The organism is Cedecea sp. Ae19-4 (assembly GCF_059801165.1).
Genome location: NZ_JBCHWG010000001.1, coordinates 1,884,482 through 2,112,326 on the forward strand (window position 1 = coordinate 1,884,482; position 227,845 = coordinate 2,112,326).

Annotated in this window: 221 protein-coding genes, 5 tRNA genes, 3 pseudogenes and 2 riboswitches (2 of these 231 cut by a window edge); of the genes and pseudogenes, 96 read left to right on the top strand and 133 right to left on the bottom strand. The window is 55.2% G+C overall.

Annotated elements, in window-relative coordinates; all coding sequences use genetic code 11:
• A protein-coding gene (gene minD, locus AAIE02_RS08910) for a septum site-determining protein MinD (protein WP_008454070.1) crosses the window boundary here: on the top strand, positions 1–12 show its 3' portion. Its footprint begins 801 nt before the window's first position; 12 of the gene's 813 nt are visible here — the last part of the coding sequence; the start codon falls outside the window, past its left edge; its stop codon occupies positions 10–12.
• Between the two features lie 3 nt (positions 13–15).
• Positions 16–291: a cell division topological specificity factor MinE gene (minE, locus tag AAIE02_RS08915; RefSeq protein ID WP_008454068.1), complete on the top strand. Its 276-nt coding sequence runs from the start codon at positions 16–18 to the stop codon at positions 289–291.
• Between the two features lie 140 nt (positions 292–431).
• Here minE and rnd read toward each other — a convergent pair whose 3' ends face one another.
• The 5 genes from rnd to yoaA all read right to left on the bottom strand — a co-directional run bounded on the left by rnd (position 432) and on the right by yoaA (position 6,820).
• Positions 432–1,553 (bottom strand): ribonuclease D, encoded by a 1,122-nt coding sequence (rnd, locus tag AAIE02_RS08920; protein WP_008454065.1) that lies wholly within the window; start codon positions 1,551–1,553, stop codon positions 432–434.
• 69 nt (positions 1,554–1,622) lie between these two features.
• Entirely contained in the window at positions 1,623–3,308 is a 1,686-nt protein-coding gene (gene fadD / locus AAIE02_RS08925) for a long-chain-fatty-acid--CoA ligase FadD (RefSeq protein ID WP_166991897.1), read from the bottom strand.
• Between the two features lie 201 nt (positions 3,309–3,509).
• Positions 3,510–4,103 carry a Slp family lipoprotein gene (locus AAIE02_RS08930; RefSeq protein WP_498532391.1) on the bottom strand — a complete coding sequence of 198 codons (594 nt, stop codon included), beginning with the start codon at positions 4,101–4,103 and terminating at the stop codon, positions 3,510–3,512.
• A 42-nt stretch (positions 4,104–4,145) separates the two neighbouring features.
• Complete coding sequence (tsaB, locus tag AAIE02_RS08935) at positions 4,146–4,841, bottom strand: tRNA (adenosine(37)-N6)-threonylcarbamoyltransferase complex dimerization subunit type 1 TsaB (RefSeq protein ID WP_008454058.1); 696 nt, start codon at positions 4,839–4,841, stop codon at positions 4,146–4,148.
• 68 nt (positions 4,842–4,909) lie between these two features.
• The gene (gene yoaA / locus AAIE02_RS08940) at positions 4,910–6,820 is read right to left on the bottom strand and encodes a DNA repair helicase YoaA (RefSeq protein WP_008454055.1); all 1,911 of its coding nucleotides are present in this window, start codon (positions 6,818–6,820) and stop codon (positions 4,910–4,912) included.
• Between the two features lie 128 nt (positions 6,821–6,948).
• On the opposite strand from yoaA, the gene AAIE02_RS08945 reads away from it, so the two are divergent.
• Positions 6,949–7,293: a RidA family protein gene (locus AAIE02_RS08945; protein WP_039294440.1), complete on the top strand. Its 345-nt coding sequence runs from the start codon at positions 6,949–6,951 to the stop codon at positions 7,291–7,293.
• A 21-nt stretch (positions 7,294–7,314) separates the two neighbouring features.
• On the opposite strand, the gene AAIE02_RS08950 is transcribed toward AAIE02_RS08945, so the two are convergent.
• Entirely contained in the window at positions 7,315–7,515 is a 201-nt protein-coding gene (locus tag AAIE02_RS08950) for a YoaH family protein (RefSeq protein WP_498532392.1), read from the bottom strand.
• Between the two features lie 62 nt (positions 7,516–7,577).
• Here AAIE02_RS08950 and pabB point away from each other — a divergent pair, with 62 nt between their 5' ends.
• The 3 genes from pabB to sdaA all read left to right on the top strand — a co-directional run bounded on the left by pabB (position 7,578) and on the right by sdaA (position 11,093).
• Entirely contained in the window at positions 7,578–8,945 is a 1,368-nt protein-coding gene (gene pabB / locus AAIE02_RS08955; protein ID WP_498532393.1) for an aminodeoxychorismate synthase component 1, read from the top strand.
• Positions 8,946–8,948: 3 nt separating this feature from the next.
• On the top strand, positions 8,949–9,545 hold the full coding sequence (locus AAIE02_RS08960; protein WP_498532394.1) for a CoA pyrophosphatase: 597 nt from the start codon (positions 8,949–8,951) through the stop codon (positions 9,543–9,545).
• Between the two features lie 183 nt (positions 9,546–9,728).
• Entirely contained in the window at positions 9,729–11,093 is a 1,365-nt protein-coding gene (gene sdaA, locus AAIE02_RS08965) for an L-serine ammonia-lyase (RefSeq protein ID WP_166991884.1), read from the top strand.
• A 142-nt stretch (positions 11,094–11,235) separates the two neighbouring features.
• On the opposite strand, the gene AAIE02_RS08970 is transcribed toward sdaA, so the two are convergent.
• Complete coding sequence (locus AAIE02_RS08970) at positions 11,236–12,096, bottom strand: LysR family transcriptional regulator (protein WP_498532395.1); 861 nt, start codon at positions 12,094–12,096, stop codon at positions 11,236–11,238.
• A gap of 95 nt (positions 12,097–12,191) precedes the next feature.
• On the opposite strand from AAIE02_RS08970, the gene AAIE02_RS08975 reads away from it, so the two are divergent.
• Together AAIE02_RS08975 and pdeD are read left to right on the top strand one after the other, a co-directional pair.
• Positions 12,192–13,205, top strand: coding sequence for a nitrilase family protein (locus tag AAIE02_RS08975; RefSeq protein ID WP_498532396.1), 1,014 nt, complete (start codon positions 12,192–12,194; stop codon positions 13,203–13,205).
• Between the two features lie 200 nt (positions 13,206–13,405).
• Entirely contained in the window at positions 13,406–15,004 is a 1,599-nt protein-coding gene (gene pdeD / locus AAIE02_RS08980) for a cyclic di-3',5'-guanosine monophosphate phosphodiesterase PdeD (RefSeq protein ID WP_498532397.1), read from the top strand.
• Between the two features lies 1 nt (position 15,005).
• Here pdeD and yoaE read toward each other — a convergent pair whose 3' ends face one another.
• Complete coding sequence (gene yoaE, locus AAIE02_RS08985; protein ID WP_008454039.1) at positions 15,006–16,568, bottom strand: CNNM family cation transport protein YoaE; 1,563 nt, start codon at positions 16,566–16,568, stop codon at positions 15,006–15,008.
• A 474-nt stretch (positions 16,569–17,042) separates the two neighbouring features.
• Here yoaE and manX point away from each other — a divergent pair, with 474 nt between their 5' ends.
• The 5 genes from manX to mntP all read left to right on the top strand — a co-directional run bounded on the left by manX (position 17,043) and on the right by mntP (position 21,221).
• Positions 17,043–18,008, top strand: coding sequence for a PTS mannose transporter subunit IIAB (gene manX, locus AAIE02_RS08990; RefSeq protein ID WP_008454037.1), 966 nt, complete (start codon positions 17,043–17,045; stop codon positions 18,006–18,008).
• A gap of 63 nt (positions 18,009–18,071) precedes the next feature.
• Positions 18,072–18,872, top strand: coding sequence for a PTS mannose/fructose/sorbose transporter subunit IIC (locus tag AAIE02_RS08995; RefSeq protein ID WP_008454035.1), 801 nt, complete (start codon positions 18,072–18,074; stop codon positions 18,870–18,872).
• 12 nt (positions 18,873–18,884) lie between these two features.
• On the top strand, positions 18,885–19,736 hold the full coding sequence (locus AAIE02_RS09000) for a PTS mannose transporter subunit IID (RefSeq protein ID WP_008454033.1): 852 nt from the start codon (positions 18,885–18,887) through the stop codon (positions 19,734–19,736).
• Between the two features lie 60 nt (positions 19,737–19,796).
• On the top strand, positions 19,797–20,255 hold the full coding sequence (locus AAIE02_RS09005; protein WP_336708175.1) for a DUF986 family protein: 459 nt from the start codon (positions 19,797–19,799) through the stop codon (positions 20,253–20,255).
• Between the two features lie 198 nt (positions 20,256–20,453).
• A riboswitch (yybP-ykoY riboswitch) is annotated at positions 20,454–20,642 on the top strand.
• A 6-nt stretch (positions 20,643–20,648) separates the two neighbouring features.
• A complete protein-coding gene (gene mntP, locus AAIE02_RS09010) occupies positions 20,649–21,221 on the top strand; it encodes a manganese efflux pump MntP (RefSeq protein WP_008454030.1) in 573 nt (190 codons plus the stop codon).
• On the opposite strand, the gene rlmA is transcribed toward mntP, so the two are convergent.
• From rlmA to mgrB, 7 genes are all read right to left on the bottom strand, one after another.
• Complete coding sequence (gene rlmA, locus AAIE02_RS09015; protein ID WP_008454027.1) at positions 21,222–22,025, bottom strand: 23S rRNA (guanine(745)-N(1))-methyltransferase; 804 nt, start codon at positions 22,023–22,025, stop codon at positions 21,222–21,224.
• A gap of 55 nt (positions 22,026–22,080) precedes the next feature.
• Positions 22,081–23,826 carry a peptidoglycan glycosyltransferase FtsI gene (gene ftsI, locus AAIE02_RS09020; RefSeq protein WP_498532398.1) on the bottom strand — a complete coding sequence of 582 codons (1,746 nt, stop codon included), beginning with the start codon at positions 23,824–23,826 and terminating at the stop codon, positions 22,081–22,083.
• 231 nt (positions 23,827–24,057) lie between these two features.
• Positions 24,058–24,267, bottom strand: coding sequence for a transcription antiterminator/RNA stability regulator CspE (gene cspE, locus AAIE02_RS09025; protein ID WP_001062678.1), 210 nt, complete (start codon positions 24,265–24,267; stop codon positions 24,058–24,060).
• 12 nt (positions 24,268–24,279) lie between these two features.
• The gene (locus AAIE02_RS09030) at positions 24,280–24,423 is read right to left on the bottom strand and encodes a DUF2627 domain-containing protein (RefSeq protein WP_008454022.1); all 144 of its coding nucleotides are present in this window, start codon (positions 24,421–24,423) and stop codon (positions 24,280–24,282) included.
• A gap of 542 nt (positions 24,424–24,965) precedes the next feature.
• Entirely contained in the window at positions 24,966–25,967 is a 1,002-nt protein-coding gene (locus AAIE02_RS09035; protein ID WP_498532399.1) for an MBL fold metallo-hydrolase, read from the bottom strand.
• A gap of 16 nt (positions 25,968–25,983) precedes the next feature.
• Positions 25,984–26,265, bottom strand: coding sequence for a YebO family protein (locus AAIE02_RS09040; RefSeq protein WP_008454018.1), 282 nt, complete (start codon positions 26,263–26,265; stop codon positions 25,984–25,986).
• A 54-nt stretch (positions 26,266–26,319) separates the two neighbouring features.
• A complete protein-coding gene (gene mgrB, locus AAIE02_RS09045; RefSeq protein ID WP_008454016.1) occupies positions 26,320–26,463 on the bottom strand; it encodes a PhoP/PhoQ regulatory lipoprotein MgrB in 144 nt (47 codons plus the stop codon).
• A gap of 159 nt (positions 26,464–26,622) precedes the next feature.
• Here mgrB and AAIE02_RS09050 point away from each other — a divergent pair, with 159 nt between their 5' ends.
• A complete protein-coding gene (locus tag AAIE02_RS09050) occupies positions 26,623–26,862 on the top strand; it encodes a YobH family protein (protein WP_008454013.1) in 240 nt (79 codons plus the stop codon).
• A 42-nt stretch (positions 26,863–26,904) separates the two neighbouring features.
• Here the strand turns inward: AAIE02_RS09050 and kdgR are convergent, their stop codons facing one another.
• Positions 26,905–27,696: a DNA-binding transcriptional regulator KdgR gene (kdgR, locus tag AAIE02_RS09055; protein ID WP_008454010.1), complete on the bottom strand. Its 792-nt coding sequence runs from the start codon at positions 27,694–27,696 to the stop codon at positions 26,905–26,907.
• A gap of 175 nt (positions 27,697–27,871) precedes the next feature.
• On the opposite strand from kdgR, the gene AAIE02_RS09060 reads away from it, so the two are divergent.
• Positions 27,872–29,245 (top strand): MFS transporter, encoded by a 1,374-nt coding sequence (locus tag AAIE02_RS09060; protein WP_498532400.1) that lies wholly within the window; start codon positions 27,872–27,874, stop codon positions 29,243–29,245.
• Between the two features lie 44 nt (positions 29,246–29,289).
• Here AAIE02_RS09060 and htpX read toward each other — a convergent pair whose 3' ends face one another.
• The 4 genes from htpX to AAIE02_RS09080 form a co-directional block, all read right to left on the bottom strand.
• A complete protein-coding gene (gene htpX / locus AAIE02_RS09065) occupies positions 29,290–30,171 on the bottom strand; it encodes a protease HtpX (protein ID WP_008454007.1) in 882 nt (293 codons plus the stop codon).
• A 191-nt stretch (positions 30,172–30,362) separates the two neighbouring features.
• Positions 30,363–32,408: a carboxy terminal-processing peptidase gene (gene prc / locus AAIE02_RS09070; protein WP_008454005.1), complete on the bottom strand. Its 2,046-nt coding sequence runs from the start codon at positions 32,406–32,408 to the stop codon at positions 30,363–30,365.
• Between the two features lie 20 nt (positions 32,409–32,428).
• The gene (proQ, locus tag AAIE02_RS09075) at positions 32,429–33,112 is read right to left on the bottom strand and encodes an RNA chaperone ProQ (RefSeq protein ID WP_166873089.1); all 684 of its coding nucleotides are present in this window, start codon (positions 33,110–33,112) and stop codon (positions 32,429–32,431) included.
• Between the two features lie 104 nt (positions 33,113–33,216).
• Positions 33,217–33,705: a free L-methionine (R)-S-oxide reductase MsrC gene (locus AAIE02_RS09080; RefSeq protein ID WP_166873085.1), complete on the bottom strand. Its 489-nt coding sequence runs from the start codon at positions 33,703–33,705 to the stop codon at positions 33,217–33,219.
• A gap of 146 nt (positions 33,706–33,851) precedes the next feature.
• Between AAIE02_RS09080 and yebS the strand changes: the two genes are divergently transcribed.
• From yebS to AAIE02_RS09105, 5 genes are all read left to right on the top strand, one after another.
• Entirely contained in the window at positions 33,852–35,096 is a 1,245-nt protein-coding gene (gene yebS / locus AAIE02_RS09085) for a membrane integrity lipid transport subunit YebS (RefSeq protein ID WP_008453998.1), read from the top strand.
• Complete coding sequence (locus AAIE02_RS09090) at positions 35,065–37,698, top strand: PqiB family protein (RefSeq protein WP_336708196.1); 2,634 nt, start codon at positions 35,065–35,067, stop codon at positions 37,696–37,698. Before yebS ends, AAIE02_RS09090 begins: the two co-directional genes overlap by 32 nt.
• A gap of 78 nt (positions 37,699–37,776) precedes the next feature.
• Positions 37,777–39,225, top strand: coding sequence for a 16S rRNA (cytosine(1407)-C(5))-methyltransferase RsmF (rsmF, locus tag AAIE02_RS09095; RefSeq protein WP_498532401.1), 1,449 nt, complete (start codon positions 37,777–37,779; stop codon positions 39,223–39,225).
• Positions 39,226–39,330: 105 nt separating this feature from the next.
• Positions 39,331–39,570: a YebV family protein gene (locus tag AAIE02_RS09100; protein WP_008453991.1), complete on the top strand. Its 240-nt coding sequence runs from the start codon at positions 39,331–39,333 to the stop codon at positions 39,568–39,570.
• Between the two features lie 239 nt (positions 39,571–39,809).
• A complete protein-coding gene (locus tag AAIE02_RS09105) occupies positions 39,810–40,001 on the top strand; it encodes a YdfD/YebW family protein (RefSeq protein ID WP_498532402.1) in 192 nt (63 codons plus the stop codon).
• A gap of 17 nt (positions 40,002–40,018) precedes the next feature.
• Here the strand turns inward: AAIE02_RS09105 and AAIE02_RS09110 are convergent, their stop codons facing one another.
• The 6 genes from AAIE02_RS09110 to yobA form a co-directional block, all read right to left on the bottom strand.
• Positions 40,019–40,552: a GNAT family N-acetyltransferase gene (locus AAIE02_RS09110; RefSeq protein WP_498532403.1), complete on the bottom strand. Its 534-nt coding sequence runs from the start codon at positions 40,550–40,552 to the stop codon at positions 40,019–40,021.
• Positions 40,553–40,566: 14 nt separating this feature from the next.
• The gene (locus AAIE02_RS09115) at positions 40,567–41,814 is read right to left on the bottom strand and encodes an MFS transporter (RefSeq protein WP_498532404.1); all 1,248 of its coding nucleotides are present in this window, start codon (positions 41,812–41,814) and stop codon (positions 40,567–40,569) included.
• Between the two features lie 255 nt (positions 41,815–42,069).
• Positions 42,070–43,566 (bottom strand): SulP family inorganic anion transporter, encoded by a 1,497-nt coding sequence (locus AAIE02_RS09120; RefSeq protein WP_336982380.1) that lies wholly within the window; start codon positions 43,564–43,566, stop codon positions 42,070–42,072.
• 540 nt (positions 43,567–44,106) lie between these two features.
• A complete protein-coding gene (locus AAIE02_RS09125) occupies positions 44,107–44,451 on the bottom strand; it encodes a YebY family protein (RefSeq protein ID WP_008453983.1) in 345 nt (114 codons plus the stop codon).
• Positions 44,452–44,479: 28 nt separating this feature from the next.
• Positions 44,480–45,355, bottom strand: a complete 876-nt coding sequence (gene copD / locus AAIE02_RS09130; RefSeq protein ID WP_008453981.1) for a copper homeostasis membrane protein CopD — start codon at positions 45,353–45,355, stop codon at positions 44,480–44,482.
• Positions 45,356–45,360: 5 nt separating this feature from the next.
• Positions 45,361–45,735, bottom strand: a complete 375-nt coding sequence (gene yobA / locus AAIE02_RS09135; protein WP_008453980.1) for a CopC domain-containing protein YobA — start codon at positions 45,733–45,735, stop codon at positions 45,361–45,363.
• A gap of 141 nt (positions 45,736–45,876) precedes the next feature.
• On the opposite strand from yobA, the gene AAIE02_RS09140 reads away from it, so the two are divergent.
• The 3 genes from AAIE02_RS09140 to exoX all read left to right on the top strand — a co-directional run bounded on the left by AAIE02_RS09140 (position 45,877) and on the right by exoX (position 47,666).
• Complete coding sequence (locus AAIE02_RS09140; protein ID WP_008453979.1) at positions 45,877–46,107, top strand: DNA polymerase III subunit theta; 231 nt, start codon at positions 45,877–45,879, stop codon at positions 46,105–46,107.
• 129 nt (positions 46,108–46,236) lie between these two features.
• The gene (locus AAIE02_RS09145) at positions 46,237–46,965 is read left to right on the top strand and encodes a carbon-nitrogen hydrolase family protein (protein ID WP_336982382.1); all 729 of its coding nucleotides are present in this window, start codon (positions 46,237–46,239) and stop codon (positions 46,963–46,965) included.
• Between the two features lie 29 nt (positions 46,966–46,994).
• Positions 46,995–47,666 (top strand): exodeoxyribonuclease X, encoded by a 672-nt coding sequence (gene exoX / locus AAIE02_RS09150; RefSeq protein ID WP_166991849.1) that lies wholly within the window; start codon positions 46,995–46,997, stop codon positions 47,664–47,666.
• Here the strand turns inward: exoX and ptrB are convergent.
• The 3 genes from ptrB to AAIE02_RS09165 all read right to left on the bottom strand — a co-directional run bounded on the left by ptrB (position 47,663) and on the right by AAIE02_RS09165 (position 50,993).
• A complete protein-coding gene (gene ptrB / locus AAIE02_RS09155; RefSeq protein ID WP_498532684.1) occupies positions 47,663–49,720 on the bottom strand; it encodes an oligopeptidase B in 2,058 nt (685 codons plus the stop codon). The genes exoX and ptrB overlap by 4 nt on opposite strands.
• Positions 49,721–49,844: 124 nt before the next feature.
• Positions 49,845–50,519: a tellurite resistance TerB family protein gene (locus AAIE02_RS09160; protein ID WP_008453974.1), complete on the bottom strand. Its 675-nt coding sequence runs from the start codon at positions 50,517–50,519 to the stop codon at positions 49,845–49,847.
• A 123-nt stretch (positions 50,520–50,642) separates the two neighbouring features.
• Positions 50,643–50,993 carry a YebG family protein gene (locus AAIE02_RS09165; RefSeq protein WP_498532405.1) on the bottom strand — a complete coding sequence of 117 codons (351 nt, stop codon included), beginning with the start codon at positions 50,991–50,993 and terminating at the stop codon, positions 50,643–50,645.
• A gap of 136 nt (positions 50,994–51,129) precedes the next feature.
• On the opposite strand from AAIE02_RS09165, the gene purT reads away from it, so the two are divergent.
• Positions 51,130–52,308, top strand: coding sequence for a formate-dependent phosphoribosylglycinamide formyltransferase (gene purT, locus AAIE02_RS09170; protein ID WP_498532406.1), 1,179 nt, complete (start codon positions 51,130–51,132; stop codon positions 52,306–52,308).
• Between the two features lie 65 nt (positions 52,309–52,373).
• Here the strand turns inward: purT and kdgA are convergent, their stop codons facing one another.
• From kdgA to zwf, 3 genes are all read right to left on the bottom strand, one after another.
• Positions 52,374–53,015, bottom strand: a complete 642-nt coding sequence (kdgA, locus tag AAIE02_RS09175) for a bifunctional 4-hydroxy-2-oxoglutarate aldolase/2-dehydro-3-deoxy-phosphogluconate aldolase (RefSeq protein WP_498532407.1) — start codon at positions 53,013–53,015, stop codon at positions 52,374–52,376.
• 52 nt (positions 53,016–53,067) lie between these two features.
• Positions 53,068–54,879, bottom strand: a complete 1,812-nt coding sequence (gene edd / locus AAIE02_RS09180) for a phosphogluconate dehydratase (RefSeq protein ID WP_008453966.1) — start codon at positions 54,877–54,879, stop codon at positions 53,068–53,070.
• 266 nt (positions 54,880–55,145) lie between these two features.
• Positions 55,146–56,621: a glucose-6-phosphate dehydrogenase gene (gene zwf, locus AAIE02_RS09185; protein WP_498532408.1), complete on the bottom strand. Its 1,476-nt coding sequence runs from the start codon at positions 56,619–56,621 to the stop codon at positions 55,146–55,148.
• A 376-nt stretch (positions 56,622–56,997) separates the two neighbouring features.
• Between zwf and AAIE02_RS09190 the strand changes: the two genes are divergently transcribed.
• The 8 genes from AAIE02_RS09190 to msrA all read left to right on the top strand — a co-directional run bounded on the left by AAIE02_RS09190 (position 56,998) and on the right by msrA (position 67,162).
• A complete protein-coding gene (locus AAIE02_RS09190; protein ID WP_336982391.1) occupies positions 56,998–57,867 on the top strand; it encodes a MurR/RpiR family transcriptional regulator in 870 nt (289 codons plus the stop codon).
• Between the two features lie 127 nt (positions 57,868–57,994).
• Positions 57,995–59,437, top strand: a complete 1,443-nt coding sequence (pyk, locus tag AAIE02_RS09195) for a pyruvate kinase (RefSeq protein WP_008453961.1) — start codon at positions 57,995–57,997, stop codon at positions 59,435–59,437.
• 219 nt (positions 59,438–59,656) lie between these two features.
• A complete protein-coding gene (locus tag AAIE02_RS09200; protein ID WP_498532409.1) occupies positions 59,657–61,759 on the top strand; it encodes a TonB-dependent siderophore receptor in 2,103 nt (700 codons plus the stop codon).
• A gap of 26 nt (positions 61,760–61,785) precedes the next feature.
• A complete protein-coding gene (locus tag AAIE02_RS09205; RefSeq protein ID WP_498532410.1) occupies positions 61,786–62,730 on the top strand; it encodes an ABC transporter substrate-binding protein in 945 nt (314 codons plus the stop codon).
• Complete coding sequence (locus tag AAIE02_RS09210; RefSeq protein ID WP_498532411.1) at positions 62,723–63,478, top strand: class I SAM-dependent methyltransferase; 756 nt, start codon at positions 62,723–62,725, stop codon at positions 63,476–63,478. Before AAIE02_RS09205 ends, AAIE02_RS09210 begins: the two co-directional genes overlap by 8 nt.
• Positions 63,479–63,482: 4 nt before the next feature.
• Positions 63,483–64,478, top strand: a complete 996-nt coding sequence (locus tag AAIE02_RS09215) for a FecCD family ABC transporter permease (protein WP_336708213.1) — start codon at positions 63,483–63,485, stop codon at positions 64,476–64,478.
• A gap of 188 nt (positions 64,479–64,666) precedes the next feature.
• The gene (locus AAIE02_RS09220; protein WP_498532412.1) at positions 64,667–66,427 is read left to right on the top strand and encodes a cytochrome c biogenesis protein DipZ; all 1,761 of its coding nucleotides are present in this window, start codon (positions 64,667–64,669) and stop codon (positions 66,425–66,427) included.
• A 15-nt stretch (positions 66,428–66,442) separates the two neighbouring features.
• Positions 66,443–67,162, top strand: a complete 720-nt coding sequence (msrA, locus tag AAIE02_RS09225; protein ID WP_008453950.1) for a peptide-methionine (S)-S-oxide reductase MsrA — start codon at positions 66,443–66,445, stop codon at positions 67,160–67,162.
• Positions 67,163–67,216: 54 nt separating this feature from the next.
• Here the strand turns inward: msrA and lpxM are convergent, their stop codons facing one another.
• The 3 genes from lpxM to znuA form a co-directional block, all read right to left on the bottom strand.
• Positions 67,217–68,197: a lauroyl-Kdo(2)-lipid IV(A) myristoyltransferase gene (lpxM, locus tag AAIE02_RS09230; protein WP_498532413.1), complete on the bottom strand. Its 981-nt coding sequence runs from the start codon at positions 68,195–68,197 to the stop codon at positions 67,217–67,219.
• Between the two features lie 123 nt (positions 68,198–68,320).
• Entirely contained in the window at positions 68,321–69,643 is a 1,323-nt protein-coding gene (mepM, locus tag AAIE02_RS09235) for a murein DD-endopeptidase MepM (RefSeq protein WP_498532414.1), read from the bottom strand.
• A 15-nt stretch (positions 69,644–69,658) separates the two neighbouring features.
• Positions 69,659–70,603, bottom strand: coding sequence for a zinc ABC transporter substrate-binding protein ZnuA (znuA, locus tag AAIE02_RS09240; protein WP_498532415.1), 945 nt, complete (start codon positions 70,601–70,603; stop codon positions 69,659–69,661).
• Positions 70,604–70,682: 79 nt separating this feature from the next.
• Between znuA and znuC the strand changes: the two genes are divergently transcribed.
• A complete protein-coding gene (gene znuC / locus AAIE02_RS09245; RefSeq protein WP_008453942.1) occupies positions 70,683–71,435 on the top strand; it encodes a zinc ABC transporter ATP-binding protein ZnuC in 753 nt (250 codons plus the stop codon).
• Complete coding sequence (gene znuB, locus AAIE02_RS09250) at positions 71,435–72,220, top strand: zinc ABC transporter permease subunit ZnuB (RefSeq protein WP_008453940.1); 786 nt, start codon at positions 71,435–71,437, stop codon at positions 72,218–72,220. The genes znuC and znuB overlap by 1 nt, the downstream gene beginning before the upstream one ends.
• A gap of 55 nt (positions 72,221–72,275) precedes the next feature.
• On the opposite strand, the gene ruvB is transcribed toward znuB, so the two are convergent.
• The 6 genes from ruvB to aspS all read right to left on the bottom strand — a co-directional run bounded on the left by ruvB (position 72,276) and on the right by aspS (position 77,530).
• Positions 72,276–73,286 (bottom strand): Holliday junction branch migration DNA helicase RuvB, encoded by a 1,011-nt coding sequence (gene ruvB, locus AAIE02_RS09255; protein ID WP_008453938.1) that lies wholly within the window; start codon positions 73,284–73,286, stop codon positions 72,276–72,278.
• A gap of 8 nt (positions 73,287–73,294) precedes the next feature.
• On the bottom strand, positions 73,295–73,906 hold the full coding sequence (ruvA, locus tag AAIE02_RS09260) for a Holliday junction branch migration protein RuvA (RefSeq protein ID WP_008453936.1): 612 nt from the start codon (positions 73,904–73,906) through the stop codon (positions 73,295–73,297).
• Positions 73,907–73,988: 82 nt separating this feature from the next.
• Entirely contained in the window at positions 73,989–74,510 is a 522-nt protein-coding gene (gene ruvC, locus AAIE02_RS09265; RefSeq protein ID WP_008453933.1) for a crossover junction endodeoxyribonuclease RuvC, read from the bottom strand.
• A gap of 40 nt (positions 74,511–74,550) precedes the next feature.
• Positions 74,551–75,291, bottom strand: a complete 741-nt coding sequence (locus tag AAIE02_RS09270; protein ID WP_008453931.1) for a YebC/PmpR family DNA-binding transcriptional regulator — start codon at positions 75,289–75,291, stop codon at positions 74,551–74,553.
• A 23-nt stretch (positions 75,292–75,314) separates the two neighbouring features.
• Entirely contained in the window at positions 75,315–75,758 is a 444-nt protein-coding gene (gene nudB, locus AAIE02_RS09275) for a dihydroneopterin triphosphate diphosphatase (protein WP_008453929.1), read from the bottom strand.
• Complete coding sequence (gene aspS / locus AAIE02_RS09280) at positions 75,758–77,530, bottom strand: aspartate--tRNA ligase (RefSeq protein WP_166991801.1); 1,773 nt, start codon at positions 77,528–77,530, stop codon at positions 75,758–75,760. The genes nudB and aspS overlap by 1 nt, the downstream gene beginning before the upstream one ends.
• A gap of 268 nt (positions 77,531–77,798) precedes the next feature.
• On the opposite strand from aspS, the gene AAIE02_RS09285 reads away from it, so the two are divergent.
• The 5 genes from AAIE02_RS09285 to cmoB all read left to right on the top strand — a co-directional run bounded on the left by AAIE02_RS09285 (position 77,799) and on the right by cmoB (position 81,397).
• Positions 77,799–78,365 (top strand): hydrolase, encoded by a 567-nt coding sequence (locus AAIE02_RS09285; protein ID WP_008453925.1) that lies wholly within the window; start codon positions 77,799–77,801, stop codon positions 78,363–78,365.
• Positions 78,362–79,180 (top strand): DUF72 domain-containing protein, encoded by an 819-nt coding sequence (locus AAIE02_RS09290; protein WP_166991798.1) that lies wholly within the window; start codon positions 78,362–78,364, stop codon positions 79,178–79,180. The genes AAIE02_RS09285 and AAIE02_RS09290 overlap by 4 nt, the downstream gene beginning before the upstream one ends.
• Before the next feature lie 70 nt (positions 79,181–79,250).
• On the top strand, positions 79,251–79,646 hold the full coding sequence (locus AAIE02_RS09295; protein WP_008453920.1) for an MAPEG family protein: 396 nt from the start codon (positions 79,251–79,253) through the stop codon (positions 79,644–79,646).
• Positions 79,647–79,685: 39 nt separating this feature from the next.
• A complete protein-coding gene (gene cmoA, locus AAIE02_RS09300; protein WP_166991795.1) occupies positions 79,686–80,429 on the top strand; it encodes a carboxy-S-adenosyl-L-methionine synthase CmoA in 744 nt (247 codons plus the stop codon).
• Positions 80,426–81,397 carry a tRNA 5-methoxyuridine(34)/uridine 5-oxyacetic acid(34) synthase CmoB gene (gene cmoB / locus AAIE02_RS09305; RefSeq protein WP_166873000.1) on the top strand — a complete coding sequence of 324 codons (972 nt, stop codon included), beginning with the start codon at positions 80,426–80,428 and terminating at the stop codon, positions 81,395–81,397. Before cmoA ends, cmoB begins: the two co-directional genes overlap by 4 nt.
• A gap of 54 nt (positions 81,398–81,451) precedes the next feature.
• On the opposite strand, the gene AAIE02_RS09310 is transcribed toward cmoB, so the two are convergent.
• Positions 81,452–81,730: a YdgH/BhsA/McbA family protein gene (locus AAIE02_RS09310; protein WP_008453915.1), complete on the bottom strand. Its 279-nt coding sequence runs from the start codon at positions 81,728–81,730 to the stop codon at positions 81,452–81,454.
• A gap of 224 nt (positions 81,731–81,954) precedes the next feature.
• A complete protein-coding gene (cutC, locus tag AAIE02_RS09315) occupies positions 81,955–82,704 on the bottom strand; it encodes a copper homeostasis protein CutC (protein WP_498532416.1) in 750 nt (249 codons plus the stop codon).
• 91 nt (positions 82,705–82,795) lie between these two features.
• Between cutC and AAIE02_RS09320 the strand changes: the two genes are divergently transcribed.
• Positions 82,796–83,935: a MalY/PatB family protein gene (locus AAIE02_RS09320; RefSeq protein WP_498532417.1), complete on the top strand. Its 1,140-nt coding sequence runs from the start codon at positions 82,796–82,798 to the stop codon at positions 83,933–83,935.
• Here the strand turns inward: AAIE02_RS09320 and AAIE02_RS09325 are convergent, their stop codons facing one another.
• Positions 83,936–84,502: a VOC family protein gene (locus tag AAIE02_RS09325; RefSeq protein WP_498532418.1), complete on the bottom strand. Its 567-nt coding sequence runs from the start codon at positions 84,500–84,502 to the stop codon at positions 83,936–83,938.
• A gap of 244 nt (positions 84,503–84,746) precedes the next feature.
• Here AAIE02_RS09325 and argS point away from each other — a divergent pair, with 244 nt between their 5' ends.
• Positions 84,747–86,480, top strand: a complete 1,734-nt coding sequence (gene argS / locus AAIE02_RS09330; RefSeq protein ID WP_498532419.1) for an arginine--tRNA ligase — start codon at positions 84,747–84,749, stop codon at positions 86,478–86,480.
• A gap of 60 nt (positions 86,481–86,540) precedes the next feature.
• Here the strand turns inward: argS and bglB are convergent, their stop codons facing one another.
• From bglB to AAIE02_RS09405, 15 genes and pseudogenes are all read right to left on the bottom strand, one after another.
• A complete protein-coding gene (gene bglB, locus AAIE02_RS09335) occupies positions 86,541–87,680 on the bottom strand; it encodes a beta-galactosidase BglB (protein WP_498532420.1) in 1,140 nt (379 codons plus the stop codon).
• 4 nt (positions 87,681–87,684) lie between these two features.
• Positions 87,685–89,268 carry an MFS transporter gene (locus AAIE02_RS09340; RefSeq protein WP_166991591.1) on the bottom strand — a complete coding sequence of 528 codons (1,584 nt, stop codon included), beginning with the start codon at positions 89,266–89,268 and terminating at the stop codon, positions 87,685–87,687.
• A 249-nt stretch (positions 89,269–89,517) separates the two neighbouring features.
• Entirely contained in the window at positions 89,518–89,913 is a 396-nt protein-coding gene (flhE, locus tag AAIE02_RS09345; protein WP_166991587.1) for a flagellar protein FlhE, read from the bottom strand.
• Between the two features lie 3 nt (positions 89,914–89,916).
• A complete protein-coding gene (gene flhA / locus AAIE02_RS09350; protein ID WP_008453903.1) occupies positions 89,917–91,995 on the bottom strand; it encodes a flagellar biosynthesis protein FlhA in 2,079 nt (692 codons plus the stop codon).
• The gene (gene flhB, locus AAIE02_RS09355; protein ID WP_008453902.1) at positions 91,988–93,139 is read right to left on the bottom strand and encodes a flagellar biosynthesis protein FlhB; all 1,152 of its coding nucleotides are present in this window, start codon (positions 93,137–93,139) and stop codon (positions 91,988–91,990) included. The genes flhA and flhB overlap by 8 nt, the downstream gene beginning before the upstream one ends.
• Before the next feature lie 143 nt (positions 93,140–93,282).
• Positions 93,283–93,933: a protein phosphatase CheZ gene (gene cheZ / locus AAIE02_RS09360; protein WP_008453901.1), complete on the bottom strand. Its 651-nt coding sequence runs from the start codon at positions 93,931–93,933 to the stop codon at positions 93,283–93,285.
• 10 nt (positions 93,934–93,943) lie between these two features.
• Complete coding sequence (cheY, locus tag AAIE02_RS09365) at positions 93,944–94,333, bottom strand: chemotaxis response regulator CheY (protein WP_008453900.1); 390 nt, start codon at positions 94,331–94,333, stop codon at positions 93,944–93,946.
• A 19-nt stretch (positions 94,334–94,352) separates the two neighbouring features.
• Entirely contained in the window at positions 94,353–95,402 is a 1,050-nt protein-coding gene (locus AAIE02_RS09370) for a protein-glutamate methylesterase/protein-glutamine glutaminase (protein WP_039294605.1), read from the bottom strand.
• The gene (gene cheR, locus AAIE02_RS09375) at positions 95,399–96,265 is read right to left on the bottom strand and encodes a protein-glutamate O-methyltransferase CheR (protein WP_008453898.1); all 867 of its coding nucleotides are present in this window, start codon (positions 96,263–96,265) and stop codon (positions 95,399–95,401) included. The genes AAIE02_RS09370 and cheR overlap by 4 nt, the downstream gene beginning before the upstream one ends.
• Positions 96,266–96,284: 19 nt before the next feature.
• Positions 96,285–97,889 (bottom strand): methyl-accepting chemotaxis protein, encoded by a 1,605-nt coding sequence (locus tag AAIE02_RS09380; protein ID WP_498532421.1) that lies wholly within the window; start codon positions 97,887–97,889, stop codon positions 96,285–96,287.
• Positions 97,890–97,931: 42 nt separating this feature from the next.
• Positions 97,932–99,600 (bottom strand): annotated as a pseudogene (tar, locus tag AAIE02_RS09385) (methyl-accepting chemotaxis protein II).
• Between the two features lie 125 nt (positions 99,601–99,725).
• Positions 99,726–100,682, bottom strand: coding sequence for a spore coat protein U domain-containing protein (locus AAIE02_RS09390; RefSeq protein WP_166991581.1), 957 nt, complete (start codon positions 100,680–100,682; stop codon positions 99,726–99,728).
• Between the two features lie 35 nt (positions 100,683–100,717).
• Positions 100,718–102,997 carry a fimbria/pilus outer membrane usher protein gene (locus AAIE02_RS09395; RefSeq protein ID WP_498532422.1) on the bottom strand — a complete coding sequence of 760 codons (2,280 nt, stop codon included), beginning with the start codon at positions 102,995–102,997 and terminating at the stop codon, positions 100,718–100,720.
• A gap of 55 nt (positions 102,998–103,052) precedes the next feature.
• Positions 103,053–103,772, bottom strand: a complete 720-nt coding sequence (locus AAIE02_RS09400) for a fimbrial biogenesis chaperone (RefSeq protein WP_498532423.1) — start codon at positions 103,770–103,772, stop codon at positions 103,053–103,055.
• Between the two features lie 14 nt (positions 103,773–103,786).
• Entirely contained in the window at positions 103,787–104,317 is a 531-nt protein-coding gene (locus tag AAIE02_RS09405) for a Csu type fimbrial protein (RefSeq protein ID WP_008453886.1), read from the bottom strand.
• 656 nt (positions 104,318–104,973) lie between these two features.
• Here AAIE02_RS09405 and AAIE02_RS09410 point away from each other — a divergent pair.
• Positions 104,974–106,239, top strand: a complete 1,266-nt coding sequence (locus AAIE02_RS09410) for a dicarboxylate/amino acid:cation symporter (protein ID WP_008453884.1) — start codon at positions 104,974–104,976, stop codon at positions 106,237–106,239.
• Positions 106,240–106,449: 210 nt separating this feature from the next.
• Here the strand turns inward: AAIE02_RS09410 and cheW are convergent, their stop codons facing one another.
• From cheW to flhD, 6 genes are all read right to left on the bottom strand, one after another.
• Positions 106,450–106,944, bottom strand: a complete 495-nt coding sequence (cheW, locus tag AAIE02_RS09415; RefSeq protein WP_008453882.1) for a chemotaxis protein CheW — start codon at positions 106,942–106,944, stop codon at positions 106,450–106,452.
• Positions 106,945–106,972: 28 nt separating this feature from the next.
• Positions 106,973–108,991: a chemotaxis protein CheA gene (cheA, locus tag AAIE02_RS09420; RefSeq protein WP_205246396.1), complete on the bottom strand. Its 2,019-nt coding sequence runs from the start codon at positions 108,989–108,991 to the stop codon at positions 106,973–106,975.
• Positions 108,992–109,001: 10 nt separating this feature from the next.
• Positions 109,002–109,931 (bottom strand): flagellar motor protein MotB, encoded by a 930-nt coding sequence (motB, locus tag AAIE02_RS09425; protein WP_008453876.1) that lies wholly within the window; start codon positions 109,929–109,931, stop codon positions 109,002–109,004.
• Positions 109,928–110,818 carry a flagellar motor stator protein MotA gene (gene motA, locus AAIE02_RS09430; protein ID WP_008453872.1) on the bottom strand — a complete coding sequence of 297 codons (891 nt, stop codon included), beginning with the start codon at positions 110,816–110,818 and terminating at the stop codon, positions 109,928–109,930. The genes motB and motA overlap by 4 nt, the downstream gene beginning before the upstream one ends.
• Positions 110,819–110,943: 125 nt before the next feature.
• Complete coding sequence (gene flhC, locus AAIE02_RS09435) at positions 110,944–111,522, bottom strand: flagellar transcriptional regulator FlhC (RefSeq protein ID WP_039294634.1); 579 nt, start codon at positions 111,520–111,522, stop codon at positions 110,944–110,946.
• A 3-nt stretch (positions 111,523–111,525) separates the two neighbouring features.
• Entirely contained in the window at positions 111,526–111,876 is a 351-nt protein-coding gene (gene flhD, locus AAIE02_RS09440) for a flagellar transcriptional regulator FlhD (protein ID WP_008453867.1), read from the bottom strand.
• Positions 111,877–112,813: 937 nt separating this feature from the next.
• On the opposite strand from flhD, the gene uspC reads away from it, so the two are divergent.
• A complete protein-coding gene (gene uspC, locus AAIE02_RS09445) occupies positions 112,814–113,233 on the top strand; it encodes a universal stress protein UspC (RefSeq protein WP_498532424.1) in 420 nt (139 codons plus the stop codon).
• 817 nt (positions 113,234–114,050) lie between these two features.
• A complete protein-coding gene (locus AAIE02_RS09450; protein WP_008453865.1) occupies positions 114,051–114,554 on the top strand; it encodes a non-heme ferritin-like protein in 504 nt (167 codons plus the stop codon).
• Positions 114,555–114,624: 70 nt separating this feature from the next.
• Here AAIE02_RS09450 and AAIE02_RS09455 read toward each other — a convergent pair whose 3' ends face one another.
• The 7 genes from AAIE02_RS09455 to AAIE02_RS09485 form a co-directional block, all read right to left on the bottom strand.
• Positions 114,625–114,876, bottom strand: coding sequence for a DUF2766 family protein (locus tag AAIE02_RS09455; protein ID WP_008453864.1), 252 nt, complete (start codon positions 114,874–114,876; stop codon positions 114,625–114,627).
• A 109-nt stretch (positions 114,877–114,985) separates the two neighbouring features.
• Positions 114,986–115,960: an ABC transporter ATP-binding protein gene (locus tag AAIE02_RS09460; RefSeq protein WP_336818051.1), complete on the bottom strand. Its 975-nt coding sequence runs from the start codon at positions 115,958–115,960 to the stop codon at positions 114,986–114,988.
• On the bottom strand, positions 115,953–116,930 hold the full coding sequence (locus AAIE02_RS09465; RefSeq protein WP_008453861.1) for an ABC transporter ATP-binding protein: 978 nt from the start codon (positions 116,928–116,930) through the stop codon (positions 115,953–115,955). The genes AAIE02_RS09460 and AAIE02_RS09465 overlap by 8 nt, the downstream gene beginning before the upstream one ends.
• Positions 116,923–117,768, bottom strand: a complete 846-nt coding sequence (locus tag AAIE02_RS09470; RefSeq protein ID WP_498532425.1) for an ABC transporter permease — start codon at positions 117,766–117,768, stop codon at positions 116,923–116,925. Before AAIE02_RS09470 ends, AAIE02_RS09465 begins: the two co-directional genes overlap by 8 nt.
• Positions 117,769–117,770: 2 nt before the next feature.
• Positions 117,771–118,724 (bottom strand): ABC transporter permease, encoded by a 954-nt coding sequence (locus tag AAIE02_RS09475; RefSeq protein ID WP_498532426.1) that lies wholly within the window; start codon positions 118,722–118,724, stop codon positions 117,771–117,773.
• 58 nt (positions 118,725–118,782) lie between these two features.
• A complete protein-coding gene (locus tag AAIE02_RS09480) occupies positions 118,783–120,372 on the bottom strand; it encodes an ABC transporter substrate-binding protein (protein WP_498532427.1) in 1,590 nt (529 codons plus the stop codon).
• A gap of 233 nt (positions 120,373–120,605) precedes the next feature.
• Complete coding sequence (locus tag AAIE02_RS09485; RefSeq protein WP_008453853.1) at positions 120,606–121,757, bottom strand: methyl-accepting chemotaxis protein; 1,152 nt, start codon at positions 121,755–121,757, stop codon at positions 120,606–120,608.
• Positions 121,758–122,079: 322 nt separating this feature from the next.
• On the opposite strand from AAIE02_RS09485, the gene yecR reads away from it, so the two are divergent.
• The 3 genes from yecR to AAIE02_RS09500 all read left to right on the top strand — a co-directional run bounded on the left by yecR (position 122,080) and on the right by AAIE02_RS09500 (position 124,291).
• Positions 122,080–122,439, top strand: coding sequence for a YecR family lipoprotein (yecR, locus tag AAIE02_RS09490; RefSeq protein WP_034807343.1), 360 nt, complete (start codon positions 122,080–122,082; stop codon positions 122,437–122,439).
• A 140-nt stretch (positions 122,440–122,579) separates the two neighbouring features.
• A complete protein-coding gene (locus AAIE02_RS09495) occupies positions 122,580–123,854 on the top strand; it encodes an MFS transporter (protein ID WP_498532428.1) in 1,275 nt (424 codons plus the stop codon).
• Positions 123,854–124,291: a DUF3574 domain-containing protein gene (locus AAIE02_RS09500; protein ID WP_166991550.1), complete on the top strand. Its 438-nt coding sequence runs from the start codon at positions 123,854–123,856 to the stop codon at positions 124,289–124,291. Before AAIE02_RS09495 ends, AAIE02_RS09500 begins: the two co-directional genes overlap by 1 nt.
• A 46-nt stretch (positions 124,292–124,337) precedes the next feature.
• On the opposite strand, the gene AAIE02_RS09505 is transcribed toward AAIE02_RS09500, so the two are convergent.
• Entirely contained in the window at positions 124,338–125,519 is a 1,182-nt protein-coding gene (locus AAIE02_RS09505; protein ID WP_008453845.1) for a NupC/NupG family nucleoside CNT transporter, read from the bottom strand.
• Between the two features lie 350 nt (positions 125,520–125,869).
• Here AAIE02_RS09505 and ftnA point away from each other — a divergent pair, with 350 nt between their 5' ends.
• Positions 125,870–126,367: a non-heme ferritin gene (gene ftnA, locus AAIE02_RS09510; RefSeq protein WP_498532429.1), complete on the top strand. Its 498-nt coding sequence runs from the start codon at positions 125,870–125,872 to the stop codon at positions 126,365–126,367.
• Between the two features lie 42 nt (positions 126,368–126,409).
• On the opposite strand, the gene AAIE02_RS09515 is transcribed toward ftnA, so the two are convergent.
• The 8 genes from AAIE02_RS09515 to uvrY form a co-directional block, all read right to left on the bottom strand.
• Complete coding sequence (locus tag AAIE02_RS09515; RefSeq protein WP_008453841.1) at positions 126,410–126,985, bottom strand: UPF0149 family protein; 576 nt, start codon at positions 126,983–126,985, stop codon at positions 126,410–126,412.
• Between the two features lie 73 nt (positions 126,986–127,058).
• Entirely contained in the window at positions 127,059–127,802 is a 744-nt protein-coding gene (locus AAIE02_RS09520) for an alpha/beta hydrolase (RefSeq protein ID WP_498532430.1), read from the bottom strand.
• A gap of 122 nt (positions 127,803–127,924) precedes the next feature.
• Positions 127,925–128,010 (bottom strand) — tRNA-Leu (locus AAIE02_RS09525).
• A 12-nt stretch (positions 128,011–128,022) separates the two neighbouring features.
• Positions 128,023–128,096 (bottom strand) — tRNA-Cys (locus AAIE02_RS09530).
• Positions 128,097–128,145: 49 nt separating this feature from the next.
• Positions 128,146–128,221, bottom strand: a tRNA-Gly gene (locus AAIE02_RS09535).
• Positions 128,222–128,388: 167 nt separating this feature from the next.
• Positions 128,389–128,937: a CDP-diacylglycerol--glycerol-3-phosphate 3-phosphatidyltransferase gene (gene pgsA, locus AAIE02_RS09540; protein WP_008453839.1), complete on the bottom strand. Its 549-nt coding sequence runs from the start codon at positions 128,935–128,937 to the stop codon at positions 128,389–128,391.
• A 57-nt stretch (positions 128,938–128,994) separates the two neighbouring features.
• Positions 128,995–130,827, bottom strand: coding sequence for an excinuclease ABC subunit UvrC (gene uvrC, locus AAIE02_RS09545; protein ID WP_498532431.1), 1,833 nt, complete (start codon positions 130,825–130,827; stop codon positions 128,995–128,997).
• A complete protein-coding gene (uvrY, locus tag AAIE02_RS09550) occupies positions 130,820–131,476 on the bottom strand; it encodes a UvrY/SirA/GacA family response regulator transcription factor (RefSeq protein ID WP_008453836.1) in 657 nt (218 codons plus the stop codon). The genes uvrC and uvrY overlap by 8 nt, the downstream gene beginning before the upstream one ends.
• A gap of 482 nt (positions 131,477–131,958) precedes the next feature.
• Here uvrY and AAIE02_RS09555 point away from each other — a divergent pair, with 482 nt between their 5' ends.
• Positions 131,959–132,183 (top strand): DUF2594 family protein, encoded by a 225-nt coding sequence (locus tag AAIE02_RS09555; RefSeq protein ID WP_008453834.1) that lies wholly within the window; start codon positions 131,959–131,961, stop codon positions 132,181–132,183.
• Positions 132,184–132,251: 68 nt separating this feature from the next.
• Here the strand turns inward: AAIE02_RS09555 and sdiA are convergent, their stop codons facing one another.
• Entirely contained in the window at positions 132,252–132,974 is a 723-nt protein-coding gene (gene sdiA / locus AAIE02_RS09560) for a quorum-sensing transcriptional regulator SdiA (RefSeq protein ID WP_008453832.1), read from the bottom strand.
• A gap of 153 nt (positions 132,975–133,127) precedes the next feature.
• Here sdiA and AAIE02_RS09565 point away from each other — a divergent pair, with 153 nt between their 5' ends.
• Positions 133,128–134,489: a CoA transferase gene (locus tag AAIE02_RS09565; RefSeq protein WP_498532432.1), complete on the top strand. Its 1,362-nt coding sequence runs from the start codon at positions 133,128–133,130 to the stop codon at positions 134,487–134,489.
• A 19-nt stretch (positions 134,490–134,508) separates the two neighbouring features.
• Here the strand turns inward: AAIE02_RS09565 and tcyN are convergent, their stop codons facing one another.
• The 6 genes from tcyN to fliA all read right to left on the bottom strand — a co-directional run bounded on the left by tcyN (position 134,509) and on the right by fliA (position 139,254).
• Positions 134,509–135,261: an L-cystine ABC transporter ATP-binding protein TcyN gene (gene tcyN, locus AAIE02_RS09570; RefSeq protein ID WP_008453828.1), complete on the bottom strand. Its 753-nt coding sequence runs from the start codon at positions 135,259–135,261 to the stop codon at positions 134,509–134,511.
• Positions 135,258–135,926 (bottom strand): cystine ABC transporter permease, encoded by a 669-nt coding sequence (gene tcyL, locus AAIE02_RS09575; RefSeq protein ID WP_008453825.1) that lies wholly within the window; start codon positions 135,924–135,926, stop codon positions 135,258–135,260. Before tcyL ends, tcyN begins: the two co-directional genes overlap by 4 nt.
• Before the next feature lie 33 nt (positions 135,927–135,959).
• Positions 135,960–136,946, bottom strand: coding sequence for a D-cysteine desulfhydrase (gene dcyD / locus AAIE02_RS09580; RefSeq protein WP_008453823.1), 987 nt, complete (start codon positions 136,944–136,946; stop codon positions 135,960–135,962).
• 118 nt (positions 136,947–137,064) lie between these two features.
• Positions 137,065–137,865, bottom strand: a complete 801-nt coding sequence (gene tcyJ, locus AAIE02_RS09585) for a cystine ABC transporter substrate-binding protein (protein ID WP_498532433.1) — start codon at positions 137,863–137,865, stop codon at positions 137,065–137,067.
• 85 nt (positions 137,866–137,950) lie between these two features.
• Entirely contained in the window at positions 137,951–138,496 is a 546-nt protein-coding gene (gene fliZ, locus AAIE02_RS09590) for a flagella biosynthesis regulatory protein FliZ (RefSeq protein WP_008453818.1), read from the bottom strand.
• 38 nt (positions 138,497–138,534) lie between these two features.
• Positions 138,535–139,254, bottom strand: coding sequence for an RNA polymerase sigma factor FliA (gene fliA / locus AAIE02_RS09595; RefSeq protein ID WP_008453816.1), 720 nt, complete (start codon positions 139,252–139,254; stop codon positions 138,535–138,537).
• Between the two features lie 387 nt (positions 139,255–139,641).
• On the opposite strand from fliA, the gene AAIE02_RS09600 reads away from it, so the two are divergent.
• Both AAIE02_RS09600 and AAIE02_RS09605 read left to right on the top strand, forming a co-directional pair.
• Positions 139,642–140,598 carry an ATP-grasp domain-containing protein gene (locus AAIE02_RS09600; protein ID WP_498532434.1) on the top strand — a complete coding sequence of 319 codons (957 nt, stop codon included), beginning with the start codon at positions 139,642–139,644 and terminating at the stop codon, positions 140,596–140,598.
• A gap of 4 nt (positions 140,599–140,602) precedes the next feature.
• The gene (locus AAIE02_RS09605) at positions 140,603–141,319 is read left to right on the top strand and encodes a class I SAM-dependent methyltransferase (RefSeq protein ID WP_498532435.1); all 717 of its coding nucleotides are present in this window, start codon (positions 140,603–140,605) and stop codon (positions 141,317–141,319) included.
• A 72-nt stretch (positions 141,320–141,391) separates the two neighbouring features.
• Here the strand turns inward: AAIE02_RS09605 and AAIE02_RS09610 are convergent, their stop codons facing one another.
• The 4 genes from AAIE02_RS09610 to AAIE02_RS09625 all read right to left on the bottom strand — a co-directional run bounded on the left by AAIE02_RS09610 (position 141,392) and on the right by AAIE02_RS09625 (position 148,415).
• On the bottom strand, positions 141,392–142,519 hold the full coding sequence (locus AAIE02_RS09610) for a DegT/DnrJ/EryC1/StrS family aminotransferase (RefSeq protein WP_336818045.1): 1,128 nt from the start codon (positions 142,517–142,519) through the stop codon (positions 141,392–141,394).
• A gap of 40 nt (positions 142,520–142,559) precedes the next feature.
• On the bottom strand, positions 142,560–145,913 hold the full coding sequence (locus AAIE02_RS09615; protein WP_498532436.1) for an O-linked N-acetylglucosamine transferase family protein: 3,354 nt from the start codon (positions 145,911–145,913) through the stop codon (positions 142,560–142,562).
• Between the two features lie 39 nt (positions 145,914–145,952).
• Positions 145,953–147,380, bottom strand: a complete 1,428-nt coding sequence (locus tag AAIE02_RS09620) for a hypothetical protein (protein ID WP_498532437.1) — start codon at positions 147,378–147,380, stop codon at positions 145,953–145,955.
• A gap of 198 nt (positions 147,381–147,578) precedes the next feature.
• On the bottom strand, positions 147,579–148,415 hold the full coding sequence (locus AAIE02_RS09625) for a flagellin N-terminal helical domain-containing protein (protein ID WP_166991523.1): 837 nt from the start codon (positions 148,413–148,415) through the stop codon (positions 147,579–147,581).
• Positions 148,416–148,815: 400 nt separating this feature from the next.
• Here AAIE02_RS09625 and fliD point away from each other — a divergent pair, with 400 nt between their 5' ends.
• From fliD to amyA, 4 genes are all read left to right on the top strand, one after another.
• Positions 148,816–150,237: a flagellar filament capping protein FliD gene (fliD, locus tag AAIE02_RS09630; RefSeq protein ID WP_205246345.1), complete on the top strand. Its 1,422-nt coding sequence runs from the start codon at positions 148,816–148,818 to the stop codon at positions 150,235–150,237.
• A 9-nt stretch (positions 150,238–150,246) separates the two neighbouring features.
• Positions 150,247–150,657: a flagellar export chaperone FliS gene (gene fliS / locus AAIE02_RS09635; protein ID WP_008453801.1), complete on the top strand. Its 411-nt coding sequence runs from the start codon at positions 150,247–150,249 to the stop codon at positions 150,655–150,657.
• A complete protein-coding gene (gene fliT, locus AAIE02_RS09640; RefSeq protein ID WP_008453799.1) occupies positions 150,657–151,019 on the top strand; it encodes a flagella biosynthesis regulatory protein FliT in 363 nt (120 codons plus the stop codon). The genes fliS and fliT overlap by 1 nt, the downstream gene beginning before the upstream one ends.
• A 69-nt stretch (positions 151,020–151,088) precedes the next feature.
• Positions 151,089–152,576 (top strand): alpha-amylase, encoded by a 1,488-nt coding sequence (gene amyA / locus AAIE02_RS09645; protein WP_336983390.1) that lies wholly within the window; start codon positions 151,089–151,091, stop codon positions 152,574–152,576.
• A 470-nt stretch (positions 152,577–153,046) separates the two neighbouring features.
• Here amyA and yedD read toward each other — a convergent pair whose 3' ends face one another.
• Positions 153,047–153,466, bottom strand: a complete 420-nt coding sequence (gene yedD, locus AAIE02_RS09650) for a lipoprotein YedD (protein ID WP_498532438.1) — start codon at positions 153,464–153,466, stop codon at positions 153,047–153,049.
• 195 nt (positions 153,467–153,661) lie between these two features.
• Between yedD and yedE the strand changes: the two genes are divergently transcribed.
• Entirely contained in the window at positions 153,662–154,876 is a 1,215-nt protein-coding gene (yedE, locus tag AAIE02_RS09655; RefSeq protein ID WP_498532439.1) for a selenium metabolism membrane protein YedE/FdhT, read from the top strand.
• Positions 154,873–155,109 (top strand): sulfurtransferase-like selenium metabolism protein YedF, encoded by a 237-nt coding sequence (yedF, locus tag AAIE02_RS09660; RefSeq protein ID WP_008459977.1) that lies wholly within the window; start codon positions 154,873–154,875, stop codon positions 155,107–155,109. Before yedE ends, yedF begins: the two co-directional genes overlap by 4 nt.
• 29 nt (positions 155,110–155,138) lie before the next feature.
• Here yedF and AAIE02_RS09665 read toward each other — a convergent pair whose 3' ends face one another.
• Positions 155,139–155,993, bottom strand: coding sequence for a MurR/RpiR family transcriptional regulator (locus AAIE02_RS09665; RefSeq protein WP_336983393.1), 855 nt, complete (start codon positions 155,991–155,993; stop codon positions 155,139–155,141).
• A gap of 310 nt (positions 155,994–156,303) precedes the next feature.
• Positions 156,304–156,621, bottom strand: a complete 318-nt coding sequence (gene fliE, locus AAIE02_RS09670) for a flagellar hook-basal body complex protein FliE (protein ID WP_008458146.1) — start codon at positions 156,619–156,621, stop codon at positions 156,304–156,306.
• A gap of 229 nt (positions 156,622–156,850) precedes the next feature.
• Here fliE and fliF point away from each other — a divergent pair, with 229 nt between their 5' ends.
• From fliF to lpxO, 15 genes and pseudogenes are all read left to right on the top strand, one after another.
• A complete protein-coding gene (gene fliF, locus AAIE02_RS09675; protein ID WP_336983394.1) occupies positions 156,851–158,542 on the top strand; it encodes a flagellar basal-body MS-ring/collar protein FliF in 1,692 nt (563 codons plus the stop codon).
• Positions 158,539–159,531 carry a flagellar motor switch protein FliG gene (gene fliG / locus AAIE02_RS09680; protein ID WP_008458144.1) on the top strand — a complete coding sequence of 331 codons (993 nt, stop codon included), beginning with the start codon at positions 158,539–158,541 and terminating at the stop codon, positions 159,529–159,531. Before fliF ends, fliG begins: the two co-directional genes overlap by 4 nt.
• On the top strand, positions 159,524–160,219 hold the full coding sequence (gene fliH / locus AAIE02_RS09685) for a flagellar assembly protein FliH (protein ID WP_008458143.1): 696 nt from the start codon (positions 159,524–159,526) through the stop codon (positions 160,217–160,219). The genes fliG and fliH overlap by 8 nt, the downstream gene beginning before the upstream one ends.
• Positions 160,219–161,577, top strand: a complete 1,359-nt coding sequence (gene fliI, locus AAIE02_RS09690; protein WP_008458141.1) for a flagellar protein export ATPase FliI — start codon at positions 160,219–160,221, stop codon at positions 161,575–161,577. Before fliH ends, fliI begins: the two co-directional genes overlap by 1 nt.
• Positions 161,578–161,589: 12 nt before the next feature.
• Positions 161,590–162,033: a flagellar export protein FliJ gene (gene fliJ, locus AAIE02_RS09695; protein WP_008458139.1), complete on the top strand. Its 444-nt coding sequence runs from the start codon at positions 161,590–161,592 to the stop codon at positions 162,031–162,033.
• The gene (locus tag AAIE02_RS09700; RefSeq protein WP_498532440.1) at positions 162,030–163,271 is read left to right on the top strand and encodes a flagellar hook-length control protein FliK; all 1,242 of its coding nucleotides are present in this window, start codon (positions 162,030–162,032) and stop codon (positions 163,269–163,271) included. The genes fliJ and AAIE02_RS09700 overlap by 4 nt, the downstream gene beginning before the upstream one ends.
• 121 nt (positions 163,272–163,392) lie before the next feature.
• Positions 163,393–163,860, top strand: a complete 468-nt coding sequence (gene fliL, locus AAIE02_RS09705) for a flagellar basal body-associated protein FliL (protein ID WP_008458135.1) — start codon at positions 163,393–163,395, stop codon at positions 163,858–163,860.
• A 4-nt stretch (positions 163,861–163,864) separates the two neighbouring features.
• On the top strand, positions 163,865–164,869 hold the full coding sequence (fliM, locus tag AAIE02_RS09710; protein WP_166872879.1) for a flagellar motor switch protein FliM: 1,005 nt from the start codon (positions 163,865–163,867) through the stop codon (positions 164,867–164,869).
• Positions 164,866–165,276: a flagellar motor switch protein FliN gene (gene fliN, locus AAIE02_RS09715; protein ID WP_008458131.1), complete on the top strand. Its 411-nt coding sequence runs from the start codon at positions 164,866–164,868 to the stop codon at positions 165,274–165,276. The genes fliM and fliN overlap by 4 nt, the downstream gene beginning before the upstream one ends.
• Positions 165,277–165,657 (top strand): flagellar biosynthetic protein FliO, encoded by a 381-nt coding sequence (gene fliO / locus AAIE02_RS09720; protein ID WP_498532441.1) that lies wholly within the window; start codon positions 165,277–165,279, stop codon positions 165,655–165,657. It begins immediately after the preceding gene.
• Entirely contained in the window at positions 165,657–166,397 is a 741-nt protein-coding gene (fliP, locus tag AAIE02_RS09725) for a flagellar type III secretion system pore protein FliP (protein ID WP_008458126.1), read from the top strand. Before fliO ends, fliP begins: the two co-directional genes overlap by 1 nt.
• A gap of 12 nt (positions 166,398–166,409) precedes the next feature.
• Positions 166,410–166,679, top strand: coding sequence for a flagellar biosynthesis protein FliQ (fliQ, locus tag AAIE02_RS09730; protein ID WP_008458124.1), 270 nt, complete (start codon positions 166,410–166,412; stop codon positions 166,677–166,679).
• A pseudogene (fliR, locus tag AAIE02_RS09735) lies at positions 166,676–167,468 on the top strand (flagellar biosynthetic protein FliR); the annotation flags it as partial. The gene fliQ and the pseudogene fliR, both read left to right, overlap by 4 nt.
• A 342-nt stretch (positions 167,469–167,810) precedes the next feature.
• The gene (rcsA, locus tag AAIE02_RS09740) at positions 167,811–168,434 is read left to right on the top strand and encodes a transcriptional regulator RcsA (RefSeq protein WP_008458120.1); all 624 of its coding nucleotides are present in this window, start codon (positions 167,811–167,813) and stop codon (positions 168,432–168,434) included.
• A 182-nt stretch (positions 168,435–168,616) separates the two neighbouring features.
• Positions 168,617–169,525, top strand: a complete 909-nt coding sequence (lpxO, locus tag AAIE02_RS09745; protein ID WP_008458118.1) for a lipid A hydroxylase LpxO — start codon at positions 168,617–168,619, stop codon at positions 169,523–169,525.
• A gap of 107 nt (positions 169,526–169,632) precedes the next feature.
• Here the strand turns inward: lpxO and dsrB are convergent, their stop codons facing one another.
• Positions 169,633–169,821, bottom strand: coding sequence for a protein DsrB (gene dsrB, locus AAIE02_RS09750; RefSeq protein ID WP_008458116.1), 189 nt, complete (start codon positions 169,819–169,821; stop codon positions 169,633–169,635).
• Positions 169,822–169,950: 129 nt separating this feature from the next.
• Between dsrB and yodD the strand changes: the two genes are divergently transcribed.
• Positions 169,951–170,184, top strand: a complete 234-nt coding sequence (yodD, locus tag AAIE02_RS09755) for a YodD family peroxide/acid resistance protein (protein WP_008458114.1) — start codon at positions 169,951–169,953, stop codon at positions 170,182–170,184.
• Between the two features lie 437 nt (positions 170,185–170,621).
• Here yodD and dgcQ read toward each other — a convergent pair whose 3' ends face one another.
• The 3 genes from dgcQ to AAIE02_RS09770 form a co-directional block, all read right to left on the bottom strand.
• On the bottom strand, positions 170,622–172,289 hold the full coding sequence (dgcQ, locus tag AAIE02_RS09760) for a cellulose biosynthesis regulator diguanylate cyclase DgcQ (RefSeq protein ID WP_498532442.1): 1,668 nt from the start codon (positions 172,287–172,289) through the stop codon (positions 170,622–170,624).
• Positions 172,290–172,475: 186 nt separating this feature from the next.
• Positions 172,476–172,655, bottom strand: a complete 180-nt coding sequence (locus AAIE02_RS09765) for a YodC family protein (protein ID WP_008458110.1) — start codon at positions 172,653–172,655, stop codon at positions 172,476–172,478.
• A 92-nt stretch (positions 172,656–172,747) separates the two neighbouring features.
• Positions 172,748–173,662 carry a DUF808 family protein gene (locus tag AAIE02_RS09770; protein ID WP_166991494.1) on the bottom strand — a complete coding sequence of 305 codons (915 nt, stop codon included), beginning with the start codon at positions 173,660–173,662 and terminating at the stop codon, positions 172,748–172,750.
• A 172-nt stretch (positions 173,663–173,834) separates the two neighbouring features.
• On the opposite strand from AAIE02_RS09770, the gene yedA reads away from it, so the two are divergent.
• Positions 173,835–174,752, top strand: coding sequence for a drug/metabolite exporter YedA (gene yedA / locus AAIE02_RS09775; protein ID WP_008458105.1), 918 nt, complete (start codon positions 173,835–173,837; stop codon positions 174,750–174,752).
• Here yedA and AAIE02_RS09780 read toward each other — a convergent pair whose 3' ends face one another.
• The 7 genes from AAIE02_RS09780 to AAIE02_RS09810 form a co-directional block, all read right to left on the bottom strand.
• Complete coding sequence (locus AAIE02_RS09780) at positions 174,753–175,253, bottom strand: DNA mismatch endonuclease Vsr (protein ID WP_166991488.1); 501 nt, start codon at positions 175,251–175,253, stop codon at positions 174,753–174,755.
• A gap of 12 nt (positions 175,254–175,265) precedes the next feature.
• On the bottom strand, positions 175,266–176,675 hold the full coding sequence (locus tag AAIE02_RS09785; RefSeq protein WP_498532443.1) for a DNA cytosine methyltransferase: 1,410 nt from the start codon (positions 176,673–176,675) through the stop codon (positions 175,266–175,268).
• A gap of 97 nt (positions 176,676–176,772) precedes the next feature.
• Positions 176,773–177,468, bottom strand: a complete 696-nt coding sequence (locus AAIE02_RS09790; protein WP_008458100.1) for a phosphohydrolase — start codon at positions 177,466–177,468, stop codon at positions 176,773–176,775.
• Positions 177,469–177,517: 49 nt separating this feature from the next.
• Positions 177,518–179,056, bottom strand: coding sequence for a fructose PTS transporter subunit IIA (locus AAIE02_RS09795; RefSeq protein ID WP_498532444.1), 1,539 nt, complete (start codon positions 179,054–179,056; stop codon positions 177,518–177,520).
• A 12-nt stretch (positions 179,057–179,068) separates the two neighbouring features.
• The gene (locus tag AAIE02_RS09800; RefSeq protein WP_498532445.1) at positions 179,069–181,657 is read right to left on the bottom strand and encodes a glycoside hydrolase family 38 N-terminal domain-containing protein; all 2,589 of its coding nucleotides are present in this window, start codon (positions 181,655–181,657) and stop codon (positions 179,069–179,071) included.
• 109 nt (positions 181,658–181,766) lie between these two features.
• On the bottom strand, positions 181,767–182,882 hold the full coding sequence (locus tag AAIE02_RS09805; protein WP_498532446.1) for a PTS fructose transporter subunit IIC: 1,116 nt from the start codon (positions 182,880–182,882) through the stop codon (positions 181,767–181,769).
• Positions 182,875–183,189: a PTS fructose transporter subunit IIB gene (locus tag AAIE02_RS09810; RefSeq protein WP_008458091.1), complete on the bottom strand. Its 315-nt coding sequence runs from the start codon at positions 183,187–183,189 to the stop codon at positions 182,875–182,877. Before AAIE02_RS09810 ends, AAIE02_RS09805 begins: the two co-directional genes overlap by 8 nt.
• 79 nt (positions 183,190–183,268) lie before the next feature.
• On the opposite strand from AAIE02_RS09810, the gene AAIE02_RS09815 reads away from it, so the two are divergent.
• Positions 183,269–183,421, top strand: a complete 153-nt coding sequence (locus AAIE02_RS09815; RefSeq protein ID WP_498532447.1) for a hypothetical protein — start codon at positions 183,269–183,271, stop codon at positions 183,419–183,421.
• A gap of 487 nt (positions 183,422–183,908) precedes the next feature.
• On the opposite strand, the gene drpB is transcribed toward AAIE02_RS09815, so the two are convergent.
• Complete coding sequence (drpB, locus tag AAIE02_RS09820; protein ID WP_008458086.1) at positions 183,909–184,181, bottom strand: cell division protein DrpB; 273 nt, start codon at positions 184,179–184,181, stop codon at positions 183,909–183,911.
• A gap of 1,349 nt (positions 184,182–185,530) precedes the next feature.
• On the opposite strand from drpB, the gene mgtA reads away from it, so the two are divergent.
• The 4 genes from mgtA (at position 185,531) to AAIE02_RS09840 (ending at position 190,600) form a co-directional block, all read left to right on the top strand.
• The gene (mgtA, locus tag AAIE02_RS09825) at positions 185,531–188,224 is read left to right on the top strand and encodes a magnesium-translocating P-type ATPase (protein WP_166991473.1); all 2,694 of its coding nucleotides are present in this window, start codon (positions 185,531–185,533) and stop codon (positions 188,222–188,224) included.
• A gap of 75 nt (positions 188,225–188,299) precedes the next feature.
• Positions 188,300–188,536 (top strand): hypothetical protein, encoded by a 237-nt coding sequence (locus AAIE02_RS09830; RefSeq protein ID WP_008458080.1) that lies wholly within the window; start codon positions 188,300–188,302, stop codon positions 188,534–188,536.
• Positions 188,537–188,538: 2 nt separating this feature from the next.
• Complete coding sequence (locus AAIE02_RS09835; protein WP_498532448.1) at positions 188,539–190,191, top strand: Na/Pi cotransporter family protein; 1,653 nt, start codon at positions 188,539–188,541, stop codon at positions 190,189–190,191.
• Between the two features lie 67 nt (positions 190,192–190,258).
• Positions 190,259–190,600, top strand: a complete 342-nt coding sequence (locus AAIE02_RS09840; protein WP_008458076.1) for a DUF2493 domain-containing protein — start codon at positions 190,259–190,261, stop codon at positions 190,598–190,600.
• Positions 190,601–190,644: 44 nt separating this feature from the next.
• Here AAIE02_RS09840 and AAIE02_RS09845 read toward each other — a convergent pair whose 3' ends face one another.
• Positions 190,645–192,177: an amino acid ABC transporter permease/ATP-binding protein gene (locus AAIE02_RS09845; RefSeq protein ID WP_498532449.1), complete on the bottom strand. Its 1,533-nt coding sequence runs from the start codon at positions 192,175–192,177 to the stop codon at positions 190,645–190,647.
• A 24-nt stretch (positions 192,178–192,201) separates the two neighbouring features.
• Complete coding sequence (locus AAIE02_RS09850; RefSeq protein WP_498532450.1) at positions 192,202–193,029, bottom strand: ABC transporter substrate-binding protein; 828 nt, start codon at positions 193,027–193,029, stop codon at positions 192,202–192,204.
• Between the two features lie 530 nt (positions 193,030–193,559).
• On the opposite strand from AAIE02_RS09850, the gene AAIE02_RS09855 reads away from it, so the two are divergent.
• The 8 genes from AAIE02_RS09855 to AAIE02_RS09890 all read left to right on the top strand — a co-directional run bounded on the left by AAIE02_RS09855 (position 193,560) and on the right by AAIE02_RS09890 (position 201,890).
• Entirely contained in the window at positions 193,560–194,483 is a 924-nt protein-coding gene (locus AAIE02_RS09855; protein ID WP_166872829.1) for a LysR substrate-binding domain-containing protein, read from the top strand.
• Positions 194,484–194,659: 176 nt separating this feature from the next.
• Positions 194,660–195,925 carry a flavin-containing monooxygenase gene (locus AAIE02_RS09860; protein WP_498532451.1) on the top strand — a complete coding sequence of 422 codons (1,266 nt, stop codon included), beginning with the start codon at positions 194,660–194,662 and terminating at the stop codon, positions 195,923–195,925.
• A gap of 26 nt (positions 195,926–195,951) precedes the next feature.
• Complete coding sequence (locus AAIE02_RS09865) at positions 195,952–196,380, top strand: RidA family protein (protein WP_008458066.1); 429 nt, start codon at positions 195,952–195,954, stop codon at positions 196,378–196,380.
• Positions 196,377–197,051 carry a DUF1028 domain-containing protein gene (locus AAIE02_RS09870; RefSeq protein WP_498532452.1) on the top strand — a complete coding sequence of 225 codons (675 nt, stop codon included), beginning with the start codon at positions 196,377–196,379 and terminating at the stop codon, positions 197,049–197,051. The genes AAIE02_RS09865 and AAIE02_RS09870 overlap by 4 nt, the downstream gene beginning before the upstream one ends.
• Positions 197,044–198,192, top strand: coding sequence for an acetylornithine deacetylase (gene argE / locus AAIE02_RS09875; RefSeq protein WP_498532453.1), 1,149 nt, complete (start codon positions 197,044–197,046; stop codon positions 198,190–198,192). The genes AAIE02_RS09870 and argE overlap by 8 nt, the downstream gene beginning before the upstream one ends.
• Before the next feature lie 319 nt (positions 198,193–198,511).
• Positions 198,512–199,144 carry a hypothetical protein gene (locus AAIE02_RS09880; protein WP_286184347.1) on the top strand — a complete coding sequence of 211 codons (633 nt, stop codon included), beginning with the start codon at positions 198,512–198,514 and terminating at the stop codon, positions 199,142–199,144.
• Between the two features lie 114 nt (positions 199,145–199,258).
• Entirely contained in the window at positions 199,259–200,527 is a 1,269-nt protein-coding gene (locus tag AAIE02_RS09885; RefSeq protein WP_336707565.1) for an MASE1 domain-containing protein, read from the top strand.
• A 37-nt stretch (positions 200,528–200,564) separates the two neighbouring features.
• Positions 200,565–201,890, top strand: coding sequence for an HdeD family acid-resistance protein (locus tag AAIE02_RS09890; RefSeq protein ID WP_498532685.1), 1,326 nt, complete (start codon positions 200,565–200,567; stop codon positions 201,888–201,890).
• A gap of 16 nt (positions 201,891–201,906) precedes the next feature.
• Here the strand turns inward: AAIE02_RS09890 and AAIE02_RS09895 are convergent, their stop codons facing one another.
• A complete protein-coding gene (locus tag AAIE02_RS09895; protein ID WP_008458053.1) occupies positions 201,907–202,242 on the bottom strand; it encodes a DMT family transporter in 336 nt (111 codons plus the stop codon).
• Between the two features lie 175 nt (positions 202,243–202,417).
• Positions 202,418–202,507, bottom strand: a tRNA-Ser gene (locus tag AAIE02_RS09900).
• A 94-nt stretch (positions 202,508–202,601) separates the two neighbouring features.
• On the opposite strand from AAIE02_RS09900, the gene mtfA reads away from it, so the two are divergent.
• The 3 genes and pseudogenes from mtfA to AAIE02_RS09915 all read left to right on the top strand — a co-directional run.
• A complete protein-coding gene (mtfA, locus tag AAIE02_RS09905) occupies positions 202,602–203,399 on the top strand; it encodes a DgsA anti-repressor MtfA (protein WP_008458051.1) in 798 nt (265 codons plus the stop codon).
• Positions 203,400–203,499: 100 nt separating this feature from the next.
• Positions 203,500–203,575 (top strand) — tRNA-Asn (locus AAIE02_RS09910).
• Between the two features lie 179 nt (positions 203,576–203,754).
• Positions 203,755–204,067 (top strand): annotated as a pseudogene (locus tag AAIE02_RS09915) (Arm DNA-binding domain-containing protein); the annotation flags it as partial.
• 31 nt (positions 204,068–204,098) lie between these two features.
• Here AAIE02_RS09915 and AAIE02_RS09920 read toward each other — a convergent pair.
• From AAIE02_RS09920 to AAIE02_RS09930, 3 genes are all read right to left on the bottom strand, one after another.
• Complete coding sequence (locus AAIE02_RS09920; protein ID WP_166991446.1) at positions 204,099–204,551, bottom strand: lysozyme inhibitor LprI family protein; 453 nt, start codon at positions 204,549–204,551, stop codon at positions 204,099–204,101.
• Positions 204,548–205,468 (bottom strand): DUF8812 domain-containing protein, encoded by a 921-nt coding sequence (locus AAIE02_RS09925; RefSeq protein ID WP_498532454.1) that lies wholly within the window; start codon positions 205,466–205,468, stop codon positions 204,548–204,550. Before AAIE02_RS09925 ends, AAIE02_RS09920 begins: the two co-directional genes overlap by 4 nt.
• Before the next feature lie 138 nt (positions 205,469–205,606).
• Entirely contained in the window at positions 205,607–205,846 is a 240-nt protein-coding gene (locus tag AAIE02_RS09930) for a hypothetical protein (RefSeq protein WP_498532455.1), read from the bottom strand.
• A gap of 309 nt (positions 205,847–206,155) precedes the next feature.
• On the opposite strand from AAIE02_RS09930, the gene AAIE02_RS09935 reads away from it, so the two are divergent.
• Positions 206,156–206,485: a gamma-glutamylcyclotransferase family protein gene (locus AAIE02_RS09935; RefSeq protein ID WP_336707556.1), complete on the top strand. Its 330-nt coding sequence runs from the start codon at positions 206,156–206,158 to the stop codon at positions 206,483–206,485.
• 41 nt (positions 206,486–206,526) lie between these two features.
• Here the strand turns inward: AAIE02_RS09935 and AAIE02_RS09940 are convergent, their stop codons facing one another.
• The 11 genes from AAIE02_RS09940 to AAIE02_RS09990 form a co-directional block, all read right to left on the bottom strand.
• Positions 206,527–207,486 carry a YbgA family protein gene (locus AAIE02_RS09940; protein ID WP_498532456.1) on the bottom strand — a complete coding sequence of 320 codons (960 nt, stop codon included), beginning with the start codon at positions 207,484–207,486 and terminating at the stop codon, positions 206,527–206,529.
• A gap of 17 nt (positions 207,487–207,503) precedes the next feature.
• On the bottom strand, positions 207,504–208,031 hold the full coding sequence (locus tag AAIE02_RS09945) for a DUF3833 domain-containing protein (protein ID WP_498532457.1): 528 nt from the start codon (positions 208,029–208,031) through the stop codon (positions 207,504–207,506).
• Complete coding sequence (locus tag AAIE02_RS09950; RefSeq protein WP_336981405.1) at positions 208,028–208,561, bottom strand: hypothetical protein; 534 nt, start codon at positions 208,559–208,561, stop codon at positions 208,028–208,030. Before AAIE02_RS09950 ends, AAIE02_RS09945 begins: the two co-directional genes overlap by 4 nt.
• Entirely contained in the window at positions 208,558–209,778 is a 1,221-nt protein-coding gene (locus tag AAIE02_RS09955) for a class I SAM-dependent methyltransferase (RefSeq protein WP_498532458.1), read from the bottom strand. The genes AAIE02_RS09950 and AAIE02_RS09955 overlap by 4 nt, the downstream gene beginning before the upstream one ends.
• The gene (locus tag AAIE02_RS09960) at positions 209,775–210,497 is read right to left on the bottom strand and encodes a DUF1365 domain-containing protein (RefSeq protein ID WP_498532459.1); all 723 of its coding nucleotides are present in this window, start codon (positions 210,495–210,497) and stop codon (positions 209,775–209,777) included. Before AAIE02_RS09960 ends, AAIE02_RS09955 begins: the two co-directional genes overlap by 4 nt.
• Position 210,498: 1 nt before the next feature.
• Complete coding sequence (locus AAIE02_RS09965) at positions 210,499–211,758, bottom strand: NAD(P)/FAD-dependent oxidoreductase (protein ID WP_498532460.1); 1,260 nt, start codon at positions 211,756–211,758, stop codon at positions 210,499–210,501.
• Positions 211,755–212,474, bottom strand: coding sequence for an SDR family NAD(P)-dependent oxidoreductase (locus tag AAIE02_RS09970; RefSeq protein ID WP_498532461.1), 720 nt, complete (start codon positions 212,472–212,474; stop codon positions 211,755–211,757). The genes AAIE02_RS09965 and AAIE02_RS09970 overlap by 4 nt, the downstream gene beginning before the upstream one ends.
• The gene (locus tag AAIE02_RS09975) at positions 212,471–212,905 is read right to left on the bottom strand and encodes a nuclear transport factor 2 family protein (RefSeq protein ID WP_166991422.1); all 435 of its coding nucleotides are present in this window, start codon (positions 212,903–212,905) and stop codon (positions 212,471–212,473) included. Before AAIE02_RS09975 ends, AAIE02_RS09970 begins: the two co-directional genes overlap by 4 nt.
• 228 nt (positions 212,906–213,133) lie before the next feature.
• Positions 213,134–213,862: a MerR family transcriptional regulator gene (locus AAIE02_RS09980; protein ID WP_498532462.1), complete on the bottom strand. Its 729-nt coding sequence runs from the start codon at positions 213,860–213,862 to the stop codon at positions 213,134–213,136.
• Positions 213,863–214,054: 192 nt separating this feature from the next.
• Positions 214,055–214,630 (bottom strand): DUF1349 domain-containing protein, encoded by a 576-nt coding sequence (locus AAIE02_RS09985; RefSeq protein ID WP_166991416.1) that lies wholly within the window; start codon positions 214,628–214,630, stop codon positions 214,055–214,057.
• 24 nt (positions 214,631–214,654) lie between these two features.
• Positions 214,655–215,677 (bottom strand): LLM class flavin-dependent oxidoreductase, encoded by a 1,023-nt coding sequence (locus tag AAIE02_RS09990; protein ID WP_166991413.1) that lies wholly within the window; start codon positions 215,675–215,677, stop codon positions 214,655–214,657.
• Between the two features lie 163 nt (positions 215,678–215,840).
• A riboswitch (TPP riboswitch) is annotated at positions 215,841–215,942 on the top strand.
• Positions 215,943–216,001: 59 nt separating this feature from the next.
• Between AAIE02_RS09990 and AAIE02_RS09995 the strand changes: the two genes are divergently transcribed.
• The 4 genes from AAIE02_RS09995 to AAIE02_RS10010 are packed head-to-tail and all read left to right on the top strand — an operon-like array spanning position 216,002 to position 219,144.
• A complete protein-coding gene (locus AAIE02_RS09995; RefSeq protein WP_008458016.1) occupies positions 216,002–216,682 on the top strand; it encodes a TenA family protein in 681 nt (226 codons plus the stop codon).
• Positions 216,679–217,419 carry an ABC transporter ATP-binding protein gene (locus AAIE02_RS10000; RefSeq protein WP_498532463.1) on the top strand — a complete coding sequence of 247 codons (741 nt, stop codon included), beginning with the start codon at positions 216,679–216,681 and terminating at the stop codon, positions 217,417–217,419. The genes AAIE02_RS09995 and AAIE02_RS10000 overlap by 4 nt, the downstream gene beginning before the upstream one ends.
• The gene (locus AAIE02_RS10005) at positions 217,416–218,186 is read left to right on the top strand and encodes an ABC transporter permease (protein ID WP_498532464.1); all 771 of its coding nucleotides are present in this window, start codon (positions 217,416–217,418) and stop codon (positions 218,184–218,186) included. Before AAIE02_RS10000 ends, AAIE02_RS10005 begins: the two co-directional genes overlap by 4 nt.
• Before the next feature lie 25 nt (positions 218,187–218,211).
• Positions 218,212–219,144 (top strand): ABC transporter substrate-binding protein, encoded by a 933-nt coding sequence (locus tag AAIE02_RS10010; protein WP_498532465.1) that lies wholly within the window; start codon positions 218,212–218,214, stop codon positions 219,142–219,144.
• Positions 219,145–219,187: 43 nt separating this feature from the next.
• On the opposite strand, the gene zigA is transcribed toward AAIE02_RS10010, so the two are convergent.
• From zigA to AAIE02_RS10050, 8 genes are all read right to left on the bottom strand, one after another.
• The gene (zigA, locus tag AAIE02_RS10015; RefSeq protein ID WP_008458009.1) at positions 219,188–220,408 is read right to left on the bottom strand and encodes a zinc metallochaperone GTPase ZigA; all 1,221 of its coding nucleotides are present in this window, start codon (positions 220,406–220,408) and stop codon (positions 219,188–219,190) included.
• 141 nt (positions 220,409–220,549) lie between these two features.
• On the bottom strand, positions 220,550–222,094 hold the full coding sequence (locus AAIE02_RS10020; protein ID WP_498532466.1) for a methyl-accepting chemotaxis protein: 1,545 nt from the start codon (positions 222,092–222,094) through the stop codon (positions 220,550–220,552).
• A gap of 385 nt (positions 222,095–222,479) precedes the next feature.
• Positions 222,480–223,424 carry an HTH-type transcriptional regulator Cbl gene (cbl, locus tag AAIE02_RS10025; protein ID WP_008458004.1) on the bottom strand — a complete coding sequence of 315 codons (945 nt, stop codon included), beginning with the start codon at positions 223,422–223,424 and terminating at the stop codon, positions 222,480–222,482.
• Positions 223,425–223,530: 106 nt separating this feature from the next.
• Positions 223,531–224,448 (bottom strand): nitrogen assimilation transcriptional regulator NAC, encoded by a 918-nt coding sequence (gene nac / locus AAIE02_RS10030; protein ID WP_008458002.1) that lies wholly within the window; start codon positions 224,446–224,448, stop codon positions 223,531–223,533.
• A gap of 251 nt (positions 224,449–224,699) precedes the next feature.
• Positions 224,700–225,203 carry a protein disulfide oxidoreductase gene (locus AAIE02_RS10035; protein WP_498532467.1) on the bottom strand — a complete coding sequence of 168 codons (504 nt, stop codon included), beginning with the start codon at positions 225,201–225,203 and terminating at the stop codon, positions 224,700–224,702.
• Positions 225,193–225,822: a DsbA family protein gene (locus tag AAIE02_RS10040; RefSeq protein ID WP_498532468.1), complete on the bottom strand. Its 630-nt coding sequence runs from the start codon at positions 225,820–225,822 to the stop codon at positions 225,193–225,195. The genes AAIE02_RS10035 and AAIE02_RS10040 overlap by 11 nt, the downstream gene beginning before the upstream one ends.
• Entirely contained in the window at positions 225,819–227,705 is a 1,887-nt protein-coding gene (locus AAIE02_RS10045; RefSeq protein WP_498532469.1) for a protein-disulfide reductase DsbD family protein, read from the bottom strand. The genes AAIE02_RS10040 and AAIE02_RS10045 overlap by 4 nt, the downstream gene beginning before the upstream one ends.
• A gap of 48 nt (positions 227,706–227,753) precedes the next feature.
• Positions 227,754–227,845, bottom strand: the end of a protein-coding gene (locus tag AAIE02_RS10050) for a hypothetical protein (protein ID WP_034808929.1). Its footprint extends 274 nt past the window's final position; the window shows 92 of its 366 coding nt (coding positions 275–366); the start codon falls outside the window, past its right edge — the gene reads right to left on this strand; its stop codon occupies positions 227,754–227,756.

Sequence of the window (227,845 nt, forward strand, 5' to 3'; positions counted from 1 at the left end):
TTCGGAGGATAAGTTATGGCATTACTCGACTTTTTTCTGTCACGAAAAAAGAACACCGCCAACATCGCGAAAGAGCGTTTACAGATCATCGTAGCTGAGCGTCGCCGTAGCGATGCGGAACCGCATTACCTGCCGCAGCTGCGCAAGGACATTCTCGACGTGATTTGCAAATACGTGCAAATTGACCCGGAAATGGTCAGCGTCCAGCTCGAGCAGCGGGATGGAGATATTTCGATTCTGGAGCTGAACGTGACGCTCCCGGAAGCGGAAGAAGCCAGTAAGTCGGCATGAATAAAAAACCCCCTGCATTTGTCAGGGGGTTTTATTTTTACGCAGTCACTTAACGTTTATTAAGCTCATTCTTGTTGCAGCTTGCCAATATATTCAAACCTGAGAACAATACTGTAATTATTCCCAGGTCATATAAATAATCAGTATTCCGCCAGCAATTTCGTTAATGCTTCTGCCATTAATTCTGCCCGCCAGCCGCTAATTAATTCCGGTGCCACGCTTTGCGGTTTCAATTTCCAGTGCCAGTTTAACAGCTGATTGATTTGGCGGCGGGAGGCCAGTAATTCGGCGCTCAGCCCTTTAGCCTCGCTCACTTCCTGCACCAGGGCTTTAATGGCCTTAAACACTTTGCGGTAGCCCGGCATATCCACCAGATTTTGCAGCGGCTGCGGCAGCTCGCTCTCCGGCAGCGCCTGCGCCTCGGCCACCAGGGCGATAAGCGTTTTGCCGTGGAAGCGAATTTCGCTGCCGCTCAGGCCAAGCGAGTCCAGTTCGCCCAACGAGCCAGGCATGTATCTCGCTACCTGCCACAGGTTTTCTTCGCGGACGACAAAGTTCACCGCCATGTCGCGCTCGCGGGCTTTACGCAAGCGCCAGGCCGCCAGCTTCTTGAGGCAGGCCAGCTGTCGGGTACGCAGCTGCCAGGCATTGCCTATTTCGCGCCAGGCTTCTTCCGGATCGAGCTGATCGCGACGACGGGAGCACATCAGATGGCACTCATCGAGAGCCGCGCCTATCCAGCCCGCCGCTTCCGTTTCGGCCATCAGTTTCTCAGCGATAGGCAGCAAATAAAGCACATCTGCCGCGGCGTATTCACACTGCCTCTCCGTGAGCGGACGCGCCAGCCAGTCGGTGCGGGATTCACTTTTATCCAGCGCAATGCCGGTGTAAGACTCAACGATAGTGGCAAAGCCGCAGGACAGCGGGCGGCCAGTAAAGGACGCCAGAATTTGCGTATCAATAAACGGATCAGGCAGCATGCCAAAGGCATTCAGGAAGACTTCGAGATCTTCGCTGCCCGCATGCAGATACTTGATGGTGTCAGGATCCTGCAACAACGCCTTGAACGGCGACCAGTCGCCGATGGCTAAAGGATCGATCAGCGAAACCTGCTGGCCGTCATAAAGCTGGATCAGCCCCAGCTGCGGGTAATAGGTTCTGGTGCGAACAAATTCGGTGTCCAGCGCCAGCGCGGGGAACTGACGAGCGGCCTGGCATACGGCGGCCAGCCCTTCATCGGTAGTAATCATCTGGTAAGTCAAATTCAGTTCTCTTAGGTTGCGCCCATAAAAAATGCCGGCGAACCGGCATCAGGACGAGTGACTTGGAGCTCAGGCGTTATTGTTGCCTGTCTTGCCCGCTTCGTCACGCAGTTCTCGTCGTAAAATTTTCCCGACGTTCGATTTTGGCAGTTCCGTGCGGAATTCAATCAGTTTAGGCACTTTATAGCCGGTTAACTGGCGACGACAGAAGGCGATCAGCGCCTCTTCCGTCAGGGCAGGATCTTTTTTCACCACAAAGATTTTCACCTGCTCACCGCTCACCCCGGCAGGAACACCCACCGCCGCGACTTCAAGCACGCCTTCGTTCTGCATGACCACATCTTCAATTTCGTTCGGATAAACGTTGAAGCCGGAAACGAGGATCATGTCTTTTTTGCGGTCAACGATGTTCATGAAGCCTTCTTCGTTCATTACCGCAATATCCCCGGTGCGCAGCCAGCCGTCTTTAAGGATTTCATCCGTTTCTTTCGGTCGCTGCCAGTAGCCCAGCATTACCTGCGGGCCTTTAACGCACAGTTCGCCTGGCTCACCGGGCGGTACTTCATTGCCCTGATCGTCTATCAGCTTCACGTCGGTGGACGGCACCGGCAGGCCAATAGATCCGCTGTGATAATCCATATCATGCGGGTTCGCGCTGACCAGCGGTGCGCATTCCGTCAGGCCATAGCCTTCAAGCAGGAAGCGGCCCGTGAGTTTTTCCCAACGTTCGGCAACAGCGTGCTGGACGGGCATACCGCCGCCCGCAGCGAGGTGAAGGCTTGAAAAATCAAGCTGCTGGAACTCTTTGTTATTCAGTAACGCGTTAAACAACGTATTCACGGCGGTCATGGCAGTGAAAGGATATTTTGCCAGCTCTTTTACCAGTCCCGGAATGTCGCGTGGGTTGGTAATCAACAGGTTCTGCCCCCCCATGTCGATAAACAGCAGGCAGTTAATGGTCAGAGCAAAAATGTGGTACAGCGGCAGCGGAGTCACCACCAGCTCTTTACCTTCGTGCAGTAGCGGGCTGTATGCCGCCCTGACTTGCTCGAGGTTGGCCAGCATATTACGGTGCGTCAGCATGGCGCCTTTAGCTACGCCGGTTGTGCCGCCGGTGTACTGCAGGAAGGCTAAATCGCCATTGATAATTTCAGGTTTGATGTACTGCATGCGGTAACCGCTTTGCAGCGCCCGACGGAAAGAGATGGCGTGCGGCAGATGGTATTTCGGCACCAGACGCTTGATGTACTTCACCACGAAGTTAACCAGCGTCCCCTTCGGCCCGGAGATCTGGTCCCCCAGGCGAGTCAGGATGACGTGTTTCACCTGGGTTTTTTCGACCACTTTCTCCAGCGTGTGGGCAAAGTTTGACACGATCACAATCGCGCTGGCCCCGCTGTCATTCAGCTGGTGCTCCAGCTCTCGCGGGGTATAGAGCGGGTTAACGTTAACCACCACCATACCGGCGCGCAGAATGCCGAACAGCGCGACAGGATACTGCAGCAGGTTTGGCATCATCAGCGCCACGCGGTCGCCTTTTTTCAGGCCCAGCCCCTGCTGAAGGTACGCGGCAAATGCCCGGCTGCGCTCTTCCAGTTTGCGGAAGGTCATCACCTCCCCCATGTTGATAAAAGCGGGTTTGTCAGCGTAGCGAGTGACAGCCTGCTCAAACATATCAACCAGGGATTGATAGCGGTCGGGATTTATTTCAGCCGCAACGTCGGCCGGGTAGCGGTTAAGCCAAACCTTATTCAAGGATCCACCTCTGAAATTATTATTTGTCGTCATCACAACCCCAGGGAATACATTTCGTTAACATAATATTAACTCAGCGTACCAGTTTATTAATTAGCCTGATTAAAGGTTGCGAAGCACATCACTAAATTTTTTCATCCGTCCTGGATAAAAACAAACAGCGGCCAGGCCGCTGTTTGAAAACATTTTAAAAACAACAGATTATTCGGTTACAACGGTTTGCACCTGTGCAGGTCCCGGATTGTACCAGCCGCCGCCCCACATGTCGTAATGGTGGCGATACGGGTAAGGCCCGCCCCAGAACCACGGATCGATCGGCTGCGGCGGCATGACGACCTGCTGGACTACGTTCCAGCGCTTGTATCCCGTCGCCTGCATGGTCATGAATTTATAGGGTGTCTGGCCAATCTTACCTTCTACCGTGCCGGTAATTGGCCCGACGACGGTCACCAACTGATTGCGGAAATCTACCGGATCAAGGAAGCCATTGACGTCGGCATAAATGCGCCCTTGCGAAGGCTCATTCAATGCCGGACGGGCACCTTCATCGAGGCTGACGGTGGCAATCTCCAGGCGAGTTTTGCCCTTCAGGTTGTCCACGTTCACCACTCGCCCGCCAAAGCGCGCTTCCTGCCCGACATAGAGCTGGGGCGCACTCATCACCGCCGTCAGATCCTGCTGTGGGGTCGCGGAAGTCCCTTTAATTGCATCCGGCACGCTCACGCAGCCGCTCAGGACCAGCGCCGCAGCGGCGGCCAGCAGCCAGCTGCATTTTTTGACATTACAAACAGCCATACCTCATCTCCTTAACCTGCCCGCCGTTTAGCGGGGTCGGTCTTACTCTCTGCCAGGTAGCTTTTTCCAGGTGACTTCGTTACGCAGGTAGACAGGCTCCGCATGCTCGACGGCGACGGTTTTGCCGGCGCTAAACGCCTGCTGCGCCAGAGGAAGCATATCTTCAGCTTCAGGCAGCGTAGTTTCACCGTCCTGCAACAAAAGTCCGCTATCCTTCGCCATATCAGGCCAGGCCTGCCAGCCTGTTCCGACTGTAGCCCAGGTGCCGCTCAGATGCTTCAACCGCCCGGCAACGTCTTCAGGCTTAAGGACGGCTTCGCTTGCTTCACCGTGCCACACACCCTGCTCGTCACGCTCATATTCAGCCCAATAAACTTCGCCCATGCGGGCATCTATTGCGGCGAGTACGCGGGTGGCGCCCGTTCTGCGCCATGCGCCCTGAGCCATTGTCGCCAGCGTTGAAACGCCAATCATCGGCAGCTCAGCACCCAGCGCCAGCCCCTGCGCAATCCCAATCCCAATGCGCACACCGGTGAAACTGCCCGGCCCACGCCCGTAGGCAAGTGCGTTCACCTCAGACAAAGTAATCCCGCCCTGGTTCAGGATCTCTTTGACCAGCGGTAAAATTCTTTGCGTGTGCTCACGCGGGCAGAGTTCGAAATGGGCGTAGGACGCCGCGTCGTTTTGCAGGGCAACAGAACAGGCTTCTGTTGCGGTATCGATGGCTAAAATTCGCATGGGCTTGCCAACCTCTGGCGGAGATAAGGTCAAAAAACGGCGCGCATCATACCATAGCCTGGCACAAATTACTGCGCACCAGAGGCATTGAGGAACTCAACTGCCCGATTTATATCCCGGGTACGCGGCGTGGGCGGCAGGCTGTTAAGGAAAACAGCGCCATATGGACGCATGACCAGGCGGTTATCGCAGATAACCAGGACCCCACGGTCTTCTACATCGCGGATGAGGCGACCGACACCCTGCTTAAGGGTGATCACCGCGTCAGGCAGTTGGACATCGTCAAATGGATCGCCCCCGCGAATGCGGCAATCTTCCATGCGAGCCTTGAGCAGCGGATCGTCCGGCGAGGTAAAGGGAAGTTTGTCGATGATAACCAGGGAGAGCGCGTCGCCGCGCACGTCTACGCCTTCCCAGAAGCTGCTGGTCGCCACCAGCAGGGCGTTACCGGCCTCAACAAACTGCTGCAGCAGTTGGCCTTTGCTTGTTTCCCCCTGCAGCAGCACGGGCAACGTCATGGTGGCCCGGAACTGTTCCGCCAGGTCGCGCATCATGGCGTGGGAGGTACAGAGCATAAAGCAGCGCCCGTTGTTCGCCTCAATGAGCGGGCGCAACAGGTTAGCCAGGTGACGGCCAGCATGGGGCTGATTGGGCGTCGGCAGCCCTCTCGGCACGCACAGCAGCGCCTGTTTAGCGTAATCAAACGGGCTGGCAAGCAGCAGTGTTTCTGCTTCGTCAATACCCAGCCGCTCGGTGAAATGGCTCATATTGTCATTCACCGCAAGCGTGGCCGAGGTAAAGACCCAGCAGCCCGCTTTTTCACGAATGACTTCCTTAAACTTGTCGGCCACGGACAGGGGCGTCAGGGCCAGCGTGAAGTGGCGGGCGTTGCATTCATACCAGTAGCTGTAGCCCGGCTGATTAATCTCTTTCAGCCGTTTAATTCGCCCACGGTAAATTACCGCGCGTTCAAATGCGGCATCCAGCAGCGCCGAGCGGCCAAGAGAAAGCTTTGCCACGTCATAACACAGCTCCAGGGCATCATCGAGCAGCAGCAGCGAACGCTGGATATTCGCGTCCGCAAGCAGCTCCCGCAGGTTCCCCCGGTAGCCCGGGTCGCCTATTTGCAGGCGGAAGTCCTGCGTGCGCTGGGCAAGGCTGTCGGCGCTTTTTTGCAGCTGCTGCGCGTCACGGACTTCCGTGCGGTAGGCAATGGAAATGTCTTTGGCGAGGTCGAGCAACTGCCGGCTGGAGATAGACTGGCCAAAATACTGGCTGGCGATATCCGGGATCTGGTGGGCTTCATCGAAAATTGTCACCTGAGCCTCGGGAATAAGCTCCGCGAAGCCGCTCTCCTTCACTACCATATCGGCCAGGTACAAGTGATGGTTCACCACCACCACGTCGGCATCCATCGCCTTTTTACGCGCCTTGACCACAAAGCAGTCCTGATACTGCGGACAATCCTGCCCCAGACAGTTATCGTTGGTGCTGGTGACCATCGGCCAGACGGTGGAATCTTCGGCGACGGACCCACAGGTGCTGATATCGCCATCCACGGTTTCGCTGGCCCAGCCGCGCAAATGCATCACGTCGCTTAACGCCTGCACGGGCAAATCACCGCCCGCCAGCGACTGCTGCTCCAGCCTTTCCAGGCAAAGATAGTTAGAGCGCCCTTTCAGCAACGCCACGCGGCCGGTAAATTTCAGCGCACGGGATATCGTCGGCAGATCGCGAGAAAACAGCTGATCCTGCAGCGCTTTTGAGCCGGTAGAAATAATGACTTTTTTGCCAGAACGCAGCGCGGGGGCAAGATAAGCGTATGTTTTCCCTGTACCGGTACCGGCCTCTACCACCAGCTCGCCGCCGGCTTGAATCGCCCGGGTTACGGCCTCCGCCATTTCACGCTGAGCTTCACGCGGCTTGAAGCCCGGAATGACCTTAGCCAGTTGGCCGTCTGCTGCAAAATCGTCCGTCACGTTACCCCCTGGTTAAATTGCCAGTGATTATGTCAGCCCCGGCGAGGTTTATCCAGCCAGGCGGTGGCACCGGGCGGCGGATTGTGGCAGTCTGTGCCGCACATATCGTTTGTTGTTAAGGAGTTGCCATGAGTATTGCGCGTATTAAACCTGAAGCCCGCTGGTCTGATGCGGTTATCCATAACCAGACCGTGTACTACACCGGCGTCCCGGAAAACCTGGATGCTGACGCCTACCAGCAGACGGCAAATACCCTGCAGCAAATCGACACCCTGCTGGCCGAACTCGGCAGCGACAAGACCCGCATTCTGGATGCAACGATTTTCCTGCCGGATGGCGAAGATTTTGCGGCGATGAATAAAGCGTGGGATGAGTGGGTCGTGGCGGGTAAAGCGCCGGTACGCTGCACCGTACAGGCTAAGTTGATGAACCCGCGCTACAAAGTGGAAATCAAAATCATCGCGGCGGTGTAACGCTAAGTCGCTAAGGCCCGGCTAGTTCTGCGGGTCTTCTTCTTCACCGTCTTCATCTTCAAAGCGTACGGCGACGTTACCCCCGGTATGCGAGGCACGAATCTCACTGGCTACGAGGGCGATGGCTTCGCCGCTGCTCATGCCGTCGGCCATCAGTTCGTGAATACGTTCGACGGCCTGCTGCTGCTGCTCGTGGCTAAGCGCCGGTAATCCTGAAATCATGTTTAAGTCCTGTTACAGTGCTGAAGTCGCTATTTTACTCTGCTCCTGACGATGCTACCAAGATGAATGTTACAACCTCCCCCGTTTTTCGCGAACTCAGCTGGCAGGCCGATGCCGTTCAGCACTATTTCCGCTCGGTTTCCACTCAGCCCTGGGCCATGCTGCTTCACTCTGGCTTTGCCGATCATCCGCATAACCGTTTTGATATTATGGTTGCCAGCCCGCTTGCAACACTGGTCACACGCGGCCAGGAAACCGTGATTGAACGCCACGGGCTTTCATCACAACACAACGAATGCCCGCTTGAACTGTTACAGCAAACGCTGGACAGCTGTGGCCTTGCCACCACGCCCACTAGCGATATTCCGTTCTGCGGCGGCGCGCTGGGGCTATTTAGCTACGATCTGGGCCGCCGCTTTGAGAAAATCCCCGCGACGGCAGAACAGGATTTAACCACGCCGGACATGGCCGTCGGCATTTATGACTGGGCGCTGATTGCAGACCATCATCTGCAGCGTCTGACGCTGGTTTGCAGGGGAGACATTGAAGCTCGTCTGGCCTGGCTGAATGCACTCTCGCCCCGGCAAAATGTTCAGCCTTTCCGGCTGACCAGCCAGTGGCAGTCCAATATGTCCCGCGATACGTACGGCGAGAAGTTCCGCCAGATCCAGGCTTATCTCAGTAGCGGAGACTGCTACCAGGTTAACCTGGCTCAGCGGTTCCACGCCCGCTATGAAGGGGATGAATGGCAGGCTTTCGAAACGCTGAATCAGGCGAACCGCGCGCCGTTCAGCGCTTTTCTGCGGCTGCCGGACAGCTGTATTCTTAGCCTTTCCCCGGAGCGGTTTGTTCTGCTCGAAGACAAGCAGATTCAAACCCGCCCGATTAAAGGCACGCTGCCTCGTCTTGCCGATCCGCAGGCCGACGCAGCGCAAGCTGAACGCCTGGCGAACTCGCCAAAAGATCGCGCTGAAAATCTGATGATTGTTGATTTGCTGCGCAACGACATTGGCCGCGTTGCGGTGCCGGGCAGCGTCAAAGTGCCAGAGCTGTTTGTGGTGGAGCCTTTCCCTGCGGTGCATCACCTGGTGAGCACGATTACCGCCAGGCTGCCTGAGACGCTTAGCGCCTGCGATCTCCTGCGCGCCACCTTCCCCGGAGGTTCAATCACCGGTGCCCCCAAAGTGCGGGCAATGGAAATTATTGAAGAGCTTGAGCCTCAGCGGCGTAACGCATGGTGTGGCAGTATCGGCTACATTAGCTTCTGCGGAAAAATGGATACCAGCATCACCATCCGTACGCTCACTGCCGAAGGCGGGAATTTATATTGCTCTGCCGGCGGCGGGATCGTTGCCGACAGTCACGAGGCGGCGGAATATCAGGAAACTTTTGATAAAGTTAATCGTATCCTGCCCTTACTGGAGAATTAATGCATGCCTGGTTCGTCCCTGACGCTGAATGATTTCCTTACCCGGTTTCAACTGTTACGCCCGGCGGACAGCGGGCCGGTCAGCAACAAACGTCAGGCGGCGGTGCTGGTACCCATTGTGCGGCGCCCTCAGCCGGGGCTTTTACTCACCCAGCGCTCGCTGATGCTGCGCAAACATGCAGGCCAGGTGGCCTTCCCCGGTGGAGCGGTAGACGACACCGACAGTTCGCTGATAGCCGCCGCGCTGCGGGAGGCCCAGGAAGAAGTCGCCATTCCACCAGAATCCGTCGAGGTTATCGGCACGCTCCCGCCGGTGGACAGCGTGACGGGTTTCCAGGTCACGCCGATTGTCGGCATCATTCCCCCTGATTTGCCCTGGCGCGCCAGTGAAGATGAAGTTTCTGCGGTATTTGAAATGCCGCTCACCGAGGCGCTGAGGCTTGGGCGCTACCATCCGTTAGATATCCATCGCCGCGGCAACGCGCATCGCGTCTGGCTTTCCTGGTATCAACGCTATTTTGTCTGGGGGATGACGGCGGGGATTATTCGCGAACTCTCCTTACAGGTAGATAGCGATCCAGGCGACACTTTAAAACGCTGAAAATGGCTATATTTAAGCAACAGAAAGACCATAAATCATCTGCTATTAGGTGATTTATGGTTAAGCATTAGTTTAATTCATGTGAATAGTTTCCTGGTGGAACCAATAAATTTTTAAACTAGCGCTTAGCCATTTCAAAGCATCATGTTCCATGAAACAGGGTGCTATCAGAGGAGTTTTAGAGTGATTAGCATATTCGACATGTTCAAAGTCGGCATCGGGCCTTCCAGCTCCCATACCGTCGGGCCAATGAAGGCCGGGAAACAGTTTGTCGACGCACTGATCGAACAAGGACTGCTGGACAGTACCACCCGCATCGCGGTGGACGTTTACGGTTCTCTTTCCCTGACGGGGAAAGGCCACCACACCGATATCGCGATTATTATGGGTCTGGCCGGCAACCAGCCGGATAACGTCGATATCGACGCTATTCCGGCTTTTATTCGCGACGTGGAAACCCGCGGTCGTCTGCTAATTGCTCAGGGTCGTCATGAGGTCGATTTCCCGCAGGATAACGGCATGCGTTTTCGCAGCGACAACCTGCCGCTGCATGAAAACGGCATGCAGATCCACGCCTATAACGGCGACAAAGAGATCTACAGCAAAACCTATTATTCCATCGGCGGCGGCTTCATCGTCGACGAAGAACACTTTGGTAAAGATGCGGCTAGCGAAGTCACCGTGCCTTATCCATTCCATTCCGCACAGGAAATGCTGCAGCACTGCAAGGACACTGGGCTTTCCGTGTCCGGCATGGTAATGCAGAACGAACTGGCGCTGCATAGCCGCGAGGAAATCGAAGAGTACTTCGCCAATATCTGGCAAACCATGCGCGCCTGTATCGATCGCGGGATGAATACCGAAGGCGTGCTGCCTGGCCCGCTGCGCGTGCCGCGCCGCGCCTCTGCCCTGCGCCGGATGCTGGTGTCCAGCGATAAGCTGTCCAACGATCCAATGAACGTGGTTGACTGGGTGAACATGTTTGCCCTGGCGGTGAACGAAGAGAACGCCGCGGGTGGCCGCGTTGTGACCGCGCCAACCAACGGCGCCTGCGGGATCGTGCCTGCGGTGCTGGCCTACTACGACCACTTTATCGAGCCGGTCACGCCGGACACCTGGATTCGCTACTTCCTGGCCTCCGGCGCTATCGGCGTGCTGTACAAAATGAACGCCTCTATTTCTGGCGCTGAAGTAGGCTGCCAGGGTGAAGTCGGCGTTGCCTGTTCGATGGCGGCGGCGGGCCTGGCTGAAATTATGGGCGCAAGCCCGGAACAGGTTTGCGTTGCGGCGGAAATCGGTATGGAACATAACCTCGGCCTGACCTGTGACCCGGTCGCCGGCCAGGTACAGGTGCCATGTATCGAGCGGAATGCGATTGCCTCGGTGAAGGCTATCAACGCCACCCGTATGGCGATGCGTCGTACCAGCGCCCCGCGCGTTTCGCTCGATAAGGTCATTGAGACCATGTACGAAACCGGTAAAGACATGAACGCCAAATACCGCGAAACATCGCGAGGCGGGCTGGCCATTAAGGTTCAGTGCGATTAAGCCGTAACCAAGAAACGCGGCTTAAACGCTAAGCCGCGTTCGTTATAAAATGAGCGGGGAGTACCGTAAGGTATTTCCCGCTCACATCGTTTTACTGAGCATCCGCTTGTTCTTTCCCCGACATTCAATATCTAAAATTCAATTAGCCGGTCACCATCTGCAGGAAGCGATCGCGCACAGGATCGTTTAGCTGTGCATTCCAGGCTATGCCCGTTTGCCAGGTGGTATGTTCACCTTCAAGTGCCACAAGCCTGACTCCGGCTGGCAGAATATGGCTTACCCCCGCCGGCAGTAATGCCACGCCCTCTCCGGCGGCAACCAGCGCCAGCAAGGTCTGAATATCATCTGCCGCTGAAACGGTACGGGGAGCGAGATTATTGCCTGAGAGAAAACGCGCTGCCTGTGCCGACAGCCCTTCTCCCCGATTGCGGGATAGCTGCAGCAGTTGGCTCATTTGCAGCAACTCTGTTGCCGCAGCTGTTTCCGCATTAGGCGCCTGAATCACGGCAAGAACCAGCCGCTCTTCCGCCAGGCTTCGACTTTCCAGCTGTGCAGGCGCAGGCAATCGCACAAACCCAACCTGAAGACTGCCCTCCATTAGCTGCCGAAACTGTTCTGCAGAGGACATATCATTCAGGGATACCTGCACATCCGGAAACTGGCTGCGAAAAACGGCCACCTGCCGAGGGGCCAACTGGAAGGACGAGATCCCAAAGCCCATGGTCAGTTTCCCCGCCCGCCCTTTCTGAATATCGGCCACTTCGGAACAGAAAAGATCGTGGCGTTCGAGTACCGCAACAGCGCCCGGGAGCAGCAGCTCTCCTGCCACGGTCAGCCTTGCCCCGTGGCGACCTCGCTGAAATAGCGTGATGCCGGAAAGAAACTCCAGCGTCTGGATCTGTTTGGTCAGTGCAGGTTGCGTGACGCACAGTGTTTCAGCGGCTGAATGATACGACCCTGACTGTGAGAGGGTAACGAAAGCGCGCAGCAGTTTTATATCCATTCCGTCTGGTTATCGTATGGGGCGAAATCGTGATTATACACGCGAATGTGCTCTCTGATGGAATAGCCTCCGAATCGTTAAATAAGGAGTGAAAAATGGATACCCATATTCGTACTGCCACAGTTCAGTTCTGCCACCGGGCGGGAGATAAACAGTACAATTTATCGGTGATGGAGAAATTTATTATTCAGGCCGCCCAGGAGGAGGTAAAGATTCTGGCCTTCCCTGAAATGTGCATTACCGGATACTGGCATGTGCCGGATCTCAGCCGTCAGGCGCTGAATGCGTTGTCTGAGCGGGCTGACGAGAGCGCATCATTAGCCCGGGTCGCCGCACTTGCAGAAAAATACCAGATGGCTATTGGCGCCGGGTTCATTGAAAAGAGCAGCGACGAACGCCTGTATAATGCCTACGCCATCTGCATGCCGGATGGCACGCGGCATGTGCACAGGAAGCTCCACGCGTTTGAACACCCTGATATTTCCTCCGGCAACAGTTTTACTGTTTTTGACACCCCGTGGGGAGTGCGTGTCGGGGTGCTTATCTGCTGGGATAATAATCTCGTGGAAAATGCGCGCATTACGGCCTTGTTGGGCGCCGATGTTCTTATCGCTCCACACCAGACTGGAGGAACCCATTCGCGAAGTCCCTTCGGCATGAAACCTATTTCCCCCAGCCTCTGGGAAAACAGACATAACGACCCGCAAACGCTGGAGGAAGCCTTGCGCGGGGACAGCGGCCGGGGCTGGCTGATGCGCTGGCTACCTTCTCGCGCGCATGATAATGGCTTTTTCATTCTGTTCAGTAATGGCGTCGGCCTGGATAACGGAGAGGTTCGGACAGGAAATGCCATGGTTATTGATCCCTACGGCAGGATCGTTACCGAAACGGGTTCCTTTGAGGATACGATCGTGTACGCCGACCTCGATCTGGAGTTGCTGCCGATGTCTACCGGCCGCAGGTGGATCCACGGCCGTCGGCCTGAGCTGTATGGTGTCCTGGGCGAATCACAGGGCTACGAGCGAGATGCGAGGAGTGCGCGATTTTCTGAAGATGTCCCCGGTTTTAGCGGTGACCATCGAAGCAAGGCCGGGAATAAGGCTGAATAGGTTGCCAGATAAGAGGGGAAAAGGAGACCAATACTCCGCCTCGTAAGAGCTGACGTCAGCGGCATGAATAATATAAAACACCGCTTATGCGGTGTTTTTTTATCTTATCTTTTTTTATTTTTTTCGCGCTCTGATATCCCGCTACACTTTGATGATAACGTTACGCCTCATTGCTTGCGGCGAGAAACAGGGAAACAGGGATGCAAACGGCACAGCGGATTATTTCTGACTATCGCCGCAGGCGAGTTATTGTCTGCGCTGTACTCGCCATTTTAGTTTTAATCGTTACGCTTAGCGTCAGATATGCGGTGGAGCGAAATCTTAACGAACAACGCGTCGTCCAGTTTAATCAGCGAATCATTACCACACTCGATACTCTCCTCGCTCCGCTGAATACGGTCAGCGACGATATTATGCAGCTTATCGGGACCTCCTGCGACGACGCCCAATTAAAAATTCGTGAACACGCCGCCAAAATGCAAACGGTACGCGCCATTGGTTTAATCAAAGATGGCGTGCTGTACTGCTCCAGTATTTACGGCAGCCGCAACATGGGTATTCATCAGCTCCATACTCGCCTGCCTTCGGATGAGCCGCTGCTGTTTTTATCCCGCGACAGCTCATTGTTAAAAGGCACACCGGTGCTGATTTTCTGGCGACCGCTGCAGGGGCAGCCACACGATGGCGTCATGCAGATTATTAATATTCAGATGTTAACCAGCCTACTGCTTAAGCCGGAGCATCCCTGGGTAACGCGAGCGGTACTGAACGTCGGCGACGATCATCTTGAATACGGTGCCGGTCTGCTGGGGAAGATAGAAACAAACGGAGATGATGTATCTAAACAGACAGTATCTAAGCTTTACCCTTATTCTATTACTGCCATTGGCCCTTCTGCCGACCAGTTAACGCTGCAAAATTTACCGGCCCAGCTTCCACTGGCTTTATTACTCAGCCTGCTGGTGGGCTATATTGCCTGGCTTGCGACCGCCAACCGAATGAGCTTCTCCTGGGAGATCAACCTCGGCCTCGCCGCCCGGGAATTTGAAGTCTTCTGCCAGCCGCTGGTCAGCGCCCGAAACTTAGAGTGCGTTGGCGTAGAGCTGCTGCTGCGCTGGAATAACCCAAGACAGGGCTGGATTTCGCCTGAAGTGTTTATCCCCCTCGCGGAACAGCAGCAGCAAATTGCGCCACTCACGCGCTTTGTGCTGGATGAAACCGTGCGTCACCTGGAGATCTTCCCCAAAACGCCCGGGTTTCATATCGGCCTTAACGTTGCCCCCAGCCACTTCCACGACGGCGCAATTATTCGAGACCTGAAACGTTATTGGTTCCCGGCCACGCCTAAGCAAAAGTTGACGCTGGAACTCACCGAACGAAATGCCCTGCCCCCAATGGATCACGGCGTCGTTCAGGAGCTACACAGGCTCGGTATCGACCTCGCTATTGATGATTTCGGCACCGGCCACAGCTCGCTGGCTTATCTTGAAACGCTGAATCCCAATGTGCTGAAAATCGATAAATCCTTCACCGCCGCCATCGGGACTGATGCGGTGAACTCGACGGTGACGGACATTATTATCGCCCTTGGGCAAAGGCTGGGGATCGATTTGGTGGCTGAAGGGGTGGAAACGCAAGAGCAGGCAGAATATTTACGTCGTAACGGTGTCGATGTGCTGCAGGGCTTTTTGTACGCCAAACCCATGCCGCTGAGAGATTTCTCTCACTGGCTCGAGGGCAACACGCCGCCGCCCCCTCGCCATGAAGACCGGGCTATCCCGGCCTTCCCTGTGCGCTGACTTACTCTTCTTCGTCCTCGTGTGGAGAGCGTTCTTTTTCCACACGAACTAAATCGACGCGATAATCGTTGGCTTCGACTATCTGAATACGCAGCGGCGCGACTTCGATCACGTCCCCGACTTTAGGAATATGACCATTCACCGCAATCACCAGGCCGGCGATAGAAGCAATATCTTCTTCGCTGTGCACAAGGCGATGGATGTCCAGGCGCTGCTGCAGCGCATGCAGGTCCGTTGAGCCTTTCACCAGCCAGCCGTCACCGTCACGAACGATTTCAGGCGTTTCATCCGCATCCGGGAATTCACCGGCAATCGCTTCCAGCACGTCCAGCGGCGTGACCAGGCCCTGCACCACGCCAAATTCGTTGTTAACGATAACGAAGCTGCCGCGAGCACGACGCAGCACGCCAAGCAGGTTGATTGGGTCCAGCGTTTCCGGCACAACAATCGCCGGTGACTGCGCGGCAATCGCCGCCACGTCAACGCCTTCGTCCAGGGCAACCAGCAGCTCTTTCGCTCGTACTACGCCAATAATTTCATCCAGTTCGCCCCGGCACACCGGGAACAAACTGTGCGGAGAGGCAAGCAGCTGTTCGCGGATCTCCGGCACGCTCTTCATCGCATCAACCCACGAAATCTCACCACGCGGTGTCATAATGCTGCGCAATGAGCGCGAAGCCAGCGTCAGCACGCCGTTAATCATATAGCGCTCTTCTTCCGCAAAGGATTCCGCCTCAATTGGCGTCATGGCTTTGCTGTCTTCGCTGCTTTGTACACGTTCCTGACGCTTACCACTCATCATGCGCAGAATCGCATCGGCAGTACGCGCTCGCAGAGGCTGGCGCGACTGATGACGAATAAAGTTACGACGCGCGATCTGGTTAAACAGCTCGATGATGATCGAGAAACCAATGGCCGCGTACAGGTAGCCTTTTGGAATGTGGAAACCAAAGCCTTCTGCCACCAGACTCAAACCAATCATCAACAGGAAGCTCAGGCAGAGCACCACCACCGTCGGGTGTTGGTTAACAAAGTTGGTTAGCGGTTTGGAGGCAAGCAGCATGACGCCCATCGCAATGATGACCGCAGCCATCATCACCGGCAGATGGTTGACCATCCCCACGGCGGTAATCACCGCATCCAGCGAGAAGACGGCATCCAGCACCACAATCTGCAGCACCACCACCCAGAAGCTGGCATAGCCCTTACCGTGGCCGTCATCATGCTGACGGTTTTCAAGGCGTTCGTGCAGTTCCGTGGTCGCTTTAAACAGCAGGAAGATACCGCCCACCAGCATAATCAGGTCACGGCCTGAGAAGGTGAAATCCGCGATGCTGAACAGCGGCGCAGTTAGCGTAACCAGCCACGAAATCAGAGACAGCAGTGCCAGGCGCATAATCAGCGCCAACGACAGGCCAATCAATCGAGCCTTATCCCGCTGCTTAGGCGGAAGTTTATCCGCAAGAATGGCGATAAACACCAGGTTATCAATACCCAGTACGATTTCCAGCACAACAAGCGTGAGTAAACCGGCCCAGATTTGCGGGTCCATTAACAGTTCCATGTCAGACTCCCGTTAAGGGCACAGCAAGTCGGCATTCCGTAGGTTACGGACGCAAAGCGGCTGGTTAATCGTATTTGCGGGCATAAAACGCCGCTGAGAGGGTGGGATTTAGGCATCCCGGCAGTGAAAAGACGTCGGTGACGGTCCATAGGGTGGGCTACTGCCCGCTACTCCTGAAAGTGAATCGGACGCTAACATTATCAAAGTAAACCAGGGCTTGGCAAAGATTTACCTGACTTTGCAATTTTTTTGCAACTTATGCTGACCATATTTTACAGCGTAATGCCATGAAATCACGGCAACGTTAAATTACGGATCTTCATCACATAAATTATTTTTTCACTGTCTAAAATAATTCCGGCAAATGGTTTGTTCTTTCTTGAACGTGTTATCTGAATCGATTCGCTGAAACGATCCCGATACACCACCGCACCCTTCGAGGGGTGTTGTAATGACAAAAACAGGAGGTAGCAAGTGACTATTGCTATTGTCATAGGCACACATGGCTGGGCAGCGGAACAATTGCTGAAAACCGCCGAAATGCTATTAGGCGAACAAGAGAACGTTGGCTGGATAGATTTCGTCCCGGGTGAAAATGCTGAAACCCTGATCGAGAAATATAACGCTCAGCTGGAGAAACTGGACACCAGCAAAGGCGTGCTATTCCTCGTGGATACCTGGGGTGGCAGTCCATTCAATGCGGCAAGCCGTATCGTTGTGGATAAGGAACATTACGAAGTGGTCGCCGGGGTGAATATCCCGATGCTGGTCGAAACCCTGATGTCGCGGGACGACAATCCCACCTTCGACGATCTGGTTGCCCACGCCGTTGAAACGGGCCGCGAAGGCGTGAAAGCGCTGAAAGCTAAGCCGATAGAAAAAGCCGCACCGGCCCCCGTTGCCGCCGCGCCGAAAGCCGCTGCGCCAGCCAAACCGATGGGGCCAAACGATTACATGAACATCGGTCTCGCGCGTATTGATGACCGTTTAATTCATGGCCAGGTCGCCACCCGCTGGACGAAAGAAACCAACGTTACCCGCATTATCGTCGTCAGTGATGAAGTGGCGGCAGACACCGTTCGCAAAACGCTGCTGACCCAGGTCGCACCGCCGGGCGTCACCGCCCACGTGGTGGATGTCGCAAAAATGATCCGCGTTTACAACAACCCCAAATACGCGGGTGAACGCGTCATGCTTCTGTTCACCAACCCAACCGACGTTGAGCGCATTGTTGAGGGTGGCGTAAAAATCACCTCCGTCAATATCGGCGGCATGGCTTTCCGCCAGGGCAAAACCCAGGTTAACAACGCCATTTCCGTAGATGAGAAAGATATTGAGGCCTTCAAAAAACTGAACGACCGCGGTATTGAGCTTGAAGCGCGGAAAGTGTCTACCGATCAAAAACTGAAAATGATGGATCTGATCGCGAAAGTTAAATGATTGTCACCACTAATAATATTGCTCAGATTTCACACATAAGTCATCGTCAATAGGAGAAGTACAATGGAGATTACCACTCTTCAGATTGTGCTGGTGTTTGTCGTAGCCTGTATCGCCGGTATGGAGTCGGTGCTCGATGAATTTCAGTTCCACCGTCCGCTTATCGCCTGTACGTTAATCGGTGCCGTCCTCGGCGACATGAAAACCGGCATCATCATCGGCGGTACGCTGGAAATGATCGCCCTGGGCTGGATGAATATCGGTGCTGCCGTGGCCCCGGATGCCGCCCTCGCTTCAATTATCTCGACCATTCTGGTCATTGCCGGGCACCAAAGCATCGGGGCCGGTATCGCGCTGGCTATCCCACTGGCTGCTGCGGGCCAGGTGCTGACCATTATCGTGCGTACTATTACCGTGGGCTTCCAGCACGCGGCGGATAAGGCGGCCAATAACGGCAACCTGACGGCGCTTTCCTGGATCCACGTCTCTTCCCTGTTCCTGCAGGCAATGCGTATCGCTATTCCAGCGGTTATCGTCGCCATCTCCGTAGGCACCAGTGAAGTTCAGAACATGCTGAACGCCATTCCTGAAGTGGTAACCAGCGGCCTGAACATCGCCGGCGGCATGATTGTGGTGGTCGGTTACGCGATGGTCATCAACATGATGCGCGCGGGCTACCTGATGCCGTTCTTCTACCTCGGTTTCGTTACCGCAGCGTTCACCAACTTCAACCTGGTGGCACTGGGCGTGATTGGCGCAGTGATGGCCATTCTCTACATTCAGCTCAGCCCGAAATATAACCGTAGCGCGGGTGCTCCGGCTCAGGCTGCTGCCGCGAACGATCTTGATAACGAACTGGACTAACAGGTGAGCGAAATGGTTGATTCCACTAAATTAACGACTGAGAAGAAAATCACCCAGAGTGATATCCGTGGCGTATTCCTGCGTTCTAACCTGTTCCAGGGCTCATGGAACTTCGAACGTATGCAGGCGTTAGGCTTCTGCTTCTGTATGGTGCCGGTTATCAAACGCCTGTACCCGGAAAACAACGACGCCCGTCGCCAGGCTATCAAGCGCCATCTGGAATTCTTTAACACCCACCCTTACGTTGCCGCCCCGGTACTTGGCGTCACGCTGGCAATGGAAGAGCAGCGTGCTAACGGCGCTGAAATTGATGACGGTGCGATTAACGGCATCAAAGTTGGCCTGATGGGGCCGCTGGCCGGCGTAGGCGACCCTATCTTCTGGGGGACCGTCCGCCCGGTCTTTGCTGCCCTGGGCGCCGGTATCGCCATGAGCGGTAGCCTGCTTGGCCCGCTGCTGTTCTTTATTCTGTTCAACGCGGTGCGCCTGCTGACCCGCTACTATGGCGTGGCCTATGGCTACCGTAAAGGCGTCGATATCGTTAAGGATATGGGCGGCGGCTTCCTGCAAAAACTGACGGAAGGGGCGTCTATTCTCGGCCTCTTTGTCATGGGGGCGTTAGTTAACAAATGGACGCACGTTAACATCCCACTGGTGGTGTCAAAAATTACCGACCAGACCGGGGCCGTTAAAGTGACCACCGTGCAAACGATCCTCGACCAGCTGATGCCGGGCCTGGTACCGCTGCTGCTGACCTTTGCCTGTATGTGGCTGCTACGCAAAAAAGTCAACGCGCTGTGGATCATTATGGGCTTCTTTGTGATCGGCATTGTGGGTTACGCTATTGGCCTGCTGGGTCTGTAATTTGTTCTGACAAACGGGGGCATTCAGCCCCCGTTTTTTTTATCTCTAAGGGGAGGTTTCATGACGTTAACGGATGTCGTGCTGGTTGTGTTTATCGCGTTGCTGCTGGCTTTTGCCGTTTACGATGAGTTTGTGATGGACAAACTAAAGGGCAAAACCCTGCTCAAAATCCCCCTGCTTCGCCGTAATCGCGTGGACAGCGCCATCTTTGTCTTTCTTGTCGGCATTCTTATCTATAACAACGTGACCTCGCACGGTACCCCGCTAACCACATGGTTATTATCTGCTCTGGCGCTAATGGCCATTTATCTTTCCTGGTTCAGGCAACCGAAGATCGTCTTCAAAAGTCATGGTTTTTTCTTCGCCAATGTTTGGGTGGAATATAACCGCATTAAAGAAATGAATTTATCGGAAGATGGCGTGCTGGTGATGCAATTAGAACAGCGGCGCTTATTGATTCGCGTAAAGAATATTGATGACCTCGAAAGAATTTACAAACTAATGGTTTCAACTCAGTAAGTTACACATATAGCAATGTCTATATTGGTGGGCTATTTTTCATCAATTGAAACATAGCCTTTGCTATTTCATAAGATTTATATGGCTTTATTTTAACCTTTACATTGCATGTCTCATTAAAACGAAAATCGTTATCAATAAATGATCAGAAAAATAGAATTCAAAGATTGTTTTAAATTAAAAAAATATGTTAAGGTTGCGCCCGTCGTTGGGGAGTAGCCGATTTCTGCCACAGGCAGAAATGTACATGTCAACATACTCGTTATATCCGCTCCTGAGATTAACGTGGCATGTACGCCTCAGAGTTCTGAGTAGGCGAGACCATAGGCACGCGCCATCGTAAAGTTGGGGATGGTTTGCGTGTATATGGATATTCCCAACTGAGGCGTAACGATGAATCTCTCCGCAACAATCCTGCTTGCTTTCGGCATGTCCATGGACGCTTTCGCCGCTTCCATCGGCAAAGGTGCCACTCTGCACAAACCTAAATTCTCAGAAGCCCTCCGTACCGGTTTGATCTTTGGCGTCATTGAAGCCATTACTCCGCTTATCGGCTGGGGCCTTGGACTGCTGGCGAGCAAAGTTGTGCTGGAATGGAACCATTGGGTGGCCTTTATTCTGCTGGTGTTCCTCGGCGGGCGTATGGTGCTGGAAGGCTTCCGCGGGGCGGCTCAGGAAGATGCGCCTAAAATTCATCGCCACGGTTTTTGGCTGCTGGTGACCACCGCGATTGCCACCAGTCTTGATGCAATGGCCGTAGGCGTTGGGCTTGCCTTCCTGCAGGTCAATATTATTCAGACTGCGCTAGCCATCGGCTGCGCTACCGCGATTATGTCCACGCTGGGGATAATGGTCGGCCGCTTTATCGGGCCTATGCTAGGCAAACGCGCCGAGATCCTCGGCGGTATCGTGCTGATAGGCATCGGCTGCCAGATCATGTACAGCCACTTCGCCCCTTTTAACTGATCAATCGCGCTGCCAGACCCGCACCACAAAGTCAGTTTCACAGCTAAATGCCGTTTCTGTTTTCAGCCCGTCCCAGACTTCCGGGCGGGCGCGCCAGGCGAACGGCGTCATTTGCAGCAGAGCGGCAGCCTCATCCCCACGCAGGTTCATCATCCAGCCAGGCTGAAGCGTCTGCTGCAGCGTAAAGCCCGGCATAGATTCAACCTCTTCACTGTGCAAGACAATATCCTGATAAATCAGCCCTTTTAGCTGCATCAAATGGCGTGGGCCAGGCGTGGCTGTCACCACTACGCCGCCACGCTTCACGACCCGGGCAAGCTCTTCGCCCTTGCAGGGAGCAAAAATGCGCACAATCGAGTCCATACTCTCGTCGGCAAACGGCAGGCGGTGGCTGGATGCTACACAAAATTTAACTTCACGGTAGCGTTTGGCGGCGTAGCGAATCGCAACTTTTGAAACGTCCAGCCCCCAGGTTTCACCCCCGTTATCTGCCACAACCGATGCAAATCCCGCCGTGTAATACCCTTCCCCACAGCCAATATCCAATAGCGCCGAGGGCGCTATCTCTTTTAACAGCTGGCAAACGGTATCGCGTAGAGGCTGATAATGTCCGGCGTCGAGGAATGCCCGGCGAGCCTGCATCATTTCCGCGCTGTCACCCGGGTCTTTCGAACGTTTATGCTGAACGGGCAACAAATTAACGTAGCCTTCTTTGGCAATATCAAATTGATGGCCCTGAGGGCAACGATAGCTGTTCGCGCTGGCGCTAAGCACGGAATGGCAGAGTGGGCAAAGCCAGGACATAAAAAACTCCGGAAACAACAAAGGGCGCAATTTTAGCGCCCCTTTTGCCAAACCGCTACATAGCGGCGCGGTCATTCTCCATTTTGTTCAGCACCATAATGCTGTTGTCTCCGGCGGGTAGCCCGTCCGGCTCAATATTTTCCAGACGTAAAACATCCCCCATGATTTGGCTGAAAACAGGGGCAGAAACCGCACCGCCGTAGTACTTCCCGTTGGAAGGATCGTTAATCACCACCACCAGCGCATAGCGAGGATTACTGGCCGGCGCCACGCCAGCCGTGTAGGCAATGTACTGATCTATATATTTGCCATCAGGACCGATCTTTTTGGCTGTGCCCGTTTTCACCGCCACACGGTAACCATGAACTGCTGCCTTAACGCCCCCGCCGCCGGGCAGCGCCACGCTCTCCATCATATGTTCCACTTCATGCACGATTTCTTCAGGCATAACCCTTTTCCCTTCCACAGGCGGATCTACGCGGGTGATAGACAGCGGACGGGAAATACCAAAGCTGCCGATCGTAGCGTAAACATGAGCCAGCTGCAGCGGGGTCACCATCAGGCCATAGCCAAATGCGAAAGTGGCGCGATCCAGTTCTCCCCAGCGCTGGCGCACCGGCAACAGGCCGCGGCTTTCCCCCGTCAGGCCGATTGCCGTAGGGACGCCAAAGCCAAATTTATGATAAGTGTCCCAAATATTCTGAATCGGCATCGCCAGTGAAAGACGGGACACGCCGGTATCGCTCGATTTTTGTAGCACGCCTGTCAGGGTGAGCTGCGGGTAATACCCCACGTCACGAATGTGGTGCCCGTCCAGTGTAAATGGATGAGTATCAATAACGCTGTCAGGCCGGACAATTCCCTGCTGCAGCGCGGTCATTACCACCATCGGTTTTACGGTCGAACCGGGTTCGAAGGTGTCGCTTATCGCACGGTTACGGAAATCATCGAGCTTTGCGTCATCGCGGTTGTTCGGATTAAAAGTCGGGTAGTTAGCCATCGCCAGAACTTCACCGGTCTGCACATCAATAACCACCGCGGCGCCTGACTCGGCTTTGTTCCAGGATACGGCGTTGCTGAGCGCATCTTCCGTCACAGTTTGCAGCCGTTCATCGATGCTGAGCTGGATATTATGCGCGGGGCTGGCAGGGTTCTCAGTAATATTCTCTACAACATGGCCGTAACGGTCTTTACGCACCAGACGCTCACCTTCTTTACCGGTCAGCTGCTGGTTAAAGCTTTTCTCGATCCCTTCAATGCCCTGATCGTCAATGTTGGTGAAGCCGATCAGGTTTGCCCCAACCCGGCCTGCGGGATAAAAGCGGCGAGATTCATCGCGCAGCGCAATACCAGGGATATTTAGTTTGTCGATGTATTGTGCCTGCTGGGGATCCAGCTGGCGCGCAAGGTAGATAAAACGGCCGCGCTCGTTGCTGTGAATACGCGCGGCAATCTCGCTCAAAGGGACGTGCAGCGCCGAGGCCAGCGCCTGCCAGCGGCTGTTAACCAGTACGCCGCCCTTATCCATAACCGTTTTCGGATCGGCCCACACGGCCTCGACCGGCACACTGACCGCCAGCGGTTTTCCGTTGCGATCTTCGATCATCCCACGGGGCACCTCAATCGGCTCCTCGCGCAGGGAACGCATATCCTCCTGTTTAACCAGGTTATCCGGGGAGATAATTTGCAGCCAGGCAATACGTCCGAGCAGGAACACCAAACTCCCGGTGATGGCCACACACAGAAGCCCAAAACGCCACTGGATAAAATTACCGGTTAATACGGGGACACCCTTCTTCACAACTATTCCTTGAGGAGCCTAAGCGATTGAAAGATTTAACCAGATCCCAGACATTTTGCCGGGAGAACAGTGCTAAAACCTTCGCAGCTTTGCAACAAGAGGCAACAAATGATTCAATTTGTTAATAGCTTGAAAAACAGTAGATTAGCGACAGAAATGAAAAAGCCCCGTCGAAACGGGGCTTTTATCTCAATTCGGCGTTATTCGCGCCTGAGCTCTAATCCAGAAGAATTAGATGGCAGTCACGTTAACTGCAGCAGGGCCTTTCTGGCCGTCCTGGATTTCGAATTCAACGTTCTGGCCTTCAGCCAGAGTTTTGAAGCCGTTACCCTGGATTGCAGAGAAGTGTACGAATACATCTTTGCTGCCGTCTGCTGGAGTAATGAAACCAAAACCTTTAGACTCGTTGAACCACTTAACTTGACCTTTAATCTTTGCCATTTTGCAAATTCCTTAGATTGTATTCTTCGCCCGCAGGCATAACTTAGATAAAACAGAGACATTACTGCATGAGGCACTAATATAAGGCTCGGCAGAGAAGCGGTATTCAACGACAACGTGTTTACTCAGGTCTTCTTTACTGAAAATGCCACACATAAACAGAACTGTACCTCGTTTAACCCAACGTGTTATCACACACAACGTAAACAATGGCAAGCCATTTTTAAGCATGTGTCGATCTGCCGCACAGATTCAGAAAATTACACGATTACTTTGGGAAAGTAATCCGCGCTTTTGGATATATATTTTCACTACACAAGATTGTCGCAACAGATTGTGTTTTAACAACATTCCGACAACTTCTGAACCTTAGCGTAAAGTGCACTTTTCGTCCAGACACATGAACAATAAAATCCTTTTTGAAGGATATATCTTTATGATTTTTTATGCATACCTATGCACAAATCAACCTAAAGCCAGTCATCGCGTTCAATACCCGGATTTCATCCCTGTATTTTTTATGTCCACCGAATAAAGCCTGTACAACAGGCCACGTATTCTGCACCAAAATAATGAAAGTTTAATGACACCTTGCCCCAGGATAAGGCAATAAAAACGTTTCGATGAAATTTAAAGCATGATTATCAGGCGTTAATTTAGCCAAATAGAAATAAAGCTCTCTGCACGGGCAATAATAATTAATTCTTATTTTTTGTTAGGGGCAAACTTTGACCAATACGCAGCGGTGAAAACAGATCATCGCTTTCCCCTTTCTCACGCAGGGCCGCCAGCAATTCCTGCGGTGGTTTATCGAGAGACTCATCGGCCAGTTCAAATACGCCCCAGTGGATAGGTATTGTCTCAGGCTTGCCGATTGCTTGCCATAAGGTCACCGCCTGTTGCGGATCCATATGATGATCGCCCATAAACCAGCGAGGCTCATAGGCCCCGATCGGCAATGCAGCCATGTCAAATGGACCCAGCCGTTTTGCGATCTCCGCCAGAGACGGGGTATAACCCGAATCACCGCTGAACCAGAAGCGCAAATTCCCCTGCTCCACAACCCAGCCGCACCAGAGCGAACGGTTTCGATCCCAAAACGTTCGCATACTCCAGTGCCGGGCAGGCACGGCGGTGAAAACCATGCCGCACCAGTTAAAGCTTTGCCACCAGTCCAGCTCTGTTACCTGTTCAATGCCGCGCTGGCTGAACCATGCTTTCAAGCCCAGGGGCACAAAAAAATGCACGTCGGGAAAACGCTTGATCAAGCGACGGACAGTTTTTTTGTCCAGATGGTCGTAGTGGTTATGGGAGATGAGTACCGCATCAAGTCGAGGCAACTGGTTAAGGTCGAGCGGGACTTCGGTTCGCCGGACAGGACCGGCAAAAGAAACCGGGGAAGCTCGACGGGAAAATACCGGATCGGTCAGCAAAAAATGACCATTAAGCCGCAATAACAGGCTGGCATGGCCCAGCCACCATATGCGGTCATCGCTGCCGCTCAGATCGGCCTGTTGCCACCAGCGTTCAATAAACGCGGAATAACCTTCACCGGGAGGATGCGGCAGCTTCTGCGCTTTGCGCTCCTGCCGCCACCTTTGGACGTCGCCAGGTTGCCGGACTGCAGGCTCAGCGTTACAAAACCCATCAGGTAGATGGTGGGATAACTGCGGATTGTACCAGGGGTTTTTCCAGCTCATCCCACCTCCAGCCTGATTAGCGTTCCGCTACCAGACGAACAAAGTCGTCGTCATTTTCTTCTTCAGCCTTCGCAGTCGGTTTGTGTTCCGGCTCGGGTTCGTTGGCTTCGCACAGGCGACGCAGCAGGGCATTTTGACGTTTCTGTAAATCAACCAGCTCTTCAAGCAGCGCAATCTGCTCGTTTGCACGGCTGCTGGAACGATTGACAAAAAACCACAGGACAAGACCGACAATCAACGTCACCAGCGAGATTGCCAGCGGCATGATACTTAAAGCACTAACACCCAGTTCGTTCATCTTACCACCTCAAAAAAAACGCATTCTACACCTGAGGCAGAGAGAGACAAATCACTACCAGGGGATAAATTTATTAATGGTACAAATGCCGCTGAAAAATTGCACATCCTGGTCGCACATCACATTTATCATTTGAGTCCATAGCAGCAGGCAGGTAACAACAATCACCAGAACGATCACCCATCTGTACTTTCTCACTACATCGCCACCTCTTGACCATAGAATTTCGCTAATTTAACACTAACCAACTAAACCATAAGTAACGTTTCCTGCTTTTTCATTTCAGAATCATCAGATTGTGACGTCAATTATTCAGAGTAAGGTTGATGCAGGATTGGATTGATGTTTGAGGTCAGTATGCGAGCGATTATTCGTACCATCATTGTTATTGCCATCATCTGGATTGGCCTGTTGCTTTCAGGCTATGGCGTTTTGATTGGCAGCAAAGAAAATGCGGCCGGACTGGGATTGCAATGCAAGTACCTGACGGCACGTAATACCGTGACAGCACAGTTTATTCATACCGACAGTGGAATTATTGGCCTGACCAACTGCCCACTGCTGCGTAAGGTCGACACGCCGATTGATAATGGTTAGATCTAAAGGGCCGCGTGTTCTGCGCGGCCCACGTTAACAAAATCAGAAAGGAGAGTGGTGATAGCCCATTTGCTCTGACAGCGCACGCGCAGCCTGATGAAGAAGACTAACGTATTCAGACAGTCCCTCATCCGAATAGCGAAGCGTTGGAAATGAAATACTCATTCCCGCAATGACAGTACCAAAACGATCAAACACCGGCACCGCCACGCAGCGAATGCCTTCTTCCTGTTCTTCGTTATCTTCGCCGTACCCCTGCTCACGCACCAGATCAAGCACCGGGAGAAGCGCTTCAGTACTGACAATAGTGCGTTCCGTGCTGCGGACATATTCTACGTCAGAGAGAATATCCAGAATCTCCTCGCGCGGTCGCCAGGCCAGCAAAACCTTGCCTATTGCTGTGCTGTACAAAGGATTCCGACGCCCTACGCGGGAATACATGCGTAAATTATAGAGCGAGTCAATTTTATGGATATAGACAATACTGCTGTCGTCCAGCGCCCCGAGGTGAATCGCCTCTTTGGTTCGGCGGGAGAGCTCTCGCATCTGTATATCTGCACTGCGGACAAGATCAACGTTCTGCAGGGCGCGGCTGCCAAGCTCAAAAAGCTTCAGCGTCAGCGCATATTTCTCTAACTCGCCTTCCTGAGAGACATAGCCCAGGGACTTCATGGTCTGCAAAAAGCGATACACGGTACTCTTGGACATCATCACGCGCTGAGAAAGTTCGGTTATCCCAATCTCTTTTTCTTCCCCAAGCGCCTGCAGGATGCCGAAAACTTTCAGCACGGAAGAGACTGCATCGGGCTGTTTGTCGGAGTCTGAGAGTGCCATACATCACCTCGGGGGTTATTGTTTTATAAAAATCAGAACTGCTTTTTAGTATATTGATGCCCCGTGAGTGTCGCAATCAAAGCCTGCTGATTCGTTACAAATCTGCGGCATCAGCGAGATTAATTAATGATAAAATCATTACCCTCCTAACGACTTCAGACAGCCTTTTCAAAGTATGGATAAATCAGTGTCCGACGGCTTGCCTACGCCCCAGCGTTATGGCGCCATTTTCACCATCGCGCTCGGCATTATGATGGCCGTGCTGGACGGCGCTATTGCTAACGTTGCCCTGCCTACCATTGCCCACGATTTGAATGCCAGCCCGGCGGAATCTATTTGGGTGGTTAACGCTTATCAAATAGCGATTATTGTCTCGCTGCTGTCGCTTTCGTTTCTCGGCGATATTTTTGGTTACCGCCGTATCTATCAATGCGGTCTGGTCCTGTTCTGCCTGACCTCACTGTTTTGTGCCGTCTCAACTTCATTGCCGATGCTCACCTTTGCCCGCGTACTGCAAGGCTTTGGCGGTGCAGCGCTGATGAGCGTAAATACCGCCTTGATACGCCTCATTTATCCTCAACGTTTTCTTGGTCGTGGGATGGGGGTCAATTCATTTATCGTTGCCGTCTCCTCCGCGGCAGGTCCCACCGTTGCCGCCGCGATTCTTTCGGTGGCCTCCTGGCAGTGGCTGTTTTTAATCAATGTGCCGATTGGCATCGTTTCGCTGATTCTGGCGCTGCGCTATTTACCTCCAAATCAGCAAAAATCCCAGGGGCAGCGTTTTGATATCCCGAGTGCGGTGATGAATGCCCTCACCTTCGGTCTGCTGATTTCAGCGATCGGTGGTTTTTCACAGGGCCAGCCGGGGTCAGTCATTATCGGTGAGCTGGTTGCGCTTGTCGTGATTGGCTATTTCTTCATCCGTCGTCAGCTTAGCTTACCGTTCCCTCTGCTGCCGGTAGACCTGCTGCGAATCCCGATTTTTTCGCTGTCTATTGGCACATCAATATGTTCGTTCGGCGCTCAAATGCTGGCGCTGGTTTCACTGCCCTTTTTCTTGCAAACCGTCCTGGGCCGCAGTGAGGTTGAAACCGGTCTGCTGTTAACGCCGTGGCCGCTGGCGACGATGGTGATGGCCCCGCTGGCCGGTTATCTTATCGAACGTGTTCATGCCGGCCTGATGGGCGCCGTAGGGCTTTTAGTGATGGCCTGCGGCCTGTTTGCTTTGGCCATGCTCCCGCACGATCCGTCCGAACTGAATATTATCTGGCGTATGGTGTTGTGTGGGGCAGGATTCGGCCTCTTCCAGTCCCCGAATAACCACACCATTATCTCCTCGGCACCCCGCCATCGCAGCGGAGGGGCAAGCGGAATGCTGGGGACAGCTCGCCTGCTCGGGCAAAGCTGTGGGGCTGCACTGGTCGCGCTAATGTTTAACTTGTTTGGTAACAGCGGGACACATGCCTCGCTGATTCTTGCAGGCATATTTGCCACCATTGCCGCCGTTGTCAGCGGGTTGCGAATGTCCCAGCCTCGGGCTCAGGCATAAAAAAAGCGTGCCACGTGGGCACGCTTTTCACTTCAACCTTCCGGTTACTTCAGGTATTCACCGCTGCGCAGCGCTTCGATACGTTTATCCAGCGGTGGGTGCGTCATGAACAGTTCGCTCATTGACTTAGCCTTACCGTTGATGCAAAACGCCATCATGCTGCTGGCTTCCTGCGGCTCGTAGCTGGTTTTCAGGCGCTGCAGCGCAGCAATCATCTTCTCGCGGCCCACAAGCTTCGCGGAACCCGCGTCGGCATGGAATTCACGATGGCGTGAGAACCACATGGTGATGATGCTTGCCAGAATGCCAAACACCAGTTCAAGCACCGTCGCCACCGCAAAGTAAATCAGCGGGTTGCCGTTGCTGCTTTCGTTATCATCACGGTTCCCGGACAGGAAGCCGGAAGCGACCTGAGCGATGATACGGGAGATAAAGATAACGAAGGTGTTCACCACGCCCTGAATCAGCGTCATGGTGACCATATCGCCATTGGCGATGTGGCTGATTTCATGCGCGATAACCGCTTCCGCTTCGTCACGACTCATGTTTTGCAGCAGACCTGTGCTGACCGCAACCAGAGAGGCGTCACGGCGCGCTCCGGTGGCGAAAGCATTGATGTCTGGCGCATGGTAAATCGCAACCTGCGGCATGGCGATACCCGCCTGCTGTGACTGCCGACGCACGGTTTCCATCAACCAGTGCTCAGTTTCATTACGAGGTTGCTCAATCACCTCACCGCCTACTGAACGCAATGCCATCCATTTTGACATCAGCAGGGAAATAAAAGAGCCGCCAAAGCCAAACAGCACCGCCATGATCATCAGACCCTGAACGCTGCTCGACTGGATCCCCGTCAGGCTTAGCACCAGCCCGAAAACGACCATTACCGCAAGGTTGGTCAACAGGAAAAGCCCGATACGCATCATAATTTTCTTTTTACCTCGGTTAAAAACACGCTCTTTGCGCTCCCACACATCGTAGGGGCGCGCCGCCTATTTTCAAGCATCCGCCCCGCCCAAGTGGTTAATAATACATAACTTTACATTTTGTATGCATTTATCTTACATCACGAAGACAGGCAAAAAAATGGGCACCGCTTGGGTGCCCATCAGGGAGGTTATTTCGCCGCCGGTTGTTCAGCCGGCCTGTCTTGCTCCATACCGGCAAGATCGATGGCAATGTGTACCGTCTCGTCGAGATACGGATCGGGCTCCTGGTAGTCCTTCGGCAAATCGTCGAGTTTCTTAAGCGGCGCTTTACCTTCCCGCTTAAAGCGATCGTTGATTCTGGCCAGACGCGTCGCGTCGTCTTCCTGATTCTCTTTTTCACGTACCGCATAATTCAGAGAAACAGCGTTACGTTTTTCCTTCAGGGCATTGAAGCGAGCAATGTCCTTCATGATGTACTGGAATTCAGGGTCTTTGGCGATGCGATCCTGATGCAGCTTCAACAACTCAGGTTCAAACGGCGTAAGGTCACCGGTTTTCACATAGGTCGCTGCGTTGATGCTGTCCCACGGCAATGCGTTGTCTTCGAACTTCTCGCCGGTCTCAGTTTGCTCGGTCCCGGTTGGCATCATGATGTCCGGCGTCACACCTTTCCGCTGAGTGCTGCCGCCGTTGATGCGGTAGAACTTCTGAATGGTGTACTGAACCGAGCCCAGCGCAGGCCATTCCGGACGCAGCATCTGATCGTAAATGCGATTCAGCGAACGGTACTGCTGCACGGTGCCTTTCCCGAAGGTCGGCTCGCCGACAATCAGCGCGCGGCCATAATCCTGCATCGCCGCCGCAAAGATTTCAGATGCCGAGGCGCTGAAGCGGTCAACCAGCACCACCAGCGGCCCTTTGTAGTAGACCACGCCGTCGGTATCGCTATCTTCACGGACTTTACCGTTGTTGTCGCGGACCTGAACGACCGGGCCACTTGGGATAAACAGACCGGACAGGGACACCGCTTCAGTCAGCGCCCCGCCGCCGTTAGAACGCAGATCGATAATTACGCTCTTCACGTTCTGTTTTTCCAGCTTCTGCAGCTGAACCTTCACATCATCAGTGAGGCCAACGTAGAAGCCAGGAATATCCAGCACGCCGACTTTGTCTTTGCCGACTGTCTTCACAGACATCTTAACCGCGCGATCTTCGAGGCGAATACGTTCGCGGGTCAGCGTCACGGTACGCGTCTTGGTGCCTTTGCCCGCTGGCAGGATTTCAAGGCGAACTTTGCTGCCTTTTGGCCCTTTAATCAGCGCCACAACGTCGTCCAGACGCCAGCCGATCACGTCAACCATCGGTTTACCCGTTTGGCCTACGCCAACAATACGATCGCCGACGGTGATGGCCTTGCTCTTCGCCGCCGGACCACCGGCAACCATGGAGTTGATCAGCGTATAATCATCGTCCATTTGCAGCACCGCCCCGATGCCTTCTAAAGACAGGCTCATTTCGGTGTTGAACTGTTCGGTGCTGCGCGGAGAGAGATAGTTTGTATGCGGGTCAATCTCATGAGCAAACGCGGTCATCGCCAGCGAGAACACATCTTCACTGTTGCTTTGCGCCAGGCGGCGGATCGCAAACTGATAGCGCTTGGTCAGGGTTTCACGAATTTCCTGCTCGGTTTTACCGGTCAGCTTCAGGCTCAGCTCGTCGTATTTAACTTTCGCATCCCAGAGCTTATCCAGCTCATCGACGCTCGTTGGCCACGGCGCCTTGCTGCGATCCAGATTGATGGTGTCGTTACCGGTGAAATCCATCGGCTTCGCCAGCACCTTCAGGGCGTACTGGTAGCGTTCAAAACGGCGCTTCTGACCCAGATTGTAGAGGTCGTAAAAAACATCGAGCTTACCGCTACGCAGCTCGTCGCCGATCTGCCCTTTCTTCGCAGCGAACTGGGCGACGTCGCTGGCTAACAGCACGTTATGGCTGTAATCCAGCAAGTTCAGGTAGCGGTCAAAGATTTTTGCCGAGAAATTGGCATCCAGATCGAACTGGCGGTAATGCGAGCGCGTAAAACGCGAGGTCACACGCTCACTCACCGTAGCGTGCTGAGCTTCTTCCTTTAACTGAGGAATTTGGTCAGCACGGGTAATGTTGTCCAGGGCCAGGGCACTGCCTGCCACGAACAGCAGGCTGGCGATAGCCGTAAGCTTAAAGAGTTTGTTCATGCCTGAGTCAGGCCTCCGTTTCAGAACTGCAAGTGTTCTGCGCGTACGATCATTGCCATACCAGAAGTCAGCTGTACACGGACGCCATCTTTGGTAATTTCCAGTACGGTAGCATCCATTGCGTTGTTACCGGCTTTGACTTTAATGGCCTGTCCAACCTGCAGAGCAGAAATATCGGTCACCGGCGTACGACGCTCTTCACGAGGTGCCTTTGGTGCCGGTTTTTCTGCGCGAGGTTTACGCTCTGCCCCTTCTTTACGACGCGGTGCTGCCGCCGGACGAGGTTTGCGTTCGCGACGTGGAGCGTCTTCCGTTACGCCTGCGGCTGCCGCGGCTTCACGTTTCTTCGCCTGTTGCTCAGCGCGCTGGGCCTGAACGCGGGCTTTCGCTTCATCCAACTGCTGACGTGCATGTTCAACATGCTGTTCGTCCAGCTCACCGCAAGGGTTGCCATCAAGATCGACGCGAGTCGCGCCAGCTTTGATGCCGTACAGGTAGCGCCAGCTTGACGTATAGAGACGTAACGCTGAACGAAGCTGTGTTTTGCTGAGGCTCATTTCGCCTTCAACACGAGAGACTAAATCCTGGAAGATACCAATCTTCAACGGACGAGCTTCACCTTCAGCGCTAAAACATTGAGGGAAACGCTCGGCCAAAAATGCGATAACTTCTTTACTGCTATTCAACTTAGGTTGATTTTCCATGAAATTTCCTGATTACAACGGAATTGCCAATAAGTCGCAGGCATGAACAGGCGACATTATAATGACGCCATCGCTAAATGCCACGTTATCCGTTGCTTATCATGCTATCGAGGGAAGAATTTTTTAAAATCAGTGCCGCTCAGCACGTCTGAAAGCCGCGAAATCAAGGTTTTTAAACCCATTTCGTCTTCTTCCGAAAAACGGCCATACTCGGTGCTGTCGATATCCAGGACGCCAATCGTCTGGCCGTCAACCGTCAGAGGCAGCACAATTTCCGAATTGCTGGCCGCATCGCAGGCAATGTGCCCGTCGAAAGCATGCACATCCTCCACACGCTGAATCGTGCCTGTTGCGACGGCTGTGCCGCATACGCCCTTGCCGACAGGGATTCTTACGCAGGCAATTTTACCCTGGAAGGGCCCCAGAACTAGCGTTTGGGCTTCGAGAAGGTAGAATCCTGCCCAGTTGACGCCTTCAAGGCGCTCAAAGAGCAACGCACTGGTATTCGCCAGTGTTGCAAGAAAGCTGGTTTCACCTGCCATTAACGCACTAAAATCGCGATTCAGATCCGCGTAAAATTGTTCTTTGTTCATTAAATAACCGTTATGTTGTCTTACTTTACTTTGTAGCATATTAAAATAAGCATTAAATGCACGGTGCCACAAGGTGTATCATTTTATGAATTACGATAGGCTAAATGCATCATTCAGATAACAACGCTCCCGGCTTACGACGCACAATGAAAATACACGCCATCAGTCAGGCATTGCCTCAGGCACGTTATCAGCGTTGTCCCCAATGCGATACCCTTTTCTCTCTGCCCCAGGTTAAATCAACACAAAGTGCATACTGCCCCTGTTGTGATGCAAGAGTACATCATGGCCGTGACTGGTCATTGACGCGCCTGGGGGCGATGGCCGTGGCGATGCTGGTGCTCATGCCCGTCGCCTTTTCCGATCCGCTGCTGCGTATCTATCTCCTGGGTTCGAGTATTGATGCCAACGTTATGCAGGGCATTTGGCAGATGGCAAGCCAGGGAGACGTACTTACCGCCGCCGTCGTGCTCTTTTGCGTGGTCGGCGCACCGGCCACGCTGGTCGCGGCTATTGCCTATCTCTGCTTTGGCAACATTCTCGGCATGAACCTTCGCCCGGTACTGCTGATGCTGGATAAGCTTAAAGAGTGGGTGATGCTGGATATCTATCTGGTGGGCATTGGCGTGGCGTGCATTAAGGTTCGCGAGTATGCGTTTATCCAGCCAGGCCCAGGGCTGATCGCTTTTATTGCGCTGGTGGTCTTGAGCCTGTTGACCATGATCCACCTGAACATTGAGCAGCTATGGGAGCGTTTTTACCCCCAGCGCCCGGCTCGTGCTTTTAATGCGCAACTGCGGGTTTGCCTCGGCTGCCATTTTACCGGCGTTCCTGACGAACGAGGCCGCTGCCCTCGCTGCCACATCCCGCTGTACCATCGCCGAAAGCAAAGCTTACAAAAATCCTGGGCAGCACTGGTTGCCTCCCTGATCTTCCTGCTTCCGGCTAACCTGCTGCCGATTTCTATTATTTACGTGAACGGGGCACGCCAGGAAGACACCATTCTTTCGGGCATCATTTCCCTGGCGCACAGCAATATCGCCGTCGCTGCCGTGGTGTTTATTGCCAGTATCCTGGTGCCGTTTACTAAAGTTATTGTATTAATTACGCTACTTATCAGTATTCATTTCAAATGCCAGCAGGGATTACGAACCCGCATTTTATTGCTGCGCTTTGTCACCTGGATTGGCCGCTGGTCTATGCTCGATCTGTTTGTCATCGCGTTGATGATGTCACTGGTTAACCGTGACCAGCTGTTAGCTTTTACGATGGGTCCCGCCGCAGTCTTCTTTGGCGCGGCGGTTATATTAACTATTCTTGCCGTCGAATGGCTGGATAGCCGACTACTTTGGGACGCACATGAGTCAGGAAACGCCCGCTTCACCGACTGAAGCGAGAATTAAAACGAAACGCCGGATTTCCCCTTTCTGGTTATTACCTGTTATTGCGTTACTGATTGCCGGCTGGCTGATCTGGACGACTTACCAGGAACGCGGCAACACCGTAACCATCGACTTCATTTCCGCCGACGGGATAGTCGCTGGCCGCACGCCCGTGCGCTACCAGGGCGTTGAAGTGGGTACCGTGCAAAACATCAGCCTGAGCGATGACCTGCGTAAAATAGAAGTCAAAGTCAGCATCAAAAGCGATATGAAGGATGCCCTGCGGGAAGACACACAATTCTGGCTGGTAACGCCGAAGGCTTCCCTCGCTGGAGTATCCGGGCTTGATGCCCTGGTAGGCGGGAACTACATCGGCATGATGCCGGGTAAAGGCGAGCCGCGTGACCATTTTACCGCCCTCGATACCCAACCCAAATATCGCCTGGATAACGGCGAGCTGATGATTCACCTCCACGCCCCGGATTTAGGCTCCCTTAACAGCGGGTCGCTGGTCTATTTCCGCAAAATTCCGGTTGGCCGCGTGTATGACTATGCCATCAATAAGAACAAGCAGGGCGTCACCGTCGACGTGCTTATCGATCGCCGCTTTACCAGCCTGGTGAAAAAAGGCAGCCGTTTCTGGAATGTGTCCGGCGTAAAGGCCGATGTTGGCCTGAGTGGGGCCAAAGTTCAGCTTGAAAGCCTGGCGGCGCTGGTCAATGGGGCTATTGCTTTCGATTCCCCTGACGATTCAGAACCGGCCAAAGCGGATGATGAATTCGGCCTTTACGAAGACCTGGCGCACAGCCAGCGCGGCGTCATCATTAACCTCGATCTCCCGAGCGGGGATGGCCTTAAAGCAGGCTCGACTAAGTTAATGTATCAGGGGCTGGAGGTGGGTTCGCTGACTAAGTTAAACCTCAATCCAGGCGGTGCCGTCACAGGGGAAATGACCGTTGACCCCGGCGTGGTTAGCCTGATGCGTAGCGGCACGCGCATCGAACTCCGTAGCCCAAAAATCTCGCTGGATAATCCAAGCATCAGCACGTTGCTCACGGGCAGCACCTTTGAACTTGTGCCGGGTGACGGCGAACCGCAGGATCGCTTCACCGTGGTCTCCAGCGATCAAACGCCGCTCCAGCAGCCGAATGTATTGACGCTTTCGCTGACGGCCCCTGAAAGCTACGGTATTGATGCCGGACAACCGATTATCCTGCACGGGATACAAATCGGCCAGGTGGTGGCGCGGGCACTGTCAGCGAAAGGCGTCACGTTCTCCGTCGCCATTGAACCGCAATACCGCCATCTGCTGCAGGGCGACAGCAAATTCGTGGTCAACAGCCGCATTGATGTGAAGCTCGGCATGGACGGAGTGGAATTCCTGGGCGCCAGTGCCAACGAATGGGTCAACGGCGGCATACGTGTGCTGCCGGGCAGCAAAGGCGAGATGAAAAGCAGTTATCCGCTTTATGCCAACCTGGAAAAAGCGATTGAAAACAGCCTGAGCGACATCCCGACCACCACGCTGACGCTGACGGCCTCCAGCCTGCCAGATATCCAGACCGGCTCCGTGGTGCTGTACCGCAAATTCCAGGTGGGCGAAATCATCACCATCCGCCCTCGCGCCGAGAACTTTGATATTGATGTTCACATCAAGCCGGAATACCGCAAGCTGCTGACGCCAAACACCGTGTTTTGGGCTGAAGGTGGCGCGAAAGTTCAGCTCAACGGCAGCGGGCTAACGGTGCAGGCCTCCCCGCTCTCTCGTGCACTCAAAGGGGCCATCAGCTTTGACAACATGAGCGGTGCCAGCGTCGGACAGGTGAAAGGTGAGAAACGCGTGCTGTACGCCTCTGAAACCGCGGCAAGAGCGGTGGGCAGCCAGATAACGCTGCACACTTTCGATGCCGGAAAACTTTCCGCCGGGATGCCAATTCGCTATCTGGGCATTGATATCGGCCAGCTTGAGTCGCTGAACCTGACGCAATCCCGCAACGAAGTGGAAGCGAAAGCGGTACTTTACCCTGAGTATGTGTCTACCTTCGCACGCGCCGGTACCCGCTTCTCCGTTGTCACACCGCAGATCTCTGCGGCGGGCGTCGATCATCTTGATACCCTCCTCCAGCCTTACATCAACGTTGAACCCGGTAAAGGTGACCCCCGCCGCGACTTCGAGCTGCAGGAAGCGTCTATCACCGACTCTCGTTACTCCGACGGGCTGAACATCGTGCTGGAAGTGCCTGAAGCCGGCTCGCTGAGCATAGGCACGCCGGTTCTCTTCCGCGGGATTGAAGTCGGTACGGTAACCGGCATGACGCTCGGCAATCTCTCTGACCGCGTGATGGTGGGCCTGCGTATAAGCAAGCGTTACCAGCATTTGGTCCGGGACAACTCCGTCTTCTGGCTGGCTTCCGGCTATAGCCTGGACTTTGGCTTAACTGGCGGCGTGGTGAAAACCGGAACCTTTAATCAGTTTATTCGCGGTGGCATTGCGTTTGCGACGCCGCCGGGGATCCCGCTTTCCCCTAAAGCAGAGGCCGGGAAACACTTCCTGCTGCTGGAAAGCGAGCCGAAAGAGTGGCGTCAGTGGGGCACCGCCCTTCCGCGCTGAACCGTAAGCCCGGGCGGTACGTCGCCCGGGTAATTCCGTGTTAAACTGCGCCCCTTAATTTTTTCAGGGGCGTTTTTCATGGCTCAATCTACTGACGTTTATCTTCCTCAACCTTTTCTCGACGCGATTCGTGACGCACTTCCCGCCGGCCAGACGCTGGAAAGTTTTATCGAATACTGTCAGCAGCCGCTGCGCCGCAGCCTGCGCGTCAATACGCTGAAGATATCCGTGGCTGACTTTCTGACGCTCGTCGCGCCCTATCACTGGCGTTTAACGCCGGTGCCGTGGTGCGAAGAAGGCTTCTGGATTGAACGAGAAGATGAAGAAACCCTGCCGCTGGGCAGCACCGCAGAGCATTTGAGCGGCCTGTTCTATATTCAGGAAGCCAGTTCAATGCTGCCCGTAGCCGCGTTGTTTGCCGACGGCAACCAGCCGCAGCGAGTGATGGACGTCGCCGCAGCGCCAGGATCAAAAACAACCCAGATTGCCGCCCGCATGAATAATACCGGCGCAATTCTTGCCAATGAATATTCCGCCAGCCGGGTAAAAGTCCTGCATGCCAATATCAGCCGCTGTGGGATCAGTAACGTAGCGCTGACGCATTTTGATGGCCGCGTATTCGGTGCCGCTCTGCCGGAATCCTTCGACGCCATTCTGCTGGACGCCCCCTGCTCCGGTGAAGGCGTGGTGAGGAAAGATCCCGATGCACTGCGCAACTGGTCGCCTGAAAGCACGGCCGAAATTGCCGGCACACAGCGTGAATTGATTGAGAGTGCTTTTCATGCGCTCCGCCCCGGCGGGACTCTGGTCTACTCGACCTGTACGCTGAATCGCCAGGAAAACCAGGATGTCTGCCAGTGGCTGCTGGATACCTGGCCGGACGCGGTAGACATTGCCCCCCTTGACGAGCTTTTCCCGGAAGCAGCACGCGCGCTCACGCCGGAAGGTTTCCTGCACGTGTTCCCACAGATTTACGACTGCGAAGGCTTTTTCGTTGCCCGTTTGCGCAAAACGGCCTCTATCGAACCGCTGCCGGCCCCGGGCTATAAAGTAGGGAAATTCCCCTTCGCGCCGATGAAAGGCAAAGCCGCAGCCGAACTAACCGCCGCGGCGGCAAAATCGGGCCTTATCTGGGGCGATGAGCTGAATCTATGGCAGCGCGACAAAGAGATCTGGCTGTTTCCGAGTGAGATTGAACCGCTTATCGGGAAAGTGCGTTTCTCTCGCATTGGCCTCAAGCTCGCCGAACAGCACAACAAAGGCTTCCGCTGGCAGCATGAAGCCGTGGTTTCTCTGGTCAAAAGTGACAACCCGCTTTGCTTCCCGCTGAGCGAGACCGAAGCCGAGGAGTGGTACCGTGGGCGGGATATCTACCCAGAAGTGACACCGTCACGAGATGAAGTGATTGTCACTTTTCAGGGGCAGCCGCTCGGCCTGGCGCGTAAAGTTGGCTCACGCCTGAAGAACAGCTACCCAAGGGAATTAGTACGCGACGGCAAGCTTTTCGCCGCCCCGCAGGCTGGCTAAAAAAATAAGCACTTTTTGAGTTGGCAATTTGTGCTGCCTTGACTACGCTGAAATTGGAGTGACCAACTGGTCATACCACCTGCTGCGGATAACAAGGAGCCAAAGATGACAAAGACCAACGTTCGGATCGGCATCTTCGAGATCGATGATGCCGAATTACACGGTGAACAACAGGGGGATCGAACGTTAAGCATTCCCTGCAAGTCCGATCCAGACCTGTGCATGCAGCTGGATGCATGGGATGGGGCAACCTCTATTCCCGCCGTGCTGGACGGCGAACATTCCGTACTTTACCTGCAGCATTACGATCGGCAGCGCGATGCCTGGGTTATGCGCCTTGCATAATTCAAGATGAACCCGTCCCTGAGACGGGTTATATAGATGACAAACAGCCAAAAACGTGGTTTTCAGCTGTTTGGAGTAGACCAGAGAACATCATTCATTGCTTTTGTTAGACCCAAGTGCCGTTTTTACATCAATGATTTTTGCCAGCACTTTCTCCGTCCACGGGACGGATTAATTATTTCCCCCACTCCCTTTGGCTCCCCTACACTTAAACCAAACGAAGCGGTTTAGAGGCGCTAATGTTTGCTTTGGTTTTATTTGTTTGTTACCTGGACGGCGGCTGTGACGATCTGGTGCTGGAAGTCTTCACCAGCGAACGGCAATGTCTGAGTGCGATGAGCGAACAGCGTATGCGCCACGGCGGCTGTTACCCGCTGGAAGAGTTTATCGATGGATTCTGGCGGCCTGCCCAGGAGTACAGCGACCTCTGAGCAGGGCCAGGTGAAGATTAGCGCTTGTTCGGGCGAAGGAACATGCGTATTTGCTTCCCGTGGTATTCAACGTAGTGCTGGAAAGTAAAGCCGAAGCGCTCTGCCAGACCAATAGAACGCTGATTATCGTCATCAATGATGCAGCATACCGGCTCGCTGAAATTGTCATCCGCCCAACTTAACACTGCGCTGAGCGCCTCCGCCGCATAGCCTTTACCGTGTACCGCAGGAATAAGCGTCCAGCCCGCCTCCGGGTGTGCCAAAGCCGGGCTAAGATTTCGTTTAGCGTCCTGGAAACCAAACGCCCCTACGAATCGCCCACTCTGTTTTTCAAACAACGCCCAGTAACCGTAGCCCAGCGCCTGCCAGTGACCGATATAGCGCATCAATCGCGCCCAGCTCATTTCGCCGTCCTGCGGTTTTCCGCCGCCGATAAACTTTACCATCTCCGGGTCAGACCAACAGGCAACCAGCGCCTCATAGTCGTCCAGCGTAAAATGGCGCAGGATAAGGCGTTCCGTTTCAAGACGTGGGGCTTCAGTAATCATCATGGCTCCGCTCAGTATTACTCTTGTAGTCGTTGTTTAAGGCCTGATTTGCAGGCGTAAATGATAGCGCACAGCAGCAGGCTAAACAGCATGGTACCCAAAAACACACCCGCACCGGTCAGGGTTAGCATAACGCCGCCAATCAGCGGCCCAAGCGCTATGCCTAACGTCGTCAGGGTCGATGCTCCCAGGTACGCACCGCGGTGCTCATCTGGTGCCAGCTGATCCAGCAGAATATTCAGGTTCGGCATCAGAATGGCCTCGCCGATGCTGAAAATAACCGTCACGCTCACCCACAACAGCGCATCCGGCGTACGGACGGACCAGAACAAAAGCTGTGACAGCGCAAAGATAGCGCCCCCCAGCAAAATACGGTTAGACAAGCTAACTTGAGCCAAAAAGCGAACCAGAAAAAGCTGGGCAATAAGCACCGTACAGGCGTTCGACACCAGAATCAGCGTGATTAACTTTACGGCTGCCTCAGCGTCCAGCGTCAGTAAATAAAGCGGCACCACGGATTCATAATGTACGAAAACCACAGCGCATAACGTGCTGCACAGCAGCGCCGCAACGAACAGTTTGTCCCGGGCGATGATTAGCATAACGTCGCGTAATCTGACCCCGGGTTTATGTTCGCTGTCTTTGGCAACCAGCTTGCCTGCAGGAATAAACAATAAGGTGTAAATAAGCAGCGGCAAATAGCTCACAGCCGTGATTACGAATGTCCCTTTCTGCGAAGTCAGCCCGAAAGCAATGCCGACCAGTGGCCCGGTGACCGCTGCCACATTCACCAAATAATAGCGAATCTGCAGAGCCAGAGCGCGACGACGTCGGTCGCCCAGTAAGTCACTCATCAAGGCACGCGTCGGCGGCTCTACCCACGCGAAACAGACGCCAACAATCATTAGCCCAATGATAAATAACGCCATTCCCGTGGCCAGCCCAAGCAGTGCATAGCCAACAAACGACAGCGCACAGCCGAGGGAAAGCACGCCCCGGCGGCCTAATTTATCCGACAGCTGCCCGCCATACATTCCCAGCACCACCGCCAGAAGCGCACTGCTGGTCATCGCCACGCCTACAGAGATGGGCGAAAGATGATAATTACGGGTCATGATCACCGTCATAAACGGCCAGGCCATAAAATAGCTAAAGCGAATCACCAGGGTAAAAAGCAGCAGCGCAATCACCGTCGACGGGAAGGTTTTGACCGTCGGCCAAAAACCGAGCGCAGCGTCCTCACGGACGGCATCGTTTGTCGTCATAAAGTATCCTGTTAATTATCGTTATAGTGGAGGCGGGGCCGCTTACGCTGAGTAAGCGGTTAAATAGTAATAAGTTATTCCTTATTGGCTGGCAACGTAAATGTTACTGAAATGTTTATTTCCCCAGCTTGTCGTTTAAACCATCAGCCGGGCAGCGGAAAGTAGTGGAAAATTGTGACCTGCCGCTCAAAAAATGGCATTTCGTGCTGGGAATGATTGGGGAGAGCCGGCAGCTGAACGCCGCCGGCAAAACGGTTAAAGTTTACCGCTCAGGCGCTGATGGAAATCGGCGCTGTGGGTGTCCAGGCCAACAATTTCGACCTGCGCCTGATAACGCTGATAGCGCGTTTCAATGGCATCTAATACGGCAACGGTGGAGGCATCCCAAATTTGAGCCTGAGTCAGATCGATCACCACCCGTGCCGGGTCGTCAGCATAGTGAAAATGCTCGACCAGGTCGTTGCTGCTGGCAAAGAACAGCGGCCCACGAACCCGGTAAGTCACTTCGCTCCCGTCCGCTGCCAGCTGCCGCTCAGCACGCACCACATGTGCAATACGGCGAGCAAACAACATCATAGCGAAGATAACGCCGCCCAAAACGCCAAGCGCGAGGTTATCGGTATAAACCGTTATAGCGACGGTCGTGAGCATCACCAGCGTTTCCGGCACCGGCATTCGGCGAAGCGTAACTGGAGAGAGGCTATGCCAGTTCAGCGTTTTCACCGCCACAATCATCATGATCCCAGCCAGCACCACCATCGGAATTTTTGCCATCACTTCACTCAGCACGGTGACCAGCAGCAATAGCACCAGCGCAGCCGCCACGGTAGACAGCCGCGTACGCCCTCTTCCCAGCTCAACGTTGACAATGGTTTGCCCAATCATGGCGCAGCCCGCGATGCCGCCATAAAAACCGGCGAAGATATTCGACACGCCCAGTCCCCAGCATTCGCGCCGCTTGCTGGAAGGTGTATCGGTGAGATCGTCCACCAGCTTGGCCGTTAGCAAGGACTCCATCAAGCCAACAAAAGCGATGCTCAGCGCGCAGGGCCAGATAATGCGCAGCGTCTCAACGTTAAGTGGCACTATCAGTTCCGTTAACCCGGGCAAACCGGCTTTCATCGGCCCGCTGTCGCCTACCGTGGGCATTACCCATCCCAGGGCAATACTCAGGCCGGTCACCAGAACAATCGCCACCAGCGGCGAAGGCACAGATTTAAGCAGTCTCGGCAACATTAAAACGACGGCGAGCGTCACGACGAACAGGCCCCAAACCAGCGGCGATTGCCCCCAGACATGAGGCACCTGAGCAAAGAAAATAAGAATACCCAGCGCATTCACAAATCCGGTCATTACCGAAAGCGGGATATAGCGCATCATTCGCGCCAGCCCGCTTAGGCCGAACAGGATCTGGATCCCGCCCGCCAGCACCACCGCAGGCAGGATATAACCCACCCCATATTGATGAACCATCGGGGCAATCACCAGCGCTACCGAACCGGCCGCCGCAGTGACCATTGCCGGGCGGCCCCCCAGAATCGACATAGCAAAACAAAGCACGATCGAGGCAATCAGGCTGACCTTCGGATCCACGCCCGCGATCAGGGAAAAGGAGATCACTTCGGGGATCAGGGCCAGCGCGGTGACGACTCCGGCCAGCAGTTCGCGCTGGATGAGTCGAGGGGAGCGAAGCACGGCGCGCAGGCTATTCTCACGCGCATGTTGAGCGGCAAGCTCGGTTTGATTTGTCATAGTCGGATGCAGGCTTATTGTCAGGAACGCCGCATTTCTCATGGAATGCAGTCAGTGAGGCCGAAAGTGTAGCGTTGTCGCGGCAGTGATGCGAATTTTTGTGACATGCGTCACTAGTCCGAAAGACTCACCGACCCGGCCCCCACGTTTGCGCAACAAATAATTAACAAATTGAGCAAAAAACGCTGGACGGCAAGCTATCAAGGTGTGGTATGGTTTTAGCGCACAGGCCAGGTCGAAGCGTTATGGGAAACGCTTTACGCGCAAGCAAGCTGGCGGATTCCCGAATAAAAAAAGACCGAATACGATTCCTGTATTCGGTCCAGGGAAATGGCTCTTGGGAGAGAGCCGTGCGCTAAAAGTTGGCATTAATGCAGGCTAAATCGCCTTGCCTCTTAAGAATAGATTACCGGCGCAGGTTTTCCAGTCCGCAACAAAAGTGGTCAGAAAAAAGGCGCAATAAAGGTGACTATTTATGCAAAAACAGCAATATCCCGTTGAGGCTATTGCTGTTTTTTTATGCCAGGAAATGCGTGTTTTTTATTCACCGCAAAGCTTTTGCGCGCGCTCAATGAAGGGTTCGAGACTCATCTTCTGGCCAGGATGCTGCGGGTCGTCCACCTGAATAACGCTGATGGGCTGCCCGCTCGTTTTACCGCTCTTGATCTGCTGCTCGGCAATGGCGTTCAGCGGGTACTGCATCAGCGTACTTGGGTTGATGGCAAACAACGCATTCCCCGCTCTGCAGCTCAACATCACCTCTTCACGGTTGAACGCCCATTTGTCTTTACCCACCTCAAACCGACTCACGGTGATAATTTGCGGGGCAGCCAGCGCAGAACTCGCGCAGGCCAGCAGCAGTAAAGTCAAAATGCTCTTTTTCATGAATCTCTCATATAACCAGTTTGCGCCGTCAGAACGGCTCCCAGGTAGCATAGATGCTGACAAGCAGCAGTATCGCTACCGATAGAATCACTTCCAGCCACGTAAGCTGAATAAATCTCCGCTGAGCATCGGCTTGAACAGCGTCGAAACGCGGCACCAGTATATAGCGGTTGATCAGCGCCAGCATAACCATCACTAGCACCAGCACAACCTTCAGCGCCAGCAATCGAACATAACCACTTTCCAGCGGCAGCGCCCAGCCGAGGATAAGCAAGCTATTCACCACGCCGGTCACCAGTACCGCAGCCACTGCAAGATGCCCGTAGCGCGAAAAACGCATCATTGCCGTAATCGCCGGAGTACGCCAGCGCGGCTTATGCGCCATATACATACAAACCAGCAAAGGCAGCAGGCCTCCCACCCACCAGGCCGCGCTCAGAAGATGAATCGCATGGTTCATCCGCTGAAAGACACCGAGCGCGCCGTCGTGCATTGCGGCATGCCCGACGCCAGCCAGCATAATTAGCTGCGCCGCGGCTAACAGCAGCAATAACCCCGGCATTGCCCGGGGAGCGATCAGCACAGCGGCCAGCGTGGCCAGGCCCAGCAATAGCTGCCATATCCAGACGGAACCAAAGCGAGTCGTCAGCACCGCCTGCCAGACATCCGGCGAAAGAGTATCGCGCCAGCCGTCACCCATTTGCCCGGCCTGAGCCATGAATAACAGACAGGCGCTAATGAGCGACAGCCAGACGGCAGGCCGCCACTGCGCCCTGAGGCGACGCACAAGCACGGGTTTAAACTGCTGCGGGGCAAGGAGCGAACAGCAGATGGCGCTGCCAAGCAGCACCATCAAGGCAGTGAAATGGATAAAACGCAGCGCGATGTAAAACGCCGACAGCATGGCGATTACTTCACGGAGAAGTGATAGTTACCTTTGGTTTTGTGCCCGTCGACCGACACAACATGCCAGTCCACGGAGTAATCACCCGGTTTCAGGGCTTCTTCAACCGGCACAATCAGCTGTTTGTTGTCGGTCTCAGCAACCTTCACTTTCCCGGTCTTCACGGCAGATTTCTGCGGGCCGGTCACGGTCACGCCGCTGAAGCCAGGCTCCACCCCTTCAGAGAAGCTCAGGGTCAGCGACTGCGGCGATGCTGTCACGGCGGAATCTGCTGCCGGAGACTGCTGCTTAAGGTGCGCGTGTGCAAACACGGCTGGAGAAACGGCCATAGCAGTGACAAATGCCGCCACGGTTGCGATGCGGGAGGAGATGAACGCCATATTAACTATTCCTTTTTGTTATGTGTCGAGGCGGCAAGGATACCCCCGCGTTAATACCAAGTCGAGACGGGAAAAGCTATTGTTGCTTGTCATCCAGGGCGCAAAACAGTAACTTCTGCGCTGACATTGCAGGAGGATATGATGAGCTACAATCTCGCCGATTTACCCCAGGAAGAAATGGATAAAGTTAACGTCGACCTTGCCGCTGCCGGCGTGGCGTTCAAAGAGCGCTATAACATGCCCGTAGTGGCTGAAATGGTGGAGCGTGAGCAACCTGAACATCTGCGGACCTGGTTCCGTGAAAAGCTGATTGCCTATCGTCTGGCCTCGGTGAATCTTTCCCGTTTGCCGTATGAACCGAAGCAAAAATAAAAAATTAAGAATTTTCTCTTTGATTCAAAACTAGTGCTACTCTCTTCCTTGTTCAGTTGACCACAAGCTTTGGCTCATCCCTCACGATTGCAGGACGCAATCGTTGGATGAAAGATTAAGGAAGAACCTATGCCACGCTGGAATGTTGCCGCTGCGCAATACGGTGCCGTTGCCGGAAGTTATCAGGCCAACATCGACCACCATCTCGATTTCATTCGCTGTGCCGCCGAAGAAGGCATCGATCTTCTGGTTTTCCCTCATCTCTCTTTATCCGGATTAAGCCCCGACAACCATCCTCCGGCGTTTACCGATCCGCTGTTCGACCCGCTCAGCGAGGCTGCTCGCAGCTACCATATGACCGTGATCGTCGGCATGTCGCTCAGTGACGAGGCGCATAGCGCCGCCGGTATGGTAGGTTTTCTGCCGGATGGATCGCGTATCGCCTGTTGCAAACGTCCCGCAACGGCTATCGATGTAAATGCTCAACCCCCCGTCGCACCACTTTTGGGGCAACGTTCCCGCAATATTGCCCTGGCCGTTTGCGCCCAAAGCGATGATGAAGCCTGGCCCCGAAGCGCAGCTGATATCGGCGCCGATCTTTACGCCACCGGCGCCGCAATGACAGAACTAAGCTACCAGCAAGATGAGATGTATATGCAACGCTGGGCGCACAAATATGGACTCACCATTTTGCAGGCCAATTACGCCTGGTCCGGGGCAGAACTTCGCTCCGCTGGGCGCAGCGCATGTTGGGATAATTTAGGCCAGCTAGTCGTCAGGGCCGACCAGGGTGAATTGCTGGCGATTGGCCGCCGGGATGAGAGAGGTTGGCACGGCGAGGTCATTCCTTTACGCTAGTCGCCTGAGGCCTGTTTACGGAGACTGCGATGCTGCGCATTATTGATACGGAAACCTGCGGATTACAGGGAGGCGTAGTGGAAGTTGCGTCGGTCGATATCATCGACGGCAAGATTGTAAACCCGATGAGCGATCTTGTCCGTCCTGACCGACCAATAAGCCACCAGGCAATGGCCATCCATAAAATTACCGAAGAGATGGTGGCCGATAAACCCTGGATTGAAGACGTCATCCCCCGCTATATCGGAAGCCCCTATTACGTGGCGCACAACGCCAGTTTCGACAGCCGCATGCTGCCGGAAATGCAGGGCGACTGGATTTGCACGGTGAAGCTGGCGCGTCGCCTGTGGCCGGGCATCAAATACAGCAACATGGGCTTGTACAAATCGCTAAAGTTGCATGTGGATACACCTGCCGGGCTGCATCATCACCGCGCCCTGTTTGACTGTTATATCACCGCCGCCCTGCTGCTGAGAATTATGGACGTGTCCGGCTGGAACGCAGAAGATATGGTCACGATTACCGGGCGCCCGGCGCTGGTAACCACCATGATGTTTGGCAAATACCGGGGCAAACGCATTGCCGAAATAGCCGAAGACGACCCGGGTTATCTTCGCTGGATGCTCAACAACATCAAGGAGCTAACGCCGGATCTCCGCATGACGCTAAAACATTACCTGGCCGCCAGCGCGGCCGATTAATGCACGCGCCCTGGCAGCGTTCCCTGCGCCAGGGCAATCAGGAAAGCAAACTCCAGTGCCACGCCTTCGTAAGATTTGAAGCGCCCCGACTTGCCGCCGTGCCCGGAATCCATGTCGGTACAAAGCAGCAGCAAGGTTTCATCCCGCTTATAGTCACGTAATTTGGCAACCCACTTAGCCGGCTCCCAATACTGCACCTGCGAATCATGCAGCCCGGTGGTCACTAACAGATGGGGATAAGCCTGCTCACGAACCTGGTCGTAAGGGCTGTATTGCTTCATATAGCGGTAATATTCTTCATCCTGGGGGTTACCCCACTCTTCAAATTCCCCGGTGGTAAGCGGAATCGACTCGTCCAGCATCGTCGTTACAACGTCGACAAACGGCACCTGAGCCACCACGCCATGGAATAATTCAGGGCGCAGGTTGATAGCTGCCCCCATCAGCATTCCGCCCGCGCTGCCGCCCATCCCATAAAGCAGTTTAGGATCGCCATATCCCTGCCTGAGCAGCTCGTCGCACACGTCCAGATAGTCGTTAAAGGTATTCATCTTTTTCAGGTATTTACCGTCTTCATACCATTGCTGGCCCAGTTCACCGCCGCCGCGGACATGGGCGATGGCGAAGACAAACCCCCTGTCCAGCAGACTCAAACGGCTGCTGCTAAAGTCAGCATCCATACTGCTGCCGTAAGATCCATAGCCATAGACCAGCAGCGGGCTTTTGCCCCGGCGGAAGTGTTTCCGGTGATAAACCAGTGAGACCGGTACCAGAACGCCATCCCGCGCCGTCACCCACAGATGCTCGCTGCGGTAATGGCTAGCGTCAAAACCGGCAACCTGGGTTTGCTTGATAACCCGTCGCTCACCGCTGTCCATATCCAGCTCGAATAGGGTGTCCGGCGTTGTCATTGATGAGTAACCGTAGCGCAGGTGGGAGGTCTCAGGCTCAGGATTATAGCCGAGCCAGGTGACATAGGCCGGATCGTCAAAAGCGATGCCCGTGGACTCACGCGTATGGCGATTAATCTGGCGCAGGCTGGTCAATCCCTGCTGGCGCTCGGCAACCACCAGCCAGTCGCGGAACAGCGTAAAGTCTTCAAGCATGACCTGTTCCCGCGCGGCAATCAGCGTTTCCCACTGTTTTTCGTCCCGCACGGCGCTGCGGTAGAGTCCGAAATTTTTACCGTCTTTGTTGGAACGAATGTAGAACCCATGCTGGTAGTGATCGACCGTGTACTCATGATCTTTCCGGCGCGGGGCAAAAACTTGCGGCTCGGCGTCTGCCAGTTCGGCATCCAGTAACAAAGCCTCACTCGTCGTCGCGCTGGCAAGATGAATGACAACAAAATGCCGGGAGGTTGTTTTATGCACGCTGACGTAAAAAGCGTCATCTTTTTCTTCATACACCAGTTGGTCATCGGCCACCGGGTGGCCCAGCGTGTGCCGCCAGACCTGATAAGGCAGTAAGGTTTTGGGATGCTTGCGCACGTAGTAAAGCGTGACGGAGTCATTTGCCCAAACAAAACCGGTCGAGACGTTCTCCAGCAACTCCGGATACCAGTTTCCGGTTTTCAAATTGCGCAGACGGATGCCGAACTGACGGCGGGAGAGATAGTCCTCTGCCAGGGCCATCACGGCATTGTCCGGCGTAATGGCCAATCCACCCATGGTGTAGAACTCGCTATGGGCGGCACGCTGGTTGGCATCCAGCAAAACGTCCCACTCGCCCCACTCTTCTCTGACCGCAGATTGCCGCTGATAAATCGCGTACTCATTCCCTTTGTCATACACCTGGCGGTAGCGATAGCCGTTCTTCACATACGGGGCGGAAACATCGCGAGGAGGAACGCGAGCGATCATCTCTTTGAGCAACTGATCCTGCAGCGCGCGCTGGCTCTCCATGATCCTTTTCCCGTAATCATTTTCCTGCTCAAGGTATTTCAGCACCTCGGGATCGGCGCGGTCATCATCCCGCAGCCAGTAATAGTTATCCGTGCGGGTATCGCCATGCAGCGTCATAGCGTGAGGTATTTTTTTGGCTTTTGGCGGCATCACTTTCATCATTTTCCGTTTAACACCCCGTAAGGGTGGCAAATTCAGCCGGGCTTGCAAGCGGAACATGAAGGATTAAAAGAAAATGCCGGGAGAAACCCGGCACAGGCTGGTTGCAGGAGGATTACACCGCGAGCGGTTGTTTTTGCTGCTGAATATCTTGCTCAATACCGGAGCGGACATCCGGCGGTATGTTTAGCGCATCGCCCAGAGCGCTCAGGTAGCTACGTTCCATAAAGTGATCGATATCGATAGCCGTGCAGCTAAGGTAATAAAGCTCCAGCGCTTCCTCCTCATTTCTCACACCTTGTGCAAGCTGGTGAGGATCTAACGGCCTGTCGATAGCCCGTTCGACGAGCGCTTTACCTTCCCCGTCGATACCGACTTCACGCAGCTGTTGCTCAATAAACTGACGCTCTTTTGCATCGATATGGCCGTCGCTTTTCGCCGCAAAAACCAGCGCGGTAATTAATCTTTCGGTACGAACATCAACCGACGAGTGCGGCTCACTCCAGCCTGTGGAAACGGGCTGGCTCTGGCGAACCCGCTCCTTGTATTTGTTCCATAACACGCTTCCGGCCACGGCGCCGCCGCCGACCAGAAGCGCACTGGTGCCGTATTTTGTTAACAGTTTGCGGGAAGATTTACTCGCCAGCAGTAACCCGGCTAATCCACCCAGCGCCCCCGGCACCAGAAGTTTACCGATCCCTTCAGAGCTATTTCCGGCTGCAGGCTGTGAAGATTGAGGAGAAGTAGATTGCCCCAGGAGCGACTGAAGCTGCTGTAACCAGTTATTCATGACGGAGATCCTCTGTTGACTTAACTCGTCGAGAGTAGGCCACAGGACGTCAAGAAACGTCGGACAGCACTAAAGATGGGAAAAGAATCGCGCCGGCTACCCGGCGCTTACAGCAGAACCGTATTACGCGGCTTTGGTGCGTTTACGTCCAGGGTGTTCGCTGACGTTGTCTTCAGCCGCTGGCGATTGTTCAAGCGCTGAGGACTCCGCGTCTGGCTCAAACTGACTTAATTCAGGCTCTGGCAGCTTGCCGTTTTTCAATACGCCCGCCAGCAGATCCTTGTTTTCCGCCATCCACATCGCCAGGGTGTCACTCTGCCCTTCATTCAGCGCAATCGGGCTTTGCTGCAGCCAGTCGCCGAGGACTTCAGCCAGATCCAGCATTTTGTCGTAAGCGTCAGCATCCTTTTTACTGGCAAAGGCCATTTTTTCTTGTCCCTCTCTCACTACAACATATTTAATCTCGACCGCCATTTTGCAGCTCCGTTTTACCTGTTTATTTATACAGTATATCGTCATTCATTTTACCACACAAGCCGGAAAGCCGCTGCCAACGCAAACGTTTTCGTTTATACTACAGCGGTCTTTTTCTTTGTTAAGGCTAAATCACATGTCAACGTTGGGAACCGCTCTGCGCCCGGCAGCTACGCGAGTTATGCTGCTGGGTTCCGGTGAATTGGGTAAAGAAGTGGCCATTGAATGCCAGCGCCTCGGGGTAGAAGTTATCGCCGTCGATCGCTACGCAAATGCGCCGGCAATGCACGTCGCACACCGCAGCCACGTCATTAACATGCTGGATGCCGCGGCGCTAAAAACGCTTGTCGCCGCCGAAATGCCCGATTTTATCGTTCCTGAAATTGAAGCCATTGCCACCGATGCCCTGCTGGAGCTTGAAGCCCAGGGTCAGCGAGTGGTGCCGTGCGCCCGCGCCACCAAACTCACCATGAACCGCGAAGGGATCCGCCGCCTGGCCGCAGAAGAACTTCAGTTGCCCACTTCCAGCTATCGCTTCGCCGACAGCGAAGAAGCCTTCCAGCAGGCCGTGCATGAGATTGGTTTGCCGTGCATTGTGAAACCGGTAATGAGTTCCTCCGGCAAAGGCCAGAGCTTTATCCGCACAGCCGACCAACTGGCAAAAGCCTGGGAATACGCCCAGCTAGGTGGGCGGGCCGGTAAAGGCCGCGTTATCGTTGAAGGCGTGGTCAATTTTGATTTTGAAATCACCCTGCTGACCATCAGCGCCGTTGACGGCGTGCATTTCTGCGCGCCTATCGGGCACCGTCAGGAAGAGGGCGACTACCGTGAATCCTGGCAGCCACAGCAGATGAGCGACATCGCGCTGGCAAAATCGAAAGAGATTGCTGAAAAAGTGGTTACCGCTCTGGGCGGCCATGGCCTGTTCGGCGTGGAGCTGTTTGTCTGCGGCGATGAGGTGATTTTCAGTGAAGTCTCCCCTCGCCCGCACGACACTGGCATGGTGACGTTGATTTCACAGGATCTGTCTGAGTTTGCGCTGCACGTTCGCGCCTTCCTCGGCCTGCCTGTCGGCGAAATTCGTCAGTATGGCCCTGCCGCATCGGCGGTGATCCTGCCTGAGTTGCAAAGCGATAACGTTAAATTTAGTAACGTGGGGGCAGCGCTGGGCGGCGGTTTACAGGTTCGTCTTTTCGGTAAGCCGGAGATCGCAGGTAAACGCCGCATGGGCGTGGCGCTGGCAACCGGTAACAGTGTCGATGAGGCAGTGACAAGGGCCGTGACGTCAGCCGCTCAGGTAAAAGTTGAAGGATAAAAAAATCGCCCTCAAATTAGGGCGATTGAGTCAGTGGGCCCGCATACTGCGGGCTTTTTTATGGCTTACTGCTTGGCGCCTTCCACCGCTTCACGGGCAAGCTGAGTGATTCGGTCGTAGTCGCCCGCTTCCAGCGCATCGGCCGGAACCAGCCAGGAACCACCGATGCACAGCACGCTTTTAAGCGCCAGGTAATCGCGGTAGTTAGCCGGAGAGATCCCCCCGGTTGGACAGAAACGCACCTGAGAGAACGGCCCGGCAATGGCCTGTAGCGCTTTAGTGCCACCGTTGGCTTCAGCCGGGAAGAATTTGAACTCTTTCAGGCCATAGTCCATCCCCAGCATCAGTTCTGACACGGTGCTGATGCCTGGGATCAACGGAATGGTGCCTTCGGTCGCGGCTTTCAGCAGCGGCTCGGTCAGACCCGGGCTGATGGCAAACTGCGCGCCAGCTTCGGTCACTTCCGCAAGCTGCTGTGGGTTCAGCACGGTACCCGCGCCGATAATAGCTTCAGGCACTTCTTTCGCAATCGCACGAATGGCATCGATCGCACAAGCTGTACGCAGCGTGACTTCCAGCACGCGGACGCCACCGGCCACCAGCGCTTTCGCCATTGGCACCGCATGCTCCAGCTTGTTAACGACAATAACCGGCACAACCGGACCGGTTTTCAGGATCTGTTCTGCTGTAGTTTTCCAATTTTTCATCTGAGCGCCTCTTAGCCACTTTTAATCTGTTCCGGGCATTACTGCCTCGGGCTTAAAATTTAATGCAGGTTGCGCCTTGTTCAGCGCCAGAAAGCTGTTCGCGCAATGCGCCGAATAGCTCCCGACCAGTCCCTACGCGCTCGGCGCTGAGATCCGGGTGATAAGCAGTGCGCGCCGCAAGTACGGCTTCATCGACCAGCAACGTTAGCTCGCCCGTTTGGCCGTTGACGCGAATAATGTCGCCATCCTGCACCTTCGCCAGCAGCCCGCCGTCATACGCTTCCGGGGTAACATGGATTGCGGAAGGCACCTTCCCTGAGGCACCGGACAGTCTTCCATCTGTCACCAGAGCAATTTTGAAACAGCGGTCCAATAATACTCCAAGCGGCGGCATAAGTTTATGCAATTCTGGCATGCCGTTCGCTTTTGGCCCCTGATGGCGGACGACGACAACGCAATCGCGGTCCAGTTTGCCGGCTTCAAAAGCAGGCAATACGTCATGCTGACTTTCAAAAATAACCGCAGGGGCTTCAATCACCTGATTTTCTACCGGCACCGCTGAGGTTTTCATCACCGCCCGGCCCAGATTCCCGCTCAGCACTTTGGTTCCGCCGTGGCGGGAGAATGGTTTTTCCATCGTGGCAATAACGTCGCTATCCAACGGCTGGCTCGCGCCTTCACGCCAGGCAAGCTGACCGTTGTCGAGCCACGGCTCCATGGTGTAGTGATGCAGGCCAAAACCGGCCACGGTGTTAACGTCTTCGTGCAGCAGGCCACCTTTCAGCAGCTCACGCAGCAGCACCGGCACACCGCCCGCCGCCTGGAAGTGGTTAATGTCGGCAGGGCCATTCGGGTAGAGGCGCGCCAGCAGCGGCACAATTTCGGAGATCTCGGAGAAGTCGTCCCAGTTAATAATGATCCCGGCCGCGCGAGCCATCGCAACAAGATGCATGGTGTGGTTCGTCGAGCCGCCGGTAGCCAGCAGTGCAACAATGCCGTTCACCACCACTTTCTCATCAATCATTTTCCCGAGAGGCATCCATTCGTTGCCGTTGCCGGTCAGGCGAGTGACCTGGCGCGCCGCTGCGTCCGTCAGCGCGTGACGCAACTCTGCATCAGGCTGAACAAACGACGACCCCGGCAACTGCATGCCCATAAACTCAACCACCATCTGGTTGGTATTCGCCGTGCCGTAGAAAGTACAGGTCCCCGGCGCGTGATAAGAGGCAGCTTCCGCTTCCAGCAGCGCGAGGCGGTCAACTTTACCTTCCGCATAAAGCTGGCGAATGCGGACTTTTTCTTTGTTCGGCAAGCCGCTGGCCATCGGACCTGATGGCACAAAGACTGCAGGGAGATGCCCAAACGACAGCGCGGCCATCGTCAGCCCCGGCACGATTTTGTCGCACACGCCAAGATAGAGCGCCCCGTCAAACATGTTATGGGAAAGGCCAACGGCGGTAGACATGGCAATCACTTCCCGGCTCAGCAGCGAAAGCTCCATACCATCCTGGCCCTGAGTCACCCCGTCGCACATCGCCGGGACACCGCCTGCAACCTGCCCCACCGCGCCCACGGAATGCAGCGCCTTACGGATTTGCTCAGGATAATGTTCATACGGCTGATGGGCGGAGAGCATGTCGTTGTAGGACGTGATGATCGCAATATTGTTACGCAGCATGCTTTTCAGCGCCGCCTTATCGTCCGGCTGGCAGGCAGCGAAACCATGCGCGAGGTTACCGCAGGCAAGTTCCGAGCGGTGAACCGTGTTGCTCCGGGCTTTCTCAATGCGTGCCAGGTAGGCTTCGCGCGTTGGGCGGGAGCGTTCGATAATACGTGATGTTACCCGTAACAAATTTGGATGCATAGAAGTTCCTCAGAAAGTGGCTGTTCTCCCGCATTGATACCGTCATGTTCAGAGCTGATGAAAGTAACTTTGTTGCCCATCGTAGCCCATCAGACTTGATGCCGGGAGCAAAAACGCTTCAGCTAGTGTAAATAAAAAAGCCCCGCGGGTGAATCCACGCGGGGCTATTATTCATAAAAAACTATGCCACTTCTGTGTTAGATCATGTTACCGGTAAAATAAGGTCCCTTTGTTAGTGACTTTTTACCGGCCATGTTCACGGCCTGTTACTCAAACTCGTTCCAGGAGTGGCCGTCACGGGTAATCATCGCCACGGAAGCCACCGGCCCCCAGGTACCGGCCTGATAAGGTTTCGGCGCATCGTTATCCGCAGCCCAGGCTTCGGTAATGGAGTCGACCCATTTCCACGCCTCTTCCACTTCATCACGACGAACAAACAGCGCCTGAATGCCCCGCATGGTTTCCAGCAGCAGACGTTCATAGGCATCTGCCAGGTGAGATTCATTGAAGGTCTCGGAGTAGCTCAGATCCAGCTTGGTGGTTTGCAGGTTATGCTTGTGCTCCAGGCCCGGGACTTTGTTCAGGATCTGAATATCCACGCCTTCATCCGGCTGCAGACGGATAGTCAGCTTGTTCTGCGGCAATTCCTGCCAGGAATCTTTAAACAGATTCAGCGCAGGGTTTTTGAAGTAAACCACGACTTCAGAACATTTGGTTGGCAGACGTTTACCGGTACGCAGGTAGAACGGCACGCCGGCCCAACGCCAGTTATCGATATCTACGCGAATAGCCACGAAGGTTTCGGTGGCGCTGGATTTGTTCGCGCCCTCTTCTTCCAGGTAACCAGGCACTTTCTTGCCCTGCGCAAAGCCTGCGGTGTACTGACCGCGCACGGTTTTATCACGCACGTTGGTGCGGTCAATGCGGCGCAGCGACTGCAGAACCTTCACTTTCTCATCGCGAATATGGTCCGCAGTCAAATCATACGGGGGAGACATGGCAATCATGCACAGGATCTGCAGCAGGTGGTTTTGGATCATGTCGCGCATCTGCCCGGCCTGATCGAAGTAACCCCAGCGGCCTTCAATACCCACTTCTTCGGCCACGGTGATTTCTACGTGATCGATAGTGCGGTTGTCCCAGTTGTTAGCGAACAGGGAGTTAGCAAAACGCAGTGCCAGCAGGTTAAGAACGGTTTCTTTACCCAGATAGTGGTCGATGCGGTAAACCTGGCACTCTTCAAAGAACTCGCCCACCTGATCGTTGATCTGCTGGGAAGTTTCGAGGGAAGTCCCCAGCGGTTTTTCCATGACGACGCGAGCAGGCTTGGCGTTAAGCTTCGCTTTACCTAACCCTTTGCAGATAGCGCCAAAGGTGCTTGGCGGCATAGCGAAATAGTTGATGGTGACGCGATTCTGCTGGTCGAGCATTTTCCCCAGCTTGGTAAAAGCAGAGGTGTCGTTGACGTCCAGGTTACAGAAATCCAGACGACCGCTCAGTTTGTCCCAGAGGCTCTCGTCAATCTTCTCTTTCATGAAGGTTTCGAGGGCTTCGCGGACAACTTTGGTGTATGCCTCTTTATCCCACTCTGCGCGGCCAACACCCAGAATACGGGTCTCCGGATGGATTTGACCTGCTTTTTCCAGCTGATACAGGGATGGCAACAGTTTCCGGCGCGCCAGGTCGCCTTTTGCACCGAAAATGACCAGGTCGCACGCCTGGGCTGTTTGCGTTACCGCCATGTTTGTCTCCTCGTTTCGGATATCCCGGCTTTTACCGGCCCTTTGGGGCCCGGATAGCATTAAGCCAGGCACGTCTTGTAATTTTATTACGCTGCAATGTACTGCTTTTGCTGAATCGAGGACAACCGTTAACCCCGGTTTGACCGCCTCAATTGCTAACTTTTCCCACAATGCCGCACTAAAGCGTCATTTACTGGCGTTTTATTGTGCGATGTAACCGTTGCCAAAGTTAGACACCGATCATGTAATGAAAAAAAACAACAACATTACCTGGGCGACTCGCCCTATCACATTTTAGCAAGAGTATATTCTTGCTAAATCGGCCCACGATTTCTTCTGTTGCTGAAATCGCTAAAACCCATGAGTGCCCGCCTTTATGAATATGCTGGAAAAAATCCAGTCACAGCTGGAACACCTTAGCAAATCGGAACGCAAAGTCGCAGAAGTGATTCTTGCTGCGCCTCAGGACGCTATTCACTCCAGCATCGCGACGCTTGCCCGCAGCGCGGACGTCAGCGAGCCCACCGTGAACCGCTTTTGCCGTCGCCTTGAAACCAAGGGCTTCCCGGATTTTAAACTGCATTTAGCTCAGAGTCTGGCGAATGGTACGCCGTATGTAAACCGGAATGTTGATGAAGATGATAGCGTCGAGTCCTATACCGGCAAGATTTTTGAATCCGCTATGGCGGGCCTTGACCGGGTTCGTCAGTCGCTGGATATGTCTGCGGTGAACCGGGCCGTGGATTTGCTTACCCAGGCAAAGAAAATTGCCTTTTTTGGACTCGGATCGTCCGCCGCCGTCGCGCACGACGCTACCAACAAGTTTTTCCGCTTTAATGTCCCGGTGATTTACTCAGATGACGTTGTTATGCAACGTATGAGCTGTATGAATTGTACCGAGCAGGACGTGGTGGTGCTTATCTCTCACACCGGCCGGACTAAAAATCTGGTTGAGCTGGCGCAGTTAGCCCGTGAAAACGATGCCATTGTGCTCGCCATCACATCGGAAGGCAGCCCGCTTGCCCGTGAGGCGACGCTTTCCCTGCTGCTGGATGTGCCAGAAGATACTGATATTTATATGCCGATGGTGTCTCGTCTGGCGCAGTTGACCGTCATTGATGTGCTGGCGACGGGCTTTACTTTGCGTCGAGGGGCAAAATTCAGGGATAACTTGAAGCGAGTCAAGGAAGCGCTCAAAGAATCGCGCTTTGATAAAGAACGTCTTCTCTCAGGCGATGAACGTTAATTTTTGATAACAAAGTTGTAACTTATTAGGCTGTTCGGTTACGTTGTCATGGGTGTTCACAGCACACCCTGACCTACCGAGTTTTTGTTCACGCAACACCAAGTTGTTTCAGTCAACGGAGTAATACATGTCCAGACGGCTACGTAGAACCAAAATCGTTACCACCTTAGGCCCGGCAACCGACCGCGATAATAATTTAGAAAAAATTATTGCCGCCGGCGCTAACGTGGTGCGAATGAACTTCTCCCACGGCTCAGCTGAAGACCATCAGCTGCGTGCAGATAAAGTGCGTGAAATTGCCGCAAAACTGGGGCGCCACGTGGCGATCCTCGGCGATTTGCAAGGCCCTAAAATTCGCGTATCTACCTTCAAAGAAGGCAAAGTATTCCTTAACCTGGGCGACAAATTCCTGCTGGATGCCAACCTCGGCAAAGGCGAAGGCGACAAAGAGAAAGTGGGCATCGACTATAAAGGCCTCCCGGCCGACGTTGTCCCAGGCGACATCCTTCTGCTCGACGATGGCCGCGTGCAGCTCAAAGTGCTGGAAGTCCAGGGCCTGAAAGTGTTTACCGAAGTGACCGTAGGCGGCCCGCTGTCTAACAACAAAGGGATCAACAAGCTGGGCGGGGGGCTGTCTGCAGAAGCGCTGACTGACAAAGACAAAGCCGACATTGTTACCGCGGCAAAAATTGGCGTTGATTACCTGGCCGTCTCCTTCCCACGCTGCGGCGAAGATTTGAACTATGCCCGTCGTCTGGCGCGTGATGCGGGCTGCGATGCGAAAATTGTGGCGAAAGTAGAACGCGCGGAAGCGGTTTGCGACGAAGCCGCAATGGACGACATTATTCTCGCCTCTGACGTGGTGATGGTAGCCCGCGGTGACCTGGGCGTAGAAATCGGCGACCCGGAGCTGGTTGGCATCCAGAAAACCCTGATTCGTCGTGCACGTAAGCTGAATCGTGCCGTGATCACCGCCACCCAGATGATGGAGTCGATGATCACCAACCCAATGCCAACCCGTGCGGAAGTCATGGACGTGGCAAACGCCGTACTCGACGGCACCGATGCGGTGATGCTGTCGGCAGAAACGGCGGCAGGCCAGTATCCTGCTGAAACCGTAGCGGCAATGGCGCGGGTTTGCCTGGGTGCAGAGAAAATCCCAAGCATTAACGTCTCCAAGCACCGTCTCGACGTGCAGTTCGATAACGTGGAAGAAGCCATTGCGATGTCCGCGATGTATGCCGCTAACCACCTCAAAGGGGTTACCGCCATCATTTCGATGACCGAGTCCGGGCGTACCGCGCTGATGACGTCCCGTATCAGCTCCGGCTTGCCTATTTTTGCGCTCTCTCGCCATGAGCGTACGCTGAACCTCACGTCACTCTATCGCGGCGTGACCCCGGTTTACTTTGACAGCGCAAGCGAAGGCGTCGCCGCCGCTAACGATGCGGTAAACCTCCTCCGGGATAAAGGCTACCTGATTTCTGGCGACCTGGTCATCGTGACCCAGGGCGACGTGATGAGCACCATTGGCACCACCAACACCACGCGTATCCTCTGCGTTGAGTAATTCTCGCCCGCGATAAAGCCCGACAGAGCCGCGACACACGTTCGCGGCTTTTTTATTATCTGCCCCGCTTCCCTGGCCGTAAACCCACACGCAATACAGCGTTTTAATTTCCACATCATTGTGAAATGATATGTTATAACGTAACAATTGATGGCAAGGTAGAGTCTTACGGCGCCACTTTCTGAACAGGCACGTTCATTCTGAGTCGATACATACACAATGAAAATCAAACGCCCCTTCCCGTATGCCTGCGTCGCATTGACGTTTTTTTCTTCTCCGCTTTTGGCCGCCAGCTGCCCTCCCGCTGAGTGTGAAGAAAACATCACCGTAGAAAGCCGAACGCCCGCAGAACTTCAGCCCGCAGCCGGCACGGCGTCACGCCTGGGCCTGACGAATAAAGAAATCCCCCGCTATGTGGAAACCTTTTCACAAAAAGAGATCCGCGTCCGCGGCGACCGCACGCTGGCCGAAACCGTCAGCCATGCAACCGGCATGTCCGGTGTCGCTTCCCCTACGCTCTCCAATAGCTTCTCACTGCGCGGCTTTATGCCGGTTAGCTGGCTATTGGACGGGATGGAAATGCCAGGCAGCACGCTCCAGTTGGGCAACCCGGCACACTACGGCCAGGTGGATATTTTGCACGGCCCCGGTTCCACCCTGAACGGTTTGAGCGCTACCGCCGGCAGCGTCAATCTTGTGTCACGTCAGCCCAGCTTCGTGGACACACCGGCGATGCTCAACTATCAGTTCGGCAGCTACAGCACCCAGGCATTGCAGGGCGGAGCGGGAGGAACGCTGTTGCAGGACAAAATAGCCTGGCGGCTGGATGCTTCAGGCAGCGGCGGTAACAGTCAGGTCCAGCATGAGCGCAATCGACAGTCGAGGGTCAGCGGCTCGCTGCTCTTCCGCCTGACCGACGACACCACCCTGACGCTCTACGGCGACCGGATGAACAACCGGAGCAACAATCCTTACTTCGGGACCCCATTGATTGAGGGCAAAGCACTGAAGTCACTGCGCGGCCTGAACTACAATAATCTGACCGACGCCACGATTGCCAGCCACGCAACGGCCTTGCAGGCCGTACTGGACAGCACTCTCGCTCCGGGGCTGAGCTTCAACAACCATACCTGGTATTACACCGGCTACCGCGCCTGGCACAACGTGGAACGCTATCGCTACAGCGCAGCAGCTCCGGACTTAGTGAATCGCGACTCCTGGGGCGATCTGAGCCATAAGAATACCCTGCTGGCTAACAGGTCGAGTCTGTCCCTGGACGGTCCTCTGCTGGGGTTGGATAACCGCCTGGTGGCCGGGATCGAGCTGCAAACCAGCCGCTTTGATTATCAAAAAAACGGCTTCCCAGGCTCGCAAGATGTGCCCATATTTAATCCGCCGCGTGAGCCTTTCAGTGCCGAAACCGGCGTTACCCGCACGCCCTGGAGTCGGGTCACTCAACGCCAGTCTGCGGCTTTTCTCGAAGACAGCCTGCAGTTGACCCGCAGCCTCAGCCTGCTAAGCCAGCTGCGCTTTACGAAGCTGGATATGGACTGGCGCTACTACACGCCGGCGCGCAGTGAAAGTCAGACCTACAGCTTCCTGAATTCAGGTCTCGGCCTGAACTGGGATATCACCGACAACACCACGCTATACGTCAGCTATGCCAACGGCAAAGAGGCTGGAGGCGACATCTTTTTCTTAAGCGCCGACCAGACTCATCTGCCGCTGACGCAGTCACAGCAGTGGGAAACAGGGATCAAGAGCCAGTTCTGGGATAACAAAGTGGCCACCCGGCTTGCTCTCTACCAGCTACGTAAAAATAACCTCTTCACTCCTTCAGCTATCACGCCGGGGGAGCTTACCGCCGTGGGGCAGCAGACATCTCGGGGAATTGAGTTTTCCACGACTATTCAGCCCAACGAGCGCTGGGAGATGGCGGGAAATCTGGCCTGGACTCACGCAAGATTTGACCGTTTTAGCGCGGGTAACCCGCCTGAAAATCTGGACGGGAATCAACCGGCTTATGTCCCGACCTGGACCGGCAATCTCGCACTTACCTGGCACCCCATAGCTCCTCTCAGCTTGCGGAGTGACCTGCGCTATGTTGGCAGCAGCTTCAATGACAATCGCAATACCCGACCGATGGACGATTACATTACCCTGGATCTGGCCGCAGAATACCGGCTGACGCCTAAAGTGACCGTGGGTACGCGGGTGCGCAACCTGACCGACACGTTTTATACCTGGCAGCGGACTTACGACGGCCAGGCGCTGATCGCGCCGTCACGCACCTGGGAAGGTTGGGTGACGGTATGGTTCTGAGGACCGTACCAGCGGCTTTAATTCTTGTGGCAGCGGGACTTCTGTTTCCCTCAGCTCTACGGGCTATTACCCTCCCTAATTGTGCTGAACCACAGCGCTTTGCTGCCGTACCGACGCGTATCGTGGTTTACGGCAATCCGGCGCTGGAAAATCTTCTGGCGCTAGGGGCGCAGGAAAAGATTGTCGGCATCGTGGGCTACGATCCAGCCCACGACCCTCAGCACCTGGCTGACGGCAACGCTCTTTCACTGCCGATCGTGGCAAAGAAGGGGCTCATTTCTGCTGAGGCGCTGCTGATGCTGCATCCTGACATGGTCTACTCCTCAAGCTGGTACTGGTTCTGGTCACCTGAAGGAGCGACCCGCGACCAAATGACATCGTGGGGGATATCGACTTGGCTTTCATCAGGCGCCTGCGGAGGTCAGCAAAGTACCCCAGGGCGAAATATCAGCTTTGATGCGCTGTTTCAGGAAATTGAGGATTTAGCGCAAATTTTACGCCGGGAAAAACAGGGCAAGACGCTTGTAGACCAAAACCGAAAGTACCTGGCAGCCCTGCGCCAGCGTGCGGGCACATTGCCCCCGGCTCGTCTCCTCTGGTGGTATTCCGGCACGGATTCACCCTACGTGGCCGGGTGCTGCGGCGCGCCGAATATGCTGAGCATGGCCAGCGGCAGTCAAAATATTTTCTCCGATCTCTCTGCGCTGTGGCCAAACGTTGCCTGGGAAGAGATAGCCCGTCGCGATCCGGACATTTTGGTGCTCGCCGATCTGCCCCGGGGCGGCCCCGGGGATAGTGCCAAAGATAAAATAGCCTTTGTCGAGCATTTCCCTCTCACCGCCGGGCTGCGCGCCGTGAAGGAAAAGAAATTCATCATCCTGTCCGGCTATGACATGGATCCCTCGATCCGCTCGCTGGACGCGCTAAACCGGCTCATTGCCTCACTTTCTACCAAGGAAAAACATGACTGACATCACATGGAACACTCTTGTCACGCTCTGGGATCGGCAACAAAGCGCTTATATCGCCAGCCGGGAAGCGCGCTTCGACGCCCTGATGGACATACTCGCCCTGCAGTTTGACGATGCCTTTTCACTGCTCGAACTCGGGTGTGGGCCGGGTTCCCTCACGAGGCGCATCCTGCAACGGTTCCCTGCTGTGCACGTTACCGCGGTGGATGTTGATCCGGTCATGCTGGCCATCGCCCGTGAAACGCTGCTTCCTTTCGGCGATCGGGTGCGTATTCTTTCGGCCGATTTGGCCACGCCTGACTGGCAGCAAAAAATGGTCGGGGCTCGCCCGGAAGCGATTGTTTCAAGCACCGCGTTACACTGGTTAATGCCCGACAGACAGCATGCTCTGCACGGTGAAATTCATAGAATGCTGGCCGATAACGGCGTGTTCCTGAATGCCGATCACCAGCGTTTTAACCCCGCGGACCTCCACAAGAAAGCGATCAGCGAGCGCCACGATGCCCAAACTCAGCAGCGGGCCTGGGCTCACGGTGCCGTGGACTGGGAGGCGTGGTTTACCCTCGCTAAAGAGATAGAGGACATCGCCAGGCTGATTCCGGCCCGGGAAGCGGTGTTCGCGGGGCGCCCGGTTCCCCCGCCGACAACGGTGGCCTTTCAGCTGGCAAGCCTGAGTCAGGCTGGTTTCAGCGAAACAGGCACGCTGTGGCAGCTTATGGACGATTACCTGATTGCCGGCTGGAAATAAGTGCGTGAAGCCGCTGCGCCTGCTGCTGTGTGCCATCGTCACTTTGCTGGGATTGATTTATAGCCTGCGCTACGGGGCAGTCACATTATCCTTAAGCGAAGTGATTCAGCTCCTGAATCCGCGTCCCGCAGAGGATCCCGTTCTGGCCCTGTATCAGAAAGTCGTCTGGTCGCTGCGACTGCCCAGGGCGCTGCTGGCGATGGCCTGCGGCGGTGGGCTGGCGCTGGCTGGCGCCGTGCTACAGACATTAACCCGTAACTCGCTGGCTGACCCGTGGCTGCTCGGCATCTCTTCCGGCGCCGGTCTGGGCGCCGTGCTCATTATTGCGCTCGGCGTCCAGCCGCTGCTCATAGCCATGCCCTCCGGCGCGTTTATCGGGGCGCTGACCGCATTCGCTCTGGTTGTGCTAATGGCTGGCCGGGCCGTGACGCAGCCAGCGCGATTTATGCTATCTGGCGTGGCCGTGGGGCAGTTACTGAGCGCCTTCACCTCGCTGATTGTTTTCTGGCAAACGGACGCCACCACCTCACGTGGCTTTACCTTCTGGCTGCTTGGCGCGTTTGGTCAGGCCACCTGGCAGCAGGTCGCGATTTGCAGCGGCGCGCTGTTTGTTATCGGCACATTTTGTCTGGCGCTATCCCCGACGCTAAACGTCATGGCGCTGGGTAATGTTGCCGCTCAGGGGCTGGGCGTTAACGTAGCCGCGCTGCAAATGTGGCTCTACCTCTCCATGACGATATTAACCGCCACGATGGTCGCCTTTTGTGGGGCGATCGGCTTTGTCGGTCTGACCGTTCCACACCTGGCAAAGCTGATGTTCGGCCATCGCCACCAGTGGGTTTTACCCGCCAGCGTGTTCTTCGGCGCGCTGCTGACGCTGGCTTCCGACACGCTTGCGCGCACGCTATTTGCTCCGCGGGAGCTGCCTCCCGGCGTCATCACGGCGCTGATCGGCGTGCCGGTGTTTCTTCTCGCCCTGCGCCACCGCCCACAACCCTGACCCCTCCGCCCCCAGGCCGTTTCGCACGAACAGGCTCTTGCCCTCCCGCCGCCTCGAGAGTTATCACGAAATTGTTAACTCTTGAGGAGGATTTAGTAAGTATTCTTTTTATAAAGTGCAGGCATAAATACATGAGGAGCCCCGTCTTTCCGCCCGGCTCTCCGTTCTCACTCTGATACAGGAACATCATGATGCTGGTCATTATTCTTGCTTATCTGGGCGGCCTGTTAACCATCGCCAGCCCTTGTATCCTGCCGGTACTGCCGTTTGTTTTTGCACGATCCGACCAGCCGTTTGTCCGCACAGGGCTGCCGCTTCTGGCGGGCATGGCGATAACGTTCACGTTATTCGCAACTCTGGCAGCCGTCGGCGGTGGCTGGGTCGTCGCGGCCAACCAATATGGCCGCGGCGTGGCATTAGTGTTGATGGCAGTGTTTGGTATCACGCTGCTATTCCCTCGCCTGGCTGAGCGCGTCATGCACCCTCTGGTTAACGCGGGTAACTCGCTGTCTAACCGCGTGGCTCCGGGCCACCCAGCGGGTCCAGGCGCTTCATTTTTACTAGGTATTGCAACCGGGCTGCTTTGGGCTCCTTGCGCAGGTCCCATTCTGGGACTGGTGCTGACCGGTGCGGCCCTGCAGGGGGCAAATGTAGGCTCTACGCTGTTGCTGTTGTCTTATGCCGCAGGTGCGGCCACCTCGCTGGCGCTGGCGCTTTTGATCGGTGGCAAAGTATTCAGCGCCATGAAACGCTCTCTGGGCGTAGGGGAATGGATCCGTCGAATTCTGGGCGCAGGGATGTTACTGGGCGTCGTCGCCATTTCTTTTGGCTTAGATACCGGCGTCCTGGCCCGACTTTCTACAGCGTCAACCGGCGGCATCGAACAAGCGCTGGTGAAACGCCTCTCCCCGGACAGCACCACGGCCAATGCCCCCACGCCAGCCTCCGTGGTGAAAACGTCAGATGACGACACCATTCCAACGTTGACCGATGCTGGCGTGATGCCTTCGTTGAGCGGTGCGACGCAGTGGCTAAACTCTCCACCACTGACTGCTGAATCGCTGAAAGGCAAAGTCGTCCTCGTCGATTTCTGGACTTACTCCTGCATTAACTGCCTGCGCTCTTTACCGTATGTGAAAGCCTGGGCCGAAAAATACCGCGACCAGGGCCTGGTGGTGATTGGCGTCCACGCGCCGGAGTTCGCTTTTGAGCGTGACGTCAATAACGTGACCAAAGAAGCGAAGAAACTGGGCGTCACTTATCCCATCGCCATTGATAACGATTACAGTATCTGGCGGGCGTTCAATAACCAGTACTGGCCAGCACACTACTTTATTGATGCCAGCGGCCATATTCGCTACGAGCACTTTGGCGAAGGCGACTATGTGCAATCTGAACGCGTTATTCAGGAGCTGCTGCGCCAGGCAGGCGCTAAAAATGTTAACAGCGGCATCAGCACCGTTTCTGCCAGCGGCGTAGAGCAGGCGGCCAGCGGCCAGAATGACATCTCTCCAGAAACCTACCTCGGCTATATGCGGGCGCAGAACTTTGCCTCTGGCGAAGTCACCGGAGATAAACCGGCAGACTACAAGAAGCCTTCCGCACTGCCGCTGGGCAGCTGGGGACTCGAAGGTAACTGGACCATCGGCGGGGAGAACATCACGCTTAATCGCCCGAATGGCCGCATTGTTTACCAGTTTCATGCTCGCGATCTGCACCTCGTTCTCGGCCCTGGCACAGCAGGCAAGGCGGTGCGTTTTAAAGTCACAATCGACGACCAGGCGCCCGGCAGCGTTCACGGTTCAGATGTTGCCCCGGACGGCAGCGGCACGGTGACGGAACAGCGCCTTTACCAGCTGATTCGCCAGTCGAGCGGCAGCGGCGAACACACGTTCAGTATTGAATTTGAAGATCCGGGCGTGAACGCCTATGCCTTCACGTTCGGTTAACCGGGGAGCATTACGATGAAACCGACACTCTTTTCATCCACCAAACGCCGGGTAGCGTTGTTCAGCGCGCCTGCACTTATCGTTGCTGCACTTGTCTTTCAGAATACGGCCTGGTCCGAACCCGAACGTGCGGTGGCGATCCCTGCACCACTGCAGGATGAGTCTCCCACGGGCCAACATCTTGAAACCGCCGTCTTTGCCGGGGGGTGTTTCTGGGGCGTTCAGGGCGTCTTTCAGCATGTTAAAGGCGTGACTAGCGCAATATCTGGCTATACGGGCGGTAAAGCACGGACGGCGAATTATGAGACGGTCAGCATGGGGATGACCGGGCACGCCGAATCCGTGCAGGTTATCTTTGATCCAGCCAAAGTGACCTATGGTCAGCTATTACAGGTCTTCTTTTCCGTCGCGCACAACCCCACGGAGTTAAACCGCCAGGGGCCGGATTACGGAACGCAATACCGTTCTACCGTTTTTCCGCTCAGCGAATCACAGGCGAAGGTGGCCAAAGCGTATATCACGCAGCTTAACGCCAGCCATAGGTTTAGTGCGCCGCTGGTCACCACGATTGAAGAACATGCGCAGTTCTACCCGGCAGAGAAATATCACCAGAATTTCCTGCACGACAACCCAAGCTACCCTTACATCGCGATCAACGACATCCCGAAAGTCGAACAGCTTAAACAGCTCTTCCCGGCGCTGTGGAACAACGATCCGGTGCTGGTGAAAGGGTGAAAAAAACCGCGCCCGTGAATGACAGTGGCGCGGTTTTCCATTACGCAATATGCGCTATTTGTTCTTTTTCGGGTACAGCTCATCCCGGCAGTAAGGCTCTATCTCGCCCTCTTTACGGGTCTTCAGGAGCTTGAGGATCCAGGTATATTGCTCCGGATGCGGGCCCACCAGCAATTCCACCTCTTCGTTCATCCGGCGGGCGATGGTATGGTCATCGGCCTCGAGCAGATCATCCATCGGCGGGCGGATAAAAATATCCAGCCGGTGAGTGTCGCTGTTATAAACCGGGAACAGCGGGATCACGCGGGCACGGCACACTTTCATCAGGCGCCCAATGGCCGGGAGAGTTGCTTTGTAGGTCGCAAAGAAATCGACAAATTCGCTGTGTTCTGGGCCATGATCCTGATCGGGAAGATAGTAACCCCAATAGCCCTGGCGAACGGAGCTGATAAACGGTTTGATCCCGTCGTTGCGGGCATGCATCCGGCCGCCAAAGCGACGGCGCACCGTATTCCAGACATAGTCAAACAGCTGGTTGCCCTGGTTGTGGAACATCGCCGCCATTTTCTGGCCTTCAGAGGCCATCAGCATAGCCGGAATATCGACGGCCCAGCCGTGCGGCACGAGGAAAATCACGTTCTCCCCTTTCGCCCGGATCTCGTCCACTATCTCTTTGCCGTGCCAGTCCACTCGAGCCATGACCTTTTTCGGGTCACGCAGCCCCAATTCCGCCATTAGCACCATCGCCTGCGGCGCCGTGGCGAACATGCGATCGATGATTGATTCACGCTCGGCTTCCGGTAAATCCGGGAAGCAGTAAAGCAGGTTAATTTGCGCCCGGCGTCTGGCGCTTTTGCCCAGGCGCCCCGCTAAGCGCCCAATTTTCCCCAGCAAAGGATCCCGGAGTCCCGGAGGAAGAAGCGCCAGCCCGACAAAAGCGCCAACGCCAAGCCATGCGCCCCAGTAACGCGGGTGCAAAAAGGCTTTTTGAAATTCAGGGATAAACTCACTGTGGTTTTTTTTTGCTTTTTCCATGCGGCTCTCAGTAGTTCGCCAGCAGTCTGGCGAGACAAATTTATCGTTATTTTAGCGGGGCTGCGGCCAGCAGACAAAAGAAAAAGCCGGTTACAAGAACCGGCTTTTCGTCGAAGGGAAAAATCAGTCGATACGCAGCTGCGGCAGTACGTCTTTAACCTGCGCCAGGTAATCACTGCGATCGGAGCCGGTCAGGCCCTCAGAACGCGGCAGCTTGGCCGTCAGCGGGTTAACCGCCTGCTGGTTGATCCACACTTCGTAATGCAGATGCGGGCCGGTAGAACGCCCGGTATTGCCAGACAGTGCAATACGGTCACCGCGCTTCACTTTCTGGCCAGGTTTCACCAGCAGCTTCTTAAGGTGCATGTAACGGGTGGTATAAGTCCGGCCATGGCGGATAGCCACAAAGTAACCTGCGGCCCCGCTGCGCTTCGCCATTACCACTTCACCATCCCCGACAGCCAGTACAGGTGTCCCCTGTGGCATCGCAAAATCAACGCCTTTGTGCGGCGCGACGCGGCCGGTCACCGGGTTAAGACGACGAGGGTTGAAGTTAGAGGAAACGCGGAACTGCTTCACGGTTGGGAAACGCATAAAGCCTTTGGCCAGGCCCGACCCGTTACGGTCGTAAAACTTGCCGTCTTCCGCGCGAATGGCGTAGTAATCTTTTCCGTCGCTGCGTAGGCGCACGCCGACCAGTTGGCTCTGCTCACGCTTGCCGTCCAGCATTTCGCGGGACATCAACACGGAGAATTCATCGCCCTTCTTCAGCTTGCGGAAGTCCATCTGCCACTGCATGGCTTTGATAACAGAACTGATTTCTGCGCTAGTCAAACCGGCATCACGTGCGCTGGAAACAAAACTTGCCCCCACCGTGCCCTTCAGCACGCTGTTAACCCAATCGCCCTGCTGGGTTTCGCTGCTCATTTTGAAACCGTTATCAGTGCGATCGTAAGTGCGCGTTTCGCGGCGCGACATTTCCCAGGTCAGACGCTGCAAATCGCCGTCTGCGTTAAGCGTCCAGGAAAGCTGCTGACCAATTTTCATGTTTCGCAGGTCTTTATCAGCGGAAGCGAGCTGGCTGATGTCGCCCATATCGATGCCGTACTGATTCAGAATGCTGCTTAGCGTATCGCCTGTGGAGACGACATATTCATGAACGCCCGCTTCGCCGGAGGTTTTATCATCCAGCTCATCCTGAGGCAGGTTGTCATCTTCGGCGTCCGGGGACTGGTCGAGGGGTTCGCTGGCTTCCGGCAGCAGCGAATGTATTTCGCTTTTTTGAAGTTCGATGGTCTTGATTATCGGACTGGACTGCGGATGGTAAATTGACGGTCGCCATACCGCGACCGCCAGAGTGAGAACCGTAAGCGACCCCAGCATAACGCGATGGGGCCGTGATAAATTGTCAAATGCCATGGCGACAGAGCGGGCTATCTGTTGCACGTATTCACTTCCTCGTTAATCTCCTTTCAGGCAGCTCGCATACTGGTTCGCAAGTCCGGTCATAAACTGCATATAGCTGTTTTTACCCAATGCGACTTCAATTCCCAGAGGATCTAAGGTGCCGGAGCGAACGTTAGTGCCTCTGGCAACGGCGTTAATTACCGCTGGCCTGAATTGTGGCTCAGCAAAAACGCAAACCGCTTTATGCTCAACCAACTGTGTTCTGATTTCATGTAAACGCTGCGCACCAGGCTGTATTTCAGGGTTAACGGTAAAGTGGCCAAGCGGCGTTAAACCGTACTGTTTTTCAAAGTAGCCATAGGCGTCATGAAAAACGAAATACCCTTTTCCTTTCAGCGGTGCCAGCACGGAACCCACCTGTTTATCGGCGTCGGCTAAGCCTGACTCGAAATCTTTCAGGTTGGCGTCAAGTTTGGCTCGATTTTCGGGCATAAGTTCCACTAATTTATCGTGGATTGCAACCGCCGACAGCCGCGCTACTTCTGGGGAGAGCCAAATGTGCAAGTTGTATTCACCGTGATGGTGATCTGCGTCACTCTTTGCGCCATGGCCATGTTCATCGCCGTGCTCATGATCGTCGTCGTCACCGCCTTTCATGAGCAGCGGTTTCACGCCGGCAAGCGCCGCCAGCTCAAGCTGTTTTTGCTCGGGGATCTGGCGCACAGACTTCTGCATGAAAGCTTCCATTTCTGGCCCAACCCATACAACTAAGTCCGCGCCCTGTAAGCGTTTTACATCGGACGGACGAAGTGCATAGTCGTGCTCAGAGGCGCCATCAGGCAGTAATACTTCTGTGCCTGTCACCCCGTCGGCAATGGCTGAAGCGATAAAGCCCAGAGGCTTGATGGACGCCACAACAGCGGCGTTAGTGTTGGTGACGGCAGAGCCCCAGAGGGCAGCGGAAAATGCAGCGAAAAGAAGTGTCTTTTTATGTAACATAATGCAACTTATCATCGTGAAAATCAGAATAATTGTGATATTATAACATCCGATAACTTATGCAACCCCTGAAATTGTCATGACAAATTTGGTTGAACTGGAAAATATCTCGGTCTCTTTTGGCCAGCGACGCGTGCTGGCTGATATCTCACTTGCGCTAAAGCCCGGCCGTATTCTTACGTTGCTGGGGCCTAACGGTGCCGGTAAATCCACCTTAGTGCGTGTCGTGCTTGGGCTGGTCACACCCGATCAGGGTGTCATCAAGCGCGACCAGCATCTGCGCATTGGCTACGTGCCGCAAAAACTTCATTTGGACGCCACGCTGCCGCTCACGGTTAGTCGTTTCCTGCGCCTGCGTCCGGGAGTGAAAAAAGCCGACATTCTCCCGGCACTTAAACGCGTGCAGGCTGCTCATTTGATAGATGCGCCAATGCAGAAGCTCTCTGGCGGTGAAAACCAACGCGTTCTGCTGGCGCGAGCGTTGTTGAATGAGCCTCACCTGCTGGTACTGGATGAACCCACCCAGGGCGTGGACGTCAACGGCCAGCTCGCGCTTTATAATCTGATTGACCAGCTTCGCCATGAGCTGAACTGCGCGGTGCTGATGGTTTCTCATGACCTGCACCTCGTCATGGCCAAAACCGATGAGGTGCTGTGCCTGAACCACCATATTTGCTGCTCCGGTACGCCAGAAGTCGTCTCCACCCATCCTGAGTTTATCTCGATGTTTGGGCCCATCGGTGCCGAACAACTGGGCATTTATCGCCACCATCATAACCACCGTCACGATCTGCAGGGTCGCATCGTTCTGCGCAGAGGGAATGGACAGTAATGCTTGAATTGTTGTTGCCCGGCTGGCTGGCCGGGATTTTGCTCGCCTGTGCGGCAGGGCCGCTGGGCTCTTTTGTGGTCTGGCGTCGGATGTCTTATTTTGGCGATACGCTGGCTCACGCCTCATTGCTGGGCGTCGCGTTTGGTCTGCTGCTCAATGTGAACCCATTTTATGCCGTTATCGCAGTGACGTTGTTACTTGCTATTGGCCTGGTCTGGCTGGAGAAACGCCCTCACCTCGCCATTGATACTCTGCTGGGTATTATGGCGCACAGCGCCCTGTCGCTCGGTCTGGTGGTGGTCAGCCTGATGTCTAACGTCCGCGTCGATCTCATGGCTTACCTTTTCGGCGATTTACTGTCAGTCACGCCGTCGGACATTATCTCCATTGCCGCTGGCGTGGCCGTGGTGCTTGGCGTACTGGCCTGGCAGTGGCGTAGCCTGCTGGCGATGACCATCAGCCCGGACCTTGCCCACGTGGACGGCGTCAATCTTCAGCGAGTGAAAATGCTGTTGATGCTGGTGACCGCCCTCACCATCGGTGTTGCAATGAAATTCGTCGGGGCGCTCATCATTACCTCACTGCTGATTATACCGGCCGCAACCGCACGACGCTTCGCCCGAACGCCGGAACAAATGGCGGGCTTTGCGGTTCTCATTGGTATGATTGCCGTCACCGGCGGGCTGGCTTTCTCGGCACTTTACGATACTCCGGCAGGTCCATCCGTAGTGCTGGCCGCAGCCGCGCTGTTTATTCTTAGCATGGCTAAAAAGCAGCCGGCTTAAACCTCACGTAGACACGAAAAAGGCGCCCTGAGGCGCCTTTTTTATTGCGGAATATTCACGGCTGAGCCGGAGGCACAATCCCAAAGTGCGTCCAGGCCCGCGGCGTGGCAATACGCCCGCGCGGCGTTCGCTGCAGAAAGCCCTGCTGAATCAGGAACGGCTCCAGCACGTCCTCAATGGTTTCTCGCTCTTCGCCGATAGCGGCGGCAAGGTTATCCAGCCCAACCGGGCCACCGAGGAACTTGTCGATCACCGCCAGCAACAGCTTGCGGTCCATGTAATCAAACCCTTCGCTATCCACATTCAGCATGTCCAGCGCCTGCGCTGCTACTTCGGCAGTAATCGCCCCGTCATGCTTTACTTCAGCAAAGTCGCGAACGCGGCGAAGTAAGCGGTTGGCAATACGCGGCGTACCGCGAGCGCGGCGGGCAACTTCCAGAGCACCATCATCGCTCATCTCCAGCCCAAGCACGCTGGCGCTGCGCCCGACAATATGCTGCAGGTCGGCCACCTGATAAAACTCCAGCCGCTGCACAATCCCGAAACGGTCGCGCAAGGGCGAAGTCAGGGAGCCCGCGCGGGTGGTCGCGCCAATCAGGGTGAACGGAGGGAGATCGATTTTAATCGAACGTGCAGCCGGGCCTTCGCCAATCATGATATCCAGCTGATAGTCTTCCATCGCCGGATACAGCACCTCTTCCACCACCGGAGAAAGGCGGTGGATCTCATCGATAAACAGTACGTCGTGAGGCTCAAGATTGGTTAGCATTGCCGCCAGATCGCCAGCTTTCTCCAGCACCGGGCCGGAGGTGGTTCGCAAATTCACGCCCATCTCGTTGGCCACGATGTTAGCCAGGGTGGTTTTCCCCAGCCCCGGTGGGCCAAAAATCAGCAGATGATCGAGCGCATCGCCGCGCAGCTTGGCCGCCTGAATGAAGATTTCCATCTGCGAGCGCACGTGCGGCTGCCCGACATACTCTTCGAGCAGCTTCGGGCGAATGGCACGATCGATTAACTCGTCCTGGGTGATATTTCCTGGGGATACCAGGCGGTCTGCTTCAATCATCCTCTACCTCATAGCGCCGCGCGGAGCGCTTCGCGGATCAGAGTTTCGCTGTCGGCACCGGCACGGCCCACTTTGCTGACCATGCGGCTGGCTTCCTGTGGTTTATAGCCCAGAGAAACGAGGGCAGCAACGGCTTCCTGCTCGGCATCGTCTGCCTGGCCGTTATCCGGCGAGGTTAGCACCAGATCGGCTGCAGGGGTAAACAGGTCGCCATGCATGCCTTTGAAGCGATCTTTCATCTCCACAATCAGGCGCTCGGCGGTTTTCTTACCCACGCCCGGCAGCTTGATAAGGGAGCCAATTTCTTCGCGTTCGACGGCATTCACGAACTGCTGAGCCGACATCCCGGAGAGAATAGCCAGCGCCAGTTTTGGCCCCACGCCGTTCACTTTAATCAGCTCGCGGAACAGCGTCCGTTCCTGCTTATTGTTAAACCCGTAAAGCAGCTGAGCGTCTTCACGCACCACGAACTGAGTGAACACCACCGCCTCTTTGCCAATGTCCGGCAGCTCATAGAAGCAGGTCATCGGCATATACACTTCGTAACCCACGCCGTTGGTTTCCAGCAATACCAATGGGGGCTGCTTTTCCAGAACGATGCCTCTGAGTCGACCTATCACAATGTGCTCCTGCGTATTTACGTTGATGCGCGAAAAAGTAACGCTATGATATAAAAAAGGCTGGATAGATATCCAGCCTTAATTATTTTAATCGCCCTCGCGCCAAATTAAGCCGCGATTCGCTCATCTGGACCGAGTTTTGCGTCACATGGCAATGCGTAATGGCGATAGCCAACGCATCCGCCGCATCCGCCTGCGGGTTGGCCGGGAGCTTAAGCAGCGTGCGCACCATGTGCTGCACCTGGCTTTTCTCCGCGCTGCCTATGCCCACCACGGTTTGCTTTACCTGACGTGCCGCGTACTCAAACACCGGTAGATCAGCATTCACCGCTGCGACAATGGCCGCGCCGCGCGCCTGCCCCAGCTTAAGCGCGGAATCCGCATTTTTCGCCATAAACACCTGCTCGATGGCAAAATACTCGGGCTGGAACTGAGTAATGATTTCGCTCACCCCCGCGTAGATAAGCTTCAGACGCGAGGGCAAGTCGGCAACCTGCGTTCGGATACAGCCGCTGCCCAGATAGGTCAACTGCCGCCCGGTCTGGCGGATAACGCCGTAACCGGTGACGCGCGATCCCGGGTCGATGCCGAGAATAATCGCCATCACGCGTCTCCTGAGTACAGGTCAGAAATTGGCTGCGCCATTAAAGGGTAGCCGCCACCTCGTCGGAGATCTCACCGTTGTGGTAAACCTCCTGCACGTCATCACAATCTTCCAGCATGTCGATCAGACGCATCAGCTTAGGCGCGGTGTCCGCATCCATGTCTGCTTTGGTGGAAGGGATCATGGAAACTTCTGCGTTGTCCGCCTTCAGGCCCGCTGCTTCCAACGCATCTTTCACCGCGCCCATCTCTTCCCATGCGGTGTAAACGTCGATAGCGCCGTCGTCGAAGGTTACGACGTCTTCAGCACCCGCTTCCAGCGCAGCTTCCATAATCTGATCTTCGTCACCTGCTTCGAAGGAGATAACCCCTTTCTTGGTGAACAAATAAGCAACGGAGCCGTCGGTGCCCAGATTCCCGCCGCATTTGTTGAACGCATGACGCACTTCGGCAACGGTACGGTTACGGTTGTCGCTCAGGCATTCCACCATCACGGCAGAGCCGCCAGGGCCGTAACCTTCATAAATGATGGTTTCCATGTTCGCATCATCATCGCCGCCCACGCCGCGTGCAATCGCACGGTTCAGGGTGTCGCGCGTCATGTTGTTCGACAGCGCTTTATCGATAGCTGCGCGCAGACGCGGGTTAGACCCTGCATCACCGCCGCCCAGACGGGCAGCCGTTACCAGCTCGCGAATAATTTTGGTGAAAATCTTACCGCGCTTGGCATCCTGTGCCGCTTTGCGGTGTTTCGTGTTGGCCCACTTACTATGACCTGCCATAACAATCTCCAAAAGCGCCTGTATCAGGCGGCATCAATTACAAACTCTTCAATCGCCTGCCGGTTGCTCCATGACTTGGTCATCAGGGCCGCCTCTTCGGCGGGCACCCATTTCCAGGCCAGATGTTCGGTAATCGTAATCTGGCGTTCATGAGGCAGCGCAAGACAGAACCACGATTCCGTATTGCGCGTGATCCCCGGCGCATAGCGATGACGCAAATGAGTAAATATCTCAAACTCCACCCGGCGCTGGCAGTCAACTAACGGCAGCGGCTCATTGAGCACGTCGATAGCGACCTCTTCCTTTACTTCACGCCGGGCGGCATGCAGCGCGCTTTCCCCTTCTTCAAGGCTGCCGGTGACCGACTGCCAAAAATCAGGATCGTCGCGCCGCTGTAACATCAGCACCCGCTTCGTATCTTCTGCGTAAATGACCACCAGAACCGAAACGGGACGCTTATAAGGCATCAGTTTTTCTCTGCCTTTTTGATGACTTCAATCCCCAGCTCGGCAAGCGAAGCCGGGTTAGCGAAGCTTGGCGCTTCGGTCATCAGACAGGCGGCAGCCGTGGTTTTCGGGAAGGCGATAACGTCACGGATGTTGTCGGTGCCGGTCAGCAGCATCGTCAGGCGATCCAGACCAAACGCCAGGCCCGCATGAGGCGGCGTACCGTACTTCAGCGCGTCCAGCAGGAAGCCGAATTTCTCGCGCTGTTCCTGCTCGTTAATGCCCAGAATGCCGAACACGGTCTGCTGCATCTGGCCGTTGTGAATACGCACGGAGCCACCGCCCACTTCGTAGCCGTTGATAACCATGTCGTAGGCGTTGGCAATCGCGGTTTCCGGCTGAGCCGCCAGTTCTTCCGGCGTCATGTCTTTTGGCGCGGTGAACGGGTGGTGCATCGCGGTCAGGCCGCCTTCGCCGTTATCTTCAAACATTGGGAAGTCAACCACCCACAGCGGCGCCCATTTTTTCTCATCGGTTAACTGCAAATCTTTACCGATTTTCAGACGCAGTGCGCCCAGCGCGTCAGCAACCACTTTCTTGCTGTCCGCGCCGAAGAAGATCATGTCGCCGTCGGCTGCGCCGGTACGAGCCAGGATAGCTTCCACGATATCCGCGTTCAGGAACTTGGCGACCGGGCTGGTGATCCCTTCGATGCCTTTCGCACGTTCGTTAACCTTGATGTACGCCAGGCCGCGAGCGCCGTAAATTTCGATGAACTTGCCGTAGTCGTCAATCTGTTTACGGCTGATCTGTGCGCCACCCGGCACACGCAGTGCGGCAACGCGGCCTTTGGCGTCGTTTGCCGGGCCGGAGAAGACCTTAAACTCTATGTCTTTGACCAGGTCAGCCACATCCACCAGCTCCAGCGGATTACGCAGGTCCGGCTTGTCGGAGCCGTAGCGGCGCTCAGCTTCGGCGAAAGTCATCACCGGGAAGTCGCCCAGGTCAACGTTAATGGTGTTGATCCACAGTTTGCGCACCAGGTCTTCCATCACTTCACGCACCTGTGGCGCGGTCATGAAGGACGTTTCAACGTCGATCTGGGTAAATTCTGGCTGACGGTCGGCGCGCAGGTCTTCGTCGCGGAAACATTTCACGATCTGATAGTAGCGGTCAAAGCCGGACATCATCAGCAGCTGTTTGAACAGCTGAGGAGACTGCGGCAGCGCGTAGAATTTACCTTTATGGACGCGGGAAGGCACCAGATAGTCACGTGCACCTTCTGGCGTAGCTTTGGTCAGCATTGGGGTTTCAATATCGAGGAAACCGTGGTCGTCCATAAAGCGGCGCACGAAGCTGGTAATTTTTGCGCGAGTTTTCAGGCGCTGAGCCATTTCTGGACGACGGAGATCCAGGTAACGGTACTTCAGGCGCGCTTCTTCGGTATTAACGTGGTTGGAGTCCAGCGGCAGTACGTCAGAGCGGTTAATGATGGTCAGTTCGGTGGCAAACACTTCCACTTCGCCGGTCGCCATATCTTTATTAACGTTGCGCTCGTCGCGAGCACGCACGGTGCCAACAACCTGAATACAGAACTCATTACGCAGTTCAGAGGCGAGCTGGAACGCTTCCTGACGGTCCGGGTCGAAAAACACCTGCACGATGCCTTCACGATCGCGCATATCAATAAAGATAAGGCTACCGAGGTCACGGCGACGATTGACCCACCCACTAAGCGTTACTTGCTGTCCCACATGGGATTGATTGAGCTGCCCGCAATATACTGTACGCATGAGATATCCCTTAATCAGCTGCACGCGACCCGCCACCTGCGACGGCAGGCGCTTTGGTGGCAGCTATTTCGACTGTCACAACTGGATGAAAAAAGGGGGCTATTATACTGGAAATAATGGCTGGCGATAACCCCGAAACCGCCGACTGGCGCGAATCGCAGCGCCGGTATTGCAGATTCTCACAAAAATTAACAAAATTTGTAAACTCAGCAACCTGGCTTCCAGCGTAAGGTATTGACCCTTAACCCCAATGTTAACCGGAGTCACAATGACACAACTCAACGCATCTCGTACTGCCCTGGTGGTGATTGACCTGCAGGACGGCATTTTACCGTTTGCCGGTGGCCCCCACAGCGCCAGCGACGTCGTGGCTCGTGCCGCGCGTCTGGCAGAGAAATTCCGCGCCAGCGGTTCGCCGGTGGTGATGGTGCGCGTGGGCTGGTCAGCCGATTACGCAGAAGCCCTGAAACAACCTGTTGATGCCGCACCTCCGGGCCATGCCCTGCCTGAAAACTGGTGGAGCTACCCGGCCGCGCTCGGTAAAAAAGACAGTGACATTGAAGTCACCAAACGCCAGTGGGGAGCGTTTTACGGCACAGACCTCGAGCTACAGCTGCGCCGCCGCGGCATCGACACCCTCGTCCTTTGCGGTATTTCGACCAATATTGGCGTCGAGTCCACCGCACGTAACGCCTGGGAAATGGGGTTCTCGTTGGTTCTGGCTGAGGATGCCTGCAGCGCCGCCAGCGCCGAGCAGCATAATCACAGCCTGAAGTTCATCTTCCCGCGTATCTCCCGCATTCGCAGCACCGACGAGATAATTGCTTCGCTATGATTTATATCGGCCTTCCCCAGTGGCAGCACCCGAAATGGAACCGGCTGGGCATCACTTCGCTGGAGGATTATGCCCGCCACTTCAACTGTGTGGAAGGCAACACCACGCTGTACGCTCTGCCCAAAGCGGAAATCGTACAGCGCTGGCGGGAAATGACGGGCGACAGTTTTCGCTTCTGTTTTAAATTTCCCGCCACCATTTCCCATACCGCCGCCCTTCGCAACTGCGGCGACCTCACCGCCGAGTTTTTCGACCGCATGTCGCCGCTAGCGGGCAGAATAGGCCAATACTGGCTTCAATTGCCGGCCACTTTCGGGCCTGGCGACCTCCCGGCGCTGTGGCATTTTCTGGATGCATTGCCCGCGGAGTTCACCTATGGCGTTGAAGTCCGGCACCCGGCCTTTTTCGACAAAGGTGCGGATGAACAGGCATTGAATCGCGGCCTGCATGACAGGAAAGTGAATCGAGCCATTCTCGACAGCCGCCCGATTCACAGCGCCGTGCCGCACAACGAGGCGGTGCGGGAAGCCCAACGTAAAAAGCCCAAAGTTCCGGTGCATGCCATTGTCACGGCCAGCCATCCTCTGGTGCGATTTATCGGCAGCGACAACATGACGCAAAATGCCGAGCTGTTTGATGTCTGGTTAAAAAAGTTGCCTGAATGGACGGCAAAAACAACGCCATACCTTTTTCTCCACACCCCGGACATTGCCCAGGCGCCGGAGCTGGTTCATACCCTGTGGCCCGCGCTGCAGCACGTTTTTCCTGAATTAGGGGCTCCACCCGCCATCCCGCAACAGGCCACACTTTTCTGAGCGCTAGCGACAGCACTCCGCTTGCGAGCTATCATAGCGTGAGCCGTAACTGTTACGACATGGAGTTAATATGGTAAGCGCGCTGTATGCGGTGCTGGCTGCTCTGCTGTTAATTAAGTTTTCGTTCGACGTTGTTCGCCTGCGAATGCAGTACCGGGTTTCCTACGGCGACGGCGGCTTTAGTGAACTCCAAAGCGCCATCCGTATTCACGGTAATGCGGTGGAATATATTCCCATTTCCCTGCTGCTTTTACTGCTGATGGAGATGGACGGCGCCGAAACCTGGATGGTGCATATTTGCGGTATTATGCTGCTGGCCGGACGCCTGCTGCACTACTACGGATACCATCATCGCCTGATCCGCTGGCGCCGTTCCGGCATGAGTGCCACCTGGTGCGCGCTGATGCTAATGGTGCTGGCCAACTTATGGTATATGCCGTGGGAGTTGGTTTTCTCGCTCCATTAACGCAAAATACGCCCCTTTCGAATTTCCGGATTTAACGTTATGTCTGACCGCGATACGCTGTTTTCCGCCCCGATAGCCAAACTGGGCGACTGGACCTTTGATGAACGGGTAGCCGAAGTCTTCCCCGATATGATCCAGCGCTCGGTGCCAGGTTACTCCAATATCATCTCCATGATTGGCATGCTGGCGGAGCGCTTCGTGCAGCCCCACAGCCAGGTTTACGACCTTGGCTGCTCTTTGGGCGCGGCAACATTATCGGTACGACGCAACATTCATCACGATGGCTGCAAAATCATTGCCGTCGACAACTCCCCGGCCATGGTCGAACGCTGCCGCCGCCATCTTGACGCCTTTAAAGCGCAAACGCCCGTCGAAGTCATCGAAGGCGATATTCGCCATATCGCCATCGAAAATGCGTCGATGGTGGTGCTGAACTTCACGCTACAATTCCTCGAGCCCGACGACCGTCAACTGTTGCTGAATAAAATCTGGCAGGGCCTGAGGCCGGGCGGTGCACTGGTGCTTTCGGAGAAATTCAGCTTTGAAGATGCCGAAGTTGGCGAGCTGCTGTTTAACATGCACCACGACTTTAAGCGCGCCAACGGCTACAGCGAACTGGAAATTAGCCAGAAGCGCAGCATGCTGGAAAACGTGATGCTGACCGACTCGGTCGAAACCCACAAAAAACGCCTCAAACAGGCGGGCTTTGAGCACGCCGAACTGTGGTTCCAGTGCTTTAACTTTGGCTCTCTGGTAGCCGTCAAGTCCGGAGAAGTCGCGTGATTGATTTCGGTAATTTTTATCAGCTGATTGCAAAAAACCACCTGGCCCCGTGGCTGGAAACCCTGCCCGCGCAAATTGCCAGCTGGCAGCGTGAATCCCTGCACGGCCAGTTCAAGCACTGGTACAACACGGTGAACTATCTGCCGGAGATGACGCCTCATCGTCTGGACCTCCTGCACAGCGTCACCGCTGAGTCCGCCATGCCGCTGAGCGAAGGCCAGCAGCTTGGCATTGAAAAGCTGCTCCGCAACCTGATGCCCTGGCGCAAAGGGCCCTACTCGCTGTATGGCGTAGATATCGACACCGAATGGCGCTCAGATCTTAAATGGGATCGCGTCTTGCCGCACATTTCGCCGCTTGCCGGGCGGACCATTCTCGACGTGGGCTGCGGCAGCGGCTATCACCTGTGGCGCATGATTGGCGCAGGCGCGCAGCTGGCGGTTGGCATTGACCCGATGCAGCTGTTTATTTGCCAGTTTGAGGCGGTGCGTAAGCTGCTTGGGAACGATCAGCGCGCCCACGTTCTGCCGCTTGGAATTGAGCAACTTCCGGAACTGAACGCCTTTGATACCGTGTTCTCGATGGGCGTGCTTTACCATCGCCGCTCGCCGCTGGATCACCTCTGGCAGCTGAAGAATCAGCTGGTCAAAGAAGGCGAACTGGTGCTGGAAACGCTGGTGGTGGAAGGCGATGAAAATACGGTATTAGTGCCGGGCGAGCGCTATGCTCAGATGCGCAACGTTTACTACATCCCGTCCGCGCTGGCATTGAAAAACTGGCTGGAGAAATGCGGTTTTGTCGACGTAAAAATTGTCGACCACTGCGTCACCACGCAGGAAGAACAGCGCCGCACGTCGTGGATGATCACCGAATCGCTGGGCGATTTCCTCGACCCAAATGACAGTGGCAAAACCATTGAAGGTTACCCCGCCCCGCTTCGTGCCGTTCTGGTGGCCCGCAAGCCATAACCCACAAACAAAAAACCCGGCGCTGATTGCCGGGTTTTTTATCTTCGCCATCGCTTAGCGATAAACCTGTGCGGTGCCACTCCACAGGCTGGAGTCGCCCGGCGTGCCCAGGCCAGTAATGTTAATTTTGCTGCCGCCGATTTTCTCGGCCTTTACCTGCAGTCGGTTGATGGCATCATCGGTGCTGCCGGATACGCCACGAATGGACACGACGCCAATTTGCTCCTGTCCTGCCGGGCTGCTGTTAAGCACTTCGGGCAGCGGTGCGGCAAAAGCGGCAGATGCGAAGACGGATGACAGAGCCAGGATGACAGTTGCAGTTATTTTTTTCATTTTTAATTCCCTCTAACATAGATAGTTGTCGGAGAGGATTATTCACCCCAGGGTGTTTTGTAACGTAAGTGGCTGGCAAACGAAGTTAAACAATGTGTACAAAAAGTGAAGGAAAGGTTACGCGACGCATCGCTGGTTACAAAATAAAAAAAGCCCCAGCAATCCGCCGGGGCCTGGTACGAGCAAGCATCATATTGGGCGACATGATGCGCGGTAGAAATCTTTCAGCGCGGCGGGTTTGCGTCCACCAGCGCGTTTTTCATGGCCGCTACTACGTCTGCATCCACGCAGTAGCGATTAAACTCATCGGCTTGTGCATCGGCGCTCATCGACACGCCCGCTTTGCGATAGCGCATTGGAGAAGGCACCGAGTGCCCTGCCGAGCTGTGAAGCTCCTCAATACCGTTGGCAACAAACTTATCGAGGTTGCTCAGACGTACGCCTGCGCCAGCCATAATAATTGGAGCACGGGAATGCTGTTTTAGTTCCCGAAGAAGTGAGATTCCCGTTTCGGCCGTTTGCTGCTGCCCTGAAGTCAGGATCCTTGCTACCCCTAACGCCGCTAGTTGCTCAAACGCCTGCAGCGGATGCTGGCACATATCAAAAGCCCGGTGGAACGTCACGGCCATGCCCTCAGCGGCCTGCATGACCTTCTCCATTCGCGGTAAATCAATATTGCCGTCTACATCAAGCATCCCGATAACAAGCCCGGGGAAACCGAGTTCACGCACAAACGCAATATCTTCAAGCATGGTGGCAAATTCGCCGTCGGTGTAGCAAAAATCACCGCCGCGCGGGCGAATAATCGGGTGCACCGGGATCGATACCTTCTGCCTAACCTGGCGCAGCACGCCAGCGGACGGCGTCAGCCCACCTTCTTTAGGCGCCGAGCAGAGTTCAATTCTGTCCGCGCCGGCCTGTTCTGCAGTAACAGCACAATCTATTCCATAACAGCATATTTCAAGTAAAGCCATTGATTACTCCTGATAAAACCTGCAGTGCGCCGGTTGTGTCCCCGTCACTGAATGATAATCTTAAATGAGGTCCACAAAAAGGTAGCGTACTATGGCATTCAATTTTGATGAATGGATCGACAGGCGTCACAGCGACAGTTCGAAGTGGAATAAATTTGCTGAAAACGTGCTGCCTATGTGGGTTGCTGACATGGATTTTCGCTCCCCGCCCTGCATCCTTGAGGCACTTCAGGCACGCGTCCGACACGGCGTATTTGGCTACGGCAAACGCCCGCATGAACTGATAGATGTCCTGACCGAAAGACTCGCCAGCCGCTATCAGTGGCGCATCAAACCCGAATGGCTGGTCTTTTTGCCTGGCGTTGTTTCCGGCCTGAATCTCTGCGTTCGAGCCTTTACCGCCGCCTCTGAATCGACGATAGCCCCGACGCCGATATACCCGCCGTTTCGTAAAGCATCCGAACTTGCCCGGCGTACGCAGATTAACGCACCGCTCAGGCTCACAGAAAAGCGCTGGACTCTTGAGCTTGAGGCATTAACGGCCGGCATGACCGGCAATGAAAAACTACTGATGCTGTGTAACCCGCAGAACCCTGGCGGCACGGTTTACCGCCGTCGCGAACTAGAGCAGCATCTGGCCTTTGCGCAGCGACACGAGTTAATTGTCTGTTCCGACGAAATCCACTGCGACTTATTGCTTGAGCCCGGCGTAACGCACATCCCCTTCGCGACTTTAAGTGAAGATGCAGCGCAGCGTTCAGTGACGCTACTATCCCCGTCCAAAACCTTTAATATTGCCGGGCTTGGCGCCTCGGTGGCCGTTATTCCCAACCCTGACCTGCGGCGCAAATTCAAAGCCGCGCGGGCAGGCATTGTGCCGGAAGTGGATATTCTTGCCCTGACGGCGGCGGAGGCTGCATGGCGAGACGGCGAGGCGTGGCTGCAGGCGCTGCTGGTTTATCTGCGCGCAAACCGGGATCGGCTGACGCAGGCCGTGAATGCCACGCCGGGTTTAACGATGATATCGCCGGAAGCCACTTATCTCGGCTGGGTTGATGCCAGCGGATTAGGCGTAGAGAGTCCGGCGGCATTCTTTTTCAACGCCGGGCTGGGCTTTTCTCCCGGCATCGATTTTGGCGAGCAACAGTTTGTCCGCATCAACTTTGGCTGTACGGCCGCTGTCCTTGCCGAAGCCCTTAGCCGCCTGCAAACTGCGGTGCAGCAGCGCTAATCAGTCACCCTGTTCGCTGGCGACGATCTGCTCAATGCTCCAGGGGTGGAATTTGATGGTCACTTTACCGTCGGTGACCGCAAGCGTTGGGTTGGGCAATCTTTCGCGTTCGCCTTTCGGGGCGCTGGTTTTCACCGAAATTCCCGTTTCACGCAGCCCGGCGTCAGACAACAAGTCCAGCGCCCGCGCGTTAAGCGTTTCTGGCTCGCCCGGCAGCACAATCTCAATGTGCTCCCAGCCTTCGTGCGGGTAACGTTTTTCCCCGGGCCAGGGCAACTCTACAACCGTAAACCGCCAGTGTTCGACGCACACCGACTCGTCGAGCTTGAATAAGCAGATCGGGCGGCCATTGATAATATTTTCACTCAGCAACGTGCCGCATTTTTCCAGTCCTGTACGCCAGCGTTCGGCGGTCACGTTCTGGTGGCAGCGCAAAGAAATGTGATCGGCATCCAGGGGCGCAATCTCCAGCCCAAGTCGGGTGGCAAGTTCTGTTAACGCTTTTGTAAATCTCGGCAGATCTGCCGAAATATCATGCAGTTCATCTACCGTCTGCCAGTGTGCCATGCCGCCATCCTCTTTTTTAGAAACCGCGTAATCTACCCTGTTCCTGGCAGGCCGCCAACTCCCCGCCAGGGCCAAATGCCGATGAATGGTTATTCATTGCGCCGTTAATAATAATTGCACCGCCCGCTAGCGAGGCTTTTGCTGACGTCGGAGCGTAAATAACGTTATACTCACGCCCTGTTTCTTTCCTCATTTTTAGGCGGCCCTTGACGTGGCGGCCCAGTACAAATTGTAAGGTATCCCGGTGAATATTCAGTCTCTTCTCTCAGAAAAAGTCAGCCAGGCGCTGATTGCTGCAGGTGCGCCAGCGGACTGCGAACCGCAGGTTCGTCAGTCAGCAAAAGTCCAGTTCGGCGACTATCAGGCCAATGGCGTGATGTCCGTTGCTAAAACGCTGGGCATGCCGCCGCGACAGGTTGCAGAGAAGGTCATCGCTAACCTCGATCTGACCGGGATCGCCAGCAAAGTTGAGATTGCCGGCCCTGGCTTTATCAACATTTTCCTCGACCCGGCATTTCTGGCGAAAAACATTGATGAGGCCGTGGCGTCCGATCGCGTTGGCGTGAGCGTGTCTGAACCGCAAACTATCGTCGTCGACTACTCTGCGCCAAACGTTGCCAAAGAAATGCACGTGGGCCACATTCGCTCCACCATCATCGGTGACGCGGCCGTGCGCACCCTGGAGTTCCTTGGCCACAAGGTCATCCGTGCCAACCACGTTGGCGACTGGGGCACTCAGTTCGGCATGCTCATCGCGTTCCTGGAAAAACAGCAGCAGGAAAACGCGGGCGAAATGGCGCTGGCCGACCTGGAAGAGTTTTACCGCGCGGCCAAAAAACACTATGACGAAGACGAAGTTTTTGCCGAGCGCGCCCGTGGTTACGTGGTAAAGCTGCAGGGCGGCGATGAATACTGCCGTGAGATGTGGCGCAAGCTGGTCGACATCACCATGACGCAGAACCAGAAAACCTACGAACGCCTCAACGTGACGTTAACCCGCGATGACGTGATGGGCGAAAGCCTCTACAACCCAATGCTGCCTGGCATTGTGGCGGATCTGAAAGAGAAAGGTCTGGCTGTAGAGAGCGAAGGCGCGACCGTGGTGTTCCTGGACGAGTTCAAGAACAAAGACGGCGACCCGATGGGCGTGATCATCCAGAAGAAAGATGGCGGTTACCTCTACACCACCACCGACATCGCCTGTGCCAAATACCGCTACGAAACCCTGCACGCCGACCGCGTGCTCTACTTCATCGACTCTCGCCAGCACCAGCACCTGATGCAGGCATGGACCATCGTGCGTAAAGCTGGCTACGTGCCGGAGTCCGTCACCCTGGAGCACCAGATGTTCGGCATGATGCTGGGCAAAGACGGCAAGCCGTTCAAAACCCGCTCCGGCGGCACCGTGAAGCTGACCGACCTGCTCGATGAGGCAATGGAACGCGCCCGCGGTCTGGTTGCGGCGAAGAACCCGGATATGCCTGCAGACGACCTGGAAAATCTGGCGAAAGCGGTAGGTATTGGTGCGGTGAAGTACGCCGACCTGTCCAAGAGCCGTACCACCGACTACATCTTCGACTGGGACAACATGCTCGCCTTCGAGGGGAACACCGCGCCGTACATGCAGTATGCCTACACCCGCGTCCTGTCCGTGTTCCGTAAGGCCGACCTCGACGAAGCCGAACTGCTGAAAGCGAAGGTTGTTATTACCGAAGACCGTGAAGCTCAGCTGGCCGCCCGCCTGCTGCAGTTTGAAGAGACGCTGAATGTGGTTGCCCGCGACGGTACGCCGCATGTGATGTGTGCCTATCTGTACGATGTTGCCGGCCTGTTCTCCGGCTTCTACGAGCACTGCCCGATTCTCAGCGCCGCCGATGAAGCGACCCGCAACAGCCGCCTGAAGCTGGCGTTGCTCACCGCGAAAACGCTGAAGCTGGGTCTGGATACGCTGGGTATCAACACCGTAGAACGTATGTAATTCTTCAGCTATACAAACAAAAACCCGGCCACCGTGCCGGGTTTTCTTTTTTTAAGCGACTCAGTAATAGCCGCGCAGATATTCCGTCATACACAGAATGGCCATCGCCTGGCCGTACGGCATAGAAGTCAGCGGTATCTGGCGGTAAAACTCAAGATTACTGCCCATGCCGGTGCCAAACGACGTTTGCAGCAGCTCCCCTTCCGGCGAGATATTAGCCGCAATACCGCGCATCGCCTTTTCTCCGACTGCCGCATAGTCTGCGCTGATGTAGCGCTTTCGCGCCGCCTTGAGAATGCCGTAGGCAAAACCGGCCGTCGCCGAGGCTTCCAGGTAAGAATCGGGGTCATCAAGTAAGGTATGCCAGAGGCCCGTTTCATGCTGGCATTTCGCCAGCGCCTCTATCTGCCGGTTCAGCACCTGCAGCAGATAACGGCGTACCGCGCTGGTTTCAGGCAAATCAAGCAGCTCAAGGAAGTCCGGGATAACAATAGTCAACCAGCTGTTACCCCGTGCCCAACGTGCGTGAGCGAAGTTGTGGCAGCCGTCGTAGCTCCAGCCGTGAAACCACAGCCCGCTCTCCCTGTCCATCAGGTTCTGAACGTGCAGTAAAAACTGGTAGGTCGCCTCCTCCACATACGCTTTGCGCCCAAGCAGCTTGCCGATTTTCGCAAGCGGGAGCACCGTCATCATCAGCGTGTCATCCCACATCTGCCGATGGTTCTCCTCCGCCAGGGTGATGTGCTGCATCCCGCCAAAATCCGTGCGCGGCATCTCATGCATTGCCCATTCGGCCCAGCTTTCAAGCCAGGGCAGATGCGCTGGATTCAGACTTTCTTCATAGCGATACGCCAGCGTCAGAAACGGTGCCATTGTGTTGACGTTTTTGGTGGTCGCCCCTTCGGCAAAACGCGCGGTAAACCAGTCGTCGATGATATCCCGCATCGAGGTATCTCCCGTCTGGCGGTAATACTGCCAGATCCCGTCCAGTCCGATCCCGTGCGTCCATTCCCAGCCGGCCCAGCCCTTGGTATCGATCGTCCTGCCATCATCCAGCCGCAGCAAAAACTCACCGCTTGCATCCTGAATATTGACCAGATTATCGGTCACCTTCTCTATCAGCGCTTTCAGTTCGTCCCTGGCAATAAAACGCTCAGGCTGACGTAACAACGGGCTGTGCTTAACGGGCCAAACCTTCATGATATTAACCTCCATGGTATGTTGAATTCGGTGATGCATCGGTCTGAAGCGTTGACGCAGGCGGCTTATTGCGGTTGAGGTAGCCAATGTTGTTATTGCCCCAAAGGGCTTCGAACGGCATCCCCGCCAGCATTTCTACCGTCGCTCGAGCTTCCGGAGAGCTGGCCTGTGGAATTGCGCTGCCAGACTCACGCATTTTGGCCGTCTCTTCACGCAGCGTACTGTGGGTTTGTAGGTTGAGCCTGAAACGCAGGGAGACAAGGAACCCACAGGTCAGCACCAGCAGCGTGCCCACGCTCAGGATGATCAGAATGGTGTGGCTAACCTCCTCAGGCTGCGTTTTTTGCCCGCTGACAAAGCCAGACATTTGCATCACGATGCCCACCAGCATCACCGCACCTGCCTGCGAAGCTTTACGCGTCAGGGTCATGATCCCGGCAAAAATCCCCTCGCGGCGCTGGCCGGTTATCACCTCATCCACATCGGCAATGTAGGTGTAGGTATTCCAGGGAACATAGTTGATGCCTCCTCGCCCCAGTCCGGCGACGGCTGAAACCAACAGCAGCAGTGCATACACATCGCTAAGCCCCGCATAGTAAAGCAGCGCGTAGGCAAGAGAGCTGATGCCAAACAGCACCACAACCATGCGGTAAGACGGTGCGGGCCCAAAGCGGATGCACAGCGGGATCATCGCTATAACCGCGATAAACTGAAAAATCGCCATGGTGCCGAGCAGATTCGAGGCAAAAGAGACCTCCTGCATCAGTACGAAAACGACGTAGTAAGTGAAGACCGCATTAAAGACATCCTGCGCAATATAGCCGCCAAGATACATGCCCAGATGCTGGCGAAAAATCTTTATCCGCAGCGTAGATCCCAGCTCAACAAACAGGCGGTTGAGGCTTTGCCCGAGGCTTAGCTGCTGCTTCTCCGCTTCCGCCCGAAGCGCGGCTTCCGTCCACGTCTCGCGTGGGCGCTCCCAGGTAAAACACCAGACAAACGTCAGCATCAGCGCGCACAGTACGGAAAACACCAGGCTTGCATAGAAGAAGGAGATGGCGCTGTCTTTACCAAACTGGGTCAACAGTATGCCCGGCAGGAAAGAGGCAAGTATCGCCGACATTTGCGCCATAGAAATCCGCGCGCCCGAAAACTTGGTTTTCTGTTTAAAGTCATCGGTCATTTCCGGCACCAGCGTTTCATACGGCACCAGAATCATGGTGTAGACGACATCAAAGATCAGATAAGTGACCAGGTAGTACCAGAAATCCATGTTGCCTACCCACATCAACGAATAGCTGAATACGCAGGGAATGCCGAGCAGGATAAAGAACTTCCTTCGTCCGAATCGCTTGCCGAGCCGGGTGGAACCGAAGTTATCGGTAAGAAAGCCCATCAATGGGCTGACCAGCGCATCCAGCACCCTGGCCGCGGCAAAAATAAAGGTGGCCTCAATGGGAGAGAGCCCGCAAAACGTGGTGTAAAAATAAAGCAACCATGCCGCCGTAAGCGCCGTGGTCCCTGCCCCTAAAAAGTCGCCTGAGCCATAGGCCAGGTAATTCGTGAATCCAATCTTCCGTGTTCTCATCGCCGTCAGCCCTTATGGTTTTTCGGAGACTCCCTGATGACTGCTCCTCGCTCCGGGAGTAAATACACGGTTAAAGGTAAAAGCATCGCGCCAGTGATACCTCTGCGTTTCTGCCACCGGCAAACGGAAAATGGCAAAAATACAAAGGGACCCCGGGCATGAGTCACTGATTGATAAAACAAAAGGGTTTAACGCGGAAAACGAGAGGTCGGCCAGCGGATGAATCCCGCTGGCCGGTAAGAGAGAGACTTACTGCACGTAGTTAACGATGACCTGATTACTGCGCACCCGCAGCGGCGGGTACATAGAACCGCCGCCCGGTACTTCCCAGACAAAGCGCAACGGCTGATTTGCATCGGTGTTGGTCAGCCCGCGCGTGGTGCCGTTTGCACCCTCAAGCGGGGTGCAATTCGTCGGCGAACAAAGTTTGACAGTCAGCCCCGCAGGCGTCGGGCCATCCAGCACGTAGGTCCAGGCTATCAGCGTCATTCTGCCGCTGACGGGCTGCATCGGTTTCAACGGCCGGGACGAGGCCGTTACGCCCCGGTTACTGAGAGTCACGCCAATCCCGCTGTCCTGCCAGGAGCCCTCACCTAACGCCAGGGCACCAAACGGCACCAGCAGCATCAAAAGTAATGCTTTCATTCTTTATTTCGCTCCGATAGTTGCCGTCATGCGGATATTGCGGTTGTCGGACAGCTCCAGGCTCGAGAGCACAACCAGCTGCGGCAGCGTTCTGCGTAAGAAGCGCGCCAGCAGCGGACGCAGGGCATGGTTCACCAACAGCACCGGTGGTGCACCCAGCATTTCCTGGCGCTGCAACGCATCCTGAGTCTGTTCCAGCAGGCGATCCGCCAGCCCCGGCTCAAGGCCGCCCCCGCCCTGCAGCGCCTGCAGCAGCAGACGCTCAAGAGACGCATCCAGGCCGATAACCTGCACTTCACCGGTGCCAGGGAACCATTGCTGGGTGATAGCCCTGCCCAGCGCCACGCGAACCACGGCGGTGAGCTCATGCGGATCGCTCTGAATAGGCGCATGCTCCGCCAGCGTTTCCAGAATGGTTCGCATATCGCGGATCGGCACTTTCTCTTCAAGCAGGTTTTGCAGCACTTTATGCAGCGTGGTCAGCGTCACCACCGCCGGGATAAGATCTTCCGTCAGCTTAGGCATTTCCTGCGTCACGCGGTCAAGCAGCTGCTGCGCTTCCTGGCGGCCAAACAGCTCTGGCGCAAACTGTCCGATAAGGTGGTTCAGGTGCGTTGCAACCACGGTACTCGCTTCAACCACGGTGAAGCCCTGAATTTGCGCCTGCTCTTTCAGCGCGCTCTCAATCCAGATGGCGGCCAGGCCAAAGGCCGGATCAATGGTCGCCTCGCCCGGTAACGTCCCTGCAGCGGTGCCGGGGTTAATCGCCAGCCAGCGGCCTGGGTAGGCATCCCCGCTGCCAATTTCTACGCCCTTCATCAAAATACGGTAGCGCGCGGGCGGCAGATCCATATTGTCGCGAATATGCACCACCGGCGGCAGGAATCCCATCTCCTGGGCGAATTTTTTACGAATACTGCGAATACGGCCCAGCAGCTCGCCGTCCTGCTGGAAATCCACCATCGGAATCAGACGATAACCCACTTCCATGCCCAGCGGATCTTCCAGCTGCACGTCATTCCAGGTCGCTTCCACGGCCTGATTATTTTCCGGCATCTTCACCGGCTGAGGTGCTTCCGGCTCGGCCATCTGGCGGCCACGCATCCACCAGGCCAGGCCCAGCAGTGCGGCGGTAAACAGCAGGAACACAAAGTTCGGCATACCCGGCACCATCCCGAGCAGCCCCAGCACGCCAGCGGCCAACAGCATCACGCGCGGGTTGTTGAACAGCTGGGTCACCATCTGTTCACCGACATCCTGATCGGTCGCCACGCGGGTAACAATCACGCCCGCAGCGGTGGAAATCACCAGCGCCGGGATCTGGGCGACCAGGCCGTCACCGATGGTCAACAGCGTATAGCTCTGTGCCGCCGCTCCCATCGCCATATCGTGCTGGATAACCCCGACCATCAGGCCGCCCACCACGTTAATCACCATGATGATAAGCCCGGCCACGGCGTCGCCGCGCACGAACTTACTCGCCCCGTCCATTGAACCGTAAAAGTCAGCTTCCTGGGTCACTTCAGAACGGCGTTTTTTCGCTTCCTCTTCACCAATGATCCCGGCGTTCAGATCGGCATCGATAGCCATCTGTTTCCCCGGCATCCCGTCCAGCACAAAACGTGCCCCGACTTCGGCGATACGTCCCGCACCCTTGGTGATAACCATAAAGTTGATGATAACGAGGATGATAAACACCACGATACCGATGGCGAAGTTGCCGCCCACCAGGAAGTGGCCGAAGGCTTCAACCACTTTACCCGCTGCCGCCGCACCGGTATGCCCTTCCAGCAGGATGATACGGGTAGAAGCCACGTTTAGCGCGAGGCGCAGCAAAGTGGTAAACAGCAGAATGGTCGGAAACGCCGCGAAGTCCAGCGTGCGCTGGGTGAACATCGCCACCAGCAGCACCATGATCGACAGCGCGATGTTAAAGGTAAACAGCAGGTCGAGGACAAACGGCGGCAGCGGCAGCACCATCATCGACAGAATCAGCAGGATCAATACCGGTCCCGCAAGAATTTGCCATTGCCCAGATTTCATGTTGCCCGGCAGGCGCAACATCGCAGCCAGATTAGCCATCGGAGTCCTTCTCGTTTGCAAAGTCCAGCGCCTCAGGCACCGGCAGATTTTCAGGTTTCTTCGGAATTAAGCCGCCCGCCACGCGCCAGCGGCGCAGCTGCCAGACCCAGGCCAGCACTTCCGCCACGGCAGAATAAAGCTGGCCGGGGATCTGCTGCCCAATTTCCGCATGTCGGTACAGCGCACGCGCCAGCGGGGGGGCTTCCAGCATCGGGATGCGGTTTTCATTGCCAATTTCTTTAATGCGCTGAGCGATCAGTCCGGCACCTTTCGCCAGGACTTTAGGGGCGCTCATTTTGTTTTCGTCGTACTGCAAAGCCACCGCATAGTGGGTCGGGTTGGTCACGATAACGTCAGCTTTTGGCACATCGGCCATCATGCGGCGGCGCGCAATCGCTCTTTGCTGCTGGCGAATACGCCCTTTAATGTGCGGGTCGCCCTCGTTCTGTTTGTACTCGTCACGAATATCCTGGCGAGTCATGCGTAACTTTTTAATGTGGCTGTAAATCTGGAAGAAGACGTCAAATCCCACCATCGGGATAAGGCCCAGAATCACCAGCAGGGCGCAAAGCGCCACCATGTTGAGCGCGCTGGCAAGGGCAGTAACCGGGGACTCACTCATCAGGCGCATCATCGCCGGCCAGTTGTGCCACAAATACCAGGCAGCCACGCAGCCCACCAGCACCGCTTTCAGCAGCGCCTTGAGTAACTCCGCTGCCGTCTGCATAGAAAACATGCGCTTAATGCCGGCAATCGGGTTGAGCTTGCCGAGATTAAACTTGATCGACTTGGCGCTAAAGTTCACGCCCCCCAGCAGCATCGGCGCGGCTATCGCGACAATAACCAGGCCGGAGATCAGCGGCAGCAGCGCCATCACGGCAAGCTTAATCAAATGGCTGATCTGATTCACAATCAGGCTGGGGTCGTTGATGATTTTGTGGTCGAAGTGCAGGCCATCAGACAGCATGGCGCCGAGCATCTTGCCCAGCGACGCCCCGCCCATCCAGATAATGCACAGCCCTACCAATAACATCAGCAGGGAAGTCAGTTCACGGGAACGCGGGATCTGCCCCTCTTCACGCGCCTTTTCAAGTCGGTGGGCCGTGGGGGCTTCTGTTTTTTCCTGATCGCTATCTTCAGACACCGCAACAATCTCGTGGCCGCATTTTCAAGGACAGCATGCCAGAGCACGGTTGGGCTAATAGAGGAATTACAAACGTTTTTGTACGTTTATTTTGACGTTAACGGGCGGCCTCCCCCACGCACGCGAGAGCGGCCGCCGCTATTTTAAAAGCCTAAGCTGTCCAGCAAATCATCAACCTGATCCTGACTTGCCACCACGCCGGCGGCGGAAGCATCAAGCTGCGGGCCGTTCAGCAAGCCTTCGTTCACGCGCTTGGCGCGAGCGTCCGGCTCCGGCATGTTTTCCAGCAGCACCATCAACAGCTGGCGCTCGATCTCCTGGATAACGTCCATCATACGCTTGATAACCTGGCCAGTGAGGTCCTGGAAATCCTGCGCCATCATGATTTCCAACAGCTGGGCGTTGGTGAAGCTGGTGTGCTCCGGGACGCCTGACAGGTAGCTGCGGGTGTCAGTCACCAGTTCGCGCGCATCTTTCAGCTCGATCGGATTTTCAAACCATGCATCCCAGCGGCCGCTCAGCGCTTTCGCTTCGCTTTCCAGCTGGTTCTGGTGAGGCTGAGACAGCTCCACGCAGTTCAGGGCGCGCTCGGCGGCCTGCGCGGTCATCTGCACGACATAGTCCAGGCGATCGCGGGCATCAGGAATAGCTTCAGCCGCTTCAGCAATGGCCTGGTCGAGCCCCAGCTCACGCAGGCTGTCGCGCAGCATGCGGGTCAGGCTGCCGATACGTGCAATGATATCGGTTGGTGAATGCTCGTGTATCTCTGTTGCCGGGTTTGTTGATGAGTGCATTTGCGCCTCCTTACATGCCGAGCTTTTCGAAAATTTTGCCCAGTTTCTCTTCCAGTGTTGCCGCAGTGAATGGCTTAACGACGTAGCCGCTTGCCCCGGCCTGTGCGGCTGCAATGATGTTTTCTTTTTTGGCTTCTGCCGTAACCATCAGCACCGGCATCGCTGACATCGCGCCGTCGGCACGAATGGTTTTCAGCAGCTCCAGACCGTCCATGTTCGGCATGTTCCAGTCGGAAATCACAAAGCCGAAACCACCGGCCTGCAGTTTGTTCAGCGCGTCTACGCCGTCTTCCGCTTCTTCAACGTTATTAAAACCCAGCTCTTTAAGCAGGTTACGCACGATGCGGCGCATGGTTGAAAAGTCGTCTACGACCAGAAACTTGAGTTCTTTGTCCGCCATAAAATCCGGGCTCCTTCAGTTAAATACGTATTGCCTGTCCGGCACTAATTTTCGCCAGCATCTGCTGGCTAACCTGGCTTAAATCGACCACTTCGCTGACGCCACCGGAATTGATGGCCTCACGCGGCATGCCGAACACCACACAACTTGCTTCGTTTTGGGCGATGGTCCACGCCCCTGCCTGGTGCATCGCCAGCATCCCGGCGGCACCGTCATTACCCATCCCGGTGAGGATCACGCCCACGGCGTTACGCCCCGCGTGTTTCGCCACCGAATGGAACAGCACATCCACGGCCGGGCGATGCCGGTTCACGGGTGGGCCGTCATGTAATTTGATTTGATAGTTTGCGCCGCTGCGCGCCAGCTCCATGTGCTTATCACCCGGGGCGATATAGGCATGGCCCGGCAGTACGCGCTCGCCGTCTTCGGCCTCTTTAACGCTGATCTGGCACAGCTTGTTCAGCCGCTCGGCAAACGAACGGGTGAAACCCGGCGGCATATGCTGGGTAATCAACAGCGCCGGGCTGGAAAGCGGCAGCGGCTGCAGCACATGGCGAATCGCTTCGGTGCCGCCGGTTGAAGCCCCAATGGCAATCAACTTTTCCGAGCTAAGCAGCGGCCCGGCCTTCAGCGTCGCAGGCACGGCGGCTGGCGCATGTGCGGCAATCTTAGCCCTGGCGGCGGTTCTCACCTTTTCAGCAATCATTTCGCTGTAGGCCAGCATCCCTTCGCGAATGCCCAACTGCGGCTTGGTCACGAAGTCGATAGCCCCCAGCTCCAGCGCGCGCAGCGTCACTTCCGACCCTTTGCCGGTCAGCGAAGACACCATCACCACCGGCATGGGCCGCAGGCGCATCAGCTTCTCCAGGAAGTCGAGGCCGTCCATTCGCGGCATTTCGACATCCAGCGTTAACACATCCGGATTGAACTTTTTAATCAGATCGCGCGCCACCAGTGGGTCCGGGGCGGTAGCAACCATTTCCATATCGCTATGACTGTTGATAATTTCCGTCATTATCTGCCGCATCAGCGCAGAGTCATCGACCGATAAGACACGTATTTTCGTCATGTTCTTTCCTTACTCAGGCCATAGACCGTCTGACCACGCAGCCAGAAGTCACGGCTGAGGTTACTGAAGTTCTCCGAATGCCCGGCAAACAGCAGCCCGCCGGGTTTCAGCAGCGGAACAAAGCGCTGCAAAATCGCCTGCTGTGTAGGTTTATCAAAATAAATCATCACATTGCGGCAAAAAATGGCGTCAAATGGCCCCGGTACCGGTGCCTGCTTGTCCAGCAGGTTGATCGGCGCAAAATCAATATGATTCGACAGTTCACTGCGCACCCGGACCAGCCCCTCATGCGGCCCCGTGCCGCGCATGAAATAGCGCTGCATCTGTACCGGCGAAAGCGTTTTCAGCTCTTCCTGGCGATAAACGCCGCTCTGGGCTTTCTCCAGCACCTGGGTGTCGATATCGCTGGCAAAAACCTTCCAGCGTCCCGCACCGCCCCCCAGCACATCCGCCAGGGTAATGGCGATGGAATAGGGCTCTTCGCCGGTCGAAGCCGCCGCGCTCCAGACTTTATAGTCCCCGCTGCGTTTGCGAGCGTGCTCCGCAAGGATAGGGAAATGGTGTCCTTCGCGAAAAAAAGCGGTCAGGTTAGTGGTCAGCGAGTTGATAAACGCCTGCCATTCGGCGCTGCTGGAGTTGGCTTCCAGCATGCCTAAGTAGCGGCCAAAATCATCCAGACCCAGCAGACGCAGGCGGCGAACCAGACGGTTATAAACCATGTCCCGTTTATGGTCGGCCAGCACGATACCCGCGCGCTGATAGATCAACTGGCATATCCGACGAAAATGCGCGTCGGACAGCGGCAGACGCTGTGTCATCTGTAGCATTAATGACTGTTGCCCGGTGGGCGTCGATGATGTCATAGCGCCTTCTTTATTCCCTTCAAGATGTTACCCATTCTCCGGTCGCGGCGAATTCACTGGCTGCGGGCTCAGCGTCGGCACCGCTCAGGTGAAATACCGCCACCACGCCGGAAAGATATTCAGCCTGCCCCGCCAGCGCATCGGTGGCGCTGGCGGCTTCTTCAACCAGCGCGGCGTTTTGCTGCGTGACCTGATCCATCTGGCTGACCGCCTGAGCGACTTGCTCAATCCCACGGCGCTGCTCATCTGACGCCGAGGCAATTTCGCCCATAATGTCGTTCACCTGGGTGACCGAACGGACAATTTCAGCCATCGTTGTCGCCGCCGTATCGACCAGCTTCGATCCCTGCTGCACGCGGTCAACGGACTCTTCAATTAATACTTTGATCTCTTTGGCCGCCTGCGCGCTGCGGCTGGCCAGGTTACGAACTTCCCCGGCAACCACCGCAAAACCACGCCCCTGCTCCCCGGCACGCGCCGCTTCTACCGCCGCGTTCAGCGCGAGGATATTGGTCTGGAACGCAATGCCGTCGATCACGCTGGTAATGTCGCTAATTTTCTGCGAACTGCCCGCGATGTCGCGCATGGTGTTTGCCACGTTTGCTGCCTGCTGCCCGCCCTGCTTCGCGGTATCAGCCGCGCTGCGGGAAAGCTGTGCCGCCTGGCGAGCGTTATCGGCGTTCTGCCCGACTGTAGCCGTGAGCTGCTCCATGCTGGCCGCCGTTTCTGCCAGGGAAGCCGCCTGCTGCTCGGTTCGAGCCGACAGGTCGCTGTTGCCTGCGGTAATCTCACCGATACCGGCGTGCATGGAGCGGGTGCCGCTGCGCACCTGGCTGACCGTCTCTTTTAACGCCGTCTGCATATTTTTCAGGCTGGCGAATATCTCCGAGATCTCATTGCGCCCGAAGACCGAAATTGGCTTCGCCAGGTCCCCGGCGGCAATGCTGTCAAAGTGGCTACGGACAATCGCCAGCGGCTGCACAATCATCTTGCGCGACCAGGCCAGGGAGCCGAGCAACAGCACCACGGCGATGATCGTCACCACGGTGAAAATCACCGCGGAGATATGGTAGTTTTTCTGGCTGTCGCCGCTCGCGGTTTGCACAATCTGATTAATGCTCTGCTGCCAGGCATTGAAGTTCGCATCAAAAACGCCCTGCGACTTCTGTACCGGCGCGGTCATAAAGTCGGAAAGCTGGTTGTTCTCAAGCCACGTTGCCTGATGCTGGAGATCGTCTCTGAACGCCGTATAGCTCTCTTTCGTCGAGGCCAGCATTGTCTCAGCCTCGCCCTCTTTCGGCGGGATCTCGAGGAACTGGTTAAACAGCATATCCGCCTGCTTCAGGCTGCTGCGGGCATCCGCCATCAGGCGTTTGATATCGTCCGGTGGATAGCTGAGTGCGGTCAGCGTACCCGCCCGGTTTAAGGCATTGCTGGCCTGCAGTAACGCGGCCCGGCTTTGGGTTAACGCATCGCGCTGCTGATTGCTAACCTCGACCCTTTTCAGGTTCTGGAAATCGTCACGAAAAGCCCAAAAAGACAAGCCATTACTGCCAATCTGCAAAACGCCGCAGACAATCAAAATCAGGAAAAGCGTGGTCGAGATCCGGATACGGTTTAACATCAAAGCTTCCCTCTGCCGGCCAGCAGGCCGGTATTCATCTGATCAGAAAGTTTCCCAGTTATCGTCATCCCCGGCCCGGGCCGGAGTACGCGGGGCATGAACCACAGGGCTTTGCGCTACCGGCGCGGCCGCTGCAGGTTTTTTACTACCCGCATTCCCTTGCAAACGGAACGTCGCGACAGACTGAGTCAGGCGGCTGGCCTGCTCCTCCAGCGCGGCGGCCGCGGCAGCAGACTCTTCCACCAGCGAGGCGTTCTGCTGTGTCACTCTGTCCATCTCAGACACGGCCAGGGCGACCTGGTCGATACCCCGGCTTTGCTCGTCAGAGGCGGAGGCGATTTCCCCCATGATGTCCGTGACCCGCGTCACCGCGTTCACGATGTCGCTCATGGTTTCCCCTGCGCTTTCCACCAGCACGGATCCCGTGTCCACGCGCGAAACGGAATCTTCAATCAGCAATTTAATTTCTTTTGCCGCCTGGGCGCTGCGGCTGGCTAAGTTACGTACTTCCCCGGCGACAACCGCGAAGCCACGTCCTTGTTCACCCGCACGCGCGGCTTCTACCGCCGCATTCAGCGCCAGGATGTTGGTCTGGAAGGCAATCCCGTCAATCACGCTAATGATGTCGGCAATTTTCCTGGAGGAACCCGCGATGTCATGCATGGTTTTCACCACGCCATCGACAACCTTGCCGCCGCGCTGCGCGGTTTCGGACGCATTCAGCGCCAGCTGAGAGGCCTGACGTGCGTTTTCGGCGTTCTGCTTCACGGTGGCGGTGAGCTGCTCCATGCTGGCGGCGGTTTCTTCCAGGGACGCCGCCTGTTGCTCGGTGCGGGATGAAAGATCGTTATTGCCTGCGGCAATTTCGGTGGTGCCGCTGTAAATGGCATCCGACCCTTCGCGCACGCTGCTGACGGTGGTAATCAGTTCCTGCTGCATGTGCTGCACGCTGGAGGCTAGCTGGGTCAGCTCGTTTTTCCCTTCAACGTTTTTTTTTTTCCGTCAGGTTACCGGCCGCAATCTCGCGGATATGCCCGATCACCACGTTCAGCGGCTTAAGCAGTATCTGACGCATCCCGACCCAGACCAGCAGAATGACTGCGGCCAGCGCCAGGGCTAAAATGCCAAGCTGCCAGATGGCGAAGGTGTAGCCGTCGCGGCTGTCGACGTACGAGGCTTCGTACATGCGATCGTTCAGCGCCAGATAGCCGTCGTAGGCTTTTTCCAGCGCATTCTGCATACCCTGGGTCGACTGACCGAAATAGGCATCCATGTTGCCGCTTTCCAGGTAGCCAATCAGCTCCGCCAGCGCCTGATGGTAGGTCTGGTAATCACCGTCGATATCTTTCACCACGGTGTTCATTTCGGCTGAAATGGGCGCAACCTGTTTAAAGTTGTTGTAGTGCTGCTCGGCGCTGGCGAGGGATTTCTTCGCATTGTTCAGCAGATCGGTTTTGGCTGCGCTCTGGCTATTGGCCGGATCCATCATCATGCGCGCGGCAGAGCGGCTAAGGTTAATGCGCGTGTGCAACATCAGGATCCATGCCTGATTTAATTCGGCCTGCTGCACCCGCAGTTCGCGGGAGACTTTGAAGTTATCATTGTTGTTTTTTAACGAATTAAAGAACATTCCACCGGAAATGATTTGCAGCAGCGCGAACACCACCAGCACCATCATCAGCATGGTGACAACGCGAATACGCTTTAACATAGGACGCCCTTTTAACGACTTGTTCCCGAGGTTATCGGCACCGTCAGCGGGAACTTTACGTTAAGTCACAGGGAAATTAACCGGTTGCGCCATGGCAACCGGCTATCTGTCAGCAAGAGGAACGATCAATAGGTTACGGTAATGGTCACCGTGTCGGCATAGTTGTCTGGCGTGTAATTGGTGCTCGGAATAGTGACATAGACCTGGTATTGCTGCGCTCCCCCGTTACCGGTGCTGGACGGCATGTTCAGCGACGTGTTGCCCCACACCGCCCCGGATGTTCCGGTGGCTTGTCTTAGTTGATAAGGCACCTGATCGGTATTACTTCCCGTGCCTGACAGCACCCCGGTGCCGCCCGTGTTGCCGTTCGATGGCGTCAGGCCCACGGTGTAAACCGTGCCGGTGGTGCAGGCAATGCCGATGGTGTTATTCGACGCCACATTGCTTTGCATAGCCGCCACCGGCCCGAAGCTAACGTTATTGGCGTAGCTGACGTTGCACTGCTTGCCCACGGTCGCCACCACGTTGAAGGGAAAGTTTGCGACCACGCTGGTGCCACAGCTGGAGGGGGGGGCCAGCAGGCCGGTATTCATTGTGACGGTAGTCATGCCGCTGGTGTAAGTATCCTGATACCCGCCTTGCGCGGCGGATATTTGCGGCAGCGTCATTTGGGCGTAGACCGTCAGGCTGCCGGTGACGGGCGTCAGGTTAAGTAAATTGAGCGGCACCATCGGGTAGGTCGTTCCCGACTGAAACTGGCTCCCCCACGCCCCCCCGCTTAACGTTCCCTGATAAAGCTCATAGGACAGCGTACTGGCAGGCGGACCGGCAAAAGACATTTTGTGATTCCCAACGCCGGCCCCGTCAATATTAAAGCAGAGCGTCACCCCGGCCAGCAGATCGCCCAGTTGTTTGGAACAGCTGTAATCGAAGGTCATTGAAGTGTTGGGCGTGCCTGTCGCCAGCGGGTTGATGGTGCCAAAGTTAACGGTTTGCACGTTGCTAACCGAGCATACAACCGCATGGCTAATCCCGGGGGACAGCAAGAGCACCGCCAGCAGCAGTAATTGTTTTAATCTCATGCGGGTCACTCCTGTCTCAAAAGTCCACGCGTACGCTATCGGCACACAACCGGGCCAATAGTCGGCACGCTTTTCTGATTCTCTGGATAGTCGAACGCAGCCACACAAATACCGTTCTCTGCTGTCACCCGGAGCTGATTGTGCAGCTCAAGCGCATCGAAATAGGTCATGCCATCAAACCCGACAATCGAGTCCTGCCCGGTGCCTGACATTAATCTGACCGGGCTGCCTTCGGCGATGGCTTTGCCTTTAGCGTCAACCAGGCTTATCTGGGCGGCGCGAACCGGCTTGATATCAAAATGCACCAGCGTCCCGGAGCGGTCGGCTGGGGTAGCGTTCAGGCTGACGCTGCGGATCCGCATGTTGGCCGGCAGGTTCATTGGATCGATACTGATCAGGTTGTTCTGGTAGCTGTTGAGCGGCGTCACCAGTAGCCGTCCGCTGCTGTCGCTGTTGCCCACCAGGTTATGCTGCAGCTTGACCGGTACATCGGGAATACCGTCCGTAGAAACCACGGCAAACCCGTTGTTGATCTCCCGGGCGGCAAACACGCCGCCGCCCATCATCACCAGCGACCCCGTCGCCCCCGCATAGCCGTAATTATTGTCTGGAATGCTGCGGAAGCCGGTATATACGCGGCCATAGCGCCCCAGGTAACCCACTTCACCCTGCCCGGTTTGCTGTGAACTTTGCTGGCTGGCGGCCACGTTCCAGCCGACCCCGCCCTCGGACGGTGGATTCTGGCTGGCATTGAGCTGGTAACCCATCTTGTCCCCGGTGCGCTGCACCGTCGCTCCGGCCGTCAGGCTATTGCTGGTACTGACGGTCAGCATCAGGTACACGCTGCGGTCGCGGGTATCATCAATATTCTGGTTAAAGCTGGCGCTTAAGGAGATGTTTTCCGTGATGGGTTTAAACCAGCTGGCGTTGGCGTAGCGAATAGCGCTTTGGTCAGGGTAGCGAAACTGCAGGTAACTCAGACTGAGATTCCCCCCCACGCCAAAGTTATACCCCACCACCGCGCTGCCGCTGAAGGCTGGCGGCGGGGCACCATAGCGTGTGGCAACATCGTGATAGTCGCCGGAGGTGGCCGTGGCGCTGGAGCTAAAGCTGAAGCGCCCGCCGGACCAGCGATAGCCGAGTCCATACAAATAGCCATTCTCCCCGGCATCCGAGCTTGCCGCCAGCGCGGTTGAGATCGTCCCGGACTGGCTCCAGGGGATCCAGTCGCTGCTGACGCCCCCGTTGACCAGGCTGTCGCTGGCCTCCATATGGCCCCCTGCGGTCAGGCTGTTGCTGAAGCCCCGCCGCCAGGTGCCGCTGAGCGCGGGTTCGCTGGCGTAGTCGAAGGAGGAATAGCCGTAGTTTTTTCTGACCACGCCCAGCTCAAGGGACCAGTCCGTGAGCCCTTCCCTAAGCAGGAGCTGATCGTTATAAAAAGAGAAGTTCTGCACGCTGGTTCTGCCCAGGGCATCGGTCATCATCACCTGAGCATTCCCTGCGCCGGTGATGTTTGGCAGCGTATTCAACTGGAAACTGCCCGCCGGAACCTCGCCGTTATAGTATTTAACCCCGTTGACATACAGCTCCACGCTGGAGGGCAGCGTGGCCGACCCCAGAAACGCCGGCAGCGGGGTCGTGGGCATATAAGGGTTGAGGCCAAAATCCGTCCCGATTTTCACCCCGGCAATGCGGGTCTGGCGGGACCATGAAAGCGAACTGGTGAGCGTGTCACCGAGTGTAACCGCCAGCATTTTATCGGGAAAAGAGGAGCGCCAGCTGGTGTCCAGGCGGCTAAAAGACTGATTGCTATTCTGTTCCGTGCTGTAGCGGGTAAGCTGGGTCGAGCTCAGGACGCCTGCCGAATTAAACGCCCGGAACTCACTGAATGTGTTGAAATTGCTGTTCTTGCCGCTGTCGCCGTAGAGATCGTAATTCAGCAACGCCCCAAGGGCATTGTCGGCCTTCGGCGAGGACATATCGGACTGATTGAGCTGGGTGGTTTTCAGATCTAACAGGCTCAGCGGCGCGGTCAACGCCAGGGTTTGTTGCTGCACGTTATAGTCAACTTTGACCTGGGCAATGTCATTCAGGTAATACGGCGGCTGTGCTTTTTCCGGCAGGTGAAATCCCAACTGACGCAGGGCCATCGCGTCGCCGTAGAGTTTTCCCTGCGCGTAGCCAAGATGAACCAGACCCACGGCATTCCCGTTCACCGTCGTGTCCAGATATAAATCCACGCCTACAGGCTGAGCTGTATCATTGCTGGCCGCATTCTGAGGTAAGTCATTATTAGTATTTTGTGCTGCTGTCATGCCTGAGAAAAATAAACCATTAAGCAATACAATATTTACCAAAGAATATGGCCAGTCATAGATTTTGTTCTGTTTTTTGACCATTGATAGTGACTTCAACCTTTCCACTGTGATAAGCATCACTGGCAGACGAAGATATTATCCACCGCATAGTTGAACCGGGAAGAACATAACCTAACAGACCTGGCGTAATCGTTTTTCGCGCGCCATTAGCCTGAATAAATGTCATGGCAGAAAGCTGGGCGTGGCTGTTTCCCTGATTACTCACGTCGACAAATGTTTTGCCATCGGTTTGCACCAATGCCCATTTCAGTTTTGCAGTGTTTTCAGCCTGCCCCACAGGCTGCAAAAACACCGGGACGGAATAGCGCATAACATACTGAATAGTATTTTTCTGCACTTTGGCAGGCGGCAACTCATCAATAAACAAGCGATAGGCCTGTTCCACCTGATTGGTGGCAGGCGTCGTGCGGATCACGCGGACAAGCTGGCGCTCCCCGGCGGGCAGCGTCACGATGGGAGGGCTAATGACCAGCCCCTGAGAGGTTGACAGCCTGTCGGCATTGCCGCTTTGCTGCCAGTTGAAAACCCGTACCTGTGCGTTGAGCGGCGCAGCCCCTTCATTACTTAACCAGATACCATCCGCATTTTGTGCGGCGCTCAACGTCAGGTTAACCGGCGATATCTGCAGGCCACCGGCTAGCGCATTTTGTCCCACGGCCAGCGCCAGCAACAGGCATGCGCAGGCCGGGCGTCCGCCTAATTTCATTTTCATCCGTTGCCCTGAAATCAGTAGTTAACGTTGACGGTCACAGTATCCGCATAGCTGTCTGGCGTGTAGTTGGCGCTCGCCGCAGTGGCATAAACCGTATACGAGATAGCCAGCCCGGTGCCCAGGCCCGCCACGCCGTTACCCACCGTCGTTGTGGTGGCGGTGTTACCCCAAACTGGCCCGGTGGCCGAGGTTTGGTTCAGCTGATAAGGGACTTTGTCGGTGTTGGTGGCGAAGTTAAGCACGGACGACATGGCTCCCGAACCGGTGGTGGTGCCACCGTTGGCTGCAGAAGGCGCAAGCCCGATAAAATAGGGCGTTGCCTTGGAGCAGTTCACGGTGAATGTATTACTTTGCGAGGTGTTTACTGCGCTGGCGGCAACCGACCCGAGGTTAATATTCGAGGCTGCCCCCGCCGTTACTGTACAGGACTTTGTAATCGTAATGAGGACCTGAAATGTACCGTTTGCCACCGCCGCATTAGCCGATGGAATAACCGCAAACGCAGTACAAGAGAGAATTAAGCGTGCTGCAGTGGCTGAATTCATATCCTTACCCTCATTCAAATGACTCAATCATACTTCGTGAATACACAACGAAGCGGCACGGGATGATTTAACGCTAGTCTATATTCCGCTTTAATAAAGAAGGCGGACGCCATAACTTGTCTTTTATATAATTCGTCATGAAGCCAAATGGCTGCCCATCAGATATTGTGCATGCTGCATAAAAAATCATTTTGCCCACAAATAACCCCAATCGTTCATTTATCAAGCAAGCAAAACGGTTTCTGGCCGCAACCTTTATGGGCCTGTCGGTAAGAAAAAAATCAGTACGTTACGCCATCACTTAGTTGAAATTTAGTTTAGAGAATGGGAAATAACCAGACCACGTCAAAAAATTCATTCAGAAGGACAATTGACACATTATTATCAATAAAAACAATGCGTTAAATGCAAAACACCTTACATCACTGCAAAGCGAAAAGAATATATCCGTCATTTTGTGACAGTCATCACAAATAATGATTAAGTGCTGCTTAATTAACAATTAACAGAATTTATAAAAAAGAGTTGTATATCGGCGCAGTTTGATTCAATTTATGCTCCGCGCATTTACGGCCCGGAAACAATAATTATATAAGGGTCAGTAAGTTACAAAAAAACACACATTAACTACAGTCAACTACGGGGTTACTAAGTCAGTGGCAAGTTCAAACAAACTCACGCTATTCATCATTTTGTTCATGATAGCGGGGATCTTCACCGGTGCGGCCATCCACGAATACGCCGCCGCCGACGTCATCAAAGGCTACGCCGATAACATCACGCTGTTTACCGATATCTTCCTGCGCCTGATCAAGATGGTGATTGCGCCGTTGGTCTTCAGCACCCTGACGGTCGGTATCATGAAGCTCGGCGAAACCTCCACCATTGGCCGCGTAGGCGGTAAGGCAATGGTCTGGTTTGTCTCTTCTTCCGTGCTGTCTATTCTGGTCGGCCTGTTTATTGTCACCCTGGAGCATCCGGGTGCGGGCATGAACCTGGAAGTGCCAGCCGAAGCCGTGCAGACCGGCCTGGCCGTCAGCGGAATGACGCTGAAAGCCTTTATTTCCCATACCATCCCAACCAGCATTGCCGGGGCAATGTCGGACAACGAGATCCTGCAGATTGTGGTGTTCTCGATGTTCTTTGGTATTGCCGGCGCGTCTTTGGGCGAGAAATTTAACGCCCCGTTGGTGAGCGCGCTGGACGTTGTCTCCCACATCATGCTGAAAGTGACCGGCTACGTGATGTATGTCGCGCCGCTGGCTATCTTCGCCGCCATCTCTTCGGTGATTGCCACCCAGGGTCTGGGCATTCTGCTCAACTACGCTTCGTTTATCGGCGGCTACTATGTGGCTATCGTGCTCACCTGCATCGTGCTGATTAGCGTGGGTTACATGGTGCTGAAGCGTGATGTGTTCCGCCTGCTGGCGATGCTGAAAGATCCCGTTCTGGTGGCCTTTACCACCAGCAGCTCTGAAGCGGCCTATCCGAAAACGCTGGACCAACTGACCCGCTTTGGCTGTTCCCGCAACATCGCTTCGTTTGTGCTGCCGATCGGTTACTCCTTTAACCTGGTAGGGTCGATGGTCTACTGCTCCTTTGCGTCCATGTTTATTGCCCAGGCTTATAACGTGCATCTCTCCTTCTCTGAGATTGCCGTGCTGATGCTGACGCTGATGCTGGCGTCCAAAGGGATTGCCGGCGTGCCGCGCTCCGCGCTGGTTGTGCTGGCGGCAACAATTCCAAGCTTCAATATTCCGGTAGCGGGCATCCTGCTGTTGATGGGGATTGACCACTTCCTGGATATGGGCCGCTCGGCGATCAACGTGCTGGGCAACGGCGTGGCAACCGCGATGCTGTCCAAGAACGAAGGCATGCTGGAAGAAACCGGCACCGTGCCGGTGGAAGAAGTTAAGGCATAAAAAAAGGGCTACCCTCGGGTAGCCCTTATCGCAAGCCGGCGATGTCTGGCAAACGAAGCAATACCAGATTCCACCAATAAATATGCTGGAAAATCACTTTGTGATTTTCGGCTGATAACCACACAGAGGGAAAAACCACGCTTTTTCCCTCTGTGTAAAACAATAAAAGAGCTACCCTAGGGTAGCCCTTCTTATTTTTAGCAAACCGGATTAAGCGACCGCAGAATCCAGCAGCTCCATCTCTTCGCTGTTCAGCAGCTTCTCAATGTTCACCAGAATCAGCATACGTTCACCCAGCGCGCCCAGGCCCGTCAGGTATTCAGTTGACAGAGTGACAGCGAACTCTGGCGCAGGACGAATCTGATCCGCCGTCAGCGACAGCACATCGGACACGCCGTCAACCACAATCCCGACCACGCGTTTTTCCAGGTTCAGCACGATAACCACGGTATTGTCGTTATATTCGACGCCATCCTGTTCGAACTTCAGGCGCAGGTCGATAATCGGCACGATCACGCCGCGCAGGTTGGTGACGCCTTTAATAAAAGCAGGCGTGTTCGCGATGCGCGTCACCTGATCGTAACCGCGGATCTCCTGCACCTTCAGGATATCAATGCCGTACTCTTCAGCGCCGAGGGTGAACACCAGAAACTCCTGGCCTACGTTTTCCCCGGTCAGTTTTGTCACATTCGTTAGTGCAGTCATTTGCGTACCTATTCTTTTAAGCGGTTAATCAGGCGACGGTTAGCGCCAGACGTTGTTCACGGTTTAGCCCCTGCAGCGCAGAAACATCGACGATCAGCGCCACGCTGCCGTCACCCAAAATGGTGGCTGCAGAAATGCCCGGCACCTTGCGGTAGTTGCTTTCCAGGTTTTTCACCACCACCTGATGCTGGCCAATCAGCTGGTCGACCAGCAGCGCATAGCGGCGTCCGGCACTTTGCAGGATCACAACGATGCCCTGTGTGGCTTCAGTTTTTGCGCCCTGAACGTCAAAGACTTTCCACAGCTCAACCAGCGGCAGATATTCCCCACGCACTTCCAGAACGCGTTCGCCGCCCGCCAGCGGGTGAAGATCTTCTTCCTGCGGCTGCAGGGATTCCATCACCGCGTTCAGCGGCAGGATAAAGACTTCGTCGCTCACTTTAACCGACATGCCATCGAGGATAGCGAGCGTCAGCGGCAGCAGAATGCGAATGGTCGTCCCTGCTCCGGCTTTCGACTGGATTTCGACGTGGCCGCCCATCTCCTGGATGTTACGTTTCACCACGTCCATGCCCACGCCACGGCCAGACACGTCGGTGACTTGCTCGGCGGTGGAGAAGCCCGGCGCGAAGATCAGCATCCCGACTTCGTCGTCGGTCATGCTTTCACTGACCGGCATCCCCTGGGAAATCGCCTTCGCCAGAATACGCTCGCGGTTGAGCCCTGCCCCGTCGTCGGTCACTTCGATACAGATATTGCCGCCCTGATGTTCCGCAGACAGGATCAGGTTCCCGACTTCGGACTTCCCTGCCGCCCGGCGTTTTTCCGGCGACTCGATACCGTGATCAAGGCTGTTGCGTACCAGGTGCGTTAGCGGGTCGATAATGCGTTCAATGAGGCTCTTATCCAGCTCGGTGGAGCTGCCCATCAGCGTCAGTTCCACCTGCTTGTTAAGCTTCCCGGCCAGATCGCGGACCAGACGCGGGAAGCGGCTGAAGACGTATTCCATCGGCATCATGCGGATAGACATCACCGATTCCTGGAGGTCGCGCGCGTTACGCTGCAGCTGCCCCATGCTGGTGATCAAATCCCCGTGGTTGACCGGGTCGAGCTCGTTAGAACGCTGGGCCAGCATGGACTGGGTGATCACCAGTTCACCAACCAGGTTAATCAGTTGGTCAACTTTCTCTACCGCCACGCGGATACTGGTCGATTCAGATGCGCGAGCGGCAGGTTTATCGCGCTCAACGCGCCCTGTCGCAGGGGTCAGCGGCTCAGGCAGGCCCGCTTTTTGCACGGCGACAGCCGTTTGAGCAGGTGCCTCAGGCACCGCCACCGAAGTGGTTTCTGCCACCGCTGGCGCGCTGGCTGCGGTAACCGGCACAAAGCTGATTTGCTCAGGCTCAATCACGAAGCAAAGTACGGCCGTAATATCGTCTTCACTGACGCTGGTTTCCAGCGTGGCCGTTACGGAAGCGGCGTCTTTGACCACCTCGCTCAGGGTGCCCAGGTTCCCCAGCTCTTCGAGCATCAGGTCACGTTCAGCTTCTTTCAGGCCGTCAATCACCACGCGCAGCCTGCCGCCGTTGTCGGCAGGCGCGGACTCAGGCTGTTCGGTTTCTACCACGGAGAGTTTGGCCGGCGCCGATGGTGCCTCGCCTTTGGCTTCCAGGGCCAGCTGACGCAGCGCTTTGCAGATATAGTCGAAGCTTGCGGCATCCGGCTCTTCAGAATTTTTATAGGCGTCCAGCTGTTCCTGCATAATATCCTTGGTTTCCAAAAACAGGTTGATGATATCGGTGTTGAGCTGCATCTCACCGCGCCGCGCTTCGTCGAGCAGGTTCTCCATCAGGTGGGTCGTTTCCTGCAGGATGGAGAAGCCAAACGTACCGGCCCCGCCCTTGATGGAGTGGGCCGCACGGAAAATAGCGTTCAACTGTTCAGAATCCGGCGCCTCAGGCACCAAATCCAGGAGATGCTGCTCCATATCGGCCAACAGCTCGTCGGCTTCGTCAAAAAATGTCTGGTAAAAATCGCTAATATCCATGCTCACGCTATCACCTCGTGCCTGGTTGTGGCGCAACTGTGTTATTCGCCGGAGCCGCCGTAGGATCCTGCTGCAGAACGCTGAGAGGCTGGTTCTCGCTCTCGGAGTTCTCATGCATGATGGCGTCTTCGGTCTGTTTATTAAGCACCAGCAAACTGATGCGACGGTTAATGGCGTCCCCGCCTCCACGTTTGGAGAGGCTCATCTGCGAGGACATCCCGATGACGCGCAGCACTTTGCCGTCGTCGAGGCCGCCGGCGACCAGCTCACGGCGGGAAGCATTCGCGCGGTCGGCGGAAAGCTCCCAGTTGCTGTAGCCGCGCTCGCCGTTGGCATAAGGCAGGTCATCGGTATGGCCGGACAGACTGATCTTGTTAGGAATACCGTTCAGCACCGGGGCGATTTTGCGCAGGATGTCGCGCATGTAAGGCTCCACTTCCGCACTGCCGTTTTTAAACATCGGGCGGTTCTGGCTGTCGATAATCTGAATACGCAACCCTTCCTGAACCAGGTCGATTTGCAGGTGTGGGCGTAGCGCACGCAGCTTCGGGTCTGACTCAATAAGCTGGTCCAGATCCCCTTTGATGCGCTTCAGGCGGTTGGCTTCCATGCGCTTGCGCAGCTCTTCAATGTTGGGCTGTTTTTTCACTTCGCCCTGCTGCTGGGTGACGTCATCGCCCCCGCCCGGAATAGGACTTTCGCTGTCGGCGATACGCTGGCCCCCGGTAATGGCCTGCGCCAGCGGGGTGCGGAAGTAGTCAGCAATTTGCGCCAGCTCTTTCGGGCTGGAGATGGAAATCAGCCACATGACCAGGAAGAAAGCCATCATCGCGGTCATGAAGTCCGCGTAGGCAATTTTCCAGGAGCCGTGGGCCGCCCCGCCGTGTCCCTTGTGCTTGCGGCGCTTTACGACAACGATGGGATGGGCCTGATTCTTCATACTTCTTCTTCCGTCGCGCGCTGCGCGTTCGGGGAACGTACCGCTCTGACGTGCTCTTCCAGTTCAATGAACGATGGGCGCTCGCTGGAGTAAAGCGTTTTACGGCCAAATTCCACCGCGATTGGCGGGGCATAACCGTTGAGGCTGGAGAGTAAAGTGACCTTCACGCACTGCATCATTTTGGTGGTTTCAGCACTTTTTTGGCGCAGCACGCTCGCTAATGGGGAAATAAAACCATAGGCCAGTAAAATACCGAGGAAAGTACCCACCATAGCGTGCGCAATTAATGCGCCTAATTCCGCAGCGGGACGGTCGGCGGATGCCAAAGCGTGCACAACCCCCATTACCGCAGCAACGATACCGAAGGCTGGTAATGAATCCCCCATTAACGCAAGGCTGTTGGCCGGTATTTCCGCTTCGCTTTCATGGGTCTCGATTTCTTCATCCATCAGCGCTTCAATTTCGAATGTATTCATATTTCCGCTGATGATTAAACGCAAATAATCGACAATAAAATCAAGCATCATGGTGTCCGCTAAAATACGCGGATAGCTGGCAAAGATTTCGCTTTCTTTAGGGTTTTCGATGTCTCTTTCGAGTGAAAACATACCCTGCTGACGCGACTTAGCCATCAGACGATAAAGCAATGCCATCAAATCCATATACATGCTTTTGGTATATTTTGAGCGTCGGAAGAGCAGCGGCAGCGCTTTTAAGGTGCCCTTAATCGCCTTGCCGTTATTCCCTACAATGAACGCCCCAATACCCGCCCCACCAATGATCACAAATTCAGCAGGTTGATAAAGTGCGCCAAGGTGGCCGCCGGTCAACATGTAACCGCCGAACACTGTCCCTAAAACAACCAGGTAACCTATTAAAATCAGCACGAGATCATCCTTACGCCGTTGAGTGTAGCGAGGATGCCCAGGAGGCAGGTGCAGCGTCGTGTTTGGGCATAAAAAAAGCAGCGGTAATCACTCACCGCTGCTGGAATACGCAAACACAGAATCTGTTACACAGCCTGTTCCACCTGGTCATCCAGCAGTTGTGGAATAATATCGGCAGCATTCTGGGAAAGTTTACGTCTTTTTACCGCCCTCGATGGCGGCTGGCACAGACTGCAGGCAAAGCTGCCGACCGGCTGATGTGCGTGGGTAATAAAATTGCCCCCACAGCAGTTGCACTGGCTCAGCTGGAGCATGCCGCTCTCAACAAAACGCACCAGCGTCCAGGCGCGAGTCAGCGCCAATAGCGGGCCGTCTGACTGGGAAGGACATTGTTCAAGGTAGAGCCGATAGGCCTTAATCACCGCATCAACGCCGGTGCAGAGCCCACTACGAAGTAAAAACTGCCAGGCATTACAGAACATGGAAGCATGAATATTTTGCTCCCAGGTCATAAACCAATCAGTAGAGAAAGGCAGCATCCCTTTTGGAGGAGGACTTCCACGGAGTTCTTTGTAGAGTTTGATCAGGCGACCACGGCTCAACTGCGTTTCGCTTTCCAGCATTTGCAATCGGGCACCCAGTGTTATCAGCTCCATAGCGAGCTGAATGTCGCGAGCTTCCTGGACAATACTTTTCTCGCTCATTTGTTATGCCCTTTTTTTCTTAGGTGCCTCGGCAGGCGACGACACCTCACTCAATAAACGGGTCGATAACAAAATACCGGTATGAATTTGCTGTAAATCATCCACACGGGAGTCTTGTGTTAAGCGCGTAATTGCCTGACTTTCGCTAAAACGGAACTGACAAACTAATTGGTTAGTTTCTGCCAATTTCACCATCTGGGGCAACGTGAGTTCCCCTAACGTATTTGCCATATCTTCAGCGATACCTAAGCGAAACATAGCCGAAGCTTTGTCCTGACTAATAAGACGCTGTGCAAGCAATAAGTACGACAAATTGATGTCGTAAATATGTTTTAGCAACTCGGAAGTATGCATTTTTTCCATCCCGAATAACCAACTATTATTGTATGCGGCCCAGCCTAAATATGTCGGATGACAGTAACGTGTCAGCGCGAGTAAATTCTCCAGAAACTTACGGTTGTAAGAAGCCGAAGCGCATCTGTCGCGCCATTACTGTTTTCTGAACTATTAGGGGGTTGTTACCGCACCCCGCGATGTCGCCGGGTTGCCCCGGTTAAATTAAAACAATCGTTACGGCCAAAATGCACGGATAAATCTTCAGCCCTGACTCAGCCCCTCCGCATCCCACGTAGAAGCCATTTCCCTGACAGAGCCCGAACGCCTGTTGTCGTTCATCATTTTATTACAAAAAACTAAGATTTTTCCTAATTCGGGCAAACTCTACTCGCAGCCCCTGGCACATACAATGCGGCCACCTGCGATTTTGGAATTTATGTGACGCAGATCACATAAATACATCATCCTTCGGAGTGAAAAGCATCAGAATCGCTTTTCATTTGCTTACTTTTTCATCTGATTAAGAATTTTACCGAAGCCGGCAGACGAATAGTGACACTGAAAGATCACAACTCCATGAGTTGTCATTGCTTTTTATCTGATACTGGCGGCCAGGAATGCCTGAGCGATCACACTTTATGAAAGCCGTTAAGAGTAATCTGCTGTTATTCATAGACTTAAGTGAAATTATAGCGGCATTTTAACCGAGCGTTATGATTTCAAAAGCGTCAGCTACCGAAAGTTATCACTCGATCCAGGTTCTCAAATTAATCCGTTCGTCTGATGGAAAATTTTCACATTTCGTCTACGAAACAATGTTGCAAATTCGTTTCATAAGAATAACTAAACAATTTCTATGAGTGGCTTCACATTTCGCACCGCTGTACGCGTTGCGCCTGAGTCACAAGTGGTGTAAGAAAATGTTAACAATTCACACTAAATGTGGAGGGGTTATATGAGCTATCGTCATGTGCTGGTTGCCGTTGCTATCACGCCTGAAAGCCATCGTCTGGTGCAAAAGGCCGTCTCCATCGTCAAACCCGTCAACGGCAAAATTACGCTGGTCACGCTCGCGTCCGATCCCGAACTGTATAACCAGCTTGCCGCCCCAATGCTGGAAAACCTCCGCGATCTGATGCTGGAAGAAACCCATCTTTTTCTCGCTGAGCTGAAAGAGAAAGCGCAATATCCTGTTGAAAAGGTAATTATTTCCACAGGGGAACTAAGCGAGCACATTCTGGAAATTTGTGAAAAACAGGACGTTGATTTGGTGCTTTGCGGTAATCACAATCAGAGTTTCTTTGGCAAGGTTATGTGCTCAGCCAAGGCCGTGGTGGCGTCAAGCCAGGTTGATGTACTGCTGGTCCCGCTTTAATCGCCTCCCCCGACAGAAAGCGGAGCCAGCTCCGCTTTTTCGGCCTCAACTCAACCACCGCTTTGATTATTCCATAGCGACTAATCACGCTTTTTTCTGAAAAATTAACTTTTTATCCTGCATTTTAGCGACTGCCTTCATTAACAAGGAAGACGCTCATGCGCGCGGCAGGATTTTTGGATTGCGCCGGATCTGCGGCTGCGTGGTTTCTGGCTGGAGATGCCTCAACGGAAGGATGCAGACGGCTGTTAACCGTACATTATTGCCAACAGCGCCATCTTTGGCTGCGTCAGGTAAAAAAATCAATTCATTAGCCGTATCAGCGGATCCTGCTGCATTTCCCCTCCTGGATTTGATTATTTTTTATACCGAAGTATTTTTCTTGCACAACAGCGGCCTGGCTCACAGAACGCCTCTCGAACTCTGCGAGCGCAAATTTTGTTTTAAACCCAGATGACAACATTCCCACCCAGGAGACAGAAACCGCAAACATGACCTCAACACATACAAACAGACAACATTAAAACCACCCCAAAAATCAAAAATGATACACATTAAAAACAATTCACGGACTGAACAAACCTCATTTCTGATATAAAGCAAGACAGGGATAAAAAGAAAAAACCGATAAATATATTTTATATTAAATACAGTATGTTACGAAAAATCAAAAGATGGATAACTTCATGATCTTTTTATCTTAAAGAAAATCAAAAAAAAATAAAAATAGGCTGAATTAGGACTTTTCTCATCCGTGATAGCGGCGTATGTTTATTTCACCTCTTCATAAAAGTGCTCATGAAATAAGGATATTTATATGCCCACTGCCAGCATGATCCAGAAACTTAATGCGCAAATTAATCGTGAATTCTATGCCTCCCATCTGTGTCTCCACCTGAGCGCCTGGTGCGCCAAACACAGCCTGACGGGGAGTGCGAATTTTTTACGTAGTCAGGCACAAAACAATGTGACCCACATGATGCGGGTCTTTAATTTTATGAAGCAGTCCGGCGGTATGCCCAGCGTCGGCACTATGTCCCCGCCTGACTGCCACTGCCTGACGCTGGAAGAGCTTTTTCAACAAACGCTGGATGATTACCATCTCCGACATGAAACGCTGACCGCGCTTAAGGAAGAAGCTAAAGCCGTCAATGCCGGTAGAGTCGTCAGTTTTTTAATGGCGCTAGGCTTAGAACAGGATCGGGAGGGAGAGCGGCTGAAAACGATTCTCGAAGAGGTCCGGGATGCCAACAAGGCAGGCCTGTGCATGAGCCAGACCGACAGGCGCGTACTCAGTTTTGTCGAACGAGACTATCACTGAGCAGCCCCGACTCAGATAAAAAGCACCGCAACTGGGCGGTGCTTTTGCTTTCTGGCAGCGGATAAAAACTTCAGTGCGCTTCTTTTTGCTGCGTAAATTTCAGCTCAATCAGTGCGATGGCTTTTTGAATCGCCCGGCGCGTGACCGGATCAACGGCCGCAGGATGGGTAGTAAAATCGATGGTTTTCAGCTGTTCCGCCATCTTGTCGCGGACTTCAACGGGCGCAATCACATCAATCACGTCGAGAATTTGTTTAATCACTAACTGGCACGCCACGACGTCGGAAACCAGTTCCTGATCGGCAGAGAGTTGTTCGGCCATTTTAATCTCCTGTTTTATTTGCGCGACAGTCTACCTGCGCGCCTCTGCACGAGGCAACAGCCCATTCGCTGGAAGAGCGGTGAAGCGGGAGCAAAATGCCCCCGCCGACTCATTTTTCGAACTGCCAGCAGGCCACGCGGTGACCCGGCGAGATCTCCTGCATTCGGGGAGGTTGCTGGTGACATTGGCCCATTGCTCGCGGGCAGCGGGTGGCAAACTTGCAGCCAACGCTTTCCCCCGTATCACCGCCGATTTCGCCTTTTAGCCCACCCTGTTCCAGCATCTGAACATGCGGGTCTGCAATGGGAATAGACGCGAGCAGCGCGCGAGTGTAGGGATGAGCGGGCTGGCTATACAGCGTTTCCGCAGGCGCCTCCTCCACCAGAGAACCAAGATACATTACCCCGATTCGGTCAGAAATGTGGCGAACCATAGACAAATCGTGGGCAATAAACAAATACGTCAGCCCAAATGTCTGCTGCAGATCCTGCAAAATATTCACCACCTGTGCCTGCACAGAGACATCGAGGGCCGACAGCGGCTCATCGCAAAGAATAAATTCGGGATTCACCGCCAGCGCCCGGGCAATGCTGATTCGCTGCCGCTGGCCGCCGCTGAACTCATGGGGAAAGCGGTCCAGGTGCTCCTGATTTAATCCCACCTGCCCGAGCAGCTCCAGAGTGCGGGCTTTCCGCCGTGCCGCATCATAACCGTGAATACGCATTGGCTCAGCGATCAGCTGCGCCACCGTCATGCCGGGATTTAGCGACGAATAGGGATCCTGGAAAACGGCCTGCATCCGGCGGCGGATAGGCTTTAGCTGACGTTCGTTAAGCGCCGCAATATTTTGCCCGTCGAACTCAATTTCGCCGTCGGTCACCTCGAACAGCCGCAATAAGCTTCGCCCTAGCGTCGACTTCCCGCAGCCGGACTCCCCCACCAGGCCATAAGTTTCCCCCGGAAAAACATCGAAGCTCACGCCATCCACGGCTTTTACCGTGGTCCCCGGCCCGAACCAGCCCCGATTAGCGGTGAAATGTTTGTGCAGATTACGCACGCGAATCAAAGGAGTGATGTCAGGCATGAGCGGCCTCTTTTTTCCACAGCCAGCAGTTGACTTCATGGCCGTCGGCGAGCGTGTGTTTGGGTGCTGCCGTGTCGCAAATGGCCATGCGCTGCGGGCAACGAGCGGCGAAAGGACAGCCGGGCGGCGGATTGAGCAGACCCGGCGGGCTACCCTCAATCGGCGACAAGCGCGCTTCGCTGCCGTCAGGGCGAGGCAACGAAGCCAGCAAACCACGCGTGTAGGGATGGGCGGGCCGATAAAAAATCGCCTCAACGCTGCCCTGCTCCATCACCAGCCCACCGTACATCACCACCACCCGGGAACAGACTTGCGCCACCACGCCCAGGTCGTGAGTGATCAGTAAGATAGCGGTGTCCGTCTGCTGCTGAAGGTGTTTCAGCAGGCGCAGAATTTGCGCCTGAATGGTCACGTCCAGCGCGGTCGTCGGCTCGTCGGCAATCAGCAATGACGGATGGCACGACAGCGCGATCGCGATCATCACCCGCTGGCGCATTCCGCCGCTAAACTCGTGTGGATACTGGTCATAGCGTTTTTCCGGCTGGCTGATGCCCACCTGCCCTAGCATCGCTATGGCCTTCTCTTTCGCCGCCTTCTTACTCAAACTCTGGTGGCGAATAAGGATCTCACTCATTTGTCGCCCGATGGTCAGCACCGGATTTAACGCCGTCATCGGATCCTGGAAAATCATCGCGATTTCGCTGCCGCGCAGGTGGCGCATTTGCTCCGCCGTTTTACGCGCCAGGTCTTCTCCCTGAAAACGGATATGGCCTCCCACCACCTTGCCATGGCTGCCCAGCAAATTGATCACCGATTTACAGGTAACGCTTTTGCCGCAGCCGGACTCGCCCACAATACCCACCACTTCCCCCCGCTGCACGCTGAAGGTGACGCCGCGTACCGCCTGTACTTCACCCTCGCGGGTAAAGAAAGAGGTTTTCAGGTTTTCAATTTCCAGCAAATTACGCATCGCGATTTGCCCCTGGCTCAAAAGCGGTACGGAACACATCGCCCAGCACGTTAAAACTCAGCACCGTCAGCAGGATCAGCCCCCCCGGGAACATGGCAAGCCAGGAGGCTTCGCCGATGTAGGACTGAGCGTTATTCAGCATGCTGCCCCAGGAGGCATCCGGCTGCTGCACGCCGAGACCAAGAAAACTCAATGTTGACTCCATTAAAATCGCCGAGGCGATATTCAAAGTGGCCGCCACAATAATCGTCGGCAAAATATTCGGAATAATGTGCCGGGCGATAATCCTCAGCGGATGCTCCCCGGACGCCCGGGCATAAATCACGTATTCCCGCTCTTTCAGCGTCAACGTTTCTGCCCGCACCAGTCGCGACATATTCATCCAGGTCAGCGCGCTGATAATCAGAATGATGTTAGCGATGCCGGGCTTCAGGTAAGCATTGAGCACCAGCAGCAGGAAAAAAGCCGGGATCGCCATTAAAATGTCCACCAGTCTCATCAGCAGGTTATCAACTTTGCCGCCAAAGTAGCCGCTGACGGTGCCCACCAGCGTGCCAATCAGCGTGGAAAACAGCATGGCTAAAAACCCGACCATCAGGGAGATTTGCCCGCCATAAAGTGCGCGGGTGAAGTAGTCCCGGCCATATTCATCCGTGCCAAACCAGTGGCTGACATCCGGCGGCAGCATCCTTCCCTGAAGCGACATTTGATTAGGGTCCCACGGACTTAAAAAAGCCGATAATGAAGCCAGCGCAAAAATCACCAGTACCGCCAGAGAAAGCTGCGCGGGGCGGCTGCGTTTCAGGCCCTGTTTAACCTGATTCCATCTTCTGCTCATGGTTACCTCAGCGCCTTAATGCGCGGGTCCGCCACGCGATACAGAAGATCGGCCAGCAGATTCCCCACAATCAGCATCAACGCTGAGAGCAGAATAATGGCCATGATCAGCGGGTAGTCGAGGGAGGTGATGGCCTGGATCCCCAGCAGCCCCATACCCGGCCAGGAAAAGACGCTTTCCGTCACGTAGGCGCCCACCACCAGCTCGCCAAAAGAGAGGCCAAACAGCGTGATCACCGGCAGCAGCACGTTCTTCAGCACATGCCGGAACAGAATAGTGCGCCGGGTTGCCCCGAAGGCCAGCTGGGTTTGCACATAGTCGGCGGACAGCTGGCTAATGGTGTTCGAGCGGATGTAGCGCACATAGCTGGAGAGGTTGTAAAACGTCAGCGCGATGCAGGGCAGAATGCCGTGACGAATCACATCGAGCCAGGAGTCCTCCGCGCCGATGGTTCGCATCCCCATGCTCGGCAGCCAGTTCAGCTGCACCGAAAACACGGTAATCAGCAGGATGCCAAACCAGAAGATCGGCACCGAGATCCCGACGTAAGCGAACAGGTTCAGAACATGGTCGAGCCAGCGGTGTTTGTACGCCCCCGCCAGTAGCCCCAGCGGGATCGCCAGCAGGATAGCTAACAACAAGGACGCGCCCATCAGGCCAAGCGTGGCCGGGATACGCTCACCGATCATCGTCAGCACCGGACGGTGGTAAATCAGGGAGTAGCCGAGATCGCCCTGCAGCAGATTTTTCAGCCACAGCAGGTACTGCACTGGCAGCGGCTTATCCAGCCCCATGCTCTGGCGGATGCGTTCGATATCCTCCGGGCTCATGCGCGGGGTGATATACGCCTGCACAGGATCGCCGGGGGCCAGCTTCACCAGTAAAAAAGAGACCAGCGAGATAAAAAGCAGCATCGGGAGCAGCTGCAGTAAGCGCCGGAAAAGAAGGTTATTCATAGTTTCGCCTTCCTCCGCCCGCCCGGCACAAACCGGCCGGGCGGAGGATCACTCATTGTTATTGTTGATAAATTTTCGACAGATCCTGGAACATATACACGGGCTTAGGCTCGGCTTCTTGCGTGCCGCCAAAACGTTTGTCCACCGCCACAACCGCGTTGGTGTAGGCAATCGGGTACCAGGCCATATCGCTGGCGACGGTTTGCTGGATCTGCTTGTAGATAGCCGCGCGCTTCGCCGCATCCGTTTCCGTTGCGCCCTGCTCCCACAGCGCATCAAACGCCGGGTTTTTATAGTGCGCGTAGTTATAGGCTTCGTTGCTCATATACAGCGACTTATAGCCGTCCGGCTCAGCGCCCATGATGTAACCGCCCAGGCTTAGTTCATAGGTCGTGTTTTTCATGTCCTGACTGCGCTGGGACATCGCGTTCGCATCCAGCGGCAGCAGTTCAACGTTGATGCCTATCGCCTTCAGCTGCTGCTGAATGTACAGCCCCATGCTTTCCTGGGTTTTATTGCTGTTGATGTAGGCCAGGCGCAGCTTCACGCCCTCCGGCTGCCCGGACGCTTTGAACAACGCTTTGGCTTTATCGAGATCGAACTTGTACGGTTCCACATCGCTGGTCTGGTAGAGGGTATCCGGGGTCAGAATAGAAGCCGCAGGTTTGGCGTAATCGAGAGAGGTGAACGCCGTTTGCACAAGGTCATCTTTATTCAGCGCGTAGGCGATGGCCTGACGAAGATCTTTGCTCTTCATGCTGTCAACGTTCTGGTTGAAAGTCATGTAGGCCAGGCGGCCTTCCGGGTAAATAACAAAATCAAACTTGCCGGTGGCTTTCAGGCGCGAAACATCCTGCGGATCGACCATCTTGAGATTGATCTCACCGTTCTGCAGCGCGAGGTTGGCAGAGTTAGCGTCCTTTGCAAAGCGGTAGGTGACCGAGTCGAGTTTCGGTTTACCGTTCCAGTAATCATCAAACCGCGTCAGGGCGTAGTACTGACCCGCCCGGTACTCTTTGAACTTGAACGGACCGGAGCCGACGGGCGCATCATTGCGGGTGCTCTTTTCCAGATCGCCTGCTTCGCTGCCGAAGATATGCTGTGGGATCGGGAAGATTTGCACCAGCGTACCGGCAAAGGCGGCGCTGACCTGAGGCAGCGTAAATTTAACCGTGAGCGGATCCACTTTGCTCACGCTCAGGGGCTGGTTGCCATAAACAAACATGCTGCGGAAGAAGCTATGCTGCTTTTCATCCAGCAGTTTATTAAAGGTGAACACCACGTCATCGGCGGTAATCGGCTGCCCATCCTGCCATTTCAGGTCAGGCTTGAGTTTCAGCGTCCAGGTGAGGTTGTCGGCTGACGGCGTCAGGCTTTCCGCCAGGCCCCATTCGATCTTGTCGCCGTTGTAGCTGTACAGCGGCGAGTAAAACGCCTGCATGATGGTTAACGTAGTCCGATCGCTGGCGTACAGCGGGTTCATGGCCAGCGGATCGCCGGAGGTGATGCCGATTATCAGGCTGCCGCCCTGCTGCGATTCTTTTGCCGGGGCGGGGGCCGCCGCGGTCTCTTTTTTAGCGTCATCACAGCCGCTTAAGGCCAGGGCCAGCGCGGCGACCAGCGCCGACAATACCAGAGGTTTACGCATTGCTTCAGAAACTCCTTGCTCAATAAGAGCCCGCATAGTGCGACACTCGCGATCGCTTGTAAATGTTCCTAAAAAGCATAAGCTTAGCCGATTTTTAACTATCCGCACGGTGCCTGACGCCAATGCCTGCGGGGAATATTATTTCCCCCATCTGCGTCACATATTTTTGTTTCCGCGCCTGTTTAAGACGTAAAAAAAGCAGCCCGGAGGCTGCTTTGTCACATGCGTGGTTCTCAGACTGCGTTAAGCCGGAACATTGCCACCGCGTCATGCAGGTGGTGCGCCTGTTTCTCCAGTTCAACGGAAGAGAGCACCGACTTCTGGACCAGATTCACGTTCTGCTGCGTCACGCTGTCCATTTCCCGAACGGCGATCCCGACCTGCCCGATGCCCTGACTTTGCTCGAGGGACGCGCTGGCAATCTCCCCCATGATGTCATTCACCTGCTTTACGGCGCGGAGGATCTCATCCATTGCCTCCCCCGCTTTACGCACCTGCTGCGACCCGGTGTGAATATTACTGACCGAATCGTTGAGCAGGGTTTCAATCTCTTTTGCGGCCCCGGCGCTTCTGCTGGCCAGATTACGTACCTCGCTGGCGACGACCGCAAAGCCTTTGCCCTGCTCTCCCGCTCTTGCCGCCTCCACCGCGGCATTTAGCGCCAGAATGTTGGTCTGGAACGCAATGCTGTTAATCACCGTGGTGATATCGACAATTTTGTTCGCGCTGCTGGCAATCACATCCATGGTCTTCACTACCTGCTTCACCGAATCCCCGCCGTTTACCGCAGTGTTGGTGGCATTCTGCGCGAGGTGGCTGGCGTGATTTGCATTGTCGGCGTTCAGCTTCACCGTGCTGTTCAGCTGCGCCATGCTGGCGCTGGTCTGCTCCAGCGCGGCGGCCTGTTGCTCCGAACGGGATGACAGGTCAGTGTTAACCCCGGACACTTCGGTGGCGTTGGTGCGAATAGCCTCGGCGCTGTCCCGGATGCGGCTCACCGCCCTTTGCCAGTTTTCCTGCATTTTTTGAATCGGCGGCACCATCAGGCCAATACAGTTGCGCCCCAAATCCGGCAGCGTGGCAGCCAGTTCTCCCTGCGCCAGGACGTGCATGTGGTGGCGGATCGTATTAACCGGCTTTACCAGGCAAAACCACAGGTAGCGTTCTGTAAAAATGACGATCGCAATGCTGATAGCAATGGAGATAATCAGCATCCGTTGGGCCGTGTTAATCCACGTGAGCTGATCCGGGCTCAGCGCAAGCTGTTGCTTGAGGTTATGTAATAGCCATAGCGTCGCGCCCGCCACGCAGATCCATGCCAGCGTGGAAAAGATTTGTATCAGCACCACCATCGCGCGAATTTTAATATTGCGAACAATGTTCATTTTTTGGTTCCCCGGTAAAAAATAAAATGCACTTCCTGTGCGGCTTTAGCGACGCGCGTCCTGATTTATTCCCTCGTATACCTGCATAAGTGAAATTAAATCGCGCCGTAGCGCTATTGTCGGCACGGTTCAGCAAAACTTGACGCGTTTTTGATCAAAAAATCGCCGCGTATTTTGTGGGGAATTTACGTTAGGTAAAAAGTTTTTATTTCGTAATTTGAATTAAGGGTTATTTAAAATTCGAAATTTATGGAATTTACGGCCCGCCTAATCGAACAGGCTTTTCTGCCCGCCACGCGTGCTACCATGAAGGCGGTTAAGTATGAGGTATGAATCAACGATGAAGCGCATTTATCTGGCCGTTACCGCCCTGTTACTGAGCGGATGCACCGTAAGCAAAACACCTGTTCCGCTCAATGCCAATGAGCCTGCCGGTGTTGTTCGCCTCGCCTATAGCCTGCCGCCGCTGCAAACGGCCAAAGTGGATAAATTCCTCGCCCAGTCCACGGCATCGCGTCAGTGCCAGCAATGGGGCTATGCCAGCGCACTCCCTTACGGCAGCGATATCAAGACCTGTACCACCTACAGCGGCACCCTTTGCCTGAACACCCAGGTGGTGCTGGAATACCAGTGCCGCGGCGTGACCGGCCCACAGTATGCGGGCGTCACCAGCAACTGGTAATTTACCAGTACTCCCCTATTTTTAGAGACAACTGTACAAAGAGAAGCCTGACGCCAATGTAACCCGTTCCTGACGATAAATATCTCGCGCTGCCGTTTTCCCACGGCGGCTTGACTCTATTTTTTCATCAGGAACTTAACATGCTTCTTCTATTGCTACGCGCCCTGCGCCAGCACCGCTGGTTCACGCTGCTCGGACTGGCGCTGCTGTTTTCTTCTGTGGGTAACGGCCTGACTTACGTTCTGGTCTTCAGTCAGCTGTTAAACAGTCACGCTACCCCCGCCTGGCTTTCTCTTGCTTACGTCCTCTCACTTGCGCCCGGCTTACCTGCCAGCTTTGCTGGCGTGTGGTTATTAAGGCGCTGGCCGGCGTTTTCTGTGCTGCTTCTCGGCGAAGTTTTCGGTCTTACAGGGCTGCTTCTGCCGTGCCTTGCGCTGTGGAATGAACACCCAGGCTTGCTGTTGTTAAGCCAGGCCGCCGCCGCTTTTAGCACCGGCCTGACGGTGCCGGCCTTAAGTCAGCTTTTCAAACAAGGTTTATCTAAAGCGCTAATGCCCGCCGCCGCAGGCGTTGAAACGCTGGTGTTTGCCGCCAACGTTATCTTCGGCGTGGGGCTTGGGACATTATTATATGGCCACGTCAGCCTCTGGCTGATGCTGCTGCTGGATGCAATCAGTTTCATCGTTGCCATAGGGCTGCTCTGGTACGCCTCGGCGGCCTTTGTTATGAAGGCAAAAGAAGACAGCGCCCCAGACGAAAGCGAGGAGTTTAGCTGGCAGAACGTTACCCCGGAGCAAAAGCGCAGCCTGTTGCTGTTGCCCAGCCTTGCGCTGGTCGGCGCCCCCGTGATGGCTTTGCTCCCGGCGCTGGCTCCTGCGTTGCCGGGTGATAACGCGGCCAATGGCCTGGCGCTGCTGTTTGCCCGTAGCGCTGGGCAACTGCTCGCCCCGCTCCTGCTCAGCGAAAAACAGGTGCGCAACCGGGCGGGTAAAAGCTTCCCGCTAATGCTGGCGCTGCTGCTTTTTACTTTGTGTTATTTCGCCGTGGGTTACTCGGGCACTTTGTGGCTGGCGGTGCCGCTGATCGTTATCGCTCATTTGTTCAGTAACTGGTTCTATCTGGTCGCCACGCTCAACGTGATGGACAGTTTCCCTGGCCCGCAGGTTGGCGCCGCTATGGCGGCAACCTGGCGACTGCAGCTCGGCATTACGTTAGTCGTCCCGCTGGTCACGGGAACGATTGCCGGATACTTCCCGGCGCAGTGGGTGCTGCCCTGCAGCGGCATCTGCGGGATTATTATTGCCCTATTGATGCTCGGCGACTTGCGAAAAGTGCGGAATTGTAATTTTATATCGCGGCGGAATCATTCCGCATTTAATTTTAATAATGATGATGACAGCAAGACAGGTGGATAATGGTATTTTATAAAGCAACACTGGCCGGGGCATTAGCTCTGGCTCTGACGGGCTGCGTCACGCCAGCGAAAACCACATCGGCGGTTACCGCCCCGGCTAAACAGTGCCAGGCAGGCGATCAGATGACGCAAACCACGCTCTATTTCGGCATCAGCCGCCCATCCGGCGCGGAAATTACCGCCAATGAATGGCGCAGCTTCGTGGATAAAGACGTGACCCCGCGTTTCCGCGAAGGGCTGACCGAATATGACGCCAAAGGCCAGTGGCTGAATGCTAAGGGTGAAGTGACCCACGAACCGAGCAAGGCGATCATGCTGATTCGCGGCAGCGATGCGGAGAGCAGCAAAAAGGTAGACGAACTGCGCTCTATCTATAAAACTCGCTTTGCGCAGGAATCCGTGATGCGCGTTGACCAGCCGGTCTGCGCCGCGTTCTGATGATTTTGCGTTAAAGAAACGGCGGGGAAACCCGCCGTTTTTATTTTTACAGAACCAGCCCGGCAAACGCCGCGGACAGCAGGCTGACCAGCGTCGCGCCGTACACCAGGCGCAGGCCAAAGCGAGACACCACGTTCCCCTGCTTTTCGTTCAGCCCTTTAATAGCCCCGGCCACAATCCCGATGGAAGCAAAGTTAGCGAAGGACACCAGGAAGACCGACAGGATCCCCAGCCCGCGCGGCGACAGCGTCGCCATGATCTTCTGCAGCTCAATCATAGCCACAAATTCGTTCGCCACCAGCTTGGTCGCCATAATGCCGGCCGCTTTCAGCGCATCCGCCTGAGGAATACCCACCAGCCAGGCAAACGGATAGAAAACGTAGCCCAGAATTTGCTGGAAGCTCAGACCGAAGACGGTCGCGAACAGCGCATTAATGGCGCTGATAAGCGCGATAAAACCAATCAGCATCGCCAGAATAATCATCGCCACTTTGAAACCTGCGAGGATGTATTCCCCCAGCATTTCAAAGAAGCTTTGGGATTCGTGCAGCTTCTCAAGCTTGATTTCTGGCTCAGCGCCCGGGCGGGTCGGGTTAATGATCGACAGGATAATGAACGTGCTGAACATATTCAGGATCAGCGCCGCAACCACATACTTCGGCTCCAGCATCGTCATGTAGGCCCCGACGATGGACAGCGAAACCGTGGACATCGCCGTTGCGGCCATGGTGAACAGGCGGCGAGAGCTAAGATCGCCCAGCACGCCTTTGTAGGCGATGAAGTTTTCGGACTGTCCCAGAATCAGCGAGCTCACGGCGTTGAATGATTCCAGTTTGCCCATGCCGTTCACTTTAGAAAGCAGCGTACCGACAATGCGAATAATAATAGGCAGAATGCGGAAGTGCTGCAGGATCCCGATCAGCGCCGAGATAAAGATGATCGGGCACAGCACGCCGAGGAAGATAAAGGCCAGGCCCGCTTTGCTCATGCCGCCAAAGACGAAGTCGCTGCCCTGCCCGGCGAAGGTCAGAAGGTGGCCAAAGAAACCGGACACGCCGTTAATCACCCACAAGCCGCTGTCGGAGTGCAGGAAGAAGAACGCCAGCAGGCCTTCAATGACGACAAGTTGTAACAAATAGCGGATGCGGATGGTTTTACGATCGAAGCTCACCAGCCACGCCAGTCCCATGATGACAAAAAGTGCGAGAAGAAAATGAAGAATATTCATGTGCAGTCTAATTTTGAAAGAAACGTATTTAGCCACAGCTCCCGCGTCAGGTAAATGGCGGGCATAAGAATATTTAGCCATAAGATTTTCCAATGACAACATAGGCTTACTCTTAGCATGGTTAACATTTTGCGAGGCTAAATATGACTAATTCATGACACGTTATTTGGCAATAAAATAGCGAAGCGGAACAAGATTAATTCTCATTATTAATTCATTTTGTCACAAATAAAATAATAGTAACAACCATTCTCATTACACTAATATAATTAACAATTTCTTTGCATTATGGAAAATTAATAATTAAAGTAGCGCCATATTAACGCCCCTCAAAAAATATGGAGCCTGTGATGCTGAAGACGGAAATGATTGAAAAACTGAACGAGCAGATGAACCTTGAACTCTACTCCTCCCTGCTTTACCAGCAGATGAGCGCCTGGTGCAGCTATCACAGCTTCGAAGGGGCTGCCGCGTTCCTGCGCCGCCACGCTCAGGAAGAGATGGAGCACATGCAGCGTCTGTTTGCATATTTAAGTGATACCGGGAGCATGCCGCGTATTAACGCCATTCAGTCCCCGTATTTAGAATACGCTTCACTGGACGAATTATTTAAAGCGACCTACGAGCACGAGCAGTTAATTACGCGTCAGATTAATGCTCTGGCCCATTCCGCAATGACCTCTCAGGATTATCCAACCTTTAATTTCCTGCAGTGGTATGTTGCCGAGCAGCATGAAGAAGAGAAACTGTTTAAATCCGTGCTGGATAAACTCAGCCTGGTGGGCAAAAGCGGCGAAGGCCTTTACTTTGTCGATAAAGAGCTGGCCACGCTGGACGCTCAGGCTTAATTGCCGTTAAGTAGCAGGCCATTGCGGCCTGCTATTTTCATTTTAGTGCAGCGCCCCGCCGTTTCGCTGGCTGTGCCAGTATCCGTATAACGCCAGTGCCGCAGGTTTAATCGCCTCAATGCTCGCCAGAAATGCTTCCGGCGTCAGGCTTTCGAACTTCGCTTCATTCTCTTCCAGCCCATGCAGGGCAATCGCCTCCAGCTCTGGCTGAAGTTCTGCCGGCAGCGCAGGCCAGCTTTCCAGTGACACACCGCGCATGTAGCCGTAGCACCACTCTTCCACGATGGTGATTTCGCGGTTATCCACTTCGCTGGTACCAAACAGAGGCTCAAACTGCCCCGGATACTCCGCCAGGCGTTCGGCAATGTCGTTCATATGCTGGAACACCAGTACGCTAAAGCGCGTCAGCTCTTCTTTGCTTTCCCATTCCGGCTCGACATCGCCGCCCCATACCGCCCGCAGCACGGTAGCAGGTTCGGTCACAGTTGGCCCTGACAGCAGCGCCGTGAGCAGCCCATCCAGCTCGGCTACATCAATCACCGAATGCGCGGTGCCGTACTTCAGCAGAATGTCATCCAGCCAGATAATTTCGTCTTCGTTCAGCGGGCCCTGGGTCATTTTTGGCTTCCTCGTCTCGCGTTTTGAATAAAATTTGGCGTAGTGTACCCGTTCTACGCGCGACGAGTCATTTTCATTCCGCTTTCGTCAGGCATTCCACCAATAATTGACAGGTTTTGTCGTAGAGCGAGGGCGTGTGCTGCAGCGCCTGCCAGACGCTGTTGTGGTCGGCACCCGGCACGGTCAGCAAAGCATGTTTGCCCTGCCCCGACGTCGAATCATAAAGCCGGGGCGGGATCTCCGCCGGGATCACCCGGTCTTCAGCCGCAGCGATGACCAGAACATTACCGCAAAACTCAGTCACGGCCTTCCAGGCGTCACTGTCGGCCCAGCTTCGCGGCTGCCGGATAATGGCGGAAAATTCAGGCCCGAAGTTTACCCGGTAAGCCGAAGGGTGATACACGCCCGGCACCATCAGGATAAGGGAACGCAGAGACACGGATTGGCTCAGTTGCAAAGCGTTGTACGCCCCCATGCTGACGCCCATGCAGCCGGTCAGTTGAGAACCTAAATGTTCGGCAACCGCAAGGGCCTGGTCTGTGCGGCTGATTAAAGAAGATTGAGAGAGATCGCCGCCAGTTTCCCCATGCCCGATACAATCAAAAGCCGTGCTGCCAAAACCCAGCTCAGCCATTAAGTGCCGGTACCGAAGGCTCGCCTCGCGGTCTTTTGAACCTCCGTGGATCATCAGGACGTGGCCTTTACTGGCGAAAATGCTGTCAGCCTTGAGCGCGCGGCCCTGGAAAGCGACATCAAATGGGTGTCGGGAGAAAATGTTCATCGTTACCAGATGGAATGCCAGGGAAGGGTTTAGCATGGCATGCTTTTAGCGGAACAGGCAGGATAATTTTCAGAATGGCAAATCGCAGGCAATAAAAAACCACCCGAAGGTGGTTTACACGACACTGCTTATCATTGATTTTATTCTTTTTATTCCCATGGTACCCGGAGCGGGACTTGAACCCGCACAGCCATAAGCCGAGGGATTTTAAATCCCTTGTGTCTACCGATTTCACCATCCGGGCTCGGGAAGAAATTGGAGGCGCGTTCCGGAGTCGAACCGGACTAGACGGATTTGCAATCCGCTACATAACCGCTTTGCTAACGCGCCAAAATCTTTTGCCTTTTCAGGCGGCAACAGAAAGTCTATTACCTGAATTTGGAGCGGGAAACGAGACTCGAACTCGCGACCCCGACCTTGGCAAGGTCGTGCTCTACCAACTGAGCTATTCCCGCTTTTTGTACTAGTGACTGTTGGTGGCTATTAAGCTAATCACTTGATTTTATTATCTTCCGGCAAACCTTGCTGCCTTTCGATGCGTTGCATTCTACTTACCTGACGCAATGAGTCAATGAAATTTTCTAACACCACGAATCGTTTGCTGAATTTTGCGTCGGATAGATCACGGTTCGAGCAAATCACCGCGTGCCGCGGCCAAATATTGGAACATTGACCAGAACGTTAGCACCGCCGCAACGAAGAAAAGCGCGATACCGGTGTACTCAATCCACATGTTTGGCCGCCAAAGCATGCCAATCAGCGCCAACATTTGCGCCATTGTTTTGGTTTTACCGATCCAGGAAACCGCCACACGGCTGCGCTTACCAATCTCCGCCATCCATTCACGCAGCGCGGAAATAATGATCTCGCGGGCGATCATCGTGGCCGCAGGCAAGGTCACCCACCAGGCGTGATAATGCTCTACCACCAGCACCAGCGCCACCACCACCATCACCTTATCGGCAACGGGATCAAGGAATGCGCCGAAGCGGGTACTTTGGTTCCAGCGACGCGCGAGAAAACCGTCAAACCAATCGGTGATGGCCGCCAGCCAAAAAATGAAAGCACAAAGGAAAGGTGCCCAGTTGAACGGCAGATAAAACGCCAGCACAAAGAACGGGATAAGGATGACACGAAACAGCGTGAGCAGTGTTGGGATATTGAATCGCATAGTGCCAGTTAACTATCTGTCATAAGTGGAAATTGTCTCTATGTTGCTACAGAGCCCTTAATGTTTCAACGAGTAGTAGATCTTTTCTGCCAATGCCTGCGAGATGCCCGGCACTTTTGCTATCTCCTCGATGGAGGCGTTGATTAACGGTTGCAATCCGCCCATATACTTCAGCAGCATCTGACGGCGCTTTGGCCCGATGCCTTCAATCGTCTCCAGCGAACTGGTGCTTTTCACCTTCGCTCGTTTTTTACGGTGGCCGGAGATCGCATGATCGTGTGAATCATCGCGAATGTGTTGGATCACATGCAGCGCCGGAGAATCCGGCGATAAAGAGAACCCCTCACCTTCCGGCTCAAAGAACAATGTTTCCAGCCCGGCTTTGCGGTCGCTGCCTTTGGCCACGCCCAACAATAAAGGATGGTGTTTATCCCAGGGCACGTCCAGCTCGGCAAACACCGCCTTCGCCTGCCCCAACTGCCCCTTCCCGCCGTCGATCAGGATCACGTCCGGGATTTTGCTCTCTTCTATTGCTTTACCGTAGCGGCGGCGCAGCACCTGATTCATGGCGGCGTAGTCGTCCCCCGGCGTAATACCGGTAATATTGTAGCGGCGGTATTCCGCCCGAAGCGGGCCGTTACTGTCGAACACCACGCAGGAAGCGACGGTTTGCTCCCCCATCGTATGGCTGATATCAAAACACTCCATCCGCTTCACTTCAGGAAGTTTTAGCACTTCGGCCAGCGCTTTCAGGCGCTGCTGGATGGTGGATTGCTGTGAAAGTTTTGTCACCAGCGCCGTTGCCGCGTTGGTGCGGGCAAGCTTCAGGTAACGCGCCCGATCCCCGCGAGGTTTAGTCTGCACATTCACTTTACGCCCGGCCAGCTCGCTCAACGAATCCGCCAGCAGAGATTTGTCCGCCAGCGCGAAGTCGAGCAGGATTTCAGACGGCAGCGTGCGCATCTGGCTGCCCTGGAGATAGAACTGCCCGACAAACGTCTCCACCACTTCGCTAAGTTCGGTGCCTGCCGGGACTTTCGGGAAGTAGCTGCGGCTGCCCAATACTTTGCCCTGGCGAATGAACAAGACGTGCACGCAGGCCATACCCGCATCAAAGGAGACACCAATCACGTCCAGATCGTCGCCGGTGTTGGAGACAAACTGTTTTTCGGTAATACGTCGGACCGCCTGAATCTGATCGCGGATCCTCGCGGCCTCTTCAAATTCAAGATTTTTGCTCGCCGCTTCCATGCGGGAAATAAGCTGCGTCAGCACCTGGTCGTCCTTCCCGGCTAAAAACAGGCGAACATAGCCCACCTGCCGGGCATAGTCTTCTTCTGTGACCAGGCCTGAAACACAGGGGCCAAGACAGCGGCCGATTTGATACTGAAGACAAGGCCGCGAGCGGTTGCGGTACACGCTGTTTTCACACTGGCGAACCGGAAAGACTTTTTGCAGCAGCGCCAGCGTTTCCCGCACCGCATAGCCGTTAGGAAACGGGCCAAAGTATTCTCCCTTCGCGTGCTTCGCGCCGCGGTGCATCGCCAGCCGCGGATGGCTGTCGGCGCTCAGGAAGATAAAGGGATAGGATTTATCGTCTCGCAGCAGCACGTTGTAGCGCGGCTGATAGAGCTTGATGTAATTGTGCTCCAGCAGCAAAGCCTCGGTTTCCGTGTGGGTCACCGTGACATCAATGTGCTGGATCAACGCCACCAGCGCCTCAGTTTTACGGCTGGCAAGATTCGTGCGGAAATAGCTGGAGAGGCGTTTCTTCAGGTCTTTAGCTTTGCCGACATAGATAACCGTGCCGCCGGCATCGTACATGCGGTAGACGCCGGGCTGGCTGGTTACCGTCTTGAGAAAAGCCCGGGAATCAAAAGGTTCACTCACTGCTGATTAACGTCTCCGCATTGAATAACCCGTGGCGAATCGCCAGGTGCGTCAGCTCCACGTCCCCGCTGATATTCAGTTTACTAAACATGCGGTAGCGGTAACTGTTCACCGTTTTAGGGCTGAGATTAAGCTGCTCAGAGATCTCATTGACCTTCTGGCCTTTGGTGATCATCAGCATAATCTGTAATTCACGCTCAGACAAACTGGCAAAGGGGGATTCTGCCTCGGGTGCAATCTGGCTTAAGGCCATCTGTTGGGCAATGTCGGAGGCGATGTAACGCTGGCCCGCATTAACGGAACGAATGGCATTTACCACGTCCTGAGGCGCTGCGCCTTTACTTAGATACCCTGCTGCACCGGCCTGCATGACTTTGGCAGGCAGCGGGTTCTCAGTGTGGATAGTCAACATGATAACTTTGATATCTGAAGAGTAGCGGGCAATTTTACGGGTGGCTTCCAGGCCACCTATCCCCGGCATATTCATATCCATTAACACGACATCGACCGGGTTACTGCGGCACCATTTGATGGCATCCTCACCGCAGTTCACTTCACCCGAGACTTTGATGCCTTTAATCTCTTCCAGAATGCGTCGTATCCCTGCGCGCACCAGTTCGTGGTCATCAACAAGAAGAACGTTGATCAAAGGGCTATTCTCCAGAAAGGGATAACGCTGCTGATAGCTAATTGGCCATATATTAACGTTTTTCCGGCAACATTAAAATCCAAATTGCGGTCAGCACATTCTGTTAACACTTAAGAAGAATATATCTTTACTTTCAGATCTGTTTCTGCGGCACACCTCAACATTCTAAACACCGTGTTCAGGCGATTATTCTCTGATTAAAAAACAGCTAATTATCAAAATGCGACCATCATCAAGAATAAAATCCTTCTTCTCTCTCTTTATTTAACGTTAGTTAAACGAGAGCGAAACAATTTTTTTTAATTCTCATCGCTTCCTGCGGGAATAACCCTGAGCAAGGGTTGTTTATTACCATAAACATTCAGATGCATTCTCATTCGTCGAACATGAATAATTCTGATGAATGTTATGGTATACTCCGCCGCCTTATGAATATCACTGTGCATAATGGCAGCGTACAAACTAAGCATTGAGGAAAGTAAATGAGCACTCCAGATTTTTCCACCGCCGAAAACACCCGTGAACTGGCACAAGAAGTCACCTGTCTGAAGACGCTGTTAACCCTGATGCTGCAGGCTATGGGCCAGGCCGATGCGGGCCGCGTTATCCTGAAAATGGAAAAGCAGATCGCTCAACTGGAAGACCCAACTCAGGCTGAAGTATTCAGCAATACCGTTAAGCAAATTAAACAGGCTTACCGTCAATAAGCCGGGGCGGCTGGCAGAATCCGGGTTCGCCAGCCGTCAGCACCTGACGCAACACTTGCCCTCCAGGTTCAGATAATCCCCATCGCCGCCGCATAGCAGGCTATCTGCGTCTTGTTTGGCGCGTTGAATTTCTTTTGCATATTCTTCTGATGGAAGTTCACCGTGTTCTCAGAAATGGACAGGATAATCGCAATTTCTGCCGACGTTTTCCCTTCGCCGGTCCACTGAAGAATCTCTCTTTCGCGCTTGCTGAGCTTCATGTCAATCATCTCGACCGACGGATCGTCCAGCCGATTTAACGTCGCCATACTCAGCTCGGCAAGGTAGCTCAGCCGCAGCCCAAGTTCATCTTCCGACACAAGTTCCTTGCGAACGCCAGAGCGTGAAACAGAGAGAAAACCCGCCGTACGATTAGGGGCCATCACGCAATGTGTGCGACCGGTCGCCAGACCGTGATCGCGCGCGGCATCCCAAAGCTCACGAGATTCAGCAAACAGGGCATCGCTCCAGATTATTTCACCCCGCATGAAATTAGACTGTTTCAATACCGGGTCAATGGCAAAATAGTTTTCAGTCACGTACCACTCCAGCCATTTTTGCGGATAAGAACTCTGCAATGATAATTTAGGCCGCGTAAAAGGCACCGGGTGCCGAACACACAGCGAAAAATAATCAAACTCGAGGCGCTGAGTTTGTTGTTGAACTAAAGTTTGTAATTCGCTGGCTTCAGTAATTGACAGGAAAAGTTCGAGCGCTTCCCGTCGCCAGCTAAAAAAGTTACGTTCCAGCATTATATCTGGCGTCTCTCCTGGCGCTAAAAAGTATTTCATTAATAGAATGTAATAAGCTAACACATTTATTAAACTAATTAATGTGATTTATGGTTTTTCCGCCATAATTCTTCGGTTTTTACATATGTCAGGAAAAATTTACTGGAGCTCTGTATGGTTAAATCTTCGTTTTCCCTCCTCTTCGGATCAATGGTCCGGGATCTGGGGCTGGAAATCGCTCAGCCGTCAGTGGCCGTGACGGGTCAAGGTGAGCTCAGTTCCCGTTTTCCTGTGACCGAATTCGCCACCGCCAGCCTGGCGACGGCGGGTTGTGCCCTGAGAGCGCTGCTTGCTCGCCCGGATGCGCCGCTTTATATAGACCAGCGGCTGGCCTCATACTGGTTTTCAAGCAGCCATTTCCCCGTGAACCGCGCTCCTGCCGCGCTGTGGGATGAATTTGCCGGGGATTATGCCACTCGGGACGGCTGGATCCGCCTGCATACCAACGCGCCGCATCATCGCCAGGCAATGGAAAGCATCCTGGGTGTGAGCAAGGATAAATCTGCGCTCGCCCAGCGAGTTACCGCGTGGGGAAAAACTGAGCTTGAAGCGGCGATCGTTGCCGCAGGTGGATGCGCGGCAGCGATGTTAAGCCACGACGAATGGCTGAAGCATCCTCATGGGAAAACCGTTGCGGCAGAGCCATTGTTCTGGCAGCAACGCCATGCCGAAGCCCCTCGCCCTGCATTAGCATTGCCACCAGCCCGCCCGCTGGCAGGCCTCCGCGTGCTGGATCTCACTCGTATTATTGCTGGCCCGGTTGCCACCCGATTTTTGGCCGGTCTTGGGGCGCAGGTGCTGCGCCTTGATCCCCCTGAATGGGAAGAGCCGACGCTGGTTGAGGAAGTTACTCTCGGGAAAAAATGCGCGAGGCTCGACCTCAGATCTGCCGAAGGCAGAGAGCGGTTCAAGGCCCTGCTCGCCGATGCCGATGTGCTGGTGCATGGCTACCGGGCGGATGCTCTGGAAGCCCTGGGTTTTGATGCCGAAACCCGACAGCAGCGCTCTCCCGGTCTGATAGACGTGTCGCTCAACGCCTGGGGATGGCACGGGCCGTGGCGTAACCGCCGTGGTTTCGACAGCCTGGTCCAGATGTCCAGCGGTATCGCCGACGCGGGCATGCACTGGAAAAATACCGGGCGGCCTCACCCGCTCCCCGTTCAGGCACTGGATCACGCCACGGGTTACCTGCTTGCCGCTGCAGTGCTAAAAGGCCTCCAGGTCCGACATGAGCAGCGTCAGGGCTACAGCGCACGCCTGTCGCTCGCCCGAACGGCCGCTTTATTAATGTCTTGCCGGGCAGGAGGTCAATCAGCGCTTGCCGCTATCGGCCCGCATGATTACCAGCCGACGATGGAGTGGTCTGCCTTTGGGCTGGGAAACCGGTTGAAGTTCCCGCTGTGGCTGGCAGGCACGCCGGTTATCTGGGGCACACCACCGGCGGCACTCGGCTCCGCGAAAGCCGCCTGGGGGTGAAACCAGGCCTGCCTCGCGGTTACTGGGTCAAAAATTTCTCCAGAAATTGCCGCGTGCGCGGCTGCTGTGGGCTGGCGAAAAGCGCTTTTGCCGGCCCCTGCTCCACAATCTTGCCCTGATCCATGAATATTGCCCGGTCGGCCACATCCCGGGCGAAGCTCATTTCATGGGTCACAATGACCATGGTGCGTTTCTCATTCGCCAGCTGGCGAATAGTATTCAGCACTTCTCCCACCAGCTCAGGATCGAGCGCCGAAGTCGGTTCATCAAACAAAATAACTTCTGGCCGCATGGCCAACGCACGGGCAATCGCCACCCGCTGCTGCTGCCCGCCTGACAGGCGACGTGGGTAGCTGTTCTCTTTCCCGCTTAAGCCCACCTTCTCCAGCAGCTCGCGCGCCCGGACAATGGCTTCTGCTTTCGGCTCGCCCTTAACGATGACCGGGCCTTCAATAATATTTTCCAGCACCGTGCGGTGTGGAAAAAGATTGAAGCTCTGGAACACAAACCCCACCTGCTGGCGCAGCGCACGAATTTTCTCTTTCTGCTTTGCCAGAGACTGTCCGGCATCAATCGTGATATTCCCCACCTGAATCGTGCCGCTGTCCGGCTCTTCCAGCAGGTTAATACTGCGCAATAGCGTGGTTTTTCCTGAGCCGCTTGGGCCGATGATCGCCACCACTTCGCCAGGTTTAACGTCCAGATCTATGCCGTGCAGCACCGTCTGCCCGTGGAATTTTTTCACCAGTTTTTTAACGTCAATGGCGCTCATTTCGGCTCCCTGTCCTGGCGATTAAGCTGGTTTTCAAAATAGTTTTGCAGCGTGGAGAGCACCGTCGCCATCACCCAATACACCAGGGATGCGGCGAGATACATGGTGAACACTTCCAGCGTGCGGGAGGTGATCAGCTGCGCCTGGCGGAACAGCTCCGGCACCTGAATGGTGGCCGCCAGCGAGGTGTCCTTGACCAGGCTGATAAAGCTGTTCCCCAGCGGCGGCAGCGCCACGCGGGCCGACTGCGGCAGAATCGCGCGGCGCAGCGTTTGCCAGCGAGTCATCCCGATACTGGCCGCCGCTTCCCACTGGCCTTTATCAATAGAGGCAATGGCCGCCCGAAGGGTTTCAGAGGCGTAAGCCGCCGTGTTTAACGACAGGCCAATCATCGCCGACGGGATAGGATCCAGCTCAATGCCAAACTGCGGCAGCCCGTAATAAATCATAAACAGCTGAGCGATAAGCGGCGTCCCGCGGAAAATGGAAACATAAAAACGCGACAGCAGCGAAAAAGGCCAAAACGCCGACAGGCGCATCAGCGCCAGCATAAACCCGAGGATCAGGCCAAAAAACATCCCGCCGATACTCAGCTGGAGCGTGAAAACCGCCCCTTTTAGCAGATACGGTGCTGAGTCCAGCACCAGTTGCAAACTTTCTTGCATGGTGATTCCTGATGATTAAGACCAGACCGCGTCTTACAGATGCGGATGGTAGGCAAACAGCGCCGGCGCTCCGCCGGTATGAATAAAGGCAATGGGCCCCTGATCCTTAAATCTTTTTTGCGCCACGCCGTCAATAAGCCCGGCCATCGCTTTGCCGGTGTAGACCGGGTCAAGCAGGATGCCTTCAAGTCTGGCCAGCAGCTTCACCGCTTCCATCCCCTCTTCATTCGGCGTGCCGTAGCCTGGCGCGAAATAGTCATCCCACAGAATAATTTCGCTGGTCGCGCTAACCTCAAGCGACTTCGCCACGGCCTGCTGCAGGGCGACAACTTTGGGTTTTTGCTGCGCCACGGTTCTGGACACAGTGACGCCAATCAGCTCTACGTCCGGCATCAACTGCTCAAGGCCGACCGCCAGACCAGCATGCGTCCCCGCACTGCCGGAGGCAACCACCACGGATGACAGGTTCACGGCGTTCTCACACTGCTGAGCAATTTCCAGCGCGCTTTCAACATACCCTAGCGCACCTAACGCATTAGAGCCGCCGACCGGAATAACATAAGGCCGGAATCCCTGCGCTTCCAGACGCGTAGCCACCGCTTCCAGCTGCTTATCCGGGGCGTTCAGCGCCTCGCACATTTCAACTTCGACATTGAAAAGATCGACCAGCAGACGGTTGCCGTTGGTCAGGTAGTTTTCGGCTTTTGTCCCGATAGGGTTTTCAAGCAGCGCCACGCAATGTAGCCCAAGCTTTGCCGCCACCGCCGCCGTCTGGCGAACGTGGTTAGACTGGATAGCGCCTGCAGTGACCAGCGTATCGGCCCCTTCCCGCAGCGCATCCGCCGCCAAAAATTCAAGCTTGCGCAGCTTGTTGCCGCCCATCGCCATCGGCGTCACGTCATCACGTTTAATATAAATTTCACGGCCAAGATAGTCCGAAAAGCGCGGCAAATATTCCAGCGGCGTCGGTGCGCCAATAAATTCCAGACGAGGAAAACGCGTTAGATGATGCAGTGACATAGGGCCTCCTGAGCCGATATCAATATCCAGTTTTATTATGCACCAGAGAGACGGTTTCCTTCTCTGGTGTCAATAAAAAAAGGTGCTGAAATCAGCACCTTTTCACTGTGATACCGCGCTACTTAGTGACGTCCGCCCCGAACCATTTATCGGACAGCTTAGCCAGAGATCCGTCTTTCTGCATTTCAGCGATAGCCGCATCGATGGCTTTCAGCAGATCTTCATTGCCTTTACGCACGGCAACGCCCGCTTCCTGACGGGAGAACGCATCGCCCGCTACCGCCAGCGTATTGTTGGTTTTCTTAACCAGATCCAGCGCGGCGAGGCGGTCGACCAGAATCGCGTCAATACGGCCCACGCGCAGATCCTGATATTTGGTCGGGTCATCATCATAGGTACGGATGTCTACGCCCGGTACGTTTTCACGCAGCCACTGCTCGTAGTTAGTCCCAAGGCCAACGCCCACTTTTTTGCCCTTCAGGTCGGCGGCGGTTTTAATCCCACCTTCGTTGCCCTTCTTCACCAGTGCCTGAATACCGGAGATGGTGTAAGGGGTAGAGAAGTCGTATTTTTTCTTACGTTCGTCGGAAATGGTGACCTGATTAATCACCACATCAATGCGTTTAGAATCTAAAGACGCCAGCATGCCGTCCCATTTGGTCGGCTTCAGCGCGGCTTTAACCCCCAGGTGCTGAGCCAGTTGCTCGGCAAATTCGACTTCAAAGCCGGTCAGCTTGCCGTCATTGCCCTGGAAGCTGAACGGCGGATAAGTGCCTTCCAGCCCCACCAGCAGCGTGCCGCGCTCTTTGACTTTATTCAGAAGATTTTCTGCCGCGAAGGTTTTCACGCTTGCGCCGGCCACCAGAGCAACGGCCAGGACGCCCATCAGCGCCTGACGCCCGATCATTTTTAATTTCATGTTTACCCCGATTATTTACGTTTTTTGTAGTGTAGCGGGCGGCTTCGGGATATATCAAAACCAGTCCGCTACAACTTATGCAAATTTAGTATATATCGGAGGTTGCGCTAATTTCCTGACTCGGGATCGCATGTCCCTGCACCTGGAATTGCCAATATTTGCGTAACGCAATGCGGTAATTATTGGTGCTGGTGCGGGGCAGCCAGGCGTCCAGCGTCTCGTCCAGCAGGCCTTGCAGCGAGCCGGGAAGCGGGACTTTATGCTCACTCAGATGATTACCCAGGCGGCGCAGACGAACCACGTACTCACGGATCGTGCCGTGGCTCATTTCGGTTTGCTCAAACAGATACTGTTTGAAGCCAATAATATCGAAGTAGTTGTTTTGTTCTTTGCAGTGCAAATCACCGCAAAAACGACATAGCGCCATCCACTCTTTCTGCTCGATAAGCCAGGTGGCCTCATCAATAAGCGTATCAAGTTGAGCAATGGTGGCTTTATTGATAATCACCCCGCTGCGCGTGAGCGTGATGCGGTCGAGCAGCTTACTGCAATGTGCACAATGTGTCTGGGTGTGTTTGAAATCTTTGAGATAGCGGCTTAATGGCCGTCTTTTTGACTGCTGCACCGTCATGATAATTCCCAGGTCGTCAGATAATTGTGCGGCACTCCCTACAACTTACCCAGTTTGGTGCGCAAACGCTTGATCGCCTGGCTATGCAACTGGCTCACCCGCGACTCACCCACATCAAGCACCGCACCAATCTCTTTCAGATTCAGCTCTTCCTGGTAATAAAGCGTCAGCACCAGTTGTTCGCGTTCCGGTAAAGCCTCAATGGCTTCCATTACGCGCTGGCGAAGATTGCTGTCCAGTAATTGCTGTAGCGGGTTTGCCTGCTGGTGTTCCTCGGTGACCAGTTCAATGCTATCGCCATGCTCTTCCCGCCACTCGTCATAAGAGAAGAGCTGGCTGTTATTGGTGTCGAGCAACATCTGGCGATACTCTTCGAGCGGGATGTCCAGCCGCTCCGCGACTTCCGTCTCGGTAGCGTTACGCCCCAGCTCTTGCTCCAGTTGACCAATCGCTTGTGCCACACCGCGAGCGTTACGCCTGACGCTTCGCGGCACCCAATCACGGCTGCGCAACTCATCAAGCATCGCCCCACGGATGCGCTGCACCGCGTAGGTAGTAAATGCCGTTCCCTGCAGGGCATCGTAACGTTCGACTGCGTTCAACAACCCGATGCCGCCTGCCTGTAGCAGATCGTCGAGCTCCACACTCGCCGGCAGACGTACCTGCAGGCGCAATGCTTCGTGACGCACAAGCGGTACATAACGCTGCCACAGCGAGTGTTTATCCATTACACCTTCAGCGGTATACAGTGAATTCACGATAAACAGCCCTGCGTTAGTTGAGTTATCGGCATGATTATCCGTTTCTGCAGGGGTTTTAATCGGATGAATAGTGGGTGAAATGGGGGGTTATTTGGAGGTTATGAAGAAATAACCCCCTGGAATTTTAACCATAATGTAAGGCAAAACATGTTCTGGCTTACTTAAAAGTATCAATTGGTTGTTAAATATTAACGTCACATACTATAGCGAAACCGGAGAAATTAAGCCGGAGAATCTATCCTGCAAAAAAAGGATAAAATCATCTGTTATTCCAGGCCTGATCTCTGGCGGGATTATCATACAGTGATAAATATACGCGTCGTTTCTCTGCGGCAAACTTCCCCCTGCCGTCAGGCGAAGCAGATTACAAGACAGGTCATTTACATGAACATTTTAATTACGGCTATAGGGTCAATGTCTGCACCAGCCGTGATAAGTGCGCTGAAACGTGCATCCCACACCGTCATCGGGTGTGATATCTACCCCGAGCAATGGGTGTATGCCTCTCGTCTGGTCGACAATTTTGTTCAGGTTCCGCGTGCAACGAATAGCCAGGCCTTTATCGAAAGTATCAATGCGATTTGCGACCAGCATCGCATTGACGCCATCATCCCACTAACCGATGTTGAAGTAGACACGCTTTCTGATGCCCGGGGTGAACTGTGTTCGTCCGCCATGCTGGCGCTAATGGCAGCAGAATCTATCGCGGTTGCCAGGGATAAGCTAACCTGGAGCCAACAATTTTCCCATAACGAGGCGTTTCTCTCGCTGCCTACTGTCGCCCTCTCTGAGTCCCAAACGCTTTCCTTTGGTTTCCCGGTTATCCTTAAACAGAGGAATGGCCGCAGCAGCGAAGGGCTTCGCCGCGTAGAGACCCAGGCCGAACTGATTGAGCTACGTCAGCGGCTGAACGGCAACGACTGGATTGTCCAGCCGTATCTGCCGGGAGATGTTTACGTCATTGATATTGTCCGGCAGCGCGAGACCGGCGAATGGGCGGCCGTTGCACGCAAAGAGCTGTTGCGCACCGCGAACGGCGCCGGATTAACCGTTGAGATTGTCCAGGATGAGGCACTGCTCGCCAAAGCGGCAGAAGTTGCCCGCCTGCTCGACCTGAACGGCTGCATCAATATTGAATTTATGCGCCATTCCACCGGGGATTACCTGATGGACATCAACCCCCGCTTCTCCGCCGGGGTCGAATTTTCGGTCATGGCAGGCTACGACATGATTACCAATCATCTTCACTGTTTCACCCGCCAGCCTATTCAACCCGCAGTTGCCGTACAAAACGCCGTCTTTACGCGCCACTACGTCGCTGAGAAATCATTCACAGGATAGAGATATGAGCCAAATAACAGAGCCTGAAAAGCTCACCACGGCCGAGGACTGGGACCATAAATGGCAGGGTATTTTCGACCATTACCAAAACGATCTTCGCCACGCCTACTATATTGATGCGGTCAGAAAAAACCGTGAAAAGCGGGTTTTGGAGATTGCTGCCGGTAGCTTTCGCGATATCGTGCAGTTGACGAAGCGTGGCGCAGAGGGCCACGGAATAGACTTTTCGCCGGAATCCGTGAGTCTTGCGAAAAAGCTTTATCCTTCCCTGCAGGATCGTTTTTCCGTGATGAATGCCTTCGAGCTGCAGTACCCGGACAAGCATTTTGACATCAGTTACCACAATGGGTTTTGGGGGCTATTTGCGGATGAGGATATCCAAAAAATGGCGCTTGAGCAGGCTCGTATCACTCGCGGCAGAATGATCGTCACGGTACATAACGCCCATAATCAGTCATTTGCTGATTACTTTAACGTGAAAAAAGGGACCGACTCGCTGTTTAACATCCGCTTCTTTACCGTCGAACAGATGCAGGAAATCCTCGGCAAAGTCGCCCGCAAAGTTACCATTATCCCGGTCGGCAAAGGCAAAAAAACGCACGAAGACTGGCTAATACGCCACGGCCTGCATAATCCACTATTGATTAACGGCATGTTCAAATTGTCCGGCCAGCGCTACCTTGAGCGCAGCGAGCGCTTGATGTGTATCGCCGAGCTATAACGACACCGTCGAAGAAGAAAAAAGGGCCTTGTCGCAAGACAAAGCCCTTTTTTATTCCCGCCAATCACCCAGTCAGGCGGCAACGCTTTGCCCCTGAGCAATCCGCCTGACTGCCGTAATAATACGCTGTTGCTCTTCTCCCTCGAGATCTGGGAATATCGGCAAACACAGCACCTTGTTAGCCAGGTCGTTGGCTACCGGCAGATGCTCCGCGGCGGAGGACGGTAAATGCCGGTACATGGCGAAGGAGCTGATGAGCGGATAGAAATAGCGCCGGGTATAAATCCCCTCTTCTTTTAACGCGTCATAAAGTGCGTCGCGGCTCACCGGGAACCGTTCATCTATCAGCACGGGATAGTAAGCGTGGTTCCACTCGTAATCGCTTCTCTGGGTATAAAACTCAAGGCCAGGAATATCGGCCAGACCTTCACAGTAGCGCTGATAAATGTCGGCCCGGGCGCTTAAGGCGCCGTCAATATGCTGGAGCTGCAGCAGGCCAAACGCCGCCTGCACTTCATTCATTTTCGCGTTAATGCCCGGCGCAATTACCGTGGTTTCGTCGGCAAAACCGAAGTTTTTCAGGTAATCAATGCGTTTTTTGGTTCTGGCATCCGGGCAGATAATCGCCCCGCCTTCGATGGTATTAAACACTTTGGTGGCGTGGAAACTCAGGATAGACAAATCACCGCAGTTCAGGATGCTGCTGCCGTTCTGCTTCACACCAAAGGCGTGGGCCGCGTCGTAAATAACTTTGAGGCCATAGGTGTCGGCGATACGTTGAATTTTATCCACGTCGCAGGGAATACCATAACAGTGCACCGGCATAATGGCCGTAGTTTGTGGGGTGATAAGCGCCTCAATCGCGTCGGCGTTAATATTGAACGTCTGCGGATCAATATCAGCAAAGACCGGCGTCAGGCCATTCCATAAGAGGCTGTGCGATGTCGCCACAAATGAGTAAGGCGTGGTTATCACTTCGCCGCTCAGCCGCAGCGTCTGGAAAGCGGTCAGCAACGCCAGCGTGCCGTTAGAAAACAGCGAAAGATATTTTACGCCCAGATAATCGGCCAGCGCCTGCTCAAGCTGCTGATGAAATGGCCCGTTGTTGGTCAGGTGCCTGTTCCCCCAGATTTGCTCGAGATAAGGAACAAATTCCTCCAGGGGCGGAAGCAGAGGGCTGGTAACAAAAATATTTTTCATAGTACACCTCGGTGTGAAACCAGTTGGCGCGGCCCGCGCCTTATTCCAATACTGTGAACGTACGGTGCGCTTCACCGGCACAGTAAATTCGCCATGCTTCCCGCAATGCGCGCCCAAATGTACCGGCGACGTTAAAGCCATCCGCGGTTTCCGCCGGCATTCTTTCACGCATTGTCATGCGTATTTCATTCAGTTCAGGGAGTCGGTCGCCCCAGCTCAGCGCCTTCTGGATGTAATCCTCTTCGCTGTAGGCAATAAAGTTTTCCAGCCCATGAATGCGCATAATATCGACGCCCTGTCGGGCAGCCATCGTGGCACCGCACAGCGTCAGCGTTGGCACGCCCATCCAGCAGGCGTGGTTACTTGTGGTACCGCCAGAGTAGGGAAATGCATCCAGTAAAATGTCGATTTCATTGTGGTAAGCCAGATAATCAAGCAGCGGCGCTCTTTTCTTGAATATCAGGCGCGACGGTGCAATACCCAGCAGCTCGAGTTTCCTCGTCATCTCGGCCACCATTTTTTCATCGTTCATAAAACCGATAACAAATTTGGCGTCCGGAGACTGTGCCAGAATTGAGGCCCACACTCTGAGGACTTCATCGTTGATCTTTTTAGGGCGATTAAAGCTGCCGAAGGTGAGGTAACCGTTTTTAAGCGCCGGGAGAGTTTCGATATCAGGGCTGTGCGGATCGGGCTCAAAGAACTTACGCATCTCAATAAACATGATGCTTTCGGTCAGCTGCTGTTCCAGATCGGCTGGCTCAGCGAGCGTCGCGGTCACAATACGGTAATCCATCGTTTTCAAACCGGTTGTGCCAGGGTAGCCAATCCAGGAGATTTGCACCGGTGCGGGGCGAAGCGCAAACGCCGGCAGACGGTTGTCAGAGGTGTGGCCCGAGAGATCAAACAGAATATCAATCCCGTCATGATAAACCTGTTCGGCAAGCTGCTGGTTGCTTAGCTTGTCCACCTGCCGCCATAGCACGGAACCGGCTGCAAAATGTTCAGTGACCTCATCATGAACATAAGAGGTGCTGTACCCCACCAGCTCGAAATGATTTCTGTCCAGCCCATCCCAGAACGGCGCCAGGAAGTGGCTCACGGGATGCTTGCGTAAATCTCCGGAAACAAAGCCCACGCGCAGTTTTTTATCAGGATTCTTTATACCCCGATAAGGCAGTTGCAGATGACAGGCCGCGGCCCATGCTCCTACCGTCTCACCGTATTGCAGATGTTTCTGGTAAAGCTGCTCTGCCGTGACCTTATGGTCGTGGGTCATTGCAAACAGCAGTGCGGTAAAGTAATCAAAATTACTCGGTTCCAGCGCTATCGCTTTGTTAAGAAACCAGGCGGCCTCGTCAAGTTTTTGGCTATCGCTGAGAATCACCCCCATCGTGGCATAGTGAATCGCTTTCACCTCGTCGCAGCGCAACGAAACACGAGAGCATTTTTCCGCCAGGGACATTTCACCCAGCTGATAATATGAGTACGCAAGGCTATGCCAGAAATTGACGTTTTTATCTTCCAGCCTTAACAACCCCTGCAGAAGAAGAATCGCGTAATAATGTTGGTTTGTTTTCTGTAGCCCTGTCGCCAGATCGTAATAAATATCCAGACTGGAGAAATAGTGTCCCATCAGCCGACAAAGCACTTCTTTTGCTTCATCCCAGCGATTGGACAGCACAAGCGTTCGCGAATAACAGCGCAGCGCGGCAATATCCTCCGGGTTCTCTTTCAGCAGCTTCTCAGCACAGGTTTTCGCATCCTGAATCTTTTTCTCACGAATTAAACGGTTAATCCGGTCGTAAGTGTCTTCCGCGTGTTCTGATTCACGCTGGGGTAAGTCATTAACATCTTTGCTAAGCAAGCCACCTCGCGATATGGAAACACTCAGCAGCAGCAAATTGTTTAACAGCGGCAGCAAAAATTGTGTTTTCCCCGTACGTAAAAAAAGCTGGTAGTGCTTTTTCCAGGCAGTCGGAGACCCCGTCAACGCGCCTTTTTTACGTAGCGACATAAAACACTGCCACGCCTCGGCATCCACACCGGCTAAGCCGTGTTGCAAATAGCGCCATTCTTCCGGCGTGACAGAAAATTCGTCGCCCCAGAGGTTTCTATAAACTTGCGAAGCATTCCCTTCTGGCACGCCGTTTTTCAGCGATAAAATGGGCTGTAGCGTGTCATTTTCAGCCCGATCATACGCGCCTGGAGTACAGCGCCAGTAGAGTCCCGCCGGCTGAGTGAGATACAGATCTTCCAGCACTTTCAGCACTGCCTCGCGCACGTCGGTATTGTCTTCCGGCTTGCGGCAGTTAATGACCAACTGTTCAACGCTCAGGCTGAATGGCCAGGCAGCCCCAAGCAGATCCAGAATGCGTAAAGTGATCGGATTCTCACTACTGGATTGCTGCCCATCCCCGCCAATATGGCCGTTGTATATCGCCCCATTCTCATTCATTTTGCGGCTAAAGTTTCCCGCCCAATGAAGTGATTCGAGGCGCGAACTGTCTGGCAATGCCGGAAAGTGTTCTTCGGCTCTGGTCGCACTGAGCAGACTAAAGCGTTCGGTACGCGATACCGCAAAATCAAGATATTGTTGGGCGGCAATGCGCTGCTGTCCGGCGACGAGGGCGTGTAGCGTTGCGACCTTTTCACCATAAGCGCGCGGCAGCTCATACTGAGGCACGGCATCGCCAGCGTAGTGCAATCCCAGGTCGCTGACCTGATGGCAAAACTCAGTAAAAGACAAGGCTGCCGTGGTCGGAGAAAGATAACGCAGGGTCAGGGCAAGATCGCTCTCTTTCTCAGCCTCTTCAACCTGGGCTTTAAGTGTCCCTTCCGGTAGCGTCATCGCCAGATAGCTCAGCATGCCTCGCGCAGCATTAACCTGAGACTCAGGATCGGCATTCGCGCCCCGGGCTGCATGGTAGCTAAGCGCCTCACGAATGGCCGTGGTCTCAGGTTCGCCGGTGGAGGGATACCAGTGCAGGCAGACCACGCCAGAGGCAGAAAGATTTTGGCGGCACCAGAGCAAGAGTGCCTCTCGCTCCTGGCGGCCGAGTAAAGAGAAAACACCGCGAATCACGATGTAGTCAAACTGCCCGCCTTCGGTGGCGAGAATATCCCCAAGTCCGGCGGAGAACAGCTCAATATTGCTGAGCCCTAATGCCTGAGTATGGCGCTGCCCTGCGGCAATCAAGCTTTCATCAATATCAATCCCCATCACCTGGCTTTCCGGGTACGCCAGCGCGTGGGCCGTAATGCATCCTCCCTCGCCGCACCCTATTTCCAGCACGCGAGCGTGCGCAGGCTCCACCGTAGAAAGATGGTAGACGCAGGCCGCAGACTGAATAGCAACGGGCGAAATACGATGATCCGGGTAATACTGACTCACGTTATGCTTATCCATTATTTTGAAGAAATAAATGCAGACTCAACCGATTAACGCGCTGTACTTTTCCAACAGCGACGCTTTGTATCGACGGTAATCCTCACTCTCAACCCCGGAGTGAGCCAGTATCCAACTAAACGCGTCCTCGCCGTGTGCCGCATCCACCAGCGTATGCGGCTGAGCCCGGCCTATTGCCATTTTATCCAGTGCACTAAGCTCATTTTCGACAGCGGCCAGTGCCACTTGATTGAGAAACCGTTCAGCATTGTTGCGCTGTAAATTGCGATCGATAAACCGGGCCACGGCGGCCAGATATTTCGTCGACAGCTCGCCCCCTTCACAATAGAGACACGCCGCCAGAATCGACGCCCAGAACGGCGCGGTTTCATCCCAGGTCAGCAGTAAATCTTTCACATCTAACTGCCCTTCCATCCCGGCCCACGACTTCCTGACGAGGCTGTTCGCCTCGAGCAGCAGGACAGGCGTGGTCATTTTTTCCAGCGCATGAGATAAAAAGACCAGCCGGCGACTGGCATAGTGCACATTCGCTGCCGTTCCCGGAGTCACTGCCTCGCTGCTTAACGAAATAGCCAGCTCAGGCATCGCGTTGCGAAGCACCGTAATCTGCTGGGCCAGGCCAGCATCACAGTTGTAAATATGGAAATGAACGTTAAGCTCGTCGCGATTGGTGTCGAACAGAGAAAGCAGCAGCGGCAGGCCATGAGCGGTAAAGCCGGCGCCATCGCAAGCGACCAGCACGGTAGTTTTATTGTTATTTACCGGCTCAATTAACCAGCTATAACGGCCAGCGTCAGGCTGCCAGTCAGGCACGTCTAACGGGCTAAAATCGATAAAGGAATCCGGGCGGCCTCCCAGCTTGTAGATAGCCGTGACAACCATCAGCAGCGCCATAGGATCTTCCCCGATAAGCGCCATGTTCTCAGTGAGCTGCTGAATAATGACATAGGCCTGATTAAAATCTTCTTCCATCAGGCAGATGAGCAAGAGAATTTTTAGCGCAACGGGTGACTCACTGAGCTCGGAAAGATTATTGGAAATAAGGAAAACGGCGGAGTTTATTTCATTAATGCGGAACAGGATCTGAACGGCGGCAACCAGATAATTTTTATTCCCGTCAAGCTTAAGCGCTTCAACGATACATTGCGTGATTTTCTCAACATTCTCCGCGTCAACCGCCTGCGACTTTTCTCCAGATGGGCCGCAGAGCGCCACATTTGACAGAATAATCGCCCTCATCATCAGCTTTAACGCTCTGTCTTGCTCGAGATTCAACCCCGTCTGTGCCTGGTTTAATTTATCGTCGAGGGCAGCAAAATCAGGATTGGCAAAATTAAGGACTTCGGTCACCAGCCACGCAGGTAAAGCATCGGCTTCCGGCAGGTGAATCGCCCGGGTAAACAGATCGCGGTAATATTGATGCATTGCCCGAGTGCGGGAGAAACTATTCATAACTGTCCTTTAGATTGCAATATTTTGCCAGACGGGTGATTGTCTGATGCTAGCACCCGCCCAGTAAGCATAATGCGCTGAACAAAACCGAAATTAACGGCTTAACCTTCATATTAAAAACGCCCTGCGCCTCTCCTTTTGGCAAAAACAAAAAAAGGCTGCTGTTTCCAGCAACCTTTCTTGTAGCGGTCTGCGAAATTAACGCAGCAGGGACAGCATCGCCTGTGGAACCTGGTTTGCCTGAGACAGTACAGAAGTACCAGCCTGCTGCAGGATCTGCGCGCGGCTCATGTTAGATACTTCGGTCGCGTAGTCAGCGTCCTGGATACGGGACTGAGCAGCAGACAGGTTGGTGATGGAGTTGTTCAGGTTGTTGATGGTAGATTCGAAACGGTTCTGAATCGCACCCATGTTAGAACGTGCAGTATCGATTTTCGCGATAGCAGCATCAGCAGCAGAAACAACAGCCTGTGCAGTAGAGTGGTCGGTAATAGCGGTGCTCAGACCACTGCTCAGGCTACCTGAAGATGCGTTGATCAGAGAGTCGCTGCCGATAACGATGGTATCGTTAGAGGTGGTGTTAGCGCCAACCTGAATGTTCAAGCCAGTAGTTACGGAACCGTTCAGCAGGTTTTTGCCGTTGAAAGAAGCGCCGCCTGCGATGCGGTCGATTTCAGACAGACGCTGGGTGATTTCAGTCTGTACGGATGCCAGGTCAGTGGTGCCGTTGGTGTCGTTCGCGGCCTGCAGGGACAGTTCACGGATACGCTGTAAGTTGGTGTTGATCTCGTTCAGGTTACCTTCAGCGGTCTGAACCAGAGAGATACCGTCGTTAGCGTTACGAGCCGCCTGAGTCATACCCTTAACCTGGGAAGTCATACGGTTGGCAATCGCCTGACCAGCAGCATCGTCTTTCGCGCTGTTGATACGCATACCGGAAGACAGACGCTCGATAGCGGTACCCAGGGAAGACTGAGCTTTGCTCAGGTTGTTCTGAGTAGTCAGGGACAGCAGGTTAGTATTGATTACGGACATAGTATTAATTCCTTAAAAATTGGGTTTAGGTTCGGTGCCTAACACTCACGGCGTCTCTCACCGTCAACAAGGTTATCGACGCCCTCTGTGCCAACTTTAGAATTAATGATAAAAAAAAATCAAATTACTGAATTATAAAGAAATTAAATTTACAACCCGCGCTAAACTTAACCTTTCCTGCACTTTTAAACGCGGCTTAGCGCATTCGAGAAAATATATCTTTGCCTCCCTTTACGCCATCGACCACGCTATTAATGTCACCGTCTTTTCCGACAATCGTCATATAAGGCCGATCCACTGCCTGCTATTCGGCTGATTATTTTTTTTCCCCGGCTGTAAACTTTTCATTGAGTCAGCCGATAAGTGAATGAAACTACCAGCGACTTAAAGGAAGACATCAATGGCATCGATTTCAAGCCTCGGGGCAGGTACCAGCCTGAACCTCCAGGATACTTACGATAAGCTTTACACGGCTGAACAAACAAAATTAACCATCTTTGATACACAAACAAAGACTTATCAAGCCCAGTTTAGCGCCTTTGGTCAGTTGAAAACCGCGATTTCCGGACTGGAAACGGCTACCGCTGCGTTAACAGCGAAGGGTTCTCTGGTGTCTACCTCCGTCACCAGTACCAATACCGCTTTTAGCGCGACCACGACCAGTGACGCTATCCTTGCTGACTATACAATTAACGTACAGCAGATGGCGAAGGCTCAGGTGCTCTCAACCGGCAGCATCAGCAGCAACACTGCGCAGCAGGGTGCGACCACCGGCGGTACACGTACGATAACGATTACTCAGCCTGGCACCACTAAGCCACTGAGCGTGACGCTTGCCGACGGCGATACCTCATTAAACGGTATTGCAAAAGCGATTAACGCCGCGGGCGGAAACGTCTCGGCATCCGTGGTTAAAGCTAACGACGGCGACTATCGCCTGATGATTGCTTCCAAGAGCACCGGCACGCAGTCAGATATGACCATCACCGTCACCGGTGATGACCAGCTCCAGGGCGTGATTGGGTACAACTCAACGAGCAAGACCGGGGCTTTAACAGAGCAAACGGCTTCGCAAAATGCTCAGGTGAAAGTGAACGGCGTCATGATTGAGCGTCAGAGCAACACCATCTCTGATGCCATGCCGGGCGTAACGTTGAACCTTAAGGCGAAGAGCACGGCCGATGAAACGCTGAGCGTGGCGCGTACCAGCGATGCCAGCAAGAAAGTGATTAATGACTGGGTTAAAGCCTATAACACCCTTCAGTCAACGATTGCTACCGTGACCAAATATGTAAAAGTTGACCCAGGTTCCGCCCAGGATCCAAACAACGGCGCACTCGTCGGGGACAGTACCGTACGCGGTATCCAGGCTGATATCCGTAGCATGCTGACCCAGGTACAGGGCGGCGATTACAGCATTATGGCGCAGTTGGGCATTACCCAGGATCCCGTACTGGCCCCGGATGGCTCCAGCCAGCTAAAAGTCAATGATACCCAATTAACCAAAGCGTTATCCGACAACCCGCAGGGCGTTATTAACTACTTTGTAGGCGACGGGAAAACGACAGGGTTTGCGACACAGCTGGATACCAAACTGAACAATATGCTGAGCACCAGCTCCATTAACGCTGGCGTGATTAAAAATGCGCAGGATGGCCTGACCTCAACATTGAAAACCGTGGCCGATCGTAAACAGGCGATGAGTGACAGCATCGACGAAACCATGGCGCGTTACAAGGCACAGTTTACTTCTCTGGCAAGTCTTGTTAACTCGATGACAAACATGGGGAACTATCTGGCGCAGCAATTCAACAAAAGCTAAGGATTTTGTATGTACAAGAGTTCTGGTGTACAAGCCTATCAACAGGTCGGTCTGGAAAGCGCCGTTATGAGTGCCAGTCCACACCAGCTCGTGGTGATGTTGTTCGATGGGGCACTCAGTGCCCTGGTTCGTGCACGCTTGTTTCTTGAACAGGAACAAATACCGCAAAAAGGCGAGGCGCTCTCAAAAGCCATTAACATTATTGATAATGGCCTGAAAGCCGGCCTGAATATGGATGTCGGAGGAGATTTGCCCGCTAACCTCGCGAATCTTTACGATTACATGGTCAGGCGTCTCCTACACGCTAATTTGCGTAATGACGTAGAGGCCATCGCCGAAGTCGAAAGATTACTTGCAAACATCGCGGATGCATGGAAGCAAATCGGCCCTACTTCCCCTACATTTCAGGATGCTATCTGATGAATGATTTCATCTCATCCCTCAATGGATGGCGTGCCCTGCTCGCCCTCAGTCAAACCATGCTTGACCTTGCCCATAGCGGAAGGTGGGATGAGCTGATTGATCATGAGGTTAAATATGTTCAACTGGTAGAGTCGATTGCCAGCAACCCAATTGCGCAGTCAAGCCAAAGAAGTCAGGAAGAAGCTAAGGCGCTGCTTGATCTGATTCTCGCCAATGAAAATGAGATTAAAGGGCTGCTTAACAGCCGTCTGAGTGAGCTTCGCGACCTGATTGACCAGAGCGGCCGTCAGAAATCACTGAACAACACCTACGGTTTTCTCTCCGGCAACGTGTTAACACCGAGCGATCTGAACCAGTAAACCTGCCGTATTTCGATTCTTATTCCATACTCCAGAGGTCAGCTAAATGACTTCTGGAGCACGGACAAGATGACGAACCCCACCCTGTTACAATTTTTTCACTGGTACACCCCCGGCGACGGAACGCTCTGGTCAGAAGTGGCCGACCGTGCGGCCAGCCTCAGCGACATCGGCATCAACATGGTTTGGCTTCCCCCTGCGTATAAAGGCAGCGCGGGCGGTTATTCGGTTGGCTACGACAGTTACGATCTCTTTGACCTCGGTGAGTTTGACCAGAAAGGTAGCATCGCCACCAAGTACGGGGATAAAGCACAGCTGCTGGCGGCCATAAAAGCCCTACGGGACAACGGAGTTTCGGTGCTGCTGGACGTTGTCGTGAACCATAAAATGGGCGCCGACGAAAAAGAGCACATCCGCGTCAACCGGGTAAATGCCGATAATCGCAACGAGATCTCGCCCGAGGTTATCGACTGCGAGGCCTGGACCCGCTACACCTTCCCCGCCCGTGCCGGACAATACTCACAGTTCATCTGGGACTACAAATGCTTCAGCGGCGTCGATCATATTGAAAACCCCGATGAAGACGGCATCTTCAAAATCGTCAATGACTACACCGGCGACGGCTGGAACGACCAGGTGGACGACGAGCTGGGGAATTTCGATTATCTGATGGGCGCCAATATCGACTTCCGCAACCATGCGGTAACCGAAGAGCTTAAATACTGGGCGCGCTGGGTGATGGCCCAGACGCAGTGCAACGGCTTTCGGCTCGATGCCGTCAAACACATTCCCGCCTGGTTTTATAAAGAGTGGATTGAGCACGTCCAGGACGTGACGGAAACGCCGCTGTTTATCGTGGCGGAATACTGGTCCCATGAAGTGGACAAACTGCTGGAATACATCGCCCAGGTAGAGGGCAAAACGATGCTGTTTGATGCCCCTCTACAAATGAAATTCCATGAGGCATCCCGGCTTGGGCGTGACTACGACATGAGCCAGATTTTCACCGGCACGCTGGTTGAGGCCGACCCGTTCCACGCCGTCACGCTGGTGGCTAACCACGACACCCAGCCGCTGCAGGCGCTTGAAGCGCCCGTAGAAGCCTGGTTTAAACCGCTGGCCTATGCGCTAATTCTGCTGCGCGAAAACGGCGTACCGTCGGTGTTCTACCCGGATCTTTTTGGTGCAAGTTACGACGATAAAGGCGGCGACGGGCAGAACTACCACATTGATATGCCGGTCATCGAACAGCTGGATGACCTGATTCACGCCCGGGAGCGCTTTGCCCACGGTGTGCAGACTTTATGGTTCGATCACCCTAACTGCATTGGCTTTAGCCGCAGCGGCACGGCAGAAGCCCCAGGCTGCGTAGTCATCATGTCCAACGGCGATGACGGCGAAAAGCACGTCACCTTGGGGGAAGATTTCGCTGAGAAAAACTGGCGTGATTATCTCGGCAATCGCGAGGAAACGATTCACACCGACGCGGGCGGCAGCGCAACCTTTACCTGTCACGGCGGCAGCGTTAGCGTTTGGGTGCTGGAGGATGTGCTGTGAATTTGACATCTTTTGGGAGATCTCTTTAATCCGGGAGCTGTTCCGTTCACCCGTAGACCTGTTTTCCCGACACGTTTACTGCACGGTGAACGTGTCCGGCTTAAATCGCCTCCGTTTTCTCTCCGACTGGCCAGGGTCCGGGCGTCGGGAACGGCCGGAGGCTGAGAGCGTCGGGAACGCATCTCAGCCGACCCAGGACTGGGAGATAAAACGGAGGTTTGCCGCTCACGCGGTCGATTTATTTCGCCGGGACTCCGGGGTCTCAGGGGAGTAACGGTGACTCCCCTGAGACGTTCACAAGCTCAGAAGCTACATAGGAATTAGGACTTGAAGTGAACGGAAGCTTAGCCGTTCCTCCATAGAACTTATTGGTCACTACAAGACAGCCTCAAAAAAGTAAGAGAATGAAATCGTAGCCACAGCGTTGAGCACCAGCCCTCTCACCTCTCTGGAGTGAGAGGTATTCTCCCTTAGCCTTTCGACAGTTGGCTATCTAAAGGATTTTTAGCCAGGAAATCAGCGCATTCCGGCGTCAAACGGTCAACACGCTTCAACGTCATCCCGGCATATTCCAGCGTATCGCCGCTCAGCTCGATGTCGTAAATCTCACGTTTAACGGTGACGTTGCGCAGATCGCCAGACAAATGCGTCAGCTTACCCGGCACCCCAATCACCCGCTGCCACTGGCGGCAGTCCAGCGTATCGCCCTGCGGCGCCACCACCAGCGAAGCAATCGCCTCCGGGCTAACCAGCTCGCTCTGCGGCCCGCTGGACTGCCAGTAGCCCGCCATACCCGCCGGTGCTTCGGTACGAACGACCTGCTTATAATCTCTGATCTCGGTGCAGCCGCCCAGTGCTACCAGCGCCGCCAATACTAAAAGCTTCTTCATCGTCTATCCTGACTGCGGAGAAAAAATAATTCTGGCATTAAAGCCCGATGCCTGCCAGCAATTCCGCCTGGGGCACAAAAATTGATCCAGATTGTTTTTTCGTCTTTTCAGCCTGTTAAGCCCAAACGATGGGCGTATGATGGCGCCTTCTTTTGCCCATAGCGGCACGTTCTTCTGAGTTCAGAGGCGAAAACAATGACCTGGCACTCCTTTAAACACCAATACCTGGTAACCTTCTGGAAACCGATGCCCGCGGTGATCGCGGCCGGGATCCTCTCCACTTATTACTTCGGCATCACCGGCACTTTCTGGGCCGTGACCGGCGAATTCACCCGCTGGGGCGGCCAGCTCCTGCAGCTGATGGGCGTTCACGCCGAAGAATGGGGCTACTACAAGCTAATTCACCTCGACGGCAGCCCGCTGACCCGCATTGACGGCATGATGATCATCGGCATGTTTGGCGGCTGTTTCGCCGCCGCACTGTGGGCGAATAACGTTAAACTTCGCCTGCCCCAGCACCGCATTCGCATCATTCAGGCCGTGCTCGGCGGGATCATTGCTGGCTTCGGCGCACGACTGGCAATGGGCTGCAACCTCGCGGCGTTCTTTACCGGGATCCCACAGTTTTCGCTGCACGCCTGGTTCTTCGCCCTTGCCACCGCCATTGGCTGCTGGTTTGGCGCGCGCTTCACGCTGCTGCCGATGTTCCGCATTCCGGTCAAACTGCAAAAAGTCTCCGCTGCCTCCCCGCTCACCCAGCAGCCGGATCGCGCTAAGCGCCGTTTCCGTATGGGAATGCTGGTGTTTATCGGCATGCTCGGCTGGGCGGGTTTCACCGCCATAAACCAGCCAAAACTCGGCCTCGCCATGCTGTTTGGCGTCGGCTTTGGCCTGCTTATCGAACGCGCACAGATTTGCTTCACCTCCGCCTTCCGCGACATGTGGATCACCGGCCGAACCCAGATGGCCAAAGCAATTATTCTGGGGATGGCGGTCAGCGCCATTGGCATCTTTAGCTATGTTCAGCTTGGCGTAGAAGCCAAAATCATGTGGGCAGGGCCAAACGCCATCATCGGCGGGCTGTTGTTTGGCTTTGGTATCGTGCTGGCCGGAGGCTGCGAAACGGGCTGGATGTATCGCGCGGTTGAAGGTCAGGTTCACTACTGGTGGGTCGGTCTCGGCAACGTGATTGGCTCTACGCTGCTGGCCTGGTTCTGGGATGATATTTCTCCGGCGCTCGCCACCAGCTGGGATAAAGTCAACCTGCTGAATACCTTTGGGCCACTGGGCGGGCTGCTGGTGACTTACCTGATGCTGCTCGTCGCTTATCTGCTGATTGTCGGCTGGGAAAAACGCTTCTTTCGCCGTAAAAACCAGGCTATCGGCACCACAACAGGAGAAACCGCATGAGTCAGAACATTGTCCCGGATTACCGCCTGGACATGGTCGGTGAGCCTTGCCCTTACCCGGCTGTTGCCACGCTGGAGGCGATGCCGCAGCTGAAAAAAGGCGAGATCCTGGAAGTGATCAGCGACTGCCCGCAGTCCATCAATAACATCCCGCTGGACGCCAAAAACCACGGCTACACGGTGTTGGATATTCAGCAGGACGGCCCCACCATTCGCTATCTTATTCAGCGTTAATCATGCAAGGGGCAAAGCTGCCCCTTATTTCAACGAACCGGCTTCACCCACGCCCCGGAATCCAGCAGGAAACGCTCTGCGCTGGCAATTTTCTGTACCGCGCTGTCTCCGTGTTTAGCCACCAGCATCGCCAGCAAGCACTCGGCAATGCCCATGGCCGACACTACGGAAGGAAAGAACGACGGGCTGTGCGCGGAGAAATAAAGCGTGCTGGCGGCGTGTTTCGCGAGTGGGGAAAGTGGAGAGTCTGTCAGCGCAACAATTTTGCTTCCGGCCTGCCGCGCCGCGCCCAGCACGTCCAGCGACTCACGCGAGTAAGGGGCAAATCCTATCATCAACACCACATCTTTGGGCGTCAGCTCGCGGGTGAAAATTTCGTAATTGCTCGCCTGGCCGTCGATAAGCGACACGTTCTTATTAAACAGGCGATAGATATAAAACAGCGTGTAGGCCACCGAATAGCTGGCCCGAAAGCCGCACACATAAACATGTTCGGCCGCATCCAGGACATCAACCGCCTGTTCCATTGCCTGCGGATTTTCAGCCTCGGTATGGGATAGATTTGCCGCATGGGCGTCAAACACTTCCTGATAGAGCGACGCCGTGCTGCCCTTATCGACCAGCTTTTCGGCCCTTGCCTGATGGGTTTCAATATTCAGGCCAAGCTCCTGAATAACGGCGGCTTTGAACTCTCCCCAGCCGACATAGCCCAGACGCTGAGCCAGGCGCAGCAGCGTGGCGGGCTTGACGCCAATGCGTGTGGCAAATGCCCGCATCGAAAGCGCAATTAAGTCCTTCATGTTATGCAGGCTCAACTCTGCGGCCCGCTGCAGCTCGGGGGTTAATGTCTCGTAATGTTCTTCTAGCTTTTGTTGCGGGGTCATAGGCTGACAGGACGCTCCCATTTAGACCGGAAATCCCTTCCGGTGTCTTGAAGGTATCGTCCTGATAGTGCAGTGAAATTACTTTTGACGTCAAATAAATAAGGGTATCAGGCAGGGATTAGCGTTAAAACGCTATTTTACTTAACATACTAACGTTGTGAAAACGCGGATGTGCGTCGCTTAACGAGCAGGTAAGACACAAGCTGGATGAATAAAAGAGTCAAAGGCGGGGCAAAAATACAACGCACGGTCAAATACCAGACAAGAGCAAACAAGGCTTGCTCCCGTCTGAAATCAATCAGCCCATGCACTAAACCTGCATGTTCATCACTTCCTGGTAAGCTGCAACCAGCTTGTTGCGCACCTGAATGCCCATCGCCAGTGAAACGGAAGATTTCTGCAAATCCACCATGACATCGTTCAGCGCCACGCCTGGCGTGCCGAGAGCAAATTTTTCCGCCTGGGCACGCGCGGTGTTGGAGGTTTCGCTTATCCGTCCCAAAGCGGCCTGCAGCTCGCCGGCAAAACTTACCGTTGGCGCGGAGGCAGCCGAAGCTGCGGGATTGGTCGCCGACAGCGCGGTCGCCTGAAGTTGTTGCAGTACGCCTTCGATACCCTGAATAGCCATTTTTACGCCCCATGTGTATTAAGCCGAGGAAGATTACCACCTTGTCAATAGGATAAAGGCGTTAAATAGACGTAAAAAATAGAGCTAATTCAGCCATCGAAAATTCCTGAAACGAAAATAATGACACTGCCATCCATATGGAACTTTTGTCGTGTTTGTCGACCCGGGAGTCAGTCTTGTTCACTCATTACTCTAAAAATTCTGTCAACGCTAAGCCGCGAGGTGTGGAATGACCACTGCTGCTCAGGCGCAAACGCCGCAAAACAAGACTCTTGAGTGGTTGAATCGCCTTCGTGCTAATCCCAGAATCCCGCTGATAGTGGGCGGTGCCGCCGCCGTTGCCGTGCTGGTGGCCCTGGTGCTTTGGGCAAAATCTCCCGATTACCGCGTGCTGTACAGCAACCTCGCCGATCAGGACGGGGGCGCGATTGTTACCCAGCTTCAACAAATGAATATTCCCTACCGCTTCTCAGACAACGGTAGCGCCATCATGGTCCCGGCAGACAACGTCTACGATCTGCGTCTGCGCCTGGCTCAGCAGGGCCTGCCTAAGGGCGGTGCCGTCGGCTTCGAGCTTCTGGATCAGGAAAAGTTTGGTATCAGTCAGTTTAGCGAGCAGGTGAACTACCAGCGGGCGCTGGAAGGCGAACTGGCCCGCACCATTGAAACGCTTGGCCCGGTGAAGAATGCCCGCGTGCATCTCGCCATGCCAAAACCATCCCTGTTTGTTCGTGAACAAAAGTCCCCTTCTGCTTCCGTTACCCTTAGCCTCGAACCTGGCCGCGCGCTGGATGAAGGGCAAATTAATGCCGTGGTGCATATGGTTTCCAGCGCCGTGGCTGGTTTACCGCCGGGTAACGTCACGCTGGTCGATCAGGGTGGCCATTTGCTGACGCAGTCTAACAACGCTGGCCGTGACCTTAACGACGCCCAGCTCAAGTACGCGACTGACGTAGAGAGCCGCTACCAGCGCCGCATTGAATCTATCCTTGGCCCGATTGTCGGCAACGGCAACGTGCATGCTCAGGTCACCGCGCAGATCGATTTTGCCAACAAAGAACAAACCGAAGAGCAGTATCACCCTAATAGCGATCCGGCCCAGACCGCGGTCCGCTCTCGCCAGTTGAACCAGACCTCTCAGGTTAACGGTCAGTTCCCGGGCGGCGTGCCGGGCGCGCTTTCCAACCAGCCGGCGCCAGCGAACACGGCACCGATTTCGACGCCGCCGCAGAACAACCAGGCTAACCAGCAGGCCAACAACGGCCAGCAGAACCAGGCCAGCACCACCGGTCAGAACGGCAGCAGCAACACTTCGCGTGACGAAACCACCAACTATGAAGTGGACCGCACCATCCGTCACACCAAACTGAACGTGGGGGATATTCAGCGTCTTTCCGTGGCCGTGGTAGTGAACTACCGCCAGCTTGCCGACGGGAAACCTTTACCGCTCACCGCCGACCAGATGAAGCAGATCGAGAACCTGACCCGTGAAGCGATGGGCTATTCCGAATCCCGCGGCGATACCCTGAACGTGGTCAACTCTCAGTTCACCGCCACCGAAGACGACAGCGGCAGCAGCCTGCCATTCTGGAAGTCTCCGGCCTTCTTCGACATGCTGCTCTCAGCGGGTCGCTGGCTGATTGTGCTGATTGTCGCCTGGCTGATATGGCGGAAAGCGATTCGTCCTCAGCTCACCCGCCGCGCGGAAATTCTGAAAGCCACTAACGAAGCGAAGCAGAGCGCTAAAGCCGAAGAAGAAGCCGTGGCCGTTACGCTAAGCCGCGACGAGCAACAGCAGCAGCGTAAAGCTAACCAGCGCCTGAGCGCCGAAGTCATGAGTCAGCGTATTCGTGATATGTCCGACAACGATCCTCGCGTAGTTGCGCTGGTGATCCGCCAATGGATGAGTACTGAAATATGAGTATTACCGGAACAGAAAAGAGCGCCATCCTGCTGATGACCATTGGCGAAGACCGTGCCGCTGAGGTGTTCAAGCACCTCAGCCCGCGTGAAGTACAGCATTTAAGTGCGGCGATGGCTAACACCCATCAAATTTCAAACAAACTGCTGACCGAAGTGTTGGCCGAGTTTGAACAAGAAGCCGAACAGTTCGCCGCACTGAGCATCAATGCCAACGACTATCTGCGTACCGTATTGATCAAAGCGCTGGGCGAAGAGCGTGCCTCCAGCCTGCTGGAAGATATTCTCGAAACCCGCGATACCACCAGCGGCATCGAAACGCTCAACTTTATGGAGCCGCAGAGCGCCGCCGATCTTATTCGCGACGAACACCCGCAGATCATCGCCACCATCCTGGTTCACCTCAAGCGTGGCCAGGCGGCGGACATTCTGGCGCTGTTCGACGAACGCCTGCGCAACGACGTGATGCTGCGTATCGCCACCTTTGGCGGCGTTCAGCCGGCCGCGCTGGCAGAACTGACCGAAGTGCTGAACAACCTGCTCGACGGCCAGAACCTCAAGCGCAGCAAAATGGGCGGCGTGAGAACGGCAGCGGAAATTATCAACCTGATGAAAACCCAGCAGGAAGAAGCCGTTATTACCGCCGTGCGCGACTTCGACGGCGAACTGGCGCAGAAAATCATCGACGAGATGTTCCTGTTCGAAAACCTTGTGGCCGTGGACGACCGCAGCATTCAGCGTCTTCTGCAGGAAGTGGAGTCCGAATCTCTGCTTATCGCCCTCAAAGGTGCAGAACAGGCGCTGCGCGAGAAGTTCCTGCGCAACATGTCCCAGCGTGCTGCCGACATCCTGCGCGACGACCTCGCCAACCGTGGCCCGGTACGTCTGTCGCAGGTGGAAAACGAACAGAAAGCTATCCTGCTTATCGTGCGTCGCCTGGCGGAGACCGGCGAGATGGTGATCGGCACCAGCGAGGATACCTATGTCTAATACGCTGCCATGGAAACTCTGGACGCCTGAAAACCTCGCCTTCCCTACGCCGGTGTTCGAAGAGATTGTGATGCCGGAAGCGACGGCCGAGCAGGAAGAGCCGGAAAGTGAGCCGGACCTCCAGCAAACGCTGGCGATGATGCAGGCTCAGGCCCGAGAACAGGGACACAGCGCGGGCTTTGCCGCCGGGCACGATCAGGGCGTGGAAGAAGGCCGTAAAGCGGGCTTCCAGCAAGGCCTTGAGCAAGGCATCAATGAAGCCCGTCAGCAGCAGGCACCGGTTCACGCCCGGATGCAGCAGCTGGTGAGCGAATTCCAGTACACGCTGGATGCGCTGGACAGCGTGATTGCTTCCCGCCTGATGCAAATGGCGCTGGAAGCCGCGCGGCAGGTCATTGGCCAGACGCCTGCCGTAGATAACAACGCGCTGATCAAACAGATTCAGGGCCTGCTGATGCAGGAACCGCTGTTCAGCGGTAAGCCGCAGCTGCGCGTACACCCGGATGACTTACAGCGGGTGGAAGAGATGCTGGGTGCCACGCTAAGCCTGCACGGCTGGCGTTTGCGCGGCGACCCAAGCCTGCACCAGGGCGGCTGCAAAGTCTCCGCCGATGAAGGCGACCTTGACGCCAGCGTGGCCACTCGCTGGCAAGAGCTGTGCCGTCTGGCCGCGCCAGGAGTGCTCTGATGACCGCGCGCCTGACCCGCTGGCTGAACACGCTCGACAATTTTGAAGCGCGGATGGTCGAACTGCCGTCCGTTCGCCGCTACGGCCGCCTGACCCGCGCCACCGGCCTGGTCCTGGAGGCAACTGGCCTGCAGCTGGCGCTGGGCGCGACCTGCATCATTGAACAGCACGATCGCGAAGTCGAATGTGAAGTCGTGGGCTTCAACGGTCACAAACTGTTTCTGATGCCGCTGGAAGAAGTGGAAGGCATTTTGCCTGGCGCCCGGGTTTATGCCCGCTCGGCGACGGCGGAAGGCCTGCACAGCGGTAAAAAACTGCCGCTCGGCCCCGCCCTGCTCGGCCGCGTGCTCGACGGCAGCGGCCGCCCGCTCGACGGGCTGCCTTCGCCGGATTCCGACCTGATGGGCGCGCTGGGTGCAGCCCCGTTTAACCCGCTCCAGCGTACCGCGATTGAACATGTTCTTGACGTTGGCGTTCGTCCGATTAATGCCCTGCTGACGGTAGGTCGCGGGCAGCGTATGGGCCTGTTTGCCGGTTCAGGCGTGGGGAAAAGCGTCCTGCTCGGGATGATGGCGCGTTATACCCAGGCTGACGTGATCGTCGTGGGCCTGATTGGCGAGCGTGGTCGCGAAGTAAAAGACTTTATCGAGAACATTCTCGGTGCCGAAGGCCGGGCGCGTTCCGTTGTGATTGCCGCCCCGGCGGACGTTTCTCCACTGCTGCGTATGCAGGGTGCCGCCTATGCGACAAGAATCGCCGAAGACTTCCGCGATCGCGGCCAGCACGTCCTGCTGATCATGGATTCACTGACACGTTACGCCATGGCCCAGCGTGAAATCGCCCTCGCCATTGGCGAACCTCCGGCGACCAAAGGCTATCCGCCTTCGGTCTTTGCCAAGCTCCCGGCGCTGGTTGAACGTGCGGGGAACGGCATACACGGCGGCGGCTCTATTACCGCGTTTTATACCGTACTCACCGAAGGCGACGATCAGCAGGACCCGATCGCCGACTCCGCGCGAGCCATTCTTGACGGCCACATTGTGCTGTCGCGCCGCCTGGCAGAAGCGGGCCACTATCCGGCCATCGACATCGAAGCTTCTATCAGCCGTGCCATGACATCGTTGATTACCGAGCAGCATTACGCCCGGGTACGTCGTTTCAAACAGTTGTTATCCAGCTTCCAGCGCAACCGTGATTTGGTTAGCGTGGGGGCTTACGCCAAAGGCAGCGATCCTATGCTCGATAAGGCCATTGAACTGTGGCCGCATCTTGAAGCCTTCCTGCAACAAGGCATTTTTGAACGCGCAAACTGGGAAGAAGCCAGCCTCGCACTGGAGACGCTTTTCCCCACGGTTTGATGAGAGGTGACCATGAACCAAAACAGCGCACTGGATACTTTGCGTGAACTCGCCGCCCAGGAAGTGGAAAAAGCGGCGATTCGTTTAGGGGAGATGCGCCGGGGTTGCCAGCAGGCGGAAGAGCAACTCAACATGCTGATTAACTATCAGTTTGAGTACAGCAACAGCCTGAATGACAACATGAGCCAGGGGATTGCCAGCACCCGCTGGCAGAACTACCAGCAGTTTATACGCACGCTGGAAAAAGCCATCGAACAGCACCGCCAGCAGTTGATGCAGTGGTCCAATAAAGTTGATCAGGCATTGGGCGCATGGCAGGAAAAACAAAAGCGCCTGCAGGCATGGCAAACCCTACAGGACAGAAAGGCAGCGGAGCTGTTGCTCGCAGAGAACAGACTCGATCAGAAGCAGATGGACGAATACGCCCAGCGGGCCACATTGAGGAAAGGTGAATGATCACATTGCCAAAAATTCTGTTAAACACCGGGGCCGATACCGCTGCCGCCGGGGATGCAAAAGTCGCGGACGGCAAAGGCTTCGGTGAAGACTTCCTGACGCTGCTGGGCAAAGCTTTGCCGGCAAACGTCGCTTTGGAGGACGGCAAATCGCTGCCTCTGGGCGCGGCGTTAAGCAAAGTTGCCGCGGCCAATGCCGCTAAAGGTGAGACCCAGGACGGCCAGGCAGCTCTCGCTGAACTGCTGAACTCACCGGAGCAACCTGAAGCGCTTTCCACCCTGCTCACTTCCCTCGGCAAAACAGAAACGGGTGATAAGCCAGAGGCGGAGCTGAAAGACGCCAAAACCGATAAGCCTCTGAGCGACGCGGAGCTGCAAACGCTCAGCGCGCTGTTTGCGATGCTGCCGCAGCCCGTGACCGCTGCACAGCCTGCGGCGCTAGCTAAAACAGCTACCGACACGGCATCGCTGTCCGCCCTGACCTCTGCGGCAGGGAATACCGCAGGCAAAAATACCGCGGACAGCCTGCTGCCTGCTGGCGGCAGCGGGAAGAAAACCGCCCCGGTGGGCGCAACGCTTGCGGACAGTAAATCCGCTGCTGCCAACGCGCCGGCAGTAGCCCAACCGCAGGGGGATGACAAAGCCCAACTGGTCGCTACCAACCCCCCTGACAGTCGTGACAACGCGTCGCCGCAGGCAAATAACACCGCCCCTGTCACCGCGCAGATAACCCCAGCCATCAGCAGCGCCACCGTTGCGGCTCCAACCACAACGCACATCGCTACCCCTACGGCACCGATGATCAGCGCCCAGTTAGGAAGCCATGAGTGGCAACAGCAGATTTCTCAGCACGTTACGCTGTTTACCCGTCAGGGCCAGCACAGCGCCGAGCTGAGATTGCACCCGGAAGATCTCGGTCAGGTGCAAATTAGTCTAAAACTAGAAGATAACCAGGCGCAGCTGCAGATGATGTCACCGCACAGTCACGTGCGCGCCGCGCTTGAAGCCGCGCTGCCGTCACTGCGTACTGCGCTGGCGGAAAGCGGTATCCAGCTTGGCCAGAGCAACATCAGCAGCGAAAGCTTCGCTCAGCAGCAGTCCGGCCAGCAGCAACAGCAGCAAAGCGCCCGCAGCGGGGAACGTTTTTCCCTTAATGGCAATGACGTCGAACCGCTCCCGGTGGCCGATAGCCTGCAGCGTCTGGCCAGCAGCAACGGCGCGGTGGATATCTTCGCCTGAGCCCCGTTAAAGGGTAAACGCCAGAGCTAGCGACAATAAACGTGTGTTTTCCGGGCTTTGACCGCCCGGAGACACGGGATAATTGCTATTCAGCAGTACCGATACAGGAATAAAGCGTTCAATGACTGATACCGCTATCACGAAAGGCCGTAAACGCGCCATCTGGGTGCCGATACTGGTTCTTATCACACTCGCCGCGTGCGCCACCGCAGGCTACAGCTACTGGCGCATGCAGCAAACGCCAGCCACAGCCCAGGCTAAAACGCCTGAGCCGCCGCCTGCGCCAGTGTTCTTCGCTCTGGATACGTTTACCGTCAATCTGGGTGATGCGGATCGCGTGTTGTACATCGGCGTCACGCTGCGTTTGAAAGATGAAGCGACCCGCCAGCGCCTGAGCGAATTCCTGCCGGAAGTCCGCAGCCGTCTGTTGCTGCTGTTCTCTCGCCAGGACGCCAATCAGCTTGCTACCGATGCCGGTAAGCAGAAGCTGGTGGAAGCGATTAAAACTACTCTGGCGCCGCCTCTGGTCGCCGGGCAACCTCAACAGGTAGTCAGCGACGTGCTGTATACCGCCTTTATCTTGCGGTAAGTCCATGGGCGACAGTATTCTTTCTCAGGCCGAAATCGATGCGCTGTTAAACGGCGACAGTGAGAATAACGACGAGCCGAAGGCCGGGGCGCCGGGCGAATCCGATATTCGTCCCTATGACCCGAATACCCAGCGTCGCGTGGTGCGTGAGCGCCTGCAGGCGCTGGAAATTATTAACGAGCGTTTTTCTCGTCAGTTCCGTATGGGGCTGTTTAACCTGTTGCGTCGTAGCCCGGACATCACCGTCGGGGCTATCCGTATCCAGCCGTATCATGAGTTTGCCCGCAACCTGCCGGTACCAACTAACCTGAACCTGATTCACCTGAAACCGCTGCGCGGCACCGGGCTGTTCGTCTTTTCACCCAGCCTGGTGTTTATTGCGGTAGACAACCTGTTTGGCGGGGATGGCCGCTTCCCAACGAAAGTGGAAGGCCGGGAGTTTACCCACACCGAACAGCGCGTGATCAACCGTATGCTGAAGCTGGCGCTGGAATCCTACAGCGACGCGTGGAAGGCGATTTACCCGCTGGACGTGGAATACGTTCGTTCGGAGATGCAGGTTAAATTTACCAACATCACCACGTCGCCTAACGACATCGTGGTTAACACCCCGTTCCACGTCGAAATTGGCAACCTGACCGGGGAGTTCAACATCTGCCTGCCGTTCAGCATGATTGAACCGCTGCGCGAGCTGCTGGTGAACCCTCCGCTGGAGAACTCCCGTCAGGAAGATCAAAGCTGGCGCGACACCCTGGTGCGCCAGGTGCAGCATTCCGAGCTGGAATTGGTGGCGAACTTCGCCGATATCCCGCTGCGGTTATCCCAAATCCTAAAACTGAAACCTGGCGATGTGCTGCCCATCGAAAAGCCAGATCGTATTATCGCGCACGTGGATGGCGTACCGGTCCTGACCAGCCAGTACGGCACCATTAACGGCCAGTATGCCCTGCGCGTCGAACATTTGATCAACCCGATATTGAATTCGCTGAATGAGGAACAGCCCAAATGAGTGATATTAATCAACCGTCCGATGACAATGCAGGCTCAGTGGACGATCTGTGGGCTGATGCGTTAAACGAGCAGAAAAGTTCCGGGAAAAGTACCGCGGATAACGTATTCCGCGCGCTGGAAGGCAATGACATTGCCGGCAACGTGCAGGATATCGACCTGATCATGGACATTCCGGTCAAGCTGACCGTCGAACTGGGCCGTACCCGCATGACCATCAAAGAGCTGCTGCGCCTGACGCAGGGTTCCGTGGTCGCGCTTGACGGACTGGCCGGCGAGCCGCTGGATATTCTGATCAACGGTTACCTGATTGCCCAGGGGGAAGTGGTTGTCGTCGCCGACAAATACGGCGTGCGAATTACCGACATCATCACCCCATCAGAACGTATGCGTCGCCTGAGCCGCTAAATGACAACCCAGGCCACCGTCACTCAGCCCAGCGTCAACGCCAGCTCGCCGCTTGTTCAGGTCAGCGGGGCGTTGGCCGGCATTGTTATTTTTATTCTGGTGGCCGCATGGCTGGCAAAGCGCTTTGGTTTTCACGGGGCGGGCGTCGGCGTAAAGAAGTCGCTGAACATTAGCGCCAGCGTGAGCGTAGGCCCGCGCGAGCGCATTGTGGTGGTGGACGTCGAAGACGCTCGTCTGGTCCTCGGCGTCACCGCCAGCCAAATCACGCACCTGCACACGCTGCCTCCTGCGCCGGTCACGGATACTGTTGAAAAAGCCCCCGCGCCTGCCGATTTCCAGAAACTGATGAAGAACCTGCTTAAACGTAACGGGAAAGATTGATGAAACGTTTGCTGACGCTCTCGTTACCGGGCCTATTTTTGCTCCTCCCTGCGGCCGCCTTCGCACAATTACCGGGCCTGATAAGCCAGCCCCTCGCCAACGGCGGGCAGAGCTGGTCCTTGCCGGTGCAGACGCTGGTCTTTATTACCTCCCTGACCTTCCTGCCGGCCATTTTGCTGATGATGACCAGCTTTACGCGCATCATCATCGTTTTTGGCCTGCTGCGTAACGCCCTGGGCACACCGTCCGCCCCGCCTAACCAGGTGCTGGTTGGCCTGGCGCTGTTTTTGACCTTTTTTATTATGTCGCCGGTGTTCGACAAAATTTATACCGACGCCTACCAGCCCTTCAGCGAAGACAAGATCTCGATGGAAGTGGCGATGGATAAAGGCGCTCAACCGCTGCGCGAATTTATGCTGCGCCAGACCCGTGAAGCCGATCTGGCGCTGTTTGCACGTCTGGCGAACACTCAGCCGCTGCAGGGACCGGAAGCCGTGCCGATGCGCATTCTGCTGCCTGCCTATGTCACCAGCGAGCTGAAAACCGCGTTCCAGATTGGTTTTACCGTATTTATCCCGTTCCTGATTATCGACCTCGTGATCGCCAGCGTCCTGATGGCGCTCGGGATGATGATGGTTCCCCCCGCGACAATTGCCCTGCCCTTTAAGCTGATGCTTTTCGTGCTGGTCGACGGCTGGCAGCTGTTGGTGGGTTCCTTGGCGCAAAGTTTTTACAGCTAGCGGAGAAAGAAAATGACGCCAGAATCGGTCATGATGATGGGCACCGAAGCGATGAAGGTGGCCCTTGCCCTTGCGGCCCCGCTGCTGCTGGTTGCGCTGATAAGCGGCCTGGTTATCAGCCTGCTGCAGGCGGCCACGCAGATCAACGAAATGACGCTGTCGTTTATTCCAAAAATTCTGGCCGTGTTCGTGACCATCGTCATTGCCGGGCCGTGGATGCTTAACCTGCTGCTGGATTACATGCGTTCCCTGCTGACCAATCTGCCGAACACCATTGGATGATCCACGTTGACAGCACCCAGTGGCTAAACTGGCTAAGCCTCTATTTCTGGCCGCTGCTGCGCGTACTGGCGCTGATCATGACCGCCCCCATCCTGAGCGAGCGATCGATCCCCAAGCGGGTTAAGCTTGGGCTCGGGCTGATGATCACCTTTATCATCGCGCCTTCCCTGCCCGCAACAGGGGTGACGATCTTTTCTGCCGCGGGTTTCTGGCTGGCAATACAACAAATTCTTATCGGTGTGGCGCTGGGTTTTACTATGCAGTTCGCTTTTGCTGCCGTGCGTACCGCCGGGGAACTTGTGGGCCTGCAAATGGGACTCTCTTTCGCCACCTTCTTCGATCCGGGCAGCCGCCTCAATATGCCGGTTCTGGCCCGCTTTCTTGATATTCTGGCGATGCTGCTGTTCCTGACCTTTAACGGCCATTTATGGCTGATTTCGATGCTGGTCGATACTTTTCATACCCTGCCGATCGGCGGCGAACCGATCAACAGCAACGCGTTTATGGCGCTGACCCGAGCGGGCGGTCTGATCTTTCTCAATGGCCTGATGCTGGCCCTGCCGTTAATCACTTTGTTACTAACGCTTAACATCGCCCTGGGACTGTTAAACCGTATGGCTCCCCAGCTATCGGTATTTGTTATCGGTTTCCCCGTCACCTTATCTATCGGCATGCTTATTTTTATGGTAATGATGCCGCTTATCGCCCCCTTTACCGAACATTTATTCGGCGAGATTTTTGATCTGCTCGCGGATATTGTCAGTGAAATCCCCGCAAATTAATAACCCTGATTTTCATACTGCCTCTCTGAGGATATTCCTAAAAAAATATGTTAATAACATCCGCCAAGATATATCTGGCGCGGAATATAAGTTTTTACCTTGCTCACAATACACAACATTCACTTTACTTTAAGAACATTCCTGGCAAATTATAGGCAACTTTCCGGGATAGTGATTTCGCCTTTTAAATTATTAATAATGGTTACCCATAAATAATTAGAACTGCGGAAAATGCGGCGGATTGGCTTTGCCCTGGGACTGACATTGTCACTCGCGGTACAAAACCAGTACAGCTTTCAATCTGCGCTCCTGATTATTACGGGTATAACGCGCTTAGTGAGGGTTTGCTATGTCAACGATTATTATGGACTTATGCAGCTATACCCGGCTGGGGCTTGTCGGCTACTTAGCCAGCCGCGGGGTTAGAAAACGGCATATTGCAGATGTAGAAACGGTAGAACAGCTGGCACAGGCATGCCAGTCGCAGGCACCCAGCGTGGTGTTTATTAATGAAGACTGTTTTATTCATGACCCGGAAAGCAGTCAGAGAATTAAGCAGATCATAAATCAACATCCAGGGACGCTATTTTTAGTCTTTATGGCGATTGCTAATATTCACTTTGATGAATATCTTCTGGTCAGAGAAAATCTGCTGATCAGCTCGAAATCCATCAAGCCAGAATCTTTAGACGATATTTTAGCGGAATACTTAGCAAAAAATGCACAATGTATTGGACATATTAATTTGCCGACACTTTCTCTTAGTCGCACAGAGTCCAGCATGCTAAAAATGTGGATGTCAGGACAGGGAACGATTCAAATCTCTGATCAAATGAACATCAAGGCAAAAACCGTTTCGTCTCATAAAGGAAATATTAAACGCAAAATCAAGACCCATAACAAGCAAGTGATATATCATGTAGTTCGTCTCACCGACAACGTCACCAACGGTATTTTTGTTAACCTCCGGTAGCTGACTTACTCTGCATCCCTACGCCACTTTGGCCGCAGTATTTAATCTCTGACGCCCGTCAGAGATTAAATACAAGTTAAACGACACTCTTTCCTGTAACAAAACCGCAACCTTTGCTAAAAAAAGCAGAAAAATCTCACTAGACTTACGCCATACAAGTATACATGGAGAGATTTGTTGCTATGGTAGCCGTTATTGTTCTTGGCATTTTTATTATCAGCGTCTTTTACGCCCACTCCCGCGGTGTCGAAAAACAGAAGTTTTCCCGCCAGCTTTTTGACCACTCGACCTTTATGGCCCCGGTCAATATGTTCATGACGCGTTTCTCGCGTCTACCGCCTGAACAGCCGTATTTCCCGACCAGTGACTTTCCGGAACTGCAAAAGCTGACGGACAACTGGGAAATCATTCGAGAGGAAGCGCTGCGCCTGCAGGGCCACATTAAAGCGGCAGAAAGCCACAACGATGCCGGGTTTAATACGTTCTTCAAGCGGGGCTGGAAGCGTTTTTACCTGAAGTGGTACAGCGATGCACACCCGTCTGCGCATGAGCTTTGCCCGATCACCACAAAGCTGGTCAGCGAAATTCCGTCTGTTAAAGCGGCGATGTTCGCGGAACTCCCTGCAGGTTCTTACCTGGGCAAGCACCGGGATCCGTATGCCGGATCGGTGCGTTACCACCTTGGGCTTGCCACGCCCAACGACGACCGCTGCTTTATTGAAGTCGACCGGCAGCGCCACAGCTGGCGCGATGGCGAAGCGGTAATTTTTGATGAAACCTACGTACACTGGGCGGAAAATAAGAGCGAACAGACCCGTATTATTCTGTTCTGCGATATTGAGCGCCCGATGAAATGGCGCTGGGCGCAGGCCGTTAACCACTGGGTAGGCACCACACTGATGTCAGCCGCCAGCTCGCCAAATAGCGACAGCGACCGCACCGGCGGGCTGAACCGCATCTTCAAGTATGTTCACGCGCTGCGCGACAGCGGGCAAAACCTGAAGAAGAGAAACCGGAAAGTGTATTACGCGATGAAATATTCGGTGATTACGGTGATTTTTGCGGCGATTATTGTGCCTAGCGTGGTGTAAAGATTGCCGCTCCCCGAAAGCGAGGAGACTGTCCAGCGTCCACCTGATAGATTTCCCCCTCTCCCTTCCAGGGAGAGGGCCGGGGTGAGGGTCATACATCCTTTACCCTACTCTTCGCGCTCCACAAAAATGCCGTCCGGGTGGCCTGACTCATTAAAGAACCAGATCCCCAGCGGATAATCCTCCAGCGACACAAGATACATCGTTCCTTCGTTAAATGGCTCCACCGCCAGAACGATCCCCGAACGCCGCGGGCCGCCATCGGTCTTTACGGTCACCCGATCATTGATTTTCATGGTTATTTCCTCCAGAGACATTGCCTGCCATTGTAGATCAAAAACACCTTGAGCGCCCTTACTCCGGGCCACCTGGCGCATTATCTGAAACGGCTATACTTAAGGGTGGTGGTCAGCGAGGGTCAAGTGATGAAGAGCGTGAAAATCAGCGGCAGCGCGGCGCATCAGACAACGGAAGTGGATGTTGACGCACTGCTTGCCGCCATCAACGAAATTAGCGAAAGCGATATCCGGCACGCCAGCAGCGAGGAACACCCGCAGCGAGTGAGCGTGGATGGGCGAGACTGGCATAGCTATAAGGAGCTGGCGGATGCTTTTGAGCTGGATATTCGGGATTTTAGCGTGAATGAAATTAATCGCTAAGAAAAGCATCCCGGCCGGGGAGCCGGGATGAAAACTTGCTGAAGCAAGAAGCACTTGAAATTCGTTACATCAGGAAATCTGATGTGTTGACCACATTACCTTAAATTTTATTGAATACAAGGATATATTCTTTTCAGGAATGTCTATAACTGCACTCATTGACGCAATCAATTTGAGTCCAATGCCTTGTTAAATCGTTTTTTTAAACCTGATGCCCGCATCAAAGGGCCATTTGAGCGCTGAATAAATTAAGATTTATCCTAAACTGAACGTTCTGATTTCGCCTGCCGTACTGGGGCGAATAAAAAATAAACGCGCGTCAGCCTCGCCCACTACGTGACAAAAACATTACGCTTGCTTTAGCGAGCCGCCCCTTCGGTAACCGAATAAAACATCAGCAGGGCTTATATGATATAGCGGCCACGCCCGACGGGAAATCAGTCCTGGGTGCAAACCTGGTTGCGTCCGTTCTGCTTCGCCTTGTACAGCCGCCGGTCGGCAATGGACTGCAAATGCTCAAAATCATAATCGTGGCGCTCATGGGCGCAGCTCACGCCAAACGAGGCGCTGATTTTGAGGGTCTGTCCGGCCTGCAAAAGCAGCTCTTTGGTATTGATGCGGTGCCGAATCCGCTCGGCGACGGCTGCCGCCTCCGGAAGCTTCGTGCCTGGAAGCAGCACGCAGAACTCTTCCCCGCCCACGCGCCCGGCAACATCCTCTTCCCGAAGGGAGGAAGCAAGCAGCGCGGCGGCATGAGACAACACCTTGTCGCCGGCGTGATGCCCGTAGCGATCGTTAATGCCTTTAAAGAAATCGAGGTCCATCTGGATCACAGAGAACGGTTTTTCCTCGCGTTGGCAGTCCAGCGCCATTCCGTGAGCAATATCGAAGAAGGCGCCGCGGTTGTAGAGCCGGGTCAGGGTATCGTAATTTGCGCGCCAGCTCAGCGTTTGCTGCAGCGTCAACATATTGCTCACCAGCCGCCGAATCACCCGCCATGAGATGAACAACATCAGCGTAAAGAGCAGCCAGAGCAGCGTTAGCACAATGCTGATTCGACCAAATTCTCCCTGCACGCCCTCGCCGAGGGTATGCACTTTAATCAGCACGCCGTCAAAGTTCATCAGCTTCGCCCACGTCACGAAACGGCTGTCCATCCGCAGCTCGCCTTCTTCTCCGCTTTCCATGGAGCGGGCAATCTCAGCCTGCTGTTTGGCGCTAAACACCGGCGTCTGCGGCGCGCTGTTCGCCGCGGTGGCAATGAGCGAGAAATGCCTGTCAAACAGCATCACGGTGCCTTCATAGCGATCGTGAGACAGTTCCTGAAGGAATGCATGCATCCCGCTGACGGGAAAATCCATCGCCAGCACGCCATACCAGCGCTGATTCAGATCCAGCGGTACAGCCGCGGTAATAATCTGCCCATTTGGACTGACTGGGTTATAGGTATGCGTCCACTGCAGGCCACGGCCTGGGTTATTTTGCGGCGACTGAGCGCCAAAATAGGGCTGAGCAATGAGCCGATAATAGAGTGACACAAGGCCCGGATCGTTTTCCGGGGGCGTACTTGAGAGGAAAAAGCCCGCCCGCGAAGCATAGAACACACGCCTTTGCAGGTCTCGCTTGTCGTCGGCAAGCTGCATGATGTAGCTGAACTCCAGCGCCGCCTCCAGCTCAGGATAAAGCCAGCGCTCATCGCGGTCGAGCACGTTGCTGTGGCTGACAAACTCGTCGGAAACGCCGTTAATCGGCATCCCGCGATTAAGATCCAGCTTTAATTGCCAGTAAGGCTGCGTTCGCTGGACGGCAAAATCCGCCAACGCCTGACGTGAAATATCGGTGGAAATAGGAGACTGCAGCGCATAATGCATGGTGTTGCGGTAAAACAGCAGGCTATCAATGCTGTGCTGCAGCTGCCGGTCCAGCGCGGTGGCAATATTATCGAGGCTGTTACGCTGGTTAGAAATATAGGCGGACTCCAGCACCGCCACTTCACGCCAGGTCAGCAGCGTTGAGCATAGAAACACAACAATAAAACAGAGGTTTACCACCCGCTGCGGTCTTTTATAGCGGCTGATAAACCGCTCAAATGTAGTACCGATCAAGGGGGATCCTCCCTGGCGGACGACCCGGCCGCGGTTATCAGTTCCTTCCGAAAACCCCGGAAGAATGAAGTCTTTACAGATTTTGCCACCGCGACAGCGCTTTGTCGAAGCTGGCCTGCCGAAAAGCGCCTTAGCCGAGGATAAAAAAACCCGGCATAGCCGGGTTCCGTTAAAAAACCAGACACATCACGCCTGCTGATGCTCTCTGGTTTCCGCTGGCGCAAGGTCATCCTCACGAAACGCCTCGCGCTTTACGCCGTATCCGTCGTACCAACGGCACTCCACCATGCCACTGGAATAACCCGTGACAATCATGCGTGGACCGCCGTTCTTACGCCGGACTTCATCGCTGACCACATAAACCATAGCCGCCTCCGGCGTTAGGGGTGAAAACCTCTAAAGGTATAGTCAATGGTCAGCGTTTTTTCCTGACTAAAGCGTTATTTTTCATCTCGAACTTAGTGTGAAGCGCTCCCGCGAAGGTGATTTATGCCGTTCACCACCAGCAGCACAACACCGCCCGCAATAAAGCCGAGCACCAGGTTGGCAAGCGTCGGACCGGCAAGCTCAACCACGCCGCCAAACTGCCCCATCCATTGCTCAATGCCGTGATGAAGCACGGGCACGCCGTGCACCAGGATACCGCCGCCGACGAGGAACATCGCCAGCGTCCCGACAAACGTGAGGGTTTTCATTAGCCAGGGAGCAAGAATAAGCAGCCCTTTCCCCACCGCCTGTGCCAGCGCCGCACGCTTATCCGCCAGCCAGTATCCGAGATCGTCAATTTTCACAATCATCCCGACCAGGCCGTACACGCCGATAGTCACCAGAATGGCTATTCCTGCCAGGATTAACACCTGATTTAGCAGCGGCGCTTCCGCCACAATGCCAAGCGTGATGGCGACGATTTCCGCCGAAAGAATAAAGTCCGTGCGCACCGCGCCTTTCACCTTATCTTTTTCAAAGGCCAGCGGGTCCTGGGCGGCAACGGCCTCCAGCCTCGCCTGCTTTTCCTCCGCGCTTTCTTTGCGCTTTCTCGCCTGCAGGCTGTGCAGCACTTTTTCCACGCCTTCAAAACATAAAAACGCGCCGCCCACCATCAGCAGCGGCGTAATTGCCCAGGGCGCAAAGGCGCTAATAACCAGTGCCAGAGGCACCAGGATAAGCTTATTTAGAAACGATCCTTTTGCCACGCTCCAGACGACAGGCAGTTCCCGATTCGCGCGCAGGCCAGAAACCTGCTGAGCATTCAGCGAGAGGTCATCGCCCAGAACGCCTGCCGTTTTTTTTGCCGCGAGTTTGCCCATAACTGAAATGTCGTCCAGCAGCGTGGCGATGTCGTCGAGCAAAGTGAGTAAGCTACTTCCAGCCAAAATATCTGTCCTTATTGATGTCGATACCCAAGAGTATGAAGCAAAAAGCGCGCCGCGAAAAATCGCCGCGCTTGTCAATAAAAATTAACATTACATCAACAAGTATAAAGCTCGCTATCCGCCCACTTTTGGCGTTAACTGTCGGCCTGAAATTGGTGTCTGGTGAGGGATTATGCGAGCTCGTTCTGGTCAATTAGTGCCGCTGATAGCGGCGCTGTTTGCGTTGTACATCATCTGGGGTTCAACCTATTTGGCGCTGGCTATCGGGGTAAAAACCTGGCCGCCGTTTATCCTCGCTGGTACGCGCTTTATGCTTGCGGGTTCGCTGCTGATGGGCATTCTCCTGCTTCGCGGCCACAAGCTGCCCAAGCTGCGCCCGACGCTTAACGCCGCCCTTATCGGCGTGCTTCTGTTGGCCATCGGCAACGGCTGCGTCACGGTGGCCGAGCACCAGCACGTCCCTTCCGGCATTGCCGCCGTCATGGTCGCCACCGTGCCGCTGTTTACCCTCTGCTTCAGCCGCCTGTTCGGCATTAAAACGCGCAAGCTGGAGTGGCTCGGCATTGCCATTGGCCTCGCGGGTATTGTGCTGCTGAACAGCGGCGGCAATCTCAGCGGTAACCCATTCGGCGCTGTTTTAATTCTTATTGGCTCCCTGAGCTGGGCGTTTGGATCGGTTTACGGGTCGCGCATCGAACTGCCCGAAGGCATGATGGCGGGCGCGGTGGAAATGCTGGCAGCCGGGATTGTGGCGCTCAGCCTTGCGGCGCTCACCGGCGAACGGCTGACAACGATGCCGGACACCTCCGGCTGGCTGGCGCTGGGCTATCTCGCGCTGTTTGGCTCGATGATCTCCATCAGCGCCTATATGTACCTGATTCGAAATGTCTCCCCGGCGGTGGCGACCAGCTATGCCTACGTCAACCCGGTTGTGGCCGTGCTGCTGGGCACCACCTTTGCGGGGGAAAGCCTGTCGGCAATTGAATGGCTGGCGCTGGGGATCATTATTTTTGCCGTGGTGCTGGTCACGCTGGGTAAATACCTGTTCCCGGCCAAACCGGTGATTGAGACGTGTGAAGTCGAAAAATAGTTAGTCAGTGGCCAGCCTCTGCTGGCCGCTGTCGTGTCGCTGATGAATCCCGGTCACGTTAATTTCCGCGCTACGCCCGCCGCTGCAAATCCACTCTTCTAACCGTTCACACAGCGCCCGATCCTGCATTTTCTCACGGCCACGCAGCGCGCATTCCCAGACAATTAAAACTCGCCAGCCCTGCGCCAGCAAAAGCGCCGTGTCTCGCTTATCCCGCACAACGTTGCGGCCTATTTTTTCCAGCCAGAACTCGGTGCGCGTGGCCGGGACTTTAAACAAATAGCAGTCGTGATGATGCCAGAAACAGCCGTGGGTAAAGATAACGCAGCGGTATTCATCCACCACAAAATCAGGTTTGCCGGGCAATGCGGCATCCTGCACGCGAAAGCTAAACCCGCACTCTGCCAGCAGTCCAGCCAGACGTTTTTCAATGGCGGTGTCACGCGTGGCAATCGCCCGCATGTTTTTACTGCGTATCGCCTTGCTGTGTACATCCGCCATTTCTTTCTCCGCTTAGCGCTTTTTCACCGCTTGCTTGATCACCGGCTCCAGCAGTTTAGCCACCGCGGCAAACGCGGGAACGACGACGGAGTTACCAAACTGGCGATAAGCCTGAGTGTCAGACACCGGGATGCGGAACGCTTTCCCTTTCGGCGCTTCAAACCCCATCAGCCTGGCGCACTCGCGCGGCGTCAGGCGACGCGGCCTGTTCACCTGGTTATCAGGATGGTTAAAATCTGCCTCGCCCAGCGCCATGTCCCAGCCGCGATCGACCAGGATCTCCGCGCCATCTTTGAAATAACGAGCCGACAGCGTTCTTGCTACGCTTGCCGGGTTTTTCGGGTCAACCAGGCCGTAACCAAAGCCGTTGCCCTTGGCCTGATGCTTCTTCGCGTAGTTATAGAGGTATTTCCACAGCGTTGGGGTCAGCACATATTTCGCGTCAACCTCATCGTCCAGCAGCTCGCCAAAGGTCGGGCGACGAGCCGGATAGAATTCGCTCAGTTTCGCCAACGTCACCGCCGTATCCAGTTTCAAATCGCGGCGCGTGCCGACCAGCACAATGCGTTCCCGGTGCTGCGGCAGGAAATTTTTACCGTCGACAATTTTCGGATCGTCACGCCCGGAAACCGCGGCATCAGCCACGTCGTAACCCAGCTCGTCCAGGGTCTGCATGATAATGCGGAACGTATTGCCTTTATCATGGCTCTTCAGGTTCTTAACGTTCTCCAGCACAAAAACCGGGGGACGTTTGGCGGCAATGATCCGCGCCACGTCGAAGAACAGCGTGCCCTGCGTTTCACAGGAAAAACCGTGCGCGCGCCCAAGGGCATTTTTCTTCGACACGCCAGCCAGAGAAAACGGCTGGCAGGGGAAACCGGCCAGCAGCACATCATGGTCGGGCAGCGTGGCCTGGATGTGGGCCGTCGCCTGCTCGTCCGTGACGTCGCCACGATTGCTGAGCGTCACATCGCGGATGTCTTCATTAAACTGGTGCTGCGTCGGGTCGCAGTACCAGTTTGCCTTGTAGGTCCTCACCGCGTATTTATTCCATTCGCTGGTAAACACGCACTGGCCGCCGATGGCCTCAAAGCCGCTGCGGATCCCGCCTATCCCGGCAAACAGGTCGATAAAACGAAAAGCATAGCGCCCGTGATGCGCCGGCGGCGACGGCAGCATACTTTGCAGCATCTGCACTTCCACTTCGGTTAAACCACGAGGCGCAGACTTGCCGTTATACCAGCGGTTCAGGGACTCACGCGTCCAGTCGCCTCCCACCTGACGCAGGCGGAGCGCAACGGTTTTTTGATCGTAGATTTCAAGTAAACGGCTGACCAGCGCATTGTCTTCTTCTTGTTGAGTTTGTTTGTGGCGCTGTGCCTGAAGGGAGAGGTGTTCTGCTATCGCGTCAAGATCGTTCATCGTGAACCAAAAATGGGAAAAGGGAGTGAAACTGTATCACCGATTTGACCCAGAAAAAATGAAAACAGCCCGCAGAATGGACTGCGGGCCGGAAGGATTAAGCCTGTGATTTAAAACGCTGCAGGACCTGCTCGTCCACCTGCAGGTAGTCGCCTTTCAGCTCGGCGCACAGCTTTGCCATATAGCCGACGAGGAAATCCGCATTGTGCCGCGCCAGCGCGCGCCCGGCTTCGGTTTGCATTGACTCCGGCAGGCGCAGAAGCTTTTTCTGGAAATGGTCCACCGAATACTGCGTATCGTCCAGTTCACGGCGATCGGCCAGCGGATCGTCGCTGTCAAACAGCGAACGCCCCAGCGCGCCGGAAACATAAAACACCCGCGCCAGGCCTATCGCGCCCAACGATTCCAGCCTGTCCGCATCCTGCACTACTTTCGCTTCCAGCGTCTGCGGCGCAATAGCCGCGCTGAAACTGTGGGCCCGCACCGCATGGGCTACATCGTCATACAGCTCGCGGGGGAAGTCCGGGAAATGCGTTTCCAGAATACGCAGCGTCTCCTGCGCCGCCTGCGTTGAGGCCAGATGCCGCTCCGGGTGGTTCTTGGGCAGGTTAACGATGTCGTGGAAGTAGCAGGCGGTCAGCACCACCAGCCTGTCCGCCTCCGTCCCTTCCATAATATGCTGGGCGGTTTTCCATACGCGCCGAAAATGCGCCACGTCATGGGCTTTGTCATCCTGCGCCCAGTTCTCAATCAAATAGTTCTCAAACTGCTGCTGCCAGCGGGCAATCGGCATACACGTACTCCCCTTCTCGTGAAAAGCGCCAGTCTGAGTATAACCAGATTTATGACAAGATTATGACTTCCTCGCGGAACACATCCACTACGGCCTGCGCCGTTGCCGCGGCCAGCAGCCTCTCTCGGAAGGATTCATGCATCAGCCGTCGGGCTAAAACTGAGAATATCCGCATATGCTGCGCCTGCTCCTGCTCGCTGAGCGTCAGCATAATCACCAGCCGCACCGCCACGCCGTCTCCCCAATCCAGCGGTTCTGCCAGCCGCAGGACGGAAATACTGCTGCGGGAGATCGCGGCAGACTTACAGTGCGGAATGGCGATGGAAAAGCCCAGCGCGGTGGTAAAGACCGCTTCACGCTGCCAGATGGCCTGCTCGGCGAGCGTCGCAGAAAGCGCCCGCCCCTGAACGTCAAGGTTATCCGTCAGCCGTTTAATCACCTCATGCTTGTCATGAAGCTTTTCATCCAGAAACACCAGCGCCGGGCTGAACATGTCCGCTTCCTCGCTTACGGGTTCAGCAGCATACTTTTTGCATTCCAGCGCGTACCAGCGCTGCGCCACGTCATCGGGTGCCGCCAGCACAAACCCGTGTCCGGCGCCCAGCAAGTATGCCCCTGCTCCTGCGGCAAAGAGCGGCTTCGTCGAGGCCAGGCACAATAGCGGCGTCGCAAACGCTCGGGCGAGTATTGCGGTATGGGACGTTTCGCCGCCTGTCGGCATCACAATCCCCCGCAGAAATGGCCCTTGCAGCATGAGCAACTGGCCCGGCGTCAGCACGCCATCACCAATCACCAGCGCGTCTTCATCCAGTTGCCACAGCCCCAGCCACGGATTGCCGGTCAGTTCGGCCGCAATCCTCAGCCCCAGGTCAAAAACATCCAACTCCCGCTGGCGGAGATATTCGCTGTCGCTTTGCCGGAAAGGCTCCCGCAGTACGTCCAGCGCTTTTGCCAACGCGGCCAGCGTATTGCGGGCGTCATGCTCGTCCAGCAGGCACTCTTCAACGGTTTCATCCTCCAGCAGCTGACTTTGCGCATCCAGAATCTGCGCCGCTTCATCCGCCTGCTGGCTGATATCGTCCCGTAAACGCATCCGCGCAGCCTGCAGGGCGACAATCAGTCGCTGTTGCTGCAGAGGAAAAGGTTCTTCATCGTGCCGCAGCGCCAGCGCGTGGAGATCGATCTGCTCAACAAAAACGGCCTTTGCCAGCGCCGCCCCCGGACTAACGCCCTTCCCTTGCCAAACAGGGGATGCACTTCGGGAAAGGAACACCGGCAGCGGTTGCTCTTCGTCAACGGCAGCGGCCAGCGGCGAATCACACTGCGCGAACTCATGCCCAATAAAATGGCCGAGCGCCTGCCAGGCCGCCTGCTCGTCCGGGCCTTCAATCAGCAGCTGGCATTCATCGCCAGCGGCAACATCTGCCCCCACCAGCGCCAGGACGCTCTTGGCATCCCCCTGGCGTGACTTAGTCTGGTTCACTAGCGTCACCGAGGAAACAAAGCGTGAAGCCTGCCGCTCAAGCGCGCTTGCGGGCCTGGCGTGAAGTCCATTCACCAGCGGGCAACGAAATAACAATGTCTGCATAGGGGTAGCGCCTTATTCAAATGAGCGAATGAGCCAGGAAACCGGCGTACTTGCTTCGACAGCGCCCGTTGGCGTGGCCGGAATTTCCGCTAGCGTGACCTGCTCCAGCGTACCGTTTGCTGTCGGAGGAACGTTTTTGAGTGGCGTCAGGCCTGGGTTCCAGCCCCTGAGCACTAACGCCTCTTCGTTTTGCGCTTTTTTCAGGGTGCTGAAATGCAGGGGGCTTTCCCAGCTCAAGACGCTGAAGTGCGGCGGGAAGGATTTCCCGTGGGGGTTGGTGCGAAAACGCGACCAGCCAGAATCCAGGTAGCCCGAAGCAGGGGTACGCCACTGCTCGACGGCCTGCCAGAACGCAGGGCTTTGCCCGTTATCCATCGGCATGACGGCCAGGTGAAACGCGTGATGACCGGGTATTTGCGAGTCAGGAGCAGGCAGCACCATGCCAGATGCCCGTCCAGGCCGCCATTCCAGCGCGGGCCGTCCGAGCCAGCCCACGCTGCGGAACAAGGTAATCGCCAGCGTATCAGGCTGCCCGACAGGAATTTCGTACTCCCGCAGCCCGGCGGTCACCACGCAGACGCCGCGCCGCGCGTGGTGCATCATCACCAGGCTCTGCATCGGCCACAGTGAGGCAGGCGCTTCCGCCCAGTTTTCCTGCTGCCAGATCTCAAGCGCACGAGGGACATTATCACGTTCTATCAGGCCAAAAGGCTGATCGGCAAAATGGGTCGACTGATATAAACCGGTGGGCAGTTCAATCTGCAAACGGTGGTCACGCAGCGTGTTGTTAACGTCAACGACAACATCCAGCCAGGCGCTTTCATGCGGCAGGGAGATGGTCATTACCACGTCCAGCCAGGCATCAAACCGCCTGGCCTCGCGTGCATCGGCATCAGCCGGGGCAGGAATGTGCAGCGTTAGCTGCAGGGTGTCTTTGAGCACGCCGCGCGTCAGCATGGCCTGCTGCAGACAGCCTTCGCTGTTAATCTTCCAGTCAACCGTCGGCGGCGAATAGTTATAGTTGTCCCCCGCGTCTTCGCCATCGACCAGCCGAAGGATGTGCGGGTAGACTTCGCCCGTGCGTTTATCGGTCAGCGTAAGCTCTCCGGCTTTATGCTCCAGCCGCAGCCAGGCGTTTTCCAGGCAGTCAATCTCCCCGGCCGGTTTATCAAACCCGGCGGCTTCCCCTTCCTGCAGGTAAAAGGTCGTGTAGCCACAGGCCGGCAGCGCCTTCGCGTCCAGCAAAATATGGCATTTACGATACCAGGTGGTTGTGGTGCTGTTGGAAAGCTCCTGCACCACCAGCGACATGTCCTGAAGCTCTTCGTGCAGCAGTTGCCAGCGGCACGGATCGCCCTCGCTATCCACGATGCGGAAGTCCTCTTCCGGGGTATAAAGCGTGAGGCTCACCTGCGTATCGCGCCGCGCGGGTAGCGGGTTAAAGACCACGATTTTTTTACCCTGCTGGCTCGCGGTAATCCCTTCCGCAAGCATTTTCATGTTCAGCTCAAACAGCTGCCCGGCACTCTCTTTGCCGGACTGCAAACGCCCCTTAACCATCTGGTTAACGCGGTCTGAATTACAGCCGCAGATGCTGTCGTGGGCGTGAGATTGCATCGCTTCCCGCCAGATGTGCTCCACCGCCTGCTGCGGATAAGGCAGCCCGAGCCGCCAGTTGAGCGCCAGCAAGGGCTCCAGCGTCTGGCTGACAAACTGTTCCAGCGAGGCATTAAGCTGCTTAATGTCCATTCGGGTAGAGAAAATACCGCGATGAATACGCATGTATTTGGGGCTGAGAAGCTCGCCGCGCAAAACAGGCAGGGTGTGCTCGTCGTCCCGCAGCGCGGCGAAGAAATCGCTGAAGCTACTGCGCCTGAAATGGTATTCGCTCTGGCTGGCATTCAGTTTTTCCAGCGCCCCAGGCACCGCATATTCGAACGGCGACTGATCGTTGCCGTTGGGGAGCAGAAGGTGATTCGTGGCGGAAAAACGCCCCTGTTTTTCCAGGATCGGCGGTAATTTTTCAGCCAGTTCCTGCGATGCCGTAGGCAGCCACTTCGCGCAGCCGTAACCCCAGGGAAGCACGGCGGTGAGCACCTGCTGCCCGCCCTGCGCCTGCCAGCAAAATTCGCTGGTCGGCACATCATGCTCGCACCACCCGCGCCAGAGCACTGCGCTGTCAATGGCGAACTCGCTTAGAAACATCGGCAACTGTGCGCTTTGCCCGAAAGAGTCTGGCACATAGCCCACCGGCATGTAGCTCCCCCAGGTTTTACAGTCCGCCAGCCCAAGCAGCAAATTGCGGGTTATCGACTCCGCGCCCACCACCAGGAAGTCACTTTGGGTGTACCACGGGCCAATCAGTATCCGCCCGTCGGCAATCAATTTTTTCAGACGAGCCAGGTGCTCTGGCGCCACCTGTAAAAAATCCTCCAGCATCACCGTTTGGCCATCCAGAATAAACGGCCCCAGCGCTTCGTCCTGTTCCAGCCGGGTGATTAAATCCCGCATAAAATAATAGAGCACGATTTTTGAGTCGTTCTCGGTGAAATACCACTCTCTGTCCCAGTGCGTGTGCTGAATTAAATGCACAGTCTTCATAATGTCACCTTATTAGCGGCTGATGAGGCACATTTAAGGCGTAGTCATCCCCGGCATGAAATACCGTAAAAACGCAGCCCATACGGCCTGAAATAAATGAACCGGGCGGCTAGCGCCCTACTTTAAATTTAGGCACGGCAGCCGAAGGTTTATTTTCAACGACGGTTTCACCCCGAAACACTAATAACGATCCCACGGCAATAATCCCCGCACCGACAGCAATAGACAGCACATAAATGGGCCATTTATCTACCGCCAGCCAGCCGTAAAAACCCGAAATCGGCGCATGGTTTACCGCACCCAGCCCGACGGCCAGCGCGGCCCCGGTGGCTGAGCCAACCACATTGATGACGATAATTTTGGGGTTTGCCAGCGCGAAAGGAATCGCCCCTTCAGATACGCCAATCAGGCCCATCAGCGTCGAAGCCTTGCCCGCCTCGCGCAGCGAAGCCGGGAAGCGCTTAGCCCAGATGAGCGTTGCAACCCCGAGGCCAATCGGCGGGACGATAATCGCTACCTGCGCGGCGGTGTTGGGGTCGTAAATCCCGGAAGCCAGCAGCGCCATGGCGGTGGTTACCGCCGCCTTGTTCACCGGGCCGCCCAGGTCAAAGCCCACCATCCCGCCCACGACGGCTGCCAGAATGATTTTGTTCGTCCCGGACATCGCCAGCAGCCAGGTTTCCATCCCGTGATTCAGCGCCGCCAGCGGGCCACCGATAATAAAAGCCATCACCATGCAGGTCAGCAGCGTGCCGCCTACGGGCAGGATAAAAATAGGGCCAGCCGAGGCCAGCGCAGCAGGCAGTTTGACCCAGGTTGCCAGCGCCCGCACGATGTATCCCGCAACAAAACCGGCGGCGAGCGCCCCAAGAAACCCGGTTCCCAGGCTGCTGGCCAGTAAGCCGCCCACCATCCCCGGCGCCAGCCCCGGCTTATTGGCGATGGCAAAGCTGATATACCCGGCGACCACCGGCAGCATCAGCGACAGCGCCAGGCCACCAAATCCGTCGAATTTTTGCAGCATCTGCACAATGATGCTCGCCGCCTGAGCGTGGCTGGCATCCCAGATATTTTCGATGCCGTAGAGCGAAGCACCGATGCGCGCGATGCCCATGATCACCGCCCCGGCAATGACAAACGGCAGCATCCATGACACCCCGGTCATGATGGCATTTTTGACCTCTTTGCCGGTCGACATCCCCGCCTCAGCCCTGAATTTAGCCATGTGCTATCTCCGCCTCTATCGCCTCAAACACGGCCTCGCCAAACTTGATAGGATCGGCCACGCTGCACTCCAGTTTCATCATGCCGTCAAAACGTTCTTTGCCGGTAATCGCCACATCCGCCGCGAGAATCACCGCGTTGGCCCGGGCAAGATCGTCGGCGGTAATTTCGTTTTCAACGCCCATGCTGCCCTGCGTTTCGACTTTCACTTCATGCCCGCGCTGCTGACCCACCAGGGCCAGGGCCTCCGCAGCCATGTAGGTATGGGCGATGCCCGTAGGGCAAGCTGCAACACAAACGATATACATAACAACTCCTTATCTGGCTGAAGAAAGGCAATAAAAAAAGCACAATGGCTGAAAAGCGCATTGTGCTTTGGGGGCAAACATGGGCCAGCATCGCGGCGTCTCCGGCATCACCGCCGGCGTGAAGACACATCATCAGCTGATGCAGGCTGGAAATACGGCACAGGAACGAAAGTTCATAGCGTTTGCGAACGGCCAGACGGCGCGGACGCAGAGCAGTATGTTCCTTTTTTAAGGACGGAGAATGCGAATAGCGAAGTGAATGATATAGAACACCGGCGCTGCACCAGAGCCGGGACCAATTTACGGCACAAACATTATCCAGCGAATCAGAATAAACGGCGTCGTCTTTTTCCAGTTCGCTCACGCTATTAAACCAGCAGCTATTATTCAACCAAACGCGCGCCCTGCTGCCGAACATCGGCAACATAGTGCGAACAAACGTTATGATTCGAACAATATAAATGTGCATAGTTTTCCCCATAAATCTTCCCGCAGTGTAGACAGTTCGAAAAATAACAAACGTGACTTTACGCACAGTTATATAAATACGATAAACCCTCTTTTTAATGAGGAATAAATAGTATTGCAGTGCAGAGGAAAATTAAATGATGCCGGGAAAGAGCATGAAATAAATAGGCTGGCTTCAGCGGAAGTTTTACAGCGGGAAGGTATACAGCCTGAGCCACGCAAAAGCAGGTGGCTCATCGGGCAATCTGGTTTCAACGCAGCCGGTTTTCTCTGGCGCGAACAGGATAAGCACGCGGCCTTGTGTACCATGCTATCCAGCCCAGCACCGCCGCGACGGAACCTAACACCAGCAACCCCATCAGCGCCCCGAGGAGTTTACCGCTAAAGGTGCCTAAATCGCCGCTGGTTACCCCACTGACGACCCAAAAATAACGCACCATCGCCCAAACGATGTACAAACAAAAAGCATAGAACAGCCACAGCGCAATTTTACCGCCGGGGCTGCGAGTTGGTTTCGCATCCATAACGTTCGACCTAACTTTCAACTGAAACAAAAACGGGTTGTCGACCGCAGTTCCACTGCCGTCTTAGTGTGATTTTTATCACACTAACGCAGCAGATGAACCGCTATAAGCGTTAAATTTTGTTTCAAATCAAAGCGCGAGGGGCAAAAACCGGCTTTGCCCGCAAGTTTTGATTTAGTTTAAGGAAAATATTAATGGTGACGATATCTCTCGTCTAAACAAGAATCGGGCACAAATCCTCCCCTCACCCCGCCCCTCTCCCCAAAGGGGCGAGGGAGAAAACTACAGGTCAGAACAATACGTAATCTGTTCCCTCTCCCTTCCAGAAGTACTCAATTTGTTCCCTCTCCCTTCCAGGGAGAGGGTTAGGGTGAGGGTCAGTAACGAGAACACCGGGTATCAGGGAATGACGGCGATCCCCCAGGCCGTTTACAAGTTAGAAAAAAACACAACTCAGGGAGTGAGATAAAAAATACCCTTTGTTCTCCTCCCTCAATATTCCCTCACTGAAATATAAACGAACACATTTAATTTCCACTCGCGGGTTGACAATAGTACTGCCCATGGGTAGATTTCACGGGCCGAAGTTGCGGCCTTTCCTAACCTGACATAAGAGACTAATGGATACTGAATTTAGTAGCTGCCCGAACATGGCCTTAATGGCGGTTCGGGAAAGTAAACATGAAATCGATTGTGATCACTTCTTCGTTTTGGTGTGTCTCGCCGGAGCCTGATGCTCTCGTGTTGTCCCACCTCGACCAGGGTTTTCACGGTCCCGAGGTGTGTTATGAACTTCAAATCTACCCTTTTTCCTGGTGTCAAAACAGTGACATCAACGCTGCGTGTCCGGCCGCCCCGCGATCGGGTGTTGTCCGCACGCAAAAAACAGTCAAACTCAATTTTCTCTTCGAAAATCAGCGAGTTGAATCAACGCATCACTAACTGGCGTGTCAGTCCTGTCACCGGCCAGCTGGAGCGTCGTTGCAGCTTCTCTGATGGCGAAGACCCTCAAAGTCGACCCTTCGTAGCCTGATTCAGCCGTTACGCCGTAGGTTCGTCTGCGCGCTATGCCGCAGCCCGCTTCCGTGCGCCTCGCTGAGTTACGTCACTGCTGGTACCTGTTTATTCGCTGATGCCTTCTGGCATATTTCTCAGCAGGAATAAACACGTCCCGAGAAAAGAAAATATAAATTTCTCACCTGTTTGTTTTTAATAAATAAATAGTGAGAAACCCTGTGCGAAATTAATTTAAAACCGATCGCTCATACGGCATCGGGCTATTTTCGGTCGCCCTTAATCTGGCGTTTACCTTAAAGAGTCTGCTGCCGTCCGGCGACAGGAGCACCACCATGACTGTACAAACCAAGAACCGTAATAAAAAAAGCACGCTGTCTATGCGTGCCGCCCAGGAAGCCAAAAACGGCATCGCAGAAACCCTGGTCAACCTGAACACCACCCGGGAAGGGCTGCAGGAAGCCCACGCCAGCGCCCGGCTGGAGCGGGATGGCCTGAACGAGGTTGCCCATGACAAACCGCCTCACGCGCTGGTTCAGCTGCTGATGGCATTCAATAACCCGTTTATCTACGTGCTCGGCATTCTCGCCGGGATCAGCTTCTTTACCGATTACTGGCTGCCCACCAGCCACGGCGAAGACGGTGACCTGACGACGGTGATTATCATCGGCACCATGGTAGCACTCAGCGGCCTGGTGCGTTTCTGGCAGGAACACCGCTCGGCGAAGTCTGCCGAGGCGCTGAAAGCGATGGTTCGCACCACCGCCACGGTTGTGCGTCGTGAACACGCAGGGCAAAAAGGAACCCCGCGTGAAATCCCGATGCGCGAACTGGTCGTGGGCGACATCGTGCAGCTCTATGCGGGGGATATGATCCCAGCAGACGTGCGCCTCATTGAGTCCCGGGATCTGTTTATCAGCCAGGCCGTGCTGACCGGTGAAGCGCTGCCGATTGAGAAATACGACACCCTGGGCGACGTGGCGCAAAAGTCCGCGCACGATAAGGCGATCGACAGCGAAAACCTGCTGGATATCCCGAACATCTGCTTTATGGGCACCAACGTGGTCAGCGGTACCGCGCAGGCGGTGGTGGTCGCAACCGGGCCACGGACTTACTTTGGCTCGCTGGCTAAAGCGATTGTCGGCAGCCGCGCACAAACGGCCTTCGACCGCGGCGTGAACAGCGTCAGCTGGCTGCTGATCCGCTTTATGCTGGTGATGGTGCCTGTGGTGTTCCTGATTAACGGCCTGCTGAAAGGCGAATGGTGGGATGCCCTGCTGTTTGCCCTGGCGGTAGCCGTAGGGTTAACGCCTGAAATGCTGCCGATGATCGTCAGCGCCAACCTCGCCAAAGGCGCGGTGGCTATGGCGAAGCGTAAAGTGGTGGTTAAGCGCCTGAACGCTATCCAGAACCTGGGCGCAATGGACGTGCTGTGCACCGACAAAACCGGGACGCTGACGCAGGATAAGATCATCCTCGAGCATCACGTGGGCACCAACGGCCAGAAAAACGAGTCCGTGCTGGGGCTGGCCTGGCTGAACAGCTACCACCAAAGCGGCATCAAAAACCTGATGGATCAGGCAGTCATTTACTTCTCTGACAATGAGCCAAACTTCGTCAAACCGCAGGGCTACAGCAAAGTCGACGAGATGCCGTTTGATTTCGTCCGCCGCCGCCTGTCGATTGTGGTGAAGGACAGCCAGAGCAATCACCTGCTGGTGTGCAAAGGCGCCGTGGAAGAGATGCTGAGCATTGCCACCCACATGGAAGAGAACGGCAAGGTAGTCGCGCTGGATAATCAGCGCCGTGACGCCATGCTGGCAATGACCAATGACTACAACAAAGACGGTTTCCGCGTCCTGGTGGTGGCCACTCGCGATATTCCTAAAGCCGAGGCGAAAAAACAGTACGGCACCGACGATGAGCACGACCTGATTATCCGCGGTTTCCTCACCTTCCTCGATCCACCGAAAGAGAGTGCAGGCCCGGCAATTGCTGCTCTGATGGACATTGGCGTAGCGGTGAAAGTGCTGACCGGCGATAACGCCATCGTCACCACCCGCATCTGCCGCCAGGTCGGGCTGGAGCCGGGTGAGCCGGTACTCGGCCCGCAGATTGAGCAACTGAGCGACGCCTCCCTCCAACAGCTGGTGGAAGAGCGCACCGTGTTTGCCAAGCTGACGCCGCTGCAGAAGTCTCGCGTGCTGAAGGCGCTGCAGGCCAACGGCCATACCGTGGGCTTCCTGGGCGACGGGATTAACGACGCCCCAGCCCTGCGCGATGCCGACGTCGGTATCTCGGTCGACAGCGGCACCGATATTGCCAAGGAATCCGCCGACATCATCCTGCTGGAAAAGAGCCTGATGGTTCTGGAAGAAGGCGTGATCAAAGGCCGCGAGACTTTTGGCAACATCATGAAGTACCTGAACATGACCGCCAGCTCCAACTTCGGCAACGTGTTCTCGGTGCTGGTCGCCAGCGCATTCATCCCGTTCCTGCCGATGCTTGCGATCCAGCTGCTGCTGCAAAACCTGATGTACGACATTTCCCAGCTCGCGCTGCCGTGGGACAAAACGGACAAAGAGTTCCTGAGCAAGCCGCGCAAGTGGGATGCCAAAAACATTGGCCGCTTCATGGTCTGGATTGGCCCGACGTCGTCCATTTTTGACATGACCACCTTCGCGCTGATGTGGTTTGTGTTCAGCGCCAACAGCGAGCACATGCAGACCCTGTTCCAGTCCGGCTGGTTCGTTGAAGGCCTGCTGTCGCAGACGCTGGTGGTGCACATGCTGCGTACCCAGAAAATTCCGTTCATTCAGAGCACTGCCGCCTGGCCGGTACTCATGATGACCGGGCTGATTATGGCGATTGGGATTTACGTACCGTTCTCTCCGCTCGGGCCGTTGGTTGGGCTGCAGGCGCTGCCGTGGCAGTACTTCCCGTGGCTGGTGGCTACCCTGCTCGCCTACTGCTGCGTGGCTCAGGGCATGAAAACGTTCTACATGCGTCGCTTCAAGCAGTGGCACTAATGCTGCGTTAAGTAAGGTAAAAAAGTGCCGCTTCGGCGGCACCTTTCAGGCAAGTAACACAAGCTGGAAAGCATTATGGAAAAGCAACATTCCATTATTTTCCTGATTAAAAATAAGACCATCGCACTGGTTGTCTTATTTTTAATGAAAATAACCCGCACCCTTCGCGTCCACGCCCTGGCCTGGTTCGCCGGAGGGAAAATCAACTATCGACACGCGAAAGCGTTACTGAACCTCGCCAGCGCCATACATCGTTTTTCGATCAGGTTACTGCGTTTTGTTACACCACCCGCCCTGAAGAGGGGGAATTGATTATGTCCGGAACTACTCTGTTAATTAACCTGGCTGGCGCCATCGCTTTGCTGCTCTGGGGCAGCCATATGATTTCAACTGCGCTGCAGCGCGGCTTCGGCACGCCGCTGCGCAACTGGATGGGACGCCACCTCACCAGCCGCTGGACGGCCCTGTTCGCCGGGATCGGCATTACCGGCGTTCTGCAAAGCAGCACCGCGGTAAGCATGATGGCGACGTCGTTCACCGCCGCAGGGACGCTGAGCCTTGCCCCAGCCCTGGCGGTGATGCTCGGCGCTAATATCGGCTCCACGCTGGTGGTGCAGCTGATGAGCTTCGACATGGAAATGGCCATCCCGCTGCTTCTGCTTGCCGGGTTTGTGGTCTTCAAGCTACGCGACCATTCCAACTTTGAGAGCGTGGGCTGCGCCCTGATTGGCCTCGGCCTGATGCTGCTTGCCCTGCATTTACTGAGCGGCACGCTGGCGGAAATCGAAGTCACGCCGGTGTTTCACGCCGTGATGCAGGGGCTGCAGGGCGATATCTTAATCGCCCTGCTGGTGGCCGCGATCCTGACGCTGCTGTGCCACTCCAGCGTGGCGATCATTTTGCTGATCGCTTCCCTCGCGGCCACCGGCGCGATGGGGCCAGAAACAGCGCTGATCCTGGTGATGGGAGCCAATATTGGTGGGGCGTTGCCGCCGGTGCTGAACGCGGGCTCCGCCGTGGCTCGTCGCCTGCCGGTTGGCAACCTGATTGTTCGCCTGGTCGGCTGCGCGCTGGCGCTCTTAATGCTTCCGCTGCTGACGGATCTTGCGCAGAAGTCCGGGTTGAGCACGCCGCAGCTGGTGGTGTGGTTCCACACGGCCTTTAGCGCCGTGCTTGCGCTGTTGTTTATCGGTCTGACCGCGCCGATGGCTCGTTTCCTGGAGCGTTTGTTCCCGGAAGAAGAGCGCGTGGGCGACCCTGGGATGCCGATGTATCTGGACGATGCCGGCCTCGAAGTGGCTTACATCGGCCTGTCTAATTCAGTCCGTGAATCGCTGCGCGCAGCCGACATGCTGACCATCATGCTGGACCGCCTGCTGGTGTTGTTTGTCACCCAGGAAAAGCAGGCCGCCGATGAGATTCGCCAACTTGATCAGTCGGTGGATCTGCTCAGCGCGGCGGTGCGTGCTTACTTGGCCGATATCAGCCATGACGGGCTGAATGACGCGGATGCCGATCGCGCCCAGGAGATCCTGATGTTCATCATCAACTTCGAGCATGCTGGGGACATTCTTTCCAGCAACCTGACCCAGTTAGCTACGCGCCGCGCTCGCCGTGGCGAACTGTTCAGCGACTTTGAATTACACAATATTCGCCTGCTGCACGCGGAGATCCTCACCAGCCTGCGCCTCGGCATCGCCGCGTTTATGCGTGAAGATTTATCCGCTGCCCATCAGCTGGTGCAGCGCAAGGAAACCATTCGTCAGCTCGAGGCTTCCGCCAGCCGCGAGCACTTCAAAAAACTGCGAGAGGACAAAAATGCCTGGGCGGAATCCGGCGACATTTTCCAGCGAGTGCTGCGGGACTACCGCCGCGTACATCACCACATCGCGGCCGTGGCCTACCCGGTGATTGACCGTCTGGGCGATAAGTCGCTGCGCTTTATCGAATCGCCGCCGGACGCTTAAAAAACAATAACCGCCGCAAGGTGGACGAAGCATCTTTTCAAGGAAAGCAACGTTAAGGTACAGAAAAGTGAGAGTTTTAATTTGCGCAGGTCGGTTTTATGCCGACACCCATACCCTCACCCGCGTGCTGGATTTATATGCCAGCACGCAGACAATGAATGTGCTGATCCACGGGGGACATCAGTCGCTCGGCGGCGCCATTGAAACCTGGGCACGCGGCACCGACGTGCACGTCATTCGCTACCCGGCCAACTGGGCGCTGCACGGCAAATACGCGGAAACCCGCCGCAATCTGTTTATGCTGGAGGACAGCCGCCCCGACGTGCTGCTGGCCTTTCCTGGGGGAGAAGATACGGCGGAGTGCGTGCGAATGGCGCGCAGTTCCGGCGTGAAGGTAATAGAGATTTAATCCACCCGGGCTGCGGCAGGATAATGTTACCGCAGCCCGTTTTTTTAGGCCGTAACAGGGGCCAGGTTTACGTCTTTCAGGAATTCGGTAATACGTGGGTTCTCTCCGCTGCGCAGCGCCTGAGGAGAGTCATCGCAAACGACTCGCCCTTTTTCCATAAACACAATTCTGTCCGACACGCGGAACGCGAAGTTCATCTCGTGGGTGACAATCACCATCGTGATGCCCTCCTCCGCCAGGTTCTCAATCACCTGCAGCACCTCATTCACCTTTTCAGGATCCAACGCCGAGGTAGGCTCATCGAACAGCATAATTTGAGGACGCATCATTAAAGCCCGGGCAATCGCCACCCTTTGTTGCTGCCCGCCGGAAAGCTGGTGTGGGTATTTGTGGGCGTGCTCGAGCATGCCGACTTTGCGCAGCAACACGCAGGCCTCGCGCTTCAGCTCTGCATCCGTCGCCAGGCGATGGTAGTGCGGGGCCAGCATCAGGTTTTTCATCACCGTTAAGTGCGGGAACAGGTTAAAGCCCTGAAACACCATGCCGATGTTCAGCCGGTGTGCGGCGTTTTCGACATACTGCGGCTTCTGGGCCCCGTGTTTTTCCAGGCGAATAAACGGCTGGCCGTTGATCAGGATCTCGCCGTTATCCAACTGCTCGAGGCCGTTCAGCAGACGAATCAGCGTGGTTTTGCCGGAACCTGACGGACCAATGACGGACACCACTTCACCGGGCTTGATGTCCAGGTTCACCGCGCCAAGCACCTCCACGTTGTTGTAGGCCTTGTGCAGCTTGCGGGCCTGCAGCGCGGGAACATTCACTGCCAGAGCCGGGCGAGCAACCAGCCCGCTTTCCTGTGCCGCCATCGCTTCCAGTTCGGCTTCCGGCAGGCGTGCGGTTTTGCGCTGGGTGACATCCAGCCGTTTTTCCAGCAGCTTCAGCAGGAAATCAAAAACGGTCACGATAAACACATAATAGAAAGCCACCGCCGCCATGGTCTCCATCACCAGGAAGTTTTGCGAGTAAAGCCGCTGCCCAACCATCAGGATCTCGGTCAGTGAAATCACCGAAACCAGCGAGCTAAGTTTCACAATGGAGATGTATTCGTTCGCCAGCGACGGCAGCGCCACCCGCAGCGCCTGCGGCACAATGACCAGCCACTGAATGCCGGCGTAGCGCAGCCCCAAGGCATGGGCCGCCTCACGCTGCCCGCGAGGGATAGCCAGCAGGCCACCACGGTGAATCTCGGCAATATAGGCCGTTTCACTCAGCACCAGCGCGATAAGCCCGGCCCAGAACGGGTCGCTTAACAAGGCCGAGCTGCCGGGCAGCGCCTGAGGCAGGTTATAGACAAAAATCAGCAGCACCAGCAGCGGCAGGCTGCGGAACAGCCAGATATAGGCCCGCGCCGGTACAGAGAGCCAGGGAGACGCCGCCTGTTTGCCCAGCGCCAGAAGAAAGCCAAAGCCAATGCTGATGACCCAGCTCAGCAGGCTCAGCTTAATCACGGTCCAGGTTGCCTGCCAAAAATCGGCATTGCTAAACAGGCTGAATAAATAGTTCCAGTCAAACGACATATCTGTACTCCCCGGCGGTAATGATTACAAACTGCTGGCCTGAATTTCGGCTTCGGACGGCTCCGCCAGGTGATACTTTTTCACTAATGCCGAGTACTTGCCGCTCGCTTTAAAAGCCGCAATGCCGTCGTTCAGCGCTTTTTTCAGCTCCGGGTTGGTTTTACTCACCCCAAGCCCCACCAGCACCGGGTACAGCAGGTCGGTCGAGGTCACCGCCAGTCGCCCTTTCATTTTGTCCACCACCTGACTTGCCACGGCGGCATCGGTCATCTGCACTTCAACCGCGTGGGAAAGCAGCGCCTGGGTTGTCTGCGGGTCAGTTGAGAATTCGCTAACCATAATCGGCTTCAGCCCCTGCTTCACGCAGTAATCCGCCGACAGCGTGTGCAGTTTTTCCAGCCAGTAAGTGCCCTGCATCGACCCGACTTTATGCCCGCAAAGCTCTTCCGGCTTGGTTGGCTTGAAGCTGGCATTGCTCAGCGTCAGCAGCGACTCGCCGGTTTTCAGGTAAGGCACCATGTCGATCACCTTCTGGCGCTCCGGGGTGATAAACAGCGCGGAAGCAATCAGCTCGAAGCGTTTCGCCTGCAGGCCGGGGATCAGGCTGGTGAAGCGGGTATCCACGTAATTGGGCTGCAGCTTCATCGCTTCGGCCACGCCGTTGATAAATTCAATATCGAAACCCGCCGGGGTTTTGCCGTCGAGGTATTCGTAAGGCGGGAAGGTAATATCGCTCCCCACCGTAAGCTGACCGGGGGTCATCACGGCCGCCTGAGCCCCGCCGCTGAGCAGTAAAGGCAGCGCCGCCGCCATGCAGGAAAATAACGCCTTGCTGTGTGAGGATGTAAACATGCGATGACTCCAGTGCAGGTGGTTAATCATTTTTATGGATGCCCCAACGGCGGCACCTGAAACAACGGATGATTTTCGCGCCGGGAAATGCCTTGCAATATATTCGCCAGGACGATAATCACTCGATGAGCGTTTGCGATGGGGCCATGCTGCAGCAGAAGCGCGTCGGGATAAAGGACGAAAAATATGCCTTACCTCTATAAAAAATTGTTTTAATGCAATGGTTATTTTTTTGCACCAGCGCAGCGCAAGATATTAATTCGCCGAAGAAAAGCCAATAAAGACATATTTCAGGCAGATAATAGCGGCTCAAAATATTCACCCGCACCAAAAAGGTGCGGATTATTTTTCGTCTGCCACTTTTTGGGGATAATTCGTGGCCAATAAAAATAAAAATATTTTTTCAGGGCATAATTTTACCGTTTGTGTCCACCACTGTTACACCTGGCATGAGCCTTGCTGCAAACTGACTGAATAGCCTGAAGCTCTCTTCAAGGCTGCATTGACAATAAAAAAGCGGGGTTAGCGCCATGACACATTTCACGCTCAAGCAGCTCAAGTACTTTGTCACCGTCGTGGAGGCGCAGAGCATCGCTGAAGCCTCAAGGCAGCTGCATATCGCCCAGCCTTCCGTTTCCATTGCCATCAAAAACCTGGAAGACACTTTTGAGCAGCAGTTTTTTATTCGCCACCACGCGCAGGGCGTTTCGCTCACGCCCGGCGGGCTGCGGTTTTATGAAAAAGCTCGCGAGCTGCTGCGGCTTTCATACCAGTTTGAGCAAAATGCCAAAGCGGATAACGACCTGGTTTCCGGCACCATCGCCATCGGCTGCTTCGAGTCCGCGGCCCCGCTTTATCTGCCGAGGCTCATCGCCGGGTTTCGCAAGCTTTATCCTGACATAACCATCCGACTGTACGACGGGGAGCAAAATGAACTGACCCACGGACTGCACCGCGGGCGCTTCGACCTCGCCTTTATGTACAACCTGGAGTTAGAGAGCACGCTGCATACCGAAAAACTGAACGCCCCGCAGAAGCCTTACGCTCTGCTGCCTGCGGCTCATCCGCTGGCGAAAAAAACCACCGTCACGCTCAAAGAACTCAGCCGCGAACCGATGATCCTGCTGGACGTTATTCCCAGCAAAAGCTACTTCATGAACATTTTCACCGACAAAGGCCTGCACCCGGAGGTGGCCTACAGTTCGCCATCGATTGAAATGGTGCGCTGCATGGTCGGCCAGGGCATGGGATTTTCGGTGCTGGTCACCCGCCCCTGCACCGACATAACCTATGACGGCCAGCGCGTTAAGCAGGTGGAAATCATTGATGATATGGCGGCATCTACGCTGGTAATGGCTTATTTACGCAATAACGAGCCGACCCGGCCGACGCGCTTATTTATGGATTACTGCCGCACCTTTGAGCTGATGCCGAAAACCCTGGGCGAAAATTAAAAAGTGGAGTTTCACCGTCTTAAAATACAGGAAATTCATAGCCCATAGCTGGAGGCTACTTTATTTATACCTTATCCCTAGATTTATAATATTTTACGGAATGTCTGCCGCTTAATAACCTTGTGCCATCGCGAAGCTGCGCTGAACCTTATTTCCCGAGCATCAAGGAAACAGACATGACCGAAATAAAAACACAGACAGATACCCTTGTGATTGGTGCCGGCCAGGCCGGGATCGCCATGAGCGAGCACCTGACGCGCCTCGGTATTCCCCATCTGGTGCTGGAGAAAAACCGCATCGCCGAAGCCTGGCGCAGCGGCCGCTGGGATTCGCTGGTTGCCAACGGCCCGGCCTGGCACGATCGCTTTCCTGGCCTTGAATTTGACGCCGCCGACCCGGACAGTTTTATCCCCAAAGACGAGGTGGCGAACTACTTCCAAAACTACGCCCGGAAATTTGGAACGCCGGTAAAAACCGGCGTGGAAGTGAAAAGCGTGACACGCCATCACGGCAGGCCGGGTTTCACAGTGGAAACCAGCGACGGTATTGTCGAAGCAGAGCATATCGTGGCCGCCACCGGGCCTTTCCAGCGCCCGGTCATCCCGGCTATTGCCCCGGCAGATGACGGGCTAAACCAGATTCATTCCGCCACCTACAAAAACCCGGCTCAGCTACCGGCTGGCGCGGTGCTTGTGGTGGGGGCTGGCTCTTCCGGGGTACAAATCGCCGATGAGCTACAGCGTGCGGGCAAGCAGGTTTACCTTTCCGTGGGTGCCCACGACCGCCCTCCCCGCGCCTACCGCAACCGGGACTTCTGCTGGTGGCTGGGGGTGCTTGGGCTGTGGGATGCGGCGGCCAATCAGCCTGGCAAAGAACACGTCACCATTGCGGTGAGTGGCGCTCGCGGCGGCCACACCGTTGATTTCCGGGCACTCGCACACCAGGGCATTCACCTCGTCGGCCTGACCCAGCGCTTCGCCGAGGGGAAAGTCTTTTTTGAAGATAATCTGGCACACAACATCCGCCAGGGGGATGAAAGTTACCTGGCCCTGCTGGACGCCGCCGATGCGTGGATTACCCGCAACGGGATCGATCTGCCTGAAGAGCCGCAGGCCCGAGTCTTCCCGGCCGATCCGCTTTGCGTCACCCAGCCCACGCTGGAATTGAACCTGGCCGAAGCGGGCATCACCTCGATTATCTGGGCGACCGGATACGCCCCGGACTACGGCTGGCTCAACGTGGATGCTTTTGATGCTCAGGGCAAACCACGCCACCAGCGCGGCGTGTCCAGCGAGCCGGGCGTCTATTTTCTCGGCCTGCCGTGGCTTTCCCGCCGGGGCTCAACGTTTATCTGGGGCGTGTGGCATGACGCGAAATACGTCGCCGACCACATTGAAACCCAGCGCAAGTACAGCCGCTATCTCGACGCTTCCCAGCGCTAACCTTTTTGCCAACAAGGAATTAACCGATGCCCACGCATACCCGTATTCGCATGTTTAACACCAAAGAGACTTACCCTAATCAGTCGCTGAACAACGATCTCTGTCAGGCGGTACGCGCCGGGAATACCGTGTATGTGCGCGGCCAGGTCGGGACGGATTTTGAAGGGAATTTGATTGGGCTGGGCGACCCGCAGGCGCAGGCTGAGCAGGCCATGAAAAACGTTAAGCAACTGCTGGAGGAAGCCGGGAGCGATCTCTCCCACATAGTGAAAACCACGACTTACATTATCGACCCGCGCTACCGCGAACCGGTGTATCAGGAAGTCGGCAAATGGCTGAGAGGCGTCTTCCCGATCTCCACCGGGCTGGTGGTTTCCGCCCTCGGCCAGCCGCAGTGGCTAATGGAAATCGATGTTATCGCGGTGATCCCGGGCGATACTCAGGGGGAAAAATGACCTTTTCCATCGCCGCACGCTGCCGGGACACCGGCCAGCTTGGCATCGCCATTAGCTCGTCCAGCATCGCGGTCGGCGCTCGCTGCCCGTGGCTGGTGCCGGGCGTCGGCGCGGTGTCGAGCCAGAATATTACCCTGCCCGCGCTGGGCCCGATGGTGCTGTCGAAGCTGAGCGAAGGTGCCACGCCGCAGGAGGCGCTAAAGCTGGTCGCCAGTGAACATCTGCACGGCGACTACCGGCAGGTGACGGTCATCGACAGCCACGGCAAAACCGCCTGCCACAGTGGCATTAATTCACTGGGCATTTACCACGCCGTGGAGGGGGACAACTGCGTGGCGGCGGGCAATATGCTGGCCGATAAGTCAGTAATTAACGCCATGATCGAACGCTTCGAACAATGCCCCGGCCCATTGGCTGACAGGCTAATGACCGCCCTTGAAGCGGCGCTGGAAAAAGGGGGTGAAGCCGGGCCGGTACACTCGGCCGCATTAAAGGTAGTGGACACCGTCGCCTGGCCGGTAGTCGACCTGCGCGTTGACTGGGCGGACGATAACCCGATTGCCGCGCTGCATTCGCTCTGGCTGGCCTATAAACCACAAATGCAGGATTACCTGATCCGTGCACTCGATCCGCGAGAAGCCCCCAGCTATGGTGTGCCAGGCGATGAATAGCCAACTGATTCCTTTATTGCAGAAGTTACTGGCGCGAGACACCACCAGCCGCGAGTCGAACCTGGCGCTGATCGAGGATATTCGCGATTACCTTGCCGAATGGGGCATCAGTGCGGAGCTGTTTCACAGTGAGGACGGGCGTAAAGCCAATCTTTATGCGGTGTTTGGCCCGGCAGGCGGCGGCGGTGTGATGCTCTCCGGCCATACCGACGTGGTGCCGGTGGACGGGCAACAGTGGAGCGTCCCTCCTTTCGACATGACTTACCGGAATGGCCGCTATTATGGGCGCGGGGCAGCGGACATGAAGGGCTTTATCGCCTGCGTGCTGGCCTCCGTCCCGGCGTTTCTTTCACAGCCGCTGAAAATACCGCTGCACCTCGCCTTCTCCTACGACGAAGAGGTCGGTTGCCTTGGCGTGCGCAGCCTGGTGGAGCACCTCCGTGCCTCCAAAGAGAAACCCGCGCTGTGTATTGTTGGAGAGCCAACCGAAATGCGCCCGGTTTACGGGCACAAAGGGAAAATTGCCATCCGCTGCGAGGTGCACGGCCTGGCATGCCATTCTGCCTATGCGCCAGAAGGGGTGAACGCCATTGAATATGCCGCCCGGCTTATCGGCAAACTGGGAGACGTTCGCGAGGCGCTGACCCAAAAGACGGATGCCCGCTTTGATCCCCCGTTCAGTACGCTCCAGGTTGGCACCATTCACGGCGGCAGCGCGCTGAACATTGTGCCGCAGGAATGCCAGTTTGATTTTGAGATCCGCTACCTGCCGGGCGTCGAAGTCACGGCGGCGATCGCCGACATTCAGGGCTATGCGCAGCAAAAACTGGTGCCCGCCATGCAAAACATCTCCCCGGCAAGCGCCATCCGGTTTACTCCCTTGAGCCACTACCCCGGCCTGCTGACGGATGCCCAGTCAGAATTTGCCCGATGGCTGGCGCAGTGGTGCGACAGCGCTGATTTCAGCACCGTGGCATTTGGCACCGAAGGCGGACTTTTTGACGAAGCCGGGATTGCCACGCTGATTTGTGGCCCCGGTAGCATGGACCAGGGGCACAAGCCCGATGAGTTTGTTGCCGAAGAGCAGCTGCAAAAGTGCATGGCGATGCTGGAAAACCTGCGCCAGTGGATGCGCGCTTGATCGCTGCGTAGCGTCTGCAGGGAAAAACAGATAATTTATGCCAATCAACAGCAAACCAACAGAACATCCCACTTAAATACATCACCATTTAAATCATTAACTCCAGGAAAGGAAAGGACGGCGGCAAATAACCAGTATAATTCTGGGTTTATTCCTTCTCGTTGAGCCATTATTTACTCTTAAGGAGGATGATCGTGGAGGATTAATAGTAATAACCCTCTGCTTTCAGAGCATTTCATTCACAATAAATTAATCTAATTTTTACATAAAGGTTTTGCTGTTTCGCTTATTAAATTCGGGTTGGATGAGGGGCATTTTCTTGTTGGAAACGACCAATTCAGCCCTGGAGTTGGTTGGGATGTCCGGGTTCAAAACACGCTTATTTTTACTTAATAAAAACAGCCAACGCCTGCTGTTATTGTGCAGTGGCTTACTGCTTAGTATGCTGGCCGCACTGATTGTCATCGGCATTTTTAAACCCACGGTAAAGCCGCTGAATGACCGAAGTGATACTGCTGCCCTGCTGGTTTATAGCTGGGAAGATCAGGCCAGCTCGCACCTGACATCCGCGAAAATTTATCATTCGACCGATGCAGGGACCCGCAAGGATATTTTATTGATGGTCTGGAACGTGAAGCCCTGTCTTTTGGCAGGGAAAATGTCCGTCTCAGCGATGCCAAATCAGGCCATGAAATGGGTGCAACGCGAACTTCGGGAATCTCTGCGTACCGCTTTGATCCCCTCTCCCGCTTCCCACTGCATATGCCCGGGAGCCGAAGAACGCCCCGATCTTTATAAGCAAAGCATCGTGGCAGAAACCGGATCGCATGGGCAGACCCACGAGCAAGATATAGAAGACAATCATCAACATGAAGGGCAAATACAACCTTCAGCGGCTAACGTCAGGACTATTTTCTCAGCAGAGAAAGTCGATGCGCGGCATGCAGTCTGAAGTCTAGTAAATGGCCCTATTTTGTGTTTTCAGCCAAGGGTTGTTAGCCTTTACGTAAAATAACGCCCGACAGCGGAATGCTGCGCGCATTCCTGAATCAAAAATGGACGAGAAATGAAAACGTATTTCCCTTCCTGGCTGCAGCAAACCGCTATCCTGCTTTTGTGGGGGCTGGTCTATTATCTGTCCGGACTTATCTCGCTAAAATTTGACGACCCGAACTCCGCAATAGCGATTGTCTGGTTCCCATCGGGCGTTGCCGTAGCGGCTTTATTGTCTGCCCGCTGGCGTGACTACCCTGCTCTTATCCTTATCTTCGCGGTAGCAAGCATCCTGCAGGACGAAGCCTGGCACAGCCTGCCTCTTTTTTTAACCACGCTGGGTTATTCGCTGCTGGCGATGCCTGCCAACGTGCTTATTGCCTGGCTGGTACGCCGTTTCTCTCGGCCCAATGACGACCTGCACGTCATCCTGCTGTGGATCTGCGCCACCTTTATTGTCAGCCTGTTCGATGCGCTAATCGTCGGCGGAGGCTACGCGTATTTCACCGACCAGCCGATAACAAAGACCATCTGGAATGGATTCGTTGCCGACGTGACCGGGATTTTCTTCGCAACAACCGTCGTCATGGGCTTCGTGAATAAGCGTGGCCTCCAGGCCGCTCTTACCTGGTCTTCCCGTCTGACAGGTCTGGCGCTGTTACTGCTGATTTGTGCCGCAACGGTGTTTATTTTCGACTACAGCGGGACCTGGCTCAGAACCGAAGCCGCCGCGCTCTATTTTGCCCTTTCTTGCTTACCGATTGTGCTGACGCTAATGCTTTCCCTGGTCTGGGGGAATCGTGGAGGCTCGATTGGCCTGCTGACACTGGGGGCGATTGTTATCCACTTTACCGACCAGCATCAGGGGCCCTTCTTTCTCCACGGCCTTAGCTTCACCGAATCCCTGCTGCTGGCGCTGAGCTATCTCTCTGCGACCGCCTTACTGGTCGTCTTTGTGCGAGTGTTAAGCCGCTCTACGACGCGTTTCAATCCGGACACTGGCCGACTGGCGGGTAATGGCATACTTTATCGACTGGAGCCTGAAACCGGTATTTTCAACTGGGAAAACGATCTCTCTTCACTCCTGGGTTCAACTTCGCCCCAGGCGTTCGACACCATCGAGCGAGTCCTGGCGCAGGTACATCCCTCAGATCGGGAAAAACTTCGGCAGCATTGGCTCTCCCCTGTTCCGAACAAAAGCAAACCCCTGATATTTCGTATCAAGGTGAATAAGGATGAATGGCTCACGCTGGTTGACAGCGGCGGCGTTGCTATGTCCAACGGCGGGACAAGCATTATTGTCGGAAACTGGCAGGTCAGCCATTACGATCTGGCTATCTAAACACGGACGTGAGCACTTTTTAAGGAGAGACAAACTTGTGATTCAGATTGCGTTGTTACTGTTCGGCGTCGACTTTATGCGCTCAAGGGTTAAATATCTGATCCTGCTGGGGAGTCTTTGGAGCCTGCTCGGACTGGCTATTTTCCTGGACGGTCTGGACGGCGTGACGTATTTCCCGTTGCGCTTTTTTGGCCTGCTTTTGCTGCTGGAAAGTCTGGTAACGCTGAGCATCGCTTCCGGCGGAGTCGGAGCGCAAAAAGCCGTGCTTTACTTTAAGGGGGGGATTTTTTGTTTCGTCTCGCTGCTTATCTTATCCAACCAGCCCTACAGCAATTTGCTGCTGGCCATCGTGTTTGGTTTTGCTTATTTCGTCATTGGCCTGTTCGTTATTTTCTCGGCGTGGATTGTACGTTTCCCCCACTGGAAGGGCACCCTGATCACCGGTTTAGCGCAAATTATGTTCGCCTTTTTTATGTTCAGCCCCTGGCCTACGCATTATAAAGCTACGGTATCGTTCTTCCTGGGAACACTGATGATTTTCAGCGGGATCCATACCGTACGTCTTGCACTTCGCGTTGCAAGACTGCGAGAAGGTATCTCGGTCTTCGACCTTTTAGTGCCTGCAGGAATAGGTGTTGAAGTGAAAAAAGGCACGAATATCAAGCCTAACCTCGCCGAACCCGCGAACGTTGATTTTCGTGAACCGCTAACCGTACATATCTGGACCCCGGAAGGTACAGCCAGCGCGTCAACAATTCCACGGCCGGTCATCAACCGCTATATCGCCGCAGTAGACTCCGAAGGTGTTATATCAACGGGCCACGCCGCGCTTGAAGTCCCACCTGATCTTTACATCAGCCTTTATCCTGCAGAAGACATTGATAGGTCGCCAGCCGAGTTTTTGAATACGCTTAAGGCCACACGCGATAATGATGTGCCGGGAACGTATCAGCCTGACTATGCCACTGAATCCGCAGAGTGGTGCCAGTCAGATCGCAAGATCTATTTCCATCATTACAATGGCAAAGCCTTACAGCGTTTCTGGAGTGCCTACAGGCTGACAAAAACTTACAATCTCACCTACCGTAATTGCTCGAGCAGCGTTGCTTACGCTCTTGAAGCGTCGCTGGATGGCGTGCTTTCAAAACATACGCGAAGCTGGTTGTCCATACTCAGAACGCTCGCGATGCCCGAGCTCTGGATAGCCGCCCAGGTGCGTAAACGTGCCACTTCTATGGCCTGGACTCCGGGGCTGGTGATGGATTACGCCAGAGCACTACGCAGCATTGTTCACCCTGTCCCCGAGCCATGGTATCAGCGCGTCACCTTCAAGTGGCGCGACAACAGTAAGGCCGGGGAATAGCCGTTATTAACGGCGGTCAGTGGGTAACAGACTTTGAGAAAAGTTGAATAATCATGATGCCCACGGCAATAAACAACATGCCTGCGATAGCCGGAAGATCGAGTTTTTGTTTATAAAACAGAAATGACATCACCGAAACCAGGAAGATTCCCATCCCCGCCCAGATCGCATAGGCGATACCAATATTCATGGTCTTCACCACTTGGGAGAGGCCATAGAATGAAATTGCGTAGCCCACCACCACCACCACGCTGGGAACCAGACGGCTGAACCCGTCAGAGGCTTTCATCATGGTGGTCGCCAGCGTTTCTGCACATATAGAGATGGCAAGGATAACGTAAGTATTAAGCATATTTTTTCCCGTTGTACAAAATCCTCGGGAGAGTATAGAACTTAATGCGCGGCGGTATTTCAACAACAGGGAAATCTCAGCCGATGCCAGGCGTTACTGTCACACATAAGGTTACCTGTATTGCGGGAGCGAGAGATTGGTCACTGAAATGAAATGCGATAAGTGCTTGAATAATTGGCGGAGAGAGGGGGATTTGAACCCCCGGTAGAGTTACCCCTACTCCGGTTTTCGAGACCGGTCCGTTCAGCCGCTCCGGCATCTCTCCGTTCTGGTGGTTGCCATCATGCCAGGTTATGCGGCATTTTAACAGTCTGGGTTCTTTCGTTTCAGTTCAAACGATGACTTTGCGAGCAAGTAACATGATTAAGTGGCCCTGGAAAGCAACCGATTCAAGCGCCGCCCCCGCGTTACCGTGGGAGCAAGCGTTAGCCATTCCCGTGCTGGCATCACTCAGTGAAACCGAGCAGCAGAAATTAATTGGCCTTGCGGACCGTTTTTTACAGCAAAAACGGCTGGTTCCGCTGCAGGGTTTTGAGCTGGATGATCTGAAGTGCACACGTATTGCACTTCTGTTCTGCCTGCCGGTGCTGGAACTGGGCATTGAATGGCTGGACGGTTTCCACGAAATCTTGCTCTACCCTGCGCCGTTTATTGTGGATGACGAATGGCAGGACGACTTCGGCCTGGTGCATAGCCAGCGGGTGGTGCAGTCCGGGCAAAGCTGGCAGCAGGGCCCTATCGTGCTTAACTGGCTGGACGTACAGGACTCCTTCGATGCCTCCGGCTTTAACCTGATTATTCACGAAGTTGCCCATAAGCTGGACAGCCGCAACGGCGACCGCGCCAGCGGCGTGCCGTTAATTGCTTTGCGGGATGTGGCCGGCTGGGAACACGACCTCCACGCCGCGATGGACAGCATTCAGGATGAAATCGACATGGTGGGCGAAAATGCCGCCAGCATCGACGCCTATGCCGCCACCGATCCAGCTGAATGTTTTGCCGTGCTTTCCGAATATTTCTTCAGCGCGCCGCAGCTGTTCACGCCGCGTTTCGCCTCGCTTTACCAGCGTTTTTGCCAGTTCTATGGGCAGGATCCGCTCCAGCGCCTGGTTGAGCGTGAAAACTCCCCCGGCACTGCCGGAAATACGGTGCATTAAATCAGCAACGAGGCGTAAATTTAACCATATGAATTAATGCGTTACTTTTACTGTTGACAGGTTTTATGACCGACGCTAATATTCGCCCCGTTCACACGATTCCTCTGTAGTTCAGTCGGTAGAACGGCGGACTGTTAATCCGTATGTCACTGGTTCGAGTCCAGTCAGAGGAGCCATATTTAAGGGAGCAGACGTTCACTGACGTCTGCTTTCTGCATTTCTATCAGTTGGTTATCCCCTTCTTCAGGTTCACCCTCGTTCACTAAAAACCACCCGAAGCCATACCTATTAGCTGGTAAATATGTTGGTAATGGTAGTTCGATTCCGTTTTTACCAACAAGCGGGGTATGCCGTTATGCCACTTCCTGATACTAAAGTAAAAAACGCCAAACCCCTTGATAAGGAATACAAGCTGACCGATGGCTTTGGTATGTTCCTTCGCGTTAGCCCTAAAGGTTCCAAATACTGGCAAATGCTTACCGCTTCGACGGGAAGCAAAAAATCTTCTCTATAGGTGTCTACCCTGCTGTTTCACTTGCTGATGCAAGGCAGCGCCGTGATGAAGCTAAAAGACTCTTTGCTCAGGGCATTGACCTAATGCAAAGAAACAGGCAGAGGTTAAAGAGCTAAAGGCCAGGCGTGATAAAACACGCTCTTTCAGTGTAGTGACCCTGACCCCAAATATGCTCCCCTGTATGTTTACCTGGCAGGAGGTAAATCCATGATATGAAGTTCTTCTATATGACGCTTGTTCAGGTTTATCTCACACTGATCTTTATATGATTGATAATCACGCGCCGCCTCCCCGATTGAACTTGCCACACCGAGACAAAGATTTTTCTTGTAAGTCATCCAGGCTTTCTGAGAATCTAAAAAATATTTATTATATACGGAGCCAACAGTTTCATCAGAACTATCAGATTTCTCTGTGGGATAATCATAGTTGGATATAATTTTTTTACTGATCTCAGATATCAAAATATCTAACTGATTATCACTCTCTACCCGTTTTTGATAGAGACAATTATATGCATCAGCAATTTCCTTATGCTCTTTAAAACAGGCGTCTCTTTCATTTCCGGTTGACAACGCCGCATAGGAAGGCAAGGAAAACATCATCACCACTATTAATGAAAATATTTTTTCTTTCATTTCAAATACCTTAACCTTTTCCTGTTGCTTTCATATGACATATAAATAGATGATGCTCGGATAAGTTCAATTAGGGCGGACTTTCCTTTTATTGCCGCTCTGAATAATGCTTCAGCATTCTCCACCCCTTGGAAAAATATATCAACCAAAACATCTCTTATCCGTTGTTCAAAACTTTGCCATGCTGGAGCATCAGGTATTCGCCTTGATACCCGGCTATAGACGCTCCTTGTATATTCGAGCTTTTCTCTGTACGCAATTTCAAAGAGCCTGATTTGCTGCTGATGGGTGATTTCTCCCACTAATGGCCCGTACACCTTCACAAACTCACCTGCTAGCCTCCCCTTAAGCCCGGCAGCTCTGGAACAAAGCCTTGCCTTATACTCTTCCAATCCTGCTCCACGCAATGTTGCAAAGACTTCGCCAGTGGAACGATTTCCCATATCATAGCCGCGCCCCAGAGTAACACCGGACGAAACATCAGTCGGCCAGTGAAGTATCCTCGAAAAGTAAGGCGTTCGGTGCTGTCTGAACGGTGCCACAGCGGTAACATAATCAGCGCCCTCCGCATCAAAAGTGATCTGCCCTTCCATTACCCTTAATGGTCCATGCTGGTGTCTTGGTCGCCAGCCCGGAGCAGCATTCTCAAGCGCCACCATAAATGCACTGTCCACTGGATGAACTAATCCAGATGGATGCATGTTCAGCAAACGCTGATACCAACGAATAGCCTCTATGGTTTGCTGACCACACTGCCCATTTATACGTAGATGTCTCCCTGTAGCTTGCTGATAACCAGCATCCAGCATCATTTTCTGGATATTTTTTACATCTTCAGAAGCATTGGTACCGCAGGTCCCGACAGATGAAAATAATCGAGAGGGGTGAAGCAACATAGGCTCGTGATATTTTGACATGACAATCCCCCTAATCATCATAAATCTAACAACTAATTGTAATTACTATCCCTTTACAAGTCCCAAAAGATACATCGAATTAGATTATTGCCCAGGCTAAATTCTTGGGGGTGAGAAATAATCATATAAGGATTAAGCCTAAGCAATCGCTATATACGATTTATGATCCACATCAGCAACTCCCGTTAATTCAATTTTTTCAACTTCATCACCTTCTAACCTTAACCTTTCTGCCGCCTGAAATTTCGATCTGTTTTCCGTTGTAGGCAGCCCGAATTGTTCCGTTCTCTCTGATAAGGCTGCTACGATATATGGTATTAACAGGATACTGGCGACAATATTCCTGCTGGTCAGAGATGAGCATTCGCGTTTCATCATTCATTCCGGCCAGCAGTTCCGCCGTAAACGAGGATTGATCCATTGTTGCCAGCAGTTCCGGGGTCAGTTCATGTTACCGGAAGCTGTATCTCCAGCAACGGGTGATGTTTATGTTCTTGGCCAGGGTTTAAATAAACGGAGTAACTATCACGACACAGCCTCTGAACAGTACCAGGATGCCGACGATTTTCATCAGCATGCATCCCTTGAATTAATCCCCCTGCTTTCCCGTTGCCAGCCGACCCAATACGCCGTATGTTGAACTCCCTTCTCTACTCCTGATGTCGTTGCTTTACGCGTTGAGGAAAAATGGAATCACTGTTTGTCTACGGCACGCTTCGTCCCGGCCACGTTAACGCCCACATCATGGAAAACATTGGCGGCGAGTGGCTGCCGGGCTATGTGCGCGGTACTTTCTACGAACGCGGCTGGGGGGCTGCCGCCGACTTCCCCGGCATCGTGCTGGATAAAAATGGCCCGGAGGTTCACGGCTATCTGTTTCTCTCTCAAAATCTGAATGAACACTGGCCGATGCTGGACGAATTTGAAGACGGGTACGACCGGGTCAAAGTCGAGGTCAGCACGCGTGATGGCCGCACCGTTACCGCGTGGATTTATGAGCTGCAGCCGCTGCGTTAACCGGAGACCGAACACGGGTTCGGCCACCTTCTTCAGGTCGGTTAATTTACCCCGAGCCGCAGCGCTAAATAGTCCGGATAAGGGTTGAAGTAGTTCTGCGTCAGCAGATAGCGATCCGGGTACTCCGCCAGATAATGTTTCAGCAGCGTCAGGGGAGCCAGGATCGGCAACAACCCGTCGCGATAATGCAGGATCACATCCCGCAGCTCACCGCGCTGGCGAGTATTCAGCCTGGGACGAAAATACCCCTGAATATGCATCAACACATTGGTGTGATTCTTCCGCGAGGCGGGCGTTTTAAGGATTGCCATCAGCTTCTCACGGTAGGCCACAAAGAAGCTGTCGAGCTCGTCCCACTCATGCAGCGAGGCGACGAAAGGGCCAATCTCGCGGTAGCCCGCCTGATGGTGCGCCAGCAGTTGAAGTTTGTACCGACTATGGAAATCGAGTAACGCGCGGCGGCTCAGGCCGTTAGCCCGCAGCGTGTTCAGTTCATGCAGCGCGAAAACGCGCTCCACAAAGTTCTCCCTCAGCATCGGATCGTGCAGGCGGCCGTCTTCTTCCACCGGCAGCCAGGGGAATGTCTCCAGCAACGCCTGGGTGAACGTCCCCACGCCCTCCTTGCGGCCAGGGTTGCCCTTCACGTCGTACAGCCTGACACGTTCCATCCCGCAGCTCGGCGATTTAGCACAAACGATAAATCCAGCCAGCCCATCCAGACCCGAGACGTAGTTTGTGGCGAAATCGGCCATTTTCTCCGTGACGTCGTCATGCGGCGCCTGGCTAAAACGCATTCTGATCTCCCCTTCGCCCAGTTTCACCAGGCGCAGAGCGGGCCGGGGAACAGGCAGACCAATCGCCATTTCCGGGCAGACAGGTTTGAAGGTCACACTTTGTGCCAGCCCCTCCATCACAAAGGCCATACGTTTGTGCCCGCCGTCAAACCGCACGGCCGAACCGGTTAAACAGCCGCTGATCCCAATCACAGGTTTGGTGCTCATAGCTTTATCCTCTCTGACTACGCTTTGCGGGTGAAGAACAGCGTGACTGTGCCTACGGTAACCCCGAATTTTTTCATCTCGGTTTTATTGAAGATATGTTTGTCGTCCTGGAGGTACATCCAGTCGTCAAAGTGCAGCAGCCAGGTGCTGCCGTTGGCTTTAACATTCATGCTGTAGCGCCAGTTAAAAGCGTTGCCTGCGGCCTGGCCCGTCGCCACGCCGTCGATATCCCCGGCCGTACCCTCGAAGCGTTCCGCGCTGACGCGGCGGATGCGCCACACCCGCTGCTGCTGTTCCCCATCGTCATAGAGGAAATGTTCATTCAGCGTCAGGGTGTCCCCCACCACATTGCCGTCGACCTCAACGTGAAAGCGGCGCAGCTGTTTCCCGCTGCGATCCTGCACCATGCCCCACGCCTCAGTTTTGCCCTGGAAATAATGGAAGATGTCTAGCGTAAGCTGCTGGTGACGATAATCAGTAATCTCGGTGCTACAGCCAGCCAACAGCATCAGCATCCCCAGAGTGAGTAACAGTATGCGTTTCATTTTTCACCTCCGGTCAGCTGCTGGCGCAGCTCAGGGTATTGCGTTCGGGGTCCCAGCCAGATGGCCAGAAAGCGCGTACTGAAATCAGCAGTCTGGCGCGGCCCTAGTGGCGTAAAGCTTTTTTGCGCCGCAGAGGCGCGATACCAGAACTGGCCCTGCCCGTCAGTCAGGACAAAAGCCAGCTGCGCATCTGTGGTGACATCCGGCCAAAATGTTTGCAGCATCCGCAGCCAGGCCTCACTTCGCGGTTCGCTCGCCAGGATACCCTGCGCCTGCCACTGCTCGCGGGTGGCATCCACCAGCGCCTGGCGGTCGATATCGCGCTTATAGGTAATGATCAACGCCTGATCTTGCTTCAGCCCCTGATAGCGCCCATCCGGCGTGCGCAGCTGAGAGGTATAGACGGTAAACGGCCCCCAGGTCAGGGTCGCGTCTCCCACTTTACGCCAGCTAAGCCAGTCGGCAGCGTGGGCCGCTGACGAAAGCGCGCTCAGACACAGCAGCAGACAAACTTGCAGATAGCGTTTCATACCCGCTCTGCGGTCAGCTGCACCACGCTGATGGTGCGGGCGTTGAATCCGGCCTCACAGTAGCCGAAGTAATAAAGCCACATCCGGCGGAAGCGGGCGTCAAACCCCAGCGCCTCAATCTCCTGCCAGGCATGAATAAAACGCTGCCGCCAGTGCGCCAGCGTGCGGGCATAATCGGGGCCCATATCAAACAAGTTACGCACCACAAAGTCGGTGTGGCGGGTCATCAGGTCGCTCATCACCGTCACGCTGGGTAAGAAACCGCCGGGAAATATGTAGCGCTGGATAAAGTCGACGCTTTTGCTGTAGTCCCGGTAGCGCTGGTCCTGAATGGTGATGGCCTGAATCGCCATTTTTCCTCCCGGGCGCAGGCGTGCCTGGCAGGTGCGAAAGAACGCGGGCAGATAGCGCTGCCCTACTGCCTCGATCATCTCTATCGAAACCAGCTTGTCATATTGCCCGGTCAAATCCCGATAATCGCAAAGCAGCACTTCGACTCTGTCCTGCAGTCCCGCACGAGCGATGCGTGCCTTCGCCCAGTCGTATTGCTCCTGGGACAGAGTGGTGGTGGTAACCCGGCAGCCATAGTGAGACGCAGCGTACTCCGCCATCGCCCCCCAGCCGGTGCCAATCTCCAGCAGATGATCGCTTGCCTTTAACGTCAGCTGTTCACACAGGCGCGCCATTTTTGCACGCTGGGCTTGAACCAGATCCTGCTCCTCAGAGGCAAACAGCGCGCTGGAGTAGAGCAGTTCTTGATCGAGAAATAGCGAGTAAAAGGTATTGCCCAAATCATAATGTGCGGCGATGTTTTCCCGCGCCTGCTCCCGGTGATTACGCCGCGTCCAGTGGCGAAAACGCTCCACCGGTTTACCCAGCAGGCGGAAACCGTTTTCCAGCCGCCCTAAAACACGCCCGTTTAGCGCCAGAATTTGCAGTAACGGGGTTAACTCTTCGCTCTCCCAGTCACCGTCCATCCAGGCTTCGGCGGCCGCCAGGCTCCCGCCGGTGAGCACTCGCCAGTAAACTCTCGGGGAGATAACCTGCACCCCGGCGCTAAGTGAGGCGGCTGCATCACCAAAATGGAAGGTCTGCGATCCTTCACGCACGGTGACAGACCCTTGCTCTATACCGCTCAACAAGCGAAACAACAGCCAGCGTGCGATACGGACGCTGCGCGGCACATCAGGTTCAAGCGCAAAGGCGGGACTGGTCATGAACGTTCACTCCTGCTGGCCGGATGATTGTAAACAGGCACACGTTTGAGCCACAGCCGCAACGCCTGCCAGTAAATGGCGACCGCAGTTTTTAACGTCATCGCCGGGAAACGCAGCAGCATGGACGTCAGATTTTTGCGCGTCAGGGCCTGACGGCGCAGCAACAGCGTGGCATCAAACACTTTCGAGGCCTGATGATTTTCAATATGCATGTGCAGCGTTTTGCCGGGGGGGTTAAAACGCCAGTGGTACACCATGTCCATCGGGTTAAACGGCGAAACGTGGAAGGCTTTTTCAATCGGACGTGACGTCTGTCCATCCACGGCATAGTAATGGCGCTCGTTCCAGGGAGTATTACGTACCTCGGCAAGCACCCAGCGCAGGGTGTTATCGCCGTCATAGCAGTAGTAAAAATTGACCGGGTTAAAGTGGAAACCGTAGTAACGCAGCTGGGTCAGCAGCATAACTCGCCCTGCAGGCTGCTCCCCCGTCAGGTCTTTCACCCGCGCAAGGACTTTCTCTTTGAGCGGTGCGCCCAGCGGGTAATCCACATCGTGAAAAGCGGCTGCGGCGAAGCGGTTACGGCGGATGCCAATCCCCGGCAGCGCATCAAGCTCGTCTAAATCAAGCCAGGCCATGAACACACGATAGGTAAAGTGGTGCGTTTTAGGCTGAAGGCGGCGGTGGCGCAAGATCCCCTCATAAAGGCAACTGTTCATCTTATTGCCCTCCTCTGGCCGCAATGCCTTGCACCACATCCAGCGCACTGTGCACGCCATCTTCATGAAAACCGTTGTACCAGTAGGCACCACAGAACCAGCTTCGCTGGTGGCCGTTAATCTCGCCGCGACGCGCCTGCGCACGCCAGCTTTGAGGGTTAAAGAGCGGGTGCTCATAAACAAACCGCTGCCAGACGAAGCGGGAATCGATGGGCGTTTCCGGGTTAAGCGTCACGCAAAACAGCGGCGCTTCTTTCGGCAACCCCTGCAGAATGTTCATGTTGTAAGTGACGCAGGCGCTGGCCCGCTCATGCGAACTCAAGCGATAGTTCCAGCTTGCCCAGGCGCGTTCGCGCACCGGCAGCCAGCGGCGATCGCTGTGTAACACCACCTCGTTACGCTGCCAGCCAATATCGCCCAACACTTCGTGCTCGGCCTGAGTGGGGTGCTCAATCATCGCCAGCGCCTGAGCCGAGTGGCAGGCAAAAATCACCTGATCGAACGCCTGGCTTGCGTGTTCCAGTTGGATGTTAACGCCGTCATGATGACGGACAACGCACTGTACCGGCGAGTTGAGATGCACGGTCAGCCTTTCACCCAGCTGTGCCAGCATCGCCCGGATGTATTCCCGAGAACCACCGGGTACCACGTACCACTGGGGACGCTGAGTAATATCCAGCAGGCCATGGTGCTCAAAGAAGCGCAGAAACAGCGCCAGAGGAAAACGGCGCATCTCTTCCAGCGACGAGGACCAGATAGCGGCCCCCATGGGCAAAATGTAGTGACGTGCAAAAAAGGCGCTGAACTGCCGCTGAGCGAGGAAGTCCTGCAACGTCGCCAGGGGATCAATCTCTCCCGCCAGCGCGGCTTTTGCCTGCCGGTTAAAACGGACAATCTCTTTTAACAGTCCCCAAAATGACGGGTTAAAAAGGTTACGACGCTGGGCGAACAGCGAGCTAAATGTGTGGCCGTTATATTCCAGCCCGTTTTGCGGGTTATGCACCGAAAAACTCATCTGCGTTTTTTGCCCACGGATGCCAAGCTCGCTCAACAGGCCCATAAACCGCGGATAAGTCCTGTCGTTATAGACAATAAATCCGGTGTCTATGGCATAGGTTCCCTGCGGCGTAGCAACATCCACGGTGGCAGTGTGGCCTCCCACGCTGGAACCCGCCTCGAAGAGGGTGACCTGATGATGTCCGGCGAGCCGCCAGGCGCAGGTCAGCCCGGCGATACCGCCGCCGATAATAGCGATGTTCATGCGCGAACCATCCTGCGCAAAAAGAGGCGCTGTAGACCTACGGGTAACCCCGCCAGCAGGCGCATCACCAGGCCGAATCCCGTCGGGAAAGCAATGTCATCGCGGCCTTTAGCCAGGCCACGGCGAATCGCCTTCACCGCAGCATCAACGCTTACCCGGCCAGGCATGGAAAAATCGTTTTTTTGAGTTAACGGTGTGTCCACAAATCCCGGTGAAACCACCGTGACGGCAATCCCTTTCGGCTCCCAGTCCAGGCGCAGGCTATTGGCAAACCAGGTCAGCGCGGCTTTCGAAGCGCCATAGGCTTCTGCCCGTGGAAATGGCAACCAGTGGGCCATCGAGCTGACCAGCACCACGCGGTTGCCGGCAACAAGCCGAGGTTGAAGCGCGGCCAGGCAGTTGACCGGCCCAAGAAAATTGGTCGCCATCACCCGCTCAACCAGCGCGGCATCCACCTGGCCGCGATCCAGATACTCACAGGTTCCCGCGCAAAGGATAACCAGATCCGCCCGGCAGTCGGCCAGCGCCTCGCGGCTGGCATCCCGGTCGGTCATATCGAACTGGCGTACCGCGATGTTTGAACTGTGCTGCTGCAAGGTTGCCAGCCGCGCCGCATCTCTGCCGCAGGCAATGACGCGATGGCCCTCATCGGCCCAGGATTTTGCCAGCCCGGCGCCGATGCCGGAGCTTGCGCCCGTAATAAGGACAGTCATCATGGGCGCACCCTTCTTTTCACGCTGCGAACCGCCCAACCCAGCAGGGGCAGATGTTCGTACAGCATTTCTCCGGCATCGTAGTAGTCGCGCTGACGAATAATCAGGTCGTTCTTGAGATCAACCACCGAACAGCCAGGCAAGGACAGCCCTTTTCCACCGGCGACCTTCGGGTGAGACCAGTGCATTGTCCAACCGACGGCAAAACGCGCCTCATCACATAGCGGGGGATCAATAGCAAAGCGGCAGTACGCCACGCTGGCCAGCAGGTGGGCGAAGTAGCGCTGGATCTCAGGCAACCCGCGATGCTCGCCAAACGGATCGATGAGTATGGCCTCGGAGGCGTAAAGCCCGGCCAGCGCCGAGGGCGACTGCTTGTCCAGCCCGGCGTAATAATCAACAAAGCGATGAATGGCGGTTGGCGTTGTGCCCATGAGTTTCACCCTCGCGGTGAAGCACCTGACGTTATCGTATAATTAAAACTTGCACAAATACTTAGATTTGTCCAAGTTTTGATTGTGATATTTTCAAAAAGATAATAATTTCAACTAATTACAAACAGTCAAACGATGCGGTAGATTTTCATTTTTTGATAGCACAGCTCGGCCCACCGCGTTTTCAACGGGCCGCTGGAGGAGGATATTGTGGAGGGGAAAACGGGCCTAGAGGGGAATGACCTCGAGCGTAGCGCCCTGCTGCTGCCAGAGTTCAAGCTGCTTTTTACGTGTCGCCGTCAGCTTACCGGAGGTGACCAGCAGCCATTTTCGATCGGGAAAGATTTCCGGGGCCAGGACGGCAGGCGGAACGGGAAGCACGTCGATGCGGTGTCCCTGGCCGGTTCGCCTGAGCGCCTCCAGCCAGATTTCGCAGGGGTCACTCAGATGCCAGCCGGCAATCAGGCAGTTGTCACCGGGCGCTCTTTTATCCCCTTCAAGGCAAAACGAGGTGTAGGCGATAATGATACCGTCGAGAATTTCGCGCAGGGTCATGATGGCCGGTACGTTAGCCGAGACTTTACTGCGCAGCGGGCGCAACACTTCCGTCACCAGTTCCGCGCGCGGATATTCCCGGCCTGCATCGTAGAGAAGCTGGCGAAGAGATTCGATTTTCCCCTCATTCAGCCGCTGCAACATACTCTCCTGCAGGCCAAGCCAGTTGTTCGCCCGGCGCGTTTCAGGCCGGGCCAGCAGCGGCTTAACCTGGCTGACCGGCACCCCTTTTTTCACCCAGTCGAGAATGTTAAGCGCCTGCTGGATATCTTCGTCGCTGTACTGCCGATGACCGCCATCGGTTCGCATCGGCTTGAGCAGGCCGTAACGACGCTGCCAGGCACGGAGCGTGGTGGCGTTTATCCCGCAGAGCCGGGCAAATTCGCCGATGGAGTAAGACATGAAGAGCACCTGATAACCATCAATACTCACAATATACTACGAATTATACCGGGCTGAATGAAGCGCGAAGCGTTTGCACTTTATTTTCAATGCCCAACGGAAAAACATTTGCCCCGTTACCGGCTTTGTCCCCGCCAGGAGAAACCCTGCCTGGCAAATGTCTGGCGGGGCGCCGCCCGACTAAACGGCTGATTAACTTAAATCGTGCAGTCCTTTATCCAGCGCGGCACTCAGCATCATTTCTTCGAAGTTCACCGCCAGCCCGCCACGCTGCGGGGTGCAGCACATCACGCCTACCCTGCATGCGTCGAATCCGGGGAAATGCGCCAGTCTCAGCAGCGGCCAGCTTTTGCCGTCAACGGAATACTGCAGCCGCAGGCTGTCCCCTTTTCGGGTCAGGCGCATCCAAAACAGATTTGCTTGACCGGGAAAGACGCCGGTTGCCCAGTCGGAATGGCCCTGCGTCAGCACGCTGCCAATGGCAGGCGCGTCGTCGTTAAACTCGATGCCCGCTTTTAGCCAGTGGGATTCATCCCCCAGCAGCATGATGCCGGCCTGGTCGTAAAGTGCGCTAAATTCAGCTTTGACCTTCACCTGGAAAGTAAAATCCCCCCGCACGTTGCAGCCATAAAAATGGCCGGAGAAACGCTCAAACCCGTACCATGTTTTGCGCCAGAAGTCGGTTTGTTCATCGGTGACAACCGTCAGCCCGCCGTCGCCTTCTTGCCAGACTTTTGGCTCATTAATCCAGTAAAAATCCTCGCTCATAGCATGACCTTTTCCCTGTTTTATTTAGCGCCAGCCCAACTCTGGTGCAACGTGCTTCAGAATAGATTCGATGACGTGCGCGTTATAATCCACGCCCAGCTGGTTTGGCACGGTTAACAGCAGCGTGTCGGCTTCAGCAATCGCTTCATCCTGCGCCAGTTGCTTAATGAGCAGTTCCGGTTCAGCGGCATAGCTGCGGCCGAAAATGGCCCGGGTTTGTGGCTCGATGTAGCCAACCTGATCGCCTTCTTTGCCGCTGCCGCCGAAGTAGTTGCGGTCGCGCTGGTCCATTAACGCGAAGATGCTGCGGCTGACGGAAACGCGTGGCTCACGCGTATGGCCCGCCTCTTTCCACGCGGCCCGATAAGCACGGATTTGCTTCGCCTGCTGGATATGAAACGGCTCGCCGGATTCATCGGTTTTCAGCGTGGAGCTTTGCAGGTTCATCCCTAACTTCGCGGCCCACTCCGAGGTCGCGTTGGAGCTGGCTCCCCACCAGATTCGCTCCCGCAGCCCGGCAGAAAACGGCTCCAGACGCAGCAACCCCGGCGGATTAGGAAACATCGGCTGCGGGTTAGGTTCGGCAAAACCGTCCCCTTTCAGCGCCTCGAGGAACACTTCGGTATGACGGCGCGCCATATCGGCTTCGGTCTCTCCTTCGCCCGGCACATAGCCAAAATATCGCCAGCCGTCGATCACCTGCTCCGGCGAGCCACGGCTAATTCCAAGCTGCAGGCGGCCCCCGGATATCAAGTCCGCCGCCCCCGCGTCCTCCACCATGTAAAGCGGATTTTCATAGCGCATATCGATCACGCCGGTGCCGATTTCAATGCGTTTGGTTTTTGCCCCGATGGCCGCCAGCAGCGGGAAAGGCGAGCTTAGCTGACGAGCAAAATGGTGCACGCGGAAGTAAGCGCCGTCCGCGCCAAGCTCTTCTGCAGCAACGGCAAGATCGATGGACTGCAGCAGCGTATCCGCCGCAGAGTGCGTGCCGGACTGGGCGGCAGGCGACCAGTGGCCAAACGAGAGAAAACCAATCTTTTTCATCGGATATCATCCTTAGACTCGTAGGTAACCGGCCTACAGTGACAAAATTCCCGCCCCGAGTGCCAGCAAAATATTGCGATACCGCACTAAACGGATCGTCGCTTTCAGCAAGGTCAGACACAGCGCCCGGCGATTGTAATCAAAAAGTAAATGTCGTATAACAGGCACCTCCGAGGGGTGTCCTGTATGGGCTGAGATGGCGTAAGCCGAACCCTTTGAACCTGATCTGGGTCATGCCAGCGAAGGGACGGTCGGCAATCACAGCTCTGTTATTGTCTGTTCATACCTCTGCGCGCCCGGATCTCCACTTACCCAGGAGGTCCCATGTACACCCCACTTTTCGAAAACGGTCTTTACGGACGACTGCGCGAGCAGGCCGGCCAGCACTGGCAGGATTACGTCGATCACCCTTTTCTGCAGCAGCTTGCTGTCGGCACGCTGCCTGAAGCCGCATTCAAGCGCTATCTGACCCAGGATTATCTTTTCCTGATTCATTTTGCCCGCGCCTACGCCCTGCTGGTCAGCAAGCTTCGCACGCTGCCGGAAATGCGCACCGCGACCGCATCGCTGAATGCCATTGTCTCCGAGCTGCCGCTCCATGTGGCCTACTGTCGAAGCTGGGGCCTGGACGAAGCGCAAATAGTGGCCGAGGCGGAAGCGCCAGAAACCATGAATTACACCCGTTACGTGCTGGATATTGGCCATTCAGGCGACGCGCTCGATCTGCTGGCTGCGCTGCTGCCCTGCGTGGCCGGATATGCAGAAATCGGCCTTGGCCTGCTGCATAGCCCCGACACGGTGATGGCAGGCAATCCCTACGCGAACTGGATCCGTAACTATGGCGATGAAGGCTACCTCACCGGCGTGCGGGCCGCTGTGCAGTTGCTCGAAAACGTAGGCCACCAGCGTGGCGCGGAAAGCCGTTTCTCAGAGCTATCACAGATTTTTACCACCGCGACGCAGCTTGAATCCGCGTTCTGGCAGATGGGGCTGAATGCCTCATGACCGACAGCGCGACTTCGCCGGGCATTCAGGTGCGCGATCTCAGCCTGCGCTTTGGCCAGCAGACCATTTTTGAGCAGCTGAATTTTGATATTCCCGGCAGCAGCTTCGTTGCCCTGCTGGGCGCGAGCGGGGCCGGTAAAACCAGCCTGCTAAAGATTATCGCCGGGCTGGCGCAGGCCAGTGGCGGAAGCGTGACCTGCAGCGACGGTCTGCCGGTTGCCGGGCGTATCGCCTGGATGGGGCAGAAAGATTTGCTCTACCCGTGGCTCAACATTGAGCAGAACGTGGCCCTCGGAGCTCGCCTGCGTGGTGAGGCGGTCGACAGACAATGGACGGAACATTTGATTGAGCAGGTCGGGCTGGCTGGCTATGCCAAAGCCCTGCCAGCTTCGCTATCGGGCGGGATGAGGCAACGTGCCGCCATCGCCAGGACGCTTTACGAAAAGCGCCCGATAGTGCTGATGGATGAGCCGTTTTCGGCGCTGGATGCCATCACCCGCACGGCCATTCAGGACCTGGCGGCCAGGCTGCTGGCAAAAAATACCGTGCTGCTGATCACTCACGATCCGATGGAAGCCTGTCGGCTCAGCCACCGCCTGCTGGTGCTCTCCCGCTGGCCTGCGGGCATCGACGATACGCATGTTATTGCCGGGCAGCCGCCCCGCGCGCCGGACGATGTAGATCTACTCCAAAGCCAGGCCGGGCTGCTGCAACAGTTGATCAGGGCCGCCGAATGAAGCTGACTTCAGACACCCCTGCTACACGCCTGCGCCGCGGGCTGACCGTCTTTGCCGGGCTGCTGCTACTTTGGTATCTGCTTACCCTCGGCAATATTCCCGCCTTTCTTTTGCCCTCTCCCGCTTCGGTGGCACTGGCGTTATGGGATGGCCGCGATTATCTCGCCTGGCACACGCTGGTCACCGCCTCAGAGATTATCAGCGGGCTAATTCTGGGCGTACTCCTCGGTGCAGGCCTGGCGCTGGGCATGATGTTTTCCCCCCGCCTCCAGCGCTGGCTGATGCCGCTGGTACTCACCAGTCAGGCAATCCCGGTGTTTGCCCTCGCACCGCTGCTGGTGCTGTGGTTCGGCTTTGGCATGAGCGCCAAAGTGGCGATGGCGGTGCTGGTGATTTTCTTCCCGGTGGTGTCATCGTTCTTTGACGGACTGCGCCGGGTGAATAACGACTATCTGGATCTGGCCCGCACGATGGGGGCTTCACGCTGGGCGCAGCTGAGGCACGTCCGGCTGATGGCGGCGCTGCCTGCTTTTGGCTCGGGGCTGCGCATGGCCGCTGCCGTCGCCCCCATCGGGGCAATTATTGGCGAATGGGTGGGCTCTGCCGAAGGGCTGGGCTACGTCATGCTGAACGCCAACGCCCGCATGCAAACCGACGTCTGCTTTGCCGCGCTGTTTATTTTAGTCCTGATGACCGTTCTGCTTTGGCTGGTGGTCGATGCCCTGCTGCGGCGGCTGATTGTCTGGTCGCCTGAAAACAACGAATAACCGCCTTAATTAAGGAATTAAGAAGATGAAAAAAACGCTGTGTGGCCTGCTGCTCACCGCCGCCTTTGCCGCTCAGGCCTCCGCCGCTGAAAAGCTGACCCTGGTGCTGGACTGGTACATTAACCCCGATCACGCGCCCATTATGGTGGCCGAACAAATTGGCGCTTTTAAGGGCGAAGGGCTGGACGTGAAGATCATCCCGCCGTCTGACCCGGCGTTGCCGCCGCGCCTGGTTGCCGCCGGGCAGGCCGATCTGGCCATTACCTACCAACCACAGCTGCATTTCTTTGCCGATCAGGGGCTGCCGCTGGTGCGCGTCGGGACGCTGATTAACACCCCGCTGAATACGGTGATGACGCTGGATCAGGCCATCAAATCACCAGCGGATCTTAAAGGCAAAAAAATCGGCTATTCCGTCAGCGGTATCGAGCAGGCGACGCTTGCCACCCTGCTTGAGCATGAGCACGTCAAACCGGAAGAGATGAAGCTCATCAACGTCAACTTCCAGCTCACCAGCGCTCTGCTGGCGGGCCAGGTGGATGCGGTGATCGGCGGCTACCGCAATATCGAAGCGATCGAGCTGAAGCTTCAGGGCAAACCCCCGGTGGTGTTTAACGTCGAGGACTACGGCGTCCCGGCCTACGATGAGCTGATTTTTGTGGCGAATCGTAAAACGGCGAATGAACCGAAGATCAAAAAATTCTTCGCCGCGCTGAAAAAAGGCAACGAGTACCTGCAGGCACATCCGCAGGAAACCTGGCAGGCCTTTGCCAAAGCCCATGCAGAGCTGAATACCGAGCTGAATAAGCAGGCCTGGCAGGCAAGCCTGCCGCTGTTTGCAACTGACCCGGCTAAACTCGACCGCGCCCGCTACCAGGCCTACGAACAGTTCCTGTTTGATAACAAGCTGATCAAGAAAATCACCCCGGTGGATGACTACGCCGTAGAGCTGCACTAGGCCAGGTTGCCCGGTTGCCTGCCAACGGGCAGCCGGGCTTCCGTCAGTCGAACCAGGCATCAATCGGATCGTAATACCGTGCCCAGGCTTTAGGCCCTTCTGCCATTTCGGCATCGGTGAGTAAGGCATACTCCAGCTTCTCGCGCAGGCTCGCCTCGTCCATATCAATGCCGATGAAAACAATCTCCTGGCGCGCATCGCCAATACCGTCTTCCCAGTGCTTTAAAATGTGCCGGAGGCTGTCGGCATCCTGCGGCCACTGTTCACGGGGAATGCTGGCCCACCACATCCCTGCCAGCCCCTGGCGCATCACGCCGCCCGCGTGGGACCAGGATCCGGCATGCTGAGGGCGACTTGCCAGCCAGAAAAAGCCTTTGGAGCGAATAACGCCTTTCAGACCGCCGTCGGTCACCATCTGGAAACGCGCCGGGTGGAAGGGACGCCGGGCACGAAAAACAAAATTACGGATGCCGTATTCTTCGGTTTCCGGCGTATGTTCGCCGCGCAGCTCTTTTAGCCAGCCCGGCGCCTGAGCGGCGGCATCGAAGTCAAACAGCCCGGTATCCAGAACCTGATCAAGGCTAACCTGGCTAAACGCCGAAGTGATGATTTTTGCGCGAGGGTTAAGGGAATGCAGCACGGACATCAGGCGGCGTTTCTCCGCGTCGCCGATAAGATCCGTTTTGTTAAGTACAAGCACGTCGCAAAATTCTATCTGGTCAATCAGCAGGTCGACCACGGTCCGCTCGTCTCCTTCGCCCATGGACTCGCCGCGAGACTGAATGCTGTCGTAGGATTCATAATCCCGAAGGAAGTTAAAGCCGTCCACCACCGTCACCATGGTGTCGAGCCGGGCGATATCGGACAGGCTTTCCCCCTTATCGTCCACAAAGGTGAACGTTTCCGCCACGGGCAGCGGTTCGGAAATACCGGTAGATTCGATGACCAGGTTATCAAAACGCCCTTCCCGGGCAAGCTGGCTGATTTCCACCAGCAGATCTTCACGCAGGGTGCAGCAAATGCAGCCGTTGCTCATCTCCACCAGCTTTTCATCGGTGCGCGTCAGGCTGGAACCGCCCTCACGCACCAGCGCAGCGTCAATATTCACCTCGGACATATCGTTGACGATCACCGCCACCCGCCGCCCTTCCCGGTTATTTAAAATATGATTCAGCAAAGTGGTTTTACCGGCACCCAAAAAACCGGACAGCACGGTAACGGGCAGTTTCTTTGGCCGATTGTGGGCCTGTGTTAACGATGACATTGCAACTCCTTACTGACTGCGCAGCTATTATTGATATGTTATAACATAACAATAATAAGTGGCGTTGTCATGCCGGAGATAAAAACCGTGCGTAGAAATGAAAAAAGCCAGCTAACGCTGGCTTTGAGAAGGAAAGCTGAATTACTGCAGGCGGAACACCCGCACCAGGTCACGCAGCTGCTTCGCCTGGTCATTCAGAGATGCCGCGGCGGCAACCGATTCTTCCACCAGCGCGGAGTTTTGCTGGGTGGTGGAATCAATCATACCAATGGCGCTGTTGATCTGGGAAATGCCGTCGGTTTGCTCCTGACTTGCCTGTTTGATCTCCCCGAGGATGGTGTTCATTTCCTGCACGTTTTCGATCATACCGGCAATCTGGGCATTCGCTTTTTCCACCAGCCCCATGCCCTCGCGAGTCTGAGTGGTTGAGTTCTCAATCAGGCTTCTGATCTCGCTCGCAGATGAAGCACTTTTTTGCGCCAGCTGGCGAACTTCCCCGGCAACCACGGCAAAACCACGGCCATGCTCCCCGGCACGAGCCGCTTCCACCGCCGCATTCAGCGCCAGAATGTTAGTCTGGAACGCGATGGAGTCGATGAGGTTAATGATGTCCGACATACGGTTGGAGGTTTCATTAATCACGCGCATTTTGCTGGTGACCTGAGACATCATCTGGCCGTTGTTTTTCACCACCGTTGCGGCTTCGGAAGAGAGCTTGGTTGCCTCGTTGGTGTGGTCAAAGGTGTTTTTCACCGTGGAGGTGATCTGCTCCATGGAAGCCGCCGTTTCCTCTACGGAGCTGGCCTGCTCTTCGGTGCGAGCCGCAAGATCCTGGTTCCCGGCGACAATTTGCGCGGCGGCAGAAGAGATAGTTTCCGATCCCTGCTGAACCTGATGGACAATCTCTTGCAGGCGTACTTTCATGCTCATCAGCGCCTGCAGCAGTTCGCCTGTTTCATCTTTATGGGTAACCGTGATGCTGCCCGTAAGGTCACCTTCAGCAATCGCCCCGGCAAATTCAACGGCGAGAACCAGCGGGCGAGTAATAGAGCGCACCACAAACATCCCGATGAGGCTACCCAGGGCGATACTCAGCAAAGTCAGAAGCACAGTGACCAGCCGGTTAGAGTGGTAATCTTTATCAACCTGCTGGCCAGCAGCGGACATTTTTTGATTCTGGATAACGATAAGCTCTTGCACCTTATCTTTATATTTTTCCTGAATCTGGATGGTGGTGGCCATCATTTCCTGCAGCGCGGCGGCGCGATCGTTTTGTTGCACCGCCTGTAAAATACGGAAACGCGAGTCCAGATACTGTTTACGAATATCGGCCAGCTCCCGCAGCGCTTTTTGTGACGCAGCGTCGGTACTGGATTTGTTCAGGTCCGCCAGCAGCGCTGTAATATGCGCACTGATCTCCGCAAGGTGTTTTTCCGACTTCTGACGAAATACACCGGCTTCATCCAGCAGCATCAGCTGCTGCGTATTCACGAACTCCTGGAAACTATCAATCAGATCGTTGGCTTTAACGGTCGTCGGGTAATCATCGTTAACAATGGTTTGAATGCCGGTATTTGCTCTGCTCAGGCTAAGTAAAGAAAGCCCTGAGCTGAAGACCATCAGCACAATAAAAATAGCAATAGTCAGCGTTAACTTGCTGCGAATTTTTACATCATGTAGTGACATTTTTTCTCCCTTGAGAAGCGTATTTTTATGAATGCGCAAAATCCTCTGCCGCCTAAACAACAGAGAATAAATAGCACAAAGGGATGGAAGCACCTCGTACAGGCTTATCGGATATATTCAGATTAACTTTATGAATTTGATCGGTTTTTTCTTATGGTCAGGCCAGATGGATAGCTGAAAGCTATTAATTGATTTGCGATTGATCGATGATTTGCGATAAGGAACGTTTTTTTATTCTATTTTTAGGGGAGCCATACTTTGCCAAACACTATTTTTTTAAATACAGCAAGCGCGAGGTAAATATAAATTCACCCCGCACCGGTTTATTTAATTATTTAATATTTCATTAACAATACTGAATTACCCTTTTCAGGGCAGGGAAATATCAGATTTGATAATCGATGGCGGGTTCTTCTGGCTCCAGTGCCAGGCGCTTAATTTCCTCAACCGACAGCTCGGGGTTACACAGCTCAATAAAGCGCCAGACATAGTTCCGCTGCAGTTGCCCACGGCGGATCCCGAGCCAGACGGTGTTCGCGTCAAACAGGTGGCGAGTGTCCAGCCGCACCAGGCTCCCTTCTTCCCCACTGGCCTGGTCGGCCACCAGCCCAATACCCAGGCCGAGTTCAACGTAGGTTTTAACCACGTCGGAATCCTGCGCGCTAAGCACAACATCAGCCGTTAAACCACGCCGGGCAAACGCTTCGTCTATACGAGAACGCCCGGTGATACCCTGCCGGTAAGTGATCAGCGGCCAGCGACTGATATCGTCCAGCGTGAGCGGGCTGGTATGAATTAACGGATGTCCCTGCGGAACCAGCAGGCTGTGATACCAGCGGAACCACGGGTAGGCCACCACCAGAGGATCGGTGCTCAGACGTTCGCTGGCGATGCCAATATCCGCCGCGCCGCTGTGCAGCAGCGATTCGATTTCCTGAGGCGTGCCCTGAATCAGCTCGAGGCGAACTTCAGGGAATAAGGCGCGGAAGGCTTTGATCACCACCGGTAGGCTATAGCGAGCCTGTGTGTGGGTGGTGGCGATAGTCAGGACACCGCTGGTGTCGTTGGTAAAAAGATCCGCCAGGCGACGCACGTTGCTGGCTTCGTTGAGAATACGTTCGGCAATCACCAACAGGGCTTTACCCGGTTCGGTCATACCTAATAACCGTTTGCCGCGGCGGATGAATATTTCAATCCCCAGCTCTTCTTCCAGCTCGCGAATATGGCGGCTGACGCCAGACTGAGAGGTGAAAAGCATATTAGCGACTTCGGTGAGATTGTAGTCCCGTCGCGCCGCCTCGCGGATTATTTTTAGTTGCTGGAAATTCACATCGCCCCCGGGATCGTGACTGTTCTTTACACCATTGTTAAAGTCACAGCCCCGGCGGGACAAATAATAAAAACCAGCAACCTATTCCATTTAGTAATAAGCGGAGTTAGCCCACCAGCATCAGTTCGCGATTTTCCAGCGCCGGGCGGGTGACCAGAGACATAAGAATTTCTTTTACCGCCTGGGCCTGAGGTGAAAGCGGTAAACGTGCGGACAGGTTCAGCGACAGCGGTAAATTTAACGACGGGCTGGTAATGCGTGCCATCCAGCCACCGGCTGAATCGGCAAGTGAACGCGCGGCGGATTCCGGCAGCACGGTCACGCCCATACCGCTGGCAATAGCCGCAGTTAAGGTCGAAATAGATTCGATCTCGCCGATAATTTTTGCCGTCAGGCGGCGCAGGGAGAAAGCCTCATCCACGCGCTTGCGAACCGCGCTGTAGTCGCGGGGCAGGAAAAGATTCATGGCGGCAACGTCCGACAAATCAACGCTGTTACCCGGGCAGTCACGGGTGCCCACGAGGAACAAATCCTCTTTGAGCAGCGGCTGGCTGGTCAGCCCCGCCGTTGGCGTGCGGTCATACAGCACGGCCATATCAAGCTGTCCGCTGAGCAGTTTGTCATTCAGCTGTGAACCGCTATTCTCATGCAAATACACCTGCACATCCGGCAGTTCGGCACGCACGGCCTGCAGCAGCGGCATGGTAATAGAGGATGCCGCCATCCCCGGCGCAAGACCAATCGAGACGAGGCCTTGCATAGTCTGGCCCACGTTATTCACCGCCAGCTGAGCCTGCTCACACTGGCGCAGAATCGTCCGCGCGTGGGCATACAAAATCTTCCCGGCTTCCGTCGGCGTGACGCCGCGTTTGGTGCGGATCAACAGCTGCTGATCCAGCTCCCCTTCCAGAGTGGCAACCTGCTGGCTGAGCGCCGGCTGTGCGATGTGCAGTACTTCTGCGGCCTGAGTCAGGCTGCCAATATCAACAATTTTTACGAAGTACTTCAGTCGTCTTAAATTCATTTTGCCCCCTATTACGGAATGCCAGTGCCAGTCATGGCTGTGATGTCGTAAAAGGTTTTGCAATATGCTTGCCACATTTTTCGTTTACGGCGCAAACGAGATAACAGGCTGGATAATAAGAGAAACTGATAAAGCCCCCACGAGGATTAACGAAACAGGAGGCTTGCTTATGCCCCATAAGAGGTACAAATGCACCGCGATGGTGCATTTCAGGAAAAAACTGCGTGCCGGTGATAAGCCGGCACGATGAATCACACGCCGGCCCACCACAGGCGAATTTTCATTCCCCAGTAGCTCGTCCAGCCGCTGGTAGTGGACACGACCTGGCCCTTATCGACGATGACGAATGTCGGCGTGACGCCAATTTGCCAGCTGCGGGAAATGGCGCCATCGGCATCATTGACCACCGGGAACTGAACGCCTTTACGCGCCAGCCAGCGGGAAACCTCGCGTTCATTACCTGAGCGAAGCGCAATGGTTATCACGTTCTGCCCTTCAGCCTGCAGCTTCGCCACGTCCGGCGTGGTAAAACGGCAAACTGCGCACCAGCTGGCCCAGAAATAGACCAGCAGCGGGCGTTCCGCGCTCAGCGCGCCGAGCGTGACATCCTGCCCGTCCAGCGTGTGCAGCGGCGTGGCATCAAAAGCCACTGGGGACTGGGGCGCACGCCACCAGTCCATCACCAGCATCACCCCCGCCAGCAAAATCAGCAGAATTAAGCCTTCCCGCACCCAGCGCCGCAGCTTACTTGCCATGGGCAGCCGCCAGTTTTTCTTTTACTACCTCTTCCAGCGTTTCCCACGGAACCGCCCCAGGGATCATTTCATCGCCAATAATGGTGGCTGGTGTGCCCTGCACGCCCACGATACGCGCTAGCTGAAGATTGGTGCTTAAGGTTTCCATGCTTTTTTCATCCGGGGTGACCGGCGTTGCCCCGCTCTTTTCAACCGCAGCCGCAATGCTCGCCGCATCGTGATAGCCCTTCTTCTGCATCAGTTTTTCATGCAGCGCCAGGAACTGATCTGGATGCTGGCGCCAGGTCGTCAGGACAGTACGCGCCGACAGCACGGAGCTTTCCCCTTTAAACGGCAGCGGCTTCACGATCACCGCCACATCCGGGTATTTCTCCACAATTTTTTCCAGCATCGGATCGAGCTGTTTGCAGTACGGGCAGTTGTAATCGGTGAAATTCACGAGGGTTAACACGGGCTTTTTAGCACCAAATCGCGGACTGGCCGGATCGTTAAACAGCGCCTGTTCAATCAGCACTTCCAGCTGCTTTTGTTGATCGGCGGAAAACGGCGCGGGGACTTCTTTTGCCGCCAGCGCCAGGCCGGAGAGCAGCGAGAGGATTAGAATAAAAGCGTATTTCATGGTTTCGCTCCTTTGGCATCATCCAGGGTTGTCAGCACCGAATCGCGAGAGAGCAGCGTCGGCAGCACTTTGCCTTCCGGCAGGCCTGGGCCATAAATTTGGTTGAACGGCACGGCAACCTGGCCGCGGCTTCTCAAAAAGTCAGTGATTTGCTGGGACGGCAGCGTCCAGTCGCCGCGCAGGGCAACCACATCCGGTGCCTGTAGTGCAGCCTGCACGTCCTCTTTGCTGAGCACGTTGTATTTGTTGGCTTTACAGGTAATGCACCAGTCAGCGGTGACATCAATAAAAACGCGCTTATGCTGCGCCAGCGCGTCCTGAATCGCCTGCTCGCTGAGCGGCTGCCAGGCGATATTTTCCTGCGCTGGTTTGCTAGTCGAAACACCGAAATGCACCAGCAGCAGGCTTGCCAGCCAAATCGCCGAACCTAACATCAGCAGGCCAAGCACGCGGCGCAGCCAGGTCATCCACTTGCCCGGGCGGGGCAAACGCATCGCCAGACCGGGACGGAGCGCTATCAGCAGCCACGGCAGACTCATCCCCAGCCCTAAGGCCAGGAACAGCCCCCACAGCACCGGGTAAGAAGCCGTGAGCGCCACCGCCACCGCCGTGCCGAGGAAAGGCGCGCTACACGGCGTCGCTAGCAGCGTGGCGAAAGCGCCCTGCCAGAAATGCCCGGCCATGCCATTGCCGCCCTGCGTTGCCAGCCGGGTGTTCATATTGGAAGAGAGCCTGAATTCAAACAGGCCGAACAGGTTCGCGCTGAACACCAGCATCACCAGCGCCATAAAACCGATGAACCACGGGTTCTGGAACTGAATGCCCCAGCCCAGCGCCTGGTTGGTCAGCCGCAGGACGGTCATCAGCAGCGCCAGCGCCATAAATGAAGCGATGATCCCCGCCACCGAGGCTAAAAACTGGCGGCGCACCAGGCCCCGATCTTTTTGCTGCACCAGCAGAATAGAGCCCAGCTTCATGCCCAGTACCGGGAGTACGCACGGCATCAGGTTGAGGATTAGGCCGCCCACCAGCGCCATCAGCACGACCTGCCAAAGCGGGAAGGCATCATTTCCCCCTGCCGCGGCGGGAGCTGAACCAATGGTGAGCGTGTTTTGCTGAGCAATGCCGTTGTCGGCCAGCACCAGGGTGACTGATTTCCCTCGCAAATCTGGCGCACCTTCTCCCCAACTGTCGCTGACCGGTACGGTGGCCTGCAGCGAGTCGCCGTCGATGCGGAACGCAGGCTTGCCAAGATCGGCCTCTTCCGGCGGGTCAAGATAAAGGCCCGGACTTGTCCAGCCTCCGGCACGCACGGCATTAATTACCAGGCTTCCCGGACGATAATCGGCTTTGAGCGAGTCGGTCAATCCGCTTTCAACCGGCACCTGCCCCATCGCCTGAGCGAAATCATGGGCAAACTGAGCACTTGCCGCGGAAGGCGTGACGCTAAAGGAATAATCGGTCAGCAGGCAGACGTTGCTGCAGGTAGAAAGCGTCAGCACGCCGCGGATAGTCGCCGGCACCGGGCCGTGAAACACCATCGGAATGGTGACCCGATCGTGGTAGCCCTGGGTCGTGATCCCGGCGACGTCAAAACGCGCAGGCGTCGGCCAGAACCACTCTACTTTGGGCATCTCACCCTGCCAGGCAATAGCTGGCGCAACGCCGCCTTCCCCTGGGGATCGCCAGTAGGTTTTCCATCCTTTTTCGAGCTTCACGTCCAGTAAAAGACGCGTTTCGTTACTGCCCGAGGTATCTGCGCGCAGCCTGACGCTGGCGTGATCGTTATCCGGCGATTGCAGCCAGCCTGACTCTGCTGCCCAGGACACGGGCAACCAAAGCATGAGCAGGCACAGCAGCGCCTGCCTGAAGCGAATAAACATGTTTTTTCTCCATAAATGATTAACTAACTGTCGGAAACAGCCGGTCTGTCATTCACGGAAGACGCAGAAACGAAGATGTACCCTGAGGGTGGGAGGTGAAGTCGCTCTTGGAGCTGAAAACGGCATTCGCGTGGAACGCA

Excerpts from the sequence above, each read along its gene's own strand:
- minE (WP_008454068.1), top strand. The coding sequence starts at position 16 with ATGGCATTACTCGACTTTTTTCTGTCACGAAAAAAGAACACCGCCAAC.
- AAIE02_RS08930 (WP_498532391.1), bottom strand. The coding sequence starts at position 4,103 with ATGGCTGTTTGTAATGTCAAAAAATGCAGCTGGCTGCTGGCCGCCGCT.
- tsaB (WP_008454058.1), bottom strand. The coding sequence starts at position 4,841 with ATGCGAATTTTAGCCATCGATACCGCAACAGAAGCCTGTTCTGTTGCC.
- AAIE02_RS08945 (WP_039294440.1), top strand. The coding sequence starts at position 6,949 with ATGAGTATTGCGCGTATTAAACCTGAAGCCCGCTGGTCTGATGCGGTT.
- AAIE02_RS08950 (WP_498532392.1), bottom strand. The coding sequence starts at position 7,515 with ATGATTTCAGGATTACCGGCGCTTAGCCACGAGCAGCAGCAGCAGGCC.
- pabB (WP_498532393.1), top strand. The coding sequence starts at position 7,578 with ATGAATGTTACAACCTCCCCCGTTTTTCGCGAACTCAGCTGGCAGGCC.
- AAIE02_RS08960 (WP_498532394.1), top strand. The coding sequence starts at position 8,949 with ATGCCTGGTTCGTCCCTGACGCTGAATGATTTCCTTACCCGGTTTCAA.
- AAIE02_RS08970 (WP_498532395.1), bottom strand. The coding sequence starts at position 12,096 with ATGGATATAAAACTGCTGCGCGCTTTCGTTACCCTCTCACAGTCAGGG.
- AAIE02_RS08975 (WP_498532396.1), top strand. The coding sequence starts at position 12,192 with ATGGATACCCATATTCGTACTGCCACAGTTCAGTTCTGCCACCGGGCG.
- pdeD (WP_498532397.1), top strand. The coding sequence starts at position 13,406 with ATGCAAACGGCACAGCGGATTATTTCTGACTATCGCCGCAGGCGAGTT.
- yoaE (WP_008454039.1), bottom strand. The coding sequence starts at position 16,568 with ATGGAACTGTTAATGGACCCGCAAATCTGGGCCGGTTTACTCACGCTT.
- AAIE02_RS08995 (WP_008454035.1), top strand. The coding sequence starts at position 18,072 with ATGGAGATTACCACTCTTCAGATTGTGCTGGTGTTTGTCGTAGCCTGT.
- AAIE02_RS09000 (WP_008454033.1), top strand. The coding sequence starts at position 18,885 with ATGGTTGATTCCACTAAATTAACGACTGAGAAGAAAATCACCCAGAGT.
- AAIE02_RS09005 (WP_336708175.1), top strand. The coding sequence starts at position 19,797 with ATGACGTTAACGGATGTCGTGCTGGTTGTGTTTATCGCGTTGCTGCTG.
- mntP (WP_008454030.1), top strand. The coding sequence starts at position 20,649 with ATGAATCTCTCCGCAACAATCCTGCTTGCTTTCGGCATGTCCATGGAC.
- rlmA (WP_008454027.1), bottom strand. The coding sequence starts at position 22,025 with ATGTCCTGGCTTTGCCCACTCTGCCATTCCGTGCTTAGCGCCAGCGCG.
- cspE (WP_001062678.1), bottom strand. The coding sequence starts at position 24,267 with ATGGCAAAGATTAAAGGTCAAGTTAAGTGGTTCAACGAGTCTAAAGGT.
- AAIE02_RS09030 (WP_008454022.1), bottom strand. The coding sequence starts at position 24,423 with ATGTGTGGCATTTTCAGTAAAGAAGACCTGAGTAAACACGTTGTCGTT.
- AAIE02_RS09035 (WP_498532399.1), bottom strand. The coding sequence starts at position 25,967 with ATGAGCTGGAAAAACCCCTGGTACAATCCGCAGTTATCCCACCATCTA.
- AAIE02_RS09040 (WP_008454018.1), bottom strand. The coding sequence starts at position 26,265 with ATGAACGAACTGGGTGTTAGTGCTTTAAGTATCATGCCGCTGGCAATC.
- AAIE02_RS09050 (WP_008454013.1), top strand. The coding sequence starts at position 26,623 with ATGCGAGCGATTATTCGTACCATCATTGTTATTGCCATCATCTGGATT.
- kdgR (WP_008454010.1), bottom strand. The coding sequence starts at position 27,696 with ATGGCACTCTCAGACTCCGACAAACAGCCCGATGCAGTCTCTTCCGTG.
- AAIE02_RS09060 (WP_498532400.1), top strand. The coding sequence starts at position 27,872 with ATGGATAAATCAGTGTCCGACGGCTTGCCTACGCCCCAGCGTTATGGC.
- htpX (WP_008454007.1), bottom strand. The coding sequence starts at position 30,171 with ATGATGCGTATCGGGCTTTTCCTGTTGACCAACCTTGCGGTAATGGTC.
- prc (WP_008454005.1), bottom strand. The coding sequence starts at position 32,408 with ATGAACAAACTCTTTAAGCTTACGGCTATCGCCAGCCTGCTGTTCGTG.
- proQ (WP_166873089.1), bottom strand. The coding sequence starts at position 33,112 with ATGGAAAATCAACCTAAGTTGAATAGCAGTAAAGAAGTTATCGCATTT.
- AAIE02_RS09080 (WP_166873085.1), bottom strand. The coding sequence starts at position 33,705 with ATGAACAAAGAACAATTTTACGCGGATCTGAATCGCGATTTTAGTGCG.
- yebS (WP_008453998.1), top strand. The coding sequence starts at position 33,852 with ATGAAAATACACGCCATCAGTCAGGCATTGCCTCAGGCACGTTATCAG.
- AAIE02_RS09090 (WP_336708196.1), top strand. The coding sequence starts at position 35,065 with ATGAGTCAGGAAACGCCCGCTTCACCGACTGAAGCGAGAATTAAAACG.
- rsmF (WP_498532401.1), top strand. The coding sequence starts at position 37,777 with ATGGCTCAATCTACTGACGTTTATCTTCCTCAACCTTTTCTCGACGCG.
- AAIE02_RS09100 (WP_008453991.1), top strand. The coding sequence starts at position 39,331 with ATGACAAAGACCAACGTTCGGATCGGCATCTTCGAGATCGATGATGCC.
- AAIE02_RS09105 (WP_498532402.1), top strand. The coding sequence starts at position 39,810 with ATGTTTGCTTTGGTTTTATTTGTTTGTTACCTGGACGGCGGCTGTGAC.
- AAIE02_RS09110 (WP_498532403.1), bottom strand. The coding sequence starts at position 40,552 with ATGATGATTACTGAAGCCCCACGTCTTGAAACGGAACGCCTTATCCTG.
- AAIE02_RS09115 (WP_498532404.1), bottom strand. The coding sequence starts at position 41,814 with ATGACGACAAACGATGCCGTCCGTGAGGACGCTGCGCTCGGTTTTTGG.
- AAIE02_RS09120 (WP_336982380.1), bottom strand. The coding sequence starts at position 43,566 with ATGACAAATCAAACCGAGCTTGCCGCTCAACATGCGCGTGAGAATAGC.
- AAIE02_RS09125 (WP_008453983.1), bottom strand. The coding sequence starts at position 44,451 with ATGAAAAAGAGCATTTTGACTTTACTGCTGCTGGCCTGCGCGAGTTCT.
- copD (WP_008453981.1), bottom strand. The coding sequence starts at position 45,355 with ATGCTGTCGGCGTTTTACATCGCGCTGCGTTTTATCCATTTCACTGCC.
- yobA (WP_008453980.1), bottom strand. The coding sequence starts at position 45,735 with ATGGCGTTCATCTCCTCCCGCATCGCAACCGTGGCGGCATTTGTCACT.
- AAIE02_RS09140 (WP_008453979.1), top strand. The coding sequence starts at position 45,877 with ATGAGCTACAATCTCGCCGATTTACCCCAGGAAGAAATGGATAAAGTT.
- AAIE02_RS09145 (WP_336982382.1), top strand. The coding sequence starts at position 46,237 with ATGCCACGCTGGAATGTTGCCGCTGCGCAATACGGTGCCGTTGCCGGA.
- exoX (WP_166991849.1), top strand. The coding sequence starts at position 46,995 with ATGCTGCGCATTATTGATACGGAAACCTGCGGATTACAGGGAGGCGTA.
- ptrB (WP_498532684.1), bottom strand. The coding sequence starts at position 49,720 with ATGCCGCCAAAAGCCAAAAAAATACCTCACGCTATGACGCTGCATGGC.
- AAIE02_RS09160 (WP_008453974.1), bottom strand. The coding sequence starts at position 50,519 with ATGAATAACTGGTTACAGCAGCTTCAGTCGCTCCTGGGGCAATCTACT.
- AAIE02_RS09165 (WP_498532405.1), bottom strand. The coding sequence starts at position 50,993 with ATGGCGGTCGAGATTAAATATGTTGTAGTGAGAGAGGGACAAGAAAAA.
- purT (WP_498532406.1), top strand. The coding sequence starts at position 51,130 with ATGTCAACGTTGGGAACCGCTCTGCGCCCGGCAGCTACGCGAGTTATG.
- kdgA (WP_498532407.1), bottom strand. The coding sequence starts at position 53,015 with ATGAAAAATTGGAAAACTACAGCAGAACAGATCCTGAAAACCGGTCCG.
- edd (WP_008453966.1), bottom strand. The coding sequence starts at position 54,879 with ATGCATCCAAATTTGTTACGGGTAACATCACGTATTATCGAACGCTCC.
- zwf (WP_498532408.1), bottom strand. The coding sequence starts at position 56,621 with ATGGCGGTAACGCAAACAGCCCAGGCGTGCGACCTGGTCATTTTCGGT.
- AAIE02_RS09190 (WP_336982391.1), top strand. The coding sequence starts at position 56,998 with ATGAATATGCTGGAAAAAATCCAGTCACAGCTGGAACACCTTAGCAAA.
- pyk (WP_008453961.1), top strand. The coding sequence starts at position 57,995 with ATGTCCAGACGGCTACGTAGAACCAAAATCGTTACCACCTTAGGCCCG.
- AAIE02_RS09200 (WP_498532409.1), top strand. The coding sequence starts at position 59,657 with ATGAAAATCAAACGCCCCTTCCCGTATGCCTGCGTCGCATTGACGTTT.
- AAIE02_RS09210 (WP_498532411.1), top strand. The coding sequence starts at position 62,723 with ATGACTGACATCACATGGAACACTCTTGTCACGCTCTGGGATCGGCAA.
- AAIE02_RS09220 (WP_498532412.1), top strand. The coding sequence starts at position 64,667 with ATGATGCTGGTCATTATTCTTGCTTATCTGGGCGGCCTGTTAACCATC.
- msrA (WP_008453950.1), top strand. The coding sequence starts at position 66,443 with ATGAAACCGACACTCTTTTCATCCACCAAACGCCGGGTAGCGTTGTTC.
- lpxM (WP_498532413.1), bottom strand. The coding sequence starts at position 68,197 with ATGGAAAAAGCAAAAAAAAACCACAGTGAGTTTATCCCTGAATTTCAA.
- znuA (WP_498532415.1), bottom strand. The coding sequence starts at position 70,603 with ATGTTACATAAAAAGACACTTCTTTTCGCTGCATTTTCCGCTGCCCTC.
- znuC (WP_008453942.1), top strand. The coding sequence starts at position 70,683 with ATGACAAATTTGGTTGAACTGGAAAATATCTCGGTCTCTTTTGGCCAG.
- znuB (WP_008453940.1), top strand. The coding sequence starts at position 71,435 with ATGCTTGAATTGTTGTTGCCCGGCTGGCTGGCCGGGATTTTGCTCGCC.
- ruvB (WP_008453938.1), bottom strand. The coding sequence starts at position 73,286 with ATGATTGAAGCAGACCGCCTGGTATCCCCAGGAAATATCACCCAGGAC.
- ruvC (WP_008453933.1), bottom strand. The coding sequence starts at position 74,510 with ATGGCGATTATTCTCGGCATCGACCCGGGATCGCGCGTCACCGGTTAC.
- AAIE02_RS09270 (WP_008453931.1), bottom strand. The coding sequence starts at position 75,291 with ATGGCAGGTCATAGTAAGTGGGCCAACACGAAACACCGCAAAGCGGCA.
- nudB (WP_008453929.1), bottom strand. The coding sequence starts at position 75,758 with ATGCCTTATAAGCGTCCCGTTTCGGTTCTGGTGGTCATTTACGCAGAA.
- aspS (WP_166991801.1), bottom strand. The coding sequence starts at position 77,530 with ATGCGTACAGTATATTGCGGGCAGCTCAATCAATCCCATGTGGGACAG.
- AAIE02_RS09285 (WP_008453925.1), top strand. The coding sequence starts at position 77,799 with ATGACACAACTCAACGCATCTCGTACTGCCCTGGTGGTGATTGACCTG.
- AAIE02_RS09290 (WP_166991798.1), top strand. The coding sequence starts at position 78,362 with ATGATTTATATCGGCCTTCCCCAGTGGCAGCACCCGAAATGGAACCGG.
- AAIE02_RS09295 (WP_008453920.1), top strand. The coding sequence starts at position 79,251 with ATGGTAAGCGCGCTGTATGCGGTGCTGGCTGCTCTGCTGTTAATTAAG.
- cmoA (WP_166991795.1), top strand. The coding sequence starts at position 79,686 with ATGTCTGACCGCGATACGCTGTTTTCCGCCCCGATAGCCAAACTGGGC.
- AAIE02_RS09310 (WP_008453915.1), bottom strand. The coding sequence starts at position 81,730 with ATGAAAAAAATAACTGCAACTGTCATCCTGGCTCTGTCATCCGTCTTC.
- cutC (WP_498532416.1), bottom strand. The coding sequence starts at position 82,704 with ATGGCTTTACTTGAAATATGCTGTTATGGAATAGATTGTGCTGTTACT.
- AAIE02_RS09320 (WP_498532417.1), top strand. The coding sequence starts at position 82,796 with ATGGCATTCAATTTTGATGAATGGATCGACAGGCGTCACAGCGACAGT.
- AAIE02_RS09325 (WP_498532418.1), bottom strand. The coding sequence starts at position 84,502 with ATGGCACACTGGCAGACGGTAGATGAACTGCATGATATTTCGGCAGAT.
- bglB (WP_498532420.1), bottom strand. The coding sequence starts at position 87,680 with ATGAAGGTTTGGCCCGTTAAGCACAGCCCGTTGTTACGTCAGCCTGAG.
- AAIE02_RS09340 (WP_166991591.1), bottom strand. The coding sequence starts at position 89,268 with ATGAGAACACGGAAGATTGGATTCACGAATTACCTGGCCTATGGCTCA.
- flhE (WP_166991587.1), bottom strand. The coding sequence starts at position 89,913 with ATGAAAGCATTACTTTTGATGCTGCTGGTGCCGTTTGGTGCCCTGGCG.
- flhA (WP_008453903.1), bottom strand. The coding sequence starts at position 91,995 with ATGGCTAATCTGGCTGCGATGTTGCGCCTGCCGGGCAACATGAAATCT.
- cheZ (WP_008453901.1), bottom strand. The coding sequence starts at position 93,933 with ATGCACTCATCAACAAACCCGGCAACAGAGATACACGAGCATTCACCA.
- cheY (WP_008453900.1), bottom strand. The coding sequence starts at position 94,333 with ATGGCGGACAAAGAACTCAAGTTTCTGGTCGTAGACGACTTTTCAACC.
- AAIE02_RS09370 (WP_039294605.1), bottom strand. The coding sequence starts at position 95,402 with ATGACGAAAATACGTGTCTTATCGGTCGATGACTCTGCGCTGATGCGG.
- cheR (WP_008453898.1), bottom strand. The coding sequence starts at position 96,265 with ATGACATCATCGACGCCCACCGGGCAACAGTCATTAATGCTACAGATG.
- AAIE02_RS09380 (WP_498532421.1), bottom strand. The coding sequence starts at position 97,889 with ATGTTAAACCGTATCCGGATCTCGACCACGCTTTTCCTGATTTTGATT.
- AAIE02_RS09390 (WP_166991581.1), bottom strand. The coding sequence starts at position 100,682 with ATGAGATTAAAACAATTACTGCTGCTGGCGGTGCTCTTGCTGTCCCCC.
- AAIE02_RS09395 (WP_498532422.1), bottom strand. The coding sequence starts at position 102,997 with ATGACAGCAGCACAAAATACTAATAATGACTTACCTCAGAATGCGGCC.
- AAIE02_RS09400 (WP_498532423.1), bottom strand. The coding sequence starts at position 103,772 with ATGAAAATGAAATTAGGCGGACGCCCGGCCTGCGCATGCCTGTTGCTG.
- AAIE02_RS09405 (WP_008453886.1), bottom strand. The coding sequence starts at position 104,317 with ATGAATTCAGCCACTGCAGCACGCTTAATTCTCTCTTGTACTGCGTTT.
- cheW (WP_008453882.1), bottom strand. The coding sequence starts at position 106,944 with ATGACTGCACTAACGAATGTGACAAAACTGACCGGGGAAAACGTAGGC.
- cheA (WP_205246396.1), bottom strand. The coding sequence starts at position 108,991 with ATGGATATTAGCGATTTTTACCAGACATTTTTTGACGAAGCCGACGAG.
- motB (WP_008453876.1), bottom strand. The coding sequence starts at position 109,931 with ATGAAGAATCAGGCCCATCCCATCGTTGTCGTAAAGCGCCGCAAGCAC.
- flhC (WP_039294634.1), bottom strand. The coding sequence starts at position 111,522 with ATGAGCGAGAAAAGTATTGTCCAGGAAGCTCGCGACATTCAGCTCGCT.
- flhD (WP_008453867.1), bottom strand. The coding sequence starts at position 111,876 with ATGCATACTTCCGAGTTGCTAAAACATATTTACGACATCAATTTGTCG.
- uspC (WP_498532424.1), top strand. The coding sequence starts at position 112,814 with ATGAGCTATCGTCATGTGCTGGTTGCCGTTGCTATCACGCCTGAAAGC.
- AAIE02_RS09450 (WP_008453865.1), top strand. The coding sequence starts at position 114,051 with ATGCCCACTGCCAGCATGATCCAGAAACTTAATGCGCAAATTAATCGT.
- AAIE02_RS09455 (WP_008453864.1), bottom strand. The coding sequence starts at position 114,876 with ATGGCCGAACAACTCTCTGCCGATCAGGAACTGGTTTCCGACGTCGTG.
- AAIE02_RS09460 (WP_336818051.1), bottom strand. The coding sequence starts at position 115,960 with ATGCCTGACATCACTCCTTTGATTCGCGTGCGTAATCTGCACAAACAT.
- AAIE02_RS09465 (WP_008453861.1), bottom strand. The coding sequence starts at position 116,930 with ATGCGTAATTTGCTGGAAATTGAAAACCTGAAAACCTCTTTCTTTACC.
- AAIE02_RS09470 (WP_498532425.1), bottom strand. The coding sequence starts at position 117,768 with ATGAGCAGAAGATGGAATCAGGTTAAACAGGGCCTGAAACGCAGCCGC.
- AAIE02_RS09475 (WP_498532426.1), bottom strand. The coding sequence starts at position 118,724 with ATGAATAACCTTCTTTTCCGGCGCTTACTGCAGCTGCTCCCGATGCTG.
- AAIE02_RS09480 (WP_498532427.1), bottom strand. The coding sequence starts at position 120,372 with ATGCGTAAACCTCTGGTATTGTCGGCGCTGGTCGCCGCGCTGGCCCTG.
- AAIE02_RS09485 (WP_008453853.1), bottom strand. The coding sequence starts at position 121,757 with ATGAACATTGTTCGCAATATTAAAATTCGCGCGATGGTGGTGCTGATA.
- yecR (WP_034807343.1), top strand. The coding sequence starts at position 122,080 with ATGAGGTATGAATCAACGATGAAGCGCATTTATCTGGCCGTTACCGCC.
- AAIE02_RS09495 (WP_498532428.1), top strand. The coding sequence starts at position 122,580 with ATGCTTCTTCTATTGCTACGCGCCCTGCGCCAGCACCGCTGGTTCACG.
- AAIE02_RS09500 (WP_166991550.1), top strand. The coding sequence starts at position 123,854 with ATGGTATTTTATAAAGCAACACTGGCCGGGGCATTAGCTCTGGCTCTG.
- AAIE02_RS09505 (WP_008453845.1), bottom strand. The coding sequence starts at position 125,519 with ATGAATATTCTTCATTTTCTTCTCGCACTTTTTGTCATCATGGGACTG.
- ftnA (WP_498532429.1), top strand. The coding sequence starts at position 125,870 with ATGCTGAAGACGGAAATGATTGAAAAACTGAACGAGCAGATGAACCTT.
- AAIE02_RS09515 (WP_008453841.1), bottom strand. The coding sequence starts at position 126,985 with ATGACCCAGGGCCCGCTGAACGAAGACGAAATTATCTGGCTGGATGAC.
- AAIE02_RS09520 (WP_498532430.1), bottom strand. The coding sequence starts at position 127,802 with ATGCTAAACCCTTCCCTGGCATTCCATCTGGTAACGATGAACATTTTC.
- pgsA (WP_008453839.1), bottom strand. The coding sequence starts at position 128,937 with ATGCGATTCAATATCCCAACACTGCTCACGCTGTTTCGTGTCATCCTT.
- AAIE02_RS09555 (WP_008453834.1), top strand. The coding sequence starts at position 131,959 with ATGAGCACTCCAGATTTTTCCACCGCCGAAAACACCCGTGAACTGGCA.
- sdiA (WP_008453832.1), bottom strand. The coding sequence starts at position 132,974 with ATGCTGGAACGTAACTTTTTTAGCTGGCGACGGGAAGCGCTCGAACTT.
- AAIE02_RS09565 (WP_498532432.1), top strand. The coding sequence starts at position 133,128 with ATGGTTAAATCTTCGTTTTCCCTCCTCTTCGGATCAATGGTCCGGGAT.
- tcyN (WP_008453828.1), bottom strand. The coding sequence starts at position 135,261 with ATGAGCGCCATTGACGTTAAAAAACTGGTGAAAAAATTCCACGGGCAG.
- tcyL (WP_008453825.1), bottom strand. The coding sequence starts at position 135,926 with ATGCAAGAAAGTTTGCAACTGGTGCTGGACTCAGCACCGTATCTGCTA.
- dcyD (WP_008453823.1), bottom strand. The coding sequence starts at position 136,946 with ATGTCACTGCATCATCTAACGCGTTTTCCTCGTCTGGAATTTATTGGC.
- tcyJ (WP_498532433.1), bottom strand. The coding sequence starts at position 137,865 with ATGAAATTAAAAATGATCGGGCGTCAGGCGCTGATGGGCGTCCTGGCC.
- fliZ (WP_008453818.1), bottom strand. The coding sequence starts at position 138,496 with ATGACGGTGCAGCAGTCAAAAAGACGGCCATTAAGCCGCTATCTCAAA.
- AAIE02_RS09600 (WP_498532434.1), top strand. The coding sequence starts at position 139,642 with ATGAACATTTTAATTACGGCTATAGGGTCAATGTCTGCACCAGCCGTG.
- AAIE02_RS09605 (WP_498532435.1), top strand. The coding sequence starts at position 140,603 with ATGAGCCAAATAACAGAGCCTGAAAAGCTCACCACGGCCGAGGACTGG.
- AAIE02_RS09610 (WP_336818045.1), bottom strand. The coding sequence starts at position 142,519 with ATGAAAAATATTTTTGTTACCAGCCCTCTGCTTCCGCCCCTGGAGGAA.
- AAIE02_RS09620 (WP_498532437.1), bottom strand. The coding sequence starts at position 147,380 with ATGAATAGTTTCTCCCGCACTCGGGCAATGCATCAATATTACCGCGAT.
- AAIE02_RS09625 (WP_166991523.1), bottom strand. The coding sequence starts at position 148,415 with ATGTCCGTAATCAATACTAACCTGCTGTCCCTGACTACTCAGAACAAC.
- fliD (WP_205246345.1), top strand. The coding sequence starts at position 148,816 with ATGGCATCGATTTCAAGCCTCGGGGCAGGTACCAGCCTGAACCTCCAG.
- fliS (WP_008453801.1), top strand. The coding sequence starts at position 150,247 with ATGTACAAGAGTTCTGGTGTACAAGCCTATCAACAGGTCGGTCTGGAA.
- fliT (WP_008453799.1), top strand. The coding sequence starts at position 150,657 with ATGAATGATTTCATCTCATCCCTCAATGGATGGCGTGCCCTGCTCGCC.
- amyA (WP_336983390.1), top strand. The coding sequence starts at position 151,089 with ATGACGAACCCCACCCTGTTACAATTTTTTCACTGGTACACCCCCGGC.
- yedD (WP_498532438.1), bottom strand. The coding sequence starts at position 153,466 with ATGAAGAAGCTTTTAGTATTGGCGGCGCTGGTAGCACTGGGCGGCTGC.
- yedE (WP_498532439.1), top strand. The coding sequence starts at position 153,662 with ATGACCTGGCACTCCTTTAAACACCAATACCTGGTAACCTTCTGGAAA.
- yedF (WP_008459977.1), top strand. The coding sequence starts at position 154,873 with ATGAGTCAGAACATTGTCCCGGATTACCGCCTGGACATGGTCGGTGAG.
- AAIE02_RS09665 (WP_336983393.1), bottom strand. The coding sequence starts at position 155,993 with ATGACCCCGCAACAAAAGCTAGAAGAACATTACGAGACATTAACCCCC.
- fliE (WP_008458146.1), bottom strand. The coding sequence starts at position 156,621 with ATGGCTATTCAGGGTATCGAAGGCGTACTGCAACAACTTCAGGCGACC.
- fliF (WP_336983394.1), top strand. The coding sequence starts at position 156,851 with ATGACCACTGCTGCTCAGGCGCAAACGCCGCAAAACAAGACTCTTGAG.
- fliG (WP_008458144.1), top strand. The coding sequence starts at position 158,539 with ATGAGTATTACCGGAACAGAAAAGAGCGCCATCCTGCTGATGACCATT.
- fliH (WP_008458143.1), top strand. The coding sequence starts at position 159,524 with ATGTCTAATACGCTGCCATGGAAACTCTGGACGCCTGAAAACCTCGCC.
- fliI (WP_008458141.1), top strand. The coding sequence starts at position 160,219 with ATGACCGCGCGCCTGACCCGCTGGCTGAACACGCTCGACAATTTTGAA.
- fliJ (WP_008458139.1), top strand. The coding sequence starts at position 161,590 with ATGAACCAAAACAGCGCACTGGATACTTTGCGTGAACTCGCCGCCCAG.
- AAIE02_RS09700 (WP_498532440.1), top strand. The coding sequence starts at position 162,030 with ATGATCACATTGCCAAAAATTCTGTTAAACACCGGGGCCGATACCGCT.
- fliL (WP_008458135.1), top strand. The coding sequence starts at position 163,393 with ATGACTGATACCGCTATCACGAAAGGCCGTAAACGCGCCATCTGGGTG.
- fliM (WP_166872879.1), top strand. The coding sequence starts at position 163,865 with ATGGGCGACAGTATTCTTTCTCAGGCCGAAATCGATGCGCTGTTAAAC.
- fliN (WP_008458131.1), top strand. The coding sequence starts at position 164,866 with ATGAGTGATATTAATCAACCGTCCGATGACAATGCAGGCTCAGTGGAC.
- fliO (WP_498532441.1), top strand. The coding sequence starts at position 165,277 with ATGACAACCCAGGCCACCGTCACTCAGCCCAGCGTCAACGCCAGCTCG.
- fliP (WP_008458126.1), top strand. The coding sequence starts at position 165,657 with ATGAAACGTTTGCTGACGCTCTCGTTACCGGGCCTATTTTTGCTCCTC.
- fliQ (WP_008458124.1), top strand. The coding sequence starts at position 166,410 with ATGACGCCAGAATCGGTCATGATGATGGGCACCGAAGCGATGAAGGTG.
- rcsA (WP_008458120.1), top strand. The coding sequence starts at position 167,811 with ATGTCAACGATTATTATGGACTTATGCAGCTATACCCGGCTGGGGCTT.
- lpxO (WP_008458118.1), top strand. The coding sequence starts at position 168,617 with ATGGTAGCCGTTATTGTTCTTGGCATTTTTATTATCAGCGTCTTTTAC.
- dsrB (WP_008458116.1), bottom strand. The coding sequence starts at position 169,821 with ATGAAAATCAATGATCGGGTGACCGTAAAGACCGATGGCGGCCCGCGG.
- yodD (WP_008458114.1), top strand. The coding sequence starts at position 169,951 with ATGAAGAGCGTGAAAATCAGCGGCAGCGCGGCGCATCAGACAACGGAA.
- AAIE02_RS09765 (WP_008458110.1), bottom strand. The coding sequence starts at position 172,655 with ATGGTTTATGTGGTCAGCGATGAAGTCCGGCGTAAGAACGGCGGTCCA.
- yedA (WP_008458105.1), top strand. The coding sequence starts at position 173,835 with ATGCGAGCTCGTTCTGGTCAATTAGTGCCGCTGATAGCGGCGCTGTTT.
- AAIE02_RS09780 (WP_166991488.1), bottom strand. The coding sequence starts at position 175,253 with ATGGCGGATGTACACAGCAAGGCGATACGCAGTAAAAACATGCGGGCG.
- AAIE02_RS09785 (WP_498532443.1), bottom strand. The coding sequence starts at position 176,675 with ATGAACGATCTTGACGCGATAGCAGAACACCTCTCCCTTCAGGCACAG.
- AAIE02_RS09790 (WP_008458100.1), bottom strand. The coding sequence starts at position 177,468 with ATGCCGATTGCCCGCTGGCAGCAGCAGTTTGAGAACTATTTGATTGAG.
- AAIE02_RS09795 (WP_498532444.1), bottom strand. The coding sequence starts at position 179,056 with ATGCAGACATTGTTATTTCGTTGCCCGCTGGTGAATGGACTTCACGCC.
- AAIE02_RS09800 (WP_498532445.1), bottom strand. The coding sequence starts at position 181,657 with ATGAAGACTGTGCATTTAATTCAGCACACGCACTGGGACAGAGAGTGG.
- AAIE02_RS09805 (WP_498532446.1), bottom strand. The coding sequence starts at position 182,882 with ATGGCTAAATTCAGGGCTGAGGCGGGGATGTCGACCGGCAAAGAGGTC.
- AAIE02_RS09810 (WP_008458091.1), bottom strand. The coding sequence starts at position 183,189 with ATGTATATCGTTTGTGTTGCAGCTTGCCCTACGGGCATCGCCCATACC.
- AAIE02_RS09815 (WP_498532447.1), top strand. The coding sequence starts at position 183,269 with ATGGGCCAGCATCGCGGCGTCTCCGGCATCACCGCCGGCGTGAAGACA.
- drpB (WP_008458086.1), bottom strand. The coding sequence starts at position 184,181 with ATGGATGCGAAACCAACTCGCAGCCCCGGCGGTAAAATTGCGCTGTGG.
- mgtA (WP_166991473.1), top strand. The coding sequence starts at position 185,531 with ATGACTGTACAAACCAAGAACCGTAATAAAAAAAGCACGCTGTCTATG.
- AAIE02_RS09830 (WP_008458080.1), top strand. The coding sequence starts at position 188,300 with ATGGAAAAGCAACATTCCATTATTTTCCTGATTAAAAATAAGACCATC.
- AAIE02_RS09835 (WP_498532448.1), top strand. The coding sequence starts at position 188,539 with ATGTCCGGAACTACTCTGTTAATTAACCTGGCTGGCGCCATCGCTTTG.
- AAIE02_RS09845 (WP_498532449.1), bottom strand. The coding sequence starts at position 192,177 with ATGTCGTTTGACTGGAACTATTTATTCAGCCTGTTTAGCAATGCCGAT.
- AAIE02_RS09850 (WP_498532450.1), bottom strand. The coding sequence starts at position 193,029 with ATGTTTACATCCTCACACAGCAAGGCGTTATTTTCCTGCATGGCGGCG.
- AAIE02_RS09855 (WP_166872829.1), top strand. The coding sequence starts at position 193,560 with ATGACACATTTCACGCTCAAGCAGCTCAAGTACTTTGTCACCGTCGTG.
- AAIE02_RS09860 (WP_498532451.1), top strand. The coding sequence starts at position 194,660 with ATGACCGAAATAAAAACACAGACAGATACCCTTGTGATTGGTGCCGGC.
- AAIE02_RS09865 (WP_008458066.1), top strand. The coding sequence starts at position 195,952 with ATGCCCACGCATACCCGTATTCGCATGTTTAACACCAAAGAGACTTAC.
- AAIE02_RS09870 (WP_498532452.1), top strand. The coding sequence starts at position 196,377 with ATGACCTTTTCCATCGCCGCACGCTGCCGGGACACCGGCCAGCTTGGC.
- argE (WP_498532453.1), top strand. The coding sequence starts at position 197,044 with ATGAATAGCCAACTGATTCCTTTATTGCAGAAGTTACTGGCGCGAGAC.
- AAIE02_RS09885 (WP_336707565.1), top strand. The coding sequence starts at position 199,259 with ATGAAAACGTATTTCCCTTCCTGGCTGCAGCAAACCGCTATCCTGCTT.
- AAIE02_RS09895 (WP_008458053.1), bottom strand. The coding sequence starts at position 202,242 with ATGCTTAATACTTACGTTATCCTTGCCATCTCTATATGTGCAGAAACG.
- mtfA (WP_008458051.1), top strand. The coding sequence starts at position 202,602 with ATGATTAAGTGGCCCTGGAAAGCAACCGATTCAAGCGCCGCCCCCGCG.
- AAIE02_RS09920 (WP_166991446.1), bottom strand. The coding sequence starts at position 204,551 with ATGAAAGAAAAAATATTTTCATTAATAGTGGTGATGATGTTTTCCTTG.
- AAIE02_RS09925 (WP_498532454.1), bottom strand. The coding sequence starts at position 205,468 with ATGTCAAAATATCACGAGCCTATGTTGCTTCACCCCTCTCGATTATTT.
- AAIE02_RS09930 (WP_498532455.1), bottom strand. The coding sequence starts at position 205,846 with ATGATGAAACGCGAATGCTCATCTCTGACCAGCAGGAATATTGTCGCC.
- AAIE02_RS09935 (WP_336707556.1), top strand. The coding sequence starts at position 206,156 with ATGGAATCACTGTTTGTCTACGGCACGCTTCGTCCCGGCCACGTTAAC.
- AAIE02_RS09940 (WP_498532456.1), bottom strand. The coding sequence starts at position 207,486 with ATGAGCACCAAACCTGTGATTGGGATCAGCGGCTGTTTAACCGGTTCG.
- AAIE02_RS09945 (WP_498532457.1), bottom strand. The coding sequence starts at position 208,031 with ATGAAACGCATACTGTTACTCACTCTGGGGATGCTGATGCTGTTGGCT.
- AAIE02_RS09950 (WP_336981405.1), bottom strand. The coding sequence starts at position 208,561 with ATGAAACGCTATCTGCAAGTTTGTCTGCTGCTGTGTCTGAGCGCGCTT.
- AAIE02_RS09955 (WP_498532458.1), bottom strand. The coding sequence starts at position 209,778 with ATGACCAGTCCCGCCTTTGCGCTTGAACCTGATGTGCCGCGCAGCGTC.
- AAIE02_RS09960 (WP_498532459.1), bottom strand. The coding sequence starts at position 210,497 with ATGAACAGTTGCCTTTATGAGGGGATCTTGCGCCACCGCCGCCTTCAG.
- AAIE02_RS09965 (WP_498532460.1), bottom strand. The coding sequence starts at position 211,758 with ATGAACATCGCTATTATCGGCGGCGGTATCGCCGGGCTGACCTGCGCC.
- AAIE02_RS09970 (WP_498532461.1), bottom strand. The coding sequence starts at position 212,474 with ATGATGACTGTCCTTATTACGGGCGCAAGCTCCGGCATCGGCGCCGGG.
- AAIE02_RS09975 (WP_166991422.1), bottom strand. The coding sequence starts at position 212,905 with ATGGGCACAACGCCAACCGCCATTCATCGCTTTGTTGATTATTACGCC.
- AAIE02_RS09980 (WP_498532462.1), bottom strand. The coding sequence starts at position 213,862 with ATGTCTTACTCCATCGGCGAATTTGCCCGGCTCTGCGGGATAAACGCC.
- AAIE02_RS09985 (WP_166991416.1), bottom strand. The coding sequence starts at position 214,630 with ATGAGCGAGGATTTTTACTGGATTAATGAGCCAAAAGTCTGGCAAGAA.
- AAIE02_RS09990 (WP_166991413.1), bottom strand. The coding sequence starts at position 215,677 with ATGAAAAAGATTGGTTTTCTCTCGTTTGGCCACTGGTCGCCTGCCGCC.
- AAIE02_RS09995 (WP_008458016.1), top strand. The coding sequence starts at position 216,002 with ATGTACACCCCACTTTTCGAAAACGGTCTTTACGGACGACTGCGCGAG.
- AAIE02_RS10000 (WP_498532463.1), top strand. The coding sequence starts at position 216,679 with ATGACCGACAGCGCGACTTCGCCGGGCATTCAGGTGCGCGATCTCAGC.
- AAIE02_RS10005 (WP_498532464.1), top strand. The coding sequence starts at position 217,416 with ATGAAGCTGACTTCAGACACCCCTGCTACACGCCTGCGCCGCGGGCTG.
- AAIE02_RS10010 (WP_498532465.1), top strand. The coding sequence starts at position 218,212 with ATGAAAAAAACGCTGTGTGGCCTGCTGCTCACCGCCGCCTTTGCCGCT.
- zigA (WP_008458009.1), bottom strand. The coding sequence starts at position 220,408 with ATGTCATCGTTAACACAGGCCCACAATCGGCCAAAGAAACTGCCCGTT.
- AAIE02_RS10020 (WP_498532466.1), bottom strand. The coding sequence starts at position 222,094 with ATGTCACTACATGATGTAAAAATTCGCAGCAAGTTAACGCTGACTATT.
- nac (WP_008458002.1), bottom strand. The coding sequence starts at position 224,448 with ATGAATTTAAGACGACTGAAGTACTTCGTAAAAATTGTTGATATTGGC.
- AAIE02_RS10035 (WP_498532467.1), bottom strand. The coding sequence starts at position 225,203 with ATGGCAAGTAAGCTGCGGCGCTGGGTGCGGGAAGGCTTAATTCTGCTG.
- AAIE02_RS10040 (WP_498532468.1), bottom strand. The coding sequence starts at position 225,822 with ATGAAATACGCTTTTATTCTAATCCTCTCGCTGCTCTCCGGCCTGGCG.
- AAIE02_RS10045 (WP_498532469.1), bottom strand. The coding sequence starts at position 227,705 with ATGTTTATTCGCTTCAGGCAGGCGCTGCTGTGCCTGCTCATGCTTTGG.